This window comes from Citrobacter sp. KTE30, from assembly GCF_000398825.1.
GTDB lineage: Bacteria > Pseudomonadota > Gammaproteobacteria > Enterobacterales > Enterobacteriaceae > Citrobacter > Citrobacter freundii.
Genome location: NZ_KB976055.1, coordinates 3,792,673 through 4,023,358, shown reverse-complemented (window position 1 = coordinate 4,023,358; position 230,686 = coordinate 3,792,673). Strand labels below are relative to the sequence as shown.

At 52.4% G+C, this 230,686-nt stretch carries 217 protein-coding genes, 2 tRNA genes, 2 other RNA genes and 1 riboswitch (1 of these 222 cut by a window edge); of the genes, 107 read left to right on the top strand and 114 right to left on the bottom strand.

Annotated elements, in window-relative coordinates; genetic code table 11:
* Window positions 1–100: 100 nt before the first annotated feature.
* From garP to WC1_RS04175, 7 genes are all read left to right on the top strand, one after another.
* Window positions 101–1,435, top strand: coding sequence for a galactarate/glucarate/glycerate transporter GarP (gene garP / locus WC1_RS04150; RefSeq protein ID WP_003024898.1), 1,335 nt, complete (start codon window positions 101–103; stop codon window positions 1,433–1,435).
* A gap of 15 nt (window positions 1,436–1,450) precedes the next feature.
* The gene (garL, locus tag WC1_RS04155; RefSeq protein ID WP_003840018.1) at window positions 1,451–2,221 is read left to right on the top strand and encodes a 2-dehydro-3-deoxyglucarate aldolase; all 771 of its coding nucleotides are present in this window, start codon (window positions 1,451–1,453) and stop codon (window positions 2,219–2,221) included.
* 30 nt (window positions 2,222–2,251) lie between these two features.
* Complete coding sequence (gene garR / locus WC1_RS04160; protein WP_003840019.1) at window positions 2,252–3,142, top strand: 2-hydroxy-3-oxopropionate reductase; 891 nt, start codon at window positions 2,252–2,254, stop codon at window positions 3,140–3,142.
* 65 nt (window positions 3,143–3,207) lie between these two features.
* Window positions 3,208–4,353 carry a glycerate 2-kinase gene (gene garK / locus WC1_RS04165; protein WP_032948045.1) on the top strand — a complete coding sequence of 382 codons (1,146 nt, stop codon included), beginning with the start codon at window positions 3,208–3,210 and terminating at the stop codon, window positions 4,351–4,353.
* 32 nt (window positions 4,354–4,385) lie between these two features.
* An RNA gene (gene rnpB / locus WC1_RS24090) (RNase P RNA component class A) lies at window positions 4,386–4,762 on the top strand.
* Between the two features lie 223 nt (window positions 4,763–4,985).
* Window positions 4,986–6,446 (top strand): tyrosine-type recombinase/integrase, encoded by a 1,461-nt coding sequence (locus tag WC1_RS04170; RefSeq protein WP_016151035.1) that lies wholly within the window; start codon window positions 4,986–4,988, stop codon window positions 6,444–6,446.
* A 353-nt stretch (window positions 6,447–6,799) separates the two neighbouring features.
* Window positions 6,800–7,519: a YagK/YfjJ domain-containing protein gene (locus WC1_RS04175; RefSeq protein WP_048963232.1), complete on the top strand. Its 720-nt coding sequence runs from the start codon at window positions 6,800–6,802 to the stop codon at window positions 7,517–7,519.
* A gap of 314 nt (window positions 7,520–7,833) precedes the next feature.
* Here WC1_RS04175 and WC1_RS04180 read toward each other — a convergent pair whose 3' ends face one another.
* Window positions 7,834–8,412, bottom strand: coding sequence for a recombinase family protein (locus WC1_RS04180; protein WP_016151033.1), 579 nt, complete (start codon window positions 8,410–8,412; stop codon window positions 7,834–7,836).
* A gap of 441 nt (window positions 8,413–8,853) precedes the next feature.
* On the opposite strand from WC1_RS04180, the gene WC1_RS04185 reads away from it, so the two are divergent.
* Window positions 8,854–10,125 carry a flagellin FliC gene (locus tag WC1_RS04185; RefSeq protein ID WP_000079831.1) on the top strand — a complete coding sequence of 424 codons (1,272 nt, stop codon included), beginning with the start codon at window positions 8,854–8,856 and terminating at the stop codon, window positions 10,123–10,125.
* 69 nt (window positions 10,126–10,194) lie between these two features.
* Window positions 10,195–10,719 (top strand): phase 1 flagellin transcriptional repressor, encoded by a 525-nt coding sequence (locus WC1_RS04190; RefSeq protein ID WP_001447310.1) that lies wholly within the window; start codon window positions 10,195–10,197, stop codon window positions 10,717–10,719.
* Between the two features lie 166 nt (window positions 10,720–10,885).
* Here the strand turns inward: WC1_RS04190 and WC1_RS04195 are convergent, their stop codons facing one another.
* The 3 genes from WC1_RS04195 to WC1_RS04210 all read right to left on the bottom strand — a co-directional run bounded on the left by WC1_RS04195 (window position 10,886) and on the right by WC1_RS04210 (window position 12,913).
* Complete coding sequence (locus WC1_RS04195; protein ID WP_016151032.1) at window positions 10,886–11,239, bottom strand: hypothetical protein; 354 nt, start codon at window positions 11,237–11,239, stop codon at window positions 10,886–10,888.
* 26 nt (window positions 11,240–11,265) lie between these two features.
* Window positions 11,266–12,377 (bottom strand): IS3 family transposase gene (locus WC1_RS24550; RefSeq protein WP_085951609.1). Its coding sequence is split into 2 segments (ribosomal slippage): window positions 11,266–12,116 and window positions 12,116–12,377, totalling 1,113 coding nucleotides; the frame shifts between segments, so codons are not numbered across the junction.
* Window positions 12,378–12,667: 290 nt separating this feature from the next.
* Window positions 12,668–12,913 carry a hypothetical protein gene (locus WC1_RS04210; RefSeq protein ID WP_000717902.1) on the bottom strand — a complete coding sequence of 82 codons (246 nt, stop codon included), beginning with the start codon at window positions 12,911–12,913 and terminating at the stop codon, window positions 12,668–12,670.
* Window positions 12,914–13,102: 189 nt separating this feature from the next.
* Here WC1_RS04210 and WC1_RS25020 point away from each other — a divergent pair, with 189 nt between their 5' ends.
* From WC1_RS25020 to WC1_RS04255, 10 genes are all read left to right on the top strand, one after another.
* Entirely contained in the window at window positions 13,103–13,312 is a 210-nt protein-coding gene (locus WC1_RS25020; RefSeq protein ID WP_016151030.1) for a hypothetical protein, read from the top strand.
* A gap of 978 nt (window positions 13,313–14,290) precedes the next feature.
* The gene (gene tdcA / locus WC1_RS04215) at window positions 14,291–15,229 is read left to right on the top strand and encodes a transcriptional regulator TdcA (RefSeq protein WP_003024882.1); all 939 of its coding nucleotides are present in this window, start codon (window positions 14,291–14,293) and stop codon (window positions 15,227–15,229) included.
* Window positions 15,230–15,327: 98 nt separating this feature from the next.
* Window positions 15,328–16,317 carry a bifunctional threonine ammonia-lyase/L-serine ammonia-lyase TdcB gene (tdcB, locus tag WC1_RS04220; RefSeq protein ID WP_003024877.1) on the top strand — a complete coding sequence of 330 codons (990 nt, stop codon included), beginning with the start codon at window positions 15,328–15,330 and terminating at the stop codon, window positions 16,315–16,317.
* Between the two features lie 22 nt (window positions 16,318–16,339).
* Window positions 16,340–17,671 (top strand): threonine/serine transporter TdcC, encoded by a 1,332-nt coding sequence (tdcC, locus tag WC1_RS04225; protein ID WP_003024875.1) that lies wholly within the window; start codon window positions 16,340–16,342, stop codon window positions 17,669–17,671.
* A gap of 31 nt (window positions 17,672–17,702) precedes the next feature.
* Window positions 17,703–18,911, top strand: coding sequence for a propionate kinase (gene tdcD / locus WC1_RS04230; RefSeq protein WP_016151029.1), 1,209 nt, complete (start codon window positions 17,703–17,705; stop codon window positions 18,909–18,911).
* A 28-nt stretch (window positions 18,912–18,939) separates the two neighbouring features.
* Window positions 18,940–21,234, top strand: coding sequence for a formate C-acetyltransferase (pflB, locus tag WC1_RS04235; RefSeq protein WP_003024871.1), 2,295 nt, complete (start codon window positions 18,940–18,942; stop codon window positions 21,232–21,234).
* A gap of 13 nt (window positions 21,235–21,247) precedes the next feature.
* Entirely contained in the window at window positions 21,248–21,643 is a 396-nt protein-coding gene (locus WC1_RS04240) for an enamine/imine deaminase (RefSeq protein ID WP_003024870.1), read from the top strand.
* An 87-nt stretch (window positions 21,644–21,730) separates the two neighbouring features.
* Window positions 21,731–23,095: an L-serine ammonia-lyase gene (tdcG, locus tag WC1_RS04245; RefSeq protein WP_016151028.1), complete on the top strand. Its 1,365-nt coding sequence runs from the start codon at window positions 21,731–21,733 to the stop codon at window positions 23,093–23,095.
* 283 nt (window positions 23,096–23,378) lie between these two features.
* The gene (locus WC1_RS04250; RefSeq protein ID WP_016151027.1) at window positions 23,379–24,710 is read left to right on the top strand and encodes an SLC5/6 family protein; all 1,332 of its coding nucleotides are present in this window, start codon (window positions 23,379–23,381) and stop codon (window positions 24,708–24,710) included.
* A gap of 24 nt (window positions 24,711–24,734) precedes the next feature.
* On the top strand, window positions 24,735–26,045 hold the full coding sequence (locus tag WC1_RS04255; protein WP_016151026.1) for an L-cysteine desulfidase family protein: 1,311 nt from the start codon (window positions 24,735–24,737) through the stop codon (window positions 26,043–26,045).
* 54 nt (window positions 26,046–26,099) lie between these two features.
* Here the strand turns inward: WC1_RS04255 and WC1_RS24780 are convergent, their stop codons facing one another.
* Together WC1_RS24780 and WC1_RS04260 are read right to left on the bottom strand one after the other, a co-directional pair.
* The gene (locus WC1_RS24780) at window positions 26,100–26,249 is read right to left on the bottom strand and encodes a hypothetical protein (protein WP_003841507.1); all 150 of its coding nucleotides are present in this window, start codon (window positions 26,247–26,249) and stop codon (window positions 26,100–26,102) included.
* A gap of 26 nt (window positions 26,250–26,275) precedes the next feature.
* Window positions 26,276–26,977, bottom strand: coding sequence for a pirin family protein (locus tag WC1_RS04260; RefSeq protein WP_003024860.1), 702 nt, complete (start codon window positions 26,975–26,977; stop codon window positions 26,276–26,278).
* Between the two features lie 104 nt (window positions 26,978–27,081).
* On the opposite strand from WC1_RS04260, the gene yhaJ reads away from it, so the two are divergent.
* Window positions 27,082–27,978, top strand: coding sequence for a DNA-binding transcriptional regulator YhaJ (gene yhaJ, locus WC1_RS04265; protein ID WP_003024855.1), 897 nt, complete (start codon window positions 27,082–27,084; stop codon window positions 27,976–27,978).
* 109 nt (window positions 27,979–28,087) lie between these two features.
* Here yhaJ and WC1_RS04270 read toward each other — a convergent pair whose 3' ends face one another.
* The 11 genes from WC1_RS04270 to WC1_RS04320 form a co-directional block, all read right to left on the bottom strand.
* Window positions 28,088–28,453 carry a DUF805 domain-containing protein gene (locus WC1_RS04270; protein WP_016151025.1) on the bottom strand — a complete coding sequence of 122 codons (366 nt, stop codon included), beginning with the start codon at window positions 28,451–28,453 and terminating at the stop codon, window positions 28,088–28,090.
* Between the two features lie 864 nt (window positions 28,454–29,317).
* Window positions 29,318–30,304, bottom strand: coding sequence for a glutathione S-transferase family protein (locus WC1_RS04275; RefSeq protein WP_016151024.1), 987 nt, complete (start codon window positions 30,302–30,304; stop codon window positions 29,318–29,320).
* A 71-nt stretch (window positions 30,305–30,375) separates the two neighbouring features.
* Window positions 30,376–30,768: a DoxX family protein gene (locus WC1_RS04280; RefSeq protein ID WP_003024847.1), complete on the bottom strand. Its 393-nt coding sequence runs from the start codon at window positions 30,766–30,768 to the stop codon at window positions 30,376–30,378.
* Window positions 30,769–30,941: 173 nt separating this feature from the next.
* Window positions 30,942–31,241 (bottom strand): YqjK-like family protein, encoded by a 300-nt coding sequence (locus WC1_RS04285; protein WP_003024845.1) that lies wholly within the window; start codon window positions 31,239–31,241, stop codon window positions 30,942–30,944.
* On the bottom strand, window positions 31,241–31,636 hold the full coding sequence (locus WC1_RS04290; RefSeq protein WP_003024834.1) for a phage holin family protein: 396 nt from the start codon (window positions 31,634–31,636) through the stop codon (window positions 31,241–31,243). The genes WC1_RS04285 and WC1_RS04290 overlap by 1 nt, the downstream gene beginning before the upstream one ends.
* 2 nt (window positions 31,637–31,638) lie before the next feature.
* On the bottom strand, window positions 31,639–31,944 hold the full coding sequence (locus WC1_RS04295; RefSeq protein ID WP_003024832.1) for an ElaB/YgaM/YqjD family protein: 306 nt from the start codon (window positions 31,942–31,944) through the stop codon (window positions 31,639–31,641).
* A 33-nt stretch (window positions 31,945–31,977) separates the two neighbouring features.
* Window positions 31,978–32,346, bottom strand: coding sequence for a DUF1090 domain-containing protein (locus WC1_RS04300; RefSeq protein ID WP_003024825.1), 369 nt, complete (start codon window positions 32,344–32,346; stop codon window positions 31,978–31,980).
* Window positions 32,347–32,494: 148 nt separating this feature from the next.
* Window positions 32,495–32,863, bottom strand: a complete 369-nt coding sequence (gene mzrA, locus WC1_RS04305) for an EnvZ/OmpR regulon moderator MzrA (protein ID WP_162838710.1) — start codon at window positions 32,861–32,863, stop codon at window positions 32,495–32,497.
* An 18-nt stretch (window positions 32,864–32,881) separates the two neighbouring features.
* Window positions 32,882–33,544, bottom strand: a complete 663-nt coding sequence (yqjA, locus tag WC1_RS04310; RefSeq protein ID WP_003024820.1) for a DedA family general envelope maintenance protein YqjA — start codon at window positions 33,542–33,544, stop codon at window positions 32,882–32,884.
* A 348-nt stretch (window positions 33,545–33,892) separates the two neighbouring features.
* A complete protein-coding gene (exuR, locus tag WC1_RS04315; protein ID WP_003024817.1) occupies window positions 33,893–34,669 on the bottom strand; it encodes a transcriptional regulator ExuR in 777 nt (258 codons plus the stop codon).
* 134 nt (window positions 34,670–34,803) lie between these two features.
* Complete coding sequence (locus WC1_RS04320; RefSeq protein WP_016151023.1) at window positions 34,804–36,105, bottom strand: MFS transporter; 1,302 nt, start codon at window positions 36,103–36,105, stop codon at window positions 34,804–34,806.
* A 471-nt stretch (window positions 36,106–36,576) separates the two neighbouring features.
* On the opposite strand from WC1_RS04320, the gene uxaC reads away from it, so the two are divergent.
* The 3 genes from uxaC (at window position 36,577) to WC1_RS04335 (ending at window position 40,255) form a co-directional block, all read left to right on the top strand.
* Window positions 36,577–37,989, top strand: a complete 1,413-nt coding sequence (gene uxaC, locus WC1_RS04325) for a glucuronate isomerase (RefSeq protein WP_016151022.1) — start codon at window positions 36,577–36,579, stop codon at window positions 37,987–37,989.
* Window positions 37,990–38,004: 15 nt separating this feature from the next.
* A complete protein-coding gene (locus WC1_RS04330) occupies window positions 38,005–39,492 on the top strand; it encodes a UxaA family hydrolase (protein WP_003024809.1) in 1,488 nt (495 codons plus the stop codon).
* 208 nt (window positions 39,493–39,700) lie between these two features.
* On the top strand, window positions 39,701–40,255 hold the full coding sequence (locus WC1_RS04335; protein WP_016151021.1) for a YgjV family protein: 555 nt from the start codon (window positions 39,701–39,703) through the stop codon (window positions 40,253–40,255).
* Window positions 40,256–40,271: 16 nt separating this feature from the next.
* On the opposite strand, the gene sstT is transcribed toward WC1_RS04335, so the two are convergent.
* The 4 genes from sstT to WC1_RS04355 all read right to left on the bottom strand — a co-directional run bounded on the left by sstT (window position 40,272) and on the right by WC1_RS04355 (window position 44,571).
* A complete protein-coding gene (gene sstT, locus WC1_RS04340) occupies window positions 40,272–41,516 on the bottom strand; it encodes a serine/threonine transporter SstT (RefSeq protein ID WP_003841490.1) in 1,245 nt (414 codons plus the stop codon).
* Between the two features lie 243 nt (window positions 41,517–41,759).
* Complete coding sequence (locus tag WC1_RS04345; protein WP_003828551.1) at window positions 41,760–42,728, bottom strand: TerC family protein; 969 nt, start codon at window positions 42,726–42,728, stop codon at window positions 41,760–41,762.
* A 271-nt stretch (window positions 42,729–42,999) separates the two neighbouring features.
* Window positions 43,000–43,998 (bottom strand): Gfo/Idh/MocA family protein, encoded by a 999-nt coding sequence (locus WC1_RS04350; protein WP_003846207.1) that lies wholly within the window; start codon window positions 43,996–43,998, stop codon window positions 43,000–43,002.
* Window positions 43,999–44,070: 72 nt separating this feature from the next.
* On the bottom strand, window positions 44,071–44,571 hold the full coding sequence (locus WC1_RS04355) for a M48 metallopeptidase family protein (protein ID WP_003024792.1): 501 nt from the start codon (window positions 44,569–44,571) through the stop codon (window positions 44,071–44,073).
* A gap of 84 nt (window positions 44,572–44,655) precedes the next feature.
* Here WC1_RS04355 and rlmG point away from each other — a divergent pair, with 84 nt between their 5' ends.
* Complete coding sequence (gene rlmG, locus WC1_RS04360; RefSeq protein WP_003024789.1) at window positions 44,656–45,792, top strand: 23S rRNA (guanine(1835)-N(2))-methyltransferase RlmG; 1,137 nt, start codon at window positions 44,656–44,658, stop codon at window positions 45,790–45,792.
* Between the two features lie 128 nt (window positions 45,793–45,920).
* On the opposite strand, the gene WC1_RS04365 is transcribed toward rlmG, so the two are convergent.
* The 7 genes from WC1_RS04365 to ebgR form a co-directional block, all read right to left on the bottom strand.
* A complete protein-coding gene (locus WC1_RS04365; protein WP_016151020.1) occupies window positions 45,921–47,939 on the bottom strand; it encodes an oxidoreductase in 2,019 nt (672 codons plus the stop codon).
* Between the two features lie 228 nt (window positions 47,940–48,167).
* Window positions 48,168–50,519 carry an alpha-glucosidase gene (gene ygjK / locus WC1_RS04370; protein WP_016151019.1) on the bottom strand — a complete coding sequence of 784 codons (2,352 nt, stop codon included), beginning with the start codon at window positions 50,517–50,519 and terminating at the stop codon, window positions 48,168–48,170.
* A gap of 15 nt (window positions 50,520–50,534) precedes the next feature.
* Entirely contained in the window at window positions 50,535–51,596 is a 1,062-nt protein-coding gene (gene ygjJ / locus WC1_RS04375; protein ID WP_016151018.1) for a protein YgjJ, read from the bottom strand.
* Window positions 51,597–51,803: 207 nt separating this feature from the next.
* Complete coding sequence (locus tag WC1_RS04380) at window positions 51,804–53,237, bottom strand: amino acid permease (RefSeq protein WP_016151017.1); 1,434 nt, start codon at window positions 53,235–53,237, stop codon at window positions 51,804–51,806.
* 66 nt (window positions 53,238–53,303) lie between these two features.
* Entirely contained in the window at window positions 53,304–53,753 is a 450-nt protein-coding gene (locus tag WC1_RS04385) for a beta-galactosidase subunit beta (RefSeq protein WP_003024776.1), read from the bottom strand.
* Entirely contained in the window at window positions 53,750–56,842 is a 3,093-nt protein-coding gene (gene ebgA, locus WC1_RS04390) for a beta-galactosidase subunit alpha (protein WP_016151016.1), read from the bottom strand. Before ebgA ends, WC1_RS04385 begins: the two co-directional genes overlap by 4 nt.
* 207 nt (window positions 56,843–57,049) lie before the next feature.
* Complete coding sequence (gene ebgR, locus WC1_RS04395; protein ID WP_003024771.1) at window positions 57,050–58,033, bottom strand: transcriptional regulator EbgR; 984 nt, start codon at window positions 58,031–58,033, stop codon at window positions 57,050–57,052.
* A gap of 208 nt (window positions 58,034–58,241) precedes the next feature.
* Here ebgR and WC1_RS04400 point away from each other — a divergent pair, with 208 nt between their 5' ends.
* Window positions 58,242–58,574, top strand: coding sequence for a tRNA-binding protein (locus WC1_RS04400; protein WP_003024768.1), 333 nt, complete (start codon window positions 58,242–58,244; stop codon window positions 58,572–58,574).
* A 73-nt stretch (window positions 58,575–58,647) separates the two neighbouring features.
* Here the strand turns inward: WC1_RS04400 and ygjG are convergent, their stop codons facing one another.
* The gene (ygjG, locus tag WC1_RS04405; protein ID WP_168150126.1) at window positions 58,648–60,027 is read right to left on the bottom strand and encodes a putrescine aminotransferase; all 1,380 of its coding nucleotides are present in this window, start codon (window positions 60,025–60,027) and stop codon (window positions 58,648–58,650) included.
* 430 nt (window positions 60,028–60,457) lie between these two features.
* Between ygjG and WC1_RS04410 the strand changes: the two genes are divergently transcribed.
* Complete coding sequence (locus tag WC1_RS04410; RefSeq protein ID WP_003841468.1) at window positions 60,458–61,978, top strand: methyl-accepting chemotaxis protein; 1,521 nt, start codon at window positions 60,458–60,460, stop codon at window positions 61,976–61,978.
* Window positions 61,979–62,031: 53 nt separating this feature from the next.
* On the opposite strand, the gene WC1_RS04415 is transcribed toward WC1_RS04410, so the two are convergent.
* Window positions 62,032–62,709, bottom strand: a complete 678-nt coding sequence (locus WC1_RS04415) for a PadR family transcriptional regulator (protein WP_162138602.1) — start codon at window positions 62,707–62,709, stop codon at window positions 62,032–62,034.
* Between the two features lie 236 nt (window positions 62,710–62,945).
* Between WC1_RS04415 and WC1_RS04420 the strand changes: the two genes are divergently transcribed.
* Window positions 62,946–63,728, top strand: a complete 783-nt coding sequence (locus WC1_RS04420) for a siderophore-interacting protein (protein WP_016151014.1) — start codon at window positions 62,946–62,948, stop codon at window positions 63,726–63,728.
* On the opposite strand, the gene WC1_RS04425 is transcribed toward WC1_RS04420, so the two are convergent.
* The gene (locus WC1_RS04425; protein ID WP_016151013.1) at window positions 63,725–64,573 is read right to left on the bottom strand and encodes a helix-turn-helix transcriptional regulator; all 849 of its coding nucleotides are present in this window, start codon (window positions 64,571–64,573) and stop codon (window positions 63,725–63,727) included. The two genes, WC1_RS04420 and WC1_RS04425, sit on opposite strands and share 4 nt — an antisense overlap.
* A gap of 67 nt (window positions 64,574–64,640) precedes the next feature.
* On the opposite strand from WC1_RS04425, the gene cfa reads away from it, so the two are divergent.
* The gene (cfa, locus tag WC1_RS04430) at window positions 64,641–65,795 is read left to right on the top strand and encodes a cyclopropane fatty acyl phospholipid synthase (RefSeq protein ID WP_003846231.1); all 1,155 of its coding nucleotides are present in this window, start codon (window positions 64,641–64,643) and stop codon (window positions 65,793–65,795) included.
* An 89-nt stretch (window positions 65,796–65,884) separates the two neighbouring features.
* On the opposite strand, the gene WC1_RS04435 is transcribed toward cfa, so the two are convergent.
* The gene (locus WC1_RS04435; RefSeq protein ID WP_016151012.1) at window positions 65,885–67,543 is read right to left on the bottom strand and encodes a glycerone kinase; all 1,659 of its coding nucleotides are present in this window, start codon (window positions 67,541–67,543) and stop codon (window positions 65,885–65,887) included.
* A gap of 108 nt (window positions 67,544–67,651) precedes the next feature.
* Between WC1_RS04435 and WC1_RS25015 the strand changes: the two genes are divergently transcribed.
* The 3 genes from WC1_RS25015 to dhaR all read left to right on the top strand — a co-directional run bounded on the left by WC1_RS25015 (window position 67,652) and on the right by dhaR (window position 71,218).
* Window positions 67,652–68,074, top strand: coding sequence for a hypothetical protein (locus tag WC1_RS25015; protein ID WP_231385724.1), 423 nt, complete (start codon window positions 67,652–67,654; stop codon window positions 68,072–68,074).
* 29 nt (window positions 68,075–68,103) lie between these two features.
* On the top strand, window positions 68,104–69,201 hold the full coding sequence (locus WC1_RS04440) for a glycerol dehydrogenase (protein ID WP_003024745.1): 1,098 nt from the start codon (window positions 68,104–68,106) through the stop codon (window positions 69,199–69,201).
* Between the two features lie 91 nt (window positions 69,202–69,292).
* Complete coding sequence (gene dhaR, locus WC1_RS04445; RefSeq protein WP_003841455.1) at window positions 69,293–71,218, top strand: dihydroxyacetone kinase operon transcriptional regulator DhaR; 1,926 nt, start codon at window positions 69,293–69,295, stop codon at window positions 71,216–71,218.
* Here the strand turns inward: dhaR and WC1_RS04450 are convergent.
* The 4 genes from WC1_RS04450 to WC1_RS04465 are packed head-to-tail and all read right to left on the bottom strand — an operon-like array spanning window position 71,196 to window position 73,711.
* Window positions 71,196–71,726: a cob(I)yrinic acid a,c-diamide adenosyltransferase gene (locus WC1_RS04450; protein ID WP_016151011.1), complete on the bottom strand. Its 531-nt coding sequence runs from the start codon at window positions 71,724–71,726 to the stop codon at window positions 71,196–71,198. The two genes, dhaR and WC1_RS04450, sit on opposite strands and share 23 nt — an antisense overlap.
* Window positions 71,727–72,080: a glycerol dehydratase reactivase beta/small subunit family protein gene (locus WC1_RS04455; protein WP_016151010.1), complete on the bottom strand. Its 354-nt coding sequence runs from the start codon at window positions 72,078–72,080 to the stop codon at window positions 71,727–71,729. It abuts the gene before it with no gap.
* 16 nt (window positions 72,081–72,096) lie between these two features.
* Window positions 72,097–73,260: a 1,3-propanediol dehydrogenase gene (gene dhaT, locus WC1_RS04460; protein ID WP_003024734.1), complete on the bottom strand. Its 1,164-nt coding sequence runs from the start codon at window positions 73,258–73,260 to the stop codon at window positions 72,097–72,099.
* Between the two features lie 22 nt (window positions 73,261–73,282).
* Complete coding sequence (locus tag WC1_RS04465; protein WP_016151009.1) at window positions 73,283–73,711, bottom strand: GlcG/HbpS family heme-binding protein; 429 nt, start codon at window positions 73,709–73,711, stop codon at window positions 73,283–73,285.
* 392 nt (window positions 73,712–74,103) lie between these two features.
* On the opposite strand from WC1_RS04465, the gene WC1_RS04470 reads away from it, so the two are divergent.
* The 5 genes from WC1_RS04470 (at window position 74,104) to WC1_RS04490 (ending at window position 79,056) form a co-directional block, all read left to right on the top strand.
* Entirely contained in the window at window positions 74,104–75,771 is a 1,668-nt protein-coding gene (locus WC1_RS04470; RefSeq protein WP_016151008.1) for a propanediol/glycerol family dehydratase large subunit, read from the top strand.
* Window positions 75,772–75,782: 11 nt separating this feature from the next.
* Window positions 75,783–76,367 (top strand): propanediol/glycerol family dehydratase medium subunit, encoded by a 585-nt coding sequence (locus WC1_RS04475; RefSeq protein WP_003024724.1) that lies wholly within the window; start codon window positions 75,783–75,785, stop codon window positions 76,365–76,367.
* A gap of 2 nt (window positions 76,368–76,369) precedes the next feature.
* Window positions 76,370–76,798 (top strand): diol dehydratase small subunit, encoded by a 429-nt coding sequence (locus WC1_RS04480; protein WP_016151007.1) that lies wholly within the window; start codon window positions 76,370–76,372, stop codon window positions 76,796–76,798.
* A gap of 10 nt (window positions 76,799–76,808) precedes the next feature.
* Window positions 76,809–78,623, top strand: a complete 1,815-nt coding sequence (locus WC1_RS04485; RefSeq protein WP_016151006.1) for a diol dehydratase reactivase subunit alpha — start codon at window positions 76,809–76,811, stop codon at window positions 78,621–78,623.
* A 109-nt stretch (window positions 78,624–78,732) separates the two neighbouring features.
* Complete coding sequence (locus tag WC1_RS04490) at window positions 78,733–79,056, top strand: DUF1889 family protein (protein WP_001573898.1); 324 nt, start codon at window positions 78,733–78,735, stop codon at window positions 79,054–79,056.
* 220 nt (window positions 79,057–79,276) lie between these two features.
* On the opposite strand, the gene WC1_RS04495 is transcribed toward WC1_RS04490, so the two are convergent.
* Window positions 79,277–79,352: transfer RNA gene (locus tag WC1_RS04495), tRNA-Ile, on the bottom strand.
* Window positions 79,353–79,477: 125 nt separating this feature from the next.
* Here WC1_RS04495 and mug point away from each other — a divergent pair.
* Window positions 79,478–79,984: a G/U mismatch-specific DNA glycosylase gene (gene mug / locus WC1_RS04500; RefSeq protein WP_016151005.1), complete on the top strand. Its 507-nt coding sequence runs from the start codon at window positions 79,478–79,480 to the stop codon at window positions 79,982–79,984.
* Between the two features lie 30 nt (window positions 79,985–80,014).
* Here mug and WC1_RS04505 read toward each other — a convergent pair whose 3' ends face one another.
* From WC1_RS04505 to rpsU, 5 genes are all read right to left on the bottom strand, one after another.
* Window positions 80,015–82,012: a TonB-dependent receptor domain-containing protein gene (locus WC1_RS04505; RefSeq protein ID WP_016151004.1), complete on the bottom strand. Its 1,998-nt coding sequence runs from the start codon at window positions 82,010–82,012 to the stop codon at window positions 80,015–80,017.
* Between the two features lie 10 nt (window positions 82,013–82,022).
* Window positions 82,023–83,072, bottom strand: a complete 1,050-nt coding sequence (locus WC1_RS04510) for a 7-bladed beta-propeller protein YncE (protein ID WP_016151003.1) — start codon at window positions 83,070–83,072, stop codon at window positions 82,023–82,025.
* Between the two features lie 161 nt (window positions 83,073–83,233).
* Window positions 83,234–85,081 (bottom strand): RNA polymerase sigma factor RpoD, encoded by a 1,848-nt coding sequence (gene rpoD / locus WC1_RS04515; protein ID WP_003024699.1) that lies wholly within the window; start codon window positions 85,079–85,081, stop codon window positions 83,234–83,236.
* Window positions 85,082–85,324: 243 nt separating this feature from the next.
* On the bottom strand, window positions 85,325–87,070 hold the full coding sequence (gene dnaG, locus WC1_RS04520) for a DNA primase (RefSeq protein WP_003024697.1): 1,746 nt from the start codon (window positions 87,068–87,070) through the stop codon (window positions 85,325–85,327).
* Window positions 87,071–87,307: 237 nt separating this feature from the next.
* Window positions 87,308–87,523: a 30S ribosomal protein S21 gene (rpsU, locus tag WC1_RS04525; RefSeq protein ID WP_001144069.1), complete on the bottom strand. Its 216-nt coding sequence runs from the start codon at window positions 87,521–87,523 to the stop codon at window positions 87,308–87,310.
* A gap of 236 nt (window positions 87,524–87,759) precedes the next feature.
* On the opposite strand from rpsU, the gene tsaD reads away from it, so the two are divergent.
* A complete protein-coding gene (gene tsaD, locus WC1_RS04530; RefSeq protein WP_003024694.1) occupies window positions 87,760–88,773 on the top strand; it encodes a tRNA (adenosine(37)-N6)-threonylcarbamoyltransferase complex transferase subunit TsaD in 1,014 nt (337 codons plus the stop codon).
* A 37-nt stretch (window positions 88,774–88,810) separates the two neighbouring features.
* Here tsaD and ureG read toward each other — a convergent pair whose 3' ends face one another.
* The 10 genes from ureG to ttdA all read right to left on the bottom strand — a co-directional run bounded on the left by ureG (window position 88,811) and on the right by ttdA (window position 96,888).
* On the bottom strand, window positions 88,811–89,428 hold the full coding sequence (gene ureG, locus WC1_RS04535) for an urease accessory protein UreG (RefSeq protein ID WP_003024692.1): 618 nt from the start codon (window positions 89,426–89,428) through the stop codon (window positions 88,811–88,813).
* Window positions 89,429–89,437: 9 nt separating this feature from the next.
* Window positions 89,438–90,109, bottom strand: coding sequence for an urease accessory protein UreF (locus tag WC1_RS04540; protein ID WP_016151002.1), 672 nt, complete (start codon window positions 90,107–90,109; stop codon window positions 89,438–89,440).
* Complete coding sequence (ureE, locus tag WC1_RS04545; RefSeq protein ID WP_016151001.1) at window positions 90,109–90,567, bottom strand: urease accessory protein UreE; 459 nt, start codon at window positions 90,565–90,567, stop codon at window positions 90,109–90,111. The genes WC1_RS04540 and ureE overlap by 1 nt, the downstream gene beginning before the upstream one ends.
* Before the next feature lie 9 nt (window positions 90,568–90,576).
* A complete protein-coding gene (gene ureC / locus WC1_RS04550; protein WP_016151000.1) occupies window positions 90,577–92,280 on the bottom strand; it encodes an urease subunit alpha in 1,704 nt (567 codons plus the stop codon).
* A complete protein-coding gene (locus WC1_RS04555; RefSeq protein ID WP_016150999.1) occupies window positions 92,273–92,593 on the bottom strand; it encodes an urease subunit beta in 321 nt (106 codons plus the stop codon). The genes ureC and WC1_RS04555 overlap by 8 nt, the downstream gene beginning before the upstream one ends.
* Window positions 92,594–92,602: 9 nt before the next feature.
* Window positions 92,603–92,905: an urease subunit gamma gene (locus tag WC1_RS04560; RefSeq protein WP_003024678.1), complete on the bottom strand. Its 303-nt coding sequence runs from the start codon at window positions 92,903–92,905 to the stop codon at window positions 92,603–92,605.
* Between the two features lie 10 nt (window positions 92,906–92,915).
* A complete protein-coding gene (locus WC1_RS04565) occupies window positions 92,916–93,740 on the bottom strand; it encodes an urease accessory protein UreD (protein ID WP_196809700.1) in 825 nt (274 codons plus the stop codon).
* A 122-nt stretch (window positions 93,741–93,862) separates the two neighbouring features.
* A complete protein-coding gene (locus WC1_RS04570) occupies window positions 93,863–95,326 on the bottom strand; it encodes an anion permease (protein ID WP_016150997.1) in 1,464 nt (487 codons plus the stop codon).
* Window positions 95,327–95,377: 51 nt separating this feature from the next.
* Complete coding sequence (gene ttdB, locus WC1_RS04575; protein ID WP_016150996.1) at window positions 95,378–95,983, bottom strand: L(+)-tartrate dehydratase subunit beta; 606 nt, start codon at window positions 95,981–95,983, stop codon at window positions 95,378–95,380.
* Complete coding sequence (gene ttdA / locus WC1_RS04580) at window positions 95,980–96,888, bottom strand: L(+)-tartrate dehydratase subunit alpha (RefSeq protein WP_016150995.1); 909 nt, start codon at window positions 96,886–96,888, stop codon at window positions 95,980–95,982. The genes ttdB and ttdA overlap by 4 nt, the downstream gene beginning before the upstream one ends.
* Window positions 96,889–97,100: 212 nt before the next feature.
* Here ttdA and WC1_RS04585 point away from each other — a divergent pair, with 212 nt between their 5' ends.
* Complete coding sequence (locus WC1_RS04585) at window positions 97,101–98,042, top strand: L-tartrate utilization transcriptional activator TtdR (protein ID WP_016150994.1); 942 nt, start codon at window positions 97,101–97,103, stop codon at window positions 98,040–98,042.
* A 31-nt stretch (window positions 98,043–98,073) separates the two neighbouring features.
* Here the strand turns inward: WC1_RS04585 and plsY are convergent, their stop codons facing one another.
* Entirely contained in the window at window positions 98,074–98,691 is a 618-nt protein-coding gene (gene plsY / locus WC1_RS04590) for a glycerol-3-phosphate 1-O-acyltransferase PlsY (protein ID WP_003828443.1), read from the bottom strand.
* 106 nt (window positions 98,692–98,797) lie between these two features.
* Here plsY and folB point away from each other — a divergent pair, with 106 nt between their 5' ends.
* Entirely contained in the window at window positions 98,798–99,166 is a 369-nt protein-coding gene (gene folB / locus WC1_RS04595) for a bifunctional dihydroneopterin aldolase/7,8-dihydroneopterin epimerase (RefSeq protein WP_003838117.1), read from the top strand.
* Between the two features lie 86 nt (window positions 99,167–99,252).
* Window positions 99,253–100,071 (top strand): undecaprenyl-diphosphate phosphatase, encoded by an 819-nt coding sequence (gene bacA / locus WC1_RS04600; protein ID WP_003838118.1) that lies wholly within the window; start codon window positions 99,253–99,255, stop codon window positions 100,069–100,071.
* A 97-nt stretch (window positions 100,072–100,168) separates the two neighbouring features.
* Here bacA and WC1_RS04605 read toward each other — a convergent pair whose 3' ends face one another.
* Both WC1_RS04605 and WC1_RS04610 read right to left on the bottom strand, forming a co-directional pair.
* Window positions 100,169–101,410: a multifunctional CCA addition/repair protein gene (locus tag WC1_RS04605; RefSeq protein ID WP_016150993.1), complete on the bottom strand. Its 1,242-nt coding sequence runs from the start codon at window positions 101,408–101,410 to the stop codon at window positions 100,169–100,171.
* Between the two features lie 61 nt (window positions 101,411–101,471).
* The gene (locus tag WC1_RS04610) at window positions 101,472–102,092 is read right to left on the bottom strand and encodes a TIGR04211 family SH3 domain-containing protein (protein WP_003024650.1); all 621 of its coding nucleotides are present in this window, start codon (window positions 102,090–102,092) and stop codon (window positions 101,472–101,474) included.
* Between the two features lie 241 nt (window positions 102,093–102,333).
* Between WC1_RS04610 and WC1_RS04615 the strand changes: the two genes are divergently transcribed.
* The 3 genes from WC1_RS04615 (at window position 102,334) to hldE (ending at window position 108,094) form a co-directional block, all read left to right on the top strand.
* Entirely contained in the window at window positions 102,334–103,635 is a 1,302-nt protein-coding gene (locus tag WC1_RS04615; protein WP_016150992.1) for a CYTH domain-containing protein, read from the top strand.
* A gap of 125 nt (window positions 103,636–103,760) precedes the next feature.
* Window positions 103,761–106,601: a bifunctional [glutamate--ammonia ligase]-adenylyl-L-tyrosine phosphorylase/[glutamate--ammonia-ligase] adenylyltransferase gene (gene glnE / locus WC1_RS04620; RefSeq protein ID WP_016150991.1), complete on the top strand. Its 2,841-nt coding sequence runs from the start codon at window positions 103,761–103,763 to the stop codon at window positions 106,599–106,601.
* Window positions 106,602–106,660: 59 nt separating this feature from the next.
* A complete protein-coding gene (hldE, locus tag WC1_RS04625; RefSeq protein ID WP_003838125.1) occupies window positions 106,661–108,094 on the top strand; it encodes a bifunctional D-glycero-beta-D-manno-heptose-7-phosphate kinase/D-glycero-beta-D-manno-heptose 1-phosphate adenylyltransferase HldE in 1,434 nt (477 codons plus the stop codon).
* A 92-nt stretch (window positions 108,095–108,186) separates the two neighbouring features.
* Here hldE and WC1_RS04630 read toward each other — a convergent pair whose 3' ends face one another.
* Both WC1_RS04630 and WC1_RS04635 read right to left on the bottom strand, forming a co-directional pair.
* Window positions 108,187–109,854, bottom strand: a complete 1,668-nt coding sequence (locus WC1_RS04630) for a flotillin family protein (protein WP_003838127.1) — start codon at window positions 109,852–109,854, stop codon at window positions 108,187–108,189.
* A 23-nt stretch (window positions 109,855–109,877) separates the two neighbouring features.
* Window positions 109,878–110,507, bottom strand: coding sequence for an OB-fold-containig protein (locus WC1_RS04635; RefSeq protein WP_003024624.1), 630 nt, complete (start codon window positions 110,505–110,507; stop codon window positions 109,878–109,880).
* Window positions 110,508–110,767: 260 nt separating this feature from the next.
* Here WC1_RS04635 and glgS point away from each other — a divergent pair, with 260 nt between their 5' ends.
* Window positions 110,768–110,974, top strand: coding sequence for a cell surface composition regulator GlgS (gene glgS / locus WC1_RS04640; protein ID WP_019077704.1), 207 nt, complete (start codon window positions 110,768–110,770; stop codon window positions 110,972–110,974).
* A 32-nt stretch (window positions 110,975–111,006) separates the two neighbouring features.
* Here glgS and ubiK read toward each other — a convergent pair whose 3' ends face one another.
* Window positions 111,007–111,303 carry a ubiquinone biosynthesis accessory factor UbiK gene (gene ubiK, locus WC1_RS04645; protein WP_003024618.1) on the bottom strand — a complete coding sequence of 99 codons (297 nt, stop codon included), beginning with the start codon at window positions 111,301–111,303 and terminating at the stop codon, window positions 111,007–111,009.
* Window positions 111,304–111,435: 132 nt separating this feature from the next.
* Window positions 111,436–111,585, top strand: a riboswitch (FMN riboswitch).
* 106 nt (window positions 111,586–111,691) lie between these two features.
* On the opposite strand from ubiK, the gene ribB reads away from it, so the two are divergent.
* Window positions 111,692–112,345: a 3,4-dihydroxy-2-butanone-4-phosphate synthase gene (gene ribB, locus WC1_RS04650; protein ID WP_003838130.1), complete on the top strand. Its 654-nt coding sequence runs from the start codon at window positions 111,692–111,694 to the stop codon at window positions 112,343–112,345.
* 82 nt (window positions 112,346–112,427) lie between these two features.
* Here ribB and dsbI read toward each other — a convergent pair whose 3' ends face one another.
* The 4 genes from dsbI to zupT form a co-directional block, all read right to left on the bottom strand.
* Window positions 112,428–113,099, bottom strand: coding sequence for a protein-disulfide oxidoreductase DsbI (gene dsbI / locus WC1_RS04655; protein ID WP_003838131.1), 672 nt, complete (start codon window positions 113,097–113,099; stop codon window positions 112,428–112,430).
* Window positions 113,100–113,113: 14 nt separating this feature from the next.
* A complete protein-coding gene (locus WC1_RS04660; protein WP_003838133.1) occupies window positions 113,114–113,782 on the bottom strand; it encodes a thiol:disulfide interchange protein DsbA/DsbL in 669 nt (222 codons plus the stop codon).
* Between the two features lie 23 nt (window positions 113,783–113,805).
* Window positions 113,806–115,602: an aryl-sulfate sulfotransferase gene (locus WC1_RS04665; protein WP_016150990.1), complete on the bottom strand. Its 1,797-nt coding sequence runs from the start codon at window positions 115,600–115,602 to the stop codon at window positions 113,806–113,808.
* A 640-nt stretch (window positions 115,603–116,242) separates the two neighbouring features.
* Window positions 116,243–117,016: a zinc transporter ZupT gene (gene zupT, locus WC1_RS04670; protein WP_003024600.1), complete on the bottom strand. Its 774-nt coding sequence runs from the start codon at window positions 117,014–117,016 to the stop codon at window positions 116,243–116,245.
* 147 nt (window positions 117,017–117,163) lie between these two features.
* Here zupT and ygiD point away from each other — a divergent pair, with 147 nt between their 5' ends.
* Entirely contained in the window at window positions 117,164–117,952 is a 789-nt protein-coding gene (gene ygiD / locus WC1_RS04675) for a 4,5-DOPA-extradiol-dioxygenase (protein ID WP_003846311.1), read from the top strand.
* An 85-nt stretch (window positions 117,953–118,037) separates the two neighbouring features.
* On the opposite strand, the gene WC1_RS04680 is transcribed toward ygiD, so the two are convergent.
* The 3 genes from WC1_RS04680 to tolC form a co-directional block, all read right to left on the bottom strand.
* The gene (locus WC1_RS04680) at window positions 118,038–119,198 is read right to left on the bottom strand and encodes a glutathionylspermidine synthase family protein (RefSeq protein ID WP_016150989.1); all 1,161 of its coding nucleotides are present in this window, start codon (window positions 119,196–119,198) and stop codon (window positions 118,038–118,040) included.
* A gap of 5 nt (window positions 119,199–119,203) precedes the next feature.
* On the bottom strand, window positions 119,204–119,881 hold the full coding sequence (locus tag WC1_RS04685) for a DUF1190 family protein (RefSeq protein WP_003024591.1): 678 nt from the start codon (window positions 119,879–119,881) through the stop codon (window positions 119,204–119,206).
* Window positions 119,882–120,038: 157 nt separating this feature from the next.
* Complete coding sequence (gene tolC, locus WC1_RS04690) at window positions 120,039–121,517, bottom strand: outer membrane channel protein TolC (RefSeq protein WP_155849122.1); 1,479 nt, start codon at window positions 121,515–121,517, stop codon at window positions 120,039–120,041.
* Window positions 121,518–121,716: 199 nt separating this feature from the next.
* Between tolC and nudF the strand changes: the two genes are divergently transcribed.
* Genes nudF through parE form a run of 5 tightly spaced genes read left to right on the top strand, consistent with a single transcriptional unit; the run spans window position 121,717 to window position 126,122 of the window.
* Entirely contained in the window at window positions 121,717–122,349 is a 633-nt protein-coding gene (gene nudF, locus WC1_RS04695) for an ADP-ribose diphosphatase (RefSeq protein WP_003024585.1), read from the top strand.
* Window positions 122,346–122,768, top strand: a complete 423-nt coding sequence (locus tag WC1_RS04700) for a DUF1249 family protein (RefSeq protein WP_003024582.1) — start codon at window positions 122,346–122,348, stop codon at window positions 122,766–122,768. Before nudF ends, WC1_RS04700 begins: the two co-directional genes overlap by 4 nt.
* 24 nt (window positions 122,769–122,792) lie before the next feature.
* Entirely contained in the window at window positions 122,793–123,620 is an 828-nt protein-coding gene (gene cpdA, locus WC1_RS04705) for a 3',5'-cyclic-AMP phosphodiesterase (RefSeq protein WP_003838143.1), read from the top strand.
* Window positions 123,620–124,201, top strand: coding sequence for an esterase YqiA (yqiA, locus tag WC1_RS04710; RefSeq protein ID WP_003024575.1), 582 nt, complete (start codon window positions 123,620–123,622; stop codon window positions 124,199–124,201). The genes cpdA and yqiA overlap by 1 nt, the downstream gene beginning before the upstream one ends.
* Window positions 124,202–124,229: 28 nt before the next feature.
* Window positions 124,230–126,122 (top strand): DNA topoisomerase IV subunit B, encoded by a 1,893-nt coding sequence (gene parE, locus WC1_RS04715; RefSeq protein ID WP_003024571.1) that lies wholly within the window; start codon window positions 124,230–124,232, stop codon window positions 126,120–126,122.
* A 40-nt stretch (window positions 126,123–126,162) separates the two neighbouring features.
* On the opposite strand, the gene WC1_RS04720 is transcribed toward parE, so the two are convergent.
* Complete coding sequence (locus tag WC1_RS04720) at window positions 126,163–127,014, bottom strand: helix-turn-helix transcriptional regulator (protein WP_016150987.1); 852 nt, start codon at window positions 127,012–127,014, stop codon at window positions 126,163–126,165.
* A gap of 165 nt (window positions 127,015–127,179) precedes the next feature.
* Between WC1_RS04720 and WC1_RS04725 the strand changes: the two genes are divergently transcribed.
* The 3 genes from WC1_RS04725 to WC1_RS04735 are packed head-to-tail and all read left to right on the top strand — an operon-like array spanning window position 127,180 to window position 131,493.
* Window positions 127,180–129,000 (top strand): DUF2264 domain-containing protein, encoded by a 1,821-nt coding sequence (locus tag WC1_RS04725; protein WP_016150986.1) that lies wholly within the window; start codon window positions 127,180–127,182, stop codon window positions 128,998–129,000.
* A 10-nt stretch (window positions 129,001–129,010) separates the two neighbouring features.
* A complete protein-coding gene (locus WC1_RS04730) occupies window positions 129,011–130,279 on the top strand; it encodes an oligosaccharide MFS transporter (RefSeq protein WP_016150985.1) in 1,269 nt (422 codons plus the stop codon).
* Window positions 130,280–130,302: 23 nt separating this feature from the next.
* Entirely contained in the window at window positions 130,303–131,493 is a 1,191-nt protein-coding gene (locus WC1_RS04735) for a glycoside hydrolase family 88 protein (RefSeq protein ID WP_003846324.1), read from the top strand.
* 72 nt (window positions 131,494–131,565) lie between these two features.
* On the opposite strand, the gene WC1_RS04740 is transcribed toward WC1_RS04735, so the two are convergent.
* From WC1_RS04740 to qseB, 4 genes are all read right to left on the bottom strand, one after another.
* Complete coding sequence (locus WC1_RS04740; RefSeq protein WP_003024557.1) at window positions 131,566–131,880, bottom strand: putative quinol monooxygenase; 315 nt, start codon at window positions 131,878–131,880, stop codon at window positions 131,566–131,568.
* A 30-nt stretch (window positions 131,881–131,910) separates the two neighbouring features.
* The gene (locus WC1_RS04745) at window positions 131,911–132,492 is read right to left on the bottom strand and encodes an NAD(P)H-dependent oxidoreductase (protein WP_003838153.1); all 582 of its coding nucleotides are present in this window, start codon (window positions 132,490–132,492) and stop codon (window positions 131,911–131,913) included.
* A gap of 109 nt (window positions 132,493–132,601) precedes the next feature.
* The gene (gene qseC, locus WC1_RS04750; protein WP_016150984.1) at window positions 132,602–133,951 is read right to left on the bottom strand and encodes a quorum sensing histidine kinase QseC; all 1,350 of its coding nucleotides are present in this window, start codon (window positions 133,949–133,951) and stop codon (window positions 132,602–132,604) included.
* Window positions 133,948–134,607 carry a quorum sensing response regulator transcription factor QseB gene (gene qseB / locus WC1_RS04755; RefSeq protein WP_003024547.1) on the bottom strand — a complete coding sequence of 220 codons (660 nt, stop codon included), beginning with the start codon at window positions 134,605–134,607 and terminating at the stop codon, window positions 133,948–133,950. The genes qseC and qseB overlap by 4 nt, the downstream gene beginning before the upstream one ends.
* A gap of 150 nt (window positions 134,608–134,757) precedes the next feature.
* On the opposite strand from qseB, the gene WC1_RS04760 reads away from it, so the two are divergent.
* The 4 genes from WC1_RS04760 to ftsP all read left to right on the top strand — a co-directional run bounded on the left by WC1_RS04760 (window position 134,758) and on the right by ftsP (window position 139,950).
* The gene (locus WC1_RS04760) at window positions 134,758–135,156 is read left to right on the top strand and encodes a YgiW/YdeI family stress tolerance OB fold protein (protein WP_003024544.1); all 399 of its coding nucleotides are present in this window, start codon (window positions 134,758–134,760) and stop codon (window positions 135,154–135,156) included.
* 118 nt (window positions 135,157–135,274) lie between these two features.
* Window positions 135,275–137,533 carry a DNA topoisomerase IV subunit A gene (gene parC / locus WC1_RS04765; protein ID WP_003024543.1) on the top strand — a complete coding sequence of 753 codons (2,259 nt, stop codon included), beginning with the start codon at window positions 135,275–135,277 and terminating at the stop codon, window positions 137,531–137,533.
* 195 nt (window positions 137,534–137,728) lie between these two features.
* Complete coding sequence (gene plsC / locus WC1_RS04770; protein ID WP_003024540.1) at window positions 137,729–138,466, top strand: 1-acylglycerol-3-phosphate O-acyltransferase; 738 nt, start codon at window positions 137,729–137,731, stop codon at window positions 138,464–138,466.
* A gap of 71 nt (window positions 138,467–138,537) precedes the next feature.
* Window positions 138,538–139,950, top strand: coding sequence for a cell division protein FtsP (gene ftsP, locus WC1_RS04775; protein WP_003024538.1), 1,413 nt, complete (start codon window positions 138,538–138,540; stop codon window positions 139,948–139,950).
* A gap of 16 nt (window positions 139,951–139,966) precedes the next feature.
* Here the strand turns inward: ftsP and WC1_RS04780 are convergent, their stop codons facing one another.
* Window positions 139,967–141,442, bottom strand: coding sequence for a TrkH family potassium uptake protein (locus WC1_RS04780; RefSeq protein ID WP_016150983.1), 1,476 nt, complete (start codon window positions 141,440–141,442; stop codon window positions 139,967–139,969).
* 199 nt (window positions 141,443–141,641) lie between these two features.
* On the opposite strand from WC1_RS04780, the gene WC1_RS04785 reads away from it, so the two are divergent.
* Window positions 141,642–143,813: a YgiQ family radical SAM protein gene (locus WC1_RS04785; RefSeq protein ID WP_003024532.1), complete on the top strand. Its 2,172-nt coding sequence runs from the start codon at window positions 141,642–141,644 to the stop codon at window positions 143,811–143,813.
* A 103-nt stretch (window positions 143,814–143,916) separates the two neighbouring features.
* Here WC1_RS04785 and WC1_RS04790 read toward each other — a convergent pair whose 3' ends face one another.
* The 4 genes from WC1_RS04790 to yqhD all read right to left on the bottom strand — a co-directional run bounded on the left by WC1_RS04790 (window position 143,917) and on the right by yqhD (window position 148,155).
* A complete protein-coding gene (locus WC1_RS04790) occupies window positions 143,917–144,372 on the bottom strand; it encodes an HIT family protein (protein ID WP_003024529.1) in 456 nt (151 codons plus the stop codon).
* Window positions 144,373–144,415: 43 nt separating this feature from the next.
* A complete protein-coding gene (locus tag WC1_RS04795; RefSeq protein WP_016150982.1) occupies window positions 144,416–145,870 on the bottom strand; it encodes a DASS family sodium-coupled anion symporter in 1,455 nt (484 codons plus the stop codon).
* Between the two features lie 189 nt (window positions 145,871–146,059).
* On the bottom strand, window positions 146,060–146,887 hold the full coding sequence (gene dkgA, locus WC1_RS04800; RefSeq protein ID WP_003024520.1) for a 2,5-didehydrogluconate reductase DkgA: 828 nt from the start codon (window positions 146,885–146,887) through the stop codon (window positions 146,060–146,062).
* Window positions 146,888–146,991: 104 nt separating this feature from the next.
* Window positions 146,992–148,155 carry an alcohol dehydrogenase gene (yqhD, locus tag WC1_RS04805; RefSeq protein ID WP_003838168.1) on the bottom strand — a complete coding sequence of 388 codons (1,164 nt, stop codon included), beginning with the start codon at window positions 148,153–148,155 and terminating at the stop codon, window positions 146,992–146,994.
* 194 nt (window positions 148,156–148,349) lie between these two features.
* Between yqhD and WC1_RS04810 the strand changes: the two genes are divergently transcribed.
* Entirely contained in the window at window positions 148,350–149,249 is a 900-nt protein-coding gene (locus WC1_RS04810; RefSeq protein WP_003024513.1) for an AraC family transcriptional regulator, read from the top strand.
* Between the two features lie 73 nt (window positions 149,250–149,322).
* Here the strand turns inward: WC1_RS04810 and yghB are convergent, their stop codons facing one another.
* Together yghB and metC are read right to left on the bottom strand one after the other, a co-directional pair.
* Window positions 149,323–149,982 (bottom strand): DedA family general envelope maintenance protein YghB, encoded by a 660-nt coding sequence (yghB, locus tag WC1_RS04815; protein ID WP_003024510.1) that lies wholly within the window; start codon window positions 149,980–149,982, stop codon window positions 149,323–149,325.
* A gap of 131 nt (window positions 149,983–150,113) precedes the next feature.
* Window positions 150,114–151,301 (bottom strand): cystathionine beta-lyase, encoded by a 1,188-nt coding sequence (gene metC / locus WC1_RS04820; protein ID WP_016150981.1) that lies wholly within the window; start codon window positions 151,299–151,301, stop codon window positions 150,114–150,116.
* Between the two features lie 250 nt (window positions 151,302–151,551).
* Here metC and exbB point away from each other — a divergent pair, with 250 nt between their 5' ends.
* Entirely contained in the window at window positions 151,552–152,286 is a 735-nt protein-coding gene (gene exbB / locus WC1_RS04825; protein ID WP_003024507.1) for a tol-pal system-associated acyl-CoA thioesterase, read from the top strand.
* A gap of 6 nt (window positions 152,287–152,292) precedes the next feature.
* On the top strand, window positions 152,293–152,718 hold the full coding sequence (exbD, locus tag WC1_RS04830) for a TonB system transport protein ExbD (protein ID WP_003024505.1): 426 nt from the start codon (window positions 152,293–152,295) through the stop codon (window positions 152,716–152,718).
* A 77-nt stretch (window positions 152,719–152,795) separates the two neighbouring features.
* Here the strand turns inward: exbD and WC1_RS04835 are convergent, their stop codons facing one another.
* Both WC1_RS04835 and WC1_RS04840 read right to left on the bottom strand, forming a co-directional pair.
* Window positions 152,796–153,203, bottom strand: coding sequence for a hypothetical protein (locus WC1_RS04835; RefSeq protein WP_016150980.1), 408 nt, complete (start codon window positions 153,201–153,203; stop codon window positions 152,796–152,798).
* Window position 153,204: 1 nt separating this feature from the next.
* Window positions 153,205–153,609 (bottom strand): hypothetical protein, encoded by a 405-nt coding sequence (locus WC1_RS04840; RefSeq protein WP_003024501.1) that lies wholly within the window; start codon window positions 153,607–153,609, stop codon window positions 153,205–153,207.
* A gap of 104 nt (window positions 153,610–153,713) precedes the next feature.
* On the opposite strand from WC1_RS04840, the gene WC1_RS04845 reads away from it, so the two are divergent.
* Entirely contained in the window at window positions 153,714–154,217 is a 504-nt protein-coding gene (locus WC1_RS04845) for an ESA_00282 family adhesion-associated protein (RefSeq protein WP_003024499.1), read from the top strand.
* 70 nt (window positions 154,218–154,287) lie between these two features.
* On the opposite strand, the gene WC1_RS04850 is transcribed toward WC1_RS04845, so the two are convergent.
* A complete protein-coding gene (locus WC1_RS04850) occupies window positions 154,288–155,328 on the bottom strand; it encodes an aldo/keto reductase (protein WP_003024497.1) in 1,041 nt (346 codons plus the stop codon).
* 155 nt (window positions 155,329–155,483) lie between these two features.
* Between WC1_RS04850 and yghX the strand changes: the two genes are divergently transcribed.
* From yghX to hybG, 11 genes are all read left to right on the top strand, one after another.
* Entirely contained in the window at window positions 155,484–156,371 is an 888-nt protein-coding gene (yghX, locus tag WC1_RS04855; protein WP_016150979.1) for a YghX family hydrolase, read from the top strand.
* A 215-nt stretch (window positions 156,372–156,586) separates the two neighbouring features.
* The gene (locus WC1_RS04860; protein WP_016150978.1) at window positions 156,587–158,227 is read left to right on the top strand and encodes a methyl-accepting chemotaxis protein; all 1,641 of its coding nucleotides are present in this window, start codon (window positions 156,587–156,589) and stop codon (window positions 158,225–158,227) included.
* 84 nt (window positions 158,228–158,311) lie between these two features.
* Complete coding sequence (locus WC1_RS04865; protein ID WP_003838189.1) at window positions 158,312–158,599, top strand: DUF2623 family protein; 288 nt, start codon at window positions 158,312–158,314, stop codon at window positions 158,597–158,599.
* A gap of 188 nt (window positions 158,600–158,787) precedes the next feature.
* Window positions 158,788–159,906 (top strand): hydrogenase 2 small subunit, encoded by a 1,119-nt coding sequence (hybO, locus tag WC1_RS04870; protein WP_003024486.1) that lies wholly within the window; start codon window positions 158,788–158,790, stop codon window positions 159,904–159,906.
* Window positions 159,907–159,908: 2 nt separating this feature from the next.
* Window positions 159,909–160,895 (top strand): hydrogenase 2 operon protein HybA, encoded by a 987-nt coding sequence (gene hybA / locus WC1_RS04875; RefSeq protein ID WP_003828357.1) that lies wholly within the window; start codon window positions 159,909–159,911, stop codon window positions 160,893–160,895.
* Window positions 160,885–162,063, top strand: a complete 1,179-nt coding sequence (gene hybB / locus WC1_RS04880; protein ID WP_003024479.1) for a Ni/Fe-hydrogenase cytochrome b subunit — start codon at window positions 160,885–160,887, stop codon at window positions 162,061–162,063. The genes hybA and hybB overlap by 11 nt, the downstream gene beginning before the upstream one ends.
* Entirely contained in the window at window positions 162,060–163,763 is a 1,704-nt protein-coding gene (gene hybC / locus WC1_RS04885; RefSeq protein ID WP_003024476.1) for a hydrogenase 2 large subunit, read from the top strand. Before hybB ends, hybC begins: the two co-directional genes overlap by 4 nt.
* Window positions 163,763–164,257: a HyaD/HybD family hydrogenase maturation endopeptidase gene (locus tag WC1_RS04890; protein WP_016150977.1), complete on the top strand. Its 495-nt coding sequence runs from the start codon at window positions 163,763–163,765 to the stop codon at window positions 164,255–164,257. The genes hybC and WC1_RS04890 overlap by 1 nt, the downstream gene beginning before the upstream one ends.
* Window positions 164,250–164,738 carry a hydrogenase-2 assembly chaperone gene (gene hybE, locus WC1_RS04895; RefSeq protein ID WP_003024465.1) on the top strand — a complete coding sequence of 163 codons (489 nt, stop codon included), beginning with the start codon at window positions 164,250–164,252 and terminating at the stop codon, window positions 164,736–164,738. The genes WC1_RS04890 and hybE overlap by 8 nt, the downstream gene beginning before the upstream one ends.
* Window positions 164,731–165,072: a hydrogenase maturation nickel metallochaperone HypA gene (hypA, locus tag WC1_RS04900; protein WP_003024462.1), complete on the top strand. Its 342-nt coding sequence runs from the start codon at window positions 164,731–164,733 to the stop codon at window positions 165,070–165,072. The genes hybE and hypA overlap by 8 nt, the downstream gene beginning before the upstream one ends.
* 30 nt (window positions 165,073–165,102) lie before the next feature.
* Window positions 165,103–165,351 carry a hydrogenase maturation factor HybG gene (gene hybG / locus WC1_RS04905; RefSeq protein WP_003024459.1) on the top strand — a complete coding sequence of 83 codons (249 nt, stop codon included), beginning with the start codon at window positions 165,103–165,105 and terminating at the stop codon, window positions 165,349–165,351.
* Window positions 165,352–165,446: 95 nt separating this feature from the next.
* On the opposite strand, the gene yghU is transcribed toward hybG, so the two are convergent.
* The gene (gene yghU, locus WC1_RS04910) at window positions 165,447–166,313 is read right to left on the bottom strand and encodes a glutathione-dependent disulfide-bond oxidoreductase (RefSeq protein WP_016150976.1); all 867 of its coding nucleotides are present in this window, start codon (window positions 166,311–166,313) and stop codon (window positions 165,447–165,449) included.
* Between the two features lie 217 nt (window positions 166,314–166,530).
* On the opposite strand from yghU, the gene WC1_RS04915 reads away from it, so the two are divergent.
* Together WC1_RS04915 and gss are read left to right on the top strand one after the other, a co-directional pair.
* A complete protein-coding gene (locus WC1_RS04915) occupies window positions 166,531–168,819 on the top strand; it encodes an FdhF/YdeP family oxidoreductase (RefSeq protein ID WP_016150975.1) in 2,289 nt (762 codons plus the stop codon).
* 153 nt (window positions 168,820–168,972) lie between these two features.
* Window positions 168,973–170,832 carry a bifunctional glutathionylspermidine amidase/synthase gene (gene gss, locus WC1_RS04920; protein ID WP_016150974.1) on the top strand — a complete coding sequence of 620 codons (1,860 nt, stop codon included), beginning with the start codon at window positions 168,973–168,975 and terminating at the stop codon, window positions 170,830–170,832.
* Window positions 170,833–170,941: 109 nt separating this feature from the next.
* On the opposite strand, the gene WC1_RS04925 is transcribed toward gss, so the two are convergent.
* A tRNA-Phe gene (locus tag WC1_RS04925) sits at window positions 170,942–171,017 on the bottom strand.
* 105 nt (window positions 171,018–171,122) lie between these two features.
* Complete coding sequence (locus WC1_RS04930; protein WP_003838201.1) at window positions 171,123–171,830, bottom strand: DUF554 domain-containing protein; 708 nt, start codon at window positions 171,828–171,830, stop codon at window positions 171,123–171,125.
* Between the two features lie 468 nt (window positions 171,831–172,298).
* Between WC1_RS04930 and WC1_RS04935 the strand changes: the two genes are divergently transcribed.
* Window positions 172,299–174,434, top strand: a complete 2,136-nt coding sequence (locus WC1_RS04935) for an ornithine decarboxylase (protein ID WP_016150973.1) — start codon at window positions 172,299–172,301, stop codon at window positions 174,432–174,434.
* 52 nt (window positions 174,435–174,486) lie between these two features.
* Here WC1_RS04935 and WC1_RS04940 read toward each other — a convergent pair whose 3' ends face one another.
* The 4 genes from WC1_RS04940 to mutY form a co-directional block, all read right to left on the bottom strand.
* Window positions 174,487–175,743, bottom strand: a complete 1,257-nt coding sequence (locus WC1_RS04940; RefSeq protein ID WP_003027130.1) for a nucleoside permease — start codon at window positions 175,741–175,743, stop codon at window positions 174,487–174,489.
* A gap of 210 nt (window positions 175,744–175,953) precedes the next feature.
* Window positions 175,954–177,039: a membrane-bound lytic murein transglycosylase MltC gene (gene mltC, locus WC1_RS04945; RefSeq protein WP_008321260.1), complete on the bottom strand. Its 1,086-nt coding sequence runs from the start codon at window positions 177,037–177,039 to the stop codon at window positions 175,954–175,956.
* An 86-nt stretch (window positions 177,040–177,125) separates the two neighbouring features.
* Window positions 177,126–177,395 carry an oxidative damage protection protein gene (locus WC1_RS04950; protein ID WP_003027126.1) on the bottom strand — a complete coding sequence of 90 codons (270 nt, stop codon included), beginning with the start codon at window positions 177,393–177,395 and terminating at the stop codon, window positions 177,126–177,128.
* A gap of 27 nt (window positions 177,396–177,422) precedes the next feature.
* Window positions 177,423–178,475, bottom strand: coding sequence for an A/G-specific adenine glycosylase (gene mutY / locus WC1_RS04955; RefSeq protein WP_032948135.1), 1,053 nt, complete (start codon window positions 178,473–178,475; stop codon window positions 177,423–177,425).
* Between the two features lie 160 nt (window positions 178,476–178,635).
* On the opposite strand from mutY, the gene trmB reads away from it, so the two are divergent.
* The 4 genes from trmB (at window position 178,636) to ansB (ending at window position 181,685) form a co-directional block, all read left to right on the top strand.
* Window positions 178,636–179,355: a tRNA (guanosine(46)-N7)-methyltransferase TrmB gene (trmB, locus tag WC1_RS04960; RefSeq protein WP_003027117.1), complete on the top strand. Its 720-nt coding sequence runs from the start codon at window positions 178,636–178,638 to the stop codon at window positions 179,353–179,355.
* A complete protein-coding gene (locus WC1_RS04965; protein ID WP_003027115.1) occupies window positions 179,355–179,681 on the top strand; it encodes a YggL family protein in 327 nt (108 codons plus the stop codon). The genes trmB and WC1_RS04965 overlap by 1 nt, the downstream gene beginning before the upstream one ends.
* Window positions 179,682–179,730: 49 nt before the next feature.
* Window positions 179,731–180,450: a YggN family protein gene (locus tag WC1_RS04970; protein ID WP_003838208.1), complete on the top strand. Its 720-nt coding sequence runs from the start codon at window positions 179,731–179,733 to the stop codon at window positions 180,448–180,450.
* Window positions 180,451–180,638: 188 nt separating this feature from the next.
* Window positions 180,639–181,685: an L-asparaginase 2 gene (ansB, locus tag WC1_RS04975; RefSeq protein WP_003027108.1), complete on the top strand. Its 1,047-nt coding sequence runs from the start codon at window positions 180,639–180,641 to the stop codon at window positions 181,683–181,685.
* Between the two features lie 115 nt (window positions 181,686–181,800).
* Here the strand turns inward: ansB and hemW are convergent, their stop codons facing one another.
* The 5 genes from hemW to WC1_RS05000 are packed head-to-tail and all read right to left on the bottom strand — an operon-like array spanning window position 181,801 to window position 185,107.
* Window positions 181,801–182,937, bottom strand: coding sequence for a radical SAM family heme chaperone HemW (hemW, locus tag WC1_RS04980; protein ID WP_016150971.1), 1,137 nt, complete (start codon window positions 182,935–182,937; stop codon window positions 181,801–181,803).
* Entirely contained in the window at window positions 182,930–183,523 is a 594-nt protein-coding gene (locus WC1_RS04985) for an XTP/dITP diphosphatase (protein ID WP_003027104.1), read from the bottom strand. Before WC1_RS04985 ends, hemW begins: the two co-directional genes overlap by 8 nt.
* 7 nt (window positions 183,524–183,530) lie before the next feature.
* A complete protein-coding gene (gene yggU, locus WC1_RS04990; RefSeq protein WP_003027101.1) occupies window positions 183,531–183,821 on the bottom strand; it encodes a DUF167 family protein YggU in 291 nt (96 codons plus the stop codon).
* The gene (locus WC1_RS04995) at window positions 183,818–184,384 is read right to left on the bottom strand and encodes a YggT family protein (RefSeq protein WP_003027097.1); all 567 of its coding nucleotides are present in this window, start codon (window positions 184,382–184,384) and stop codon (window positions 183,818–183,820) included. Before WC1_RS04995 ends, yggU begins: the two co-directional genes overlap by 4 nt.
* Window positions 184,385–184,402: 18 nt before the next feature.
* Window positions 184,403–185,107: a YggS family pyridoxal phosphate-dependent enzyme gene (locus WC1_RS05000; RefSeq protein WP_003838215.1), complete on the bottom strand. Its 705-nt coding sequence runs from the start codon at window positions 185,105–185,107 to the stop codon at window positions 184,403–184,405.
* 17 nt (window positions 185,108–185,124) lie between these two features.
* Between WC1_RS05000 and WC1_RS05005 the strand changes: the two genes are divergently transcribed.
* Window positions 185,125–186,105 (top strand): type IV pilus twitching motility protein PilT, encoded by a 981-nt coding sequence (locus WC1_RS05005; protein ID WP_016150970.1) that lies wholly within the window; start codon window positions 185,125–185,127, stop codon window positions 186,103–186,105.
* On the opposite strand, the gene ruvX is transcribed toward WC1_RS05005, so the two are convergent.
* From ruvX to metK, 8 genes are all read right to left on the bottom strand, one after another.
* Entirely contained in the window at window positions 186,102–186,518 is a 417-nt protein-coding gene (ruvX, locus tag WC1_RS05010; RefSeq protein WP_003027087.1) for a Holliday junction resolvase RuvX, read from the bottom strand. The two genes, WC1_RS05005 and ruvX, sit on opposite strands and share 4 nt — an antisense overlap.
* Window positions 186,518–187,081 carry a YqgE/AlgH family protein gene (locus tag WC1_RS05015; RefSeq protein ID WP_003027086.1) on the bottom strand — a complete coding sequence of 188 codons (564 nt, stop codon included), beginning with the start codon at window positions 187,079–187,081 and terminating at the stop codon, window positions 186,518–186,520. The genes ruvX and WC1_RS05015 overlap by 1 nt, the downstream gene beginning before the upstream one ends.
* A 111-nt stretch (window positions 187,082–187,192) precedes the next feature.
* Window positions 187,193–188,140, bottom strand: coding sequence for a glutathione synthase (gene gshB / locus WC1_RS05020; RefSeq protein ID WP_003027083.1), 948 nt, complete (start codon window positions 188,138–188,140; stop codon window positions 187,193–187,195).
* Window positions 188,141–188,159: 19 nt separating this feature from the next.
* A complete protein-coding gene (gene rsmE, locus WC1_RS05025) occupies window positions 188,160–188,891 on the bottom strand; it encodes a 16S rRNA (uracil(1498)-N(3))-methyltransferase (protein WP_003027080.1) in 732 nt (243 codons plus the stop codon).
* Window positions 188,892–188,965: 74 nt separating this feature from the next.
* The gene (endA, locus tag WC1_RS05030; RefSeq protein ID WP_016150969.1) at window positions 188,966–189,673 is read right to left on the bottom strand and encodes a deoxyribonuclease I; all 708 of its coding nucleotides are present in this window, start codon (window positions 189,671–189,673) and stop codon (window positions 188,966–188,968) included.
* 94 nt (window positions 189,674–189,767) lie between these two features.
* A complete protein-coding gene (locus WC1_RS05035; protein WP_003846365.1) occupies window positions 189,768–190,265 on the bottom strand; it encodes a SprT family zinc-dependent metalloprotease in 498 nt (165 codons plus the stop codon).
* A gap of 77 nt (window positions 190,266–190,342) precedes the next feature.
* Complete coding sequence (gene galP, locus WC1_RS05040; protein ID WP_016150968.1) at window positions 190,343–191,737, bottom strand: galactose/proton symporter; 1,395 nt, start codon at window positions 191,735–191,737, stop codon at window positions 190,343–190,345.
* Between the two features lie 399 nt (window positions 191,738–192,136).
* Window positions 192,137–193,291 (bottom strand): methionine adenosyltransferase, encoded by a 1,155-nt coding sequence (gene metK / locus WC1_RS05045; RefSeq protein ID WP_003027071.1) that lies wholly within the window; start codon window positions 193,289–193,291, stop codon window positions 192,137–192,139.
* A 418-nt stretch (window positions 193,292–193,709) separates the two neighbouring features.
* Here metK and WC1_RS25085 point away from each other — a divergent pair, with 418 nt between their 5' ends.
* From WC1_RS25085 to speB, 4 genes are all read left to right on the top strand, one after another.
* Entirely contained in the window at window positions 193,710–193,847 is a 138-nt protein-coding gene (locus WC1_RS25085; RefSeq protein ID WP_269147429.1) for a hypothetical protein, read from the top strand.
* Window positions 193,848–193,938: 91 nt separating this feature from the next.
* Entirely contained in the window at window positions 193,939–194,070 is a 132-nt protein-coding gene (yqgB, locus tag WC1_RS24050) for an acid stress response protein YqgB (protein WP_003027062.1), read from the top strand.
* Window positions 194,071–194,078: 8 nt separating this feature from the next.
* Window positions 194,079–196,055, top strand: a complete 1,977-nt coding sequence (gene speA, locus WC1_RS05050; protein WP_003027059.1) for a biosynthetic arginine decarboxylase — start codon at window positions 194,079–194,081, stop codon at window positions 196,053–196,055.
* A 237-nt stretch (window positions 196,056–196,292) separates the two neighbouring features.
* Window positions 196,293–197,213: an agmatinase gene (speB, locus tag WC1_RS05055; RefSeq protein WP_016150967.1), complete on the top strand. Its 921-nt coding sequence runs from the start codon at window positions 196,293–196,295 to the stop codon at window positions 197,211–197,213.
* A gap of 196 nt (window positions 197,214–197,409) precedes the next feature.
* Here the strand turns inward: speB and WC1_RS05060 are convergent, their stop codons facing one another.
* Entirely contained in the window at window positions 197,410–198,168 is a 759-nt protein-coding gene (locus tag WC1_RS05060; protein WP_003027053.1) for a metalloprotease LoiP, read from the bottom strand.
* Between the two features lie 279 nt (window positions 198,169–198,447).
* On the opposite strand from WC1_RS05060, the gene tkt reads away from it, so the two are divergent.
* The 7 genes from tkt (at window position 198,448) to WC1_RS05095 (ending at window position 206,106) form a co-directional block, all read left to right on the top strand.
* On the top strand, window positions 198,448–200,439 hold the full coding sequence (gene tkt / locus WC1_RS05065) for a transketolase (RefSeq protein WP_003027049.1): 1,992 nt from the start codon (window positions 198,448–198,450) through the stop codon (window positions 200,437–200,439).
* Between the two features lie 314 nt (window positions 200,440–200,753).
* On the top strand, window positions 200,754–201,197 hold the full coding sequence (cmtB, locus tag WC1_RS05070) for a PTS mannitol transporter subunit IIA (protein ID WP_016150966.1): 444 nt from the start codon (window positions 200,754–200,756) through the stop codon (window positions 201,195–201,197).
* A 27-nt stretch (window positions 201,198–201,224) separates the two neighbouring features.
* A complete protein-coding gene (locus tag WC1_RS05075; protein WP_016150965.1) occupies window positions 201,225–202,604 on the top strand; it encodes a PTS mannitol transporter subunit IIBC in 1,380 nt (459 codons plus the stop codon).
* Window positions 202,605–202,628: 24 nt separating this feature from the next.
* Window positions 202,629–203,906, top strand: coding sequence for a zinc-binding dehydrogenase (locus tag WC1_RS05080; protein WP_016150964.1), 1,278 nt, complete (start codon window positions 202,629–202,631; stop codon window positions 203,904–203,906).
* Window positions 203,903–204,874, top strand: a complete 972-nt coding sequence (glpX, locus tag WC1_RS05085; RefSeq protein WP_016150963.1) for a class II fructose-bisphosphatase — start codon at window positions 203,903–203,905, stop codon at window positions 204,872–204,874. Before WC1_RS05080 ends, glpX begins: the two co-directional genes overlap by 4 nt.
* A gap of 15 nt (window positions 204,875–204,889) precedes the next feature.
* A complete protein-coding gene (locus tag WC1_RS05090; protein WP_016150962.1) occupies window positions 204,890–205,399 on the top strand; it encodes an MltR family transcriptional regulator in 510 nt (169 codons plus the stop codon).
* Window positions 205,396–206,106 (top strand): nucleoside/nucleotide kinase family protein, encoded by a 711-nt coding sequence (locus WC1_RS05095; RefSeq protein WP_016150961.1) that lies wholly within the window; start codon window positions 205,396–205,398, stop codon window positions 206,104–206,106. Before WC1_RS05090 ends, WC1_RS05095 begins: the two co-directional genes overlap by 4 nt.
* On the opposite strand, the gene WC1_RS05100 is transcribed toward WC1_RS05095, so the two are convergent.
* From WC1_RS05100 to WC1_RS05120, 5 genes are read right to left on the bottom strand one after another with little or no spacing between them, the layout of a single operon-like run.
* The gene (locus WC1_RS05100; protein WP_016150960.1) at window positions 206,063–206,746 is read right to left on the bottom strand and encodes an ABC transporter ATP-binding protein; all 684 of its coding nucleotides are present in this window, start codon (window positions 206,744–206,746) and stop codon (window positions 206,063–206,065) included. The two genes, WC1_RS05095 and WC1_RS05100, sit on opposite strands and share 44 nt — an antisense overlap.
* Window positions 206,740–207,417, bottom strand: coding sequence for an ABC transporter ATP-binding protein (locus tag WC1_RS05105; protein ID WP_003027044.1), 678 nt, complete (start codon window positions 207,415–207,417; stop codon window positions 206,740–206,742). Before WC1_RS05105 ends, WC1_RS05100 begins: the two co-directional genes overlap by 7 nt.
* Window positions 207,405–208,112 (bottom strand): energy-coupling factor transporter transmembrane component T, encoded by a 708-nt coding sequence (locus tag WC1_RS05110; RefSeq protein WP_016150959.1) that lies wholly within the window; start codon window positions 208,110–208,112, stop codon window positions 207,405–207,407. Before WC1_RS05110 ends, WC1_RS05105 begins: the two co-directional genes overlap by 13 nt.
* Window positions 208,113–208,691 carry an ECF transporter S component gene (locus WC1_RS05115; protein ID WP_003027040.1) on the bottom strand — a complete coding sequence of 193 codons (579 nt, stop codon included), beginning with the start codon at window positions 208,689–208,691 and terminating at the stop codon, window positions 208,113–208,115.
* A gap of 24 nt (window positions 208,692–208,715) precedes the next feature.
* Window positions 208,716–209,141: a PPC domain-containing DNA-binding protein gene (locus WC1_RS05120; protein WP_003027037.1), complete on the bottom strand. Its 426-nt coding sequence runs from the start codon at window positions 209,139–209,141 to the stop codon at window positions 208,716–208,718.
* A gap of 374 nt (window positions 209,142–209,515) precedes the next feature.
* On the opposite strand from WC1_RS05120, the gene epd reads away from it, so the two are divergent.
* From epd to WC1_RS05155, 7 genes are all read left to right on the top strand, one after another.
* A complete protein-coding gene (gene epd, locus WC1_RS05125; RefSeq protein WP_003027035.1) occupies window positions 209,516–210,544 on the top strand; it encodes an erythrose-4-phosphate dehydrogenase in 1,029 nt (342 codons plus the stop codon).
* 39 nt (window positions 210,545–210,583) lie between these two features.
* Window positions 210,584–211,747 carry a phosphoglycerate kinase gene (gene pgk, locus WC1_RS05130; RefSeq protein WP_003027032.1) on the top strand — a complete coding sequence of 388 codons (1,164 nt, stop codon included), beginning with the start codon at window positions 210,584–210,586 and terminating at the stop codon, window positions 211,745–211,747.
* An 88-nt stretch (window positions 211,748–211,835) separates the two neighbouring features.
* Entirely contained in the window at window positions 211,836–212,915 is a 1,080-nt protein-coding gene (gene fbaA, locus WC1_RS05135) for a class II fructose-bisphosphate aldolase (protein WP_003027029.1), read from the top strand.
* Window positions 212,916–213,106: 191 nt separating this feature from the next.
* Complete coding sequence (locus WC1_RS05140) at window positions 213,107–213,967, top strand: small-conductance mechanosensitive channel MscS (RefSeq protein WP_003027007.1); 861 nt, start codon at window positions 213,107–213,109, stop codon at window positions 213,965–213,967.
* 150 nt (window positions 213,968–214,117) lie between these two features.
* Window positions 214,118–214,753, top strand: a complete 636-nt coding sequence (gene argO, locus WC1_RS05145; protein ID WP_003027005.1) for an arginine exporter ArgO — start codon at window positions 214,118–214,120, stop codon at window positions 214,751–214,753.
* A 93-nt stretch (window positions 214,754–214,846) separates the two neighbouring features.
* The gene (locus tag WC1_RS05150; RefSeq protein ID WP_003027002.1) at window positions 214,847–215,593 is read left to right on the top strand and encodes an oxidative stress defense protein; all 747 of its coding nucleotides are present in this window, start codon (window positions 214,847–214,849) and stop codon (window positions 215,591–215,593) included.
* A 123-nt stretch (window positions 215,594–215,716) separates the two neighbouring features.
* Entirely contained in the window at window positions 215,717–216,613 is an 897-nt protein-coding gene (locus tag WC1_RS05155; RefSeq protein WP_003026999.1) for a LysR family transcriptional regulator SrsR, read from the top strand.
* Here WC1_RS05155 and WC1_RS05160 read toward each other — a convergent pair.
* From WC1_RS05160 to argP, 5 genes are all read right to left on the bottom strand, one after another.
* The gene (locus WC1_RS05160; protein WP_016150958.1) at window positions 216,610–218,076 is read right to left on the bottom strand and encodes an acetyl-CoA hydrolase/transferase family protein; all 1,467 of its coding nucleotides are present in this window, start codon (window positions 218,074–218,076) and stop codon (window positions 216,610–216,612) included. The genes WC1_RS05155 and WC1_RS05160 overlap by 4 nt on opposite strands.
* A gap of 24 nt (window positions 218,077–218,100) precedes the next feature.
* Window positions 218,101–218,886, bottom strand: coding sequence for a methylmalonyl-CoA decarboxylase (gene scpB, locus WC1_RS05165; RefSeq protein ID WP_003026994.1), 786 nt, complete (start codon window positions 218,884–218,886; stop codon window positions 218,101–218,103).
* 10 nt (window positions 218,887–218,896) lie between these two features.
* Window positions 218,897–219,892, bottom strand: a complete 996-nt coding sequence (gene meaB, locus WC1_RS05170; protein ID WP_016150957.1) for a methylmalonyl Co-A mutase-associated GTPase MeaB — start codon at window positions 219,890–219,892, stop codon at window positions 218,897–218,899.
* Window positions 219,885–222,029 carry a methylmalonyl-CoA mutase gene (scpA, locus tag WC1_RS05175; RefSeq protein WP_016150956.1) on the bottom strand — a complete coding sequence of 715 codons (2,145 nt, stop codon included), beginning with the start codon at window positions 222,027–222,029 and terminating at the stop codon, window positions 219,885–219,887. Before scpA ends, meaB begins: the two co-directional genes overlap by 8 nt.
* Window positions 222,030–222,261: 232 nt before the next feature.
* Entirely contained in the window at window positions 222,262–223,155 is an 894-nt protein-coding gene (gene argP / locus WC1_RS05180; RefSeq protein WP_003026988.1) for a DNA-binding transcriptional regulator ArgP, read from the bottom strand.
* A gap of 170 nt (window positions 223,156–223,325) precedes the next feature.
* Here argP and rpiA point away from each other — a divergent pair, with 170 nt between their 5' ends.
* Together rpiA and serA are read left to right on the top strand one after the other, a co-directional pair.
* A complete protein-coding gene (gene rpiA / locus WC1_RS05185; protein WP_003026986.1) occupies window positions 223,326–223,985 on the top strand; it encodes a ribose-5-phosphate isomerase RpiA in 660 nt (219 codons plus the stop codon).
* 271 nt (window positions 223,986–224,256) lie between these two features.
* Entirely contained in the window at window positions 224,257–225,489 is a 1,233-nt protein-coding gene (gene serA, locus WC1_RS05190) for a phosphoglycerate dehydrogenase (protein WP_003026984.1), read from the top strand.
* Between the two features lie 50 nt (window positions 225,490–225,539).
* Here serA and WC1_RS05195 read toward each other — a convergent pair whose 3' ends face one another.
* The 3 genes from WC1_RS05195 to zapA form a co-directional block, all read right to left on the bottom strand.
* Window positions 225,540–226,136 carry a 5-formyltetrahydrofolate cyclo-ligase gene (locus tag WC1_RS05195; protein ID WP_016150955.1) on the bottom strand — a complete coding sequence of 199 codons (597 nt, stop codon included), beginning with the start codon at window positions 226,134–226,136 and terminating at the stop codon, window positions 225,540–225,542.
* 19 nt (window positions 226,137–226,155) lie between these two features.
* A non-coding RNA gene (ssrS, locus tag WC1_RS24035) (6S RNA) lies at window positions 226,156–226,339 on the bottom strand.
* Window positions 226,340–226,380: 41 nt separating this feature from the next.
* Complete coding sequence (gene zapA / locus WC1_RS05200) at window positions 226,381–226,710, bottom strand: cell division protein ZapA (protein WP_003026980.1); 330 nt, start codon at window positions 226,708–226,710, stop codon at window positions 226,381–226,383.
* 167 nt (window positions 226,711–226,877) lie between these two features.
* Between zapA and WC1_RS05205 the strand changes: the two genes are divergently transcribed.
* The 4 genes from WC1_RS05205 to ubiI all read left to right on the top strand — a co-directional run.
* Window positions 226,878–227,456 carry a YecA/YgfB family protein gene (locus WC1_RS05205; RefSeq protein ID WP_003026978.1) on the top strand — a complete coding sequence of 193 codons (579 nt, stop codon included), beginning with the start codon at window positions 226,878–226,880 and terminating at the stop codon, window positions 227,454–227,456.
* A 24-nt stretch (window positions 227,457–227,480) separates the two neighbouring features.
* Window positions 227,481–228,806 carry a Xaa-Pro aminopeptidase gene (gene pepP / locus WC1_RS05210; RefSeq protein ID WP_016150954.1) on the top strand — a complete coding sequence of 442 codons (1,326 nt, stop codon included), beginning with the start codon at window positions 227,481–227,483 and terminating at the stop codon, window positions 228,804–228,806.
* On the top strand, window positions 228,803–229,981 hold the full coding sequence (gene ubiH, locus WC1_RS05215; protein WP_016150953.1) for a 2-octaprenyl-6-methoxyphenyl hydroxylase: 1,179 nt from the start codon (window positions 228,803–228,805) through the stop codon (window positions 229,979–229,981). Before pepP ends, ubiH begins: the two co-directional genes overlap by 4 nt.
* Window positions 229,982–230,120: 139 nt before the next feature.
* On the top strand, window positions 230,121–230,686 hold the 5' end (the start) of the coding sequence (gene ubiI / locus WC1_RS05220) for an FAD-dependent 2-octaprenylphenol hydroxylase (protein WP_016150952.1). Its footprint extends 637 nt past the window's final position; the window shows 566 of its 1,203 coding nt (coding positions 1–566); the start codon lies at window positions 230,121–230,123; the stop codon falls past the right edge of the window.

Below are 230,686 nucleotides of genomic sequence, written 5' to 3'. Positions count from 1 at the left end.
GCGTCTGATAAATTATTATACGTTTTTATTATCGGTAATTTATCACCAGGGATATCTGCCAAATAATAATAAAAACTTTTATGTACCCGAGGTAATTAGAATGATACTGGATACAGTTGTCGAGAAAAAGAAAGGTACGCACACCCGTTACTTAATATTGCTAATAATATTTATTGTTACCGCCGTTAACTATGCGGACCGTGCCACGCTATCTATTGCCGGCACGGAAGTGGCGAAAGAGTTGCAGCTCAGTGCCATCTCAATGGGTTACATTTTCTCCGCCTTCGGTTGGGCTTACCTGTTGATGCAAATCCCTGGCGGCTGGCTGCTGGATAAGTTCGGTTCGAAGAAAGTCTACACTTACAGTCTGTTCTTCTGGTCGCTGTTTACTTTTCTGCAGGGTTTTGTCGACATGTTCCCGCTGGCCTGGGCGGGTATTTCAATGTTCATCATGCGCTTTATGCTGGGCTTCTCGGAAGCGCCGTCCTTCCCGGCGAACGCCCGTATTGTGGCGGCCTGGTTCCCGACGAAAGAGCGCGGTACGGCATCTGCGATTTTTAACTCCGCACAATATTTCTCTCTGGCGCTGTTTTCGCCGCTGCTGGGCTGGCTGACCTTTGCCTGGGGCTGGGAGCACGTATTTACCGTGATGGGCGTTATCGGTTTTGTGCTCACCGGCCTGTGGGTAAAGTTTATTCATAACCCAACCGATCACCCGCGTATGTCGCAGGAAGAGCTGAAGTTTATCTCTGAAAACGGCGCGGTCGTGGATATGGACCATAAAAAGCCCGGCGATGTGAAATCAGGTGGTCCTAAACTGCATTATATCAAGCAGTTGCTGACAAACCGCATGATGCTTGGCGTGTTCTTCGGACAGTATTTTATCAACACTATCACCTGGTTTTTCCTTACCTGGTTCCCGATTTACCTGGTACAGGAAAAAGGCATGTCGATCCTGAAAGTCGGTCTGGTGGCGTCGATTCCTGCGCTGTGCGGATTTGCCGGTGGCGTGCTCGGCGGTGTGTTCTCTGATTATCTGATTAAACGTGGCTTCAGCATCACCCTGGCACGTAAGCTGCCGATTGTGCTCGGAATGTTGCTCGCGTCGACCATTATTCTGTGTAACTACACCGATAACACCACCCTGGTTGTCGCGCTGATGGCGCTGGCGTTCTTCGGCAAAGGCTTCGGCGCGCTGGGTTGGCCGGTGATTTCCGATACCGCGCCGAAAGAAATCGTTGGTCTGTGCGGTGGGGTATTTAACGTATTTGGCAACGTAGCCTCTATCGTCACCCCGCTGGTGATTGGTTATCTGGTGAGCGAGCTGCACTCATTTAATGCTGCGCTGATGTTTGTAGGGTGTTCGGCGCTGATGGCAATGGTTTGCTACCTGTTTATTGTCGGTGACATTAAACGTATGGAATTGCAGAAATAAACAAAGGTATAGGCGATGAATAACACGATTTTCCCGAATAAGTTTAAAGCGGCCCTCGCGGCGCAACAGATTCAGATTGGCTGCTGGTCTGCATTGGCCAGCCCAATCAGTACCGAAGTTTTAGGCCTGGCGGGTTTTGACTGGCTGGTACTGGACGGCGAACACGCGCCAAACGATATCTCGACGTTTATCCCGCAATTGATGGCGCTGAAAGGCAGCGCCAGCGCGCCGGTCGTACGCGTGCCGACCAACGAGCCGGTGATTATCAAGCGCCTGCTGGATATTGGGTTTTACAACTTCCTGATCCCGTTCGTTGAGACACAAGAAGAGGCGGTGAACGCCGTGGCGTCGACCCGCTATCCGCCGGAAGGTATTCGCGGCGTGTCCGTCTCCCATCGCGCCAATATGTTTGGCACCGTACCGGACTACTTTGCGCAATCGAATAAGAACATCACCATCATCGTGCAGATCGAAAGTCAGCAGGGCGTTGATAACGTTGACGCCATCGCGGCGACCGAAGGTGTAGACGGTGTCTTCGTCGGCCCAAGCGATCTGGCTGCGGCGCTAGGCCATCTCGGCAATGCGTCACATCCTGATGTGCAGAAAGCTATCCAGCACATTTTTGCCCGCGCGAAAGCACATGGCAAACCAAGCGGAATTCTGGCGCCGGTAGAGGCGGATGCGCGTCGTTATCTGGAATGGGGCGCGACCTTTGTTGCTGTTGGCAGCGACCTTGGCGTGTTCCGTTCAGCCACGCAGAAACTGGCTGATTCTTTTAAGAAATAACCACCATCGACAGTAGAGAGAGATAAAGACATGACAATGAAAGTTGGTTTTATTGGCCTCGGTATTATGGGTAAACCAATGAGTAAAAACCTCCTCAAGGCAGGTTACTCGTTGGTGGTTGCTGACCGTAACCCGGAATCCATTGCGGAAGTCATTGCCGCTGGTGCAGAAACCGCCGCCACGGCGAAAGATATTGCTGAGCAGTGCGACGTGATCATCACCATGCTGCCGAACTCGCCGCATGTTAAGGAAGTGGCGCTGGGTGAAGGCGGTATTATTGAAGGTGCGAAACCGGGCACAGTGCTTATCGACATGAGCTCCATTGCACCGTTGGCCAGCCGTGAAATTAGCGACGCGCTGAAAGCGAAAGGCGTGGATATGCTGGATGCGCCGGTCAGCGGCGGCGAGCCAAAAGCGATTGATGGTACGTTGTCGGTAATGGTCGGCGGCGATAAAGCGATTTTCGACAAGTATTACGATCTGCTGAAAGCGATGGCTGGCTCAGTGGTACATACCGGCGACATTGGCGCGGGTAACGTCACTAAGCTGGCGAACCAGGTGATTGTAGCGCTGAACATTGCGGCGATGTCTGAAGCGCTGACGCTGGCGACCAAGGCGGGTGTGAACCCGGATCTGGTGTATCAGGCGATCCGTGGCGGACTGGCCGGAAGCACCGTGCTGGACGCGAAAGCGCCGATGGTCATGGACCGCAACTTTAAGCCAGGTTTCCGTATTGACCTGCATATCAAAGATTTGGCGAATGCGCTGGACACTTCTCATGGGGTCGGCGCGCAGTTGCCGCTGACTGCTGCAGTCATGGAGATGATGCAGGCGCTTCGCGCAGATGGGCTGGGCACCGCCGATCACAGCGCGCTCGCATGCTACTACGAAAAACTGGCGAAAGTGGAAGTCACACGCTAACAAGAAGGGCGCGGATGTGCGCCCTGTATTTCTTGCCTTGCGCGGCACAGTCAGGCTACATAACTATGAAAATCGTAATTGCCCCAGACTCTTATAAAGAAAGTCTATCTGCCACTGAGGTCGCTCAGGCAATAGAAAAAGGATTTCGGGAAATATTTCCCGATGCGCAATATGTTTCAGTTCCGGTGGCCGACGGCGGCGAAGGAACGGTCGAAGCCATGATTGCCGCCACGCAAGGGAGTGAATATTCCGCGTGGGTAACGGGGCCGCTGGGCGAAAAAGTGAATGCCTGCTGGGGCATGTCCGGAGATGGTAAAACTGCGTTTATCGAAATGGCGGCAGCCAGTGGTCTGGCGTTAGTACCTCCTGATAAGCGTAACCCGTTAGTCACCACGACACGTGGTACCGGGGAATTGATTTTGCAGGCGCTGGATAGCGGGGCGCAGAGCATTATTATCGGCATTGGCGGTAGTGCAACCAACGACGGCGGCGCGGGTATGGTGCAGGCTCTGGGCGCGAAACTTTGCGACGCTAACGGGACAGAGATTGGCTACGGGGGCGGCAGTCTGATGAGCCTCAACAGCATCGACATTTCCGGTTTGGATCCGCGATTAAAAACCTGCTCCATTCGCGTGGCCTGCGATGTGACCAATCCGCTCACAGGTGATACTGGCGCTTCGCGCATCTTCGGCCCGCAGAAAGGGGCGACGGAAGAACGCATTCTCGAACTGGACCGAAATTTGTCTCACTACGCCGACATCATTAAAAAATCGCTGCGGGTAGACGTGAAGGATGTTCCCGGGGCGGGGGCTGCCGGTGGTATGGGCGCCGCGTTAATGGCATTTTTAGGCGCGGAGCTGCGCAGTGGGATAGAGATTGTGACTCAGGCCCTCAATCTGGAAGAGCATATTCACGACTGTACGCTGGTGGTGACCGGCGAAGGACGCATCGACAGCCAGAGTATTCACGGCAAAGTGCCGGTTGGCGTGGCGAATGTCGCGAAGAAATACCACAAACCGGTAATTGGTATTGGCGGCAGCCTGACGCGCGATGTGGAAGTGGTGCATCAATATGGTATCGATGCGGTGTTTAGCGTATTGACCAGCATCAGCACGCTGGAAGAGGCCTTCCGTGGGGCATTTGATAATATTTATCGCGCCTCAAGAAACATCGCCGCTACGTTGGCGATAGGAATGCGCAGTGCGGGGTGACATTACCCCGCAAACCCTCTATACTGCGCGCCGAAGCTGACCAGACAGTCGCCGCTTCGTCGTCGTCCTCTTCGGGGGAGACGGGCGGAGGGGAGGAAAGTCCGGGCTCCATAGGGCAGGGTGCCAGGTAACGCCTGGGGGGGAAACCCACGACCAGTGCAACAGAGAGCAAACCGCCGATGGCCCACGTAAGTGGGATCAGGTAAGGGTGAAAGGGTGCGGTAAGAGCGCACCGCGCGGCTGGTAACAGTCCGTGGCACGGTAAACTCCACCCGGAGCAAGGCCAAATAGGGGTTCACAAGGTACGGCCCGTACTGAACCCGGGTAGGCTGCTTGAGCCAGTGAGCGATTGCTGGCCTAGATGAATGACTGTCCACGACAGAACCCGGCTTATCGGTCAGCTTCAACTTCTTCTAAAACAATACGTTGGTGTGTCTCAGGCCTTAATAGGTAAAAATGTGACACAGACTGTGATACAAACGAGGCACACCAACGGCTGTTCCATCCCGAATATCCTGAAGCGTGGCAATCGCTACTGCCTTCATTTCAGACTACCTTTAGGTGGCTTCTTTCGTGTATCTTTAGGTTGCGATTCAGCCAGCAGAGCAAGGTTTATATCTTCCCGCCTCTCTATGTTCATTTCTCTTGTAAAATCGTCCAAGATGGAGCCAACCCAACTATTGGATATAGTGCAGAAAATGAAGAAATTAGAACAAAAAGACATTGATAACTATTTACTCAGCATTCAGGCTGCTTTTTATGCCGCAGTAAAAAAAATCCCCTCAAAAGTGCGTAGCACCTTGCGAGCGTCAGGTTCGTTGGTTGATGAAAAACGTAATGCGTCTGATTTCGGGCAACTGCTTGATTTTACCTTCAAACAAGACTCTGACCCATTGTCGATAGATTCAGTTATAGAAAAACTTAGTAGCCAATTTGATCTTACAGGAATGGAGGATGAGATCGATTATCTAGCTTCAGAATATGATCTCCTCTGGAGACACTACTGTGATGCGCATATAGCCTTTATAGATCAGCGAAATTCTGATTATCGGCAGATTGTTAACTCTATGCGTCCAGACAACGATTACACTCACACCGTAGCCGATAAATCTGAAGAACCATTGGCTTCTAAACTGACTTTATCTGAGGCATGGCAGGGATTTCTCAGCTTTAAATCTGATTGGGCACCGAAGATTAGGCAAGGCAATGAAAAATACTATGAAGTGATAGAAGCGGTTTTGGGGGCAGATACTCAAGTTACTGATATTACTCGACGTGATATCAAAAACCTGCTTGAGGTAGTTGAAGGTTTACCCCGTCAGAATAAGAAGCCTTATAACCGGATGACTATCCAGCAATGTTTGGACTTGGATGAAGTCCCAGAAGAAGATCTGGTTTCATCCAAAACAGTCAAAGATTATCTGAAGCTGTGTCAGGGGTTGTTTTCAACCTACCTGACTAAAGAAGAGGATATTCTTGAATCATCACCGACTCTTAACGTCACGTACCAAGCTAAAAGCCACAGCTATGGTTATTACACTCAAGCAGAAATGCGAAAATTGGTATGCCACTTCGCGACTTTGGATGGTTGGAATAAATGGGGTTTTTTGCTACTGGCGTATACTGGTGCTCGTCGTTCTGAAATCGCAAAACTGAAAGTTTCTGATGTGCGGTTGGACGAGGACAGTCAGAGACATTACATAATGATTGGGGATAGTAAAACTGAGGCAGGGATCCGGCAGGTTCCTATCGCAAAGCGTCTTCTTGACATGGGGTTCTTGCTGTATCTAGATGGCAAAAAGTCAGATGCTTACTTGTTTCCCGAGATTACTAATCGAAGTCAGGTAACCCGGTTGTTCCACGCGATACGCGAGCAATTGAATATTGATTATCTTGACGATTTTAAAAACAGGCGCATTGTTCACAGCTTACGCCACACTTTCGTAACTGAAATTCAGGCAAAACACACCCTCACACTAGTGCAGCAGACGATTGGTCACGAACATTCAAACCAAGGGCAAACCAAGGTTTACACGGGCAAGATGAAAGTTTCTGATTTACTTCCAGTTGTTGATAGTGTTGATTGGTTTTAGCAATGCCACTTATAATTCAATTTGTTAGGTGATTCGCCGCAAAGAATTTATCGATTGTGAAGCATTGAATCAGGTTGAAGCAAAAGCAGAAAGGTGCAGGAGCCAACCTGAAAAATACCGCATATTAAAATAATATTTGCACCGCCAAGAATTGTGCGTTATTGTTATATTGGGTTTTTATACGTCGTGTAAACTTTCTTCGAAAAATTTTATCCATTTTTTTTTGCCGTCAGGCTTTGCCTGATGGGGTTTGTGCTATCCGTAACCACTTCGTTTTACGGTGGTCAGATGGTAATAACTTATACGTGTGTGCGTGTACGCGGGGGGTTATATAAATAATTTATGGGGGTGTTGTGTCAGAAGAAGGAACTGCTCATTCAGTGCTCGCACATGCTACGCCTTACACAACTACTGTTCATAAACACGGGCGTTACAGGATCATCACAGGTGATGTTTTCATTCGTCATGGTTACTCCTACCCAATTAACGCCACCGACCAGTCTGGTGTTCGACTTGATATCCTTACCCCTATAGCAGAACAGCTTGATGCAATACTATCCATCTACAGCCGGATTTACTTCTCTCGCTTCGATTTACGCTTACCAGGGAACACCCCAATAGATACAGGCAACAGGTGGGTAAGTGATCTGTTTAAAAAACTACGTGAACGTCTGAAGTCTAAATTAAACAGACCTGAGGGATTGGCAGAACCGATCCTCAACTTTGCTTATGGCTGGGTACGGGAGAAAGAGAAAGCAAAACAGGTGCATTACCATTGCTGGATTGCCCTCCCGCATCGACAGGTCAAACGCCTTGGGACATCAACCAGTGGAATAGCCGGAAGTATTGTTGAAATCTGGATGGGTCTGACGGGCGGTAAAGCAACGCTGGTGGAGCTACCAAAAGCAACGAAAAGATATCCGAATCATTACGTTATCGAAAGAAATAAGCCGGAAACGCTAGAGGGTCCTTTTCTGTGGGTATCGTATCTGGCGAAAGAGCGTGGGAAGTATCAGACCGGAAATGGCGATCGGGTACACTCAACATCAAAACTGTGTGACAAGAATCAGTGAGTGTTAAATCCTTTATATAACGCTCTCTACGCAATTTAAATATGGAGGCAGTACCTTCGCATTACCCACACTACAAAAATCGCTCACGATAGCGCTCATTGCGTTTAACAATGCCTTCCCTCATGCACCACAGCTTAACTTTTAAATGTAGCACCCCATCACTATCTTTTCCAGGTAGATTTAAGCTGGTGTGCGGCTCCGCTGGATTTACTGTCGCCGGAATATTTCGAATTAATTGACCCGAAAATAGCCATAATTAAGCCTCACACGTTGTGTAGGGCAGCATCTGAATCTTAGTGAAGACAGGTTAAATCTTATGCCTCTTTGATGTTCCAGTTTCGTTTGATAGTCGGGAGGCTTAAATTCAGTTCTAACGCCGCTTTGGACTGACTCAGCCCCTTAGCTCTGGCTTCCTGTACACGCTGAAGGGTATTTGACGCAACCGGACGGCCTAACGTCTTCCCTTCCTTCCTGGCTCTTACTAAACCCTCTTTTGTGCGTTCAATGATGCGGGATTTTTCGAACTCTGCAAACGCAGAAAACATTTGCAGCATCAGTTTCCCTTCCGCGCTGGAAAGGTTACGCACAGGCAGATCCAGTGAAACAACATCAATCCCTTTATCCACCAGCATCGTAATGGTTTGCTGCACGTCGATGTTGTCCCTTCCCAGGCGGTCCAGTTTCAATACTACAAGCTGATCCCCAGCCTCCAGTTTATGAGTCACCATATCAGCAAAGCCTTTGCGCTGCATCGCCTGTACTCCCCCTGACACGGTTTCTGATATCACCCTGCTATCATTCACTGCATAGCCAGCCTGACGAATCGCCATAATCTGGTTTTCTGTTGACTGTTCGCTGGTGGACACACGGCAATATGCAAATGTACGGCTCATAATCGCTCCCCTGATTGGTATCAAAAACGGTATCATAATTAACTGATGGTATCATAATGTCAATATGCTAATTTAATGACACCAATTTAAGGTAGGGTTTACTGGTGTCATAAAACGTTCGATTGTTGATACTAACTAGGTTAATGCCATTGACCCGCATGATATTTGTAAAAGATCGAGAGTTATCTTCGGAAGCTTGTGGAACCTGCTTGACCGATCTGGCAATCGCTTAGCAATTTTTTGTGAGATAGCAAAAGAGAGCAAGACTTGATGAAAAAAGTCACATAATTGGTTATGTACTGTTAGCAGCCCTTAGTCTGCTAAAAACTAAATAAAAACAATAGATTGATGAAAATAAAAAAAAGATAAAGTTTAGGCCAAAGTGGTCGATAACTTGAATGACACAGGTAAGCCTGGCTTATACACCAAAAGGAAAATCTTATGGCACAAGTTATCAATACCAACAGCCTGTCGCTGTTGACTCAGAACAACCTGAACAAATCTCAGTCTTCCCTGAGCTCTGCTATCGAGCGTCTGTCCTCTGGTCTGCGCATCAACAGCGCTAAAGACGACGCAGCAGGTCAGGCGATTGCTAACCGCTTTACTTCGAACATCAAAGGTCTGACTCAGGCTTCTCGTAACGCCAATGACGGTATCTCCATCGCACAGACGACTGAAGGTGCACTGAACGAAATCAACAATAATCTGCAGCGTGTACGTGAACTGGCTGTTCAATCTCAGAATGGGACAAACTCTGATTCAGATGTTCAATCCATTCAAGAGGAAATTCAACAACGTTTAGCTGAAATTGACCGGGTTTCTGGTCAAACTCAATTTAACGGCGTTAAGGTATTAACATCAGACTCAAAACTTAGCATCCAAGTTGGCGCTAATGATGGAGAGAAGATTGATATCGATTTGAAGAAAATTGACACAGGTACTCTCGGCTTAGCAAACTTCTCTGTTGATTCAAAATTTGATTCAACAAGCACTAAAACCGTTGCTAATGGCGGTGATATCGTTCTGTCCTCTAAAACTATTAAAGCAGAAATCCAGATTGATAGTCATAGTGCTGATCCAAAAGCGGCAGACGGTTTGTATGCATTGAAGGATGGTACCGGATATGCAGTAAAAGATAAAGACGGTGCATATCACGCTGCTGTTAAAAATGCTGATGGTAAGGTCACTTGGGATTCAAGTGATACTTCTGTGACAGCAACTGATGTTGACCAAACCACAAAGGTTACAGAATTCAAGGAAGTAGATAAAAAGGTTGCAGCAAATACATCTGGACTTGCTGCTAACCAAACATTTAAATCTTACAAAAAAGATAATGGCGAACTTGGATATGTGGTTGAAAACGCTGATGGCACTTTTAACCGTGCTAACGTCGATTCAAAAACGGGTGTTGTTTCTGTAGGAACTAAAATTTCCACAAGCCCTGATGTTTTAGCAACTATCGATAATGCTTTGAAGATTGTTGACTCTCAACGTAGCTCTTTAGGTGCCATCCAGAACCGTTTCGATTCGGCCATCACTAACTTGGGTAACACAGTGAACAACCTGTCTTCTGCACGTAGCCGTATCGAAGACTCCGACTACGCGACCGAAGTGTCTAACATGTCTCGTGCACAGATCCTGCAACAAGCGGGTACTTCTGTTCTGGCACAAGCAAACCAGACGACCCAGAACGTACTGTCTCTTCTGCGTTAATATAGTTTATAGTGCTAAGCCCCGTGATTGCGGGGCTTTTTTATTTAATATGCATTAGGTACAACTGTTATGAATGATATCTCATATGGTCGAGAAGCGGAAAAATGGCCCCGTGAATATTCTATGCTTGCTCGAAGGATACAATTTCTACGATTCAATGATTATCCAGTGAAGCTGGTAAGTGGCAATGGACAATCAATAATTGGTTATATTTCAAAGTTTAACCAGAAAGAAAATATGATCTTGGCATCTGATGAAGCTAAGGGAAGCAATAGGATTGAGGTAAAACTTGAGTTTCTCGCATCACTCGAAGAATTACCGGTTGGCGAAAATTTAACCACAAGACTTATTGCTGCTGATGTTTTTAATGTTCAGCCATGTGATCCAACAAGGAAAGACTTTTTCTCTATCTGCAATAAGTGTTTCAAACAAGGGGTGGGTATAAAAGTACATATGCTAGATGGGCGCATTCTGATAGGGGAAACAACTGGTGTTAATGCTTGTCAAGTTGGAATGATTAGACCTAATGGCAACCATATGCAGATCATGTTTGACTGGGTTAGCAGAATAACCTCTTCAGATTACTCTGATTAAACTTTCATATTATCAGTTGGTTATCAGTGTTTTTAAAAGGATATTTGGTCAAGAGACTGAATAACTAATTCGAAAAATATGGATTCGTTTAGCTGATCTTGCACCTTGTTTTGTTTTCAACATGACGTTACGAAAGGAGGCCGCTAGATGCAGCCCCTGAGATGCGTCACCGGAAATCTTTCTTTGAAAATTTGTACGTTACATCGTCAGAGTCCGCGTGTAACTCTTTCACTGTGAGTTCGTCATCTCGAACCATAAACACCACATTAAATTCAACATTACCAGTGCCCCGCCAACGGTTAGAACTTTGACCTGATTCTTTCCAAATCACGTTGTCATCAGATAATTTACAGTCGAATGAAAAACGCTGGTTATCCGAAGGGCGGATGTATGAAACATTAAACACCCCAGCCGTTTTCGTTTTGGCTACTTGAGTTTTACCCACATTCTTACCAAACATACCTGCAATTGCTGCCCTACAGACTTGAGATTGAGTGAATGGTGTAGTTGATGCTGGCATAAGGTTCACCTGTAAATAGACCCGTTTTAGTTCCATGCATTTTTTGAGATCCCGGCCAAATGATTGTGTTGCCGATATTCCTCCGGCGTCATATTGTTCAGTGATTCATGAGGGCGTTCACAGTTATATTCTGACACCCATCTTTCCGTGATTTCCCGCACTTCATTCAGCGTTCTGAACAGATAAAAATCGAGTATTTCTGTACGGTATGTTCGGTTAAAGCGCTCAATAAAAGCGTTCTGCGTCGGCTTACCCGGCTGGATAAACTCCAGTTTTACTGCATGTTTCTCTGCCCATTCAGCCAGTGCCAGTGAGATAAATTCCGGACCGTTATCCATACGTAGCATGACCGGATAGCCGCGATTTGCCGCAATCCTGTCGAGTACACGGACCACGCGCAGAGCTGGCAGATTCAGATCGATTTCAATCGACAACGCCTCACGGTTAAAGTCATCAACGACATTGAACGTGCGAAAACGACGGCCACAGACCAGGGCATCATGCATAAAATCGACAGACCAGCTCTGGTTCAGTGCTTCCGGCGTGGCCAGTGGCGAAGGATTACGCACCGGCAACCGCTGTTTGCCCTTTCGGCGAAAATTCAGCTTCAGCAGACAATAAATACGATGGATCCTTTTGTGATTCCACGGGTGTCCCTGCCGCCGCAACACCTGGAAAAGTTTTGGAAAACCGTATCGTGGGTATCGCTCTGCCACTGCCTGTAACGCGACAATAACGGGTTCGTCACGCGTGGGATCCGGGCGGTAATGGTAAACCGTTCTGCTCAGGTTCAGACTCCGGCAGGCCTGACGGATACTGAGTCCGAATGTCGTTACCAGATGAGTGACCAGCTCACGCTTAAAGGCTGGTTTTAAAGCTTTTTTTCGATAACGTCTTTCAGCGCCCGGTTCTCAAGGCTCAGGTCGGCAAACATCTGTTTGAGACGTCGGTTCTCGTCCTCAAGATCTTTGATCTTTTTAATATCAGAAGCCTCCATGCCGCCGTATCTGGACTTCCAGTTGTAGTAGGTGGCTTCAGAAATACCGGCCTCCCGGCAGACATCTTTAACAGTTCGTCCGGTTTCAACCGACTTAATCACAGCGATAATCTGATGCTCAGTAAAACGGGCTTTACGCATAGCGATCTCCTTCATTGGCAGATTGATTATGCCGGATGATCTCTAAATGTGAATGGCACGATTATGCGGGCTACTTACAACATCATTCGAGTAATAGGAGTTCCCCGTATTCTCGCTACCTCCGCCACTACATCCTTTATAAATCGCGATCGCGATGATACCTAAAAAAATGAATCCTCTCACGGGAGACTGATATGGTTTTTTAACACCACATCCTGGACACACTTTCGCTTCTGAAGAAACCTTCTGACCACACTCTCTGCAAGACCTCATTGTCATGATACAAGTCCTTAATCATTAACTTCGACGGTATACCGCCCGCCTTTGTCCTTAATTACATACTGATAGACTTCATCGCAGAACACAGTGACTGAGCCACCAAAAGCCGCAGGGAAGACACCATTCACTTTGTCACATTGATAACCAGCATCACGAACAACAGCCTGACTTTCTGATTTCAGTTCAGGCGAGCCATCTTCCGCCAGTACACTATTGCATATACCAAGCCCCAGAAATATCGCAAAAATCTTCTTCAAAACAGTCTCCTTAGCTGGAAAGAGTTAGTACACCATGGGCAAATACATGGATACATGTTAATTACTTTAATCGATCGAAATTATAAAATCGATCGGTAAAATTGATCATCGTGGTTACTATAATCATCTGAACGAGAGAAGGCTACTAAGTAGCCATGATTGGTGAGCAACGGCATTGAGGGGTTAAAGATGAAAGGTACAGTATTGATATTATGCGGTTTGTTGTTACCGTTTAGCGCTAATGCGGGTCGAATAACGATGAGCAACCCGGAACAGTCAATTACGAAGAGTGGTCGCACTTTGTGCGTCTACTCCAATAGCATTTACACGTTTACCTACGTCACGAAATCGAAACATTGCCCGTACAGCAAAAGCTTCGACACGACTGATAGCGAGTAAATTTCAGGGCTATCGTTGTGATACAAAGTGGGATACAGTCTGTGATACAAGACAACGCAAACGCTACAGATGCCTGACGTATGGTTGATTTTTCCTGACTTATCGGTCAGCTTCACTCTTTATAAAACCCCGCTTTGATGGGTTTTTTGCTTTCTGGGCAGGTTGTTATGCCTGATGGCGCTGCGCTTATCAGGCCTACAGGTATGGCTGGAACGGGTTTTGTAGGCCGGATAAGGTGTTTACACCGCCATCCGGCAGACGTTATACCTGTCGCGTTACGCTTGGTTTAACACGACTCTGGCGTTTATTTTCTCTTCATCTACTCTTTATTTGACCTTTATTTATGCGCTGAACGTCTTTTATTTGAGGGAATGCGTTGTGGGGTATTTTCGTTTTTGTGATGGCTAGCACAAAACGCTGCGCGATACGTTTTTATCGAGAATAATCGAACGCAATCGATCGCCATCACAAAATTACGCGCTAATAAAGTGTACAAAATTAGTGTTAATGTGATGTTGCATATGATGATTATTTGTATTGTCTAGATTGAATTTTAATAAACGCAATGTTTCTTTACAAACAAATATGGCGAAAAAATGTGATGCATGGCGTTATTTAATCACCACAAACGGTGAAATATAATTATATTTGATAAATTACTCATTAAATTTAAGTGTCATTCTGCCCGATAATTGCGCTGTAATTGATTGAAATATAGCCTTTCCTGGTTTTTAGAAATAACAGATAAAATGGCGATGTTATAGCCATAAAAAATCGTTATCCCCCCATCTTTTTTTGATTAAAGTCAGGGTAAAGTGAGATATGTATTTCATATCTATATGATTTATAAGTGGTTTCATTTTTTATAATAGTCTTACAAAATGTAAGTCAAGGGGATTTGTGAGGGGTAGCACATATCCTTGTTTGCTTAATTTGGTACACTTCCTGCCGTCAACAAAGTAATTAACGCAGGTCGATATGAATACTATTACACTCCCTAAAACACAGCACTTAGTGGTCTTTCAGGAAGTCATTAGAAGCGGTTCTATCGGCTCAGCTGCAAAAGAATTAGGTTTAACTCAACCCGCTGTCAGTAAAATCATCAACGATGTTGAGGCTTATTTTGGTATTGAGTTAGTTGTGCGTAAAAATACTGGTGTGACATTGACTCAGGCAGGTCAGGTGATGCTCTCATGGTCTGAATCAATTACCCGTGAAATGAAAAACATGGTTGATGAGATGAACAGCATGACGAGCAATGCGGTCGTTGATGTGTCGTTTGGTTTTCCTTCACTGATTGCCTTCACCATCATGTCCGGCATGATTAAAAAATTCAAAGAGGTATTCCCGAAAGCACAGGTTTCTATGTATGAAGCTCAGCTCTCCTCGTTCTTACCGGCAATCCGTGACGGGCGTCTGGATTTTGCCATCGGTACGCTGAGCGATGAGATGAAACTGCACGATCTGCATGTGGAGCCGCTCTTTGAGTCAGACTTTATCCTGGTTGCCAGCAAGTCCCGAACATGCACCGGCATCACCTCGCTGAGCGCGTTGAAAAACGAACAGTGGGTGTTGCCACAAACGAATATGGGGTACTACAGCGAACTTCTTACCACGTTACAGAATAATGGCATCAGCAGTGAAAACATCGTTAATACTGACTCCGTCGTCACCATTTATAATCTTGTTCTCAATGCTGATTTCTTAACAGTAATTCCCTGCGATATGACCACACCGTTTGGCTCAAACCAGTTTATTACTATCCCGGTACAAGAAACTTTACCCGTCGCGCGTTATGCCGCCGTGTGGTCGAAAAATTATCGAATTAAAAAAGCAGCATCTATTTTGGTGGAATTAGCCAAAGAGTATTCATCATATAATTGTCGGAGACGAAGGCAATTAATTGAAATTGATTAAAGATTGAAATTGTTTTAACAAAAAATAAACGCCATCTGTCTATATCTGACAATGGTCACGGCTATCTATTTACTTTAATACCCTAGTAAGAGGTTCTAATGCATATTACATACGATCTCCCAGTTGCAATTGAAGATATCCTCGAAGCGAAAAAAAGACTGGCGGGGAAAATTTATAAAACGGGAATGCCTCGCTCTAACTATTTTAGTGAACGTTGCAAAGGGGAAATTTTCCTCAAGTTTGAAAACATGCAGCGTACCGGTTCATTTAAAATCCGTGGCGCTTTTAACAAGCTCAGTTCCTTAACAGAAGCCGAAAGAATGAAGGGCGTGGTGGCTTGCTCTGCAGGTAACCATGCGCAAGGGGTTTCTCTCTCCTGCGCTATGCTCGGTATCGACGGCAAAGTGGTGATGCCGAAAGGCGCACCGAAGTCTAAAGTAGCGGCAACCTGCGATTATTCCGCGGAAGTTGTGCTGCATGGCGACAACTTCAACGACACCATCGCTAAGGTTAGCGAGATTGTGGAAACGGAAGGCCGTATCTTTATTCCACCATATGATGACCCGAAAGTTATTGCTGGTCAGGGCACTATTGGTCTGGAAATTCTGGAAGATCTGTACGATGTCGATAACGTGATTGTGCCAATTGGCGGTGGTGGTCTGATTGCGGGTATTGCGGTGGCAATTAAATCTATTAACCCGACCATTAAAATTATTGGCGTGCAGTCTGAAAACGTTCACGGCATGGCGGCTTCTTTCCACGCTGGAGAAATAACCACGCACCGAACGACCGGCACCCTGGCAGATGGTTGTGACGTCTCTCGCCCGGGTACTTTAACGTATGAAATCGTTCGTGAGTTGGTGGATGACATTGTCCTGGTCAGCGAAGATGAAATTCGCAACAGCATGGTGGCATTAATTCAGCGAAATAAAGTTGTAACTGAAGGTGCCGGTGCGCTGGCATGCGCAGCATTATTAAGCGGGAAATTAGATAGCTATATCCAGAACAGAAAAACAGTCAGCATTATTTCTGGCGGTAATATCGACCTTTCTCGTGTATCTCAAATTACTGGTTTAGTTGACGCTTAATATACTTCGTTGAGGATAGGATATGAGTACTACTGATAGCATTGTATCCAGCCAGACAAAACAGTCGTCCTGGCGCAAATCGGACACCACCTGGACACTGGGTTTATTTGGTACAGCCATCGGCGCTGGGGTGCTGTTCTTCCCTATCCGCGCAGGTTTTGGCGGACTGATCCCCATTCTGATCATGCTGGTGTTAGCATACCCCATCGCGTTCTATTGCCACCGTGCGCTGGCACGCCTGTGTCTTTCCGGTTCTAATCCTTCCGGTAACATCACAGAAACGGTTGAAGAGCACTTTGGTAAAACGGGCGGCGTGGTTATCACGTTCCTCTACTTCTTTGCGATTTGTCCGCTGCTGTGGATTTATGGCGTCACCATTACCAACACCTTTATGACCTTCTGGGAAAACCAGCTGCAAATGCCAGCATTGAACCGTGGCTTTGTGGCGCTGTTCCTGTTGCTGCTGATGGCATTCGTCATCTGGTTTGGTAAAGATCTGATGGTTAAAGTGATGAGCTACCTGGTATGGCCGTTCATTGCCAGCCTGGTGCTTATCTCTCTGTCACTGATTCCTTACTGGAACTCAGCGGTTATCGATCAGGTTGATATCAGCAATATCGCTCTGACTGGCCATGACGGCATCCTGGTTACCGTATGGCTGGGTATTTCCATCATGGTGTTCTCTTTCAACTTTTCGCCAATCGTTTCTTCCTTCGTGGTCTCTAAACGCGAAGAGTATGAGAAAGATTTCGGTCGCGAATTTACCGAGCAGAAATGTTCTAAAATCATCTCCCGCGCCAGTATGCTGATGGTTGCGGTGGTAATGTTCTTCGCCTTTAGCTGCCTGTTCACGCTGTCTCCGGCAAACATGGCGGATGCGAAAGCGCAGAACATTCCAGTACTGTCTTATCTGGCGAACCACTTCGCTTCACTGTCCGGGACGAAGTCCACCTTCGCGACCGTTCTGGAATACGGTGCTTCTATTATCGCCCTGGTTGCTATCTTCAAATCGTTCTTCGGCCACTACCTGGGTACGCTGGAAGGTCTGAACGGTCTGGTGCTGAAGTTTGGTTACAAAGGCGATAAGACCAAAGTTTCCGCCGGCAAACTGAACACCATCAGCATGATCTTCATCATGGGCTCCACCTGGGTTGTGGCTTACGCCAACCCGAACATCCTGGACCTTATTGAAGCAATGGGCGCGCCGATTATTGCCTCTCTGCTCTGCCTGCTGCCGATGTATGCCATCCGTAAAGCGCCATCACTGGCGAAATACCGTGGCCGTCTGGATAACGTGTTTGTTACCGTGATTGGTCTGCTGACCATCCTGAACATTGTCTACAAACTGTTTTAATCCTTAAGCTCAGGATGAGCGGAGTAGTGAAATGAATGAGTTTCCGGTAGTACTGGTTATTAACTGTGGTTCGTCTTCCATTAAATTCTCAGTGCTGGATGCAGCTAACTGTGAAGTTTTAATGGCGGGAATCGCGGACGGTATTAACTCTGAAAATGCGTTCATAGCAATTAATGGAGGAGAGCCAGCTAAGCTGGCTCACCACAGCTACGAAGACGCATTGAAAGCAATTGCCGTTGAACTAGAGAAACGTAATTTAATGGACAGCGTGGCCTTAATTGGCCACCGCATTGCCCACGGCGGAAATATCTTTACCGAATCAGCAATTATTACTGACGAAGTTATCGATAATATCCGCCGGGTATCGCCGCTAGCACCGTTACATAATTATGCGAACCTGAGTGGGATCGAATCTGCTCAGCACCTTTTCCCTGGCCGGCAGCAGGTTGCGGTATTTGATACCAGCTTCCACCAGACGATGGCCCCTGAAGCCTATTTGTACGGTTTACCGTGGAAATATTTCGAAGAGTTGGGCGTTCGTCGTTACGGCTTCCATGGTACGTCGCATCGCTATGTTTCTCAGCAAGCGCATGACCTTCTCGACCTGCAGAGTGATAACTCGGGTCTGGTTGTGGCTCACCTGGGGAACGGCGCGTCAATCTGTGCGGTGCGTAACGGCCAGAGCGTTGATACCTCAATGGGCATGACGCCGCTGGAAGGGTTGATGATGGGGACACGCAGTGGCGACGTTGATTTCGGCGCGATGGCGTGGATTGCCAGCGAAACCAACCAGACGCTGAGTGACCTTGAGCGCGTAGTGAATAAAGAGTCCGGTTTACTGGGTATTTCCGGTTTGTCCTCTGACTTACGTACGTTAGAAAAAGCCTGGCACGAGGGACATGAGCGTGCGCAGCTGGCGATTAAAACGTTTGTGCATCGTATCGCGCGTCATATCGCCGGGCATGCCGCATCGTTGCATCGTCTTGATGGGATTATTTTCACTGGTGGAATAGGTGAGAACTCGGTATTAATTCGTCGTCTGGTTATTGAGCACCTTGCCGTTTTAGGCGTGAATATCGACAACGAAATGAATAGTCTGCCAAATTCCCATGGTGAAAGAATTATCTCAAATAAAGATGCTCGTGTTATTTGTGCGGTTATTCCCACAAATGAAGAGAAAATGATTGCACGTGATGCCATTGCATTAGGCAAAATTAATACCCCAGTAGCATTTGCATAATTAATTTTCAGCAGAGAGATTATTTTTCATGAAGGTAAATATCGATACCAGCGATATGCTGTATGCCGAAGCCTGGAATGGCTTTAAAGGTACGGACTGGAAAGAAGAAATTAATGTCCGTGATTTTATTCAGCACAACTATACGCCTTATGAAGGGGATGAATCTTTCCTCGCCGAAGCAACGCCTGCGACCACTGCATTGTGGGAAAAAGTTATGGCGGGCATCCGTATTGAAAACTCGACGCACGCGCCGGTTGATTTCGATACCAATATTGCTACCACGATAACCGCGCATGATGCGGGTTATATTGAACAAGAACTGGAAAAAATCGTTGGTCTGCAAACGGATAAGCCGCTCAAGCGCGCTCTGCATCCGTTTGGTGGCATCAACATGATCAAAAGCTCTTTTGATGCTTATGGTCGTGAGATGGATGCTGATTTTGAATACCAGTTTACTGAACTGCGTAAAACCCATAACCAGGGCGTATTCGACGCCTACTCTCCGGATATGCTGCGCTGCCGTAAATCCGGCGTGCTGACCGGTCTGCCGGACGGCTATGGCCGTGGCCGTATTATCGGTGACTATCGCCGCGTGGCGCTGTACGGTATCCGCTACCTGGTGCGCGAGCGTGAACTGCAGTTTGCCGATCTCCAGTCGAACCTGGAGTGGGGCCAGAATCTTGAAGCCACGATTCGCCTGCGTGAAGAGCTGTCTGAGCACCGTCGCGCTCTGCTGCAAATGCAGGAAATGGCGGCGAAGTATGGCTGCGATATCTCCCGCCCGGCACGTAATGCGCAGGAAGCGGTGCAGTGGGTGTACTTTGCTTACCTGGCTGCGGTGAAATCGCAGAACGGCGGCGCGATGTCGCTGGGCCGTACCGCATCGTTCCTCGACATCTACATTGAGCGCGATTTCAAAGCGGGGATTTTAAACGAGCAGCAGGCGCAGGAGCTGATCGACCACTTCATTATGAAGATCCGTATGGTGCGCTTCCTGCGTACGCCGGAATTCGACACCCTGTTCTCAGGCGACCCTATCTGGGCGACCGAAGTTATCGGTGGTATGGGGCTTGATGGCCGCACGCTGGTGACGAAGAACTCGTTCCGCTATCTGCATACGCTGCACACCATGGGCCCGGCACCAGAGCCGAACCTGACGGTGCTGTGGTCTGAACAGCTACCAATCGCCTTCAAAAAATACGCCGCCCAAGTGTCGATCATTACCTCGTCTTTACAGTACGAAAACGACGATTTGATGCGTGCCGACTTTGACAGCGATGACTATGCCATTGCCTGCTGCGTCAGCCCGATGGTTATCGGCAAACAAATGCAGTTCTTCGGGGCGCGTGCCAACCTCGCTAAAACGTTGCTGTACGCAATCAACGGCGGCGTGGATGAGAAGCTGAAAATCCAGGTCGGGCCGAAAACGGCACCGCTGATGGATGACGTGCTGGACTACGACACGGTGATGGAGAGCCTGGACCACTTTATGGACTGGCTGGCCGTGCAGTACATCAGCGCGCTGAACATCATCCACTACATGCACGACAAGTACAGCTACGAAGCATCGCTGATGGCGCTGCACGATCGTGATGTCTATCGCACGATGGCCTGTGGTATGGCGGGTCTGTCCGTGGCGGCGGATTCTCTGTCGGCTATCAAATACGCTCGTGTGAAACCGATTCGCGATGAAAACGGTCTGGCGATTGATTTTGAAATCGAAGGAGACTATCCGCAATACGGCAACAACGACGAGCGCGTAGACAGTATTGCCTGCGACCTGGTCGAACGCTTTATGAAGAAAATTAAAGTGTTGCCAACCTACCGTAACGCGGTGCCGACGCAGTCCATTCTGACCATCACCTCCAACGTGGTGTACGGACAGAAAACTGGTAACACGCCAGACGGACGTCGCGCAGGTACGCCGTTTGCGCCAGGGGCAAACCCGATGCACGGCCGCGATCGTAAAGGTGCGGTGGCGTCGTTAACCTCGGTCGCCAAACTGCCGTTCACCTATGCCAAAGACGGTATCTCGTACACCTTCTCCATTGTACCGGCAGCGCTGGGCAAAGAGGATGGAGTGCGTAAAACCAACCTGGTCGGTCTGCTGGACGGTTACTTCCACCATGAAGCGCATGTGGAAGGTGGTCAGCATCTGAACGTTAACGTTATGAACCGTGAAATGTTGATGGATGCCATTGAGCACCCGGAAAACTATCCGAACCTGACGATCCGCGTGTCTGGCTATGCGGTGCGCTTCAACGCGCTGACCCGCGAACAGCAGCAGGATGTTATTTCACGTACTTTCACCCAGGCGCTCTGACGCCGGAGGGACTATGAGAAAAGTTATTGCAACCGAATGTGCGCCAGGGGCTATCGGGCCTTACGTACAGGGTGTGGATCTGGGCAGCATGGTGTTGACGTCAGGTCAAATCCCGGTGTGTCCACAGACCGGTGAAGTGGCTGAAAACGTATCCGATCAGGCGCGTCAAAGCCTGGAAAACGTGAAAGCGATTGTCGAGTCTGCAGGTTTGAAAGTGAGCGATATCGTCAAGACCACCGTTTTCGTTTCCGACCTGAACGACTTCGCCACCATCAATCAGGTTTACCAGCAGTTCTTTGATGAGCATAAGGCAATCTACCCTACGCGCAGCTGCGTGCAGGTCGCCCGCTTACCAAAGGATGTGAAGCTGGAGATTGAAGCCATCGCCGTACGTGGCGACACGCTGTAATCCCTTGCGGGGCGATCTCAGGATCGCCCCGATCCTTAATGAGTGTGAAACCTGGTCTTCACTGAACGGCAATCCGAGGGTGTGGATATGATTAGCGCATTCGATATTTTTAAGATTGGCATTGGACCTTCCAGCTCCCATACCGTGGGGCCAATGAACGCTGGTAAAAGCTTTATCGATCTGTTGGTCAGCAGCGGGGAACTCCCCAAAGCTACGCATATTGTGGTCGATCTTTATGGATCGCTTTCCCTGACCGGAAAAGGTCATGCGACAGATGTCGCCATCATGATGGGACTGGCCGGTAACAGTCCACAAAATGTTAATATAGATTCTATCGCTGGTTTTACTCAGGAAGTGGCCCGTACCGGACGTTTACCGGTTGCAGAGGGCACGCATGTTGTCGATTTTTCCCCAGACGAAAATATTCTCTTTCATACCGAAACGCTGCCGCGCCATGAAAATGGCATGCGTATCACCGCGTGGAACGGCAGCGAGACGCTATTAAGCAAAACCTATTACTCCGTCGGCGGTGGTTTTATCGTTGAAGAGGAGCAATTTGGTCAGGCGCATGATGTTGAAGCACACGTACCCTACAATTTTCATTCCGCCAGCGAACTGCTGAAACTGTGCGAGCGCAACGGGCTGTCTGTTTCCGGCCTGATGATGCAAAACGAACTGGCGATGCGCAGCAAAGAAGAAATCGATGCTGGCTTTGCTGCCATTTGGGACGTTATGCACGCTGGAATTGAGCGCGGCATGAACACCGAAGGCGTTCTGCCGGGTCCACTGAACGTCCCGCGCCGCGCCGTGGCATTACGTCGGTTGCTGGTTTCCAGCGATAACCTGTCCAGCGACCCGATGAACGTTATCGACTGGATCAACATGTTTGCGCTGGCCGTGAGCGAAGAAAACGCCGCCGGATGCCGGGTTGTGACGGCACCGACCAACGGAGCATGTGGGATTATCCCTGCTGTCCTGGCCTATTACGACAAGTTCCGCCGCCCGGTGAATGCAAACTCCATTGCCCGCTACTTACTGGCCGCGGGGGCGATAGGCGCGCTGTATAAGATGAATGCCTCTATTTCTGGTGCCGAAGTGGGTTGCCAGGGGGAAATTGGCGTCGCCTGTTCAATGGCAGCAGCCGGGTTGACAGAGTTGCTTGGCGGTAGCCCGTCTCAGGTGTGTATTGCGGCGGAAATCGCCATGGAGCATAACCTGGGACTGACCTGCGATCCGGTCGCCGGACAAGTGCAAATACCATGTATTGAGCGCAATGCGATCAACGCGGTAAAAGCCGTCAACGCCGCGCGTATGGCGCTACGTCGAACATCTGAGCCACGCGTTTCGCTCGATAAAGTGATCGAGACCATGTATGAAACGGGCAAAGATATGAACGACAAATACCGTGAAACGTCACGTGGTGGTCTGGCTATCAAAGTGATTTGCACTTAACTAAATTTGTGTTTATTTCTCCTTTGGGCGCACCTGAGTGCGCCCTTTTTTTTGTTGTGATCCGCTTCAAAAAGAGAAATTAATCCCATTTTGTAAATATAAAATAGAAAAACTTTATTAAACATTATGAAATGAGTGGGTATTTATGTGAAGTTTTTCTCTGACCCTCGGCGTATGATTTCTCCATTCTAACGAACTCGCCTGCACGACTCGTACCGCGTATCGCATTGATGCGGAACGGAAAAATAATAAAACCTTACCCTACATTTTGAGCGAGATTTTTATGGAAACGGCAACGAATAACAGCGTAATACTCGACGCATCTGCTCCGGCGCGTCGGGCGGGGATGACCGAAAGTGAATGGCGTGAAGCCATTAAATTCGACAGCATGGACACCGGCTGGGTCATTATGAGTATCGGTATGGCGATTGGTGCGGGGATTGTTTTTCTTCCTGTCCAGGTCGGGTTAATGGGGCTGTGGGTGTTCTTGCTGTCCTCTATCATTGGCTACCCAGCCATGTATCTGTTCCAGCGTCTGTTTATCAATACGCTGGCTGAGTCCCCGGAATGTAAAGATTACCCAAGCGTGATCAGCGGTTACCTGGGTAAAAACTGGGGCATCCTGTTAGGTGCGTTGTACTTTGTGATGCTGGTAATCTGGATGTTCGTCTACTCCACCGCCATCACCAACGATAGCGCCTCTTACCTGCATACTTTTGGCGTTACTGAAGGTTTACTGTCCGACAGCCCGTTCTATGGCCTGGTGCTGATTTGCATCCTGGTGGCCATCTCGTCACGCGGGGAAAAACTGCTGTTTAAAATCTCCACCGGCATGGTGCTGACCAAACTGCTGGTAGTGGCAGCGCTTGGCGTATCGATGGTTGGGATGTGGCATTTGTATAACGTAGGTTTACTGCCGCCGATGGCGCTGCTGATCAAAAACGCGATCATAACGTTGCCATTTACGCTGACCTCAATTCTGTTTATTCAGACATTAAGCCCGATGGTTATCTCGTATCGTTCTCGCAACAAATCCATTGAAGTGGCGCGCCATAAAGCCCTGCGAGCGATGAATATCGCGTTCGGTATTCTGTTCGTGACCGTCTTTTTCTACGCCGTTTCCTTCACGTTGGCGATGGGCCATGACGAAGCGGTTAAAGCTTATGAGCAGAATATTTCCGCTCTGGCGATTGCCGCGCAGTTTATCAGCGGTGCGGGTGCTGGTTGGGTGAAAATCGTCAGCGTAGTTTTGAACATCTTTGCCGTTATGACCGCTTTCTTCGGCGTCTACTTAGGTTTCCGTGAAGCGACTCAGGGGATCGTAATGAACGTGCTGCGCCGCAAAATGCCAGCCGAGAAAATCAACGAAACCCTGGTTCAGCGCGGCATTATGATTTTTGCCATCCTGCTGGCCTGGAGTGCAATTGTGCTCAATGCGCCGGTACTGAGCTTCACCTCTATTTGTAGTCCTATCTTCGGCATGGTGGGTTGTCTGATCCCGGCCTGGCTGGTCTACAAAGTTCCTTCACTGCACAAATACAAAGGCGCTTCCCTGTATCTGATTATTATCACGGGCCTGCTGCTGTGCGTTTCTCCGTTCCTGGCATTTTCCTGAGTTATCTGAGCAAAGGTTGTTGTTATGTTTGAGACTACATTGAATCCATTATGGGATAGTTTTATCCGCGCGGTACAGGAAGAGGTTAAGCCTGCGCTGGGTTGTACGGAACCTATCTCTCTGGCGCTGGCGGCAGCGGTAGCATCCTCTGAGCTGGACGGCGCGGTTGAACGTATTGATGCGTGGGTCTCACCGAACCTGATGAAAAACGGCATGGGCGTTACCGTGCCGGGTACCGGAATGGTCGGGTTACCTGTCGCGGCGGCGCTGGGTGCGCTGGGGGGAAATGCCCGTGCCGGTTTAGAGGTACTGAAAGATGCGTCGCCCCAAGCGATCGCTGATGCGAAAGCGATGTTGTGCGCTGGCAAGGTCGCGGTGATGCTGCAGGAGCCTTGCGAGGATATCCTCTTTTCCCGCGCGAAGGTTTACAGCGCTGAAGGATGGGCGTGCGTGACGATTGTGGGCGGTCATACCAACATAGTCCACATCGAGACCAATAAGGGTGTAGTGTTCACCACAGAACAGAATGCTCAGGAAGAGGAGCTGGAGTCGCCGCTGGCGGTACTGTCTCACACCTCGCTGGAAGAGATTGTGGCGTTCGTGAACGCGGTACCGTTTGAGTCGATCCGCTTTATTCTTGATGCGGCAAAGCTGAACGGTGCGTTGTCTCAGGAAGGGCTGCGTGGTAACTGGGGCTTGCACATCGGAACCACACTTGAGAAGCAGTGCGCGCGTGGTCTGCTGGCGAACGATCTCTCCACCTCTATTCTGATCCGCACCAGTGCGGCATCGGATGCGCGAATGGGCGGGGCGACGCTGCCGGCCATGAGCAACTCCGGATCCGGCAATCAGGGGATTACCGCGACTGTTCCGGTCATGGTGGTGGCCGAGCACTTTGGCGCGGATGAGGAGAAACTGGCACGTGCGCTAATGTTGTCTCACCTGAGCGCTATCTACATCCATCATCAGCTTCCTCGTTTGTCTGCGCTGTGCGCAGCAACCACGGCGGCGATGGGCGCTGCAGCGGGGATGGCATGGATCGTGGATGGCCGCTACAACACCATCGCGATGGCGATCAGCAGCATGATTGGCGACGTGAGCGGAATGATTTGCGATGGCGCTTCAAACAGCTGCGCGATGAAAGTCTCAACCAGCGCATCTGCGGCGTGGAAAGCGGTACTGATGGCACTGGATGATACTGCCGTAACCGGAAACGAAGGGATTGTGGCGCATAACGTGGAACAATCTATCGCTAACCTGTGTGCGCTGGCGTGTCGTTCGATGCAGGAAACCGACAAGCAGATTATTGAGATCATGGCCAGTAAGGCGCATTAATCTTCAGGTCGGGTAAAGCGTTGCCGCCACCCGGCATAAGTCTAAGCCGCCTTTTCAGGCGGCTTCTTCGTCTTCCAGCCGTAGTTCGGCATCGGCCACAATCGCTTCCAGCTCTGTCAGCATTTCTTCATAGCCGAAGGCAACTGTTTCCTGTTTTTTCAGCTCAACCTGCGGCTGGCGTTTTTTTGATGATTTCTTGCTCAATAGTCGTACTCCATTGTTTTCCCTGACTATACGGGCAAATCTATCAGCAAAGCGCGCAGCGGGGTATCGGCGACTAACGTTATGTTAGTTTCGTCACGAATAAATGCCCCATCGCCACAGGTGAGCGCTTCTTTTTCGGCACCAGACGTCACCGCATGGAATCTGCCGTGAATCGACTGTAAATAAGCGCGTGGCCCATGTAACTGAAAACTCAGCGATTCACCTTGCTGCAGTTCAACGTGGTGCACCCATACCTGTTGGCGCAGATGCAGGCTGCCTTGTTCACCGTCCGGCGAGGCCAGCAGCTGATGCTTACCGGTACCCAGCGTGGCTTTCTGTACGCAGGCGTTTTCACGCTGCGGGCAGGCGTCCAGCCAGAGCTGCATCCGCGTTAACGGTTTGTCTTTGCTGATATTGTGTTCGCTATAGCTAATCCCGGGCTGTGTCGCGAGCAGTAAAACTTCGCCTGCTTTGGCCTTGATATGGTTGCCTTCGCTGTCTCGGTACTCTGCTTCCCCTTCAAGGATCAGATTGACGATATCCACCTTCGGATAGGTCCGCGGCTGGAAAGAGGCCCCCGGTGCCAGAACTTCCTGGTTCAGAACACGCAGCGAGGCATAACCCAGCAGTTTAGGATCAAAATAGTGTCCAAAGGAGAAGGTATAACGGGCCTGCAGCCAGCCGTAGTCTGCTTGCCCGCATTGTTTGGCTGTACGGGTAGTAATCATAGTTCTTGACCTCTCTTTACTTCCTTTTATGTTAAATGGCTAGACGCTGCATTGTTAGCCAGATATTCTGCCCGGTATGTTCAAATTTCCTGAATGAGAACGAGATGGCTAAAGAAAGGGCTTTAACGCTTGAGGCGTTACGCGTCATGGACGCAATAGACAGGCGCGGCAGCTTTGCCGCCGCCGCAGACGAACTGGGGCGCGTGCCTTCCGCACTTAGCTATACCATGCAGAAGCTGGAGGAAGAGCTGGACGTAGTGCTGTTTGACCGTTCAGGCCACCGCACAAAATTCACTAACGTCGGGCGTATGCTGCTGGAGCGTGGGCGCGTACTGCTGGAAGCTGCGGATAAACTGACTACCGATGCCGAAGCGCTGGCTCGCGGATGGGAAACGCATTTGACTATCGTTACCGAAGCACTGGTGCCAACGGCGGCGTTTTTCCCGCTGATCGACAGACTGGCCGGGAAGGCCAATACCCAGCTTTCCGTTATTACCGAAGTTCTGGCCGGGGCGTGGGAGCGTCTTGAGCAGGGGCGGGCGGATATCGTGATTGCGCCGGATATGCATTTTCGCTCATCTTCCGAAATCAACTCGCGCAAGCTGTACTCGCTGATGAACGTGTATGTGGCGGCTCCGGATCATCCGATTCATCAGGAGCCGGAACCGTTATCGGAAGTCACCCGCGTGAAATACCGTGGGATCGCTGTGGCGGATACCGCCCGTGAGCGTCCGGTACTCACGGTTCAATTGCTGGATAAACAGCCGCGTCTGACGGTGAGTACGATAGAAGATAAACGTCAGGCGCTGCTGGCCGGATTGGGCGTAGCGACAATGCCGTACCCGCTGGTGGAAGAGGATATTGCAGCTGGTCGACTGCGGGTCGTTAGTCCGGAATCGACAAGCGAGATAGATATTATTATGGCCTGGCGTCGTGACAGCATGGGCGAGGCGAAATCCTGGTGTCTGCGAGAAATTCCCAAGCTGTTTGCGGGTAAATAGCCTGACTGTTACGCCGGATGCGGTGCAATTGCACCTTATCCGGCCTACAGGACGGAGATATGTTGTAGGCCTGATAAGCTAACGCCTTCAGGCATCTATACGTACTACGTCAGGACAGCTGTTTGGGGTCAGCGCCGAAGCGATTGCTCCCCGGAGTGCCGTTTTGACAGTTGAAAATGATGATGACCAACCAGCCGACGATCGGGATCAATAGCACCAGCAGCCACCAGGCTGAACGGTCGGTGTCATGTAAACGCCGGAACTGTACCGCCCACCACGGGATAAAGACCAGAACCCCGTAAATCGTCGTTAATATGCCTTCTCCTCCGGCGCGCTCCCAGCCAAACATTCTGTCCAGAATGCCCAGCACGAACGTGAAGATGATGTTGACCAGCACAAACATCCAGTATTCTTTACGACGCGCGCGGCCACCAAAACCAAAGTAATTCTTTAATACGTTTAAATACCAATCCATTTTTGCCTCGTTCTGCGTTCAATTACTTGTTTTTAAAGCAATCAAATTAAGAATAGCTGCGAATGGAATGCTGGTAAATATTTGTGTTGTTAATTATTTGGCCTCCAAACGGGCAATGCCGATCAGTTAAGCATGTATGGTGAACATGTGATTCTTGCTCAGGGTTCCGTTCACCTCATGTGCGTTGCTTCTCTGATATCTTTATACCCGTGAACGGGCAAGGGAGGCTCACCGCCGCCTCCCTTGCAACCCAGGCTCCCGGCGGGAAAATCGTCGCTGCGCGATGTATTCGTCTTATTCCGTCTGCCTGTCGGGTCGGGGCCGAGCCTGCGTCCATGCAGGCCGTCCCCTCTGCCCGCATCCCTGCGGGCAGCCCCGGTCAGCCGTCAACGCCTCATCGATTTTCAGCCGGACCGGGGTCATCGCTGTAATGCTCTGACTTCCAGTTAAATCTGATTTGCTGTTCAGATATATTCAAAAAAAACGCAGATGGTCAGGTGTGGGCTGGTCCGGCTGAAAATTGCCGACGTGTTTCCGTAAGGCCGGGAGAACCCGCATGGATGCGGGTTCAGGGCGCGTTATACAGGGACGTTTCCTCGCGCCCGACCCGGTAGCCTGGAGGAATAAGCGGAGGGTATTGCATAGCAACAATTTTCCTGCTGGGAGCCGGGATTGTAAAGGGCGTGGCGGAGAACGCCCTTTACACGTTCACAGGAATCGGTGCTTCAGAGAAACGATGAACATGAGGTGAACGGAACCCTTTCCCTGAAATAGCATATTCATTACCTCCGCCAGCACATGTTGATGCCTTTCGAAACTGAGGCGTTAACTGAACAGCATTACCCAAACGGAGGCCAGTGTAAATCAGGCGAAACGCTCGTCACGCCCATGAGGTTCGCTGAGATCCTGCCACGGGCCGATTGAAATAATACCGGTCGGGTTGATTGTTTTGTGGCTACGGAAGTAGTGATGACGGATATGGTCAAAGTTGACGGTCTCCGCAATGCCCGGCATCTGGTAGATATCGCGCAGAAAACCGTACAGATTCAGGTAGTCACTGATGCGGTGTTTGTCGCACTTGAAGTGGGTGACATAAACCGGATCAAAGCGCACCAGCGTGGTCCACAGGCGAATATCGGCCTCAGTTAGCTGGTCACCGGTCAGGAAGCGATGCTGACCCAGGATCTGCTCCAGTCGTGCCAGAGATTGAAAGACTTTTTCCACGGCATCGTCGTAGGCTTCCTGGCTGGTGGCAAACCCCGCTTTATACACGCCGTTATTGACGTTGTCATAAATCCAGCCGTTCAGCTCGTCGATTTTGCTTTGTAGGGCAGATGGATAGTAATCCCCGGCTTTCGCACCCAGCGCATCAAACGCAGTGTTAAACATGCGGATGATTTCTGCTGATTCGTTACTGACAATGGTGTGATTCTTTTTGTCCCACAACACTGGAACGGTCACCCGACCGCTGTAGTGCGGATCGGCGTGTAAATAGAGCTGATAGAGAAATTCGTGCTGATACAGGGTATCGCCAGTGGCCGCCGGGAAGTTATCGTCAAAGGTCCAGCCGTTTTCCAGCATCAGTGGATGCACAACGGAAACGGAAATAAACGGTTCCAGCCCTTTAAGTTTACGCAAAATCAGTGTGCGATGCGCCCACGGACAGGCCAGAGAAACGTACAGATGATAACGGTCTTTTTCGGCAGCAAAGCCACCTTCACCGGTCTGGCCAGGCGTGCCATCTGCGGTGAGCCAGTTACGGAAAGCCGATGCAGAACGTTGAAATTTCCCACCGGTTGATTTGGTATCGTACCAGGTGTCATGCCAGACGCCGTCAATCAGTTGTCCCATTTTATCGTCTCCTCAGATAGCAAAAGCGAGGAGATATCTCCTCGCTTTTTGATGTGTTCAGTATAGTTTGCTTACCACTTTTTATTCAGTACGCGGTCAATACTGAATGCGCCCGGACCGGTGATAGCCAGCAGCAGGAAGCCGCCTGCGATGGTCAGGTTTTTCATAAACATCAGAGAGTTCACTCCTTCCGCAAAGTTACTGTGGAAGAGGAATGCCGTCAGCAGCGTGAAGCCTGCGGTGAACAGCGCGGTAGTACGGGTCAGGAAACCGAACAGAATTGCCAGACCGCCGCCAAACTCAAGCAGAATTACCAGCGGCAGCATAAATCCAGGGACGCCCATGGCTTCCATGTACTGTTGGGTACCTGCATATCCGGTGATTTTTCCCCAACCTGCGGTAATAAACAGGATTGGCATCAGAATGCGCGCTACCAGTACACCAACATCTTCTAATTTCTTCATCATACTCTCCAGGAAACCACTCAGGCGGCTTATTGTGTTTTTTTGTGCAACGACGCTGCTGAGCGCGTCGTTGCTGTCGATGAAGAGAATAATAAACGTGGCTAATGAGAATTGTTAGCAAGGAAAACTGTCAGTATTTTTCAAAAATTTTGAGGTTGGGGATAGGGAAGGGATTAGCCGCGCAGTTGCTGCTGTCTGATGGTCGATTTCACCAGACGCCAGATGCTCCAGACGCTAAAGCCGCGTTTGGCCCAGCGGACCAGCAGATTTGGGTTACGGATGGTGCGAACCGCCATAATACTGCTCCCGACTAACACCCAGCCGCGCAGGTTCAACAGCGTCTTCCAGCCACGATCGTAGACCTCGGTGGCTTCCAGCCAGTCGCGGCGAGTAGCAGACAGATCCAGCCGTTGCTGCTGGATCTGTCCAAGCAGTTGCGCCTTACGTTGTTGACGTTCGACTTTACTGCTCATTATGCGTCATCCTCCAGAGCCCGCCTGTCGTTCGCGAGTTCATTGCGCGTATGGCGTAGCAGCGTTGTTTTACGCGCTTTACGCAGCGTCCATATCCCGCCAATCAGCGCTAACAGCAACAGCACTACGGTGGTGGCAATCATGGCGTTCAGGCGGTATTGAGGGTCAATGGCCCAGATGATAAGTACCATCAGGCTCATCAGGCCAAACGCCGCGAACAGCATAGTCAGCCCAAGCATCAGCAGGATCTGGATGAGGTTGGCTTTTTCCTCTTCCAGCTCAACGACGGCCAGCCGCAGCCGCGTCTCTACGATCTCAACGAGAATCGTCAGGATCCGCTGTCCAATACCCAGTACGCCTTTGCCTGGACCTTGTGCGTGTTGAGAATCAGCCATTGTTAACGGCGCGACAGCAGTACACCAAGCACCACACCGACTGCAGCGCCAATGCCGACGCCTGTCCATGGGTTTTCGCGCACGTAGTTATCGGCTTTAGCCGCGGCCTCACGGGTCTGTTTGGCAATCACATCGCTGGTTTCACTCAGACGATGACGGCTCTCGCGCAGCGCATGTTCGGCTTTGCTGCGAATTTTACTCATCTCTTCCTTCGACTTATCGCCAGAAGAGCTAAGTACTTCTTCAAGCGTATCCGCAAGAGATTTCAGCTCAGCGCGCAGGTTTTCCGTAGCATTATCTTTCGACATAGTTTTCTCCAGTTGAGTGGCTAGTTACCGTACTTAGTAATCGCGGGTCTCGAGTTCTTTTAGCTCTTTCTGAGCTTCAGCAAGCTTGTGTTCGCGCTTTGCGACCTTATCCGCATCGCCTTTTTGCTTAGCTTCGGCTAAGTCACGTTGACGCTCGGCAATCTCATTTTTCTGCTCGGCGATTTTTTTCTGATGGTTGGCGCGCAGTTTGCTGTCAGTACAGTTTGCCCTGACTTCGCTCAGCGCTTTGTTCAGCCCATTGATGCGGCTCTGATTATTGTGTTTTTCGGCATAGCTAATCTCCCGCTGAATGTCTTGTTCTTTTTCCTGACAGAGGGTGTTGGCGTAGCTGCCGGCACTTAGAGCGAAAAGGCTAATTGCCAAAGCGATGCGGTATTTCATTCTTGAACCTTCCATTGTGATTCGACCTCGTCGTTTAGGGTCGATGCTCCAGAATAATAAAACGTTGGGTCATAAGCCCAGTTTATTAATCATAGGCGCTAAACGGTGAAATCACCAAAGTGAGTGATCTAATTCAGATTCCTGGAAATTAACCAAAGCGGTGTGGAGTATCACGTAAGCGGGATAACCACTGCACCGCCTGATTATCATCATCCTGCTGAGCAATAACGAAACCGTGCGGTAACGTTCGATCAAGTACGACCTTTGCGGCTGCGCTCTGCGCGCTGGAATCAAAGGTAATCAGCAGTGCGTCATTTTGCGGAGTGATGCTTTTAAAACGAATGCCGTTGGCATCCAGGTGATGCCAGATAGAGAAGCCATCAGGCATGCTGGCTCCCTGGTTTACGGCACGAATGGCAAGCGTTGATTCCTGCTGGCGAATGACAGACCAGGTCAGGAGCAACGCGCCAATGAACAACATAAAAGTGGTGGACCAGGCAAGTCGTCGGAGCGTTATGCATGATTTCAGCATAATTTACCCTCGGTTCCCGTATTTCTTCTTCCAAAGAACAACCAGTGAACCTGCCAGACCAAACACCAGTAACACCACAGGAAGCAGCATCAGACAAGACATCAGCTGATCTTCATACTTGAGAAACACCGGCGTTTTGCCCAGCAGATAACCAAGCGTTGTGAGAATCAAAACCCAAAGCAGTCCACTCATCCAGTTGAAGAACTGAAAGCGCGCATTGTTCAGGCCGGACAATCCTGCGATGGTCGGCAGTAATGTTCTGACAAACGCGATGAAGCGACCGACCAGCAGCGCAGACAAGCCATGCTTATGGAACAGATGATGCGCGCGCTGATGGTAATGCGCGGGCAGATGAGATAGCCAGTTTTGTACTGTGCGGGTATTCCCCAGCCATCGCCCCTGGATATAGCTAAGCCAGCAACCCAGGCTGGCTGCGGTAGTGAGCAGCAGTACCGTTTGCGGGAAACCCATCGCGCCTTTGGCGATAAGTACGCCGACCAGCACCAGTAGACTGTCGCCAGGTAAAAAGGCCGCTGGCAGCAGTCCGTTTTCCAGAAACAAAATGGTAAATAGTACGAAATAGAGCATGCCAATCATGGAAGGATTGGCCAGCGTTTCAAAATCCTGAGCCCATAAAGCATTCAGTAATTGAGTCAGTAGTTCCATTCAATATTCCTGGAGAATCGGTTGTCGTCATGCCGGTTTTCTGGAGTTTGTAACGCCGCAATTTTATTGGTGTTTTTTACATGGATCGCGGTCTGACACAAATTCACGGCCTGAACTATTCCCTGTAAAGTTGTGAAGTAAGCAAGCTCTCAAACACAAAAATTCAAATAGCATCTAATTGTAACAAAGGTCAACGTTGTCCGTTATAGAAATTACGGTTGTTGAACTGTGATTTTGCTTATCGCAATGGAGGGAGGCGAGAGGATTTACACAGGCTGACACTTTATACCTAATGCTTACCAAGCAGGAGAAACAGGCGCTTTGTCGCGCCTGCATCGAAAAGATTGCTTATTTAGCGCTGTTAACTGCCGTATCGAGATGAACGACCGGATTTTCTGCAAAAAGATAACGATCGGCGTTGAACTCAAAATCATCGCTGGTCTCGTTGAACAACATGATTTTGGTATTCTCCAGGTGTTGCCACATCGCCAGTTTTGCCGCGTTCGGATCTTTACGGATCAGCGCTTTGAGAATTTGATCATGGTCATCACACCAGTTATCGACGGTACGTGCGTCGATATGTTCGTGCAGTTTTTTCCAGTACGGGTTGTGGCTGCGCTGGGTCCACATTTTTTCCACAATGGCGGCCAGCGCTGAGTTCTGCGTGGCTAGCGCGACCTGAATATGAAACTGCAGATCCCATTCGGAATCGCGGAAGCATTTTTCATTCCGCGCATGCTCTTGAATGTCCATCAGTTTCATGATGTCTTGCTTGGTAACCTGCGTAGCAGCAAATTCAGCGATATTGCTTTCAATCAACTGACGAGCCTGAAGCAGCTCGAAAGGACCATAATTGGCGAATTCAAGCGATTCGTCGGTGGCCTGCTGGTGACGGGCCTGGTTCGAAATGACATGAATGCCAGAACCTTTGCGCACTTCTACATAGCCCTCAACTTCGAGCATGATAATCGCTTCACGAACCACGGTACGGCTGACATTTTTTTCATCGGCGATAAAGCGCTCAGCGGGGAGTTTTTCACCCACCAGATAGACGCCCTGCTCAATGCGTTCTTTCAGATCAGCGGCAAGTTGTTGGTACAAACGTCGTGGTTCAGTGATTTCCATATGCGCTCCAGGCATGATACGGCAGACTCTATTTGTTATACCACTTTTACGATTACGGCTCCACTCGCGACGTCAAAAAAGCCGCCAGATAACTGGCGGCTTAGCATGACAAAACCTTGTTAAATCTTGTCCGGTTAACTTTGCGCAGCGGGATCGCCAGTTTGCGACGTTGACTCTACCTCGCTGGCCGATTTGTTCTGCAATACTGTCCAGATGACTAACGCGCCGAGCAGGTCGAATACCGCCAGTACGGCAAACAGTGGGCTAAAGCCGATGGTGTCAGCCAACGCGCCGACGACCAGCGCAAACAGCGTACTTGCAAGCCAGGCGGACATACCGGTCAGACCGTTCGCCGTTGCCACTTCATTACGACCAAACACGTCAGAAGAGAGTGTGATCAGCGCACCGGACAGCGCCTGGTGAGCAAAGCCACCGACGCACAGCAGGGCGATAGCAATGTATGGGCTGGTGAACAGACCAATCATCCCTGGGCCAATCATCAGCAATGCACCCATGGTAACGACCATTTTACGTGAAACGATCAGGTTAACGCCGAACCAGCGCTGGAACAGCGGCGGTAAGTAACCCCCAACGATACAGCCCAGGTCAGCAAACAGCATCGGCATCCAGGCAAACATCGCAATTTCTTTCAGGTTAAAGCCGTAGACTTTAAACATGAACAGCGGGATCCAGGCGTTGAAGGTCCCCCATGCCGGTTCTGCCAGGAAACGCGGCAGCGCGATGCCCCAGAACTGGCGGTTACGCAGGATCTGACCGAGCGACATTTTTTTCGAGGTCGCGTTTTTATGCTGTGATTCCTGACCATTCAGAATGTAATCACGTTCTTCATCAGACAGTTTTTTCTGGTCGCGCGGGTGTTTGTAGAAAACAAGCCAGCACATCGCCCAGATGAAGCTCAGCGCACCGGAAATAATGAATGCCATCTGCCAGCTGTGCATGACGATGGCCCAGACCACCAGCGGTGGAGCAATCATCGCGCCGATAGAAGAGCCGACGTTAAAGTAACCTACGGCAATTGAACGCTCTTTTGCCGGGAACCATTCAGAACTGGCTTTCAGACCCGCAGGGATCATTGCGGCTTCAGCGGCACCTACCGCGCCACGCGCCAGCGCCAGTCCACCCCAACTGCCAGCCAGTGCGGTCGCGCCACAGAAGACGGCCCACAGAACGGCGAACATCGCATAACCCACTTTTGTGCCGAGCACATCGAGCACGTAGCCGGCAACGGGTTGCATTACGGTGTAAGCAGCAGAATACGCTGCGATGATATAGGAATACTGTTGAGTGGAGATGTGTAACTCTTCCATCAGAGTTGGCGCAGCTGCCGCCACAGTGTTACGTGTCAGGTAACCCAGCACGGTGCCAAGTGTCACCAGTGCAATCATATACCAACGTAACCCTTTAATTTTACGCATGTAAAACCTCATCGTTTTGTTATGTCCGCGAACGAGCGGTCATCTTCCAGTTCAGGGCGGAGGATGTTCTTTTACGAGGGGGGACCGAAAAAAAGCCGGTACTCCCCGAACTTTGCCATGTCAATAATTGTGCTAATTCGGTTTCCGTACCGGTCAATCCGATGGATATCCATCGGTAATTTGCATTCCGTCGGCTTATGTATCGCGACGGCCAAAAGATAACTTGTCATACAGCTTTAAAAGGTGAGTGCCATCACAAAAGTGTGAATCTTCGTGTGGTCATTATTTCGATTCAGCAAAGCCAGAACTGGCGCGGCTTGACGCGTGATTTACCTCTTTGAGAGTAATTTTTTTGTCACCATTTGTTGATCTAACTCACGAAAATATCTTCAGCGTATAGAAATTGGTGTGATAACTTTGTCAACATCAAAACATAAGCAATCTGACGCACTCGTTGAGAGGAAGACGATAATGACCCCGTTTATGACTGAAGATTTCCTGCTGGACACCGAATTTGCCCGCCGTCTGTACCATGATTACGCCAAAGACCAGCCGATCTTCGATTACCACTGCCATTTACCACCGCAACAAATCGCTGAAAACTATCGTTTTAATAACCTGTATGACATCTGGCTGAAGGGTGATCACTACAAATGGCGTGCGATGCGTACCAATGGCGTCGCTGAGCGCTTGTGTACCGGCGATGCGTCCGATCGCGAGAAGTTTGACGCATGGGCCTCCACGGTTCCGCACACCATCGGTAACCCGCTGTACCACTGGACCCACCTCGAATTACGTCGTCCGTTTGGTATTACAGGTAAGCTGCTGTCTCCGGCAACGGCTGACGAAATCTGGAACCAGTGCAACGAGCTGCTGGCGCAGGATAAATTCTCTGCGCGCGGAATCATGCAGCAGATGAATGTGAAAATGGTCGGCACTACCGATGATCCGATCGACTCTCTGGAGCACCATGCGGCCGTTGCTAAAGACGGAAGCTTTGATGTGAAAGTGCTGCCGAGCTGGCGTCCGGATAAAGCCTTTAACATTGAGCTGGCGACCTTTAATGACTACATGGCGAAGCTCGGTGAAGTGTCTGACACGGATATCCGCCGCTTCAGCGACCTGCAAGCTGCACTGACCAAACGTCTTGATCACTTCGCAGCTCACGGCTGTAAAGTCTCTGACCACGCGCTGGACGTGGTGCTGTTTGCCGAATCTAACGAATCTGAGCTGGATAGCATTCTGGCGCGTCGCCTGGCGGGTGAAACCCTGAGTGAACATGAAGTGGCGCAGTTCAAAACCGCCGTTCTGGTGTTCCTCGGCGCTGAATACGCCCGTCGCGAATGGGTACAGCAGTACCACATCGGCGCGCTGCGTAATAACAACCTGCGCCAGTTCAAACTGTTGGGCGCGGATGTCGGTTTCGACTCCATCAATGATCGTCCGATGGCCGAAGAACTGTCCAAACTGCTGAGCAAGCAGAATGAACAAAACCTGCTGCCGAAAACCATTCTGTACTGCCTGAACCCGCGCGATAACGAAGTGCTGGGCACTATGATCGGTAACTTCCAGGGCGAAGGTATGCCGGGCAAAATGCAGTTCGGTTCCGGCTGGTGGTTCAACGATCAGAAAGACGGGATGGAACGTCAGATGACCCAACTGGCACAGCTCGGCCTGCTGAGCCGTTTCGTCGGTATGCTGACCGATAGCCGTAGCTTCCTGTCTTACACTCGTCACGAATACTTCCGTCGCATTCTGTGCCAGATGATTGGCCGTTGGGTTGCCGCGGGCGAAGCACCGGCAGATATCCAGCTGCTGGGTGAAATGGTCAGAAATATTTGCTTCAACAATGCGCGCGATTATTTCGCCATTGAACTGAACTAAGGCCTGGGTGAAGGTATGCAATACATCAAGATCCATGCGCTGGATAACGTCGCGGTTGCGCTTGCTGATTTGGCTGAAGGAAACGAAGTCACCGTTGATGGGCAGGCGGTAATCCTGCGTCAGGCGGTCTCTCGTGGCCATAAATTCGCCTTATGCGATATTGCGAAAGGCGAAAACGTCATTAAATACGGTTTGCCAATTGGCCATACGCTGGTGGATGTTGCGGCGGGTGAGCATATTCATGCTCACAACACGCGTACCAATCTGAGCGACCTGGATACGTATCGCTACCAACCTGATTTTCAGGCGGAAGTTGCACAACCGGCGGATCGCGATGTGCAGATCTACCGTCGTGCCAACGGCGATGTTGGCGTGCGCAACGAACTGTGGATCCTACCAACGGTAGGCTGCGTTAACGCGATGGCACGCCAGATGCAGAACCGTTTTCTGAAAGAGACTAACGACGCCGAAGGAATCGACGGCGTGCATCTCTTCAGCCACACCTACGGCTGTTCACAGCTCGGCGACGACCACATTAATACCCGCACCATGCTGCAAAACATGGTGCGTCACCCGAATGCGGGTGCGGTGCTGGTGGTTGGTCTGGGCTGTGAAAACAATCAGGTGGATGCCTTCCGCGAAACCTTAGGCGAGTACGATCCTGATCGCGTTCACTTCATGGTCTGCCAACATCAGGAAGACGAAGTGGAAGCGGGGATTGAACATCTTCACCAGCTGTACAACGTGATGCGTAACGATAAGCGTGAACCGGGTAAGCTGGGCGAGCTGAAGTTTGGTCTGGAATGCGGCGGCTCTGACGGCCTCTCCGGTATTACCGCCAACCCGATGCTGGGCCGTTTCTCCGACTACGTGATTGCTAACGGCGGAACTACCGTGCTGACCGAAGTACCGGAAATGTTCGGCGCCGAGCAGCTGCTGATGGACCACTGCCGCGATGAAGAAACGTTCGGCAAGCTGGTCACCATGGTTAATGACTTCAAGCAGTACTTCATTGCCCACGACCAACCGATCTACGAGAACCCATCGCCGGGCAACAAAGCGGGCGGTATCACCACGCTGGAAGATAAATCGCTGGGCTGTACGCAAAAAGCAGGCTCCAGTCAGGTGGTGGACGTACTGCGCTACGGCGAACGCCTGAAGACGCATGGCCTGAACCTGCTGAGCGCACCGGGCAACGATGCCGTCGCCACCAGTGCCCTGGCGGGCGCGGGCTGTCATATGGTGCTGTTCAGTACAGGTCGCGGTACGCCGTACGGTGGTTTTGTACCGACGGTGAAAATTGCCACCAACAGCGAGCTGGCAGCGAAGAAAAAGCACTGGATCGATTTTGACGCTGGACAGTTGATCCACGGTAAAGCGATGCCTCAACTGCTGAGCGAGTTTGTCGATACGATCGTTGAGTTCGCCAACGGTAAGCAAACCTGCAACGAGCGCAACGATTTCCGGGAACTGGCTATCTTTAAAAGCGGCGTAACGTTGTAATTACCCTTCATCTTTTGCACCACAGCTGTGTTGGCTGCGTTCGCACATCCCCGGTCACTTACTCATGTAAGCTCTCGGGGATGTGCGAACTTGCCACCTTGCTGTAGCACAAAATCTTTTGGGTAAGTTTGTTTATGGTGGAATCTAAAAACGGCGTTTCATAATATGGAGCGCCGTTTGTTTTTGCATTACCTGACAAGGATCATTCATGACCGCGTATTGGCTGGCCCAGGGCGTAGGTGTCATCGCCTTTCTGATCGGCATTACCACCTTTTTCAATCGCGATGAGCGCCGCTTCCGGCTGCAACTTGCTGTCTATAGCGCCACCATTGGCGTGCATTTTTTTCTGATGGGCGCCTGGCCCGCGGGAATGAGCGCAGAACTAAACACCATCCGCACACTTGTCTCAATGCATACCCGCAAACTGTGGGTGATGGCCGTTTTTATTATCCTCACCCTGGTTCTCGGTCTGGCGAAATTACAGCATGCGATGGAGCTGTTACCGATAATTGGCACGCTGGCCAGCACCTGGGCGCTGTTTCGCTGCCAAGGGTTAACCGTGCGTTGCGTAATGTGGTGCGCAACCGCCTGTTGGGTTATCCATAATTTCTGGCTGGGATCGATTGGCGGGACGATGATCGAAGGGAGTTTTCTGGTGATGAATGGCCTGAACATTATTCGCTTCCGGCGGATGCAAAAACGCGGAATTGATCCGTTCAAAATTGAAAAAAGCGTACAAGAAAAGAGCCCCTCCGCCCAATGACGGAGGGGCGCAGGGATTAGCCGCGCAGAGCGTTATTTGCCAGACGCTCGTCTTCAGCCTGGCAGGCGGCCGCGGTAAACAAGACATCTGTAGAAGAGTTCAGCGCCGTTTCACAGGAATCCTGCAATACGCCGATGATAAAGCCGACGGCAACTACCTGCATGGCGATATCATTCGGGATACCGAACATATTACACGCCAGTGGGATCAGCAGCAGAGATCCACCCGCCACGCCAGATGCGCCACAGGCGCAAAGCGAAGCCACCACGCTCAGTAACAGCGCCGTCGGTAAATCGACCGGAATACCCAGCGTATTCACCGCCGCCAGCGTCAGCACGGTAATGGTGATCGCCGCACCCGCCATATTGATGGTGGCGCCCAGCGGGATAGATACCGAGTAGGTATCACGATCCAGATTCAGCTTCTCACATAGCGCCATATTCACCGGAATGTTGGCGGCGGAGCTGCGGGTAAAGAAAGCGTACACGCCGCTTTCGCGCAGACAGGCCAGCACCAGCGGATACGGGTTACGGCGAATTTTCCAGAAGACCAGCAGTGGGTTGACCACAAACGCCACCAGCAGCATACAGCCTACCAGTACGGTCAGCAGTTGGGCGTAGCCCCAAAGCGTTGCAAAACCGGTGGTTGCCAGCGTGGATGAGACCAGACCAAAGATACCGATTGGCGCGAAACGAATCACCAGCTTTACCATAAAGGTGACGGCGTTGGACATATCATTGACCAGATTTTTGGTCGTTTCATTACCGTGGCGCAGTGCAAAACCCAGACCGACGGCCCAGACCAGAATACCAATATAGTTAGCGTTAAGCAGGGCATCAACTGGGTTAGAAACCATGCTCATCAGCAGGCTACGCATTACTTCAACGATGCCGGACGGCGGCACGATATCGCCAGCGCTGCTGGAAAGGTGCAGTGTCGACGGGAAGGCGAAGCTGAAGACAACGGCGGCTAATGCCGCTGAAAATGTTCCGAGCAGGTAAAGGAACAGAATGGGGCGGATATTGGTTTTTTGCCCGTGTTGGTGGTTGGCGATAGAGGCCATGACCAGCATCAGAACCAGAATTGGCGCGACGGCTTTTAATGCGCCGACGAACAGCGTACCCAGTAAACCAACGGCTTCTGCCGCAGGTTTTGACACCAGTGCGAGTAAAATCCCCAGTACCAGGCCAATCAAAATTTGTTTAACCAGGCTCCCTTGCGCCAAACGCGAGAGTAGCCCCGATGAACGTTGCGTAGTCATGTCGTGATCCTTTCATTGTGTTGTTGCTCATCCATCGTGCGCTCTTACGACGCATCTTTCTGGATGTAACAAAGTGTTTGCGTGGTTGAGTATAAGGAAAGATAAAGCTTCGGGAAGAGAAATATCCTGGATTCCCCGCTGAGATCATATTTTATAACTTTGAATTAACATTGTTTTGACATGATAAACAAAAAGCCCGACGCACGCAGTGTGCTGCCGGGCTTTTCAGCTAGCAGATGAAACTTACTGTATTTGCTGCTTTTTATCGTGCTGGTGGTTGACCCATGCGTTAACAATCAGCGTCACAAACAGAATGCCAAATACCACGCCTAACGAGATAGCGATCGGGATATGGTAGAAATCGACGATCAGCATCTTAATACCGATAAACACCAGAATGACCGACAAGCCGTACTTCAGCATGGAGAAACGCTCTGCCACGCCCGCCAGCAGGAAGTACATCGCACGCAGCCCCAAAATAGCAAACAGGTTCGAGGTCAGCACGATGAACGGGTCGGTGGTAACGGCAAAAATAGCCGGAATACTGTCGACGGCGAAAATCACGTCGCTCAGCTCAACCAGAATCAACACCAGCATCAACGGCGTGACAAACAGCAGACCGTTTTTACGCACGAAGAATTTTTCATCTTCGATGGTATCGGTCATGCGTAAATGGCCGCGCAGCCAGCGTACTAACGGTCTGTCACCGATACCGGAGGCATCTTCTTTCGCCAGCGCCATCTTCACGCCGGTAAACAGTAAGAACGCGCCGAACACGTACAGCAGCCACTCAAACTGGGTGATAAGCCAGCTGCCGGCGAAGATCATGATCGTACGCAGAACAATTGCTCCCAGCACGCCATACACCAATACCCGGCGCTGCAACGCAGGCGGCACTGAGAAGTAGCTGAAGAGCATCAACCAGACAAAGACGTTATCTACTGCCAGCGATTTTTCGATCAGATAGCCGGTCAGGAACGCCAGTGCCTGTGGGTCGGCAACGGCGCGGCCCTGGGTTTCCGCCAGGTACCACCAGAAGGCGGCGTTAAACAGTAGCGACAGCGTTACCCAGACGATTGACCAGGCCGCAGCCTGTTTCATCGACATCGTATGTGCGCCACGACGACCCTGCAACAGCAGGTCGATGGCCAGCATAATTACCACTACGACAGCGAAGCCACCCCATAACAACGGTGTGCCGACAGTATTCATTGTATTTCCCCATGCATAAAAAAAACGGCCAACGCCGAATGACGTTAGCCGCTGCTTTTTATGCATAGACCTTGCCATTCGGCAAGGTCTCACTTACAACAACAAAGGAATACGATGGCGTATTCCTTTGTTATCGCCCGGTGACCGGATGTGGTTTTTCACACATCGTAATGACGATCAACCGACAACGAAGTTACTCCCCTTTGCGGGTTACAAAATATTACAGGCCATGCATTCAGTCAATGGCCTGCAACATTCCATTTACACACTTTTACGCAGTCAGCGAGGTTACCGTTTCGTCTGCCGGGAAAACCACGCCGGTCTGGCGGCGAATCTCCGTTTGCAGTTTAGCGGTGATACGGCTGACGGCCAGTGCCGGGTGATCCACTTCGCCGGATTCAACCAAATGGGCAAAAGCCTCTGCCTCATACAGCATAGTATTGATGTGTTGAGGCGTCGTCAGATCCTGCGTTTTTCCCCCGCGCGGAACAAAGCACACTTTTTGGCATTCGGAAATATGCTCGATGACCAGCGATCCCGACTCGCCCTGAATTTCACTGGCTAATACTGAATCGCTTACTTTTGAGTGCTGGAGCGTAACGCTGAAATCACCGTAATTCAGCACCACCACACCGTGAGCATCCACGCCGCTTTCCAGCAGGCTGGCGCTGGCCTGAACGCTCTGTGGTTCGCCCCATAGCGCAACCGCCGAGGCCAGGCAGTAAAAACCGATATCCATAATCGAGCCATTGGAGAACGCCGGATTAAACGTGTTCGGATTTTCACCATCCAGATAGCGCTGGTAACGCGAGGAGTACTGGCAGTAATTGATAAATGCTTTCCTGATTTTTCCAACTTTTGGGAGCGATTGCTGTAACAGCAGGAAGTTAGGCAGGCTGGCGGTTTTAAACGCTTCAAACAGCACGACCTGGTTTTCACGCGCGCAGGCGATAGCGGCTTCGGCTTGCGCCAGGTTGGAGGCCAGTGGCTTTTCGCAAATAACATGCTTTTTGTGCCGCAAAAACAGCTCGGTCTGCGGGAAGTGCAGGGAGTTTGGACTGGCGATGTAGACGGCGTCGATCGCCTCGCTTTGCGCCATCGCTTCCAGCGAAGTAAACAGATGCTCGACGGGGTAATCGTTGGCGAAGGTCTGTGCCTGCTCAAGGCTACGAGAATAGACTGCGGTTAACTTATACTTGCCGGTTTCATGGGCGGCATCGACAAACTGGCGGGTGATCCAGTTTGTGCCAATTACTGCGAAACGTATCATAAAGGCCTTCAGGCTGCGAAAAGGGATTCTTTCGTCAATTTAGCATGCCCTGAAGACAAAGCCAGTGCGCGACTACGCAGTTTGCTTTAACGATTGTTGCGTTAACCACAGGCGGGTATCGAACTCCAGTTGGTGATACTGAGGCTCCATATGACAGCACAGCTGGTAAAACGCTTTGTCGTGTTCTTTTTCTTTCAGATGCGCCAGTTCATGAACGACAATCATACGCAAAAAGGGTTCGGGGGCATTGCGAAAAACGGTCGCCACGCGGATCTCCGCTTTAGCTTTGAGCTTTCCGCCCTGCACGCGAGAAACGGCGGTATGCAGCCCCAAAGCATTCTTCAGAACGTGGATCTTGCTGTCATACATGACTTTATTCAGCGGCGGGGCGTTACGCAGAAACTGATTTTTCAGATCCTGAGTATATTGCCAGAGCGCTTTGTCGGTCGCGAAGTCATGCGTACCCGGATAGCGCTTCTCCAGCACTGCGCCCAGGCGTTGCTCAGCAATCAGCGTTCTCACCTGAGAAAGTAAATTCTCCGGATATCCTTGCAGATAGATCAACTGACTCATTAGTGCCCCATATAAAGTATAAAAAGTGTATACTCACGCACCCTTTTCAGGGATACGCCGAAATTTTACCATTCAGGAGGGCCGATGAGCCACATAGACAACGGTTTCCGTTCGCTGTCACTTAAACGTTTCCCGGAAACGGATGACGTTAACCCGCTGCTGGCGTGGGAAGCTGCAGATGAATATCTGCTGCAACAGCTGGACGATACCGAGATTAGCGGCCCGGTGCTGATCCTGAATGATACCTTCGGCGCGCTGGGCTGTGCGCTGGCGGAACATACGCCGTACAGCATTGGCGACTCCTATCTCAGCGAGCTTGCCACACGTGAGAACCTGCGTCACAACGATATTGCCGAGTCGAGCGTCAAGTTCCTCGACAGTACCGCTGACTATCCGCAGGCGCCGGGCGTGGTGCTGATTAAGCTGCCAAAAACCATGGCGCTGCTGGAGCAGCAACTGCGCGCCCTGCGTGAAGTGGTCACGCCGCAGACGCGTATCATCGCCGGTGCAAAAGCGCGTGATATCCACACCTCTACGCTGGAGCTGTTTGAGAAAGTGCTGGGACCAACCACCACCACGCTGGCATGGAAAAAGGCGCGCCTGATCAACGGTACCTTTACCAAACCGGCGCTGGCCGATACCGCCCAGACCCTGAGCTGGAAGCTGGAAGGCACCGACTGGACCATCCACAACCACGCCAATGTCTTCTCCCGTACCGGGCTGGACATCGGCGCACGTTTCTTTATGGAACATCTGCCGGAAAACCTGGAAGGCGAGATTGTCGATCTCGGCTGCGGTAACGGCGTGCTGGGCATGACGCTGCTGGCGAAGAACCCAGAAGCCAGCGTGGTGTTTGTTGATGAATCACCGATGGCGGTCGCTTCCAGCCGTCTGAACGTGGAAACCAACCTGCCGGACGCGCTGGATCGCAGCGAATTTATGATTAATAACGCGCTCTCCGGCGTAGAACCGTTCCGCTTCAACGCGGTGTTCTGCAACCCTCCGTTCCACCAGAAGCATGCGCTGACCGATAATATCGCCTGGGAGATGTTCCACCACGCCCGCCGCTGCCTGAAAATCAACGGTGAGCTGTACATTGTGGCTAACCGTCACCTCGACTACTTCCACAAGTTGAAGAAGATTTTCGGCAACTGCGTAACCATCGCCACCAATAATAAATTCGTGGTGCTAAAAGCGGTCAAAACCGGTCGCCGTCGTTAAGCCCTTGTGCCGGATAGCGGCTAACGCCTTATCCGGCCTACACGAGCTGCCTCGTAGGCCTGATAAGCGTAGCGCCATCAGGCAAAGATGTGCGCAGTTGTCTTATCCGACCTACGGGATACAACGTGTTAAATCTCCAGCGCTAAGCGGGTCCCCTGCGCAATAGCGCGTCGGGCATCCAGTTCCATCGCCACATCGCAGCCGCCGATCAGATGCACCGTTTTACCTGCCGCGTGCAGCGGATCGACCAGTTCACGGCGTGGCTCTTGTCCGGCGCAAATCACCACGTTATCCACGTTAAAGATCACCGGTTCGCCGTTCAACACGACGTGTAACCCATCATCATCAATCTTCTGGTAGCTGACTGCCGGGATCATTTTCACGCCGCGTGAGAGCAGGGTGGCGCGATGGATCCAGCCCGTCGTTTTACCTAAACCTTGCCCCGGTTTGCTGGCTTTGCGCTGCAACATCACTATCTGGCGCGGGCTGCGGGATAAGTGCGGACCTTCCGGGCGTAAGCCGCCAGGCTGTTGCAGGCTGGTGTCGATCCCCCATTCCACGCAGAACTCCGCAATGTTCTGGCTGGTGGCTTCACCGGGTTGACTCAGATACATGGCTGTATCGAAACCAATCCCGCCGCAGCCAACGATCGCTACGCGTTTGCCCACTGGCGTTTTATCGCGCAGAACGTCGAGATAGCTCAGCACTTTTGGATGTTCGATCCCCTCGATCGGCGGCATACGTGGCTCGATCCCGCTGGCAAGGATCACTTCGTCGAAAGTGTGCAGATCGTGTGCGCTGACAAAGTGATTCAGCTTCAGGGTCACGCCAGTCACGTCGATCATCCGGCGGTAGTAGCGCAGGGTTTCATAGAATTCTTCTTTGCCGGGGATCTGTTTGGCGATATTAAACTGCCCGCCAATCTCGCCATGTGCGTCAAACAGCGTGACGTGATGTCCGCGTGCGGCGGCATTAATGGCGAAGGCGAGGCCCGCAGGACCCGCACCGACAACCGCCAGATTCTTTGGCACAGCTGCCGCAACGATCGGCATTTTGGTTTCATGGCAGGCGCGCGGATTCACCAGGCAAGAGGTGACTTTGCCGACAAAGATCTGATCCAGACAGGCCTGGTTACAGCCGATACAGGTGTTGATCTCATCCGCTCGTCCGGTTTGCGCTTTTGACAGCAGTTCGGCATCGGCGAGGAACGGACGGGCCATCGACACCATATCGGCATCGCCACGGGCCAGAATGTCATCGGCGACCTGGGGATCGTTAATGCGGTTGGTGGTGACCAGTGGGATTGTCACATGCCCTTTCAGCTTACGCGTCACCCAACTAAACGCGCCGCGCGGTACCGGGGTAGCGATAGTGGGAATACGCGCCTCATGCCAGCCAATACCGGTGTTAATGATGGTGGCCCCGGCGGCTTCTATAGCCTGCGCCAGCTGGACGGTTTCGTCGAAGGTTCCGCCGTTTTCTACCAGATCGAGCATCGACAGGCGGAAGATAATTATAAAGTCATTACCGGCACGCTGACGTACCGCTCTCACCACCTCAACGGCAAAACGCATCCGGTTGGCATACTCACCGCCCCATTGGTCATCGCGCTGGTTGGTACGCAGAGTCAGGAATTCGTTGATGAGATACCCTTCCGACCCCATCACTTCTACGCCATCGTAGCCCGCTTCCCGCGCCAGTTGGGCGCAATGGGCAAAATCTTCAATCAACTGCAGCACTTCATCGTGCGTCAGCTCATGTGGCGTAAAGCGGTTAATAGGGGCCTGAATAGCAGATGGTGCCACCAGATGCGGCTGGTAGCTGTAACGCCCGGTGTGCAGGATTTGCAGGGCGATTTTACCGCCTTCGTCATGCACGGCATCGGTAATGACGCGATGGTGTGCAAGCTGGCTGCTGTCGTTGAGCATCGCGCCGCCTTCCATCCCCACGCCGGAAAGCGCAGGCGCAATGCCTCCGCTCACAATTAACGCTACGCCGTGACGAGCGCGCTCGGCGTAGAACGCGGCCAGCCGTTCTGCACCGTCGGGATACTCCTCCAGCCCGGTATGCATTGAACCCATCAGCACGCGGTTTTTAAGCGTGGTGAAGCCTAAATCGAGCGGGGCGAACAGCGACGGATAGCTCATAAAGGTGTCCAGTATGTAAAATTATTGTTATGTGGTCGGATGAGTTCTAATTTAGCCGTCGCCGCGTAAAAGGGAAAAGGGGAATGCCGTGATTGTGATGGGATTCAAAAAAGGAGTGGGGCCAGAGAATGAATTTGCCGGATATCGATGCAAGCACCTAATCCGGCCTGTGAAAATGTGTCTTTGTAGGCCGGATAAGCGAAGCGCCATCCGGCGGTATGTCACAGATTACTGTTTTTTAAGAAAATCGTTGTACAGCATATAGAGATGTGCCGCGCTCCAGGAGAAGTTCGGTGCGCCCTGTTGTGCGCCAGTCAACGGGTTATAGTTCTCCTGAATCGGACCGTCAGCGGTGAGGCCTTTGGCGTGGCTGAAGAAGGTATCCGCCAGTTTTAACGCTTCATCGCGATAGCCGTAACGCTCCATCCCTTTTAGTCCGAACCAGAACTGATCCACCCAGACGCGCCCGCGCCAGTAGATGTCCGCGCCGAAGGCGGGGTTGGTCAGCGCTGCAGTACCAAGTGGGACAAAGGTGTTGAACTCGTTGGGATCGAGCATCACCTTAACCACCGCATCCGCATGGGGCTGCGTTGCCGCCCCGTTAAACAGCGGCGACCAGCCTTCCGGCCCTTTGCCACGTTCGACGATTGGTTTACCCGCACAGCCGTTGGTCAACGGGGTATCTTCGATCCTCACGTCATAGAAGAATCGGGTGTCTGGGTCGAACATGCAGGTATTGATGTAATCCGCCAGTTTTTGCGCCAGCTGGCGGTAGCGCTGCGCTTCTTTGTGTTTACCGAGCAGGGTCGCCATCTCTGCCAGATAATGGTTGTCGCTGTACATATAGCTGGCCTGATCGACCGATTCCTGCAGCAGCGAGTAACCCAGCAACTTACCGTCGTTACTGCGGTTTTCGGCAAATTTGACCACCCAGTCGCTGCGTTTCCCACCGTTAGCGACGTATTTATCCAGTTGCTCTTTGTCGATAAAACCAAAGACTGCCGCATCGTCACGCCCGGATTCCCAGGAAGCAGCAACCTGTGCTGGGATCTCGAGGCTGTCATACTGGCCTTTACTGGTGATGTTGGCGTAGTTTTTCAGTCCAGAAAGGGTTTCTTCCTTGTCGCCATTTTTCACCGTAAACAGCATTTCACCGCTGTCGGTATTGTGGGCTTTATCGCGAGTCGCGCCGTATTCCGGTACGCCGTTGCCGTTATGATCGCGGTTTCGCAGCCACCAGTCGTGATATGCAACCAGCTTTGGATACATCTCTTCGAGCCAGGCCTTATTCTTGGTGACGTTGTAGACTTCCATCACCGACCAGGCCGCGAGGCTTGGCTTGGTGTTACGCTCGTTCCAGTTGCCGCCGTCGCCGCCGCGCTCGGGGCTAAGGTTCCAGGCAATCAGGTCGGGAATGAATCCGGCGTCCTGCGGGCGAACGGGATCGCCGGGTTTAATCTGCCATGAAAAGACGGCGCGAATGTTCTCTTTGGCGATCTCCGGGTTAAAGTGCGCCATGGCGAAGGCCTGCTTCCAGGTATCCCACGGCCAGGTCTGGTTGCCGGAGAACCAACGGCCGGTAACCGACGGCGTCACGGTATTGTGTTTTACCGCGCCACCCGGCGAGCGCCAGTTACCGTTCAGCGTTTCGATCGCCTTCACCGCCACTCGGGTTTGTTCTGGCGTGGCGTCCGGGTTGTTTAAGCCTTTCTTGAGATAGTCGTCCCAGCGCTGCTGCGAGGCGAGCATGTAAGAAGAAGGACGCGCCAGAATATCGCGGATCTGCGGCTGCTCTTTTGCCACATCTTCGGCGGTAAGCAGATGAGACCAGGTGGTGTAAATCGTCGTCGAACCGTTGATATGGGTCTTCCCCGTGAAGCGATGACCATTAACCGTGGTTTTCATGGCGACAGATTTATGCACCTGATACTCCGACTCGCCGGAGGTGAGCAGATCCCAGGTTGAACGCACCTTGCCGAAGGTGACTTTCAGGCCGTCGTGCGTGGCGGTGATTTTGCGCTGATAGCCAGGGAACTCGCCATCAATGGTTTTATCCGACAGGGCTTTTCCCTCTTTTGCCTCCAGTTTTTCCAGCAGTTCGCCGTCCCACACCAGATCCAGCGGCGAGTTGCTGGTGATTTTGGTTTCCAGCAGCGAAGTGCGCGGACTGGCGAAGCGTAGCGTCATCTCTACCTGTACATCTTTTGATGACAATTTCTGTACCAGCGCCCCGGGAATGCTGTAAGCCTCGAGGGCAAAATCGACCTTTTTACCGTGCTGATACACCGTCAGCCGGTCAAAATTATTGGCCATAAAGTTGATGTACTCTTCGGTCAGCAGTGCGACGCCAGGAAAGCCGCCCATTGTTGCGGGGCCATCTGGCAACAGATGCCCATGCCATGAGCCGAGGTCGAAAAAGGGATTAAAACGCTGGTGGTCGTCGTGATCGTAGTCATGCATGTAGTCCGGCGCACCGGTGCGATTAATGATGTTTTTGAAGTCATTAACGCTGGCGGCATGCGCAGAGACGTTCATCAGCAGGAAGCAGGCCAGCGGCGTAAGAAGAGGTTTGATATTCATGAGTTCCGGTCCTTGTTACCAATAGAAATATTGCATCAGGAAGATTTGGTCACTCGGGTCACCAGATGCATTCTGCATATAGAACCGGCTGTCGAAGGCGGTAGCGAAACGTCCGCCGCCGTATTCATACCAGATACCGAACTGCATAAAGGACGTGGTTTCTTCCTCGGCGCGATCTGGTCGGTGTTTGGCGTAGCTATATGCGGTGGAGAGGTAAACGCCTTTTAGCGCTTCATACATCGCGCTGACCATATAGCCGGTCTCGGTGCCGGATACATCCAGCCCGTCGGCGCGACCCGTGTGGTGCCACGCGCGGGCGGCGAAGTTGGGCGAGAGGATGCCGGTCAGGAACAGCTTTCCGGTACCGTCCGTTATCTCCAGACCGTTCATCCAGGTTACGCCTTCAGTCAGGTCGTACTGGATGTAACCGTTCATCATGGCCGGATAGGTATATTTATCGTCGTAGCGATCGTATTTACCAAAGTGCAACCAGGCTTTGCTTTCATCGTGATGTCCGGCGGGTGTAGCGGTCACGCTATAGCGCAAAGGGCCGGTCAGGTTTTGCACCTTAATGGCGGTCATGATGTCTCGGGTATTCGGAATAACGTAGCCCAGGTCTGGCGTGAAATCCCCCCACCATTGCAGGTCATCCAGCGAGGAGTCCTGGCGCAGGCTGAGCATCACCTCTGTTCCAGCATCGGTACGGTAACCACCGTAAAAGCGGTTGATCCCGCCTTCGAATCCGCCCCAGCTATGGTCAGGAACCCAGGCATTGCCTTGATGGTCGGCCTGCACGGTCCAGCCCTCGCCGTAGATCAGACCAAACCATGAACCGTGTTTTATCTCCAGGCCACCTTCAATGTAAGTACCGTCGCTGTATTTATGCTTATCTTTTCCTTCTAAATCCATATATCCACCCATGCCCAATTCGCCATAAAAACGAAAAGAGGGGGAGGTTATGGCAGGTGTTTTCGTATCGTCGTGTTCAGCAGGGCGAACTTCTTCTGCACCCAGAGAGGAGACGCAGAAAAAGGGCAGGGCAATAATTGCCCTGCAATAATGGCTAATGTTATTCATGCTTCGATCCTAAGCAAATAAAATATAATTTTTATTGTTATATACCCTTCATACTTCAAGCTGCATGTGCGTTAGCTACGTTCGTTCACCCCAGTCACATAGTTATCTATGCTCCTGGGAATTCACTCACTTGCCGCCTTCATGCAACTCGAATTATTTTGGTTATAGCCTTGGAGAATATTGTTTATTGTTATTATGTTTTGGTCATTAATTGATATCTGAAGCGGGAGCAGCCTCAATAGCTTTTTCTTCTTTGGTTAGCCCTTTGATGTATTTACTGTATTTCCACCAGGCAAAACCGAGGAAAATAACAATCCCACCGACGTTATAGAAAATAATGGTTATGATATTCCCGCCGGTCGGGAAGGTAGAGGCAATAAATCCGATGGTGAACAGGACGATCAGCATTGATACCACGATAATGCCGGTTTTTTGCGAACCCATACGGAAGTCGCGCGGTAAGTGGTCCAGTTTTGCGCGCAGATTCAGGTAGGCCAGCATAATAAACAGCGGCGGCAGCATCGATGCGGCGGCGGTCATGTTGATGATGGTGTTCATTAAGTCTTGCACGGTATTGGAACCGAGCGTTGGGATAATCATCAGCGGGATAACGATCAGAAACTGGATCCACGCTGCGCGGGCCGGTACGCCGTTTTCATTCAGTTCGACGGTTTTTTTACCGAAAATACCCGCCGGAATTTCAGAGAAGAAGATCTTCACCGGCGTTGCGGTCCACATCAACAGAGAGCCGAACATCGCGGTAAAGGAGACCAGGCCGACAAAGCGGTTAACGATCAGTTCCGGCAGACCAAAGTATGCCGCCAGACCGTGGAATACCTGCACCGATCCACCGGTAAACTTCAGCTCTTTGCTGCTGACGAAGACGTTGATCAGCACCGAGGAGATGGAATAAAGCACGCCGATAAAAATCCCGGCAATGATAATGACCTTCACGAACGATTTTGACCCGCCCTTGACGTCGTTGACATATACCGCCACGGACTCCGCGCCACCTGCCGCCATAAAGATCCAGGTGGTGATACCGAGGAATGCCCAGTTAAAATTCGGGATCATTGCATCAACGGTGATGGGGTCAGCAGGCTGTACGCCGCCCACCAATGCAGTACCAGCCAGTAAAATGTAGGACAGCGTCAGCAGCAGCATTAACGTGGAGGTGACGGAGGTAATCGGCCCCAGCATTTTTGCGCCGTTGGTCGAAACCCAGGTCGAGAAGGCAAACAGCACCATACTTAACACGGTTGTGGCAAAGGGCGTCAGAATGTATTCGTAGCCTAAAAATGCGTACGAGGCATAGGCGATAACGCGCGGGAGTAACGAGGTAAAAAAGAACAGGTTAACGAACCAGTAGGTGTAGGCGGTAATAAAGGCCCAGCGCCCGCCCAGAGAGCTTTTCACCCATGCGTAGACACCGGCTTCGGAGTTTTTATTCAGCGAAACAAATTCGGCGATGATTAAGCAGAATGGAATAAAGTAGAAAATTGTCGCGAGGAAAAACATCGGTGCGGATGCCAGACCAAGCTCAATATTATTGTTGATAACGTTATTAAAACTATAAACCGCGGCAAAGGTGAGTGAAAGTAAGCCGAACTTGCCGATGGTATTACGTTTGGTATCAGACATAGCACATCTCCGATTCCTGATTATTATAGGGTACTGGCGGCGCAACGTCGGCGCCGCCTGTGTTTTTTATTTATTATGAAAATAACCATCTTCGATGGTGACTTTGAGTACGACTTTCTTCACTACGCTATTACAGATAAAACGATAGGCTTCATGGTTGTCACAAATAACCATTTGTCCTTCGTGCACTTCTACGGTTTTTCCGCAGCCTTTCAAATATTCGCGGTCGGTTTCATCGCGATAATATTCAACCACCTGGAGATCCTCTTTGGCGGCATACTCTATTTTTTGCTGTCCTTGCAGGTAGTAATGGATCTCAAAATAACGACGATGACCGGTAAACAGCGCATCGGTTGCAGAGTCTGTCTCTACGCGGTAGCTCAGAGAATCACCGATAGAGTGAGCGACGCCTGGCTGAATATTGTCAATATTTTCAATGGCCTCGACGCAGCGTTGCCATTTCCGACCCGAAGCATAGCGTTGCTGGAACTGCTCTAAGTTGTCGATGATCCTCATTTTGTATTCTCGCTGTGCATATTCGTGGAAAAGAACCCGGTGCCAAAGGCACGGTTGGCGGTGGTTTGAGCGCCAGACTCACTGCCGGAAACCGGCAACAACGTGAAGCCGTAGCTGAATGACGTAAACCAGACGCGCCAGGAATCAAGTACTTCGCTTCCCCACGAGTTAGAACCTAAGCCCAGTAGCTGATGGTCCAGATTGAGAGTGATGTCATCGCTGTGCTGCAGCTCATTACAGTGCTGTGCGGCAAAGATATTTTCTGGCGTATAGCGCCAGGCGCTCAGGTTGACAGGGCGCTGCGGAATCACTAGCAAACCGTTACCGTGACGATTGGTTAGCGTTGCCCAACGCACGTCCTGACGATTGCCGTTGTTTTGCGGGAACGGATAATTCTCGAACATCTCATCCACGCTGCTGCGCCAAATGTCGATGATGTTGGCCTGCTGACTATCGGCATAGTTTTCACCAGGACCACGTCCGTACCAGGCCACCTGTCCCAAATCACCGCTGATGCCCATCGTGAAGCCGATACACGGAATAATGTCCCGGTACTCGCCGTAAGGCTGGCCGGAAAGCTCCACATTCAACTGACCGTCTGCGGCAATCCGCCAGCGATAGGTGCAGCGCATACCGAAATCAAATACCGGCGGGGCGATAATCGTTTGGCTGGTGATGAGCAGCGCATCTTCGGTTTGCTCAAAGGTAAAGTCGCGCAGATGCTCCTGCATTATCTGTATATGATTTGGCTGCCAGAGGCCTTCGAACTCTTGCTTGTGGTTATCTATGGTTGGTTTGAAGAAATTAATCTTCGGCTCGCGGGTAATCAGCTCTTCACCATTGACGTTCCAGCTAATGGGTTTACCGGTCAGCTTTGAGAACGTCAGATGGAAGTTATAACCGCGAACGGTGCAGCTCTGGCGGTTCTCTTCCAGCGTCAAAGGGGTGGCGTTTTGCAGACTGAACGGTACGGCAGTCACCGTTCTGGCCTTCAGCGGGAACTGATAAGTCGCGATGTGATGCCCGGCTTCGCTGTATAACGTGCGGGAATCTTTCGTCACGGTGACGTTGAGGAACGTCTCGCGCGCATCCAGCTCCGGCAACGTGCATTGCAGCAGCGTATCGCTGTTGGGAGGAACGTCGCGCAGTTTTATCTGCTGAGCAGAGAGCGTATCTCCTTCGGCGCGAACCTCAATATGCAAGGTGTAGTCGTCAAGCGTGGTAAACCACAGTTTGTTTTCTACCCGCAGCTCGCCGCGAGCCAGATCCTGCGCGCGCACTTTCACTGGTGCAATTACCTGCTTGTACTCTTGCAGACCCGGGCCTGGGGTTTGATCGGAATAAATCAGGCCATCAAGGCAGAAGTTGTAGTTGTTCGGGTAGTCGCCGTAGTCACCGCCATAGTTGTACCAGACGTTACCGTCTTCATCTTTGGCCTGAATCCCGTGATCGCACCACTCCCAGACATAGTGTCCCTGAATGCAATCATGCTGATAGAAGACGTTCTGATATTCCGTTAGCCCGCCGGGGCCGTTGCCCATTGCGTGAGCATATTCGCAGATGATGCGCGGTTTAGGATGTGGGTATTCACCAAACTCATTCATCAACGGTACGCGGGTGTACATGGTGGAAATGATATCCACCACTTCGGCGTCACGATCTTCTTCGTAGTGGATCAGACGCGTGTCATCCAGCGCTTTTGCCGCGTGGTACATGGCGCGAATATTACAGCCGTAGCCGGATTCATTGCCGAGCGACCAGATGACGATCGACGGGTGGTTTTTCTGCGCGTGGACGTGGCGTACGATGCGCTCAACGTAGACATTTTCCCACAGCGGATCGTCGGTGATCCGGCTGATATCGCCGATATTAGCGAAGCCGTGAGATTCAACGTCGGTTTCGGCCATGACGAACAAACCGTAGATATCGCACAATTCATAGAAACGTGGATCGTTCGGGTAATGGGCGGTGCGTACGGAGTTGATGTTGTGCTGCTTCATTAACAGCAGATCTTTTTCCACGCGATCCATACCGACCGCGCGACCCTTGAGATGATCGTTATCATGACGGTTGACGCCATGCAGCATGACATAGCGGTTATTGATGTAAAACAGACCGTTGCGAACGTTGATATCGCGGAATCCGACGCGCTGCGGCACAACCTCAAGGATGTTGCCGCTGGCATCTCTCAGGGTCATTACCAGATGATAGAGATACGGCGATTCCGCCGACCACTGCTGTGGTGCGCTGACCTTGAAATTGAACGCGGTGCGGGTGAGTTTATCCACCGTCAGAGCGTTAATCACACCGCTATGCAGCGTCTGCTCACCGTCAAACAAAGTGTATTCGAGCGATGCCATCGTTGGTGTGGAGGCGATGTTTTCCAGCACGATGTCGCAGGAGAGGGTGGCATCGCGATAGTCATCATCGAAATCGGTACGAACGGTAAAATCCTGGATATGAGTCGCCTGTTTGCCGACCAGATAGACGTCGCGGAAAATTCCCGCCGACCACCACATATCCTGGTCTTCAACGTAGGTGGAATCAGCCCATTGCATGACGCGAACGCACAGCAGGTTGTCACCTGTTTTCACCACCGCGCTGATATCAAACTCGGCCGTCAGGCGACTGCCTTTGCTGAAGCCAACGTACTGACCATTCACGTAAACTTCGAAGTAGGTTTCTACGCCATCAAATTTAATCAGCGTCTGTTTACCCTGCCAGCCTTCGCTGAGAGAGAAAATACGCTGGTAGGCTCCGGTGGGGTTATTGGTCGGTACGTAGGGGACATCAATCGGGAAAGGAAAACCTTCGTCGGTATACTGCAGCTTGCCGTGCCCTTCCATCTGCCACATACCGGGTACGGTGATGTTGCCCCAGTCGCTCATAAACTGCGACGTAAAGGCTTCCGGCACCTGCAGCGGATGCTCAAAGAACTGGAAATTCCACTGACCGCTCAGCAACTGAAAGAGGCTGCTGGTTTCGCGGGCAAACGAGCGAGCCTGCACAACGGAGTCGTAAGAGAAAAAATATGCGCGTGGCGCCAGTCGATTTTCGTGGGTGAGCTGAATGTTTTCCCAGCGATTCATAAGGCCTCCCGGTGGAGAAAAATCGGAACCATTCATTTTAATGGTGAGTAAGTGTAATTGATGGTGATTTTAGTAAAAGTTTTACTAAAATATAGCGAGTGAGGTGATTTACTTTAACTGGATCACGAAAATAATTCGGGCGCAGAAAAAAATGCATGACAATGCGCGCCCGGCTTCAGCAGAAACCGGACGGATTAACGGGGGATTTTAGCGGGTGGTGCCGCGCAGTTTCAGCTTGCTGGGAACAAAAACCAGCAGGGGAAGTGCACGTCCGTCGCGGGCTTTCTCAAACAGCAGGTTGACGCCCTGACTGCCCATCATTTCTGAATGGATGCGTACGGTGGAAAGCGGAGGAAAGGTGAAGCGCGCCGTCGGGATATCATTAACGCTAATCAGCGAAATATCCTGCGGAATGTTCAGTCCACGCTCGTGAATGGCGCGCAGAACGCCAATAGCAATCGAGTCAGAAGCCACAAACAGGGCGCTGGGATAGTCGGCTTTCGCCAGCATTTTTTTGGCCAGTTCATAGCCTGATGAACTGGAGAAGCCGCCGCGATAAATATCCTGTTCTGAAACGACCTGTTGCAGGCGACCGTATTCGACAAACGCGGCTTCGCGGATATCAGCCTTGCCAGGCTGATCTTCGCCGCCGATGAAGCCAATGCGGGTCACGCCCTGGGCGATGAAGTAGTCGATGCTCTCTTTACTGATGCGGGCCAGATCGATATCGACAGCGTCATATTCACTGCCGGGTTCATGAAAATCGATAAAGCAGATGTTGTCGGTAAGCGCTGTTGCCGCCTCGCGCAGCGCAGGAGAAGGCTTGCCGACAATAAGAATGCCGGTAATGTTTTTGCTCTCCGGCAACCCACTGTGCTCATAGCAGTTGGTCAGTTCAATCCCCAGCTTCTCGCACTGGGTTTCAATCCCATGGCGGATCGCGAGATAGTAAGGATCGTTGATTTCCAAATCCTGCTGATAGCTGTAGAGCGCCAGAATATGCTGGGGGCCGAGTGCGCTGGTCTGGTTCTTACGGGCGCTGCTGGTTTTGTACTCCAGCTTTTCCGCGATCTCCAGAATGCGATGCTTGGTCTCTTCTTTTACATTCAGCGTGGGGTCATCGTTTAAAACCCGGGACACTGTCGCCAGGGACACGCCAGCTTCGATTGCGATGTCTTTAAGTGTTGCCATGTTTGCCTTTTCCCTGAGTTACCTGCGCATTGTAAATGAAGTGCTTATCTATTCATCTGTTTTCAGTAAAAAAAGCACGTTTAATTGACATGCTCGGGGTAAAACTGGGCTTGCAGAGTGTGATGGGTACGTCATTTTCCTGCTTTTGAGAACAATGCCCAGAAAATAATTTGCTAGTATTTAGTAAAATTTTACCAAGGAGAAAACAATGGATACTGTCGCATTTGCTGATTTTGCCCGCATGGAAATACGTGTTGGAAAAATCGCACAGGTTAAGCGCCATGACAATGCCGATAAGCTGTATATCGTACAGGTTGATGTGGGAGAGCGTACGCTGCAAACAGTGACCAGCCTGGTGCCTTATTACAGCGAAGAGGAGCTGATGGGGAAAACGGTGGTGGTGCTGTGTAATCTGCAAAAGGCCAAAATGCGCGGTGAAACATCAGAGTGTATGCTGCTGTGCGCTGAGACGGACGATGGCAGCGAAAGCGTGCTGTTAACGCCAGAACGGGTGATGCCTGCAGGCGTGCGGATTGTTTAAATTGTGCTGATGCCGGATGGCGGCTACGCCTTATCCGGCCTACGTTTGCTCACGCAGGCCGGACAGACATCTGTTACATCTGCTCCACGCTCACCCGTAATGCTGCCAGGGCTTTGCGTGTTGATCGCAACACCAGATCGCATTGCTCGATCGTTAACGTTAGCGGCGGTTCGATGCGGATCGTCTTGGCATTGTTCAGCGTCCCAGCGACCAGCACCCGCTGGCGGAACATCTCACTGGCAAAGTTATAGCCGATTTCATTATCGACAAACTCAATCGCCATCAGCATGCCTTTGCCGCGTACATCATGTACCAGGTCCGGGTATTCCCGCGCAAGCTGACGGAAACCATCCAGCAACATATCGCCTTTCTGCTCCGCCTGAGCCGGTAAATTTTGCTCCAGCAGGACGTTAATGGTGGCCAGCGCAGCCGCACAAGCGAGCGGGTTGCCGCCAAACGTGGTGGTATGCAGGAAAGGATTGTCGAACAGGACGGAGAACACCTCTTCGGTGGCAATGGTTGCGCCAATGGGCATCACGCCGCCGCCTAACGCTTTGGCAAGACACATAATGTCGGGCTGCACATTTTCGTGCTCACAGGCGAACATCTTGCCGGTACGCCCCATCCCGGTCTGCACTTCGTCAAGGATCATCAGTGCGCCGAACTCATCGCAAAGTTTACGAACAGCGGTTAAATAGCCTTGTGGCGGCAGGATCACCCCCCCTTCACCCTGGATGGGTTCGAGGATCACGGCTGCGACATCGTCACCGGTCTTTTTACACTCGCTGAGCATGGTGCGCATCGCGTTAACATCGCCAAACGGCACATGACGGAAGCCCGGCAGCAGCGGCATAAAGGGTTTGCGGAAGGTAGATTTAGCCGTGGCGGACAGCGCGCCCAGTGATTTACCGTGGAATGCGCCGCTGGTGGCAATAAACGTAAATTTACCGCGCGGTGATTGATACGCTTTCGCCAGCTTCAGAGCGGCTTCAACCGACTCGGTCCCGCTGTTACAGAAGAAACTGTATTTCAGTTTACCGGGCGCCAGTGCGGCGAGAGTTTTTGCCAGCATGGCCCGCAGAGGGTCAAGTAACTCCTGGCTGTGCAGAGGTTGTTTCGCGAGTTGATTCTGTACGGCGGAAACCACGACTGGATTACGGTGCCCCACGTTGAAAATTCCAAAACCACCCAGGCAATCGACGAACTCCTGCCCCTGGGTGTCGACAAGCGTATTCAGGCTTCCCGCTTGCCACTCTACGGCTCCGTAATCCCCGCCTGCAGTTACAGATTTTCGATACTCTAAGAACCCCGGATTGACATGCTCCTTGAAGTACTCAATCACCTCTCGGTTTAACGATTTCATTTCCTCATGATCAAGCGTGCGCTTTTCGATGAGATTCAGTGCGTGTGCGCTGCAGGCCAGGGCCGATGCGCTGGAAGGTAACCTGTTCAAAATATGCTCCCGGAGCTCGCGTATCACATGATACTGATTTAAGTATTGCAGGGATTGCGCCATTCCGGCGCGCTTAGCAAAAATCGGGATAAACACCAGGAAACATCTTATTTACGCAACATTTAATGCCATTATTTAACATTTGCTGGCATTTTGCCCAAGTCAGGAGCCTGAAAACAGATCGAATAAACGCAAATTTGCTCTAAAAATGGGCAATATTTGCACTGTGACAGTGCGCTGGTAGAAGTGATATTGAATAGTTACTGGATGAAAGTATTTTAAATCAATGGATTAGAATGCGTACAGTTTTTGAGGTTTAATCGCAAATTGCGATCTAAATCAAATTTAACAACTAAAGATAAAAAAATTATCGCCGAAATAACATAAGCCGAAAGAGTTAACAACCAGATAACCTGCACAGGACGCAATCATGTCTTCTCATCCCTACGTTAGTCAGCAAAATACACCGCTGGATGATGATATCACCCTCATGTCGACCACCGATTTGCAAAGCTATATCACCCATGCGAACGACACCTTCGTTCAGGTCAGCGGCTATCAACTGAATGAGTTGCTCGAAAAGCCGCACAATCTGGTTCGTCATCCGGACATGCCAAAAGCGGCGTTTGCGGATATGTGGTACACCCTGAAGCAGGGCGAGCCATGGAGCGGGATTGTGAAAAACCGGCGTAAGAATGGCGATCACTACTGGGTGAGGGCCAATGCGGTGCCGATGGTGCGGGAAGGACGCGTGACCGGGTATATGTCGATTCGTACCCGGGCAACTGACGAGGAAATTGCAGCGGTAGAGCCTTTATATAAAGCGCTGAACGAAGGACGTTGCAACCGGCGTATCCATAAGGGGTTGGTGGTACGCAAAGGCTGGCTGGGTAAACTGCCGGCGATGCCGATTCGCTGGCGGGTACGCAGCGTGATGGCATTCATGTTTGTCCTGCTAGCGGTCGCATTGCAGCAAATGGGGGCCGAATGGCCGTTACTGTTGATGAGTGCATTGGTGATGCTTTTAGGAACGGCTATTTTCGAATGGCAGATTGTGCGTCCTATTGAGAATGTCACCCGTCAGGCGCTGAAAGTGGCGACCGGTGAGCGGAACAGCGTGTCGCATCTTAACCGCAGCGATGAACTGGGACTGATGCTGCGAGCAGTGGGCCAACTGGGATTAATGTGTCGCTGGCTTATTCATGACGTCTCCAGCCAGGTGAGTTGTGTGCGCAGCGACAGCGAAACGCTGGCAAAAGGTAGCGATGATTTAAATAAGCATACGCAGCAGACCGTTGAGAACGTGCAGGAAACGGTGACCACCATGAATCAGATGGCGGCATCGGTAAAACAAAACTCAGAGACAGCCGCGGCGGCTGATAAGCTCTCTATTGCCGCCAGCAGCGCGGCAACGCACGGCGGTGAGGCGATGGATACCGTCATCAAAACCATGGACGATATCGCCAACAGCACCCAGCGGATCGGCACCATTACCACGCTGATTAACGATATTGCCTTCCAGACCAACATTCTGGCTTTGAACGCCGCTGTTGAAGCCGCGCGGGCGGGCGAGCAGGGGAAAGGGTTCGCCGTGGTGGCGGGAGAAGTGCGTCATCTTGCCAGCCGCAGCGCCAGTGCTGCCAATGATATCCGTAAGCTGATTGATGCCAGCGCCGACAAAGTGCAGTCCGGATCCGACCAGGTTCACGCCGCAGGACGCACGATGGACGATATTGTGGCGCAGGTGCAAAACGTCACTCAGCTGATCGCCCAAATCAGCCACTCAACGCTGGAACAGTCAGATGGTCTTTCCAGCCTGACCCGCGCGGTGAATGAGCTGAGCAACATTACGCAGAAAAACGCCGAACTGGTTGAGGAGAGTGCGCAGATTTCCGCAATGGTGAAACATCGCGCGGGTCGTCTGGAAGATGCGGTCACGGTGCTGCATTAATACTAATAATACAGGCGGAACGTCGGGCAAACGGGTTCCGCCTGCTGTGCAGATTAATCCAGCTGAGTAATATCCAGCGCAGCGCGATCGATAATACCGATGATTTTTTTGATCTGCGCATCGCTGGTATCACCATGATTAACGCGTAGATCCAACACGGCTTTGAAGTTTTCCAGCGCGCGTTTCATCTGTGGATTTTTGCGTAATTCAAAACCCACGCAGCGGGCTTTGATCCGTTCGTGGATATGTTCCAGATGCTCACGGTTTTCATCCAGCCATTGCTGGCCCTGAGTCGTGATCGCAATCTGTTTACGCCCACCTTCCTCGTCGCTGACGGTGATCAGTGCCTGATCCTGCAAGAAATCCAGCGTCGGATAGATAACGCCCGGGCTCGGGGTATAGTTACCCTGAGTCAGGGTTTCAATCGCTTTTATCAGCTCATAGCCGTGGCTGGCGTCGCGGGTCAAGATATCCAGAATGACCAGGCGTAATTCTCCGTGACCGAAGAAGCGTTGGCGACGACCACCGCCGCCGCGACCGTGGCGGTGCCCGCAGCCGTGCTCGTGGTGGTGATCTTTGTTACAGCCTTCATGGCGATGTTCTTCACCTTTGCAGCAGCCTGCATGGTGCTCGTTGTGGCGGCCTTCGTGGTGATGTCCTTCACCCTTGCAGCAGCCTTCGTGTTGGTGCTCTGTATTTTTGCAGCAACCTTCATGATGGTTTTGCATCATCGTCTCCTGATGTAGTTTAGATATATCTAATTTATATCTAAAGATTGTCATTTTGCAAGTCTACAAATTAGATGTTGTTTAAAGCCATGATTATCTAGTGTTTTTATTGGTTTTTGATAGCTGTTTAATCAGACGGTAACTATATCAAAAAAGTCCTTGCAATCTTCTTGATTAGCAATCATTATCATTTAAAAATGAATTTAGATATATCTTATTATTTTCACGAAGGCGAAAACATGACAAAAAACACCTCACGCTACCCGCAGCGCGTTCGCAATGAACTGCGTTTTCGGGAACTTACCGTCCTGCGCGTAGAGCGTATTAGCGCGGGCTTTCAGCGCATTGTACTGGGCGGTGACGCTCTGGACGGTTTTAGCTCACACGGCTTTGACGACCATACCAAGGTCTTTTTCCCTGAACCGGGCAGCCACTTTGTGCCGCCTGTCGTCACCGATGAAGGCATTGTCTGGGCTGACGGTGTGCGTCCGCTTTCCCGTGACTACACGCCGTTGTATGACGAAGCGCGCCATGAGCTGGCGCTGGATTTCTATATTCATGATGGCGGCGTGGCGAGTACATGGGCGATGAATGCCCGCGAGGGCGACAAGCTGACAATCGGCGGGCCGCGCGGTTCTTTGGTGGTGCCAGAGGATTATGCGTATCAGGTTTATGTGTGCGATGAGTCGGGAATGCCCGCGCTACGCCGACGCCTGGAGTCGCTCAGCCGTTTAGCGGTACGTCCAAACGTCACGGCGCTGGTCAGCGTGCAGGATGCGGCGTACCAGGATTATCTTGCCCATCTCGACGGGTTTACTATTGAGTGGTTTATCGGCCATGACGCGCAGGCGGTGAATGAACGCTTATCGCGACTAACCGTGCCCGCAGATGATTATTACGTCTGGATCACTGGCGAAGGCAAGGTGGTAAAAAACCTAAGTGCTCGCTTTGAAACCGAGGCGTTTGACCCTCAACGGGTGCGTGCGGCAGCCTACTGGCATCAGCGTAAAGCGGCAGATTAATAATTAGATGGCGGAACGCCAAACGCCTGGCGGAAGGCATAGCTAAATGCCGCGGTGCTTGAATATCCTACGTCGAGCGCCACGGCGGTCACGCTTTTATTTTTTTTCAGCATTAATACGGATTCCAGAATACGCATTTTTTGCTTCCAGATGCTGAAAGGCAATCCGGTTTCTTTTTTGAAATGGCGCGAAAAGGTACGGGCAGACATACCCAGATGATGCGCCCAGTATTCAACTGAATGCTCCAGGGCGGGGGATTCTTGTATGGTTCGGCATACTTTGGTTAATTCGCGATCCTGCGGCCAGGGTAATACAAAGGCGACTTCCGGGAGTTGCAGAATAATATCGACCAGTACGCTAACCAGTTTGCCCTCTTTTGACTGGCTATCATAATGACCTGAAATTGAATTCGTGGCGTAATGAATAAACTCTCTGGCGAAATCACTGATAGCCACAACTTTGCATTCATTGATGCTCTCTTCAAGAAAGCCCGGTTTAATATCCAGATTTTCTAAATACACATCATCCAATGCCCAAACAGCATGCTCAGTATTATTTGGGATCCAGATGCCATAATGCGCCGGGATTATCCAGCACTTACCGGCAACATCAATGCGCATGCTGCCTTTGCGGGCGAAATGAAATTGCATAAAAGAGTGTGAATGCTGCGGTACATGGTGGTTGGCTTCCAGGACATAAGAGCGAAAGAATACGTCCTGCGGCAGTTCGGTCATGGAGTTATCCGGGAAGGAGTTCCACTGTTTTTGCGCCAGAGTTTCCATAAATGAATCGTCAATACTCCCGATGATGTGTCCGCTGCTCGATAGATCTTGTCCGCGGATCATAATACATACACTCTTTTTTCCATAATAATCTTGCGTAATAATTTTTAGCCCACTTTTGGTAAATACCATGAACTCGCTTTGTTCAGATGCTGTCATCGTCAATGAAACAAATGATAACTGGACCCGAATGGGAAAAGAGCTGCTTTCACAAGCGGATATCAGAATTAATGGCTCACGCGCCTGGGACATTCAACTTCATCATACCGGTTTCTTTAAACGAGTATTGCAGCAAGGCTCATTAGGGCTTGGCGAAAGCTATATGGAAGGCTGGTGGGACTGCGAACGGCTCGATATTCTGTTCTGCAAAATCCTGAAAGCAAAACTCGACCAGCAGATGCCAGGCAATCTGAAAGATATTTTACGCATTGCCAGCGCGCGCCTGTTTAATTTGCAGTCACGTAGCCGTGCATGGATCGTCGGTAAAGAGCATTATGATATTGGTAACGATCTCTTTGCGCTGATGCTTGATCCGCATATGCAATATTCCTGCGGTTACTGGAAAGATGCAACCACATTAAACGATGCGCAAAATGCCAAATTAAAAATGATCTGCGAGAAGCTGCAGCTTAAACCGGGTATGCGTTTACTCGATATCGGTTGTGGCTGGGGCGGGCTGGCGGAATATGCGGCGCGTCATTATGGCGTGGCAGTAGAAGGCGTTACCATTTCCAAAGAGCAGCAGAAAATGGCGCAGCAGCGCTGTGAAGGGTTGGACGTTAACATTCTGCTGCAGGATTATCGCGATCTTAATAAACACTACGATCGCATTGTCTCCGTGGGGATGTTTGAACATGTCGGGCCGAAAAACTACGACACCTATTTCAGTATCGCCGACCGTTGTTTAAAACCAGACGGACTGTTCCTGCTGCATACCATTGGTAGCAATAAAAAAGGGATGAGCGTCGATCCGTGGATCAATAAATACATTTTCCCAAATGGCTGCTTACCGGCGATTTCCCATATTGCCGAGGCCAGCGAATCACGGTTTGTGATGGAAGACTGGCATAACTTCGGCAGCGATTACGATAAAACGCTGATGGCCTGGCATGAGCGCTTTAATCAGGCATGGCCGGAGCTGTCATCACGTTATTCCGCCACCTTCAGAAGAATGTTTAATTACTATTTATGCGCGTGCGCAGGGGCTTTCCGCGCCAGAGATATTGAGCTTTGGCAGGTGCTGTTTAGCCGCGGCGTAGAGGGCGGGATCCGCGTTTATCGTTAACGTCCGCCGGATGTCGGCGTTGCCTTATCCGGCCTACAAAGCTTTGCACTCGTAGGCCTGATAAGCGCAGCGCATCAGGCACTTATGGCTTATCCTAACTCACTCTCTGCCAGCGCTTTAAACACCATCGCTACGGCGTGCGCGCCGGGGTCCATATTTCCGAGCAGGCTTTCGCTGCTGAGATACGATGCGCGACCGGCATTGGCTTTGCTCGACAAACAGGTTCGTTCGGCTCCCGCTTGCGCGGCGTCGAATGCGGCCTGCAGATTTTGCGGCTGCGTGAGCAGCGAAGCCAGGGCCGGTTGCAGCGCATCAATCATGGTGCGATCGCCTTCATCTGCGCCGCCGTAGAACTTCATCTGCGCCAGTCCCGTATTCAGGGATTCGGCAACGCTAGCTCCCTGTTCCAGTTTCTGCCCCGCAGCGGTAAAGAAAATAGACATCAGCACACCGCTGGAACCACCCATCACTACGGTCAGACGTTCGCCAATCAGCGCGAACAGCGTGGCAAGGTTATCCAGCGGCAACTGCTGGCGATGCAACAGACTGGCAATTTCACGCGCGCCAGCGGCAAAGGTCGAACCGGTATCGCCATCGCCGACTTTGGCGTCCAGCGCATTAAGATGAGTCTCCAGATCGGAAAGGGTTGTGGTGACAAGTTCCACAATCCCGGCCACCATGGCGTTCGCTGAAGGCTGGAATTCCACGCGTGCGCTACGCTGTGATGACGGTACACAACTGATTTCACGCGGCGGGACCGGCGTCGGCCAGTTGCTGGTTTCCACCTCGGTGAGTAACGCTTTTTCGATGCTCTCTTCGAGCACGATAGCAGTTAGTGAAAAGCCTTTCATATCCAGCGCGGTGACCAGTGAGGCCGGGCCAATCAGCCAGTCGATACGTGGGTGCAGCGGGCTGCTGGCCAGTTCGCGGGTAATGATGGCCATTTCGGCAACGGAAACGCCGCCAAGATTGTTAATCATCACCGCCAGACAGCCGGTTTCAGGCAGGGCTGCCATCAGTTTATCCACCATCAGGTTCACCACCTGCGCACTGTTCTGGGTGTCGATAACCGATGCGCCTGGTTCGCCGTGAATGCCCATGCCCAGTTCCGCGTGGCCCGGATGATGACGCGGGGCGGCGTCGGCTTCTTGCGGCAGATGACAGCTGGAAAGCGCAACGCCCAGGCTGAAGGTGTTATTGGCCGCGTACTGCGCTTCACGCAGGACGGTGGCGAGGTTGTAGCCGCGTTCGGCAAAATAGCCTGCGATTTTATGCACCAGGATGGTTCCCGCAATGCCGCGTGGGTGTTTGTTATCAGGCAGGGAGATGTCGTCGCCAACAATCAGCATTTCAACGTTGTAACCAAGGCGACGGGCTTTCTCGGCGGCGAGACCGAAATTAAGACGGTCACCGGTGTAATTTTTCACGATCAATAAACAGCCCGCCTCACCGGTCACCGCCTGAATGGCGGTCAGCACCGCATCCACGCTCGGGGAGGCGAAAACGTCGCCGCAAACCGCAGCGGTTAGCATACCTTTACCGATAAACCCAACGTGCGCGGGTTCGTGCCCTGAACCACCGCCGGAAATTACCGCCACGTTATTTTTGTTGAGGTCACGACGGACCACGATGCGAATGGCCGGATCGCTTTCCAGACGCGCCAGGTTATTCCACGGGCTGGCGATAATCGTACCGTCGATGACGTCGCTCACGAGATGGGTGCGTTGATTAAAAAAGAATTGAGACATAACGGCTCCTTGAGGTTGAGTGTAAGACAAACCCCCGGAAGCATGGTCATGGTACGGAGGCGATAGAGAGATTCTGGCGAAGTCAGCGCGGAAAAAAACAACGTTAAAATGAGTTTCATTACGGAACGTTGTCATTGTTTTTTGTTCCATAATGAAACTGAAAAGAACGAGGAACGATCACAATGCGAGCTCGCTCGACTTTTTTCTCTCGCGATGAATGCAGCTGATACGGCACTGTCGGCTTTTTTTGCCGGTTTTTTGGCAAGTGAGTGGGTAAAAAAGAAAGTGAGATTCGTCTGTGCCGGAGATTTGGTGGCAAATGAGCGGATCGGGATCGCAAACCTTATCATTTTTGTGGATAAGCGTTCCAATATGGAACGTACTCCGTTTTTATCTGTTTCATATCAGAACAAAAAGACGAAAGATTTTTTTGTGCACGCCTCGCCATACAGTTATTGCATCGCTCCGGTACCTCCCGTTTTCGCCGTCTGCATCAGGCCAAACAGGTTAACGCCAGGGCTCACCATGTAAAAACATGTACTTATTTGAGGATGAAAGGAATGCTAAAAGTTATTCAATCTCCAGCCAAATATCTCCAGGGTCCTGACGCTTCCACCTTGTTTGGTCAATACGCTAAAAATCTGGCGGACAGCTTTTTTGTGATTGCGGATGACTTCGTGATGAAGCTGGCGGGAGAGAAAGTACTCAACGGCCTGCACAGCCACGACATTAGCTGCCATGCGGAACGCTTTAACGGTGAATGTAGCCATGTTGAAATTAATCGACTGATTGCCATTCTGAAACAGCACGGTTGTCGCGGCGTGGTTGGGATTGGCGGCGGGAAAACGCTGGATACCGCCAAAGCGATTGGTTACTACCAGAAGCTGCCGGTGGTGGTGATCCCGACTATCGCGTCTACCGATGCGCCAACCAGCGCGCTGTCCGTTATCTATACCGAAGCCGGTGAGTTTGAAGAGTATCTGATCTACCCGAAAAACCCGGATATGGTGGTGATGGACACTGCGATCATTGCCAAAGCGCCGGTACGTCTGCTGGTGGCCGGGATGGGCGATGCGCTCTCGACCTGGTTTGAAGCGAAAGCCTGTTATGACGCCAGAGCGACCAGCATGGCGGGCGGACAGTCCACCGTGGCGGCGCTGAGCCTGGCGCGCTTGTGCTATGATACCCTGCTGGCGGAAGGCGAGAAGGCACGCTTTGCTGCGCAGGCTGGCGTGGTGACCGATGCGCTGGAGCGTATTGTCGAAGCTAACACTTACCTCAGCGGCATCGGCTTTGAAAGCAGCGGTCTTGCAGGGGCGCATGCGATCCACAACGGCTTTACGATTCTGGAAGAGTGCCACCATTTGTACCACGGTGAAAAAGTCGCCTTTGGTACGCTGGCGCAACTGGTGCTGCAAAACAGCCCGATGGAAGAGATCGAAACCGTGCTGAATTTCTGTCAGAAAGTAGGCCTGCCGGTAACGTTAGCGGAAATGGGCGTGAAAGAAGACGTTGACGGCAAGATCATGGCCGTGGCGAAAGCGACCTGCGCAGAAGGTGAAACCATCCACAATATGCCGTTCCCGGTAACGCCTGAAAGCGTACATGCCGCTATCTTGACGGCAGATCTGCTGGGACAGCAGTGGTTGGCGCGTTAATCAGTCGTCGGTAGGTTGTTATCCGGCATCTTCTCCCCCTCTGACAGTTTCTGCCGGAGGGGTTGTCTATGGTTAAACAGCGGAAAGGGATATGACGGCGCACACGCATAGCATCGGGAAGGAAGTCTCTTCAGTCATTGCCCAGTCATGGCATCGTTGCAGCAAGTTTATGCAGCGGGAAACCTGGCAGGCGCCGCATCAGGCGCAGGGACTGACCTTTGAGTCGATTTGTCGTCGCAAGACGGCGTTGCTGACGATTGCTCAGGCTGCGCTGGAAGATGCCTGGGAGTTTATGGACGGCCGCCCGTGCGCGCTGCTGATTCTGGATGAATCAGCCTGTATTCTCAGCCGTTGCGGCGATCCGCAGACGGTAGAACAGCTGGCGGAGCTTGGGTTTCGTGACGGCAGCTACTGTGCGGAAAGCATCATTGGCAGTTGTGCCCTGTCGCTGGCGACGATGCCGGGTCAGCCGACAAAAACCTCTGGCGATCAGCATTTTAAACAGGCGCTACATCCGTGGTCGTTCTGCTCGACGCCGGTCTTCGATAACCATGGTCGACTGTTCGGCTCCATTTCGCTGTGTTGTCTGGTGGAGCATGAGTGCGTTTCTGATTTATCCCTGACGCTGGCGATTGCCAGAGAAGTCGGCAACTCTTTGCTGACCGACAGCCTGCTGGCTGAATCCAACCGCCATCTGAACCAGATGTACGGGCTGCTGGAGAGTATGGATGATGGTGTGATGGCCTGGAACGAACAGGGCGTATTGCAGTTCCTCAATGCACGAGCGGCGCTGCTTTTGCATCTCGATGCGCAGGCCAGTCAGGGGAAAAACATTCACGATCTGCTTAATCTCCCCATGCTGCTGCGCCGGGCGATCAAACATGCCCGCGGTCTGAATCACGTCGAAGTTACCTTTGAAAGCCAGCATCAGTTTGTTGATGCCGTCATTACCCTGAAGCCGATTGTTGAGGAGCAGGGCAACAGCTTTATTCTGCTACTGCATCCGGTGGAACAAATGCGCCAGCTGATGACCAGCCAGCTCGGCAAGGTGAGCCACACCTTTGAGCAGATGTCGACTGACGATCCGGAAACCCGCCGCTTGATCCATTTTGGACGCCAGGCAGCGAGGGGGAGTTTCCCGATCCTGCTGTGCGGGGAAGAGGGTGTTGGTAAAGAGCTGCTGAGTCAGGCCATCCACAATGAAAGCGAGCGCGCCAGCGGGCCGTATATCGCCGTGAACTGTCAGCTGTATGCCAACAGCGTACTGGGGCAGGATTTTATGGGCAGTGCGCCCACCGACGATGAAAATGGCCGGTTGAGCCGTCTTGAACTGGCGAACGGCGGCACGCTGTTTCTGGAAAAAATTGAATATCTGGCGCCGGAGCTGCAATCCGCGCTGTTACAGGTGATCAAGCAGGGGGTATTAACCCGCCTGGATGCCCGTCGGCTGATTCCGGTGGATGTCAAAGTGATCGCCACCACCACGGTTGATCTCGCCAATCTGGTGGAGCAAAACCGCTTTAGCCGTCAGCTGTATTATGCGCTGCATTCTTTTGAGATAGTGATCCCACCGCTGCGGGCGCGGCGCAGTAGTATTCCCTCGCTGATTTTTACGCGGCTGAATAGCCTGAAAAAACGCTTTTCATACAGTTTGAAGATCGACGACGACGCGCTGGCGCAACTGGTGGCTTATTCGTGGCCGGGCAATGACTTTGAGCTGAACAGCATTATCGAAAACATCGCCATCAGCAGTGATAACGGCCATATTCGGCTGAGCAATCTACCGGATTATTTGTTTGCCGAACGTCCGGGTCTGGAGACGGCGTCTTCACTGCTGCCTGCTAGTCTGACGTTTACCGCTATTGAAAAAGAGGCGATTATCCATGCTGCCCGCGTCACCAGCGGGCGCGTGCAGGAGATGTCGCAACTGTTGAATATCGGTCGCACTACCTTGTGGCGCAAGATGAAGCAGTACGACATTGATGCCAGCCAGTTTAAGCGCAAGCATCTGGACTAGTTTCTTCAATTCTCGCCATCGAGAACAGCGCGTCTGACAGTCGGTTGATATAACGCCTGGGTTCATCGCGTAACGTTAGCGATCTGCTCATCGCGATGAGGACCCGCTCCAGTCGGCGCGTCAGGGTTCGCGCAACGTGTAGCTGTGCCGATGCGAGATTTTTCCCCGGAATAACAAACTCTTTGAGCGGGCCGCTTTGCGCCATATTACGGTCAATAAGCTGCTCCAGCGCCTGAGTATCCTCTTCACCAATACGCTGTTGTAAGCGAGCGAGTCCTTTCTCATCGCTGGCGAGTTCCGCACCCAGAACAAACAGCATTTTCTGTATGGCGTGCAGATCCTGGCGTAGCCCGGCATGACGCGTGCTGGCATAGCAGACGCCAAGTTGGGAAATCAGTTCATCCACCGTGCCATAGGCCTCAACGCGGATGTCGTCTTTGTCGATACGGCTGCCGCCAAACAGTGCGGTCGTGCCTTTATCGCCGGTTCGGGTGTAGATGCGGTACATTTATTTTATCTCGCTGAAGGGAAGCACTTTGACCAGTTGACCAGCATTAGCACCGAGGACGCGGAGCCGGGCTGCACCGGCGTGGATATGACCACGGATCAGCGCCTGATCCTCGGGCAACTGGGCGTGGGTTAAAGCAATATCACCCGTGGCGTTAAGACCCAGACCGACACGTAGCGTTGAGCTTTTGGCCGCAAGTTTGCTCAATGCCAGTGCGCAGTCATGCTCGTTGCAACAGATTGCCCGACAAGGGACGCCTTGCTCTTCCAGTCCCCAGCACAGCTCATCAAGCACGCGAGTATCCTGCCAGCGCGAGTGATAAAACAGATGTACGCCCGGTGATGAAAGTGACATTGCGCCCCCTGTACTATCAGAATGCCTGACGGAAGATCTCGGCAATTTCTTTCTCGTTCCCTTTGCGCGGGTTAGAGAAGGCGTTGCCGTCCTTCAGCGCCATTTCCGCCATGTACGGGAAATCGGCTTCTTTGACACCCAGATCGCGCAGATGCTGCGGAATGCCGATGTCAGCAGAGAGACGAGCAATGGCGTGAATGGCCAGTTCTGCGGCATCCATGGTGGAAAGTCCGTCAGTGTTTTCTCCCATAAACTCTGCAATGTCGGCAAATTTTTCCGGGTTAGCGATCAGGTTATAGCGCGCCACGTGCGGCAGCAGTACGGCATTCGCCACGCCGTGCGGCATGTCGTACAGACCGCCAAGTTGATGCGCCATCGCGTGAACGTAGCCGAGGTTGGCGTTGTTGAAAGCCATACCTGCCAGCAGGGAGGCGTAGGCCATATTCTCGCGAGCTTTCAGGTTGCTGCCCAGCGCTACGGCCTGACGCAAGTTGCGTGCGATCAGGCGAATAGCCTGAATAGCGGCAGCGTCGGTGACCGGGTTGGCATCTTTGGAAATATAGGCTTCTACGGCGTGGGTCAGGGCGTCCATACCCGTCGCGGCGGTCAGCGGGGCGGGTTTGCCAAGCATCAGCAGCGGATCGTTAATGGAGACCGACGGCAGGTTACGCCAACTGACAATCACAAACTTCACTTTGGTCTTGGTATTGGTCAGCACGCAGTGGCGGGTGACTTCGCTGGCGGTACCGGCAGTGGTATTCACCGCAACGATCGGCGGCAGCGGGTTGGTCAGGGTTTCAATCCCGGCATAGCTGTAGAGATCGCCTTCGTGAGTTGCTGCGATACCGATGCCTTTACCGCAGTCATGCGGGCTACCGCCACCGACGGTAACGATGATATCGCAATGCTCTTTGCGAAAGACTTCCAGACCGTCACGCACGTTGGTGTCTTTGGGGTTAGGTTCAACGCCATCAAAAACCACCACGTCAATGCCCGCTTCACGTAAATGGGCGAGGGTTTTATCTACCGCGCCGTCTTTAATGGCCCGCAGACCTTTATCAGTAACCAGCAGCGCTTTTTTACCGCCTAACAGTTTGCAGCGTTCGCCGACAACGGAAATAGCATTGGGGCCAAAAAAGTTCACATTTGGCACCAGGTAATCAAACATACGATAGCTCATAATATACCTTCTTAGATTTAAATTATAATTCAGAGAAACAATTCAGTGCGGTTTCTGCTAATAATCTGTCTTGTTCAACGGTGCCGCCACTAACGCCAACGGCACCAATTAATTTACCGTTTAATATGACAGGTAAACCGCCGCCGAAAATAACAATGCGCTGTTGGTTGGTAAGCTGCAAACCATATAGCGAAGCACCAGGTTGTACCGCGTCGGTAATTTCATGGGTACCCTGGCGCAGACAGCAGGCGGTATACGCTTTATTAAGAGAGATATCACAGCTGGTGACAAACGCATCGTCCATGCGTTGCATTAGCAGCGTATTCCCACCGCGATCCACCACGGAAAAGACCACCGGAATGCTTATCTCAAGCGCTTTAGCCTCAACGGCCTGCGCCATTTTTTTTGCAGCCGCCAGCGTAATGGTGGCAATTTGTTGGCTCTTATTCACAGTCTCTCCTGAAAATGTTGTAGGGCTGAGGTCACGAAACATATCGCGCAACAGCTATTTTTATCATTGGCTTTACCTTATTTTCTCGCCGCACGTTATTAAGTCAATAGGGCGAAAATTTCAAAGATATTAAATTCACCTTCCCGGTTTTGCGTTTATTGATAATGATCATTTAACCTCGTCACAATTCACGATGGATATTCCTGAATTGCGTTTCAATATGAAACGATGCGTTTTTATTAGGTGCCAAATTGGAACGAAATTAATTTTATTTTTTTATTGTTCTGCTCATTTAGAGTTCGACCATTGCTGATGAAAGGCGAATGCCGGGTGTTGTGTCCCCGGCAATGCGGCCCGGCGTCCCTATTTTTTATCTTTTGAGTCAATAAATCATGAGAAGATCAAAACGATTCGAAGTACTTGCGAAGCGGCCTGTAAATCAGGATGGGCTGATTGGCGAATGGCCTGAAGAGGGGCTGATCGCCATGGAAAGCCCCTACGATCCAGCGTCGTCGGTGAAGGTGGAAAATGGTCGTATTGTTGAGCTGGACGGTAAGAGCCGCGCCGAGTTCGACATGATCGACCGTTTCATTGCCGACTACGCCATTAACGTGGCTGAGGCCGAGCACGCCATGCAGCTCGACGCGCTGGAGATCGCCAGAATGCTGGTGGATATCCACGTCAGTCGCGAAGAGATCATTGCCATTACCACCGCTATTACCCCGGCGAAAGCGGTGGAGGTGATGGCACAAATGAACGTGGTAGAGATGATGATGGCGCTGCAAAAAATGCGCGCCCGACGCACCCCCTCTAACCAGTGCCACGTTACCAACCTGAAAGATAATCCGGTGCAGATTGCCGCCGATGCAGCTGAAGCGGGGATCCGTGGCTTTTCCGAGCAGGAAACGACGGTTGGCATCGCCCGCTACGCGCCGTTTAACGCCCTGGCGCTGCTGGTGGGTTCCCAGTGCGGTCGTCCTGGTGTGCTGACGCAATGTTCTGTTGAAGAGGCCACGGAGCTGGAGCTGGGCATGCGTGGGCTAACCAGTTATGCCGAAACGGTGTCGGTGTATGGTACAGAATCGGTGTTTACCGACGGTGATGACACGCCGTGGTCCAAAGCGTTTCTCGCCTCGGCTTATGCATCGCGTGGCCTGAAGATGCGCTACACCTCCGGCACTGGCTCGGAAGCGCTGATGGGCTATTCCGAAAGTAAATCGATGCTATATCTGGAGTCGCGCTGCATTTTTATCACTAAAGGCGCGGGCGTACAGGGGCTGCAAAACGGTGCGGTCAGCTGCATCGGCATGACCGGCGCTGTGCCTTCGGGGATCCGCGCGGTGCTGGCGGAAAACCTGATTGCCTCAATGCTCGACCTTGAAGTGGCCTCCGCCAATGACCAGACCTTTTCTCATTCCGATATTCGCCGTACTGCCCGCACCCTGATGCAGATGCTGCCGGGTACCGATTTTATTTTCTCTGGTTACAGCGCGGTACCCAACTACGACAACATGTTTGCCGGGTCGAACTTCGACGCTGAAGACTTCGATGATTACAACATCCTGCAACGCGATCTGATGGTTGACGGCGGTCTGCGTCCGGTGACTGAAGAAGAAACTATCGCTATACGCAATAAGGCTGCACGCGCCATTCAGGCGGTGTTCCGCGAACTGAGCTTGCCGCTGATTAGCGATGAAGAAGTGGAAGCCGCTACTTATGCTCATGGCAGCAAAGATATGCCTGCGCGCAATGTAGTGGAGGATCTGGCGGCCGTGGAAGAGATGATGAAGCGCAATATCACCGGGCTGGATATCGTCGGCGCGTTGAGTTGCAGCGGTTTTGAAGATATCGCCAGCAATATCCTCAATATGCTGAGACAGCGTGTTACTGGTGATTACCTGCAAACGTCAGCCATTCTGGATCGCCAGTTCGACGTCGTCAGCGCCGTCAACGACATCAATGATTATCAGGGACCTGGTACCGGCTATCGCATCAGTGCCGAACGCTGGGCGGAAATTAAAAATATTGCGGGCGTGGTTCAGCCCAGCTCGATCGAATAAGGCGGAACACTGTGGAATGCACAACTGAACGTAAGCCGGTTTTCACCTTACAGGTGAGCGAAGGCGAGGCGGCTAACGCGGATGAACGCGTGGATGAAGTGGTGATTGGCGTCGGCCCGGCCTTTGGCAAGCACCAGCATAAAACCCTAATTGATATGCCGCACAACGCGATTCTGAAAGAGCTGGTGGCAGGGATTGAAGAAGAGGGATTGCATGCGCGGGTAGTGAGGATCCTGCGCACCTCGGATGTTTCTTTTATGGCATGGGATGCGGCAAACCTCAGCGGCTCAGGCATCGGGATTGGCATCCAGTCGAAAGGAACCACGGTGATTCATCAGCGCGATCTGCTGCCGTTAAGCAACCTCGAGCTGTTCTCTCAGGCTCCGCTGCTGACGCTGGAAACCTATCGTCAGATTGGTAAAAACGCCGCGCGATATGCACGCAAAGAGTCGCCTTCGCCGGTGCCAGTGGTCAATGACCAGATGGTGCGCCCTAAATTTATGGCTAAGGCCGCGCTGTTTCATATCAAAGAAACCAAACACGTGGTGCAGGATGCTGCGCCTGTCACGTTGCACATTGCACTGGTAAGGGAATGACCATGAACGACAACATCATGACTGCGCAGGATTACCCATTAGCGACCCGCTGCCCGGAGAAAATCCAGACGCCTACCGGCAAGCCGCTAACCGACATTACTCTTGAGAATGTGCTGGCGGGCCGCGTAGGACCGCAGGATGTGCGTATTTCTCAGCAAACGCTGGAGTACCAGGCGCAGATTGCCGAGCAGATGCAGCGTCATGCCGTGGCGCGCAATTTTCGTCGTGCGGCTGAGCTGATTGCGATTCCGGATGCCCGCATTCTGGAGGTCTACAACGCGCTGCGGCCGTTTCGTTCTTCGTTCGCCGAGTTGCAGGCCATTGCCGATGAACTGGAACACACATGGCATGCCACGGTGAACGCCGGGTTTGTCCGCGAATCGGCAGAGGTATACCAGCAGAGAAATAAGCTGCGTAAAGGCAGCCAGTGACGGAGGCAGCATGCCGTTAATTGCAGGGATCGATATCGGCAACGCCACCACCGAAGTGGCGTTGGCGCAGGATGGCCGGTTTATCGGCAGCGGGATTGTCGCCACGACCGGTATGAAAGGCACGCGGGATAATATCGCCGGGGTAGTCGCGTCCCTGCAGCAGGCGCTGAATAACACGCCGTGGTCGCTGCAGGACGTAGCAAAAATTTGCATCAACGAGGCCGCACCGGTGATTGGCGATGTGGCGATGGAAACCATCACTGAAACCATCATTACCGAATCGACGATGATTGGTCATAACCCGCAAGCGCCCGGTGGCGTTGGCGTGGGTATGGGAACCACCATCGCCGTGGAGAAGTTGGCGGCGTTGAGCGAGGATCGATTTGCCCAGGGCTGGATCCCGTTGGTAGGTGAGGAGATGGATTTCCTTGAGGCGGTTTGGTTTATCAATGAAGCGCTGGATCGCGGCGTCAATGTGGTGGCGGCCATCCTGAAAAAAGATGATGGGGTGCTGGTGAATAATCGCCTGCGTCGGCCAATGCCGGTGGTTGATGAAGTCACCCTGCTGGAGAAGGTGCCGGAAGGTGTGCTGGCGGCGGTGGAAGTGGCGGCCCCGGGACAGGTGGTACGGGTGCTGTCGAACCCTTACGGCATTGCGACCTTCTTTGCCCTGACGCCCGAGGAAACGCAGACTATCGTCCCCATCGCCAGAGCGCTGATTGGCAACCGTTCCGCCGTGGTACTGAAAACCCCGCAGGGCGATGTGCAATCAAGAGTGATCCCGGCGGGTAAGATCTTTATCCGTGGTGAAAAGCGTGGCGGTGAAGCCGACGTAGCGCAAGGCGCGCAGGCCATTATGCAGGCGATGAGCGCCTGCGCGCCCGTGCGCGATATTGCTGGGGAAGCTGGTACGCACGCAGGCGGCATGCTGGAGCGGGTGCGAAAGGTGATGGCCTCGCTGACCGGTCATGACATGAACACGGTGCATATTCAGGATCTGTTGGCGGTCGATACATTTATTCCGCGTAAGGTGCAGGGCGGCATCGCCGGAGAGTGTTCAATGGAGAACGCCGTGGGCATTGCGGCGATGGTGAAAGCCGATCGCTTACAGATGCAGGCCATCGCCAGTGAGCTGAGCGCTCGGTTAAACACTCTGGTTGAGGTTGGTGGCGTGGAGGCCAACATGGCTGTAGCGGGTGCGTTAACAACGCCTGGATGCGCTGCGCCGCTGGCAATCCTCGATTTAGGCGCAGGATCTACCGATGCAGCCGTCATCAATAGCGATGGCGTAGTGAAAGCGGTACATCTGGCCGGGGCGGGGAATATGGTCAGCCTGTTGATTCAAACAGAGCTGGGCTTAAGCGATGCATTTCTGGCGGAGGAAATTAAAAAATACCCGCTGGCAAAAGTAGAGAGCCTGTTCAGCATTCGCCATGAGAACGGCGCGGTAGAGTTTTTCCGCGAACCGCTCAGCCCGGCGGTGTTTGCCAAAGTTGTGTATTTGAAAGAGGGCGAGCTGATCCCGGTAGATAACCAGACCTCGCTGGAAAAAATACGTCTGGTGCGCCGACAGGCCAAAGAGAAGGTTTTTGTGACCAACTGCCTGCGCGCGTTACGCCTGGTGTCACCCGGTGGATCTATTCGCGATATGACTTTTGTGGTGCTGGTAGGCGGTTCTTCGCTGGATTTCGAAATCCCGCAGATGATCACCGATGCGCTGGCGCATTACGGCGTTGTCGCCGGGCAGGGCAATATTCGAGGTACCGAAGGGCCGCGTAATGCGGTGGCAACCGGACTGGTTTTAGCCGGAGATGCAAAAAAATAGCGCAGAAAACAGCCGCGCAAGCGTTTAGCTGCGGGGTAAGTCAAATAAAGGCGATGTTCTCTTTGATATCCCGACGGAGTTGGGTACATAGTATAAATGTGTCTCTCACGTGGTTAATTTTAAGGATAAGAGCATGCCAACAGCAATTGAGAAAGCATTGGATTTTATTGGTGGTATGAACACTTCGGCGTCAGTACCCCATTCAATGGATGAAAGCACCGCTAAGGGAATCTTAAAGTATTTGCATGACTTAGGTGTGCCAGCGAGTCCGGAAGTTGTGATGGCACGGGGTGAGCAGGAGGGATGGAATCCCGAGTTCACGAAAAAAGTGGCCGGATGGGCAGAAAAAGTTGCCTCCGGTAACCGCATCCTTATCAAGAACCCAGAGTATTTTTCAACCTATATGCAGGAGCAGCTCAAAGAGCTAGTGTGAGCTGACTATCGAATCAAACTCTAACGGACGTTTCCATCTCGGGATGGCGGCGTCCAAATGGAATGCCAGCGATATGGGCTGGCGTATCGCGTGATATATCCTTATTCCCACGCCATCCCCCGCTACGCATTCAGAGCCATCCAATTATTGGCTTTGCCAACAATTGCATATATTTCCAATAACAAAAAGGACCTGCGATTTCTCGCAAGTCCTTGAAATTTGGTGGCCCCTGCTGGACTTGAACCAGCGACCAAGCGATTATGAGTCGCCTGCTCTAACCACTGAGCTAAGGGGCCGTGGCGGTGGATTATAAAGTAACTCCGCGTTGCAATCCAGACATAAGCGTACGGATGCTGTTTTTATAAACAATGTATTTTCAGTCCGTTATACTTGTTCCTCTGATGTATTGTTCGGAGTAATTATGGTTAAGGACATACTGGCACCGGGGCTGCGGGTGGTATTTTGCGGCATCAATCCGGGGTTATCTTCTGCAGGTACAGGATTTCCCTTTGCGCATCCCGCGAATCGCTTCTGGAAAGTCATTCATCAGGCGGGATTTACCGATCGCCAGCTTAAGCCCGAAGAGGCACAACAGCTGCTGGACTTCCGCTGCGGCGTGACTAAGTTTGTCGACAGACCAACGGTACAAGCCAATGAAGTCAAGCTCCTGGAGATGCGCAACGGCGGTCGTCTGCTCATTGAGAAAATAGAAGAGTATCAGCCAGCCGCGCTCGCTATCCTCGGGAAGCAGGCATTTGAGCAGGGGCTTAGCCAGCGTGGGGCGCAGTGGGGAAAACAGACGCTGACCATTGGCGCGACGCAAATATGGGTATTGCCGAATCCCAGCGGGTTAAGCCGGATCACGCTGGATAAACTGGTAGAGGCGTATCGGGAAGTGAATGTGGCGTTGAAGGCGCGCGGCCTGTAACTGCCGGAGCCTTAGGCTCCGGCGTCACTGTCAGAACTCGAAGCGTGCGCCCATGTTGTAGCGGCGTCCTTCCAGGATGGAAGACTGGTTATAGGACGTTTTGTAGATTGGGTTCACGTCGAACAGGTTATAAACCCCCGCCATCAATGTGATGCTCTTGTTGAGATGGTAGCGTGCCCCTAAATCGACCAGCGCATAGGCGTCGGTTGACGTTGATTTGCCGATGTCAGGCGTATTGCTGCGCCAGCTGGCTTTGCTCCACAGTTCAAGATCGTTAAGTGCATTCCATGTCAGAGACAGGTTGGCCATGCTCGTCGGGAACTCGTTCAGTGCCTCTCCCTTGTACTGACCACTCTTTTGCTCGCTGTGGGTATAGGTGTAGTTCGCGTTCGCTTTCAGCGCGGTAGTGACCTGCCAGTCGCCGTTCAGCTCCAGGCCATAGATTTCCGCGTCGCTGACGTTGAAATACTGCGAGACTTCTTCCGCTTCATACCCGTTGTAAATGCACTTCTGCGTGGCCGTTGCGGTACAGATGGTGTAGTCGCTGATCTTGTCCTTGAATTTGGTGAAGAACACGGTTGCATCCAGTGCCAGTGTGTCCTGTTGCCAGTAGACGCCCAGCTCGGTGTTGACGCTCTGCTCAGGTTTCAGGTCATCGTTACCGATCCCAATGAAGGAATACGGATACGAACCGTAGACGCTGGTGAAACCTTCATTGTTCTCACGCAGGTCCGGTTTTTTATAGCCCGCCGATACGCCGCCCTTCAGCGCCCAGTTTTCGTCAATCGTCCAGTTACCGTAGAGTTTTGGCGTGACGTGGTAGCCAAAGTAGCTGTCGTGATCGAGACGCGCCGAGGTGGTGAGGGTGAAGTCCGGAACCATCATCCAGGCATCTTCCGCGAAGATGGCCCAGCCGTCACGGGTGATCTTGCTGACTGGCGTTATGCCCGGCACTTCTTTGTTTTCGATGCCGAAAGTGTCGTCCAGCTCATTACGGGTGAAGTTGATCCCCAGCGTCAACTTGTGGTCGCCCAGCGTAAAGGTGTTCGCGCTGTTGGCTTCATAGTTTTTCTGCTTAATGAACTGCGAACTCATGCCCGGCACACGATACTCGGTTTTAGCGTTTTCGTAGCTGATGAAGTTCTTCACTTCCAGCAGATCGTCGCCGTACCAGGCATGCTGCGCAAGTGAAGCGGCATCGCGGTCAAAGTCCCATTGCCAGGCTTTATCATTGTGTGATTTTACCTGATGCCCTTTGACGACGTTCAAATCCCACAGTTGGGTATCGGTCGGCGACATGTTGATGGTGGCATCCAAATTGCCAGCCTGGTGCTTCACAAAGCGCTCATCGGAGATGCTGTCGTCATCACGGCGATCAAGATAATCCGCCGCTACGCTCACCCCGAGCTTGCTGGGGATAATTGGCCCCATCAGGAAGACATTAGTCTGGTTGGTGTTACCGTACTCGCTCTTCTCTTGCAGGAAGTAGTTATCTTCCAGCACACCTGTCCATTTATCGAGGTTGTAGCCTTTTTTGGTGATGACGTTGACCACGCCGCCGATGGAGTCAGAGCCATACAGTGAGGACATCGGCCCGCGAATCACCTCTATTCGCTCGATAGCAGCAAGCGGCGGTAAAAAGGCAGCCTCTGTCCCGATATGGTGTCCGTAAGGACGCGATTCGCGGGTGCCTTGTTTGATGCCGTTGACCATGTAGGAGGTATAGGTCGAGTCCATTCCGCGCATCTGCACATCGCCTGTGGCAAGGCTACCGTTGCCATTACCCACCAATACGCCGGGCATCTCGCGAAGGGCTTCGGTGACGTTCTGGTTAGAGCGGGTGTTCAGTTCTTTCTCGCCGACGACGGAGATGGTCGCCGGTGCCTCACGGCGTTCCTGTGCGAAACCGGTGGCGGTGACCACCAGTTGATCTTCATTATCTGGTGTGGTTTCTTCGGCGAAAACGGTCGCCGGGAAGCTGGCAAGGGCGAGCGAAATCGCCAGCGCGGTACGAGTCTGGTTAATCACAACGCATTCCTCAGAACTGGGTTAAATCGAGCTTGAGTACATAGTCAGCCTTGTTGGCTTTTTCATCCTGCTTCACGCTAACGAAGAGCGTTTTGCTGTCAGGAGAAAGCACCATGCTGTTTGGCATTGCTGCCGTTTTGATGGTGTGCTTCAGGCTGTAAGTGTTGGCATCGATAACGCTAATCTGACGGGCATTGCGATGGGTAACATACACTTCGTTGCGGACAGGGTTATAGACCGCAGCGATAGAGTTTGGCGTGGGAACGCGGTGAACAATTTTACCGCTGTCCAGTTGGACTACCAGCACGTCGGCGGTGTTGGTATCGGCGATAAATCCGATGCCTTTGGCCGTGTTCAACGCGATGTTCAGGAAGTAATGCTTCGGCTCGGAGGGGTCAACCTTCACACGCGACAGAACCTGCGACGTTTTGCCATCCAGGGTAACCAGTTCGCCTTTGCCAGTGACGGCGTAAACTTTATCGCCAGCTTCATCAACGGCGAAACCGACCGGATCCATCCCTTTGAGGGCGTGTAATAGTTTCTGGTTATGCGTGTCGACAACCCACAGCACACCTTTATTTTCACTGCCAATACCGGAGACATACAGACGGTGGTGCTTCTTGTCGAGCACCACTTCACGAACGTGGGCTTTATTTTCTTCGTCTGCAAGCTGAAGCATTTTCACTTCTTTATGGGTGCGGGTATCCAGCAGGGTCAGTGAGCCATCCAGCGCATTACCTAGCCAGAGAATGTGGTTAGGTTCATCCAGTGAGACCGCAAAAGGACGGCGTTCGGTGGCGATCCGCTCATCGACTTTTAATGATTCAGTTGAAAACAGGAACACTTCACCGGCGGTTTTATCTTTGTCGAAAGAGGGGGCAGAGGCTGCATAGATAGCCTGTTGTCCGGCGTCATAAGCCAGTTCGTAAACGCCATGACCAAGCGTCTGAGAGGCGAACTGATCCTCAGTAAAGTCTTTTGCCAGGGCTGAACCGGTATAAAGTGCCAGTGAAATCGCAAGCGCGCAGAGGGACTGATTTTTTAATGTTTTTAAATTCATGTCATTTTTCTTTACAGTTGTTTACGAAAAGAAAATGATAATGAAAATAAATATCATTTACAATTGCATGTATAGGCAATGCCCCCTACCAATTTTTGTACACTGCGGAAAATCCCAAAAAAAAAAGCTCCCCGGAGGGAGCTTCTTAATAACAGAAACGATTAATCGTCAAGGAAGCTACGCAGTACTTCAGAGCGGCTCGGGTGGCGCAGTTTACGCAGCGCTTTCGCTTCGATCTGACGGATACGTTCGCGGGTAACGTCGAACTGTTTACCGACTTCTTCCAGCGTGTGGTCGGTGTTCATATCGATACCGAAACGCATACGCAGAACTTTCGCTTCACGGGCGGTCAGGCCAGCCAGAACGTCGTGCGTTGCGGCACGCAGGCTCTCGGTGGTCGCAGAGTCCAGCGGCAACTCGAGGGTGGTATCCTCGATGAAATCACCCAGATGCGAATCTTCATCGTCGCCGATCGGCGTTTCCATGGAGATAGGCTCTTTAGCGATCTTCAGCACTTTACGGATCTTGTCTTCCGGCATCAGCATGCGTTCAGCCAGTTCTTCCGGCGTTGGCTCGCGGCCCATCTCTTGCAGCATCTGACGGGAGATACGGTTGAGCTTGTTAATGGTCTCAATCATATGTACCGGGATACGGATGGTACGCGCCTGATCCGCGATCGAACGGGTGATCGCCTGACGGATCCACCAGGTTGCATAGGTGGAGAACTTGTAACCACGACGGTATTCAAACTTATCAACCGCTTTCATCAGACCGATGTTACCTTCCTGAATCAGATCCAGGAACTGCAGGCCACGGTTGGTGTATTTTTTAGCGATAGAGATAACCAGACGTAAGTTCGCTTCAACCATCTCTTTTTTCGCACGGCGGGCTTTCGCTTCACCGATGGACATGCGACGGTTGATATCTTTAACCTGCTCGATGGTCAGGCCGGTTTCTTCTTCAATCTGCTGCAGTTTCTGCAGGCCGCGGTGAACGTCATCTGCCACATCGTGCAGTTTTTCAGACCACGGTTTGTTCATCGCGATTGCCGCGTTGAACCAGGTTTCGCTGGTTTCGTTGCCAGTGAACAGGGTGATGAAGTTTTTCTTCGGCATTTTGCACTGCTCAACGCAGAGCTTCATGATCAGACGTTCCTGAGTACGCACGCGGTCCATCATGACGCGCATGCTGTTTACCAGGTAGTCGAACTGCTTCGGCACCAGGCGGAACTGTTTGAACACTTCGGACAGCTTCTGAATTTCTTCCTGCGCGGCAGCATGGCTGCGGCCTTTCGCTTTGATGGTGTCGCGAGTGATTTCGTACTGAGTACGCAGTTCACCGAATTTTTCACGCGCTAACTCAGGGTCGATGCTGTTGTCGTCATCGCTGCTGTCGTCGTCGCCATCTTCTTCATCTTCGTCTTCATCGTCATCCATCTCTTCCTGAGAGAGTTCAGAACCGACGTGGGTCGCCGTGGGCGCCATGTCTTCTTCCGCGTTTGGATCGACAAAGCCAGTGATCAGATCGGAAAGACGTGCTTCTTCAGCTTCTACGCGATCGTACTGCTCAAGCAGGTAGGTGATAGCTTCCGGGTATTCGGCAACGGAGCATTGAACCTGGTTAATCCCGTCTTCGATGCGTTTAGCGATGTCGATTTCGCCTTCGCGGGTTAACAGTTCAACGGTACCCATTTCACGCATGTACATGCGGACCGGGTCAGTTGTACGACCGATTTCGGACTCAACGCTGGACAGAACCTGGGCAGCCGCTTCTTCCGCGTCTTCATCGGTGCTGTTGGAGGTTTCAGCAAGCAGCAGATCATCGGCATCAGGTGCTTCTTCCATCACCTGAATACCCATGTCATTGATCATTTGGATGATGTCTTCGATTTGATCTGAATCGACGATATCTTCCGGCAGATGGTCATTGACCTCGGCATAGGTCAGATAGCCTTGCTCCTTACCACGTTGGACAAGAAGCTTCAGCTGTGACTGCGGGTTTTGCTCCATAAGACGGTATCCACACTTAATTCGTTTGATTGGTGTTGGGCGGTAAAACCGCCAACGGCAAAACGAGGGCATACTTATATTTTGCCGCTGCCTCTCCGTGCGGCTGTCGGGGGCTTCCCGATCGATATTCGGCAGTTAAGCCGTTAAATATTTCATCTTTCACGTTGTCTCTGCGTTAGCTGCGTTCGTTTACTTGCTGCCTTGATACAACGCGAATGATTTTGTCTTTGTTTTGTCTTTCTCTTATTTCTTGGCCAGTTCCTGGTTCAGCGTCCAGAGTTCCCGGCGTTCTTCGCTGCTTAAACCGTGTGTGCGCTCACGAGCTATCAACTCTTCCTGGCGCAGTTCAAGCATCGAATCAAACATATGGTTGAGTGAGTCGGTGAAGGTTTTTTCTGCGATATCTTTATCTGCTATATCGTCCCACATCGACAGTTTTTCAAGGGTCGCAGCATCATTTGTGCCACGATAGTGTTCTAAAAGTTGCCCGGTGGTCAGACCTGGCTGAGCCAGACAAGTGTTGACCAGTTCTCTGAATAAGCCAAGTCCAGGCAGCTTATTGCTATCCAGTGCGCCTAACGGTGGAACCAGCGGGGCGAGCTCCGGGTTCTGCACCAGCAACCCTATAAGTATACGCATGGTCGTACGTTTTAGCTGTGGAACAGGGCGGGAAGCCCCATTTTCTGCCAGTTTTGGCATTAAACGTTCAAGCTGGCTGTCATCCAGAATGCCGAGCTTGTTTCCCAACTCCTGTCGCAGGTAAATGCGCAACGTTTCGCCTGGTACTTGAGTAATCAGCGGTAATGCCAGCGTGCTGAGCTGTGCGCGTCCGTCTGGGGTACTCAAATCCACCTGCGGCAACAGGCTGTTAAATAAAAACGCAGAGAGCGGCAGCGCCTGCTCCATCCGCGCTTCAAAGGCCTCTTTCCCTTCTTTGCGCACTAGCGTATCGGGATCTTCGCCGTCAGGTAAAAACATAAAGCGTAGCTGGCGTCCGTCTGTCATATAGGGCAGTGCGGTTTCCAGCGCGCGCCATGCTGCGTCGCGTCCGGCACGGTCGCCGTCGTAACAGCAAATTACGTTGTTCGTCGCGCGGAACAACAGTTGGATGTGATCGGCGGTGGTCGACGTCCCAAGGGATGCCACGGCGTAGTTAATGCCGTATTGCGCCAGCGCCACCACATCCATATAGCCTTCTACCACTAACAGGCGCTGTGGATCGGCGTTATCCTGCTGGGCTTCATAAAGACCATACAGCTGGCGACCTTTATGGAAAATATCGGTTTCCGGGGAGTTCAGATACTTCGGCAGGGCATCGCCCAGCACGCGTCCACCAAAACCAATGACCCGACCACGTTTGTCGCGGATGGGGAACATCACCCGTTCGCGGAAGCGATCGTAACTGCGTCCCTGATCGTTGGTGACCAACATCCCCGCATCAACCAGCGATTTGCGATTTTCAGCATTGCCGCCAAACCGTTTCAGGACGTTGTCCCAGCCGGGGGGCGCAAAACCAATAGCAAAACGGGTGATAACGTCGCTACTTAATCCTCGCTTTTCCAGGTACTGGCGCGCAGGGGTAGCGGCGGGTTGCATCAAAGACTGTTGATAAAAAGTGTTCAGGCCATCCATCAATTGATAAAGGCTTTGCCGTTGATGGCGCTCTATCTGACTGGGGCCACTGCCTGCTTCATAGGGCACTTCAAGGTTGTGCATTGCGGCCAGTTCTTCGACGGTTTCCACAAACTCGAGCTTGTCGTAGTTCATGAGAAAGTCGACGGCGTTGCCATGCGCGCCACACCCAAAGCAGTGATAAAACTGTTTTTCACCGTTTACGGTGAAAGAGGGGGTTTTTTCGTTATGGAACGGACAGCACGCGTGATAATTTTTGCCCTGCTTTTTCAGCTTTACCCGCGCGTCGATGAGATCGACGATGTCGGTTCTTGCCAGCAGGTCATTGATAAAAACGCGAGGAATTCGTCCAGCCATAAGCCCCTGTTTTTTGATGACTCATATACACAAAATCATTCAGGATGCATCAAGGCGGCAAGGAAGCGAATCCTCAGGAGCGTACAGCAGTACGTGTCTGGGGTGAGCGACTGCAGCCAACACTGAGGCAGCTTGAATGATGACGTGTATAAACGAAAATAAGCCGCGCATTCCTTCCGGAAGCACGGCCTTACAACTACAACTCAGTCTGAATTGAGAGCTTTGGCTCTCAATGGATTAGTACAGACGAGTACGGCGTGCGTTTTCGCGAGCCAGTTTCTTCGCGTGACGTTTCACAGCAGAAGCTTTAGCGCGCTTACGTTCGGTAGTCGGTTTTTCATAGAACTCACGACGACGAACTTCCGCCAGAACACCTGCTTTTTCGCATGAACGCTTGAAGCGACGCAGTGCTACGTCGAACGGCTCGTTTTCACGTACTTTAATTACCGGCATGTAACTCTCACCTTTAATAAATTCGGTTTGCCGCTGGCATCAACGCCAGCTTATTTCAAAATGGTGCGGAATTTTACTGCAATTGCTGCTGCTTTGTAAAGCACCGACGCGATTTTGAAAGGGACTTTTATAAGGACAAGGAGTATACACGAGCGGAACTCCTGGGGCGAACAAAGTTTTACATCAACCCGCATTGGTCCTACACTGCGCGGTAATAGAGCGAGGTAAAACAAGTCATGCGTGTACTGGGTATTGAAACATCCTGCGATGAAACCGGCATCGCCATTTACGACGATGAAAAAGGTCTTTTAGCCAACCAATTGTATAGTCAGGTGAAATTACACGCTGACTACGGCGGCGTAGTGCCAGAACTGGCCTCGCGCGATCACGTACGTAAAACCGTACCGCTGATCCAGGCCGCGCTGAAAGAGGCGGGACTGACGGCAAAAGAGATCGATGCGGTGGCGTATACCGCAGGTCCTGGTCTGGTTGGCGCGCTGCTGGTTGGCGCAACCGTAGGACGTTCGCTGGCGTTCGCCTGGGGCGTACCGGCAATTCCTGTACACCACATGGAAGGGCATCTGCTGGCGCCAATGCTGGAAGATAATCCGCCTGCTTTTCCGTTCGTCGCGCTGCTGGTTTCTGGCGGTCACACGCAGCTGATTAGCGTCACCGGTATCGGTCAGTATGAATTACTCGGCGAATCGATTGATGATGCTGCTGGCGAAGCGTTCGACAAAACCGCCAAGCTGCTGGGACTGGATTATCCTGGCGGTCCAATGCTGTCAAAGCTGGCCTCGCAAGGCGTTGAAAAACGCTTTGTCTTCCCGCGCCCGATGACCGATCGTCCGGGGCTGGATTTCAGCTTCTCCGGGCTGAAAACCTTTGCCGCGAATACCATTCGTAATAACGAAAATGACGATCAGACGCGCGCAGATATCGCCCGTGCCTTTGAAGATGCGGTAGTTGATACGCTGATGATCAAGTGCAAACGCGCGCTGGATCAAACCGGTTTTAAACGTCTGGTGATGGCGGGGGGCGTGAGCGCTAACCGTACGCTACGCGCAAAACTGGCCGAGATGATGCAAAAACGTCGTGGCGAAGTATTTTACGCGCGTCCGGAATTTTGTACCGACAACGGGGCGATGATCGCCTACGCGGGCATGGTGCGTTTTAAAGCGGGCGCAACGGCGGATCTTGGCGTAACCGTGCGCCCACGCTGGCCGCTGGCGGAATTACCGGCGGCGTGATTTTTTGCCCGGTGGCGCAATGTTACCGGGCAAGACGCTACATCCGCAGCATTCCTTTCTCTTCCAGAAACGCGATAATTTTTTCCAGACCCTCTCCGGATTTTAAATTGCTGAACGTCCATGGACGCTCCCCGCGCATACGCAGGGTATCGCGTTCCATCACCTCCAGCGAGGCGCCGACGTAAGGGGCCAGATCGGTTTTATTGATAACCAGAAAATCGGATTTAGTGATCCCCGGACCGCCTTTACGCGGGATCTTCTCGCCTTCGGCAACGTCGATCACATAGATCGTCAGATCCGCTAATTCCGGACTGAAGGTGGCGCTCAGGTTATCGCCACCGCTTTCCACAAAAATCAGATCCAGATTGCCGAATTTCTCGCTCAGCGCCTCTACGGCAGCCAGATTCATCGACGCATCTTCGCGGATGGCGGTATGCGGGCAGCCGCCGGTTTCCACACCGACGATCCGGTCTGGCTCCAGTGCGCCCGCCTCGGTGAGAATGCGCTGATCTTCTTTGGTGTAGATATCGTTGGTCACCACCGCCAGTTGATAGCTGCTGCGCATGGATTTGCATAACGCTTCCAGCAGCGCCGTTTTGCCGGAGCCGACCGGGCCGCCAACGCCCACACGCAGGGGATGCTTGTAGTTACTCATTTTTTCTCCTCAGGAGCGGAATAATCGGGAATATTGGGTTTCATGCCGGGCAGACGCGATAGCGGCCAACGGCGTTGCGGAGCCGAGACTGGCGTCAGGCGTCGCCAGCGCCTGTGCCAGACCCTGCGCATAGCGATCGCAGAGCGCAATAATCAAACGCTGGGCCGCCTGTTGTCCAAAAGGAACCAGCTTGACGCCAGCCATCACAGCGCTCTCAATCCAGCTGTAGCCGAGGCTTAACGCCAGTTCGGTCAGGGGAATTCTCCAGCGCACGGCCAGCCAGGCCATGCCGCAGAATTGGCTGTCGGTGAAGAGAGTGCGCCACTCTCGCGAGCAATCCGCCTCCCAGTCGGTGACCAGCCGCGTAAACGCCGCGCCCCGACTGCGTTCTTCATCCCGCAGTTCGCGAGTTTCCCGGCAGGCCAACAGGTAAGCGCTCCAGCGGCGCGCGGCGTCGAGATCGTCCTGCTCGCAGGCGCGATACAGTCTCGCCAGCAGCGGTAGGTCGACGGTAAAAAAGTTCTGCTCCATCTGCTGAATTTGCCAGTCAGAGAAGTCATCGACGCTTTTCACCCAGCCAATCTCCACCGCCCATTCCAGACCCTGGGACCAGGTAAACGACCCCACCGGGAGTGCGCTGCTGGCGAGCTGCATCAGACGCAACTGTTGGGTGTTATGCATCAGTGCGCATGGCCGTGATGATGCCCGTGTGATTCACTGGCATAAGCGCCTGCTTCCGGTTCAAACGGTAGTTGAGCGAACGTCACCTCGAGGTTGAACTGGCGCAGCATGGCGTCCAGCACATGATCGTGGTGGTAGCGCAGCTCATCCGGCAGGATTTGCAGCGGAACGTGGCGATTGCCGAGGTGATAACAGGCTTTGGCGAGTAGGAAAGGATCGGCGCAGCGCACCACGGAAACCGACTCCGGCGCGGCGATCACTTCGATCACCTCGCTGCCATCGTCGGTGGTCAGCAGGTCGCCACCGCGTAACAGCAAACCGCGCGGTAGCATCAGCCCGGCTTCGCGACCGTCGTTCAGCGCCACTCTGGCACGACTTTTTACCCGCATATCAATGGGTAGCGTGACGCTTGCGGTGACGCAGTGAGCGTGGTCAAGGCGTTGGGTCAGGTAGATCATCGTCACTCCTCAAAACAGAAAATAGCGTTGTGCCATCGGCAAAACGTTTGCCGGTTCGCTGGTAATCAGTTCGCCATCAATACGCACCTCGTAGGTCTGAGCATCGACGGTGATATTGGGTTGCAGGTCGTTGTGGATCATGTTGGCCTTTTTCACTGTTCTGCAGCCTTTAACGACGGCGATGGCGCTTTGCAGGTTGAGCTGCTGCGCGATGTTTTGCGCATCAGCGGCCTGCGAAATAAAGGTCAGCCGGGTGTGATGCCGCGCTGCGCCAAGTGCGCCGAACATCATGCGGTAATGCACCGGCTGTGGGGTGGGAATCGAGGCATTGATGTCGCCCATCGGCGCACAGACGATCATCCCGCCTTTAACGATCGTCGCCGGTTTTACGCCAAAGAATGCCGGTGACCACAGCACCAGATCGGCCAGTTTGCCAGGTTCAACGGAGCCGACTTCATGGGCGATACCGTGGGTTAGCGCCGGATTGATGGTGTATTTGGCGACGTAGCGTTTAACGCGCAGGTTGTCGTTGTCGCCGGTTTCTTCTGCCAAAGGTCCACGCTGCGCCTTCATACGGTGTGCCACCTGCCAGGTGCGCAGGATCACTTCGCCCACGCGCCCCATTGCCTGTGAATCGGACGAGGTCAGGGAAAAGGCGCCAATGTCATGCAGCACATCTTCGGCAGCGATCGTTTCCCGGCGAATGCGTGATTCGGCAAAGGCTACGTCTTCGGCGATATCTGGATCGAGATGGTGGCAAACCATCAGCATGTCGAGATGCTCGTCGATGGTGTTGATGGTATAGGGCAGCGTCGGGTTCGTAGAGGAGGGCAGGATATTCGGATGCGCGCAGGCGGTGATGATATCCGGCGCATGACCGCCGCCCGCGCCTTCGGTGTGAAAAGTATGAATGGTGCGATCGCCAATCGCCGCCAGCGTATCTTCCACGAAACCGGACTCATTGAGCGTGTCGCTGTGCAGCGCTACCTGGATGTCCATTTCGTCGGCCACGGTCAGCGCGCAGTCGATAGCGGCGGGTGTGGCGCCCCAGTCTTCATGGATTTTCAGGCCAATTGCGCCTGCAGTGATTTGCTCGCGCAAGGCGTCAGGATTTGAGCCGTTACCTTTGCCCAGTAAACCGATGTTAACCGGTAACGTGTCCGCTGCCTGCAGCATGCGTGCGATGTACCACGGACCCGGCGTACAGGTGGTGGCGTGAGTGCCCGCGGCCGGACCGGTGCCGCCGCCGATCATCGTCGTCACGCCGGAAACCAGCGCCTCTTGCGCCTGCTGTGGGCAGATCCAGTGAATATGCGTATCCACGCCGCCTGCGGTGACGATCTTGCCTTCCCCGGCGATGACTTCAGTTCCCACGCCTATCGGGATCGTAACGTTGGGCTGAATATCGGGATTACCTGCCTTTCCGATGGCGAAGATCCTGCCGGCTTTGATACCAATATCCGCTTTCACGATCCCCCAGTGATCGACGATCAGCGCGTTGGTTATCACCAGATCCACACATGCATCGGCGCGCATTTGCCCCTGGCCCATGCCGTCGCGGATCACTTTTCCGCCGCCGAATTTGACCTCTTCACCGTAGGTGGTGAAGTCTTTTTCCACTTCGATCCACAGGTCGGTATCCGCCAGGCGCACTTTATCGCCAGTGGTTGGGCCAAACATGTCGGCGTACGCCTGCCGGGAAATGTCACTCATTATCTGCCTCCAGCGCGCCCATCACTTCGCTGCGAAAACCCACGATCCTTTGTGCGCCAGCAACGCGCACCAGTTCGACTTCGCGTTTTTGTCCTGGCTCAAAACGCACCGCTGTGCCCGCAGCAATGTTCAGACGAAAGCCGCGTGCGGCCAGCCTGTCAAAGCGCAGCGCCGGGTTCACTTCGAAAAAGTGATAGTGCGATCCCACCTGGATGGGCCTGTCGCCATGATTTTCCACCACGATCGTGCAGATCTCTCGCCCCTGATTAAGTGCGATACTGCCTTTTACGATCTGATATTCACCTGGGATCATTGTCGCTCCTTAGACGATCGGATTGTGGACCGTGACCAGCTTCGATCCGTCCGGAAACGTGGCTTCAACCTGAATATCCGGGATCATTTCCGGTACGCCTTCCATCACCTGATCGCGGCGCAGGACGTGACGCCCGTCCTCCATCAGCGCGGCTACAGTTTGCCCGTCGCGCGCCCCTTCCATGATGAAAGCGCTAATCAGCGCCACCGATTCCGGGTAGTTCAGCTTCAGCCCGCGGGCCAGGCGACGTTCCGCCACCAGCGCGGCGGTAAACAGCAACAACTTATCTTTTTCTCTGGGGGTCAGTTCCATAAGGGTTCTCTTAGGTGTGCCAGATTCTCGGTAGTACAGGCGTTTTATGTGTCAGCAGCGGGCGCAAAAATTGCCAGATGTCACGCATAACGCGCTGAACAACCAGGTTGTCGTTAGCAAGAAAACGGATTGTCAGCAGCGAGTCGTTAAGCGTTGCCCCGGCGTAATCGCCAAGCGCCATAAGCCGCTCCCGCGAGCCCTCCAGCATGTGTTCGTTGGCCGGATAACACAGCAACGTGCCGACCCAGGGATGATGCGCGACGCCGCTCAGATTCCCCTCCTGCAATATCAAGCGTTCTATCAGCAGCGGCAGCCCATCTCGCCACACTTCCAGGCGATTTTGCAGCAGGCCGTGGCTGAAAGTTTCCTGCATAACCGGTCGGCCAAGACACAGCAGATCCCAGGCCAGCAGGCGACTTGCGGATGTCAGATGAAAGACGGTCTGAATAGCGGCGTTGGCGCCGGGAAAGAGGATCGTATCCTGCGGCAGCCACTCCAGCGTGGCGTGCGAGGCGAGGGTAAAATGCTGGCGCAGCAAAGCTTGTGGCCCTCGACTGCGATAAAACTTGCCCGCGCCGGGCTGGGTGATTAACGCATGGCTGTTTTCGTCGAGTGTGACGGCAATATGAAGCTCATCCCCGCCAACGATCCCCGCAGGTGGATGCAGCAAATAGAGGTGGCAGACGTCCTCTTCCGGGTAAAACGGGCGCTGAACTGTCAATGGACCATGATGACGCGCCGAGGCGAGCACCGTTTTGTGCCCGGTGCAGGAAAAATGCAGTTCCAGTTCGGCCTGCCAGCCTCGTGTGAGTGTCTCGTGCGCAACCGTGTCCAGAGCGTTTCCCCTATCAGCATGAGGGTGTTTGCATACAAAAAAGTATGCCTCAGCGCAACGGGAAATCGATCATATGAGAAGCTTATGGATTAAGGGGCGACAATATGCCGCCCAATGGGAGATTACAGTAAAACGAGGGGCATCCAGATCAGACCGGTGATCACCAGCAGCACGAGGAAAATCAGGCCAAAAATAGCGCCGAGCCGCCAGTAATCCACCGTCGGCAAATAGCCGCTGCCGTAGTAGATAGGGCTAGGACCGGTGGCGTACGGGGTCAGAATGCTGCCCAGACCAATAGCGGCGCCGACCATCAGGCAGAAGACCGGTAATGGGATTTCCGGCATTGCCAGCGCGGCGGCAATCATCATCGGTGCGAGGGCAGAGGTATACGCCGTGGCGCTGGCGAAGAAGTAGCGCAGCAGATAGAACACCACGATCAGCGCCACCATCACCATTACCGGCGAATAGCCACTCAGCCCGTTTGCCAGCAGCTTGCCGAACCAGGTGATAAAGCCGGTGTTATTGAGCCCGGTGGCGAGCGTTATCAGCGAGGCCAGCCAGAAAAAGACGTTCCATGCGGCTTTATTACTGACGATGTCATCCCAGTTGATGATGCGCAAAACCAGCATCAACGCCACTACGCTGTATCCGACCATCGCAGCGTCAATAAAATCGCCGCCAAAAATCCACAGCACCAGTGCGCCGACCATCAGTACCAGCATCTTTTTCTCGCGAGCGCAGAGCTGTCCCATCGCTTTTAGCTCTGTATCCGCCCAAAGTGGAACCTGATCGCCGGATTTCAGTACCGGTGGATACAGCACGTACGCCAGCCACGGCACGATCAGCACCAGTAAAATGCTCAGCGGTAGCATGCCTAAGAACCAGTCGCCCCAGCTCAGCGCCGTGTGGGACGCGCCTTTCATCAGGCCGATCAACAGCAGATTCGGTGCCATCGCCGTTAAGAAAATAGCGCTGGTAACGCAGTCAGCGACAATGCCCATCCACATGATGTACGAGCCAATGGAGCGTGAACTGGCGCTATTGGGCTGCGAGTTATACAGCGGCGGCAGGTTGCGGATAATCGGGTAGATTATTCCGGCTCCGCGCGCGGAGTTGGAAGGCGTGACGGGAGCGAGGATAAGTTCGGAGAACATCACCGCATAGCCGAGAAATAACGTCCGGTGCCCCATCTTTTTCACCAGCATCAGCGCGATTCGCCGACCAAGGCCGGTTTTCTCATAGCCAGTACCAAACATAAAGGCCGCGAAGATCAGCCAGATGACCGAGTTTGAGAATCCAGATACCGCCCACGACAGCGATTTGGCGGTAAATTTAAAACCGTCCTGCGCGAGTTGCTCCGGACTGAACAGCAGCCACGGTGAAAGGACAGCGATGATCGAAATGCCAATCATCGCCACCACCGCGCCCGGTACAGGTTCCAGAATAAGCCCGATAATCACACCGGTAAAGACGGCAAAATAGAGCCAGGTGTGACTCTCAAGACCGGTGGGGACGGGCAGAACAGCAATAATGGCGATAACCACCAGCGGAGCCAGGTATCGCCACCAACCAGCTAAAGGTGCCATTGTTGTATCCCTGCGAAGAGGGAGAGGCGTTACGCCCCTCCGGGAGGGTTATTATTTGATGTAGTGCACGTGCTCGCAGATTTCTTCGACGATAGGATCGCGACGTTCAGCGAACAGCTTTTTGTTTTCGGCAATCAGGTTATTACCGTGAGTATCGATGGAAACGATCAGCGGGCCGAACTCTTTTACCCTGCATACCCACAGAGATTCCGGCATGCCGAGTTCGGTCCAGTGTACCTCTTCAATTTCTTCAACCTGAGTAGCCGCCACGACCGCACAGCCAGCCGGGAAGATGACGTGCAGCGCTTTGAACTGTTTGCAGCCTTCTTCCGTCAGCGGCCCCATGCCGCCTTTGCCGACCACCAGCTTGACGCCCGTCTGCTCGATAAAGTCTTTCTCAAACGCTTCCATACGCATGCTGGTAGTTGGGCCGACGGAGACCATCTCCCATTTTTCACCGTTTTTACGGACGATCGGGCCCGCATGGAAAATGGCTTTGCCGTTCAGGTCATAAGGAATCGGGCGCTTCAGTTCGATCAGGCGACGGTGGCAAACGTCACGGCAGGTCACCAGCGTGCCGGTCAGGTAAATGACATCGCCAACGCGAATGTCTGCCAGATCTTCGGTTTTGATCGGGGTTGTGAGGATCTTTTTCATAACGCGCTCCGGGTGTGAGACAGGTTTTCGAAGGAGAGGTCGGCATGAACCAACAGCGTGCCGCGACGATGCGCCCAGCAGCCGGTAGAGACGGCAACGCCGATAGTCGACGGGTGGCGCGCGGCGGATTCGATATGTACGCCCATCACTGAGCTATTCCCGGTCAACCCTTGCGGCCCAATGCCCAGACGGTTAAGTCCTTCTTCCAGGCGCAGTTCCAGTTCTGCCGCTTTTGGGTTTGGATGGCGTGATCCGATTGGGCGCAGCACCGCTTTACGAGAAAGCACGGCAGCGGTTTCTACAGAGGTGGCAATACCCACGCCCACCAGCACCGGAGGACAGGCGTTAACTGCCAGCGTGGAGATATTTTCGAAGACAAATTTCACCACGCCTTCGTAGCCTTCAGAAGGCATTAACACTTTCGAGCGCCCCGGCAGCGTACAGCCGCCGCCTGCCATGTAGACTTCGATTTCCGCGTCATCGTTATCAGGGATGATGTCCCATGTGACCCACGGCACACCGGTACCGGTATTTTTTCCGGTATTCACTTCGTCAAAAATCTCAACCGCGTTATGGCGCAGCGGCGCTTTTACCGTGGCATCTTCAACAGCCTGTTTCAGAATGCTTTGCAGTTCGCCAAGTAGCGGAAAACGGGAACCGACCTTCACGAAGAACATAATCTCCCCGGTGTCCTGACAGGCTGGGCGGTTCAGGTCGATAGCTTTCTGCATGTTGTCAAACATGGTGTGGTAGATGATTTTACCCATCGGCGAGGTTTCGCCTTCACGCAGCTGTTTTAATTTATCCACAACATCGTCAGGCATGCGGGTAGAAATCATGGCGGTAAAGTCGGCGACAATGTTCGTCAGCGTAGTTATCGCATGTTGGTTATTTTGATTGCTCATCTTATTAACTCCAGTTCTTTTATTTGTCTGGAAATAAATTCTCCGCCACAAACTACCACTAAAAATGTGGTTTTATATTATTTGGCACTGTGAATATCTAATTAACAGTTCGTGAATGATGTCCAGATAAGGCAATAAAAATTGCGCCAGGGCAGGGTTTAATACGTATGGGAGAATTACACTGCGGTTAATCACATTACGGATTACCGATCATGCTGAATACGTATCCCCTGGCGAAAGACCTACAGGTGCTGGTTGAAATTGTTCATAGCGGCAGCTTTAGCGCCGCCGCTGCGACGCTGGGCCAGACGCCAGCGTTTGTGACGAAGCGCATTCAGATCCTCGAGTCCACGCTAGGGGCTACGTTGCTAAGCCGCTCGGCGCGCGGCGTGGCGCTAACGGAGAGTGGTCAACGTTGCTATGAACATGCGCAGGCGATCCTCGCAGGTTATCAACATCTGGTCGATGACGTTACGCAACTCAAAACGCGTCCGGCAGGGATGATTCGTATCGGCTGTAGCTTTGGTTTTGGGCGCAGTTATATTGCACCGGCAATTACAGAATTGATGCACAGCTATCCTGAATTACAGGTACATTTTGAACTTTACGATCGGCAAATTGATTTGGCGCAGGATAATATCGATTTGGATATTCGTATCAATGATGAAATTCCTGATTATTATATTGCTCATTTGTTAACGAAAAATAAAAGGATATTATGCGCAGCACCGACGTATTTACAAAAATACGGTGAGCCGACGACGTTACAGGAATTAATTCGGCATGATTGTCTGGTCACCAAAGAACGGGATATGACTCACGGAGTGTGGGAACTGGATAACGGTCAGGAGAAAAAGTCGGTTAAGGTGGCGGGACATCTTTCTTCTAACAGCGGTGAGATTGTGCTGCAGTGGGCGCTACAGGGAAAAGGGATCATGCTGCGTTCTGAATGGGACGTACAACCGTTTCTGGCCAGCGGTGAACTGGAGCGGGTGCTGCCGGACTATGCGCAGAGCGCTAATATCTGGGCGGTTTATCAGGAGCCGCTGTATCGCAGCGTGAAGCTTCGCGTGTGCGTGGAGTTTCTGGCGACGTGGTGTCAGAACCGATTAGGCAAACCGGTGGAGGGGTATCACATCCCCGAGGCCGGATAAGACGCCGACGCGTCGCTATCCGACAATAAAATCACTCAGGGTCTCTTTCGCGTTTTTTCTTTAGCTTGGTCCAGATCTTCGGCTCCTGACGACGCCACAGACGCTGAATGTTGTCATGGTGACGAAGCAGAATTAAGCACGACAACATGGACACCGGGAAAGTGAACTGGGGATTGAACCACCAGACGTAAAAAGGGGCGATCAGCGCACTGACGATAGCGCCTAACGACGAGTAGCCGCTTAACAGGACGGTTAGTAGCCAGGTTCCGGCCATCACGCCGGTTAAGTCCCAGCCAATCGGCGCAATTGCGCCAAAGGCGGTGGCAACGCCTTTTCCACCTTTAAAGCCGAAAAATACCGGCCAAATGTGTCCCAGACAGGCGGCGATTGCGATCAATCCCAGCCAGAAGGGGCTGACGCCTAGCGCATAGGCACCCCAGACGGGTAACATACCTTTCAGGACGTCGAAAATCAGTACCGCGACGGCGGCTCCCTTGCCACCGATGCGCAGCACGTTTGTCGCGCCTGGATTCCCAGAGCCGCTGTCGCGCGGGTCCGGCAATCCAGCAAGGCGGCATACCAGAATAGCACTGGAAATTGAGCCACAGAGATACGCGAAGATAATCATTCCAGGCGCGATTGCACTCATAAGCTGTTCCGTTTTGAAAATGTCGTGTAAAACGCTACTTCTGTGGATAATACGCATATTTCGCCGGAAGTGGTATCCGGGTTAGCCAAAAAGCAGGCAGGTCGTGATGGATATTGTATTTATAGAGCAACTTTCTGTAATCACCACTATTGGTGTTTACGACTGGGAACAAACGATCGAACAACGGTTGGTGTTCGATATCGAAATGGCATGGGATAACCGCAAATCAGCTAAAAGCGATGATGTGGCTGATTGCCTGAGCTATGCTGATATTGCTCAAACGGTTGTTAATCATGTGGAAGGTGGGCGTTTTGCGCTGGTAGAACGTGTGGCGGAAGAGGTGGCGGATTTGCTACTTAACCGCTTTAATTCACCGTGGGTGCGGATCAAACTCAGCAAACCTGGCGCGGTAGCCCGTGCGGCAAACGTCGGGGTCGTCATTGAGCGTGGCAATAATCTGAAAGAAAATAATTAATTTAATAATTTCTAAATCAAACGGGTATAAAAGAGTCCTTTCGTCGGCTCTTTTTTGCCGTGTTTTCTCTATCTAGGGGTTTATTAATGAGTGATATGCACTCGCTGCTGGTGGCGGCAATTTTGGGTGTGGTCGAAGGATTGACGGAATTTTTACCCGTTTCCAGCACCGGCCATATGATTATTGTTGGCCACCTGTTGGGTTTTGAGGGTGATACCGCAAAAACATTCGAGGTGGTGATCCAGTTGGGATCTATTCTGGCAGTGGTGGTGATGTTCTGGCGACGTTTGTTTGGCCTGATCGGCATTCACTTCGGCAAGGCCCCGCATGAAGGTACTGGCAAAGGTCGGCTGACGCTGGGGCATATCCTGTTGGGGATGATTCCGGCGGTTGTACTGGGACTGGTGTTCCACGACACTATCAAGTCGCTGTTTAACCCGATCAATGTGATGTATGCGCTGGTGGTGGGGGGGGTACTGCTGATTGCCGCAGAATGCCTGAAGCCGAAAGAGCCGCGCGCGCCGGGTCTGGATGATATGACCTATCGCCAGGCGTTTATGATTGGCTGTTTTCAGTGTCTGGCGCTGTGGCCGGGTTTTTCTCGCTCAGGGGCGACGATTTCTGGCGGCATGCTGATGGGCGTGAGCCGTTATGCGGCTTCTGAGTTTTCATTCCTGCTGGCGGTGCCGATGATGATGGGAGCGACGGCGCTGGATCTCTACAAGAGCTGGTCGTTCCTTAGCGCATCAGATTTACCGATGTTTGCAGTCGGTTTTGTGACGGCGTTTATCGTGGCGCTGGTCGCGATCAAAACCTTCCTGCAGCTGATTAAGCGTATCTCGTTCATTCCGTTTGCGATTTACCGCTTTGTTGTGGCGGCTGCCGTCTATGTGGTTTTTTTCTGATCGCCACTAAATGCCGGATGGCGCTGCGCTTATCCGGCCTACGGGCGTAATATGTAGGCCGGATAAGGCATTTATGCCGCCATCCGGCAACGTCAGTTTAATGGGCAGGTTTAGGACACCGCTTCTCCTTCCAGTTGGCCACCGCCGCAATGCGACGCCGGGTCAGTTCTTCACGAATTGCCTGACCTTTGAATCCCGCTTCCACGACATCTTTCGTGGGAACCGCCTGTGCAACCAGCCAGGCTTCACGCAACAGCCTGCCTTGCGGGTAATCCGCCGCTTCAAAACCGGTTCGCCCACGCACGTCGGCCTCGCTGGTGAGGGCGATTTGCTCCACGCGCTGCGGTTTGCGCCATGCATCGATGGAATCAAACAGCTTAACGATGGTTTTCGGTTGCAGGATCGGGAAGGTATGAATGAGGTCGTGGAACTCGGCCACCAGTTTGGCTAAATCACGGATGTCATTCGGCACGCGCAGGCGCTGACACAGTTGCTCGACCAGCTTAACGCCCGCCGGACCGTGGCCATGATGGCGCGGCCATAGCGCTTTAGGCGTTAATGCTTTGCCAAGATCGTGGCACAGCGTGGCGAAACGCACGTCGACCTCCGGGCTTAACATGGCTGCCATCGACAGCGTCATCAGCGTGTGAATACCGGTATCAATTTCCGGGTGCCACTGCGCGGGCGCGGGAACGCCGAACAGAGCATCCACTTCAGGAAACAGAACGTGCAGTGCGCCGCAGTCGCGCAGGACCTGAAAAAATACCTGTGGGTTGCGGGTGGTTAAGGCGCTTTCCGTTTCTTTCCACACGCGCTCTGGCGTCAAGTGTTCCAGCTCGCCAGCGGCGTTCATATCGCGCATCAGCGTCATGGTTTCGTCGGCAATACGAAAGCCAAGGTGCGCATAGCGGGCAGCAAAGCGCGCTACGCGCAGCACGCGCAGTGGATCTTCGCTAAAAGCCGGGGAAACATGACGCAGCAGGCGGTTTTCCAGATCGTCGCGTCCGTTATACGGGTCGATAATCTCCCCGTTGTCATCGCGGGCCATTGCGTTGATGGTCAGGTCGCGCCGCTGAAGATCGGCCTCCAGCGTCACATCTGGCGCGGCGTAGCAGGTGAATCCGGTATATCCCGAACCTGATTTACGTTCAGTACGCGCCAACGCATACTCTTCCCGGGTTTGCGGATGCAGAAACACGGGAAAATCGCGGCCTACCTGTTGGTAACCCGCGTCGAGCATTCCTTGCGGCGTGGCGCCGACAACGACCCAATCTTTATCTTTAATCGGTAGCCCTAATAACGCATCCCGAACAGCACCACCGACCAGATAAATCTTCACGCCACTTTCCTTTTGAAAAAAATATCCCTTAATCATATGTCAGTGTGGCGGAGAAGGCGATTCAGTTCATCCAGCGATCTTTGCGTTTACGGCTTGGGATCATGTGTGGTAGAACCAGACCGAGCAGCAGACCAAGACCCAGCACGCCGCCTCCATACATAAACCATTGCATGATGATAGTACGCTGCTTGTCATCAAGCTGAAGGTTGGCTGCGCTCACCTTCTTTTGCGCCACGATAAGTTCGTTCTTCAGCTTCTGGTTTTCTTGTTTCAGCCCGTCAATAACGCTGTCGCTCTGCGCTACCTTTTGCTGCATGTCGGCGGTACGCTGATTCCATGTGGTATCGATATTATTGAGCTTATCGGTCAAGATCTTAACCTGGTTTTCCAGGTCGGGAACGCGGGTACGCAGGCTCGGCGTACTGTTCAGCTCTTTCAGTGGGATCCAGGCGGTACGTCCGGTGCTGTCTTTCACCTGGGCGTAATTAGTATTGGCATCGGTCTGTAATAGCGTGACTTCCTCGCCGGCGTTAACCGTACCCACGAGGCGATAATTATCTCCCGGACCGCTGCGGACCCAGGTGTTCAGTTCGTCAGAGACATAGCGCTTTTCTTCGGCATGAGAGACTGCAGTGGCGCTAAGTGCGAGTAAAGTTAATCCAATCAGGCGTAATTTTGGCATCAGGCTGTCGTTATTGTCATAGAAAGTGGAACGATAGTAGTGGCATCAGTGTCTCTACGCAAAGCATTCGACATCAATCGGAATCATCTGTGTCCTTTTTGCCACCACTCGAAACTTTTACGCCCGTCAAATTGCTCGTTGCATGGCAATTTGGCGCAAAATACTATCTACTGACCATAAAGAACGAACTTAGTTCGCAGTCAGTTTTCTCAACTGTGACATAACCCATAAGTACAAGACCATGGCCCAGGAAATCGAATTAAAATTTATCGTTAATAGTGACGCTGTCGATGCGCTACGTGAACGTCTGAATACGCTGGGGGGAGAGCATCATGCACCCAGCCAGTTACTAAATATTTACTACGAAACGCCGGATGCGTGGTTGCGTGGTCACGATATGGGGCTGCGTATTCGCGGTGAAAACGGTCATTACGAAATGACCATGAAAATTGCCGGACGCGTGACGGGCGGTCTGCATCAACGACCGGAATTTAACGTTGCGCTGGACGCGCCTGAGCTGGATCTCGCCTTGTTCCCAACGGAAGTCTGGCCTGATGGCAAACTGCCCGCTGAACTTGCTTCTCAAGTGCAGCCGTTGTTCAGCACCGATTTTTTCCGTGAGAAATGGTTGGTTGATGTTGATGGCAGCCGGATTGAAATGGCCCTCGATGTGGGGGAAGTGAAAGCGGGCGAGTTTGCAGAACCTATCTGTGAGCTTGAACTTGAACTGCTAAGCGGCGATACCCGTGCGGTACTGAAGCTGGCAAACCAGCTGGTTTCGCAAACCGGTTTACGCCAGGGCAGTTTGAGCAAAGCAGCGCGCGGTTATCATTTGGCCCAGGGGAATGCGCTGCGCGAACTCAAACCGACGCGGATTTTGAAGGTTCCGGCGAAGGCGAGCATTGAGCAGGGGCTGGAAGCGGCGCTGGAGCTGGCATTATCACAGTGGCAGTACCACGAAGAGCTGTGGGTACGCGGCGTGAAAGGGGCGAAAGCCGAGGTGCTGGCGGCAATGGGTCTGGTGCGTCACATTCTGATGTTGTTTGGCGGTAATGTGCCACGAAAAGCGAGCGCTCACTTACGTGATTTGCTGACCCAATCGGAAGCGATCATTGCGTCGGACGTTTCTGCTATTTCGGCGGTTTACAGTACGCAAACGGCAATGGCCAAGCTGGCGCTGACCGAATGGCTGGTGACCAAAGGATGGCAGCCGTTCCTGGATGCGAAGGCGCAGGGCAAAATTGCCGACTCCTTTAAGCGCTTCTCTGATACCCATCTTTCACGCCATGCCGCTGAGCTGAAAACCGCTTTTGCGCAGCCGTTGGGCGATCAGTACGCCGATCAGCTTCCACGTTTGACGCGCAACATTGATAGCATGCTGATGCTGGCGGGATACTACGACGAAAATGTCGCATCGGAATGGATCGCTACTTGGCAGGGCTTACGTCGCGCCATTGCGGCCAACCAATATATTGAAATTGAACACTTCCGTAACGAGGCGATTGCACTGGAACCGTTCTGGCTGCACAGCGGAAAACGATAATCAGGGCCGAGGCCGGGATGCCTGATGGCGCTGCGCTTATCAGGCCTACGCGATGTGTGTAACTGTCATGTAGGTCGGATAAAGCGAAAAGACGCATCCGGCACCATTCAAAGGATAACCCGTAAATGAAGCAGCTCTCTTCACCGTTACAGCAGTACTGGCCGACCGTTGTTGAGCGGCTGCCAGCAGCAATATCTGAGTCCTCACTTAGCGTTCAGGCGAAGTCAGTACTTACATTCAGTGATTTTGTCCGTGACAGCATTATTGCCCATCCCGAATGGCTGGCTGAGCTGGAAAGCGCTCCACCCCTGGCGGATGAATGGCAACACTATGCCAACTGGTTACAGCAAGCATTGGCTGATGTTAGTGACGAAAACACACTGATGCGTGAGTTACGCCTGTTTCGCCGTCGCATTATGGTGCGTATCGCCTGGGCACAGACGCTGTCGCTGGTGACGGAAGAGAGTATTTTGCAGCAGTTAAGCCATCTGGCTGAAACGCTGATTATTGCCGCTCGAGACTGGTTGTATGACGCCTGCTGTCGTGAGTGGGGAACGCCGTGTAATCCTGAAGGTGTTGCGCAGCCGCTGCTGATTTTAGGCATGGGGAAACTGGGCGGTGGCGAGCTGAATTTTTCCTCCGATATCGACCTGATTTTTGCCTGGCCGGAACACGGCAGCACACAGGGTGGGCGCCGCGAGCTGGATAACGCCCAGTTCTTTACCCGTATGGGCCAGCGGCTTATCAAAGTGCTGGATCAGCCCACAATGGATGGGTTTGTCTATCGGGTGGATATGCGTTTACGCCCGTTTGGCGACAGCGGCCCGCTGGTGCTGAGCTTCTCCGCGCTGGAGGATTATTACCAGGAACAAGGGCGCGACTGGGAACGCTATGCGATGGTTAAAGCCCGCATTATGGGCGATGCCGACGGCACATACGTCAGCGAGCTTCGTGCCATGCTGCGGCCTTTTGTCTTCCGTCGCTATATTGATTTCAGCGTGATCCAGTCGCTGCGTAACATGAAAGGGATGATTGCGCGTGAAGTACGCCGTCGTGGCCTGAAAGACAACATCAAGCTGGGGGCGGGCGGCATTCGTGAAATCGAATTTATCGTGCAGGTATTCCAGCTGATTCGCGGTGGGCGCGAGCCATCGCTGCAATTCCGCTCGCTGTTACCGACGCTTAGCGCCATCAATGCGCTGCACTTGCTTTCTGATACCGACGCGGAACAACTGCGCGCAGCCTATCTCTATTTACGCCGCCTGGAAAACCTGCTGCAAAGTATCAATGATGAGCAGACCCAGACGCTGCCGGGTGATGAACTGAATCGCGCGCGGCTGGCGTGGGGGATGAACGTTGATGACTGGCAGCAGTTAACCGATGTGCTGACCAATCATATGGACAATGTGCGCCGGGTCTTCAACGAGCTGATTGGCGATGACGAAGCTGAAACCCAGGAAGAGTCGCTCTCTGAACAGTGGCGCGAATTGTGGCAGGACGCCTTACAGGAAGATGACACCACGCCAGTGCTGACGCATCTGGCGGATGACGATCGGCGGCGCGTGCTGTCTCTGATTGCTGATTTCCGCAAAGAGCTGGATAAACGCACTATTGGCCCACGCGGACGACAGGTGCTGGATCATTTAATGCCGCATCTGCTGAGCGATGTCTGTACGCGTGACGACGCCTCAGTCCCGCTGTCACGCATTACACCGCTGCTGGTGGGTATTGTGACTCGCACGACCTATCTGGAACTGCTGAGCGAATTCCCCGGGGCGCTGAAGCATTTGATTTCGCTCTGTGCGGCCTCGCCGATGGTCGCCAGCCAGCTGGCGCGGTATCCGTTGTTGCTCGATGAACTGTTGGATCCGAATACCCTGTATCAACCTACCGCGACGGACGCCTACCGTGATGAGCTGCGCCAGTATTTGCTGCGTGTGCCGGAAGATGACGAAGAGCAGCAACTGGAGGCACTGCGCCAGTTTAAGCAAACGCAGCTACTGCGTATTGCCGCGGCTGATATCGCCGGTACGCTGCCGGTGATGAAGGTGAGCGACCATTTAACCTGGCTGGCGGAAGCGATTATTGATGCGGTAGTCCAGCAGGCGTGGACGCAGATGGTTGCTCGCTACGGCCAACCTACCCATCTTGGCGAACGTGAGGGGCGCGGTTTTGCCGTCGTCGGCTATGGCAAACTGGGCGGCTGGGAACTGGGTTACAGTTCGGATCTTGATTTGATCTTCCTGCATGATTGCCCGATGGATGTGATGACGGACGGTGAGCGTGAGATTGACGGGCGACAGTTCTATCTGCGTCTGTCGCAGCGCATTATGCACCTTTTCAGCACCCGCACCTCGTCCGGTATTTTGTACGAAGTGGATGCGCGGCTGCGTCCATCCGGCGCGGCGGGAATGCTGGTGACATCAACCGACGCTTTCGACGATTACCAGCGCAACGAAGCCTGGACATGGGAGCATCAGGCGCTGGTGCGTGCTCGTGTGGTATATGGCGACCCGCAGTTGACCTCTCAGTTTGATGCGATTCGTCGCGATATCATGACCCTCGTCCGTGATGGAAAAACCTTGCAGACCGACGTGCGTGAAATGCGTGAGAAAATGCGCGCCCATTTGGGCAATAAGCATCGGGATCGTTTTGATATTAAAGCGGATGAAGGTGGCATCACAGACATTGAGTTTATTACGCAGTATCTGGTGTTGCGCTATGCGCATGAAAAACCGAAGCTGACGCGCTGGTCAGATAATGTGCGCATTCTGGAATTACTGGCGCAAAACGACATTATGGACGAGCAGGAAGCGCTGGCGCTTACCCGTGCTTATACGACGTTGCGTGATGAACTTCACCATCTTGCGTTGCAGGAACTTCCGGGCCATGTGGCGCTGGAGCACTTTGACGCTGAACGTACGCTGGTGCGTGACAGCTGGCAGAAGTGGCTGGTTGCCGAGTGAAGTGTGCTATTATCGCGCGCAAATTTTAAGACCCTCAGAGAATCTCTCAGGAGACAGGAATGAAAGTAACGCTGCCAGAGTTTGAACGTGCAGGAGTCATGGTTGTCGGTGATGTGATGCTGGATCGCTACTGGTACGGCCCTACCAGCCGTATTTCACCTGAAGCGCCGGTTCCGGTGGTGAAGGTCGATACCATCGAAGAACGTCCCGGTGGCGCAGCAAACGTGGCGATGAACATTGCCTCTCTGGGCGCAAATTCCCGTCTGGTGGGTTTGACCGGTATCGACGACGCGGCGCGTGCGCTGAGCAAAACGTTGGCGGATGTGAACGTAAAATGCGACTTCGTTTCCGTGCCGACGCATCCGACAATCACCAAACTGCGCGTGCTTTCCCGCAACCAGCAGTTGATTCGTCTGGATTTTGAAGAAGGTTTTGAAGGCGTGGATCCGCAGCCGCTGCACGAGCGTATTAATCAGGCGCTGGGTTCTATTGGCGCTCTGGTGCTTTCCGACTACGCCAAAGGCGCGCTGGCAAGCGTGCAGCAGATGATTGCGTTGGCGCGTAAGGCTGGCGTGCCGGTACTTATCGATCCGAAAGGGACCGATTTTGAACGTTACCGCGGCGCAACGCTGCTAACGCCGAACTTGTCTGAGTTTGAAGCGGTAGTGGGTAAATGCAAAAGCGAAGATGAACTGGTTGAGCGCGGCATGAAATTGATTGCTGATTTCGACCTTTCCGCACTGCTGATTACCCGTTCAGAACAGGGGATGACGTTGCTGCAACCGGGCAAATCGCCACTGCATATGCCGACGCAGGCGCAGGAAGTGTATGACGTGACCGGTGCGGGCGATACGGTAATCGGCGTGCTGGCGGCGACGCTGGCGGCGGGTAACACACTGGAAGAGGCGTGCTATTTTGCCAACGCTGCAGCCGGTGTTGTGGTTGGTAAACTGGGAACCTCCACCGTTTCTCCGATTGAACTGGAAAACGCGGTGCGTGGTCGGGCTGATACTGGTTTTGGCGTGATGAGCGAATCTGAGCTGAAACAGGCCGTTGCCAGCGCCCGCAAGCGCGGTGAGAAAGTGGTGATGACTAACGGCGTGTTTGACATCCTGCATGCGGGCCACGTTTCCTATCTGGCAAATGCGCGCAAGCTGGGCGATCGCCTGATCGTGGCGGTAAACAGCGATGCGTCGACCAAACGTCTGAAAGGCGAAACGCGTCCGGTCAACCCGCTGGAACAGCGCATGATCGTGCTGGGCGCGCTGGAATCCGTCGACTGGGTGGTCTCTTTTGAAGAAGATACACCGCAGCGTCTGATCGCCGGCATCCTGCCGGATCTGCTGGTCAAAGGCGGTGACTATAAGCCAGAAGATATTGCTGGTAGCAAAGAGGTATGGGCGAACGGCGGTGAAGTGCTGGTGCTGAACTTCGAAGATGGCTGCTCAACGACCAATATCATCAAGAAGATCCAGAAAGACAGCGATAAATAACAATTGGAATGTTTGTCGGATGGCGGTGCCCGGCCTACGAGGTTGTAGGCCGGATAAAACGCGTAAGCGTTGCCATCCGGCATTTCTGTTTCTTATTCTTCAGTCGTTTTCTCAACAGGCTGTGGACTGTTTTTCAGCGGATCGGCCAGTGCCGACAGCGAACCGCCGGACAAACCAATTTCATTTAACAGCGAGTCAATCAGCGGCGCTTGTGTACGATAGGCAAGGGCGGCGGATAATGCCTGCTCAGCCAGATTCCCTCCGGTTACGTTACCTGCGGTCACTTCACCGACGGCGCCGCCACGATTCAGACCATCAACCTGGATAATCTTGATCCCATCGATAGACTTCATTGGCTCAACGGATTTCTCAATGACTGCTGGCAGGGACTGCAGCAGGGCCAGCTTAAATTTCAGACTGGTCTGTTCGTCGGAAAGCACGTTGATGGCATCGTTCAGCGCACGCTGGGCTTCGGCTTCCGCCAGACCTTTTTTCCGCGTGGCTTCGGCCAGTTCAACAATTGCTGCCGCCTGCAATTCTGCAGCTTCTTTTTCCGCTTTTGCCCGGACGGTCAGTTCAACCGCCTGGGTTTCTGCATCCTGTGCAGCGGCAATCAACGCCACCTGTTTGGCACGATCCGCTTCTGCGGTCTGGCGGGTGGTTTCTACGTTCTGCTGGGCGCGAACCGCTTCGGCTAGCGCATCGTTAGCGCGTGCTTCAGCCTGAGACTGCTGTTCAGACTTGGCGGCAATAGCGATGGACTTGGTCTGGTTGGCGATCTCCGTTACCTGCTGTTGTTCGATTTCTTTAATGCGAACTTCACGCTCGGCCTCGACTTTTCTGGAACGCACCGCCTGTTCACGCTCGATTTCTGTTTCCTGAATCTGGCGTTCAGCAAGAATGCGCGTCTGCTCAGCTTCACGATGACGTTCGGCTTCGAAGGCGGCAATTTTGGCGTTTTGCTCGGCCGTGCGGGTCTTCACCTGCTGCTCCTGCTCGAGAGTCATGAAGGCTTCCTGCTGTTCGATTTCCAGCTTGCGTGCCAGCGCATCACGGTTTTTCTCACGAACGGCAACTTCTACGTCCTGCTCGACTTCGTTACGTTCGCGACGACGGCGTTCTGTTTCCTGGGTCAGCTTGGTCAGACCCTCGGCATCAAAGGCGTTATTCGGGTTGAAATGGACTTTTTCGGTCTGGTTAAAGTTGGTGAGTGAAACGCTCTCCAGTTCCAGGCCGTTTTTGGACAGGTCTTCCGCGACGGTATTTTGTACGCCCTGAACGAAGTTTTCACGCGTATCCTGCAGTTCATGCATGGTCATCTGCGACGCAGTGGCACGTAGGGCATCAACAAACTTATCTTCTATTAGCACACGTAAATCCTCTGGTGACAGCGTCCGCTGTCCCAGCGTCTGTGCGGCGGTAGCAATCCCTTCAACAGACGGTTTTACACGCACGAAAAAGGCGACGACGACATCCACGCGCATACGGTCTTTGGTGATGAGACTGTCGACAGTTGAACGGCTCACCTCAAGTTTGAGGGTGTTCATGTTGATAGGAATAATTTCGTGGAAGATAGGCATGACAATTGCGCCGCCGCTCATCACCACTTTTTGTCCACCAAGGCCGGTACGCACAAACGCCTGTTCAGCAGATGCGCGGCGATACAGGCGGGCAAAAATAATCCCGATAATTACTAAGACGACCACCGCCACAATGGCGGTAAACATCCATGAAGGTAACATGCCAAAAACATCATCCATCTATAAGATCCCTCTGTATAAAATTATAAAACAGTCGGCCAGGGGTTTAGCTCGGCCAGGTAACGCGTTGCGGAGAGTCGGCAGATAATCAGCACCTTGTCTCCTTTTTTGAATTCTTTGCCCGCTTCAGGCTCCAGCAGCACATAGTGAGTCTGCCCGAACTTATCGGTAAATTTGCCTTCGCAGGGGGTTCCGGCACTTGCGGAATGTCCGGTAATAATCGCCATGCTGCCGATAAATTCATCTTCAGCGAGGGCGGTGGTTTCATCCCGCGGCAGCCAGGGAGCAATGATTTTTCCGCTGTAATGCACGGCGAAGACGGCAAGAATAAAACTCACCGGAGCAAGCAGCAGGTTGCTGAGCGGTGCTTGCCACAGCGTGACCCAGCCATGCTGAAGGAGGATACCGAAGAGTCCAAAGAAGCCAGCGAGTAAACACAGCACGATCAGTGCCGGGATCCGCCCGATATTGAGATAGTGAAGCGCCTGGCCGATATTGCCGGAAGTCAGGGCATCGTAATGTTCGAGGTGAGCATCAAGCGCACCTGAAAGAAAATGGCCAAAAATAAGAGAGATGATTTCCAGTAGGCCAATCAACAGTACAAATGAAATAGCAAACAGGTAGGGGCTGTTGTAATCCGTGAATAATACCAAGTTGTTTCCTCCTGTTACTGCGTTCCCTGTCCGTGTCAAAAGTAATGGTTTTACCTCTTACTTTTACATGACGTTACAATAACATGCGTTACCCTGGTCTTTAATCCGAAAAGGGGCTCATCCCCCTCTTAGATTTCGTAGGAAACTGTGAAGCAGGCGTTTTTTTTGCGCACAATATGTACAGAATAACTTCGTATCCAGGGAAATACTGAAATTAGAAAAAGCATATGGCCTTAGCAGATATTCAATAACTGGAGGGTATGCTCATGAACAGCAACATGTATTCAATGAACAATTTCGATTTCCTGGCCCGTAGTTTTGCCAGAATGCAGGCTGAGGGCCATCCCGTTGATATCCAGGCGATAACCGGGAACATGGATGAAGAACATCGTAGCTGGTTTTGCAAACGCTATGCGCTGTACTGCCAGCAGGCGACGGAAGCCAGGAAGCTAGAACTGGAACACTAACAGAAAAACGGGCCTTGCGGCCCGTTGTCCTTTTACTCTTGCGGATCGACTGACGGGATCGCGGGGGCAGGTTTAACTTCTGCCGTTTTTTCACGCGATTCCAGCTCAGTCAGACGTTGCTCAAGCAGCGCCAGCTTTTCACGTGTGCGCAATAAAACCTGAGTCTGTACATCGAATTCTTCACGGCTTACCAGATCCAGACGGGTCAGCTGTGACTGCAGCGTTTGACGAATTTTCTTCTCGACGTCTTCGCCAAACTCGCGGATCCCTTTCGGCATCGACTCGTGAACCTGACGAGCAATCTGCTCAATTTTTTTCGGGTCAATCATTGTGGTTTCCCTGAACTGGTACGTGTTGCTGCCTATTGTAGTGCGAACTGGCACAGGCATAAACCAGAATTGTGTGAAGCTAAGACGAGTAAAGGCGTTGATGAAGGTAATCAATAGCGTTATAGTTAACCCGCTTATTCTCAGGGCGGGGCGAAATTCCCCACCGGCGGTAAATCAACTGATGTTGAAAGCCCGCGAGCGCTTTTTGTTACGGCAAAAAGGTCAGCAGATCCGGTGTAATTCCGGGGCCGACGGTTAGAGTCCGGATGGGAGAGAGTAACGATCCAGTCGGGCATGGACCCGCTCACGTTATTTTTTTGCCGCTTAGACGGTACTCCTAAGACTGCCCTGATTCTGGTAACCATAATTTTAGTGAGGTTTTTTTACCATGAATCAGACGCTACTTTCCTCTTTTGGTACGGCTTTCGAACGTGTTGAACATGCGCTGTCTGCGCTGCGTGAAGGACGCGGTGTGATGGTGCTTGACGATGAAGATCGCGAAAACGAAGGCGATATGATTTTCCCGGCAGAGACCATGACCGTAGAACAGATGGCGCTGACCATCCGTCACGGTAGCGGTATTGTATGCCTGTGCATCACTGAAGACCGACGCAAACAGCTCGATCTGCCAATGATGGTGGAAAATAATACCAGCGCTTACGGCACCGGTTTTACCGTGACCATTGAAGCAGCAGAGGGCGTGACCACCGGTGTTTCCGCTGCGGACCGTGTGACTACGGTGCGTGCGGCAATTAAGGATGGCGCCAAACCTTCCGATCTTAACCGTCCGGGGCACGTTTTCCCGCTGCGTGCTCAGGCTGGCGGCGTGTTGACCCGCGGTGGTCATACTGAAGCGACCATCGACCTGATGACGCTGGCAGGGTTTAAACCGGCAGGCGTGCTGTGCGAACTGACCAACGACGATGGCACCATGGCGCGAGCGCCAGAGTGCATCGAATTTGCCGGCAAGCATAATATGGCGGTGGTGACTATCGAAGACCTGGTGGCTTACCGTCAGGCGCACGAGCGCAAAGCCAGCTAATAGACTATTACCACGTTAGTTGTGGTAAGCATAAAAAACCGAAGCCATCTTCCAGGCTTCGGTTTTTTTATTTTTGCTCAAATTATTTGGCCCTGGCCAGTTTCAATGCCCATGCGCCGCTCATTATCACCAACAGCAATAAACATAAGCCAAAGGCTAGCAGGCATGCCTGCGCCATGTTCATAAATTGCCACGGTGGAAGCAGATACCAGCCTTCAGACTGTTGGTATAGATCGATAAACCACTTTTGCGTACTGCTGAGTGCCACGCCATCAGGCACTATGGGGGCATCATAGCCGCAATCTCCAGTGGGTTTAAACCACTCCGGAGCCCAGTTTGCCAGCGGCAAATTGAAAGGGAATGTCGGATCGGTGGAACACCCCTGGACGCCAAACAGCGAATCCGGGCTATGTACCGCATGATGAATATCATTGAGTTTGAGCGAAAACTTAATGCCCATGATGCTGCCGTAAAATGCCGCAATGCAGCCAATAAGCTTCAGAACAACATTTTTAGGGTTTATTGCCGCGATCAATCCACCGAAAACCATCACAAACATGGCAAAGCGAATGTAGACACACTGCTCGCAGGGGGCCATATAGAGATAGATTTGGAAAAACGAGTGGGCCAATATTATTAACCCGCCCATCGCGCAGGCCATCAGTAGCCACAGAAAGCGCCGTTCCTGCCATCTCACCAGCGTATCAACCGGCGTGGTACGTAAGTCCCGCCACAATCCTTTTATGAAAACCATAGCCTCGTCCCTGTTTATTTTGTTGCCAGCTCTCTGACAAGCTCAGCCATTGAGTCAATGGATTTGATACTCTTGGTGTAGATCAGGTATTTACCGTTAACGACGTAAGCCGGAACCCCCTGAATTTTGGCGACGTCGTATGCCGCTTTCCATTTCTCCAGCGTTTGCTGAACGGTGGGATCTTGCAGCGCGGCGTCAAAATCTGCCTGGCTCATGCCTGCAGCATCCAGGCCTGTTTTAATGAATGCGGCCGGATCTTTACCATCTGACCAGCGCTCTTTCTTGTCGTGGTAAGCAGCGTAATAAGCGAATTTCGCTTTTTTGAACTGTGATTTGGCATCAAATAATGAAATCCCTGCTGCCTGATCTTTAGCAATCATTACTGCAAAAACTTCACTGGCCTGTTTACCATATTCCCCTTTGGTTTCCAGATGAAATGGTGTGAAGGTGACGAGATCGGCAACTTTTTCAGAAACCGGGCCAGTCACGGCTTTATCATATTTGTAACAGAACGGACAGGCGTAGCTGAATACTTTTATTAACGTCTTATCAGCATTAGGAATCGGTTTCTCTAAAACCATATAATCAGTGCCTTCTGTAAAAGCGGAGGCGGCAAACGACGAAGCAAGTGCGGCGGTTAATATCACGCTTTTAAATAATGAAGTAATCCATTTAGATGACATAATTAATCCTTAATCTAACGCGATTATTTAAACATGTGTTGTGGGCGGACCAGTAATGCACGGTAGTGAGTTTGGTTCGGCTTATCTGAAAGAACATCAATCTCAACTTTGACTTCTTTGGTCTTATAATCAATTTCGTTGATCTTGCCGATGGTTGGTTGTCCAACGTCAAATAAATTAATTGAGCCACCAAAGCCAAACATGGTGTCACGGTCTTTCTGATATTCGATAACCGAGGTGATGGGACTATAGAAATCGTAACCGCGTTCTTTGCCGTATTCCCAAATTTGCTGAACGGTTCCTTTTTTCTCGTCAACTTTATATTCGACGAAACGGGAATATTTCATCGTCGGCAATGCCGGTTGTTCGAGCCCACGACCATCGCCGTTGTCAAAGATGGTTAATGTCCCTTTGCTCGAGAGCCATGCGGTGTGTTGGGTGTAGGTAAAATCGAAATCAGTATTCTCGCACTTACCGTTTTCGTCACATTTTAGCGCGTTGCCCTTATCATCAACCGGTTTTAACAGCTTGCTTGCCAGCGCTTTATTCCAGCCTTTCGACGGTGCCAGAATCCACTTCACCTGTTTATCGCGACCGATTTTGACAACACCCTGATGGCGGGAAGAGATAATAATGGAGTCATCTTTGGCATCATAGGCAATGGAGTTAACGTGCGCCCAGTTACGACCTGCACCCACTCCGAGGGCGTCACCGTAAGGAGTATCTGGCTCCAGTTTCGCCTGTTGACCGGCATGAGCGAGGTCAACGTTGACGCATACCGCGCCTGCGTCCAGTGCACCCAGAAGCGCATCACGCATCGGATCGAGTATCTTTGTCAGATCCCACACATCAACCACACGACCGGACTTGTCTACTTCAATTATCTGATCGCGGATGGTTTGCACATGGATGCCATCTTCTTTGCGATAATCGCGTTTGCCCACGCGAAGCAACACGGTGTCGTTGATTGTTTCGATCGATTCATGCGACGCGTCGAGGAAGCCGCGCGGTAGCTTATGATCGGCCAGAATCTGCCCCATCATATCGAATTCGTACCAATGCTGACCCTGAACGGCTGTGAAGGTGCCGCGCGGCGTTTCCCGGATACCCATCAAGTAACCGCGCTTATTGATATCCATGTCATGGCCATCGTAAAAGGCATCTTGATCCAGCCACCAACGATATTCACCTTCCGTATCGACGACAAAGGTAAAGGGTGCGATATCAAAAGGTAATGCGCCACCGGCTGGACCTGCATCCAGGATGCCGGCATTTTTGTCTTTTTCACCATGCCAGTGGAATTCTGCCCCCTGTGGGGTGAAAGTATGGGTATTCACCAGATAGAGACGGTCTTCAAAGCCAGGCGCTACCTTAATAACTTTCGTTTGCTGTAAATCGGAAATAGAACGGTTATCCATGTAGTGATTAACGATGGCGGACGTTTGCACCACATAATCATCCTTCATGGCTTTGCCATTTTCTTTATATTCAACGGTGACCTTATTGGCAAACTTTTGATAAAGGCCAAAAATAGGTATGCCATCGTAGGTAGCGAGTGACTCTTTGCCCACGGCATATGTCACAGGAATCCCTTTTTCACCTTTACCATGAACGGTGACTTTGACATCTGAAATAACGTGACTATCTAATTCAACCAGTGCGGTAAGCGGGGTGTTTCCGTATGGGTCAACCACTATTGCCCCCAGTTTTCCCGCAGGTTGAGCGGGTTGAAAACCTGCGGCAAACGAATTTCCAGCGGTTAATCCAAACGTCAGTGCGAGTGTGCCAGCGAGAAGTGTTTTTCGGTATTGTCTAAACATGGATATATCTCCTTATATTAACTTTAAATATAATTTCACTGAATATATTATGTTTTTACGATATGGCTAAAAATGAAAATGGTACTACTGATGTCACTTTTATTGTGGGTATATAAATATTGATGAAGTGTATTATTCTACAAAATCTAATTTTTATTGTTTTCTGGATAGTATGAGTGAGGTATTTTAAGGACAATGTTTATTATTGCTTAGTGTGATCTCGTCGACAGAGTTTTATTTTTTTATAACTGTTTTAGCTATTGGCATAGCTGCTGGTTTATATGATCGAAATCATATATTTGTTTCTGAAATATGCCACTATAGGGGTATGTCAGAATAAGTTTATGTAAAATTTTAACGTTAAATGTTTAATGATGTTAAATGTTAAGGGTAAAAGAATGTTTATTGCCTGGTATTGGATCGTATTAATTGCACTCGTTGCATTGGGTTATTATTGCCATATGAAGCGTTATTGTCGGGCATTCCGACAAGACAGAGACGCATTGCTTGAGGCGCGAAACAAACTCTTCCGACGTTCTGGTGAAGATAACAGCGTGATTAAGGAACAGGAATAGTCCTTCACGTTCTGCTATGGATGAGCGGATGCTGTAAAATAGCAGGGTGGCATCCGCCCTCTGGATTATCCGATTCCCATGGACTGGAGGATGACGAGACTTAACCCCATCACCGACATTCCGCACAGGACCCCATAGCTGGGATTATTATTTGGGTCGATCTCTTTTGCCAGTGGCATCAATTCATCGACTGACAGCGCCACCATAATACCCGCGACTGCCGCCATTATTGCCGCCATCACCACAGGCGAGATGAGACTCCCCAGAATTAACCACGCCAGTACGCCGCCCAGTATTTCTGCCATGCCCGAGATCCCGGCCCAGAATATCGCCGTACGTTTGGAGCCCGTTGCTGCATAGACCGGACCTGCAACGGCTAATCCTTCAGGAATATTGTGTAATGCGACGGCAAGCGCAATACCAAAGCCCAGCTCGAGGTTGCTGCTGGCGGTAACAAACGTCGCAATCCCTTCCGGAAAATTGTGCAGGCTGATGCCGAGCGTTAATAAAATCGCGGTGCGTTTAATGGATCCGGGTAGAGGCTGCGTTGTTTTTTGTACCAGATCCTGAGGGTGCGCGTGCGGCAATAGACGGTCCAGGCCAAAGTAGCCCAGCAAGCCGACGATAAACATTCCGTAGCCTAGCACTGGCGACATGCCTTCAGCGGCCAGCGCAGCAGGTAGCATTTCCATTAGAGAGATCAGTAGCATAATCCCGGCAGCGAAGCCTAAAGAAAAGGCGAGAACGCGGTTGGAAGGCTTTTGCCCTAACACGCCGAGAAATGCGCCGATAAACGTGGCGGCACCTGCCAGTAAAGTCAGAAGTAAAGGTACTGACATCGACAAATAAAACTCCTTATCAATCTGCTTTCCGGACTGGATCGTCAAAATAACTGATGATCTTCATCATGGTTATCTGAGTTCTTCATCAACCGAATAAGCGTATTGTAATGGTATCAAAATGACTCCCTCAGTAAGGATATCATCATGTCTTCAACTCGTATGCCAGCATTGTTTTTGGGCCACGGTAGCCCGATGAATGTTCTGGAAGATAACGTTTATACCCGTGCCTGGCAGCAACTGGGGGAAACGTTGCCGCGTCCGAAAGCCATTGTGGTGGTCTCGGCGCACTGGTTCACCCGTGGAACGGGTGTGACGGCGATGGAAGCGCCTAAAACGATCCACGATTTCGGCGGTTTTCCGCAAGCGCTGTATGACACCCATTACCCAGCTCCGGGCTCGCCAGAACTGGCGCAGCACCTGGTTGATTTACTTGCTCCTGTACCCGTCGCGTTAGACAAAGAGGCGTGGGGTTTTGACCACGGTTCATGGGGCGTACTGATCAAGATGTACCCGAATGCCGACATCCCGATGGTGCAGTTAAGCATCGATAGTACAAAACCGGCGGCCTGGCATTTTGAGATGGGCCGCAAGCTGGCGGCACTGCGTGATGAGGGTATTATGCTGGTGGCCAGTGGTAACGTGGTGCATAACCTGCGTACTGCGCGTTGGCACGGTGAGAACACGCCATATCCGTGGGCAACCTCATTCAATGATTATGTTAAGGCTAACCTGACCTGGCAGGGACCGGTTGAGCAGCACCCGCTGGTGAACTATCTCGATCATGAAGGTGGATCGTTGTCGAACCCGACGCCAGATCACTATCTGCCGCTGCTGTATGTTCTCGGGGCATGGGATGGTAAAGAGTCTGTTACGATCCCTGTAGATGGTATCGAGATGGGAAGTTTAAGTATGTTGTCGGTGCAGGTTGGGTGATGAACGCCCGATGGCGCTACGCTTATCGGGCATTAAGTTCGTGCCGTAGGCCGGGTAAGGCGGAGCCGCCACCCGGCACTCTCAATCATTCGACAAAAATATGCGGATAGAAACGTGACAGATCCTGCGTGATCAACGCGCGGTCTTCACGAATGCCGATCCCTGCGGGTTGATCGTTGATCAGCCAACTGCCAATCAGCATATAGCTGTCGCCAAACTTCGGTAGCTGATGGAACTGCTGCACGATCATGCCTTCTTCACCGTACGGTCCTTCCACCGCTTCGATCGTTTTACCGTTCTCAACGATCGACACGTTAGCGCCTTCACGCGAGAAGATCGGTTTGACAACGAATTTATCCATCTGTGGGTAGTCGTCTTCGGCGAAATACGCTGGCAGCAGGTTCGGATGATTCGGGAACATTTCCCATAACAGCGGTAACAGTGCTTTGTTGGAAATAATGCTCTTCCAGGCGGGTTCCAGCCAGCGAACGCCAGCGTCTTCCAGCTTGGTGGAGAACATTTCACGCAGCATGAATTCCCACGGATAGAGCTTGAACAGGTTAGCGATCACCTGATCCTGCATATCGGTGAATTGGCCTTTTTCACCAAGACCAATATCTTCTACATAGAGGAATTCTGTAGCGATCTCAGCTTCGGCCGCGCAATCCTGCAGATACTGGATCGTACCGCGATCTTCCACCGTATCACGACAGCAGGTCAGATGTAGCAGTTGAAAACCATACTGTTCACGCAGCTCGGTGAAACGCTCGATAAGCTTTTCCTGCAGACTGTTGAACTGATCGCTGCCTTCCGGCAGGTTGCCCGCATTGAGCTGATCTTCCAGCCAGATCCACTGGAAAAACGCGGCTTCGTACAGCGAGGTTGGCGTATCAGCGTTGTTTTCCAGCAGTTTGGGTTCACCGGTTCCATCCCACGCCAGATCGAGACGTGAATAGAGCGACGGTTGCTGTGTCAGCCAGGACTGGCGGACAAAACCCCAGGTATGCTTCGGAATGCGAAACTTGGTCATCAGCTCATCGCTGGCAATGACCTTTTCCACCACTTTGAGGCACATTTGATGCAGCTCTGCGGTGACCTCTTCCAGCTTTTCAACCTGAGCAAGGGTGAGTTTGTAGTACGCGTCTTCACACCAGTACGGCTCGCCGTACATAGTGTGAAAATTAAAACCGTATTCGGTGGCTTTATCGCGCCAGTCCGGGCGCTCAACAATACTGACTCTTTCCATGACGATCAGCCACCCATTGAACGTGTGGTGGTGCCGCTTGCGCTACGCTGCATGGTGCTCTGTTTGGCCACAGACTCACCAAATCCGCCGCGGGTTACGGTAGAGGTGGTGGCTGGTTTCGGTGCCATAGCGGTTTTCGGTACGGTCATGGTGCGACCCGGCGTTGCTGCGCCGTAGTTTTTACCGCTGGCATCTGTGTATTTGCCGTAAGCCGGGCTGGCTGGGTTTTTCGAGCTAAACAGCGGTTGCTGAGCGCCCATTCCGCCACCCATCAGTCGGCCCATCATGTAGCCTGCCATCAGTGGCATCCAGAAGCTGCCGCTGCTTTGATTCTGCGCCTGAGCCTGACCTTCACCGGTCGGCGCCATACCTGCTTGCGCAGGAGCCTGCTGGCACTGGCCTTCGCCGAATTCAGCGATACAGTCTTCACGAGTGGCGTATTTTGGCGCGGTACGTTCAGCTTCTTTCAGCGCATTGTTAAACGCGGTAGTACATTCGGCGCTTTTACCTGGATTCGCTGCAGAGCAGTCGTCAGCGTTCTGATAAAGCGAAACCGTTTCGTCACTCTTTTCACAGCCCGCGAGCATAAACACTGCGGTAACTGCCAGGGCGACAGGAGTCAGATGGCGCGCGCTCCAGCTTTTGCGGAACGAGGCGTGATGTATAGATTTTGTCCGTTTCATTTTTGTCTTCCAGGACCCAGTGGTAAACACAGTAAATAATGCTCAGGATAGAGGATGACTGGTCGAAATTGAAGCGGGAAGAGGCGAGAATGCGCAGGAAGGGGCGGATCTTTACGTTGTCTTACGTTCAGACGGGGCCGAAGCCCCGTCATCAGCATCAGTTACGGAACGGGTTGTTGCCGTTGCTGTTGGTTGAACGTGCTGCTGTCGGCTGAGCCGCAGGCAAATTGCCAGTGCCGTTAAAGTCATTCACGGCGGCATCTTGTTGTGGATTTTGCGGTGCCACGGTATCCGGCGTTGTGGATACCGGTTTACCCAGCGTATTGTTCAGTGCCACCAAATCCTGCTCGTTCAGCGTACCGAGCGCAGATTTGACGTTTAACTGATTGATAAGATAGGTATAACGCGCATTTGCCAGTTGCTGCTTGGCGTTGTACAGCGTGGTGGTGGCATCCAACACATCCACAATGGTACGTGTACCTACGGAATAACCGGCTTCCATCGCATCCAATGAGCTTTGAGCAGAGACAACCGCTTGTTTGTACGCGTTAATGCTACTAATAGAAGCATTAATGTTGTTGAATGAAGAACGAACGGTCTGCACCACGCTGCGGTGTGCGCTTTCCAGTTGTTCACTCGCGCCAACAAAGTTGTACTGCGCTTGTTTCACCTGCGAGTTAACCATCCCGCCCTGGTACAGCGGCAGCGAGAAGCTCAGACCGATTTTGTTCTGGCCCATGTTGCTGTCGTCATACTGGGAGCTGTTGGTTTTAGATCCGCTGTACGAGGTGTCAGATACCCCGGTAGAGGCGGTTAAATCCAGCGTTGGTAAGTGACCATCTTGTGCCTGACGAATCTGCTCACGCGCCAGATCCTGGCTTAAACGCGCCTGCAATAAAGTCAGGTTGCGGTTTTCCGCTTCTTTCAGTAGCGCATTCACCGCCTGCGGTTTGTTGGTTTTGAAACCATCAACGTTCAGCGAAGCCAGTTCCGGGTAATAGTTACCGGTCACCTGACGCAACTGTTCTACCGCGTTATCCAGATTGTTACGCGCGGTCACTTCGTTCGCCAGCACGGTGTCGTATTGTGAACGGGCGTTCTGCACGTCAGTGATGGCGACCAGACCAACGTTAAAACGCTGAGTGGTCTGATCTAACTGACGATAAACCGCATCTTTCTGTGCCTGGGTGTAAGACAGCACATCAATCGCGTTCAGTACGTTAAAATAGGCCGTAGCGGTATTCAGGATCAGCGTTTGCTGATCGGTCTGATACGTTACGTCCTGGATGCCCGCTGATTTTTCTTGCAGCGTCAGGGCACGCCATTTAGACATGTCGAACAGCGTCTGAGTCAATTGTAATGACGCGCTGGTGGCGTTGGAGTTGACGCCGTTTGCATCACGGTAGCCATTGCTGTAGGTGTAATCGGCACCTAAACCCAGTTGCGGCAGTAATGGACTACGCGCTTCGTTAATTTTTTCGAATGCAGCATCGCGATCGGCGGCGGATTTACGCAATTCCGGGTTGCTCAGGCGTGCTTGCTGATAAACCTGCATCAGGTTTTCTGCCTGGCTCAAAGTACTGAACCCCGACAGGCTCAGGCCGATAAGGATGGGGAGCAATTTCTTCATTTGCATTCCTTGTTGTGAAGCAGTATTTAGCGCTGATCAAATTGTAAAAATATTTGCTGATTCTAGCAGAATCCGCCACTGCAAAAAGTTGGCGTTACGTGCCATACGGCGTTAATTTGCATCAATTTAACACAAGGGCGTTCAAACATCAGTCAAACGACCTTGAAATTCACATTTTAATCACTATTGGTTTCAGGACAGCACAATGCGTAAACCAGACAACTTACCAATGACTTTCACTAAAAATGATGTAGAAATTATTGCACGAGAAACGCTATACCGCGGTTTTTTTTCACTGGATCTTTATCGGTTCCGCCATCGCCTGTTTAACGGTGGAATGAGCGGTGAGGTAAAGCGCGAAATTTTTGAGCGCGGACACGCGGCAGTCTTGCTACCCTTTGACCCTGAGCGGGACGAAGTTGTACTGGTCGAGCAGATACGTATCGCGGCGTTTGATACCAGCGAAAGCCCGTGGCTACTGGAAATGGTAGCCGGAATGATCGAAGAGGGCGAAACCGTTGAAGATGTGGCCCGTCGTGAAGCGATGGAAGAAGCCGGACTGGACGTTAAACGTACGAAACCCGTTCTGAGCTATCTGGCAAGCCCTGGCGGCACCAGTGAGCGCCTGTCTATTTTAGTTGGCGAAGTGGACGCTACGACCGCGAGCGGAATTCATGGTCTGGCTGATGAAAACGAAGATATTCGTGTTCATGTGGTGAGCCGGGAGCAGGCTTATCAATGGGTAGAAGAGGGGAAAATCGACAACGCGGCTTCTGTCATCGCCTTGCAATGGTTACAGCTGCACTATCAAGAGTTAAAAACTGAGTGGAAAAAATGAAGCGTTACACACCTGACTTCCCTGAAATGATGCGCCTGTGCGAAACCAACTATTCGCAATTGCGCCGCCTGCTGCCACGTAATGATGCAGCCGGTGAAACAGTGAGCTATCAGGTAGCAAACGCACAATATCGGTTAACGATCGTTGAATCGACCCGATACACTACGCTTGTCGCGATCGAACAAACGGCGCCGGCCGTCACATACTGGAGCCTGCCGTCATTGACCGTGCGCCTGTATCATGACGCGAGGGTGGCTGAAGTGTGTTCAAGTCAGCAGATCTTTCGCTTCAAAGCGCGGTATGATTATCCAAATAAAAAGTTGCATCAACGCGACGAAAAGCATCAAATTAATCAGTTTCTGGCCGACTGGCTACGGTACTGTTTAGCACATGGAGCGATGGCGATTCCGGTTTATTAGCGTCGTGAAACCTAAGGACACCATTTGGAAAGCCTGTTAACCCTTCCTTTGGCTGGTGAGGCCAGAGTCAGGATCTTACAAATTACAGACACTCACCTGTTTGCCGAAAAGCATGAAACGCTGCTGGGTGTGAATACCTGGGACAGTTATCAATCCGTACTGGATGCCATACATGCAGAGTCGCCTGAGTACGATCTGATCGTCGCGACGGGTGATTTGGCGCAGGATCAATCCGCTGCGGCCTATCAGCATTTTGCTGAGGGCATCGCAAGCTTTCGTGCGCCCTGCGTTTGGCTACCGGGCAATCACGATTTTCAGCCGGCAATGTACAGCGCGCTGCAGGACGCGGGAATTTCCCCTGCCAAGCGTGTTTTCATCGGTGAACAGTGGCAAATATTGTTGCTCGACAGCCAGGTGTTCGGCGTTCCCCACGGTGAATTAAGTGAATTCCAGCTCGAATGGCTGGAGCGTAAACTTGCTGATGCACCAGAGCGTAATACCTTGCTGCTTCTGCATCATCATCCTCTGCCTGCGGGCTGTAGCTGGCTCGATCAGCATAGCCTGCGCAATGCCGCTGAGCTGGATAACGTGCTGGTGAACTACCCGCGCGTGAAGTATCTGCTGTGCGGGCATATTCATCAGGAACTGGATCTGGACTGGAACGGACGCCGCCTGCTGGCGACGCCGTCGACCTGCGTGCAGTTTAAGCCGCACTGTTCCAACTTCACATTGGATACCATCAGCCCCGGCTGGCGGACGCTGGAGCTTTTTGCTGACGGGACGTTGCAGACTCAGGTACGTCGTCTGCAGGGTAATCGGTTCCACCCTGATACCGCTTCAGAAGGCTACTGATGTCTACGCTTCTCTATCTTCACGGATTTAATAGCTCTCCTCGTTCGGCGAAGGCGTGTTTGCTGAAAAACTGGTTGGCGGAGCACCATCCGCACGTTGAGATGATCGTACCGCAGCTGCCGCCGTATCCGGCCCAGGCCGCAGAGATGCTGGAATCGATCATTCTTGAACATGGCGGAGAGTCGCTGGGGATTGTCGGCTCCTCATTAGGTGGTTATTACGCCACCTGGCTGTCGCAATGTTTTATGCTGCCGGCAGTGGTGGTGAACCCTGCTGTACGGCCTTATGAACTGCTGGTCGACTATCTCGGTCAAAACGAGAACCCCTACACGGGGCAGCAATATGTGCTAGAGTCACGCCATATTTACGATCTTAAAGTCATGCAGATTGACCCGCTGGAAGCGCCGGATTTGATCTGGCTGCTCCAACAAACGGGCGATGAAGTGTTGGACTACCGCCAGGCGGTGGCGTATTACGCCTCCTGCCGTCAGACAGTTATTGAGGGCGGAAACCACGCATTCACGGGCTTCGAAGATTATTTCAACCCGATTGTCGATTTCCTTGGACTGCACAGTTTCTGACGATCAATTCGAATTGCTTATTTAAACCATGACGCAAACTTATAACGCTGATGCCATTGAGGTACTCACTGGGCTTGAGCCGGTACGCCGTCGCCCTGGGATGTACACCGATACGACCCGTCCGAACCATCTTGGACAGGAAGTGATTGATAACAGTGTGGATGAAGCACTGGCGGGCCACGCGAAACGCGTGGACGTGATCTTACATGCCGACCAGTCTCTGGAAGTCATTGATGACGGACGCGGCATGCCAGTAGACATTCACCCTGAAGAGGGCGTTCCGGCGGTTGAGCTGATCCTCTGTCGTCTGCACGCGGGCGGCAAGTTCTCCAACAAGAACTACCAGTTCTCCGGTGGTCTGCACGGTGTGGGGATCTCCGTTGTTAACGCCCTGTCCAAACGTGTGGAAGTGAACGTACGCCGCGATGGGCAGGTATACAACATCGCGTTTGAGAATGGCGATAAAGTGCAGGATTTACAGGTTGTCGGTACCTGCGGCAAACGCAATACCGGGACCAGCGTGCACTTCTGGCCGGATGAAAGCTTCTTTGACAGCCCGCGTTTTTCTGTTTCGCGCTTAACGCACGTACTGAAAGCCAAAGCGGTACTGTGCCCGGGCGTTGAAATCACCTTCAAGGATGAGGTCAACAACAGCGAACAGCGCTGGTGCTACCAGGATGGTCTGAATGACTATCTGAGCGAAGCGGTGAATGGCCTACCGACGCTGCCGGAAAAACCGTTTATCGGTAATTTCAGCGGTGAGACGGAGACGGTGGACTGGGCGCTGCTCTGGCTGCCGGAAGGCGGTGAGCTGCTGACCGAAAGCTATGTGAACCTGATCCCAACTATGCAGGGCGGGACGCACGTCAACGGTCTGCGTCAGGGTCTGCTGGATGCGATGCGCGAGTTCTGCGAATACCGCAATATTTTGCCGCGCGGCGTGAAGCTGTCGGCGGAAGATATCTGGGATCGCTGTGCTTACGTGCTGTCGGTAAAAATGCAGGATCCGCAGTTTGCCGGACAAACCAAAGAACGCCTCTCTTCGCGTCAGTGTGCGGCGTTTGTTTCTGGCGTGGTGAAAGATGCCTTCAGCCTGTGGCTGAACCAGAACGTACAGTCAGCTGAACTGCTGGCTGAGATGGCGATTTCCAGCGCCCAGCGTCGTCTGCGTGCGGCGAAAAAAGTGGTGCGTAAAAAGCTGACCAGCGGTCCGGCGCTGCCGGGTAAACTGGCGGACTGTACTGCACAGGATCTTAACCGCACCGAACTGTTTCTCGTCGAAGGTGACTCCGCAGGCGGTTCCGCCAAACAGGCGCGCGATCGTGAATATCAGGCGATCATGCCGCTCAAAGGTAAGATCCTCAATACCTGGGAAGTCTCTTCTGATGAAGTTCTGGCGTCTCAGGAAGTGCACGATATTTCGGTAGCGATCGGTATCGATCCGGACAGCGACGATCTGAGTCAGTTGCGTTACGGTAAGATCTGTATCCTGGCGGATGCGGACTCCGATGGTCTGCACATCGCCACGCTGCTGTGCGCACTGTTTGTGAAACACTTCCGCACGCTGGTGAAACACGGTCACGTGTACGTGGCGCTGCCGCCGTTATACCGTATCGACCTCGGTAAAGAGGTGTATTACGCGCTGACGGAAGAAGAGAAAGCGGGCGTACTGGAGCAGTTAAAGCGCAAGAAAGGTAAGCCGAACGTGCAGCGCTTTAAAGGACTGGGTGAAATGAACCCGATGCAGCTTCGTGAAACCACGCTGGATCCGAACACCCGTCGCCTGGTGCAGCTCATTATCGATGATGAAGACGATCAGCGCACCAACGCAATGATGGATATGCTGCTGGCCAAGAAGCGTTCTGAAGACCGTCGTAACTGGTTGCAAGAGAAAGGCGACCTGGCGGATCTCGAAGGCTAATTGATCGTTGAATGCCGGAAAAGCAACGTGCTTTCCGGCGTTATTGTTTATGCCGCTTGCGATACTGCAACGGCGTCTCGCCAATGCCTTTACCGAAGGCGCTGATGAAGTATGTTACCTCTGAAAATCCCACCTTTTGAGCAATCTCCCGCACGCTGATTTCACTGTGTAACAGCGCTTCACAGGCTTTGCGTAACCGCAGCGTATTGAGATAGTCGAGAATGCTCTCGCCCGTTTCCATCTGGAAGCGGCGGGATACATAGCTTTTTGATTTATTCAGCTCCTGCGCCAGCGCTGCCAGACTAAATTTGTGAGTGTAATGTTCATCCAGCCAGAACATCACCTGACTGGCAATTCCGCTGCTAATTTCCGGCATATTGCCATTATCGTCGGGTAACAGGCTGAATAAATTGACTAACAGACAGGCAACCTGCTCAGTGCTCAGCGGTTTTTGAGCGGCCATTTTTTCATAACGGCTGAAGAGAAAATCAACATGTGGATGAACATTCGCCGCGTCGACGACCCATGCTTCACTGCCGCGAATGCTCAGATTTTGCAGATGCTGTTGAGTATGAGGCAAGTCGCGCAGCACCTTCAGTACCGCATGTTGATCGAGATGAATAATGGTACGTCGATAACCATCCCGCGCCTGCTCATCGACCCAGATCTTGTGTAGGGTAAACGGCGGGAAAAAGAACATTCGTCCCGGTCGCATGGTGTATTGCTTATGGTCAACCGTAACCACGCCAAAGCCTTCTTCCACATACAGCACTTCCAGACACTGATGCCAGTGGTGATAACGCACCGTATTGGCGAATAAACGGCTGAACGATGCAACCGCATCATTGAGGGCGATCAGCTCCAGACGTTCTTGCGGTGAGGATAAAGTCATAGTGCAATAAATTTAAATTTTTGCCGCCGAATGGTAATTTATAAACCCTATTTTTAAATTTTCTCAATCACTGTTTTACTTTAATTCTGGTGCTGTGATTGACGTAACATTTCTGCTGCTCTGCGATTCACTATTCTTTAGCCACTTAATTCAGAGGGGCAGATTATGTGGTCAGCAACTGAAGAAAAATCAAATCCATTGTCATCACGCGAAGACGTAACGTGTGCGGTTAACGCCATTTTACGTGCGCTGGATCGGCAGTTTCCGGCGGGACAGGCTCAGTTTTCTCTTGGCAATACCTGTGCTCACTACAGCGCGGATATTGCCTGTATGGAAGGGCTTTCCCGGGCGTTGTGGGGGCTATTTCCTCTGATGGCAGGCGGGGCTAAAGTGCCGTTTGCCGAAAAGTACATTCAGGCGATAAAACTCGGTACTGACCCACAAAGCCCACATTACTGGGGAGACACCGGTCCTTACGATCAGCGTCTGGTTGAGATGGCTGCTTATGGCCTGGGTCTGGCATTGTTACAGACGCAATTAACGCAGCATTTCTCCCTGAGCGAACGCGAGAATCTGCACCGCTGGCTGAATCAGATAACCGACTCGCAAATGCCGGACAGCAACTGGAACTACTTTGCGATTATCGTTCAGCTTGGTTTCAAGCGTGCGGGTCTGCCTTACGATCAGGCAGCTATCGATCGCCGCTTTGAGCTGATGGAAGCCTACTATCTTGGTGACGGTTGGTATTCCGATGGTCCCGGTCGACCGAAAGATTACTACATCTCAATGGCTTTTCACTTCTACGGCCTGTTGTATGCCACCCTCAGCCCGGATGACACCGAACGCGCTGTCGTTCTGCGTGAACGTTCGCGCTTGTTTGCCGAAGATTTTATTTACCTGTCCGCCGCTGACGGCGCATCGGTGCCGTTTGGCCGCAGCCTGACCTACCGCTTTGCCATGGTTGCCTTCTGGAGCGCGGTGGCGTTTGCCGAACTGGATGTTCTTTCGCCAGGCATAATCAAAGGGGTGATCCTGCGTCATTTGCGCTGGTGGCAGAAGCAGCCGATTTTCGATCGTGATGGCATTCTAACGCTGGGGTTTGCCTACCCGAATCTGGCGATGTGTGAAGACTACAACTCGCCGGGATCGCCTTATTGGGCATTGAAGGTTTTTTTGATTCTTGCACTGCCGGAGGATCATCCATTCTGGCAGGCTGAAGAGCTGGCGCTACCGCAACTGGTTGAAAAACGTGTTATCCCCCATGCTGCGCAGATCCTGCAGCATAGTGAGCATTCTGAGCATGTCATGATGTTGACCTCAGGCCAGCTTGAACTGAACAACTACGTTAATACCGAAGCCAAATACACCAAATTTGCCTACTCCAGCCGCTTTGGTTTCACCATTGAGCGCGGCCGTTACGGCATCAAACATGCAGCCTGTGACTCTATGCTGCTGTTGGCGGACGGCGATGGCTACTATCGTGGCCGTCGTCAGTGCGACGAGGTTCGGGTCGATGAGAATTTTATCTGGTCCCGCTGGTCTCCCTGGCATGACGTAATGATTGAGACCTGGCTTGTCCCGTTTGGCGAATGGCATCTTCGCCTGCACCGTATTAACAGTGCGCACACGCTGCAAACGGTGGAAGGGGGATTTGCGGTGATGAAAGCCGAGCCTCGGTTATGTGAGCGTGGATGCCTCCTTGCGGCATGCAACGGAACCAGCGTTATCGTTGATCTGTCGCCGTCCATAGTTCGCCAGCCAGACAGCGTGGTCACGCCGCCGAACAGTAGCATCATGTTCCCTGAATGTGCGTCGATTCCTGTGTTGACCAGCGAAATCCCGCAGGGCGAAAGCTGGCTTTGCTGCGCCGTGAGTGCCAGCGGGCAGCAAAGACAGTACTCAGCCGTTCCGCAGCTATCCATCAACAATAACCAGGTTGTTATTCAGCAACCTGAAAATGCACGCCAGTTGTCGTTCTTTTTATAGCGAGGGTGGTATGAAAAATAATTCAACGGGAAATCGGACTGAATATTATAAAATAAGCAGTTTTATATTCCTTTATTTCTTTACCTGGTCCGCAAGTATTGGTTTGTTGGCTATCTGGTTGGGGCAAAAAGCGCAGTTGAGCGGTACGGTGATCGGCACCGTATTTGCTGTGAACGGTATTTTCTCGGTTATTCTGAAGCCTATTTATGGCTATATCCTCGATAAAATAGGTATGAGCAAATATCTGCTCTATTTCGTCGTAGTGATGTCAGCGTTAATGGCACCGTTTTTTATTTATATCTATCAGCCATTATTACTCTCCAATACCATGCTGGGTATTATAGTTGGCGCGATTTACTTGAGCTTTGCGTGGTATGCCGGGGTGGCGGCCTGTGAATCTTATTCTGACCGCTACAGCCGTCTGAACGGCATGGAGTTTGGGCAGATCCGTATGTGGGGGTCGCTTGGCTGGGCGGTGGCGTCATCGTTCTCTGGCCTGCTGTTTAACCTCTCACCGGCCTATAACTTTATGCTCGGCAGCCTGACGTCAGTGGTGATGCTGGTTGTTCTGGTGAGTCTGAAAGTCAATGTCAATGCGGCCAACGCCTCGGAGGTGATAACTAAAGAGAAAATCTCCCCGACGGATGTTTACGCCCTGCTGCGTAATCGCAAATTTTGGGCATTCTGCCTGTACGTTGCGGGCGTGGCGTGGATGATGTTTATCGCGGAGCAGCAGTTCTCCCGCTACTTCGTCACTTTCTTTGCCGATGTACATGAAGGGAACGCCGTCTTTGGTTATCTGGGCACCGTGCAGTCGGGAATGGAATTTGTCATGTACATGGTCATTCCGCTATTCGTCAATTATATTGGCGCGAAGCGTGGTCTGCTGATTATTGGGGCGCTGGTGGGCGCGCGATTGGTGATATCTGGGCTATGTGACTCTCATTTATTAATTTCTGTGCTGAAGCCGCTATACGGCCTGGAGATCTGTTTATTACTGGTTTCCGTCTTCAAATATATTGCCGAGCATTTTGATAAACGTGTCAATGCGACCATGTATTTACTGGGTTATCAGGCGATGCTGTATGTCGGTAACGTGGTGGTTTCCTCTCCTGCCGGATTAATGTACGACCGGATAGGCTTTGAGAAGACATATATCATTATGGGCATTGTGGCGCTGACCTTTACATTGATATCGGCATTTACTTTATCTGCCTGTCAGAGCAAACGTGGCAAAAATATCGCTCTCGATATTGCTGAAAATACCCCTGCAAAATAATTTACGTCATAAGGAACCGAAATATGTTAAATCATATCGTTGAGGAATCGTTGCGCGTATTTCCTGGCAGTCCGGTTAATCCCGGCAGTTTTCAGGATCAAATAAGTTGCGCCCGAGAAGATGTCCTCGAATTGATTAGCCGTCATTTAACGGAATTCGGTGAACAATTTCCTGCCGAAACCTGTGTGCAAGGTTATTACCCACTGACAGAGAATGTGGAATGGACGACCAGCTTCTGGACCGGGCAGTTATGGCTGGCGTGGGAAATGAGTGGTGAGAGCAAATTTCGTGAGATGGCGGAGAAGCATGTGCGTTCGTTTGGTCTGCGTATTGCCGGACGCCACGATACCAACACCCACGACCTGGGATTCCTCTACACGCTTTCCTGTGTGGCGGCCTGGCGATTGACCGGCAATCGCGATGCTCGAGGTTTTTCCCTGATGGCGGCAGAAGCGCTGTTGGAGCGTTTTCATGAAAAGGCGCAGATCATCCAGGCGTGGGGCGATCTTCGCGATCCCGATCAGGCAGGACGGATGATCATTGACTGCAATATGAATCTGCCGCTGCTGTACTGGGCTAGCGAGCAAACGGGCGATCCGCGTTTTGCGAATGCGGCGAAGGCCCACGTTGCGCAGGCAGCCAAATATCTGATCCGCCAGGATGCGTCGACCTTCCACACCTACTATATGGACGTGCAAACCGGCGCACCGCGTTACGGTAATACGCAGCAGGGCTATGCTGATGATTCTTGCTGGTCGCGTGGGCAGGCATGGGGGATTTATGGTTTTCTGCTGAGCTATATTTACACTGGCGATACACAAATGGTGCAGCTGTCGAAAAAGCTGGCCAACTACTTTCTTAATCGCCTGCCGGAAGATGCCGTTTGCCACTGGGATCTGGCATTAGTCGGAACCGATGCGCTGCGCGATTCATCTTCGGCGGCGATTGCCGTCTGTGGTCTGCTGGAGCTGATTAAACATCTGCCGGTGACCGATCCGGATCGCGAGTGCTACCAGCAGTGGGCGATGGGGATCATGTCTTCGCTGACCAGGCATTATCTGATGGGTAAAGATGAACAGGGGAACGGGCTACTGAAACACTCGGTGTATCACCTGTCGAGCAACAAAGGGGTCGATGAGTGTGCAAGTTGGGGGGATTATTTCTACGTTGAAGCGTTAATGCGCTTCACTCAGAGCTGGAAGCTCTACTGGTAAGGAGTGCCCGGTGGCGCTGCGGTTGAATGCCGGATGGTGGCCTAAAATGCCTCATCCGGCAAATCGACAACCTTAAATACCCGACTCCAGAATTCGAATATTCATGTCCAGCACGTCACCTTTCACGGCTTCGCTGTAGGCTTTCATATGCGGGGTCTGCAAATGCGCTTCAAGATGCGCGATGCTTTCCCACTGCTCAACCATCACGATTGAATCTGGCGCTGTGGTCTGAAAACTCACACCTGCGGCATGATCCACCATCGGCGCATAGCCGTGGCAGCCTTCTTCTTTCAGTACGGTCGGAACGATTTTAGCAAACTGATCCAGTACCGCCTGGCGGTGATGTTGACCTGGACGTGTACGGATTTCTGCAATAACGGTAAGCATGGTTAACTCCTTCTAATTCCAGGTTACCAGTTAACCAAAAATTTCGGTCAGATGCTTGCGATATTCTGCGATATAACGCGGGACGTCCGGCATTTTAATCACGTCATTGGTGATAAAGGTCGGCAGCGCTTCCATTCCCAGGAACTGGTTTGCTTTATGGAACGGGAGATAGACGCCATCAACACCAACGCCATGGAAGAACTGGTCTTTTTCAGTGAAGGCTTCCATCGGTGCGTTCCAGGTCAGGGACAGCATGTATTTTTTGCCCTGAATCAGCCCGCCGGAGCCATATTTTTTAGAGGCATCTGAACGTGTGCGGCCATCGCTGGCGTACAGCGTGCCGTGACCTTCGGTAAACACGTCATCGATGTATTTTTTCACGGTCCACGGTGCGCCCATCCACCAGCCTGGCATCTGCCAGATAACCGCATCGGCCCAGACGAAATTCTGCACTTCTGTTTTTACGTCATAATCGCTGTCCGCGCGTACGACTTTAACATCATGCCCGAGGTCGCGCAGGATACCGTCCGCGACCTCGGTCAGGGTGTCATTCAGTTGGCCATTAGAATGGCCGAATTTTTTCGCCCCGTTGATAATCAGAATGTTGCTCATTTTGTGTCCTCAAGGAAATACGTTTGAGGACGATTTTACCCCCACCAGCGGTGCGGTGAAATTAGCAAAATGTGCAAAGTCTTTTGCTATTTGAGCAATAATAATGCAGTTACCAACTGACCTTAGCTTCAAACCCGCCTTCCGAAGCGTTGCCAAACGAGGCTGACATTCCATGCAGTGTTGCGATACGGCGGACAATTGACAGGCCGAGACCGCTGCCGGTCACGCTTTGTCCCGGTGGACGATAAAAACGTTCACCGATGTGTGTAAGTACCTCCGGCGCAACGCCAGGACCATTATCTTTGACGCTGAAATTGCGGGCGTTGAGCGTCACTTCCACAATGCTCCCCTGCGGACTGTAGCGAATGGCATTATCCAGCAGATTTCGTACCATCAGGCTCAGCAACAGCGGCTGTCCTGTGCGCATAATATTGTGTGCGTTAATCTGCAAACGTACGTCAATGTGCGCCTGCTGGGCCGGGTGGTAGATATCCATCACCGCGGATTGCAGTAGCTCCTCCAATGAAATTTCCGCCACATCCTGAAGATTATCGAGGGAGTCGAGGCGCGAAAGCGTCAGGAGCTGATCGACCAGTCGGGTGGCGCGTTCAATTCCCGCATGTAGCTGCGCCAGCGCTTTTTCCCGCGTTTGCGGGTCGTCGTCTGACAGTTGCACCACTTCGGTTTGCACCTTCAGCGCGGTCAACGGACTGCGCAGCTCATGGGCGGCATCAGAAGTGAAGCGGCGTTCACGCACCATCATTGAGTGGATGCGGGTAAACAGCTGATTTAGCGATTCAACCAGCGGGCGCACTTCGCTTGGCACACCTTTCGAGTCGAGCGGCTCTTCTGATTCCGGGGCGCGCCAGCGCAGAGCTTGCGCCAGTTTTTTTAGCGGCCTGAGTTCGCGACTCAGCATGACCACCAGGATCAGCAACATCAGCGGCAGCGCAACCAGCCATGGGGTTAATTGTGCAGTAAGGATCGACAGCGCCATATCCTCCCGATATTCCCACTCCTGGCCCACCACAATGCGATATTTCCCATCAGCGGAATTCAGCCACAGGAAGCGCCAGGAATCGTTGTCGCCCCTGAGTTGGCCGTCGCTAAACCCTTCCCGGCTGTAGGTGTAGGGAATATCCTGGCCATTATCGCCATCGTGTAGCACCATTTTGCCGTCGGTGGAGTAGATGGCAAACGCCAGTGCGTCGTCATCAATATGGCCATGCTTCAGTTTCTTTGGCGTGCGGGCCATATTGCTTGAGGTGGTGACATCGCTGATATCCAGCGTGCTAAGCCGCTTGGCGAACAGCATCAGTTGGGTATCAAACAGCTCATCGACATTATCGGTAGTCTGCCTCCAGGCCACAAAACTGGATACGGCCCAGGTGGCTGATGCCAGAATCAGAAAAATAAGCGTTAGCCTGACGCGCAGGCTGAGGCGTTGTGTGAGTTTCATGCGTCACCCAGGGTGTAGCCAATGCCATGCACGGTACGGATAAAGTCGCTGCCGAGCTTACGGCGTAAGTGATGAACGTGGACCTCAACCGCATTGCTGGAGACATTTTCGTCCCAGGTATACAGTTTTTCTTCAATCAGTTTGCGGGGCAGGACGCGACCTTTGTTGCGCATCAGCAGTTCCAGCAGTGCGAACTCTTTAGGTTTGAGTGACAAAGGTTCACCCGCCGCCGTGGCGACCAATGCGCCAGGATCGAGCGTTACCTGGCCATGGCGCAATGTGTTGCTGGCCTGGCCGCTGGCACGACGCACCAGCGCCTCCAGTCTGGCAGCAACTTCGATCAGCGCAAAGGGTTTACACAGATAGTCATCTGCGCCCAGGCGCAGGCCTTCAACGCGTTCCGCCAGCGCGTCGCGAGCGGTCAGAATCAGTACCGGCTCCTGCTTCCCGTTAGCTCGCCATTCTCGCAAAATGTCCCGTCCGTCTATGCCTGGCAGTGTCAGGTCGAGGATTACCGCATCATAAGGTGCGCTGTAGAGTGCTTCTTTCCCCTGGCGGCCTTCGGTAAACCAGTCAATGCTGAAACCCATTTTACTCAGTCCTGTTTTCAGGCCATCGCCAATCAACGTGTCATCTTCGATCAGTAAAATACGCATATGTTCTTCCCTGCGATAACTCATTTGCAGTCAGTAAACCTGTGGCTACAGTCTCTGTACAGTAAAAAAAGTATCTTTTTTTGCCTTAAGAACTTGTTAAGGATTAACTTATTTAATAGTCGTAAACCAACATGAAAGGGAGACATGACGATGAAAAAATTAGCTGCAATGGTTGCCGTAATGGCACTGTGTTCCGCACCTGTTCTGGCAGCTCAGCAGGGCGGCTTCTCTGGGCCAACGACAACCACTACGCAGAGCCAAAACGGCGGATTTGTCGGCCCTAACGGTAGCAGCACGACAGTAGAAAGCGCCAAATCACTGCGTGATGACACCTGGGTTACCCTGCGCGGGAACATCGTTGAGCGTATTTCCGACGACCTGTATGTGTTTAAAGATGCGACCGGCACAGTGAATGTGGATATCGACCACAAGCGCTGGAACGGCGTAACCGTCACACCGCAGGATGTGGTTGAAATCCAGGGTGAAGTGGATAAAGACTGGAACTCCGTTGAAATCGACGTGAAACAGATTACCAAAGTTGCTAAGTAATCCCCATCAGGGCCGCATTCGCGGCCCTTTTCTTTGTGACTCAACACGCCAGATAGGGTAGTATCTGCGGCAATATTGCCCTTCAATAGAGGGGTACAAAGTTGAGGAACCACGATTAATGAGCGATATGGCAGAGCGCCTGGCGCTGCATGAATTCACGGAAAACGCCTATCTGAACTATTCCATGTACGTCATCATGGACAGGGCGTTGCCGTTTATTGGCGATGGTTTGAAACCCGTTCAGCGTCGCATCGTGTACGCGATGTCCGAACTGGGGCTGAATGCCAGCGCCAAATTTAAAAAATCCGCCCGTACCGTCGGTGACGTGCTGGGTAAATACCATCCGCACGGCGACAGCGCCTGCTATGAAGCGATGGTGCTGATGGCGCAGCCGTTCTCTTACCGTTATCCGCTGGTTGACGGGCAGGGGAACTGGGGGGCGCCGGACGATCCGAAATCCTTCGCGGCGATGCGTTATACCGAATCCCGCCTGTCTAAATATGCGGAAGTCCTGCTGGGTGAACTCGGTCAGGGCACGTCGGACTGGGTGCCGAACTTCGATGGCACCATGCAGGAGCCGAAGATGCTGCCTGCGCGTCTGCCAAATATTCTGCTCAACGGTACGACCGGTATTGCCGTTGGTATGGCAACGGACATTCCGCCGCACAACCTGCGTGAAGTGGCAAAAGCAGCGATTACTCTGATTGAGCAGCCGAAAACGACGCTGGATCAGTTGCTGGATATCGTGCAGGGGCCGGATTACCCGACCGAAGCGGAGATCATTACCTCGCGCGCGGAGATTCGTAAGATTTACGAAAACGGACGCGGCTCCGTACGTATGCGTGCGGTATGGACGAAAGAAGACGGCGCGGTGGTGATTTCCGCGCTGCCGCATCAGGTTTCTGGGGCAAAAGTGCTTGAGCAGATCGCTGCTCAAATGCGCAATAAAAAGCTGCCGATGGTAGACGACCTGCGCGACGAATCGGATCACGAAAACCCGACTCGTCTGGTGATTGTCCCGCGCTCCAATCGCGTGGATATGGAGCAGGTGATGAACCACCTGTTTGCCACCACCGATCTGGAAAAAAGTTACCGCATCAACCTGAATATGATCGGTCTTGATGGTCGTCCGGCGGTGAAAAACCTGCTGGAGATCCTCACCGAATGGCTGGCGTTCCGCCGCGATACCGTGCGCCGCCGCCTGAATTATCGTCTGGAAAAAGTGCTCAAGCGCCTGCACATCCTTGAAGGCTTACTGGTGGCGTTCCTCAATATTGACGAAGTAATCGAAATTATTCGTCATGAAGATGAACCTAAGCCAGAGCTGATGTCGCGGTTTGGTATTTCTGAAACCCAGGCTGAAGCCATCCTTGAGCTGAAATTACGCCATCTTGCCAAACTCGAAGAGATGAAAATCCGCGGCGAGCAGGATGAACTGGCGAAAGAGCGCGATCAGTTGCAGGCCATTCTGGCTTCTGAACGTAAAATGAATAACCTGCTGAAGAAAGAGCTGCAGGCTGACGCTGAGGCTTATGGCGACGATCGTCGTTCTCCGTTGCAGGAGCGCGAAGAAGCGAAGGCGATGAGCGAGCACGACATGCTGCCGTCTGAGCCGGTGACTATTGTGTTGTCCCAGAGTGGCTGGGTGCGTAGCGCGAAAGGCCACGACATCGATGCGCCGGGATTAAGCTATAAAGCGGGCGACAGCTTTAAGTCGGCAGTGAAGGGTAAGAGCAATCAGCCGGTGGTGTTCGTGGACTCGACCGGCCGCAGCTATGCCATCGATCCGATTACGCTGCCGTCGGCGCGCGGTCAGGGTGAACCGCTGACCGGGAAGCTCACTCTGCCGCCGGGCGCGACGGTTGAGCACATGCTGATGGAAGGCGATGATCAGAAACTGCTGATGGCATCGGATGCGGGCTATGGTTTTGTCTGCACCTTCAATGACCTGGTAGCACGTAACCGTGCAGGTAAGGCATTGATTACGCTGCCAGAGAATGCGCGTGTCATGCAGCCGGTGGTGATTGAAGATGAAACCGATATGCTGCTGGCGATTACTCAGGCTGGTCGCATGTTGATGTTCCCGGTGAGCGATTTACCGCAGTTGTCGAAAGGCAAAGGGAACAAGATCATTAATATCCCTTCAGCGGAAGCGGCGAAAGGCGAGGATGGTCTGGCGCAACTTTACGTGCTGCCGCCGCAGAGCACGCTGACTATCCACGTCGGTAAGCGCAAAATCAAACTGCGTCCCGAAGAGTTGCAGAAAGTGACCGGCGAGCGTGGCCGTCGCGGCACGCTAATGCGTGGTCTGCAGCGTATCGACAGCATTGAGATTGACTCGCCTCGACGCGCCAGTCACGGCGACAGCGAAGAATAACGCTACCGTCCGGCTCTCCCTGTTAAAGCCCAGGGAGAGCCAACGTTAAAAATTCCCGTGAAACCGTTGTTTATTCGTGCGTTGCGATTAACAATACGCTTTTCCAGAGAGCCGCCCTTAACAAAGCCCTAACCTGATACCGCGTGATGAATCAGGTGACGTAAAATGCCAGGCTCTTAGGCCTTAGAGGTTGTTATGCTATATATTTTTCGTTTAATTATTACTGTTATTTACTGCGTTCTGGTCTGTATTTTCGGTTGCATATACTGTCTGTTCAGCCCGCGAAATCCAAAACACGTTGCAACGTTCGGTCATATGTTTGGCCGCCTGGCTCCCCTTTATGGTCTGAAGGTCGAGTGCCGCATGCCGGCAGACGCGCAGAACTATGGTAATGCTATCTATATTTGTAACCATCAGAACAACTATGACATGGTTACTGCTGCGAATATCGTTCAACCGCCGACGGTGACGGTAGGTAAAAAAAGCCTGCTGTGGATCCCTTTCTTCGGGCAGCTGTACTGGTTAACCGGTAACCTGCTGATTGACAGAAATAACCGCGCAAAAGCACACAGCACCATTGCTGCCGTGGTTAATCATTTCAAAAAACGCCGCATTTCTATCTGGATGTTCCCGGAAGGAACGCGTAGCCGCGGTCGCGGTCTGCTTCCGTTTAAAACCGGCGCGTTCCATGCAGCGATTGCTGCTGGTGTCCCGGTCATTCCGGTATGCGTTTCCACAACCTCGAACAAGATAAAATTAAACAGACTCAATAATGGTCTGGCGATTGTCGAGATGTTGCCGCCGGTGGATATTAGCCACTTTGGCAAAGATCAGGTTCGTGAACTGGCAGCACATTGCCGCACGTTGATGGAACAAAAAATCGCAGAGCTCGATAAAGAAGTTGCTGAGCGGGAAGCCGCCGGTAAGGTTTAATCCGCGCAATTCGGGTTTTTTACAGGAAATGACTTCCTGCGTGTTAATAGCCAGTTTTTTATGGAGTTTATATGTCATTCAGTCGGCGTCAGTTCATTCAGGCATCGGGGATCGCACTGTGTGCAGGTGCTGTTCCGCTGAAGGCTAATGCTGCCGGTCAGCAACAACCGTTACCTGTGCCTCCGCTGCTGGAATCCCGCCGGGGGCAGCCGCTATTTATGACGCTGCAACGTGCGCACTGGTCCTTTACACAAGGCACGCGCGCACCTGTCTGGGGAATTAACGGCCGCTACCTGGGACCGACAATTCGCGTCTGGAAAGGGGATGACGTCAAGCTTATCTACAGCAACCGTCTGACTGAGAATGTCTCGATGACCGTCGCCGGGTTACAGGTACCAGGCCCGCTGATGGGCGGCCCGGCGCGCATGATGTCCCCGAATGCTGACTGGGCGCCGGTGCTACCGATTCGCCAGAATGCCGCCACGTTGTGGTATCACGCCAATACGCCAAATCGTACTGCTCAGCAGGTCTATAACGGCCTTGCCGGGATGTGGCTGGTTGAAGATGAAGTGAGTAAATCACTGTCTATTCCCAACCACTATGGCGTGGATGATTTTCCGGTCATTATCCAGGACAAGCGGTTGGACAACTTTGGCACGCCGGAATACAGCGAGCCCGGCAGCGGTGGCTTTGTCGGTGATACGCTGCTTGTCAATGGGGCGCAAAGCCCGTATGTCGAAGTCTCCCGCGGCTGGGTGCGCTTGCGTTTACTGAACGCTTCAAACTCGCGTCGTTACCAGTTGCAAATGAGCGATGGCCGTGCGCTGCATGTGATTTCCAGCGATCAGGGCTTTTTACCTGCGCCCGTTTCGGTGAAACAGCTCTCGCTGGCGCCTGGCGAGCGTCGTGAGATCCTGGTGGATATGACGAACGGTAATGAGGTCTCTATCACCTGTGGCGAGGCAGCCAGTATTGTCGACAGGATCCGCGGGTTCTTTGAGCCTTCCAGTATTCTCATCTCCACGCTGGTGCTGACTCTGCGTCCAACGGGGCTTCTGCCGCTGGTGACTGACAGCCTGCCAATGCGCCTGCTGCCAACGGAAATCCTCAGCGGTTCGCCGATTCGCAGCCGTGATATCAGCCTGGACGATGACCCTGGCATCAACGGTCAGCTGTGGGACGTCAATCGTATGGATATTACCGCTCAGCAGGGCTCCTGGGAGCGCTGGACGGTGCGGGCGGATATGCCCCAGTCCTTCCATATTGAAGGCGTCTCGTTCCTGATCCGTAATGTGAATGGCGCGATGCCGTTCCCGGAAGACAGAGGCTGGAAAGATACCGTCTGGGTTGACGGCCAGGTTGAATTACTGGTTTATTACGGACAGCCTTCCTGGGCCCATTTCCCGTTCTACTTTAATAGCCAGACGCTGGAAATGGCAGATCGTGGCTCAATCGGACAGATGTTGGTGAACCCGGCGCCGTAATGCGCCGGGATTTCCGTTATGCCCGCCAGAACATGCGCGAGAACAGGATCAGAATGGGGTAAATCTCCAGACGCCCCATGATCATAGCCGCGCACATCAGTAGCTTTGCTTCCTCATTTAAGGTGCCAAATGTTGTGGCGGTGACGCCAAATCCTAGCCCCATATTGTTGATGCAGGCGGCGACGGTGGCAAAAGAGGAGAAGAGATCGTAGCCCATCAGATTGAGCGCCCAGATAAAAAAGCTGGTGAACAAAACGTAGAGAAAGAAAAAGCTCCATACCGAACGCACCACCCGGTCGCTTACCACGCTATTGCCCACTTTAATGTTCAGCAGGGCACGGGGATGCGCGAGCTGGTGTAACTCCTGACGGCACTGCTTGAACATAATCAAAAAACGCAGCACCTTAATCCCCCCGCAGGTCGATCCCACACAACCGCCGAAGAAACTGGCGCTGAGCAGCATGAAGATCGTGTGCGAAGGCCACTGCGCATAATCCGCCGTCGACAGGCCATTATCTGTCAGCATCGAACTTGCCAGAAAAAAAGCATGCACCAGGCTGTCCGTTAATCCGTACATGCCTGCCCGCCAAACTTGCCAGGTGGCGATCAGAGTGACAACCAACGCAATAAGCAAAAAGAAACGCAGTTCGGCATTACGACGAAAGGGTTTGAAGGTACGTTTCACGATAGCCACGTACCAGAGGGTGAAGTTAAACGCAGACAACAGGGAAAACACCCCAGCGACCAGCTCGATCGCATGGCTGTTATAGAAGCCGATGCTTTCACTGCGAGTGGAAAATCCGCCGAGAGAAACCGTCGACAGCCCGTGGCATAAGGCATCGAAGAACGACATCCCGGCAGCCCAGTAGGCCAGAGTACAGATTAGACCCAGAATGACATAGGTCAGCCACAGCGTACGTGCAGTATCAGCAAGTCTTGGCGTGAGTCGTTCTTCTTTGAAGGGACCCGGCATTTCAGACTGATACAGCTTCATGCCGCCGATACCCAAAAGCGGTAATACCGCCACGGCGAGGACAATAACACCCAGGCCACCAATAAAATTAAGCTGGGCCCGATAGTAGAGATACGACTTCGGCATCGCGCTGACGTCGCCAATTACCGTTGCGCCCGTGGTGGTAATCCCGGAAACCCCTTCAAACAGGGCATCCGCAAAGGAGAGGTTTAAGCCATCGTCCATCCACATCGGCATCGCGCTGATAAACGAAAACAACAGCCAGAACAGGACGATAATAACGAAACCATCTCGTGTTCGCAGTTGAATACCCGCATGTTTGGTTGCCAGCCACGCCCCGCCGCCGAGGGTGAAGAAAGTCATAAATGTGCTGAAAAAAGCGAACAAGCTCCGCTCTTTGTTTAACAAAGCGATGGTCATCGGTGGCAGCATAGAAAAGCTGTAGAGAAGAACCAGAAACCCACACAGGTGAACAACAACCCGTAGCTGGGAAATATGCAGTGAATCGTTGAGTCGCAATGAAAAATCCCCCGCCGAAAAAGAGTTATCTCAGCTGGCCGGCATGGTGTTAATTATGATTGATAAAAATGAGCGTCGTAAAATTTAACAATTTATATAACTTTCTACTGCCCTGGTTCAGACTCCACTTCATTTCTTGTCGACATACAGCGTATAATCCCCGGCCTTTGATTATTTTTTTACCATTTTTGGAAGCATTATGAGCGCAATATCCCTGATCCAGCCGGACAGAGACCTTTTCTCCTGGCCGCAGTACTGGGCTGCCTGTTTTGGCCCGGCACCGTTTTTGCCGATGTCACGCGACGAAATGGACCAACTAGGCTGGGATAGCTGCGACATCATTCTGGTTACCGGCGATGCATACGTCGATCATCCGAGCTTTGGCATGGCAATATGCGGTCGTATGCTGGAAGCGCAGGGCTTTCGTGTAGGGATTATCGCCCAGCCGGAGTGGAACAACAAAGACGATTTTATGCGTTTGGGTAAACCGAACCTGTTCTTTGGTGTGACCGCAGGCAACATGGACTCGATGATCAACCGTTACACCGCCGATCGCCGACTGCGCCATGACGATGCCTACACACCAGACAACGTAGCAGGTAAACGCCCGGACCGCGCCACGCTGGTCTATACCCAGCGTTGTAAAGAAGCATGGAAAGATGTGCCGGTTATTCTCGGCGGCATTGAGGCCAGCCTGCGCCGTACCGCGCACTATGACTACTGGTCTGATACCGTTCGTCGCTCTGTTCTGGTGGATTCCAAAGCCGACATGCTGATGTTCGGCAACGGCGAACGTCCGCTGGTAGAAGTGGCGCATCGTCTGGCGATGGGCGAAACCATCGATCAGATCCGCGACGTGCGTAACACCGCTATTATGGTTAAAGAAGCGCTGCCGGGCTGGAGTGGGGTGGATTCCACGCGTCTCGACACGCCGGGCAAGATTGATCCGATCCCGCATCCGTACGGCGAAGATCTGCCGTGTGCTGACAACAAACCGGTCGCACCGAAAAAGCAGGAAGCGAAAGCGGTAACCGTACAGCCGCCGCGTCCGAAACCGTGGGAAAAAACCTACGTGCTGCTGCCGTCCTTTGAAAAAGTGAAGGGCGATAAAGTGCTGTATGCGCATGCGTCGCGTATCCTGCACCACGAAACCAACCCTGGCTGCGCGCGTGCGCTGATGCAAAAGCACGGCGATCGCTACATCTGGATCAACCCGCCAGCTATTCCGCTGTCTACCGAAGAGATGGATAGCGTCTTTGCGCTGCCGTACAAGCGCGTGCCGCACCCGGCGTATGGCGACAGCCGCATTCCGGCCTATGAGATGATCCGTTTCTCGATCAACATTATGCGTGGCTGCTTTGGCGGCTGTTCGTTCTGTTCGATCACCGAGCACGAAGGCCGCATCATCCAGAGCCGCTCTGAAGATTCGATCATCAATGAAATCGAAGCCATTCGCGACACCGTTCCAGGTTTTACCGGCGTGATTTCCGACCTCGGCGGCCCAACGGCGAACATGTATATGCTGCGCTGTAAGTCACCGCGTGCGGAGCAGACCTGCCGTCGTCTGTCATGCGTCTATCCGGATATCTGTCCGCATATGGACACCAATCACGAACCGACGATTAACCTTTATCGCCGGGCGCGTGATTTGAAAGGCATTAAAAAGATCCTCATAGCTTCCGGTGTGCGCTATGACATCGCGGTTGAAGATCCGCGCTATATCAAAGAGCTGGCGACCCACCACGTTGGCGGCTATCTGAAGATTGCGCCAGAGCATACTGAAGAAGGCCCGCTGTCGAAGATGATGAAGCCGGGGATGGGCAGCTACGATCGCTTTAAGGAGTTGTTCGATACCTACTCTAAACAGGCGGGTAAAGAGCAGTACCTGATCCCGTACTTCATCTCCGCGCACCCGGGTACGCGTGACGAGGATATGGTGAATCTGGCGCTGTGGCTGAAACAACGTCGTTTCCGTCTGGATCAGGTGCAGAACTTTTATCCATCGCCGCTGGCGAACTCCACAACCATGTATTACACCGGGAAAAACCCGCTGGGTAAAATTGGTTATAAGAGTGAAGACGTGGTGGTGCCGAAAGGTGATAAGCAGCGCCGTTTGCATAAAGCCCTGTTGCGTTACCACGATCCAGCTAACTGGCCGTTAATCCGCCAGGCGCTGGAAGACATGGGTAAAAAGCATCTGATCGGCGGTCGTCGTGAATGTCTGGTTCCGGCGCCTACGCTGGAAGAGATGCGCGAAGCACGTCGCCAGAACCGTCATACCCGCCCGGCGTTGACCAAGCACACCCCGGTGGCGCACCAGCGCCAGACCCCTGCCGCAAACAAAAAACGCGGGAAAGTAGCGGGACGTTAATTTACTTTGCCCGGTGGTGAAATGCTTATCAGGCCTACGAGCAGCACAGTTTTGTAGGCCGGATAAGGTGCTTGCACCGCCATCCGGCAGAAGTGCTCAGTATTTATGCCTCACGAATTCTGGCCGCTAATGCGGCCAGTTTTGCATCATCCGCCCGTTCATGATCGTGTGATGACAGATACCCTTCATATTGCTCGAAAAATTTGGTCTGCCGCGACTCAATCGGTTTCCAGTGAGTTAGATCGCCAGTGCCGTGCATGGGGCTTAATTTGCTGTGCACATGGTCTACGCCGAAACCTTCGAAGAACATCCCCGTACGACTGACATCCGGGAAAGCCTTATCCAGTTTCTTAGCCACTTTTTGGGTTGCCATCATCAGGTCAGCCAACGCCTGCGGCGGCATATCGAAGGCATAGCTGGGGTAATGCTTTTTCGGGATCACCACGGTAAAACCGTCGGTGTTCGGGAAAATCGACAGAAAAGCCAGATGGTGCTCGTCTTCCCAGACCTTATGGCAGGGTGCTTTACCTTCAACAATTTGACAGAAAATACAGGTCATTCCTTTTCTCCGTAGGTAAGGTATTCGTCAGGACGCAGTCAGTTTAGTACAGACCCAACACCTTCCACCACATCAGACCTACGGTGATAAACACCGCCTGGTTAAACAGGCTGATGATAAATCCTGTGCGCCACCAGACGCCCGTTGGAACGTACCCGGCGCCAAACAGAATTGGACCGCGAGCGTGGGTGTACTGGGTGAGCGAGCAGTACAAACTGCTGGTGAAGGCCAGCATTAACGCCGTGGGGGCTGCGGGGATATTCAGATGCAGTCCGACGCCGAGGAAAACGGCGTACAGCGCGGCAATCTGTGCATTACCGCTGGCAAAAAAGTAGTGGGTATAGAAGTAGGCGGCATTCAGCAGCAACAGGACGATCACCCAACTGGTACCGTGCATAGTACTGCTCAGGCTATCGCCGATCAGATTGCCAAACCAGGTAGTGAAACCTAGTTTTTTCAGCTGGTTCGCCATCATCAGCAGTGCGGCAAACCAAATCAGCGTGTCCCATGCGCCTTTCTCGCTTTTCACATCTTCCCAGCTCAGAACGCCGCTTAGCAATAAAATGGACAGTCCCACGAACGAGGCTGTAGTGGCGTCGACGCCTAACGTATCGCCAAAAATCCACAGCACCAGCAGTACGCCGACGGTAACCAGCATCAGCCATTCGCCGCGAGACATGCTGCCCATTTCAGCCAGCTCTTTGCGCGCCAGGTTCGGGGCATCCGGCGTGTGCTTTATTTCCGGGCGCACGATCCAGTAGACCAGCAGTGGAACCAGCAGTAAGGACACAAGGCATGGCAGCAGCGCCGCCATAAACCAGCTGCCCCAGGTCAGCGTGACGCCCGCATTGGCCGCCAACTTCACCGCCAACAGGTTGCCGGTATAACCGGTCATAAAGAGCGCGGCGGTGACGTCGTTGACGTTGCCAATGCAGGTGATAAGAAAGGTACCGATTTTACTGCGGGACTCATCTTCCGGGTTCGAATGGAAACTGCGTGCCAGAGAGTCGGCAATCGGATAGATGACGCCGCCGCAGCGTGCTGTATTACTCGGCATTGCCGGGGAGAGGATCAGATCGGCAAAAGCCAGACCATAGGCGAGTCCCAGCGTGCGCTTGCCGAGCAGACGGATCATCTGCAGCGCAATGCGTCGTCCGAGGCCAGTTTTGATAAAACCGCGGGCAATCATAAAAGCCACGACGATAAGCCAGATAAGTGAACTGTTCAGTTCGCTTAGCGCTGTGGTGATAGCGCCGCTGGCGGTTTTATCCCCGGCCGCATAGGCGAGTGCAAAAACCGTAATCCCAATAATGCCAACCGCGCCGATGGGTAAAACTTTTGCCACGATAGAAGCAATCGTCGCAACGAAGATAATTGCCGAATGCCAGGCTGGCGCACTTAACCCGGATGGAGGGGTAAGTTGCCACAGCCCGGCAGAAATGAATGTTATAAGAATTAATGGGAGCCATTTGACTCCGCTACCTTTTTTCTCAGTCACGGTTACGCACCTATGGATATGGTGAATGTATTTATCAAATAAATATATTTATTTGATAATTAACAGGTTATGTTGCAGCAATGCTGCTCCAGTGACTGCAAGAAATACAACAATATATGTGCGTGAATTGTTTCCTGATATTTCAAATCAGTAAAGGCCCGACGAGAGTGTCGGGCTGGAGGGAAGGGGTTAACCGCCGAACTGGTCCGGGTCTGGCCCCAGACGCTTGCCCTGATCGAGTTTCGCGATTTCGCCTAATTCATCTTTATCCAGGCGGAAGTCCCAGACGTTAAAGTTTTCTGCGATACGCGCAGGGGTGACCGATTTCGGAATCACCACCAGGCCGCTATCCAGATGCCAGCGGATGACAATCTGCGCCGGTGATTTGCCATATTTCTCTGCGAGGTCACGGATTATCTTTTGATCGAAGACGTCTTTGCCGCCCTGCGCCAGCGGGCTCCAGGATTCGGTCTGGATTTTATGTGTGGCGTTCCAGGCGTGCAGTTGGCGCTGCTGCATGAGCGGGTGAAGTTCTATCTGATTAATCACCGGAGGTACGCCGGTTTCATCCATCAGCCGCTGGAGATGGTTGATCTGAAAGTTGCACACGCCGATGCTCTTAATCAGCCCTTCTTTTTGCAGGTCGATCATGTTTTCCCACGCTTCAACGTAGTGGTCGATCGCCGGAACTGGCCAGTGCATCAGGTACAGATCGAGGTAATCAAGCTGGAGTTTCTCCATGCTTTCGAGCAAGGCTTCCCGGGGGCGTTTCTGGTCATCATTCCACAGCTTGGTGGTAATGAATAACTCTTCCCGTGGCACGCCTGCGTCACGTATTGCTTTGCCGACACCTTCTTCATTTTTGTACGCTGCCGCGGTATCAATTGAGCGATACCCCACTTCCAGCGCTTTATGAATGGCAGTGATGACTTCTTCGTTGCTTGCCTTCCAGACCCCCAGGCCCAGTTGCGGCATGACGTTACCATCCTGTAGTTTGATAATGGTTGGAGTGGTCATAATTCCTCCCCTTAATGACTGTCACCGGAACATACTCCGGTGACATAGGTGTGACTTAAGTCTGGTATAAATACCCAAAAACGAAAGGCGGAGGTTAAAAAACCTTAGCGGGCAGCTTCGTAAATCCGACGGCTGACCTCAAGCGTAATGTCCTGATGTTCGCCCAGTTTCGTACCGCCATGCGCTTGCAGTTTTTCCAGCAGCGCCGGGATGGAGCTACCGTCCAGACCGTAGTCAGACAGGCGAGTCGGTACGCCCATTTGTTCGAAGAAAGCGCGGGTTGCGGCAATGGCGGCGTCGATGCGCTGGTCATCGCTTCCTTCGGTGATATTCCAGATACGCTCTGCGTATTGCAGCAGTTTGGCACGCTTGGTATCACGTTTTTCATTCCACAGCGCAGGCAGAACGATGGCCAGTGTTTGAGCATGATCCAGACCGTGCATTGCAGTCAGCTCATGGCCCAGCATATGCGTTGCCCAGTCCTGCGGTACCCCTGCGCCAATCAGACCGTTCAGCGCCTGGGTTGCCGCCCACATGACGTTCGCACGCACGTTGTAGTTTTCCGGTTCCTGCAAGGCTTTCGGACCTTCTTCTACCAGTGTGAGCAGAATGCCTTCGGCAAAGCGATCCTGAATTTTCCCGTCGACCGGATAAGTCACATACTGCTCAACGGTATGAACGAACGCATCCACGACGCCGTTTGCAACCTGACGTGGCGGCAGGGTGTAGGTGTAAACCGGATCCAGTACGGCAAATACTGGCTGCACAAATGGGGTCATAAAGGCCAGTTTATCGCCGGTGGTTTTACGCGAAATTACCGCGCCGGAGTTAGATTCAGAGCCGGTTGCAGGCAGGGTTAATACGGAGCCCATCGGGATGGCACTTGTTACGTCGTTGCCGTGGGTTTCCAGAATGCGCCATGGATCGATGCCGTCAGCGTACTGTGCAGCAGCCGCGATGAATTTGGTGCCGTCCAGCACGGAACCGCCGCCTACTGCCAGCAGAAACGTCACTTTCTCATCACGCACGATTTTTACCGCGTTCATCAGCGTTTCATAAGACGGGTTTGGCTCGATACCGCCAAACTCCAGCACGTCCAGGCCTTTCAGCGCGTCCTGAACCTGTGCCAGGACACCTGTTTTTTTCACGCTGCCGCCACCGTAAGTAACCAGCACGCGAGCGTCCTGAGGAATTTGATCGCGCAGCTCAGCAATCGCGCCTTTACCAAACAAAATACGTGTTGGGGTATGGAGATTAAAGTTGTTCATTGCTCGTTCCCTTTGGTGGGTAATAAAAGAGGGCAGGAGAGTGTCTGCCGGATGATGAACATTGTGGTCGCCCGCCGCGCTGCTCTCAATGCTCATTTCTGCCGATGTCTTGCCCATTTCTACAGACTGCTGGAGAAAACGGATAAATCTGCGCATTATGTCAGGGTCGAAAAACGATAATGAAATGGTGCCCCATGAACCGTGATGAGATCTGCCTTCTGCTGACAGATAAAATTAAGCATCTGAAAAACAATGAAAATAAACTTAACGAACTGCTGCCAGATGTCCGCCTGCTACACGGTACGGAGCCGGCGGCGCGTACACCAGTCATGTATCAGCCAGGCATCATATTTCTCTTTTCGGGACATAAAATTGGTTACATTAATGAGCGCGTATTTCGCTATGACGCCAACGAATACCTGCTGCTAACCGTACCTTTACCCTTCGAATGTGAAACGTATGCGACGCCGGAGGTTCCTCTGGCCGGTATTTACCTGAATGTCGATATCCTGCAATTGCAGGAGCTGTTGATGGACATTGGGGAAGACGAGCTGTTCCAGCCCGCTATGGCTGCCAGTGGGATTAACTCTGCGACGCTCTCAGACGAAATTCTCTGTGCTGCTGAGCGCCTGCTGGATGTGATGGAGCGACCGCTGGATGCGCGTATTCTGGGGAAACAGATCATTCGCGAAATCCTCTACCATGTGCTGACCGGGCCGCGTGGTGGCGCGTTACTTGCGCTGGTAAGTCGCCAGACGCATTTCAGTTTGATAAGCCGGGTACTCAAGCGGATTGAAACCAAATACACCGAAAACCTCAATGTAGAACAGCTGGCGGCAGAGGCGAACATGAGCGTATCGGCGTTTCATCATAATTTTAAAGCGGTGACCAGTACCTCGCCGCTGCAATATCTGAAGAGCTATCGCCTGCATAAAGCACGGATGATGATGATCCACGATGGAATGAAGGCCAGTGCGGCTGCAATGCGCGTCGGCTATGAGAGCGCATCGCAATTCAGTCGGGAGTTCAAACGTTTCTTTGGCGTAACGCCGGGGGAAGATGCGGCAAGAATTCGTATGATGCAGGGGAGTTGATTTGTTGTCGGCTTTAAAGCTAGCTGTGCGCCATCAATGAAATGCCGGAGTGACTCCGGCATACGGCTAATACTCAGGCGCTACAGTATTTTTTTTTAATCACCACGAACAGCGTTCCCAACAGACCTGCGGTTAACAGAGCAATCGGCAGGATCATTAAAAAGGTCATCACCTGATCTTCATGACGTTTGACGAACGGGATCATACTCAGCGCATAGCCGAAACTGGTAACGACGGTGACCCACAGCAGTCCGCTCAGCCAGTTAAAAAACTGGAACCGACGGTTAGGAAGCCCTGAAATGCCCGCCATCGTTGGCAGCAAGGTACGGACGAACGCCAGGAAACGCCCGGCAAGCAGCGCCATCAACCCGTGTTGGTCAAACATGCAGGTAGCGCGTTGATGGTATTTTTCAGGTAATTGCGCCAGCCAGCCTTTCACCGTGCGCGTGTTGCCCAGCCAGCGTCCCTGAATGTAGCTCAGCCAGCAGCCCAGACTGGCTGCGGCAGTCAGAATAGCTATGGTAGGTAAAAAACTCATCACGTCCTGAGCGATCAGCGCTCCTGCCAGTAATAACAGGCTGTCTCCGGGTAAAAAGGAGGCGGGCAGCAGGCCATTTTCTAAAAACAGTGTGGCGAACATGACGAAGTACACCACGCTCACAACGTGCGGATCCGCCAGTGCGGCAAAATCGTGTTGCCAGAGCGCGGAGACAATATCTTGAATGACTACCATGGACTTTCCTGTGGAACAGCGTTTATATGTGGATTGTACTCCTGAATTGCCCGGGATGCCTTGATCCCGGACGCAACAATTGCAGACTTTTCCACCAGAAGTGTCTGCATATATGTCCATCTGTGGCAATTTTACTCGATTCGGGCAAATCCTGCGGCCAAATCGGCAATCAGATCGTCAACATTCTCTAAACCAATATGCAAACGGATGAGCGTTCCGCTGAAGTCCACCTCGCCTTGCGGACGGATTGCCGCAATGTGTTCCGGCTGGTTGGCGAGAATCAGCGACTCAAAACCGCCCCAGGAGTAGGCCATGCTGAACAGGCTGAAGTGATCCAGATACGCGGCCAGCTCCTCATTATTGAGTTTCTTATTCAATACAAAGGAGAACAGGCCGCTGCTGCCGGTGAAATCACGTTTCCAGAATTCATGCCCTTTACTGCCGGGCAGTGCCGGGTGGTTCACACGGGCGACCTGCGGATGGCTGGCCAGCCACTCGGCGACCTTTAAGCTGCTTTCATGGTGCTGACGCAGGCGTACACTCAGCGTACGCAGCCCACGGCTGGTCATATAGGCGGTATCGGCGTCCAGCATTTGCCCCATCAGATACGCATTTTCGCGAAGTTGATCCCAGCAGCGGGCATTAGATACCGCCGTTCCGACCATGCCGTCGGAATGGCCAATCAGATATTTGGTGCCTGCCTGAATAGAAATATCGATGCCAAAATCCAGCGCTTTGAACAGCACCCCGGCAGCCCAGGTGTTATCAATCATGATGATTGCGTCAGGTGCTACGCTTCTGACGGCGGCAACAATTGCCGGAACATCATGCACTTCCATGGTGACAGAGCCGGGCGACTCCAGAAATACGACTTTGGTGTTCGGCTGAATGTGCTTCACAATATTGGCGCCAACCAGCGGATCGAACCAGCCGGTGGACACGCCAAGTTTGCCGAGAATTTTGGTGCAGAAGTCCTGACTGGGTTCATAGGCGGTATTGGTCATCAACACATGATCGCCTTGTTCAACAAAGGCAAGGATGGTGTTGGCGACCGCCGCCGCGCCGCAAGGGAACAACGCGCAGCCCGCGCCGCCTTCCAGTTCGCACATCGCTTCCTGCAGCGAAAAATGCGTCAGGGTTCCGCGACGTCCGTAGAAAAGCGCGCCGTTTGCACGGTTGCGCGTGGCCTGCTTTTTGGCCTCCACGGTGTCAAACACCAGCGAAGAAGCGCGCTGGATCACGCTATTTACCGAGCCCTGCGTGTATTTTTTACTGCGTCCTGCGTGAACGAGCTTGGTTTCAAGTTGCTTATCTGCCATGGTGTATTACCTGTTTTTATACGTCTGGATGTCTAAACTACCATGAATCAAAGATGACGCATCCTGCAGAACGGTCATACAGTAGAAAATAATCTCAAAATGCTTCTGGTGACTTTTTTACTGCGTAAGCGCAAGGAAAAGAAACCAAAGGTGCGGCAATATGTAAATAGTAATGAGAACGACTATCAATTCGACGTCTTTTTGATATCATTACGCTCAGATTTTGTGATTTGCGTCCTGGAGATACAGAGTGGGTAATAATTTGATGCAGACGGATCTTTCCGTCTGGGGTATGTATCAGCACGCCGATATCGTGGTTAAGTGCGTGATGATTGGGCTGATTTTGGCGTCAGTGGTCACCTGGGCTATCTTCTTTAGTAAGAGCCTTGAGTTCTTTACTCAGAAACGCCGCCTTAAGCGTGAACAGCAACTGCTGGCGGAAGCCCGCTCTTTAGATCAGGCAAGTGAGATTGCCGCAGGATTCGATGGCAAAAGCCTGGGCGCACAGTTGATTAACGAAGCGCAAAACGAGCTGGAACTGTCAGAAGGCAGTGACGATAACGAAGGCATTAAAGAGCGTACCGGCTTCCGTCTGGAGCGTCGTGTGGCGGCGGTAGGTCGTCATATGGGACGTGGTAACGGATACCTGGCCACCATCGGGGCTATCTCTCCATTCGTCGGTCTGTTCGGTACCGTATGGGGCATCATGAATAGCTTCATCGGGATTGCACAAACTCAAACGACCAACCTGGCCGTTGTTGCGCCGGGTATCGCAGAAGCGCTGTTAGCGACCGCAATTGGTCTGGTCGCAGCAATTCCAGCGGTTGTTATCTACAACATTTTCGCACGTCAGATTGGCAGCTATAAAGCGATGCTGGGTGACGTCGCGGCACAGGTGCTGTTACTCCAAAGTCGCGATCTGGACCTGAACGCAAGCGCATCCGCGCATCCGGTACGTGCAGCGCAGAAATTACGTGTAGGATAATGTTCCATGGCAATGAGCTTTAATGAAAACCTGGACGATAACGGTGAAATGCATGAAATCAACGTGACGCCGTTTATCGACGTTATGTTGGTTTTATTGATCATTTTTATGGTGGCCGCACCGTTGGCAACGGTGGATGTGAAAGTGAATCTTCCTGCCTCCACCAGCACGCCGCAGCCGCGTCCGGAAAAACCGGTTTACCTGTCTGTTAAAGCCGATAAAAGTATGTTTATTGGCAACAATCAGGTGACGGATGACACCATGATTAGCGAGTTAAATGCACTGACAGATGGGAAGAAAGACACCACCATTTTCTTCCGGGCAGATAAAACCGTTGATTATGAGACCATGATGAAGGTTATGGATACGCTGCATCAGGCGGGCTTCCTGAAGATTGGTCTGGTTGGCGAAGAGACTGTGAAAGCGAAGTAATCCTCCTCATTGCCGGGTAATGGTTGCCGCCTTACCCGGCGTGCATCTCCTGATTCAACTCTCTCGCATACCTGTTCTTATCTGTTCTCGTCTAACGCGACCGTGGTTATCCTGGTGGGTTCGTAGTTCCCTTCAGACAGCTTTCGTGTCAGGCGTAAGGTGGCTGTTTCCCGCGCGAGTATATGCTGGTAGGTGCTTTCCAGTCGGGCCATGATTTTGTCCCGCAGTTCTGGTTGCTGCTCCATAATGGCTTCGATCGCGGCACCGTAGATCTCTTCTTTAGCCTGTAGCGTGTAAATTTCACGCCGATTTTGCCATTTCATCTGTACCAGTGCAGCGGGAATAGAGACTATCTCCTGAGCAACGCTTTCCAGCGTCGCGTTTTTATTGGCAATCAACACGGCTAAATTTTGCTTTAAGACAAACTCATCGCTTTTATGGTTATCTAAAGCCAAATAAACATTGTTATCCTCAACATCTTTCATTCTATTTCTCTTCCAAAGAATAAAAAATAGGGTCGCTGGTTTCACGCGTAATTAAATTAAGCCAAATTTTGTTGCCCTGTTCATTTATGATGGCTGTTTTTTGAGTCAAAATTTTACTTAATTCTTGTGCGTTAATATCGCCTTCTGCTTGTAGTGAATTGAGAAGGCGAGAGAATGACTCAATTTTTGCTGCACGAAACAGACGCTCTTTTAAATGACGGTCGCACTCTTCAAATAGCATATTTCGTGACTGACCGGTAGCCGTTGAGCTAATCAAAATATCGGATTCGTAATCGCTTAATGTTCTCTTTCCCTGAGTCAAATTTTCACTATTATCTACGGGATTGGTATTGGTAGCGGGGCTGGATAAGTGAAAGTGCGAGGGAACAAGATGCTCGGGAAGCATGTTGAAATATCCTTTGATGCCAATGATATGTTGTTTTAAATAAACCAGGCCACGTTGACAATAGCATGGCGTAATTTTAAAATCAAAAAAAATGGAGCCAGTATATGAACAGTATATTTTATTCTGTTATTACCCTGCTATTGCTGACCTGCGGGGTACTTTTGTTAATGCGCAGTGCAAATAAAAACCGACATGCCGAAAATGGGCACTCTGAAAACCAGCCGGAAATGCTGAGTAAAGAAGAAGGCGAGGACCATTTCTCGGTATTGATGAATTCGATTACGCCGGTCTGGTATTGGCGCGTTAATCACGAATATATCGATTTTATCCACTCCACGATCAAGCGGATGACAATGGTGGAGTTGAATGAGACACCTGGATTATTTGATGCGCAGCGGCGTTGTAGCGATCTCAACTCTGCGGTGTATAAATATTACGACAATATTAAAAAGCGCTGTTTGAGCGGTGAGAAGGTCCCGCATGCCGACCTGGACGTGCTCAACCTGCGTCAGTGTTTCAGGGAGTTCAGTCTGGAGGCTTATCCCGCGCTTGTCGCGCTGGTGTGGCCGGAGTATCAACGCCCGGAGATCAAAGCGGAAGAGGTGTGAAGGGGACTGTTTGGCCCGTATTACGTGCCGGGGAGGCTAACGCTGCCACCCGGCACGATGTTACATACGGCTATTTGTCAGATGAGGCCTGCCACAGGTTCAGCTTACCGTCCGCGACGTGCTTATCGATCTGCGCCAGCTCTTCGGTGCTGAACGTCAGGTTCGCCAACGCCTGAACGTTTTCCTCCAGTTGCTCCGGTCGACTGGCGCCAATTAATACCGAAGTCACCCGGTTGTCTTTTAGCAGCCAGCTTAAGGCCATTTGTGCCATCGACTGTCCACGCTGTTGCGCCATCTCATTGAGCAACCGCAGGCTGTTAAGATTTTCTTCCGTCAGCATATTTTCCGTCAGCCCACGAACTTTTTTCCCTTCACGCTGCATGCGTGAACCTTCCGGAATGCCGTTGAGGTATTTCCCCGTCAGCAGTCCCTGAGCCAGTGGCGTAAAGGCGATGCAGCCCATGCCATTGGATTCCAGCGTATCCAGCAGGCCGCTGCTGTCTACCCAGCGGTTAAGCAGGTTGTAAGACGGTTGGTGGATCAGCAGGGGAATTTTCCATTCCCGCATCAGCTCGGCCATTTTCTGCGTACGCTCTGGCGAATAGGATGAGATGCCGACATACAGCGCTTTGCCGCTCTGTACGGCGTGGGCCAGGGCTGAGGCGGTCTCTTCCATTGGCGTATTTTCGTCGACGCGGTGCGAGTAGAAGATATCGACATAGTCGAGGCCCATGCGTTTCAGGCTCTGATCGAGGCTGGCGAGCAGGTATTTGCGCGAACCGCCAGAACCGTATGGCCCTGGCCACATGTCATAGCCTGCCTTGGTGGAGATAATCAGTTCATCGCGATAGTGTGCAAAATCCTCGCGCAGTAATCGGCCAAAATTCTCTTCTGCGCTGCCTGGTGGCGGCCCATAGTTATTGGCTAAATCAAAATGCGTGATGCCTAAATCAAATGCTTTACGCAACAGGGCTCGCTGTGAATCCAGCGCCTGAACGTGCCCAAAACTGTGCCATAAACCCAGCGATAGAGCGGGTAAGCGCAAACCGCTGCGCCCACAGTAGCGATAGAGCATCTGTTCGTAACGTTCAGGATTGGCAAACCAGGCCATGAGATCTCCTTAGTGCAGGTGAATTTCGAAACAACGTTTCTATTCTAGCGGGTTCACGGTGAATATCCCGTTCACCAGGTCACACTGAGATGAAAAACTGGGCAAAAACAGGTCACTGTGCTTTGCTTAAAAAAACATCAATCAGGAGTGCGACGATGCTGCGTTTGACTGCCAAAGATTTTCCGCAAGAACTGCTCGACTACTATGACTATTACGCTCATGGCAAAATAACGAAACGCGAGTTTCTCAATATGGCAGCGAAATATGCAGTGGGTGGCATGACGGCATTGGCCTTATTCAATTTATTGAAACCCAACTACGCTCTCGCAATGCAGGTAGAATTTACCGATCCCGATATTCTGGCGGAATATATTACCTATCCCTCGCCTGAAGGTCATGGTGATGTGCGGGGGTATTTGGTTAAACCAACGAAGGTGACGCGGAAAGTTCCGGCGGTGGTGGTAGTGCATGAGAATCGTGGGCTGAATCCGTATATTGAAGATGTGGCGCGACGGGTGGCGAAGGCGGGCTTTATGGCACTCGCGCCTGATGGGTTAAGTTCGGTAGGGGGATACCCAGGCAATGATGATAAAGGTCGGGAATTGCAGCAGCAGGTTGACCCCGCAAAGTTAATGAACGACTTTTTTGCCGCCATTGAATTTATGCAGCATTATTCAGGGACGACGGGAAAGGTAGGTATCACCGGATTTTGCTATGGTGGTGGTGTGTCGAATGCCGCAGCTGTGGCTTTCCCTGAACTGGCCTGCGCGGTGCCTTTTTATGGGCGTCAGGTTCCTGCATCAGATGTCCCTAAAATAAGCGCGCCTTTATTACTGCACTATGCGCAATTAGATACCCGAATTAATGAGGGATGGCCTGCATATGAAGCGGCGCTAAAGGCGAATAAGAAAGTCTATGAAGCATATATCTACCCCGGTGTTAATCATGGCTTTCACAATGATTCTACCCCTCGTTATGATAAAGCTACCGCTGAATTAGCCTGGGAACGTACCCTTGCGTGGTTTGATAAATATTTGCGATAGAAAACAATAGATTATTTAATGCTTTTAATTAATTACCTGAATAATAATGCTACCTAATTTCATTAGCATTCATAGTGATATAGGGTGGAGAGATAGTGGATGTACTTAAGAAAGTAAAAAAATAAAGAACGCATTATATCTTCTCTACTGCCTGCCGATAACAAGGATAAGTATCGCCTGATGGCGAATTCCTCATCAACGGCAAGGAAATTATTATGCGTTTGCTGAAAAACTTCACTATTCGTATTGTCATGTTGGCAATACTGGGACTTTTCTGCCTGCTCTGGTCGGGCGTGGGTTTATTCAGTCTTCATTCGTTATCAAAAATATCTGAAGGCAATGATATTGACCGCCATCTTGTCCATCAGATGACGGTTCTCAGTCAGGGTAACGATCAGTACTTTCGCTTCGTAACGCGCTTAAGTCGCGCCATGGATGTCAAAATGAGCGGCGGAACGCCTGATTTTGCGCCGGCGCAGCAGTCCCTGGAGAATATGAGTAAAAAACTCCAGGAGATGAAAACATTGTCTCCAGGCCCCATGGATCCGGAAGTTGCCGCGGCGGTACTGACGAAGTGGCAGGCGCTGCTGGACAATGGCGTGATCCCGCAAATGCAGTTGGCAAAGCAGGGCACGCTCACGGCCTTTGCGGAACATGCCAGTACCGTTACGCCAGCGTTGAGCCGTGAATTTGGCGCCAGTGCCGAGCGTTTTAACGCCACGGCAGGAGAGCGGCTTGATACCACCCGCGTGATGGTCGATGGCAAAACGTCTATCATCCGAACTTTAATTATTACTGCTGTTATCCTCGGTATTGCCCTACTGTTCTTTACCGACCGTTACCTCGTCGCCATGATGGTGAAACCTCTGGGACGCATCCGTCAGCAGTTCCAGCAGATTGCGCAGGGCGATCTCAGCCATCCCATTGAAGATTTTGGTCGTAACTGTGTGGGTCAACTGGTGCCGTTACTGTGCGCGATGCAGGACAGCCTGCGCGAAGCCGTCAGTACCATCCGTTCAGGTAGTGACAACATCTGGCGAGGGGCGACGGAAATTTCCACCGGTAATAACGATCTCTCCTCACGTACTGAAGAGCAGGCCGCGGCGCTGGAAGAGACCGCTGCCAGCATGGAGCAACTGACCGCAACGGTAAAACTGAACGCTGAAAATGCGCGTGAAGCCAGCCAGCTTGCCGATACGGCCACAGAAACGGCAGGTAAAGGGAGCACGCTGGTTTCAGAAGTGGTTGAGACGATGGATGGTATTGCCGCCAGCTCTAAACAGATCGCGGAAATCACGTCAGTTATTAATAGTATTGCTTTCCAGACCAATATTCTGGCGCTGAACGCCGCAGTTGAAGCTGCCAGGGCAGGCGAGCAGGGGCGCGGTTTTGCCGTCGTTGCCGGTGAAGTACGCAACCTTGCCAGTCGCAGCGCCGGAGCGGCGAAAGAGATTGAGACGCTAATTGGCGAGTCATCGCGTCGTGTCGACCAGGGGGCTCGTCTGGTTAAAGAAACGGGATTAACCATGGAGGCAATTCTGCGCGGTGCCACCGAAGTGACGGTCATCATGAAGCAAATTGCCTCAGCCTCGGAAGAACAGAATAAGGGCATCTCGCAGGTGAGCGTGGCGATCACGCAGATGGACAGCGTAACGCAACAGAACGCTGCATTGGTAGAGCAAGTCTCCGCCGCTGCCGTGGCGTTGGAAAGACAAACAGAGGAACTGCAACGCTCGGTGCAACAGTTCCGCCTCTCAGCGAATGATGTGCAATACACCGCTGCTAATACTGCTTCCCCTTCAGCAGACAGCAAAACGTCTGCGGCAGCTAAAACGGATGAATGGGTGTCCTTTTAAGCTGGCATAAAAAGTTCGTGATACCTCTGGTCTTTGCTCAAAAAATCGCTATATAATTTATTATATAGCGATTGGAGGTTATGCATGGACAACCATTTTGGAAAAGGCCTGATGGCCGGATTAAACGCCTCAAGTGCGGACAGCGCACGCTCAGTGGCGAATTTTTGTGCGGATTATAAGCGTGGTTTTGTGTTGGGATTTTCACATCGCATGTTTGAAAAAACGGGCGATCGACAGCTTAGCGCGTGGGAAGCGGGCATCCTCACGCGTCGCTATGGACTGGATAAAGAGATGGTTATGGATTTCTTTAGAGAGAATCAATCCAGTACAACAATTCGTTTTTTCATGGCTGGCTATCGACTCGAAGCTTGATCCGAAAGGGGTATTATCTTGCTTTAATTAATTACACTATTGACCTACGCCTTCGTTTTGTTGCTCCGTCGAAGTATTATAATGCACATAACCATATAAAAAGTGTGGTAATGGCGCGCCGATCGCAATATGCAACATGCGAATGGTGCAAAATAAAAGCCAGGTCTTCGCAACGGAATAACTATAAAATGACTGGAGATAACTCTCTCATCAATTCGAGCGGCATTAATCGCCGTGATTTCATGAAGCTTTGTGCAGCACTGGCCGCTACCATGGGGCTCAGTAGCAAAGCCGCCGCAGAAATGGCCGAATCAGTTTCTCGTCCTCAGCGCCCACCGGTTATCTGGATTGGTGCCCAGGAGTGTACGGGTTGTACTGAATCGCTGCTTCGCGCGACACACCCTACAGTGGAAAACCTCGTTCTGGAGACAATCTCTCTGGAATACCATGAGGTGCTCTCTGCCGCCTTCGGCCATCAGGTTGAAGAGAACAAACATAACGCTCTGGAGAAGTACAAAGGGCAATATGTTCTGGTAGTAGATGGTTCTATCCCACTGAAAGATAATGGTATTTACTGCATGGTTGCCGGTGAGCCGATCGTGGATCACATCCGCCGGGCCGCAGAGGGCGCAGCCGCTATCATTGCCATCGGCTCTTGCGCCGCGTGGGGTGGTGTTGCTGCCGCTGGCGTTAACCCAACGGGTGCCGTCGGCCTGCAAGAAGTTCTGCCAGGCAAAACCATCATCAACATCCCCGGCTGTCCGCCGAACCCGCATAACTTCCTCGCAACGGTCGCCCATATCATCACTTACGGTAAGCCGCCGAAGCTGGATACCAAAAACCGTCCGACATTCGCCTATGGCCGTTTGATTCACGAGCACTGCGAACGTCGCCCGCACTTCGATGCTGGTCGTTTTGCGAAAGAGTTTGGCGATGAAGGCCACCGTGAAGGTTGGTGCCTCTACCATCTGGGCTGTAAAGGGCCAGAAACCTACGGCAACTGTTCAACGCTGCAATTCTGCGACGTTGGCGGCGTGTGGCCGGTGGCTATTGGTCACCCTTGCTACGGCTGCAACGAAGAAGGCGTCGGTTTCCATAAAGGTATTCACCAGCTTGCTCATGTGGAAAACCAAACGCCGCGTTCCGAGAAGCCTGACGTCAATATGAAAGAAGGCGGTAATGTATCTGCCGGAGCGATTGGACTGCTGGGTGGCGTAGTAGGACTGGTTGCCGGCGTCAGCGTGATGGCGGTACGTGAACTGGGGCGTCAGCAAAAGAAAGATAACGCTGACTCACGGGGAGAATAACCGTGAACAGACGTAACTTTATTAAAGCAGCCTCCAGCGGGGCATTGCTGTTGGGCGCAGCGCCGTCCATCAGTCATGCGGCTGCAGAAAACCGTCCGCCGATCCCGGGTTCTCTTGGGATGCTCTATGACTCGACGCTGTGCGTAGGCTGCCAGGCCTGTGTCACCAAGTGTCAGGATATCAACTTCCCGGCCCGTAACCCGGAAGGCGAGCAAACTTGGTCGAACAACGACAAACTGTCTCCGTATACCAATAACATCATCCAGGTGTGGCGTAGCGGAACAGGCGTGAACAAAGACCAGGAAGAAAATGGCTACGCATACATCAAGAAACAGTGCATGCACTGTGTTGATCCGAACTGCGTTTCCGTTTGCCCGGTCTCCGCGCTGAAGAAAGATCCGAAAACCGGCATCGTCCATTATGACAAAGACGTCTGCACGGGCTGTCGTTACTGCATGGTCGCCTGCCCGTACAACGTGCCTAAGTACGACTACAACAACCCGTTTGGTGCGCTTCACAAATGTGAACTGTGTAACCAGAAAGGCGTTGAGCGTCTGGACAAAGGCGGTTTGCCGGGTTGTGTTGAAGTGTGCCCAGCCGGTGCGGTGATTTTTGGTACCCGTGAAGAGCTGATGGCTGAGGCGAAAAAACGTCTCGCGCTGAAGCCTGGCAGCGAATACCACTATCCGCGTCAAACGGTGAAAGCAGGCGATACCTATCTGCATACGGTACCGAAGTACTACCCACACCTGTACGGTGAGAAAGAAGGTGGTGGTACGCAGGTTATGGTGCTGACGGGTGTTCCTTACGAGGATTTGGATCTGCCGAAGCTGGATGATCTTTCAACTGGTGCGCGTTCCGAACATGTTCAACATTCCCTGTACAAGGGCATGATATTACCCCTGGCTGCGCTGGCGGGCTTAACCGTGCTGGTTCGTCGTAACACGAAAAACGACCATCACGATGGAGGAGACGATCATGAGTCATGATCCTAAACCGCTGGGCGGAAAAATAATCAGCAAACCGGTCATTATTTTTGGGCCGCTTATCGTCCTGTGTATGCTCCTGATCGTGAAACGTCTGGTCTTCGGATTGGGCTCAGTCTCCGATCTGAACGGCGGTTTCCCATGGGGTGTATGGATCGCGTTTGACCTGTTGATTGGTACTGGCTTTGCGTGCGGCGGTTGGGCGCTGGCGTGGGCGGTGTATGTTTTCAACAGAGGACAATACCATCCGCTGGTACGTCCGGCGCTGTTGGCGAGCCTGTTTGGCTACTCGCTGGGTGGTCTGTCAATCACCATCGACGTCGGTCGTTACTGGAACCTGCCGTATTTCTACATTCCGGGTCACTTCAACGTGAATTCGGTACTGTTCGAAACGGCGGTCTGTATGACCATCTATATCGGCATCATGGCGCTGGAATTTGCTCCGGCTCTGTTTGAACGTCTGGGGTGGAAAGTTTCTCTCAAGCGTTTGAATAAAGTGATGTTCTTTGTTATTGCCCTCGGCGCGCTGCTGCCAACCATGCACCAGTCTTCAATGGGTTCATTGATGATTTCTGCGGGTTATAAGGTGCATCCGCTTTGGCAAGCTTATGAAATGTTGCCGCTTTTCTCGGTATTAACCGCCTTTATTATGGGCTTCTCGATCGTCATCTTTGAAGGCTCACTGGTACAAGCGGGTCTGAAAGGTAACGGTCCGGACGAGAAAAGTTTGTTCATCAAGCTGACGAACACCATCAGCGTGCTGCTGGCGATTTTCGTGGTTCTGCGCTTTGGCGAACTGATCTATCGCGACAAGCTGTCGTATGCGTTTGCAGGCGATTTCTACTCAGCCATGTTCTGGCTTGAGGTCGTGCTGATGGTCTTCCCGCTGGTGGTGCTGCGCGTCACTAAGCTGCGTAATGACTCGCGCATGCTGTATCTGTCTGCGCTGAGCGCATTGCTGGGTTGTGCAACATGGCGTCTGTCCTATTCGCTGGTGGCGTTCAATCCTGGTGGTGGCTACCACTACTTCCCGACCTGGGAAGAACTGTTGATTTCTATTGGTTTTGTGGCTATTGAGATTTGTGCATACATCGTACTCATTCGTCTACTGCCGATACTTCCTCCTTTAAAACAAAACGATCAAAATCGTCATGAGGCGAGCAAAGCATGAGCCAGAGAATTACTATTGATCCGGTAACCCGTATTGAGGGTCATTTACGCATCGACTGCGAAATCGAAAATGGCGTGGTATCTAAAGCATGGGCTTCCGGCACCATGTGGCGCGGCATGGAAGAGATCGTGAAAAACCGCGATCCGCGCGATGCCTGGATGATTGTGCAGCGTATCTGTGGCGTTTGTACGACCACTCACGCTATCTCTTCCGTTCGTGCAGCAGAAAGTGCGCTGAATATTGATGTTCCGGTGAACGCACAGTATATCCGTAACATCATTCTGGCCGCGCACACCACGCATGACCACATTGTTCACTTCTATCAGCTGTCTGCGCTGGACTGGGTGGATATCACCTCTGCCCTGAAAGCTGACCCAGCGAAAGCATCTGCCATGCTGAACGGCGTGTCCTCCTGGCACCTGAACAGCGCAGAAGAGTTCACCAAGGTTCAGAACAAGATCAAAGATCTTGTTGCCAGCGGTCAGTTAGGCATTTTTGCTAACGGTTGCTGGGGTCACCCGGCAATGCAACTGCCGCCGGAAGTGAACCTGATTGCGGTCGCTCACTATCTGCAGGCGCTGGAATGCCAGCGTGATGCCAACCGCGTTGTGGCGCTGTTGGGCGGTAAAACGCCGCACATCCAGAACCTGGCGGTAGGTGGGGTTGCTAACCCGATTAACCTCGACGGTCTTGGCGTGCTGAACCTTGAGCGTCTGATGTACATCAAGTCTTTCATTGATAAGCTGAGCGACTTCGTTGAGCAGGTTTACAAGGTTGATACTGCGGTCATTGCTGCGTTCTACCCTGAATGGCTGGAACGTGGTCAGGGCGCGGTTAACTACCTGAGCGCGCCGGAATTCCCGACTGACGGTAAAAACGGCAGCTTCCTGTTCCCGGGTGGTTACATTACTAATGAAGATCTGTCGACCTATCGTCCGATTACCTCTCACTCCGATGAGTACCTGATCAAAGGGATTCAGGAGAGTGCGAAACACGCGTGGTACAAAGACGAAGCGCCGCAGGCTCCGTGGGAAGGTACAACGGTTCCTGATTACACCGGTTGGTCAGATGACGGCAAGTACTCCTGGGTTAAAGCACCGACCTTCTACGGTAAAACGGTTGAAGTGGGTCCGCTGGCCAACATGCTGTGTAAACTGGCGGCCAAACGTGAGTCTACTCATGCCAAGCTGAATGAAATCATCGCGATTTACACCAAGCTGACCGGTAAAACTATCGAAGTGTCTCAGCTGCACTCTACGCTGGGTCGTATTATTGGCCGTACCGTTCACTGCTGTGAACTGCAGAACGTTCTGCAGGATCAGTACAACGCGCTGATCGTGAACATCGGTAAAGGCGACCACACCACCTTCGTGAAACCGGATATTCCGGCAACGGGCGAATTCAAAGGTGTTGGTTTCCTCGAAGCGCCACGCGGTATGCTGTCTCACTGGATGGTGATTAAAGATGGCATTATCAGCAACTACCAGGCGGTTGTACCGTCAACCTGGAACTCTGGCCCACGTAACTTTAATGATGAAGTGGGACCGTATGAGCGCTCGCTGGTAGGTACGCCGATTGCCGATCCAAACAAACCGCTGGAAGTGGTTCGTACCATTCACTCCTTCGATCCTTGTATGTCATGTGCGGTGCATGTGGTGGACGTTGACGGGAACGAAGTGGTCTCAGTTAAGGTTCTGTAATGCGGATATTAGTCTTAGGGGTCGGCAATATTTTGCTGACCGACGAAGCCATCGGAGTACGTATCGTTGAGGCATTAGAGCAACGGTACATCCTGCCAGACTTTGTTGATGTTCTGGACGGTGGTACGGCTGGGATGGAGCTTCTCGGCGATATGGCGAACAGAGATCATCTGATCATTGCTGACGCCATTGTGTCGAAGAAAAACACGCCAGGAACGATGATGGTCCTGCGGGATGAAGAGATCCCGGCGCTGTTTACCAACAAAATCTCTCCGCACCAGCTTGGCCTGGCCGACGTTTTGTCGGCCCTGCGTTTCACCGGAGAGTTTCCGAAAAAGCTGACGTTAGTCGGCATTATTCCGGAATCACTGGAGCCGCATATCGGGCTAACGCCAACGGTCGAAGCGATGATTGAACCTGCGCTTGAGCAGGTTCTTGCTGCGCTTAGCGAATCAGGTGTTGAAGCGATCCCTCGGGAGGCGGCTCATGTCTGAGGAGTTTGTCGGTTTTCAGACGGCCCCGAAGATGCAGATTCAGGCAGCGTTTGAAGAGGTTGCCCGGCGTTCGATGCACGATCTCTCTTTCTTGCACCCGAATATGCCGGTATATGTCTCTGATTTTACGCTGTTTGAAGGGCAGTGGACGGGGTGTGTTATCACACCCTGGATGCTCAGCGCACTGATTTTCCCTGGACCAGACCAGGTCTGGCCGGTACGTAAAGTCAGCGAAAAAATCGGGCTGCGTCTGCCGTATGGCGAGATGACCTTTACCGTTGGTGAACTGGAGGGCGTATCACAATACCTTTCCTGTTCACTGATGTCGCCGCTTTCGCACAGCATGTCTGCGCAAGAAGGTGTGCGCCTGACTGACGATTGTGCGCGAATGCTGTTATCGCTGCCGGTGAGCGATCCAAATGCGCCGCAGCTCAATCGCCGCGCGCTGCTGCTGGGTCGTCGGAACTGCGAAAATGCATGAGCTGTCCCTTTGTCAGAGCGCGGTTGAGATTGTTCAACAGCAGGCAGAGCAGCACGGTGTCAAACGTGTAACCGGCGTTTGGCTGGAAATCGGGGCGCTCTCCTGCGTTGAAGAGAGCGCCGTGCGTTTCAGTTTCGACATCGTCTGTCAGGGGACGCTGGCGCAAGGGTGTGAGCTGCATATTGATTACAAGCCAGCCCAGGCATGGTGCTGGGATTGCAGTCAGGTTGTGGAAATCACCCAGCATGATGCGCAGTGTCCACATTGTCAGGGGGATCGTCTGCGAGTTGATGCGGGCGATTCACTGAAAGTGAAAAGTATTGAAGTCGAATAACCCATAGGTTGCTATGGGGCGGAGTCAGATATGTGTATTGGAGTCCCTGGTCAGGTTCTGGCCGTTGGTGAAGATATTCACCAGCTTGCGCAGGTTGAAGTGTGCGGCATCAAACGTGATGTCAATATTGCCCTGATTTGTGAAGGTGATACGGCTGAGCTGGTCGGGCAGTGGGTGCTGGTGCACGTAGGGTTCGCCATGAGCATCATTGATGAAGATGAAGCTAAAGCCACGTTAGACGCACTTCGCCGTATGGAGTACGACGTCACCAGCGCGTGATTTTGTGCCGGATGGCGGCGCAAACGCCTTATCCGACCTACGGCATGACATCTTTGTAGGCCTGATAAGACGCCCCGGCGTCGCCATCAGGCATTTTAAGCCTGGCGCTTATCTTCGGTATTGGTATCGAAGTCGCTGGCTTCATGGCGTTCATGAAGCTGCTCGTTCAGAGGTCCGTTGGTGCGGTTCACAATACGACCACGCTTAACCGCCGGACGCGCCGCAATCTCTTTTGCCCAGCGCTGCACGTGCTTGTAGCTTCCTGCATCAAGGAACTCTGCCGCGTCGTACACGTTACCCAGAACCACATTGCCAAACCACGGCCAGACTGCCATATCGGCAATGGTGTATTCATCTCCGGCGACAAACTGATGCTGCGCTAACTGTTTATCCAACACGTCAAGTAAGCGCTTGGCTTCCATGGTGAAGCGATTAATCGCGTATTCAATTTTAACCGGCGCATAATTATAGAAGTGACCAAAGCCACCGCCAAGGAACGGAGCAGCACCCTGTAACCAGAACAACCAGTTTAGCGTTTCAGTACGTTTTGCCAAATCCTGCGGCAAGAAATAACCATATTTTTCCGCCAGATAGAGTAGGATTGCGCCAGATTCAAATACGCGAACCGGTGGGTTTTGCGAGTGGTCACGCAGTGCCGGGATCTTCGAGTTCGGATTCACCTCAACAAAGCCGCTGGAAAACTGATCTCCATCGCCGATGCGGATAATCCAGGCATCGTATTCCGCGCCCTTCACGCCCTGCGCCAGCAACTCCTCCAGCATAATCGTCACTTTCTGCCCGTTTGGCGTACCCAGCGAATAGAGCTGCAGGGGATGCTTGCCAACCGGCAGCGTTTTCTCGTGTGTAGCGCCGGAAACAGGGCGGTTGATATTGGCGAATGCGCCGCCGTTCGATTTTTCCCACGTCCAGACTTTCGCGGGCTGATAGGTATTGTCTGACATAGTGACCTGCCTTCTGAGTGGTTGTTTGATGCAGTGTAGCAGCCAGGTAGAACTGAATTTAACAGATTGGGACTTTATGCCGTTTTGTGCTGAAAGGGGAAGATAAATCTAACCCGTTCATTGTACCTGGCCCGTACTCCATGAAGAGGAAATCATTGTTGCACGGAAATTGCTACCGTATTCACCATCAAAAATTGGCGGTGAATAAGCAGTAATAATGAAAAAGGGTGTTCCAGGAGTAAGCGGTTATCAGGGCCCGGCGGGTGGGTGGGGCGCGGTAAAAGCCGTCACTGCTTCGCTGTTTTCGCAAAAGGCTGTCGCCCGCGACATTATCGCGATGTTTAAAATGAACCAGGTGAAAGGGTTCGACTGTCCGGGCTGTGCATGGCCGGACCCTGGCCATCGGGCACCGATGGAGCTGTGCGAAAATGGCGTTAAGGCGGTTTCCTGGGAGACAACCAACAAGAAAGCGTCACCGGAATTTTTCAGCCGTCATCCGGTTTCTACACTCTGGCATTACAGCGATTATGAGCTGGAAAACATCGGTCGTTTGACGCATCCAATGAAATACGATGCCGCATCAGATACCTGGCAGGCGGTGGATTGGGATATCGCCTTCCAGGAAATCGGGGAGCGTCTGCGCAGTTATGATTCAGCCCAGCAGGTTGAGTTTTACACCTCCGGCAGAACGTCAAATGAGGCAGCGTTCCTGTATCAGCTGTTTGCCCGCGAATATGGCAGCAGCAACTTCCCTGATTGCTCAAACATGTGCCACGGACCGACCAGCGCAGGGCTAACGCCGGCCATTGGCCTTGGAAAAGGAACCGTTGAACTTGAGGACTTTGACCACTGCGATCTGGTGATTTGTATCGGGCATAACCCTGGCACTAACCATCCGCGCATGCTGACCACCTTACGCGACGTTGCCAAACGCGGGGCTAAAATTATCTCCATTAATCCGCTGAACGAAAGGGGGCTTGAGCGCTTTAGCTTCCCGCAAAGCGCGAAAGAGATGTTCACCGGTCAGGCGACGGCGCTGAGCAACGACTACTACCAGGTAAAAATGGGCGGTGACGCTTCGCTGCTCAAAGGCATCATGAAAGCGCTAATCGAAATGGACGAAGCGCGGATCTTATTGGATCAGCAGCCGACGCTCGATCATGCGTTTATCGAAGAGCATACCGCTGGATATGCTGCGTTGTATGATGACTTACGCCAGCGTAGCTGGGCGGAGCTGGAACAGGACTCGGGTCTGACGCGCAGTCAGATGGAAGATCTGGCGCACAGCTACAGTAAATCCCGCGCCACGATTGTTTGTTACGGCCTGGGCATCACCCAGCATAAAAACGGCACTGAGAACGTCCAGCAACTGGTAAACCTGCTGCTGCTGAAAGGCAATATAGGTAAGCCTGGGGCGGGGATCTGCCCGTTGCGCGGTCATTCTAATGTGCAGGGCGATCGTTCTGTGGGGATCAACGAAGCGGCGTCCGAAGATTTCCTGCAACGCCTTGAGACGTATTTTTCTATCCGTGTTCCGCGCAAACATGGTCGTTCCAGCGTGGAGAGTATTCGGGCCATCGAGCGGGGCGATGCAAAAGCACTCATCTGCATGGGTGGCAATCTGGCGGTGGCGATGCCCCAGCCGCAGCGTACCTTTGCGGCGATGAAAAATCTGGATCTGCAGGTCCATGTGGCGACCAAACTGAACAGATCGCACCTGCTGCTGGCAAAACACAACTATTTGCTCCCCGCGTTGGGTAGAACCGAGCGCGATCTGCAAGCTACGGGCATTCAGTCTGTGACCGTCGAAGACTCGATGTCGATGGTCCACGCGTCCTGTGGCGCGCTGAAGCCGGCTTCCCGCTGGCTAAAATCCGAGCCTGCGATTGTGGCGGGCATGGCGCGCGCAACGCTGCCGCTTTCGCCGATCAACTGGGAAGCGTTAACCGGGGACTACGGGTTGATCCGTGACGCCATTGAAGCCGTGATCCCGGCGTTCCACGACTACAACGCCCGTATTGCTGAACCGGGCGGGTTTCGTATGGATACGCCTGCTTCGCGCCGTGAATGGCGAACGGAGAATGGCAAAGCCAACTTTATCGTCAGCCATCAGCGGGCGGTAGAGCGGGAGAACCAGCCTGCTGCTGCGCTTGTGCTGGCGACGCTACGCAGCCACGATCAGTACAACACCACGATTTATGGTATGAACGATCGCTATCGTGGCATTACCGGCCGTCGGGATGTGGTGTTTTTAAGCGCTGAAGAAGCGATGAGCCGCGGTCTGAGCCAAGGTGATGTGGTCAACGTTCAGGCGCTGGACGACAACGGTCAGCCCTGCGCGGATCGCATCATGTACGGTTTAACGGTGGTGATTTACAACATGGCGGCGGGCTCAATTGGCGCGTATCTACCTGAAGCGAATGTCCTGCTCTCGTTGGACGCGGTGGATACACAAAGTTTGACTCCGGCCTATAAAAGCGTACCGGTAATCCTTACTCAGGTGTAGTTCCTGTTGTGAATTTTTCGCCTCTGAGCGCCAGCCGCTGCGTTGAGGTGTATGATGATGTCGACCTCTGTCCGGTTAGTGTCGCAGAGCAGGCAATCAGAGCGAAAAATTCACGCCAACCTGCTCAGGCTGTATTGTTTTGAGGTAAGGTGCATGAGCAAAGGAACGACCAGTCAGGATGCCCCATTCGGGACATTATTGGGCTACGCCCCAGGTGGCGTAGCAATCTACTCTTCAGATTACAGCTCCCTCGACCCGCGGGACTACGACGATGATGCGGCATTTCGCAGCTATATCGACGACGAATACATGGGCCACAAATGGCAGTGCGTAGAGTTCGCACGCCGCTTTCTGTTCCTTAACTATGGCGTGGTCTTCACCGATGTAGGCATGGCCTGGGAGATCTTCTCCTTACGCTTCCTACGTGAAGTGGTGAATGACAATATCCTGCCGTTACAGGCATTTCCCAATGGTTCACCCCGCGCACCGGTAGCAGGCGCGTTGCTTATCTGGCAAAAAGGCGGCGAATTTAAAGATACCGGGCATGTGGCGGTCGTTACCCAGTTGCTGGAAAACAAAATCCGTATTGCCGAACAGAACGTGCTCCATACGCCGCTGCCTCCCGGACAGCAGTGGACCCGCGAGCTGGAGATGGTGGTTGAAAACGGTTGCTACACCCTGCGGGATACCTTTGACGACACCACCATCCTTGGATGGATGATCCAGACCGAGGATACTCGTTACAGCCTGCCGCAGCCGGAGATCGCCAGTGACTCGCTGAAAATTGGCGGCGCGCGACTGGAAGATAACGGGCAGTTTGACGGTAAATGGCTGGATGAACAGGATCCGCTGCAAAAAGCCTACGTGCTGGCGAATGGGCATGTGATTAATCAGGATCCGCATCAGTACTTCACCATTACCGAAAGTGCCGAACAGGAGCTGATCAAAGCCACTAACGAGCTGCACCTGATGTACTTGCACGCGACCGACAAGGTGCTGAAAGACGATAACTTGCTGGCGCTTTTCGATATTCCGAAAATCCTCTGGCCGCGCCTGCGCCTTTCCTGGCAGCGTCGCCGGCATCATATGATCACGGGTCGTATGGATTTCTGTATGGATGAACGCGGACTGAAGGTGTATGAGTACAACGCCGATTCCGCCTCGTGCCATACCGAAGCTGGCTTGATTCTCGAAAGATGGGCTGAGCGGGGCTACACAGGGCAGGGACACAACCCGGCTGAAGGGTTGATCAACGAACTGGCGGGTGCCTGGAAGCACAGCCGCGCACGTCCGTTTGTCCACATCATGCAGGATAAGGATATCGAAGAAAACTATCACGCGCAGTTTATGCAGCAGGCGCTGCGTCAGGCTGGGTTTGACAGCAAAATTCTGCGTGGCCTCGATGAGCTATGTTGGGATGATGCCGGTCAACTGATTGACGGTGACGGCCGCCTGGTGAACTGTGTCTGGAAAACCTGGGCGTGGGAAACCGCGATTGAGCAGGTGCGAGAGGTCAGCGAAACGGAGTACGCCGCGGTACCAATTCGTACCGGGCATACGAATCAGGAAGTGCGTTTAATCGACGTGTTGCTGCGCCCGGAAGTGCTGGTCTTCGAACCTCTGTGGACGGTGATCCCAGGCAACAAAGCGATATTGCCAATCCTCTGGCAGCTTTTCCCGCACCACCGCTATCTGCTTGATACCGATTTCACTGTTAATGAAGAGCTGGCACAAACCGGTTATGCGGTGAAACCCATTGCAGGACGTTGTGGCAGCAACATCGATCTGGTGAGCCATCAGGAAGAGCTACTGGATAAAACCAGCGGTAAGTTTGCCGAGCAGAAGAACATTTATCAGCAGCTTTGGTGTCTGCCAAACATTGCCGGTAAATATATTCAGGTTTGTACCTTCACCGTAGGCGGTAACTACGGCGGTACCTGCCTGCGCGGCGATGAATCACTGGTGATTAAAAAAGAGAGCGATATCGAACCGCTGATTGTGGTGAAGGAATAATCGCAACCCCCTGTGGTGGTGATGTTACTACCACGGGGTTATTTGATGGGAATAATTTTAGAAATACTCCAAAGCAAAAACCCGCCTTTTGGGCGGGTTCTTTGAATAGTGGTGCCCGGACTCGGAATCGAACCAAGGACACGGGGATTTTCAATCCCCTGCTCTACCGACTGAGCTATCCGGGCAACGAGGCGCATTAAACCCGATTCACTTCGTTTCGTCAACGAAATTTCTTCAAATCAATGCAGACTGCACAATCTATCACCACATTGTTGCTATTGCACGCATTCTCAGGCAAAAAAAGCCGTCCACGCTGCGGAAAGCGGCATTGCCAGTAGAAGGGCAGGAAGCATATTCACCACCGCAAACATTTTAATGCCACAAATCCGCAAACCGGTTGCAAGTAGCAACAGTCCGCCTACAGCGCTGAAATCGGCCATCATGGCTGGGGTTGTCAGCGGTAAAATCAGAGCCGCACAGGTGGCAAGCGTCAACTGAATTGCCAGCATCGGTATGAAAATGGCAGACACGGCGATCCCTAGCGAGCAGGCGAAGATAATAGCGGTGAAGAAATCGAGAAATGACTTGGCGATTAAAATATTAGGATCGCCGGTCATCCCTTCATGGATCGCCCCGAATATCCCGGTCCCGCTGGCGCAAAACAACACGATGATCGCCACATAGCTTTGGATAAAGGATTCGTGTGTTGCATTGGCATCCGATTTGGTGAAAAGCTGTTGCGCTTTGGCAACCGCGGCATTGATTCCTTTTTCCAGATGGCAGAATTCGCCAATTAATGCACCGATCAGTGTCGCCAGAACCATCACCGGCAAGTTAACGCATTTGATAACCAACAAGATACCAATTCCCAACGAGCACAACCCGAATATTGAGGTCATTGAGATCCGAATACGTTCGGGTAAGTGCTGACTGAGCAGCGCGCCGAGAACACCGCCTAATAAAATGGCGCTGGCATTAATAAAGGGTCCGATTACCACGTTTGCTCCTGCATACCCATTATCGTCTTGATGTTAAAGGCAACTGTTTGGGTGAAATTATGTTTCAGATTGCATTATTATGCCGCTATTGTCAGACGAAATGCTTGTTTATCTGTGAGGTTTAAGCACAGGATTTTATCTTGCGCCAGTAGGTGAAAGGTGCCATGATTGCGCGAATTTTCTCCTGTCTGAATGGGGCTGCCTGGGATGACATTACTCCCCCTACATCGCCTTCAACATCGCCTTTTTGCGCGACGTTCGCCCCTTCCTGCGACTTATCTTCACGCTCTCACCATGCGGTGAGGGCAGCGTACGCTCACTGCAGGATAACAGTAAGATCAGAGGCTATCTGCTTTTACTGATGTCTGGCGGTCGGGGCTGGTAACCAGTTTGACCCGTCATTTCGTGGGCAAAGCAATGCGGCTTTGCCCGGGACTTTTGATTTTCCCGAAACGGGTTATTGCGCTTATGAAATCAATGAAAATTGCCGCCAGTGGTGAACTGGCTTCTCGTCTTTCCAGCCATCGCCAGGTGGTTGCGCTGGACAGCACCGATTTTACTGACGTCGCGGCAGTCGTCATTACCGTTGCGGACAGCCGCAGTGGGATCCTGGCTTTGCTGAAACGCACTGGTTTTCATATACCGGTGTTTTTGTTCGCAGAGTCTGATGTCGATGTACCTGCGGGCGTTAACGCGGTGATTTGCGGTCAGGCTCAGGACTGGCTGGAGCTGGAGTCTGCTGCCTGTCAGTATGAGGAAGAGTTGCTGCCGCCGTTCTATGACACCCTTACCCAGTATGTCGAAATGGGGAACAGCACGTTTGCCTGCCCGGGGCACCAGCACGGTGAGTTTTTTAAGAAGCATCCGGCGGGCAGACATTTCTATGAGTTCTTTGGCGAGAACCTGTTCCGCGCGGATATGTGCAACGCTGACGTTAAGCTGGGCGATCTGCTGATTCATGAGGGATCAGCGAAACATGCGCAGAAATTTGCCGCGAAAGTTTTTCACGCGGATAAAACCTACTTTGTGCTGAACGGAACCTCTGCGGCGAATAAAGTGGTCACCAACGCGCTGCTGACGCGCGGCGATCTGGTGCTGTTTGACCGCAACAACCATAAGTCCAACCACCACGGTGCGCTGATCCAGGCAGGCGCGACGCCGGTTTATCTGGAAGCGGCGCGTAATCCGTTTGGCTTTATTGGCGGTATTGACGAGCACTGCTTTGATGAGGCGTATCTGCGCCAGCAACTGCGTGACGTTGCGCCGCACAAGGCTGACCAGCCGCGCCCGTTCCGTCTGGCAATCATTCAGCTTGGTACCTATGACGGTACGATCTACAACGCCCGGCAGGTGATCGACAAGATCGGTAGCCTGTGCGATTACATCCTGTTTGATTCTGCCTGGGTTGGCTACGAGCAATTTATTCCGATGATGGCCGATGGGTCACCGCTGCTACTGGAGCTCAATGCTGACGATCCGGGGATCTTTGTCACCCAGTCGGTACACAAACAGCAGGCCGGATTCTCGCAAACCTCGCAGATCCACAAAAAGGATAACCATATTCGTGGTCAGGCGCGATTCTGCCCGCATAAGCGTCTGAACAATGCGTTTATGCTGCATGCTTCCACCAGCCCGTTTTACCCGCTGTTTGCGGCGCTGGACGTGAACGCCAAAATACATGAAGGCGAGAGCGGTCGTCGGCTATGGGCGGAGTGTGTGGCGCTGGGGATCGAGGCTCGTAAAGCGATTATTGCCCGCTGTAAGATGATTCAGCCGTTTATTCCTCCGGTAGTTGATGGTAAGCCGTGGGAAAGCTATCCGACGCAGGTGATTGCCAGTGAGCGCCGCTTCTTTAGCTTTGAACCGGGTGCTAAATGGCATGGTTTTTCCGGCTACGCGCGCGACCAGTACTTCGTTGATCCCTGCAAGCTGTTGTTAACTACTCCGGGCATTGATGCGCAAACCGGGCAATATACTGAGTTTGGTATTCCGGCGACGATTCTGGCGCATTACCTGCGTGAAAACGGCATTGTTCCGGAGAAATGCGACCTTAACTCGATTCTGTTCCTGCTGACCCCGGCAGAAAGCACCGAGAAACTGGCGCAACTAGTGGCGATGCTGGCGCAGTTTGAGCAGCATATTGAGGACGATACGCCGCTGGCAGATGTGCTGCCCACCATCTTCAACAAGTATCCGGTACGCTATCGGGATTACACGCTGCGTGAACTGTGTCAGGAGATGCACGATTTATACGTCAGCTTTGATGTGAAGGATCTGCAAAAAGCGATGTTCCGACAGGAGAGTTTGCCTGCCGTGGCGATGAACCCGCAGGATGCCAACAGCGCCTTTATCCGTGGTGATGTCGAACTGGTGCGTATTTGTGATGCCGCAGGTCGCGTTGCGGCAGAAGGTGCGCTGCCTTATCCTCCAGGTGTTCTGTGCGTGGTACCGGGCGAAATCTGGGGCGGGGCGGTGCAACGTTATTTCCTGGCGCTGGAAGAGGGTGTTAACCTGCTGCCGGGCTTCTCGCCGGAGCTGCAAGGTGTTTACAGTGAAACGGATGCAGACGGTATTAAGCGTCTGTATGGATATGTTGTGAAGTAAGCGCAAAAAAAACGGGTTACCTTTTGGCAACCCGCTTTTCTCTGCGTAAACGTTAGTGCGCGATAGTTTGGGTGCCTGCCGGAACGCGTACGTGTTTATATTTAAACAGCGCCACGAAGGCAAAAGCCAGAACCAGCGAGTAACCTGCGAAGATCAGCCACACGGTCTGCCAGTCGGTAATACCGTTCAGCGTATAGTGTTCAACTACTTTACCGCTCACCAGTCCGCCCAGAATACAACCGAAGCCGTTGGTCATCATCAGGAACATACCCTGTGCGCTAGCGCGGATTTCAGGACGAACTTCTTTCTCCACGAATACCGAGCCAGAGATGTTGAAGAAGTCGAAGGCGCAGCCGTAAACAATCATCGACAGAACCAGCAGCACGGTACCGAACGGTGTCGGATCGCCGTAGGCAAACAGGCCGAAACGCAGCATCCACGCCACAATACTGATAAGCATTACATTCTTAATACCGTAACGGCTCAAGAAGAACGGGATGGTCAGGATAAACAGCGTCTCGGAAATCTGCGAGATCGACATCATCACCGAGGCGTGTTCAACGATGAAGCTACCGGAGAACAGTGGGTTGTTATCGAAGCTGTGCAGGAAGGTATTACCGAACATATTGGTAATCTGTAGTTCCGCGCCCAGCATCATTGAGAAGATGAAGAAAATCGCCATGCGCTTGTTTTTAAACAGCGCGAAAGCATCCAGGCCCAGCATGGACGACCAGCTCTGGTTTTTCTGCTGGTTAGCCACCGGAATATGCGGCAGCGTCAGCGTGAACAGCGCCAAAACAACGGACAGCGTTGCACCGATATACAGCTGCATATGACTCAGCTCGAAGCCGGAGAAGCTCACGCCCCACATCGCCATGATAAAGCCGATAGTGCCCCAGATACGGATTGGCGGGAAGTCCGTTACGATATCCATCCCGGCTGACTGCAGGCGATAGTAAGAAATGGTGTTGATTAACCCCAGCGTTGGCATATAGGCCAAAGAGTTAAGCAAGATCACAAAGAACATCGCGCCTGGGGTGGTGACTTCGGCTGCGGCGAACAGCGTTGCTGCACCGACCAGGTGACAAATGGCGTACACCCATTTCGCACTGATCCATTTGTCGGCCACGATCCCTAACAGCGTAGGCATAAACACGGCGGCGATCCCCAGCGAGCTATACACTGCGCCAATGGATGCACCATCGAATTTTAGGGTGACAAACATATAGGAGCCGAGGGTAGTGAGCCAACTACCCCATAAGCAGAACTGCAGAAACGAGAGCACTTTCAGCTGCAGCTTAAGATTCATGTTAATTTCCTCACACCGTAATGCGGATGAATGTTTTAAAAGGCACATTTGCCGGGGCTTGATGATGTGATTCTATCAACGAGGGACACTCTTTTTTTGTTACCTGTGACAAATATTTGCAAACAATTTCTGATTGCAAAGCAAAAGAGTGATGGAGTTAACACTTTACCCTCTTCCGGGCCCCGTTTACGGGGCAGAAGAGGGGATATATTAGCGGCGTCGATATGATTTTTGTGCGGAATTGACCTTGTAAAGGTATCGGCGTGATTCAGCCGACGGATGTCGGGTAGTCAGCGTTTGATAAACGTCCCCCGGGGTCATGCTGTTGATAATATTCGCTGCCTGGATTTTATCGTTCGAGAAAACACGCAGCACGCTGCCCGCACCGCCGTTATATGCCGTGATCACCGCGTAGCGACGGGACGTTGGATTATCAATGCCGCCTAAATAGACATTGTTGAGCATAGCCAGATAGGCGGTACCGGTATCAATGTTGCTGGCCGGGTCAAACAGGAAGCTACGGCTCGGTGTGCCGGAGCGCCCTTGCGAGCGAAACACATCTTTCCCGGCGCTGTGCTGTACCACCTGCATCAGTCCCAGCGCATCGGCATGGCTGACCGCATATGGGTTAAATGAGGATTCGGTTTGCATGATGGCCAGAATCAGCGACTCATCGACGCCATACTTACGCGAAGCCTGACGCACCATGCCGACGTATTTATGCGCGCGCTTATCAAGGTGGTTCGGTACCAGGTTGATCGTCACGCTATAGATGATGCGAATACCATTGCTGCGGCTTTTCAGGCGTGTTTTCAGCAGATAGTCAGCGAAATTGGTGGCACGTCCCTCCCAACGAATGGGCTTGCCGGTATTATCGACCACCTGCCCGTACAGGAACGGCTCTTTGGAAATCTTAATGTCGTCGACATCGGAATAGAGGTCGATAGAACCTGGATCATCCCCCATCAGCAATGTCTTGATAATCGCCCGACGCAGGTGTCCGGCGGGATCTGTCCCGGCAATGGTCTCGACGGTTATCGTACCGTCATCAAAGTTGATATGGCTGCGGGTTTGATACTGATCGGTATACTTTACGTAGTCCTTTGGACCCGCAATCAGCACTTCCTTAAATCCCCACAAATTCTCAATGTTATGGGCAAATTGCCCCATCAGAATATCAAAACCGTTGGTATCCTTGACCCAGGCTTCGTTATAGGAATCGCCTTTTTTGGTCGAACTGGAACAGGAGATGAGCAACGGCGCAATAACGGCAAGCGCGAGAAATTTTTTCATCATTCCGGGAGTGCGTGTTGTGTTTGTTATTTGCAAGGACCAGAGTAAATCGTAGGCCGGATAAGCGCAGCGCCATCCGGCAACGGTTCTTAAGACTCTGGTGTATAGCCTTCAATATGGACGTCTTTGCCTTCAAACAGGAAGTTGATCATCTCCTGCTCAAGCAGTTTACGATGCTCAACGTTCATCATATTGAGCTTCTTCTCGTTAATCAGCATGGTTTGCTTATGCTGCCATTGCGCCCATGCTTCTTTAGAAATCTCGTTGTAGATGCGTTTCCCCAGATCGCCCGGGTACAGCTGAAAATCCTGGCCTTCTGCTTCGCGTTGCAGGAAAGTGCAAAAAATCGTTCTGCTCATAAAAAATCCTCTCTATCGACCGGTACGTTAAACGTGTGTACCGGCACGTAATTGCTGTAACAAACGCTCCACGGGAGCCGCCAGTCCGACCGACGGCGGTTGCGCTAAGTTATACCAGAGCGCGTTGACTTCATCCATGCATGAGCCGAATGAAGACACAGGAAGCCACATAGGCACAATGTCTAAGTGGAAATGGCTAAAGGTATGGCGAAACGCATTAAGTTGGGTCAGATTATCTGCGTTAATTTGCCGTTGCGCCAGCCAGTTGCGCAGTCCATCTTCGTCGTCAAACTGTGGAAAACAGTATAAACCACCCCATAAGCCGCTGGGCGGTCGCTGTGCGAGCAGCACTTCGTCATCATGCTGCATCAGTAAAAAATAGCCCGTTCGTTCCGGCAGCGTTTGCTTGGGTTTTTTACCCGGGTACAACGCCCAGCTTGCATTGGCGCTGGCCACACAGCCATTTTCCAACGGACACAGCGAACATTTAGGTTTTGAGCGCGTACAGACCATGGCGCCTAAATCCATCATCGCCTGATTAAAACGTTCAACGCCATGGGCGGGCGTCACCTGCTCGCTCAACTCCCACAGCTTCTTTTCGACCTCTTTTTTACCCGGCCAGCCGTTTACAGCATAACAGCGAGCCAGCACGCGTTTGACGTTACCGTCGAGAATCGGAAAATGCTGACCCAGAGAGAGGGAAAGGATCGCGCCTGCGGTTGAGCGACCGACGCCAGGTAGGGCGGCCACCTCATCAAAAGTTTGCGGAAATATACCACTATGTAGCGTGACAACCTGCTGCGCGGCTTTATGCAGATTACGCGCTCGGGCGTAATAACCCAGCCCGGTCCACAAATGCAGAACCTCATCCAGCGGCGCATGGGCTAAATCCGTTACCGTTGGGAAGCGCGCCATAAAGCGCTCAAAATAAGGGATAACGGTCGCAACCTGAGTTTGTTGCAGCATTACCTCAGAGAGCCATACTTTGTAAGGCGTCTTATCAATTTGCCAGGGCAGCGTTTTCCGCCCGTATTTGTCGTACCAGCTCAATACCTGAGCCGAGAATTGAGACGCTTGCATGATTACCGTTTCATTATTGCCGGGGGCAAGATTGCAGCACAGCGGCAACAGGGTGTAAACCGGAACTTTCCGCTGCTCACTTTCTTCCTTTACTTGCATCCGGCAACTAACTTTGGATAATGCCCGTTTTCAGAACTCAAACACAGCAGACTAAACTTTTATGAAGAACGACGTCATTTCACCGGAATTTGATGAAAACGGCCGCCCTCTGCGCCGGATTCGTAGTTTTGTTCGTCGCCAGGGGCGACTGACCAAAGGGCAGGAACACGCGCTGGAAAACTACTGGCCGGTGATGGGCGTTGAGTTCAGCGAAGAGCCTGTAAATTTCGCAGAACTGTTTGGCCGTGATGCGCCAGTCACGCTGGAAATCGGTTTTGGTATGGGAGCGTCGCTGGTCGCAATGGCGAAAGCGCGTCCGGAACAGAATTTCCTTGGCATTGAGGTTCACTCGCCGGGCGTTGGTGCGTGTCTGGCTTCAGCCCATGAAGAGGGTGTCGAGAACCTGCGCGTCATGTGCCATGATGCCGTTGAAGTCCTGCATAAAATGATTCCTGACAATTCTTTATCTATGGTTCAGCTGTTTTTCCCTGACCCGTGGCATAAAGCACGTCATAATAAACGCCGTATCGTTCAGGTACCGTTTGCTGAGCATATCTTAAGTAAGCTGAAGCTGGGCGGCGTATTCCACATGGCAACCGACTGGGAAGCTTATGCGGAACATATGCTGGAAGTGATGTCCTCCATTGACGGGTATAAAAACCAGTCCGAGAGTAACGATTATGTACCGCGCCCACAATCGCGCCCGGTAACCAAATTTGAACAACGTGGTCATCGTCTTGGCCACGGCGTATGGGACTTAATGTTCGAGAGGGTGAAATAATGGCAAAGAACCGTAGCCGTCGTCTGCGTAAAAAGATGCACATCGAAGAATTCCAGGAAGTAGGATTTTCGGTTGCATGGCGTTTCCCGGAAGGTACATCTGGAGAGCAGGTCGATCAAATCGTTGATGACTTTATCAATGAAGTTATCGAACCGAACAAGCTGGCTTTTGACGGCAGCGGCTATCTGGCCTGGGAAGGTCTGATCTGTCTGCAGGAAATCGGCAAATGCACCGAAGAACACCAGGCAATCGTGCGTAAGTGGCTGGAAGAGCACAAACTAGAAGAAGTGCGTACCAGCGAACTTTTCGATATTTGGTGGGACTAAGTAGCACAGGGTCGGCAAATGCCGGCCCGATTTGTCTTGAGGGAAAGATATGATGCGCAAAACGCTGCTGGCGGCAGTCCTAACGTTCACGGCGATGGCCGCACATGCAGATTACCAGTGCAGCGTCACCCCGCGTGACGATGTGATTTTGAGCCCACAAACGGTGCAAGTGAAGGGTGAGAACGGCGACCTGATTATTACCCAGGCCGGCGATGTCACCTTCAACGGTAAACAGTACAGCCTGAACGCCGCACAGCGTGAGCAGGCCAAAGATTATCAGGCGGCGTTGCGTAGCAGCCTGCCGTGGATTGACGAAGGTGCCAGAGCGCGCGTAGAGAAAGGTCGCGTGGCGCTGGATAAAATCATCGCCAAAGAGGTCGGTGAAAGTAGCAACATGCGTGGCCGCTTAACCAAGCTGGATGCGCAATTGAAAGAGCAGATGAACCGTATCATCGAGCATCGAACTGATGGCCTGACCTTCCATTATAAGGCGATTGATCAAGTCCGCGCGGACGGACAACAGCTGGTTAATCAGGCGATGGGCGGTATTTTGCAGGACAGCATCAACGAAATGGGTGCCAAAGCCGTACTCAAAGGCGGTGGTAATCCGTTGCAGGGTGTGCTCGGTAGCCTTGGTGGCTTGCAAACCTCAATTCAAAACGAATGGAAGAATCAGGAACAAGACTTCCAACAGTTTGGCAAAGATGTTTGTGCCCGCGTCGTGACGCTGGAAAACGATCGTAAAACGCTGGTTAGCACTCTGAAATAATCTTCACCTCTTTTTAACGGCGCAGAAACATTCTGCGCCGTTTTATTTTGTATATTTCTGTTTTTTTGATATCCATCTCTAAGAATGGCAATTTGGTGGAGATATAAATCTGGTTAATTGGAACTCGTCACATTATTCATCTGTAGGATAGACATAATGCTGCAAATTCAAGTAACTGGAGAAATAACATGGAGTTTTTCAAGAAAACGGCACTTGCCGCACTGGTTATGGGTTTCAGCGGCGCGGCGCTTGCACTGCCAAACATCACCATTTTAGCGACCGGTGGGACGATTGCCGGCGGTGGTGATTCCGCGACAAAATCTAACTACACGGCAGGCAAGGTTGGCGTAGAAAATCTGGTTGAGGCCGTACCTCAGTTGAAAGATATCGCTGTCGTTAAAGGCGAGCAGGTGGTGAACATCGGCTCCCAGGATATGAATGACGAAGTCTGGTTAACGCTGGCCAAAAAGATTAATACCGAGTGTGATAAAACCGACGGCTTCGTGGTGACACATGGTACGGATACCATGGAAGAAACCGCCTATTTCCTCGACCTGACCGTCAAGTGCAACAAGCCGGTCGTGCTGGTCGGCGCCATGCGTCCATCTACGGGTATGAGCGCTGATGGCCCGTTCAACCTGTATAACGCAGTGGTAACTGCCGCAGACAAAGCCTCTGCCAACCGCGGAGTGCTGGTGGTGATGAACGACACCGTTATGGATGGTCGCGACGTGACTAAAACTAACACTACCGACGTTGCTACCTTCAAATCCGTTAACTACGGCCCGTTGGGTTACATTCATAACGGTAAAATCGACTACCAGCGTACGCCTGCGCGTAAGCACACCACGTCTACTCCGTTCGATGTTTCTAAGCTGACCGAGCTGCCGAAAGTTGGGATTGTTTACAACTATGCTAACGCCTCCGATCTGCCGGCAAAAGCACTGGTAGATGCGGGTTACGCAGGGATCGTTAGTGCAGGTGTAGGTAACGGTAACTTGTATAAAACCATTTTCGATACGCTGGCAACCGCCGCGCATAAAGGTACCGTTGTGGTGCGTTCATCTCGTGTACCAACGGGTGCCACCACGCAGGATGCAGAAGTTGATGATGCAAAATACGGATTTGTGGCTTCAGGTTCCCTGAACCCGCAAAAAGCACGTGTTCTGCTGCAGCTTGCGCTGACTCAAACCAAGGATCCTAAACAGATCCAGGAAATGTTTAATCAGTATTAATGACTGAAGGTGGCTGCGCTCATCGACCTAACCCTGTAGGCCTGATAAGCGCAGCGCCATCAGGCAATTTGCCGGATGCGGCTCAAGGCCTTATCCGGCCTACATCGTTACCGTATTACTCCGCCAGAAACAGCTCCAACAGAGAGTTCAAAAACAGCTTACCGTGTTGAGTAATCTGCCAGTATTCATCGCATTCACTCAGGTAGCCCTGGGAAATAGCCTCATCGATCTGTCGACGAATAACGTCCTCGGTAAGCCCGGTATATTGTCTGAACTCCGCGCGAGGCGCGGCCTCAAGCAACCGGAAACGGTTCATAAAGAACTCGAACGGCTTATCGGCTTCGGCGACATCACGCTGGCTTTCGAGATAACGCCCTTGCATGTAGCCACGCGGATGCCGCGTTTTGGTGGTACGCAGAATGCGCCCGTCCGGGAACGTAATTTTGCCATGCGCGCCGCAGCCAATACCGAGATAGTCGCCAAAACGCCAGTAATTAAGGTTGTGCTGACACTGATAGCCCGGCTTTGCATAGGCTGAGGTTTCGTACTGTTGATACCCGGCGGCGGTCAGCAACTGGTGGCCTTGCTCAAAAATATCCCACAGCGCATCATCGTCTGGTAAAACAGGCGGTCGGGAACCGAACAGCGTGTTGGGTTCGATGGTCAACTGATACCAGGAAAGATGCGGTGGATTGAGCGCGATGGCCTGCTGTAAATCGCCCAGCGCCTCTTCCAGCGTCTGATCTGGCAAACCATGCATCAGGTCGAGGTTAAAGCTGCGTAGCCCCAGACCGCTCGCCAGGTGTGCTGCTCGTTTGGCTTCTTCCGGCCCGTGAATACGTCCCAGACGCTCGAGTTTGGCGGAGCTAAAGCTCTGTACGCCAATTGAGATACGGTTTACGCCAGCGCGTTGATAATCAACAAAGCGATCGGCTTCCACCGTCCCGGGATTCGCCTCCATGGTGATTTCTGCATCTGCGGCCAGATTCAGCCGTGCGCGCACGCCGTCGAGCAACGCTTGCATTGCCGGGCCAGAAAGCAGGCTCGGCGTACCGCCACCGATAAAAATCGTCTTTACTTCGCGCCCCTGGGCGTGGGCCACCTCAGTATCCAGATCGCTCAGCAGGTGCTGAACATAGTCGTCATGAGGAACCTCGCCCTTAAGCGCATGCGAGTTAAAGTCGCAGTACGGGCATTTCTGCACGCACCAGGGGATGTGAATATAAAGACTTAGCGGCGGAAGGTTAACCATTACGCAGGGCATCCAGCAGCAGCTTCAGTGCCTGTCCGCGGTGAGAAATCGCACTTTTTTCTTCGCGGGTCAGCTCAGCAGCTGTTTTTCCTTCGGACGGCACAAAAAAGATTGGGTCGTAACCAAAACCACCGTTTCCGGCCGGTTCACGGGTAATCACGCCCGGCCAGCTTCCGTGGCACACTAAAGGCGTGGGATCGTCCGCATGGCGCATATACACCAGCACGCAGTGGAATTGCGCCTGACGCTGGTCATCCGGGACATCCCGCAGGGTGTGCAGCAGTTTTTCCAGGTTCTGCTGATCGGTCGCATCTTCGCCGGAATAGCGGGCTGAATAGATACCCGGCGCGCCGCCAAGGGCATTTACTGCCAGGCCGGAGTCATCAGCAATGGCTGGCAAACCCGTAATTTGCGCGGCATGACGCGCCTTCAGAATGGCGTTCTCAATAAACGTCAGCCCGGTCTCTTCTGCAGAATCAACACCCAGATCCGTTTGGGCAACAACATCAAGACCGAAATCACTCAGAAGAGAGGCGAGTTCACGCACTTTACCGGCATTGCCGGTCGCGAGGACAACTTTTTGCATGGGATACCTAATCAGTTAGCGCCGCAATTTCGGGCGGGATCTGTTGCGGATGAATAATTTTAACCTGTTTGTGACGACCAAGCTCGCCCTTCTCAATAACGACCTGGCTTTTCGCTACGCGGAACTGTTTGCCGAGAAACTTCACCAGATGGCTGTTGGCTTGTCCATCGACCGGCGGGGCGGTAATGGCGACTTTAACTTCGTCGCCATGTAAACCCACAATACTGTCACGGCTGGCTTTCGGCTGAATATAGAGCCGTAAAACCAGACCGTCGTCGCAGGGTGTAACGGCACTCATAGCGCCATCCACAGCCCCGGCAGCAGTATGTTGCCTGTCGCCTGTAACACTTCTGCGATACCCATGTTAATGACATAGAGCAGCAGAACCAGAATCATTGGGGAGAAATCGATCCCGCCCATGCCTGGAAGTATGCGACGGATAGGACGCAACAGCGGATCCGCCAGTTGAATCAGCACGTACTCCACCGGGCTGCGGCCCTGGCTGACCCAGCTCATAATCGCCATTACCAGCAGCACCCAGAAAATCAGCAGCCCAATGGTCTTCAGGACAATCAGCACGGCGGCGATCCAGATGATCGGCTGGAACGTGACCACCTTAAATAGCACGATGGCTTTGATAAAGCTGAGAACGAGCGCGACTAATGCTGATGCGCTGTCAATGGGCCCCATTGGCGGAATAATACGGCGTAACGGCCCAATAATGGGCTGAGTGATTTTCACAATAAACTGCGAGAACGGGTTGTAGAAATCGCAGCGAGACCATTGCATCCACACGCGCAGCAGCAGCGCCATGGTATACAGCTCAATTACCGTTGAGAGCAGGAAGGTCAACGTATTCATGGTGTTCCTTAATTTTCCTTATTTTTTAGTGTAATCACGAGCACCAAAAATGGCAGTGCCGATGCGCACCATCGTGCTACCCGCCGCGATAGCGGCATCCATATCATCAGACATCCCCAGCGAGAGCGTATCGATATTTGGATAGCGTGTTTTCAACCCGGCAAATGCTACAGCCATTTGCTGTGCAACTTCAAACTGCCTTACATAATCTGACTCAGGAGCGGGAATAGCCATCAAACCACGCAGGGTAATGCGCGGCAGCGCAGCGACTTCAGCGGCCAGGGCATCAAGCTCTGCCAGCGGAATCCCTGACTTACTGTTCTCATCGCTGATATTAATCTGGATCAGCACATTCAGCGGCGGCAAGTCTGCCGGGCGCTGTTCGCTCAGACGGGCAGCGATACGTAGACGGTCGATCGTATGGCACCAGTCAAAGTGCTCGGCGACCAGACGACTTTTGTTGGACTGCAGCGGGCCGATAAAGTGCCACTGCAGATCGTTGACGCCTTTTTCCTGAAAGTAGCGGATTTTATCCACCCCTTCCTGGACATAGTTTTCACCGAAGGCACGCTGCCCTGCGGTAATGGCTTCTTCGATGGCGCTCGCAGGTTTGGTTTTGCTGACTGCAAGCAACATAACTTCTTCTGAAGACCGCCCGCAACGCGTCGCGGCGGCTGAGATTTTGTCCCGGACATGTGCCAGGTTATGCGCGATATCGTTCATTTTCCGAGGATGTTCATATGAATATGGAAGAAATAGTGGCCCTTAGTGTAAAGCATAACGTGTCGGATCTACACCTGTGCAATGCATGGCCCGCGCGTTGGCGCAGGCGTGGAAAAGTCGAAAGCGCACCGTTTACCACGCCTGACGTAGAGAATCTGCTGATGTGCTGGCTCAGTGAGCAACAACAGGTACAGTTGCAGGAGCAAGGGCAGATTGATTTTGCCGTTACCCTGACGGACTCCCGGCGGCTGCGCGCCAGCGCATTTGTCCATCAGCAGGGAACCTCGCTGGCGCTAAGACTGCTACCGCTGGATTGTCCTCATTTAGACGATCTTCAGCCTCCCGCGGTCATACCTGAACTGCTTCACAGTGAAAATGGGTTGATTCTGGTGACAGGCGCTACCGGCAGCGGTAAATCTACGACCCTGGCGGCGATGGTGGAGTATCTTAATCAGCATATTGAGGGGCACATTCTGACGCTGGAAGATCCTATTGAATATCGCTACACCAGCCGACGTTGTCTGATTCAACAGCGGGAGGTGGGCGCACACTGCGCCTCTTTCGCCGCCGGTTTGCGCGGTGCGCTACGCGAAGATCCCGACGTTATTTTGCTGGGCGAGCTGCGCGACGTGGAAACCATTCGGCTGGCATTAACGGCGGCGGAAACCGGACATCTGGTGCTGGCAACGTTACATACGCGAGGTGCGGCGCAGGCCATCGCGCGGCTGGTGGATTCCTTTGCAGCAACAGAGAAAGATCCTGTGCGTAACCAACTGGCAGACAGCCTGCGGGCGGTTCTTTCGCAAAAACTGGAGGAGGATAAGCAGGGGGGACGCGTGGCGCTATTCGAACTACTCGTCAACACGCCCGCCGTGGGCAATTTGATCCGCGAAGGGAAAACGCATCAGCTACCCGGCGTGATTCAAACCGGGCAGCAGACAGGTATGCAGACATTTGCACAAAGTTTGCAGCAGCGACAGGCGCAGGGGCGGCTTTAATAGCCCTGCTCGAAATAGCTTTCCAGGATAATAACGGCAGAAGCGGAGTCCACTTTGCCTTTATTCAACGCCCGGTAACCGCCTTGCTCAAACAGGCCTGAGCGGGCTTCGACGGTGCTCAAACGTTCATCGTGCAGCGTTACGGTTACGCCAAAGCGACCATGAATGCGATTAGCGAATTTACGTGCGCGTGCGGTAAGGGGCTGCTCGGTGCCATCCATGTTGAGCGGCAGGCCGACAATGATTTCATCCGGTTGCCACTCTTTCAGCAGGCGTTCAATCAAATTCCAGTCTGGCGTACCGTCCTGTGCTTTGATGGCGGGCAATGGCCTGGCCGTACCGGTAATGCGCTGACCCACGGCGACGCCGATACTTTTCGTACCAAAATCAAAAGAGAGTAATGTTCCGTTCATCATGCGTGTCCCGCCACGCCGGGCATGGTCTGAATATCTATCCCGATAAGCTTCGCCGCATCGCGCCAGCGGTCGGCAATCGGCGTTTTGAATAAGATGTTGAGATCGGCAGGGGCCGTAAGCCAGGCGTTATCCAGTAACTCTTGTTCCAGTTGGCCCTTTTCCCATGATGAATAGCCTAATGCCACCAGCACCTCGGATGGTTGCTCCTGCGTGCCCAGAGTTTCTAATACATCGCGGGAGGTTGTGATGATGGTGTTATCAGAAATGCGAATACTGGATGCAAAGCGCGACGGTGGGGTATGAAGTATAAATCCACGGTCTTCTGCCAACGGGCCGCCGAGCATCACGGGCTTATCCAGACGAATGGCCGGATCGCGTTCTTCTGGAGTAATCTTCAGCTTTTCCAGAATCCCTTCAATTTGTAAGTTTTCCAGAGGCTTATTGACGATAATCCCCATTGCTCCGTTCTCATTGTGTTCGCAGATATACACCACGGAACGGCGGAAAATTGGATCCTGGAGAGCAGGCATGGCAATTAGAAAGTGATGCTGTAAATTCATTGTCAGAGGTTCTGTTTCCTGGTTCAAAAAAGCAACAGCGCCCAGTATGTGGGCAAACAGGAGCGCTGTCACTATTAGTATTGGTAGGGTCCCTTCTACCGGCGAGTTCTTTTATTTTTGCAGGCGCGCCTCAATGGCATCCATCAGCATACCGGTAATCGAAACCGGGAACTCCGCTTCAATTTCACGAATACAGGTTGGGCTGGTGACGTTAATTTCCGTCAGACGATCGCCAATGATATCCAGACCGACAAAAATCAAACCTTTCGCTTTCAGCGTTGGCCCAATGCGACGGGCAATTTCCCAGTCACTGTCGGTTAATGGACGCGGCTCGCCACGACCACCTGCGGCCAGGTTGCCACGGGTTTCGCCGCCCTGCGGAATACGCGCCAGGCAGTAAGGAACGGGTTCGCCATCGACCACCAGCACGCGTTTATCGCCGTCTTTAATGGCTGGCAGATAGTTCTGCGCCATGCAGTAGCGGGTACCGTGCTCGGTCAGCGTTTCCGCAATAACGCCAAGGTTCGGATCGCCTTCCTTCACGCGGAAAATAGAGGCCCCGCCCATGCCGTCCAGCGGTTTGAGAATGATGTCGCTGTGTTTTTGCCAGAAGGCTTTCAGCTGCGCTTTATTACGCGTGACCAGCGTTTCCGGCGTCAGATCGGCAAACCATGCGGTGAACAACTTTTCGTTGCAGTCGCGCAGGCTCTGCGGTTTGTTGACGATCAGCGTTCCTTTCTCTTCTGCACGTTCCAGAATATAGGTCGCGTAGATGAACTCGGTATCAAACGGCGGATCCTTACGCATCAGAATAACGTCCAGGTCTGCCAGCGGGAGATCCTGCTCGCTCTTGAACTCATACCATTTGTCGTAGTTCTGCTCTACGCTCAGGGTACGCGTATGGGCGCGGGCTTCGCCGTTGATCAGATAAAGATCGGCCATCTCCATATAATGAATTTCGTAACCGCGGCGTTGCGCTTCCAGCAGCATTGCGAAGCTGGAATCTTTCTTGATGTTGATGCTTGCGATGGGATCCATCACGATGCCGAGCTTGATCATGTTCTTCTCCGTTTATGCCTTAGCCCAGATCGCCAAAACGCACCTGAAGCGCGGTAATGGCGGTGAGCGCAGTTGTCTCAGTACGCAGAACGCGAGGTCCTAACAGAATATCAGTAAACTGATACCGTGCGGTCATGGCAATTTCATCTGCCGACAACCCACCTTCCGGGCCAATCAGCAAGCGGATACGCTCCACCGGGAGCGGCAGCGTGTTAATGCTGGCGCTGGCGCGAGGATGCAGATTGAGCTTCAGTCCTTCGTCCTGTTCTGCGCACCATGCTTCCAGATCCATTGCCGGGCGAATTTCAGGCACCCGATTACGACCGCACTGTTCGCAGGCGGCAATAGCGATTTTCTGCCACTGCTGGAGCTTCTTGTTCAGGCGTTCATTGTCCAGTTTAACGCCGCAACGCTCAGAAAAAAGTGGCGTAATGAGGCTTACACCCAGTTCAATCGATTTCTGGATAGTAAATTCCATTTTTTCACCGCGCGACATTACCTGGCCCAGGTGGATATGCAACGGTGATTCCCGATCGTCGAGTTCAGCGTTAAGCACCTTCACTTCCACACTTTTCTTACTGGCGTGGGTAATTTCGGCGTCGAATACCTGATTGCTGCCATCAAACAGCTGTAGCGGCTGGCCTGGCCCCATACGTAGTACGCGGCCGATATGGTTGGCAGCATCTTCACACAGTGAAATTTGGCTACCGGAAGCGAGTGGCTCTGGGTGATAAATGCGAGGAATGCGCATAGTTAAACATCCGCGTCATGGCCCTGGGCTGCAACAGGCCAGGGCATGGTTAAAAATATTGCCGCTAGTGTAGGTTAGCTCTTTTGCGCCTGGCAAGCGCGTTGCACATAGGGGTTATGATTCCCCTGTACCTTCGCGATGCGTTCGTCGCGCTCACACTCCCAGTCGGTGACCGGATACTGCTTATTCCAGGCATTAAAAAGCTGGGTTTGCTGGCGAGAGAGCGTCAGGTTGTATTGGTCGCGCATATAAAAATAGGTACGCGCGATGGCGCCACGGGCGCGGGCAGGCGGCTCGGCAACTTTCTCTTTGAAATCAACCTTCATCGCGCACTGTCCATACTGGCCTTCGCCACCGTTCCACTGGCTGTACATGAAGTTAGCGCGATCGCCATTCACTTCACCTACCGCAGGCTGCAGGTTATGCATATCGCTTTCCATTTTGCGATAGACCGGATCTTTAGCGCAGTTTTTACGCCCTCCGTCCTGCCAGCACTGGCGCTGATGACCAAACTGCCAGGCGGGGACAACGTGCTCCCATTCAATTCGACTGGCGCGGTTTTCGTTTTTTCGCACTTTATAGCCGCAGGATTCGAGGTCCACGACCCCTTTTTTGCCTTGCCAGTTAATTTTACAACCGCAGTAGAAATCGCCTGGCGCATCGGCGTTAACTTTGACGCCCGCCGCTTTTGCCTGAGAAAAACTGTTGATGCCTTCGGCTAAAGCCGGGCCTGAAAATGCTGCGGCTAACAGGGCTGCAGCAAAAGAAAAATTACGGTACATCACGAACTCCGTGTCAAAACGAGCCCGCAACGTAGCGAAAGTCATTCCTGTATGCAATCAGTTAGATCAGAAAAGTTCCTGATAATTCTGAAGATTATTCTGCAATCAGTGGTTCGCCGCAGTGAACGCAGCGGTAGGTGGCTTCGCCGCGTATCACGCGGTTATGGCGGCGTACGGTCAGTTGGTGTTCCTGACACTTGCAGCGGTAAGTAAAGGTCTTACGCTGCACGGATTGCAGTTCGAACTGATGCGTGCGTCGGGCTGGCACGCCCAGCACGCTTTCCATCATCCATTTCCACTCTTTGCCGTGCGGCGGCACGCGGCCAAAGTATTTCCACACCAGTAAATGCGCCAGTTCATGGGGCACCACTTCGTTAACGAACGCGTCAACGTTCTCAATCAGCAGGACGGGATTAAGGCGAATTTCATAGGTTTGTAGCCACGCGGTACCCGCGGCGGTTCCGCGCTGTTGGTAAACCAGCTTTGGCTCCGGGTAATTGCGTTCGAGCTTGAGGTTGGCCTGAGCGAGCTTTTCCCGCAGGCTGCGCATAACGGCTTGCTGGATGGCGATAGGGAGACGGGAGGTTTTCATAGCGCCAGAGGATAGTGCGACAGGGAAGGGACTGCAAGAGGAAGGCTTCCTCCCGCGGGGGAGGAAGCTTTTCGTGATTAGTCGTGTGCGCCAATTTCGCGCAGTTTACGACCTTTCATCAGGTTACGTTCAATGTGTTCCAGAGAGACATTTTTAGTTTCAGGTATCAGCCACAGGGTCAGGAAGATGAACAGGACGTTCAGACCACCGTAGACCCAGAAAGTATTGGCGCTGCCCAGCGAGTTCAGCATCGTCAGGAAGGTTGCACCGACGATCATATTGGCAATCCAGTTGGTTGCGGTAGAGCAGGTGATACCGAAATCGCGGCCTTTCAGCGGTTGGATTTCAGAGCACAGAACCCAAATCAGCGGACCGGCGCTCATGGCAAAGCCAACGATAAACATCAGCAGCATCAGTACAGCGAAGTATTGCGCGGCCGCCGAGTGAATACCCACGTGCATCATCGTACCCAGCACGCCCATACCGACGGCCATGACGATAAAGCCGAGGATCAGCGTAGGCTTGCGGCCCCAACGGTCAACCAGGCCAATGGCGATAAAGGTTGCCAGCACGTTGGTCAGACCGACGATAACAGTCCCCCACATCTGCTCGGTGGTGTTGGTGTAGCCCGCCAGCTCAAAGATTTTCGGTGCGTAATACATAATGACGTTCATCCCGGTGAACTGCTGCATCACCTGTAACAGGACGCCAAGGAATACCGCGCGGCGGAAGTTGCTGTTTTCTTTAAACAGCGCCCAGCCGCTCTGCTTCACCTGCAGACTTTCACGAATTTCATCCAGCTCGCGTTTGGCTTCTGCGCTGGTATCACGCAAACGCAACAGAACACGTTCAGCATCGACGAAACGACGTTTAGCAGCAAACCAGCGTGGGCTGTCCGGCAGGAAAATAACGCCAACCAGCAGTAGCAGGGCAGGGATGATGATCACGCCCAGCATCCAGCGCCATGCGCCGCTGTAGCTAAACGCCGTATCGGAAAGATACGCACCCAAAATACCGATGGTGATCATCAACTGATACATAGAGATCATGCTGCCACGAATTTTTTCCGGGGCAATTTCAGACAGGTAAAGCGGCGCGGTATAAGACGCAACGCCTACCGCAAGGCCGAGCAGCACGCGGGAAACTAACAGCACTTCAACGTTTGGTGCCGCGGCGGAGAAAAGTGAACCGGCAACAAACAGGATTGCGCCGATCATCAAACTCTTTTTACGCCCCAGTTTGAAGGAGAGCCAACCGCTGCCGACGGCACCCACGGCAGCACCAAACATCATCGAACTCACTACCCATTCCTGAGTGTGGGGGGTAATTTGGAACTCATCGGTGATGAAGGGTAAAGCACCGGCAATAACACCGATATCCAGGCCAAAAAGTAATCCAGCCAGGGCTGCAAGAAAGCAGACAAAAAATGTCATGGCTTTGTTGGAATGCCCCGTTTTTTTATTGTCAGGCATGATGCCCTCCGGTTGGGTAGCTAGTTTTGTTGATGTTAAGGGTAGGTGAGTACGGGGTAAAAAAATGAGAATCACATCACATTAGTGTAATCGGTTACACTGGCATTCACGTGGATTATCAATTATTTCATTGAAAAATAACGCTATTCATTTAGCGTGAATAAAGTTAATTGTCTGAATTTAAGACAATGCCGAAATATAATGTAACACTGATGCAATCATAGGGGCGAAGAGAAGTTAATTCAGTTTGGGTTGAGGTGCTGTGGTATGTAATCGCTTTCATTTGTTGTTTACAACAAGGGAGGTTAGCGTAGCTTTGGCTATGGGGTATGGAAGAGAAAAGGACATAAAAAAGACCAGCGCGAGGCTGGTCTTCATAAGCGTTGAACCGTGAGGGAATTACTTCAGACCGGCAGCTTCACGCAGCAGAGCGGCTTTGTCGGTTTTTTCCCATGGGAAATGTTCGCGCCCAAAGTGACCGTAAGCAGCGGTTTCTTTGTAAATCGGGTGCAGCAGATCCAGCATCTGAATCAGGCCATACGGGCGCAGGTCGAAGAACTCGCGCACCAGCAGGGTCAGTTGCTCAGAAGGCACTTTTTCAGTACCAAACGTTTCCACCATGATAGAGGTCGGTTCAGCCACGCCGATTGCATAGGAAACCTGAATCTCACAACGGTCAGCCAGACCAGCGGCAACAATGTTTTTCGCGACGTAACGGGCTGCATAGGCTGCGGAACGGTCAACTTTAGACGGATCCTTACCAGAGAATGCACCGCCGCCGTGACGCGCCATGCCGCCGTAGGTATCAACGATGATTTTACGACCTGTCAGTCCACAGTCGCCCATTGGACCGCCGATTACGAAACGACCGGTTGGGTTGATGAAGAACTTGGTCGAAGCAGTCAGCCATTCAGTCGGCAGTACCGGCTTGATGATCTCTTCCATAACGGCTTCTTGCAGCGATTTCTGATCGATGTCTTCAGAGTGCTGAGTCGACAGAACAACCGCATCAATACCGACGATTTTGCCGTCGTCATACTGGAAGGTAACCTGGCTTTTTGCATCCGGACGCAGCCAGGATAAAGTGCCGTTTTTACGCACTTCAGCCTGACGCTGCACCAGACGGTGAGCATAGGTAATTGGAGCTGGCATCAGCACGTCGGTTTCGTTGGTTGCATAACCAAACATCAGACCCTGGTCGCCTGCGCCCTGTTCCAGCGGATCGGCGCGGTCAACACCCTGGTTGATGTCCGGAGACTGTTTACCAATCGCGCTCAGTACCGCACAAGAGTTGGCGTCAAAGCCCATGTCGGAATGCACATAGCCAATTTCGCGAACCGTATTACGGGTGATCTCTTCGATATCAACCCATGCGCTGGTGGTGATCTCACCGCCAACTAAAACCATACCGGTTTTGACGTAGGTTTCGCAGGCAACGCGTGCTTTCGGATCCTGCTCGAGGATTGCGTCCAGTACGGCGTCAGAGATTTGGTCAGCGATTTTGTCAGGATGCCCTTCTGATACGGACTCGGACGTAAAAAGGTGTTTTGCCATATTTAATTTCACCTAAGGAGAATTTGGTTAGCTCAAACTGTCGAGTGGAATAGCCATGTGTAGAAGATTCTACCATGAGTCTGCAGATGACGGACACTGGCAGTCTGAGTGTTAATCGGTATAGATGGATTAACATCTGGACGGCTATTTTAGGACAGTTCTTCGCCTGATTTCCAGCTTTTTTTGATTGAGGTCGCATTGTACTGAAAATGTAACTGGAAATTTTTCCTGACGGTGCTGGCAATGCGCGCATTTATCTTTTGCTTTTTGACTTCCTTATGGGTATAAAACGCGGCGCGCGGCTCATACAAAAGCACACGACGTTTTCATCGTGTTGCCACTTCCAGCCGGGTTAAGACTTTAGCTTTGGCTTGTGGGTTCGTTCCGTAAGGAGCAACCGTGGAGGTGATACGAGATAATGAACCGTTGTATTCTGCTGAATCTGTCGCACCGTTCTGGTGTACATATGTTCCCCGCAATCTGCATCTTGCATACCTGCCGATGTTATACCCATCTCGGCGCTTCTCAGGACTCCAGGGCCGGTAACGGTCACTAAGAACTGAACAAGGGCGCTCTTGGTAAACAAGAGTTTTCTCGTGGTTTCGCCGAACCGTCAGCATTAAGTTCGGTTACGTGTTTACATTGATATGAAAAAGAAACCGGTCGCACAGTCGGAGCGTCAGCACTATCTGCTGCAAATTCTGCCTGTATTTGGGTTGTTATCGCGTCTTCGGATTGCGATAGTAGTCAACTGTTTTACACTTGTTAATAAAATTTGAGGTTCGCTATGTCTGACGACATTTCTTTGGGTTCGCCTTCGTCAGCAGGCGAACACGGTGTACTACGCTCCATGCAGGAGGTTGCAATGAGTTCCCAGGAAGCCAGCAAGATGCTGCGTACTTACAATATTGCCTGGTGGGGTAATAACTACTACGACGTCAATGAACTGGGCCACATCAGCGTGTGCCCGGATCCGGACGTACCCGAAGCGCGCGTTGACCTTGCTGAGTTGGTGAAAGCCCGTGAAGCGCAGGGCCAGCGTCTGCCTGCATTGTTCTGCTTCCCGCAGATCCTGCAACATCGTTTGCGTTCGATTAACGCCGCGTTTAAACGCGCCCGTGAATCCTACGGCTACAACGGTGACTATTTCCTCGTTTACCCGATCAAGGTCAACCAGCATCGTCGCGTGATTGAATCGCTGATCCACTCCGGCGAACCGCTGGGGCTGGAAGCTGGTTCCAAAGCTGAATTGATGGCCGTTCTGGCCCATGCCGGAATGACCCGTAGCGTGATCGTGTGTAACGGTTATAAAGACCGCGAATATATCCGTCTGGCGCTGATTGGCGAGAAGATGGGCCATAAGGTCTATCTGGTCATCGAGAAGATGTCTGAAATCGCTATCGTGCTGGATGAAGCTGAACGCCTGAATGTCGTTCCGCGTCTGGGCGTGCGTGCGCGTCTGGCGTCGCAGGGCTCTGGCAAGTGGCAGTCCTCCGGCGGTGAAAAATCAAAATTCGGCCTGGCGGCAAACCAGGTGCTGCAACTGGTAGAAATTCTGCGCGAGCGTGGTCGTCTGGACAGCATCCAGTTGCTGCACTTCCATCTCGGCTCCCAAATGGCGAACATTCGTGATATCGCCACCGGCGTACGTGAATCGGCGCGTTTCTACGTTGAGCTGCACAAGCTTGGCGTCAATATCCAGTGCTTCGACGTGGGCGGTGGTCTGGGCGTAGATTACGAAGGTACCCGTTCGCAGTCTGACTGTTCCGTAAACTACGGTTTGAACGAATACGCCAACAACATCATCTGGGCTATTGGCGACGCCTGTGAAGAACACGGTCTGCCGCATCCGACGGTAATCACCGAGTCTGGCCGCGCGGTAACCGCGCACCATACCGTGCTGGTATCTAACATTATCGGCGTTGAGCGTAGTGAACACACCGAAGCTACACCTCCGGCTGACGATGCGCCACGTGCCCTGCAAAGCATGTGGGAAACCTGGCAAGAGATGCATGAACCGGGAACCCGTCGTTCGCTGCGTGAATGGCTGCACGACAGCCAGATGGATCTGCACGATATTCACGTTGGGTACTCTTCAGGCACCTTTAGCCTGCAGGAGCGTGCGTGGGCAGAGCAGCTGTATCTGAACATGTGCCATGAAGTGCAGAAACAACTCGACCCGAGCAACCGTGCGCACCGTCCGATTATCGACGAGCTGCAGGAGCGTATGGCGGATAAGATTTACGTCAACTTCTCGCTGTTCCAGTCGATGCCGGATGCGTGGGGGATCGATCAGCTGTTCCCGGTAATGCCGCTGGAAGGGTTGAATCAGGTGCCTGAACGCCGTGCGGTGCTGTTGGATATCACCTGTGACTCTGATGGCGCTATCGACCACTACGTTGACGGTGATGGCATTGCGACCACCATGCCGATGCCGGAATACGACCCTGAGAACCCGCCGATGCTGGGCTTCTTTATGGTGGGTGCGTACCAGGAGATCCTCGGCAACATGCACAACTTGTTTGGTGATACCGAAGCGGTTGACGTGTTCGTCTTCCCTGACGGCAGCGTAGAAGTTGAGCTGTCCGACGAAGGGGATACCGTGGCGGATATGCTGCAATACGTGCAGCTGGATCCGAACACCCTGCTGACGCAGTTCCGTGACCAGGTGAAAAACACCGATCTGGACGCTGAGCTGCAACAGCAGTTCCTCGAAGAGTTTGAAGCCGGTCTGTACGGTTATACTTATCTGGAAGATGAGTAACGATAAATGCCAGGTGGTGCTGCGCTTACCGTTCCTACGAAAGTAGGCCGGATAAGGCGAAGCCGCCATCCGGCAGTCGGAATCCGCGGGGGCAGCATTTGTGGCACTCACTTGAATCCGTACAAAATAACGGCGATAATTTGCCGTAAATATGCAGTTACCAAATCAATCCCTTCCTCGTCGGGCTTAACGACGCGGAGGGGATTTTTTTTCATCGATTTTTAAAGAGGTCAGTACATGAGCACCTTAGGTCATCAATACGACAACTCCCTGGTTTCTAACGCCTTTGGTTTTTTACGTCTGCCGATGAACTTCATGCCGTACGATAGCGACGCCGACTGGGTGATCACCGGTGTACCGTTTGATATGGCAACGTCTGGTCGTGCGGGCGGGCGTCATGGTCCGGCGGCAATCCGTCAGGTGTCCACCAACCTGGCCTGGGAGCACAACCGCTTCCCGTGGAACTTCGATATGCGCGAGCGCCTGAACGTGGTGGACTGCGGCGATCTGGTTTATGCGTTCGGGGATGCGCGTGAAATGAGTGAAAAACTGCAGACGCATGCTGAGAAGCTGCTGTCTGCCGGTAAGCGCATGCTCTCCTTTGGCGGCGACCACTTCGTCACGCTGCCGCTGCTGCGCGCGCATGCCAAGCACTTTGGTAAAATGGCGCTGGTGCACTTTGATGCCCACACCGACACCTACGCTAACGGCTGCGAATTCGACCACGGCACCATGTTCTACACTGCGCCGAACGAAGGTCTGATCGATCCGAATCACTCTGTGCAGATCGGTATTCGTACCGAGTTCGACAAAGACAACGGCTTTACCGTGCTGGATGCGTGCCAGGTTAACGACCGCAGCGTTGATGACATTATCGCTCAGGTTAAGCAGATTGTCGGTGATATGCCGGTATACCTGACTTTTGATATCGACTGTCTGGACCCGGCGTTTGCACCAGGAACCGGTACGCCAGTGATCGGCGGTCTGACTTCCGATCGTGCTATTAAACTGGTACGTGGTCTGAAAGATCTGAACATCGTCGGGATGGATGTTGTTGAAGTGGCTCCGGCCTACGATCAGTCAGAGATCACCGCACTGGCGGCGGCAACGTTAGCATTAGAAATGCTCTATATCCAGGCGGCTAAGAAAGGCGAGTAACGGTTTCGGGCTATTTTACTCGCCATTTTGAACCCGGGCAGTGCTCGCCATCCTCACGTACTACGTGTACGCTCCGGTGGCTGCGCGCTGTCCGGTCCCAAACTGGCTTCGCCAATAACGCCCGATCATTGGACTAAATTTGTAATTCTGTAGGCCGGATAAGGCGTTCACGCCGCCATCCGGCACTGTTCGAAGATTATTTGATCCCGTCTGCGCTCATGCGATCGCGAATATGTTGCGCACGTTCTGCGGATGCCGGATGATCGTCAAACATTGAGCTTTGACGTCCTGCTTCCAGTTTTGCCAGTTTCTCAAAACTGGTGGCTAAGCCAGCCGGGTTGATCCCACGTTTGCGCAACAGATCATACGAGTAATCATCCGCCTCGGATTCCTGACGCTGGGAGAACTGCGAGTTCACCAGTTTCTCGCCAAGATCGCCCAATTGCGATTGCGACAGGCTGCCGACAATACCGCCAGCGGAAGCCGCAGCTGCGCGCACGGCGTTCGTACCCAGCGCAACCTGCATCCCTTTTTTCACGTGACCCAGCGCAACGTGACCCATTTCGTGGCCGATCACCGCTTCGACTTCGTTGTCGGTCATCATATCCATCAGGCCGCTGTATACGCGGATACAGCCGTTCGCCATGGCAAAGGCATTTACATCTTTCGCCATATAGACTTTGTAGTTCACCGGCTGGCCGTTAATGTTATCGCCAAGCGCGGCGGCGATTTTGCCAAGACGCGTTGCATACTCGCTGCCAGCCGGGGCGATGGTAGCTTTGCTGTCCATATCCTTACAGGCCTGATCGCTCAGCGCTTTTACCTGCGCATCGCTCAGACTGTAGGCCTGAAAAGCCTCTGCGCCTGAGGAAAGCAGTCCGTTTGAGTCCATGTTCTGGCAGCCGGTCAATGCCGCCGCCATGCTCGTAGCAAGCAGTAAAGCGCGAATTTTCATTTTTTCTCTTCCGCACAAAGTCAGGATTATTCTAAAAAATGCGTCGTTTGCAGGTGAACCGACGCTCGGCATAAGTATAAAGAAAAGAACAATAAGCGGGCGAGAAGATTGCGCAACTTGCGCGCATGATCCAGAGATTTCTGAAGCGGTAAAAGGATGCTCCATGTACATGACACGCGGCTTGGGTTACATTGTTGGCACTTTTTTCCGGCGTAGCCCAAAACGCGCTGTCGTCAAGTCGTTTAGGGCGTGGCCTTCATTATCCGATCTGGAGTCAAAATGTCCTCACGTAAAGAGCTTGCCAATGCTATTCGTGCGCTGAGCATGGACGCAGTACAGAAAGCCAAATCCGGTCACCCGGGTGCCCCGATGGGTATGGCTGACATTGCCGAAGTCCTGTGGCGTGATTTCCTGAACCACAACCCGACTAACCCGTCCTGGGCTGACCGTGACCGCTTCGTGCTGTCTAACGGCCACGGTTCAATGCTGATTTACAGCCTGCTGCACCTCACCGGCTATGATCTGCCGATGTCCGAGCTGCAGAACTTCCGTCAGCTGCACTCCAAAACGCCGGGTCACCCGGAAGTGGGTTACACCGCGGGTGTTGAAACCACGACCGGTCCTTTGGGTCAGGGCATTGCGAATGCAGTGGGTATGGCTATCGCTGAAAAAACGCTGGCGGCGCAGTTTAACCGTCCTGGTCACGACATCGTTGACCACTTCACCTATGCTTTCATGGGCGACGGCTGCATGATGGAAGGTATCTCTCACGAGGTATGTTCCCTGGCTGGTACGCTGAAACTGGGTAAACTGGTTGCGTTCTACGATGACAACGGCATCTCTATCGATGGCCACGTTGAAGGCTGGTTCACCGATGACACCGCGAAGCGTTTCGAAGCTTACGGCTGGCACGTGATTCGTGGTGTAGATGGTCACGATGCTGACGCGATTAAACGCGCTGTTGAAGAAGCACGCGCAGTGACCGACAAACCGTCCCTGCTGATGTGCAAAACCATCATCGGTTTCGGTTCTCCGAACAAAGCCGGTACCCACGACTCTCACGGTGCACCGCTGGGCGATGCAGAAATCGCACTGACCCGCGAACAGCTGGGCTGGAAATACGCGCCGTTCGAAATCCCGTCTGAAATCTACGCGCAGTGGGATGCGAAAGAAGCCGGCCAGGCAAAAGAAGCCGCATGGAACGAGAAGTTCGCTGCTTATGCCAAAGCTTTCCCGCAGGAAGCTGCTGAATTCACCCGTCGTATGAAAGGTGAAATGCCGTCTGACTTCGACGCGAAAGCCAACGAGTTCATTGCTAAGCTGCAGGCTAATCCGGCGAAAATCGCCAGCCGTAAAGCTTCTCAGAACGCGATTGAAGCCTTCGGTCCTCTGCTGCCTGAATTCCTCGGCGGCTCTGCTGACCTGGCACCGTCTAACCTGACTCTGTGGTCTGGTTCTAAGGCCATCAACGAAGATACTGCCGGTAACTACATCCATTACGGTGTACGTGAATTCGGTATGACCGCTATCGCAAACGGTATTTCCCTGCATGGTGGTTTCCTGCCGTACACCTCCACCTTCCTGATGTTCGTGGAATATGCCCGTAACGCGGTGCGTATGGCTGCGCTGATGAAACAGCGTCAGGTGATGGTCTATACTCACGACTCCATCGGTCTGGGTGAAGATGGCCCGACTCACCAGCCGGTAGAGCAGGTTGCTTCTCTGCGTGTGACCCCGAACATGAGCACATGGCGTCCGTGTGACCAGGTTGAATCCGCAGTAGCATGGAAATACGGTGTTGAGCGTCAGGACGGCCCGACCGCACTGATCCTCTCCCGTCAGAACCTGGCACAGCAGGAACGTACCGCAGAGCAACTGGCGAACATCGCTCGCGGTGGCTACGTGCTGAAAGATTGCGCGGGTCAGCCGGAGTTGATCTTCATCGCCACCGGTTCTGAAGTTGAACTTGCCGTGGCTGCCTGGGACAAACTGACCGCTGAAGGCGTGAAAGCGCGCGTGGTTTCCATGCCGTCTACCGATGCATTCGACAAGCAGGATGCGGCTTACCGTGAATCCGTACTGCCGAAAGCCGTCTCTGCTCGCGTCGCTATCGAAGCTGGCATTGCTGACTACTGGTTCAAATACGTTGGCCTGAACGGCGCTATTGTCGGTATGACTACCTTTGGTGAGTCTGCACCGGCGGAACTGCTGTTTGAAGAATTCGGCTTCACCGTAGACAACGTGGTCGCGAAAGCAAAAGAACTGCTGTAATTTCGATTACAGGTGAAAACGGGTCGCTCAGGCGGCCCGTTTTTAATTTAGCTGAATTTAATTCACATTGCGCAATCAGTAAATTTAGATCTGAATCACAAATATGATATTTAGTGTTATTTGGTATTTGCAATGCATATCACACAATTAGTGTTGCTTTTTATTTTTAATGACTCAATTCATTGTTTTTAAAGACTTCACAAAAAGACATTCCGCGCCATACGTATTTTCCCCCTTGATTGATTTCATTTTGCCGCACGCGTATTTTATTTTTAACGCTAACTCGTACCCTAAAAATAAAATAAGGAAAATGTATGCGGCTGATTGATTACTTTCCCGAATCATCTATCTCAATAAAAGATTCAGCAAAGAACTGGCAGGAAGCAATTGACTTTTCTATGTCATCCTTACTCGCCAATCATTATGTCAATTCAGATTATATTCAGGCGATCAAAGACTCAACGATTAACAATGGCCCTTATTATATTTTAGCGCCTGGTGTCGCCATGCCACACGCTCGTCCGGAATGTGGCGCGTTAAAAACCGGAATGTCATTAACGCTTCTTAAACGGGAAGTGAAATTTGCCGATGATGATGAAGGTATCAGATTATTAATCGGGTTGTCGGCGGCAAATGCTGACTCTCACATTGGCGCTATTCAGGCTTTAAGCGAATTATTATGTGAAGAGGAAGCGCTAAGCGCTTTGTTAGCGGCTAAATCAGAAAAACAGCTGGCGGATATTATCGCCTTTGCATAATTCATCGTTTCCTTTTAGGATAATATTATGGAAAACAAGTCTGCTCGTGCCAAAGTCCAGGCTTTTGGTGGTTTTTTGACTGCAATGGTCATTCCCAATATCGGTGCCTTTATTGCCTGGGGTTTTATAACCGCATTGTTTATTCCTACCGGTTGGATGCCGAATGAGCATTTCGCCAAAATTGTCGGTCCGATGATTACCTATTTACTGCCTGTCATGATTGGCTCCACAGGGGGACATCTGGTTGGTGGGAAACGTGGCGCGGTAATGGGAGGCATTGGTTCTATTGGCGTTATTGTGGGCGCGGATATCCCGATGTTCCTTGGCGCGATGGTGATGGGACCACTTGGCGGCTGGGTGATTAAGCATATCGACCGCCTGCTGGAAAAACGCATCCCTGCTGGTTTCGAGATGGTTATCAATAACTTCTCCCTGGGTATCGCGGGAATGCTCTTATGTTTGCTGGGATTTGAAGTCATTGGCCCGGCGGTTCTCATTGCCAATAACTTTGTGAAGGAGTGTATTGAAGCGTTGGTTCATGCGGGTTATCTGCCGTTGCTATCCGTAATCAATGAACCCGCGAAAATCCTCTTTCTGAATAATGCTATCGATCAGGGCGTCTATTATCCGCTGGGAATGCAACAAGCTTCTGAAACGGGAAAATCGATTTTCTTCATGGTGGCATCTAACCCAGGGCCGGGGTTAGGCCTGTTACTCGGCTTTGCCATTTTCGGTAAAGGGATGAGTAAAAAATCCGCGCCAGGTGCCATGATTATCCACTTCCTCGGTGGTATTCATGAGCTGTATTTCCCGTATGTGCTGATGAAGCCTTTAACCCTGATTGCGATGATTGCCGGGGGAATGACCGGAACGTGGGTATTCCACCTGCTGGACGGTGGGTTGGTTGCAGGACCGAGCCCAGGATCAATATTCGCCTATCTGGCATTAACGCCAAAAGGATCTTTCCTCGCGACCATCGCAGGCGTTACAGCGGGAACAATTGTTACTTTTGTGATTACATCTGTAATCCTGAAAATGGAAAAGAGCGTAGAAACAGAAAGTGAGGATGACTTTGCTGAATCAGCCAGAACCGTCAAAGCGATGAAGCAGGAAGGTAAATTCTCTTATAAAAATATTAAACGCGTCGCTTTTGTCTGTGATGCGGGAATGGGTTCCAGTGCGATGGGGGCAACCACGTTTCGTAAGCGTCTGGAGAAAGCGGGATTAAATATTAACGTCACGCACTATGCTATCGAAAACGTTCCACAAGATGCCGATATTATTGTCACCCATGCCAGTCTTGAAGGTCGTGTTAAACGAGTGAGTGAAAAGCCATTAGTACTTATTAAGAACTATATTGGTGATCCACTGTTGGATGATTTATTTAAACGCATTACTGCGAACTAACCTTCTTCTATTTTGGGAGTAAGTATGAAAACGAAAGTGGCTGCCATATATGGCAAGCAGGATATTCGTATCCGCGAATTTGATCTGCCTGAAATTACAGATAACGAATTGTTAGTAAGCGTAATATCCGATAGCGTTTGTTTGTCCACCTGGAAAGCGGCGGCATTAGGGAGCGATCATAAACGCGTGCCGGACGATTTGGAAAATCATCCGGTCATTACCGGACATGAATGTGCAGGTATCATTGTTGAGGTGGGAAAAAACCTTACGGATAAATATAAGAAAGGTCAGCGTTTTGTGTTGCAACCCGCGATGGGATTGCCAAGTGGATATTCCGCGGGATACAGCTACGAATATTTTGGCGGTAATGCGACATATATGATTATCCCGGAAGTGGCGATTAATCTGGGATGCGTTCTACCTTACCACGGCTCTTATTTTGCCGCCGCCTCATTGGCAGAACCGATGTGCTGCATTATTGGCGCGTATAACGCGAATTTTCACACCACGCCTTACGTCTATGAGCATCGCATGGGGATTAAGCCGGGGGGAAGCATTGCGCTTCTGGCCTGCGCCGGGCCGATGGGTATCGGAGCAATAGATTATGCCATTAACGGCAGTATTCAGCCGTCACGCGTGGTGGTGGTCGACATTGACGAAGCACGACTGGCGCAGGCTAAAAAATTGTTGCCGGTTGAGCTGGCGGCAGAAAAAGGGATTGAGCTTATCTATGTGAATACCTTCGGTATGGACTCCCCGACCGCGATGCTGCGCGCCCTTACTAATGACGCAGGTTTTGATGATGTCTTTGTGTATGCGGCAGTGCCAGCCGTCATTGAAATGGCTGACGATTTACTCGCGGAAGATGGTTGCCTGAATTTCTTTGCCGGTCCGACGGACAGCAACTTTAAAGTGCCGTTTAATTTTTATAACGTGCACTACAACAGCACTCACGTGGTCGGGACCTCCGGTGGATCAACGGATGATATGAAAGAGGCTATTGCACTCAGTGCAACCGGACAGCTACAGCCGTCGTTTATGGTGACGCACATTGGCGGCCTTGATGCGGTTCCGGAAACCGTATTGAATTTACCGGCAATTCCTGGCGGTAAGAAGCTGATTTATAACGGCGTTACCATGCCGCTAACCGCCATTGCTGATTTTGCCGAGAAAGGGAAAACTGACCCATTATTCAAAGAGTTGGCGCTGCTGGTGGAGGAAACGCACGGCATCTGGAACGAAAAGGCAGAAAAATACCTGCTGGCACACTTCGGCGTTGATATCGGGGAGGCGGCGATATGATGTCGCTGGCATGGCCGTTATTTCGTATCACGGAGCAGGCTGCGTTGGCAGCCTGGCCGCAAACCGGGTGCGGCGATAAAAACAAGATTGATGGTCTGGCCGTGACGGCAATGCGCGAAGCATTGAACAGTATTGCCATCCGCGGACGAATCGTCATTGGCGAAGGGGAGATTGATCAAGCCCCGATGTTGTGGATTGGTGAGGAAGTGGGAACCGGCGCCGGACCAGAGGTCGATATCGCTGTCGATCCTATTGAAGGTACGCGAATGGTGGCGATGGGGCAATGCAATGCGCTGGCCGTCATGGCGTTTGCCCCTCGCGGCAGTTTGTTACACGCCCCTGATATGTACATGAAAAAACTGGTTGTTAATCGGTATGCAAAAGGGGCGATTAATCTGGCGCTGCCGTTGGCAGACAATCTGCGCAATGTGGCTGAGGCACTGGGCAAACCGCTGGAGCGACTGCGGATGGTGACGCTGGATAAACCGCGTCTTCAACCGGCGATTGCCGAAGCGACACGGCTTGGGGTCAAAGTCTTTGCGCTGCCCGATGGTGATGTGGCCGCCAGCGTGCTGGCCTGTATGCAGGAAAATCCCTATGACCTGATGTACACCATTGGCGGGGCACCTGAAGGGGTTATTTCAGCTTGCGCAGTTAAAGCGCTGGGGGGCGACATGCAGGCTGAACTGATTGATTTTTGCGCGGCGAAAGGTGATAGCGCAGATAATCGTCTGATTGCGGCACAGGAACGTCAGCGCTGCAGGGAAATGGGCGTTGAGATCAACCGTATCTATGCGCTAGACGAACTGGTAGGGGGAAATAAGATCCTCTTCAGCGCGACGGGGGTTACGGGCGGCGATCTTGTGAAAGGGATCCAACAGGTTGCGAATGGTGTGCGCACGCAAACTTTACTGATCGGCGGCGCGGATCGAACGTGTAATATAATAGACTCTCTGCATTCATGGTGATTTATCGGATAACTAATGACGACGCTGACAGAAGACGATGTGCTTGAGCAACTGGATGCTCAAAATAATTTACTTTCGTTTATGACGACGGCACATAACATTTTGCTCCAGGGCATTAAGCGCTTTCTGCCGTCGCTGTTCGTTAATAACGATGAAGAGATCGTGGAATATGCAGTGAAGCCGTTGCTCGCCCAGAGTGGACCGCTTGACGATATCGACGTTGCGCTACGTCTGATTTATGCGCTGGGAAAAATGGATAAATGGCTTTACGCCGATATCACCCATTTTTCCCAGTTTTATCAGTACCTGAACGAGCAGGATACTATCCCCGATTTTGCCGATGACATCACCTGGGATTTTATCAGCAACGTGAACAGTATTACCCACAACGCAACGCTCTACGGCGCACTGGAGTCAATGAAATTTGCCGACTTTGCTGCGTGGTCTGAGGTGCGCTTTAGTGCAATGGTCAAGACGGCAATGACGCTGGCAGTGACGGCGATTTTAAAGGAATTAACGCCGTGAAAATCAAACTAACGGTGAATGGGCTACAGGTTGAAGCACATTACCATGATGATGAGATAGAGAACGTCCACAAACCGTTATTACAGCAACTGGCAAAAATACACGCTGCTAATCCGCAGCGACGTACGATAGTTTTTCTCTGCGCGCCACCGGGTACGGGTAAATCGACGCTGACCACCTTCTGGGAATATCTCTGCGCTCAGGATCCTTGTCTGCCGGAGATTCAGACACTGCCGATGGATGGCTTCCATCACTACAACAGCTGGCTGGATGCCCATAATCTGAGGGCATACAAAGGTGCGCCGGAAACCTTTGATGTGGATAAGCTTGCGCAGAATCTACGCCAGATAAGGGAAGGAGAAGGATTCTGGCCGCAATATGATCGGCAAAAGCACGATCCGGTCGAAGAGGCCATACGGGTGACTGCGCCGATGGTGATTGTGGAGGGAAACTGGCTATTGCGCGATGATGAAAGATGGCGAGCGTTAGCTGAGTTTTGTGATTACTCGTTGTTTATTCGCGCTCCAGCCAATGCGCTGCGTACGCGACTGGTAGGCCGTAAACTGGCTGGCGGACTCTCACAAGCTGACGCTGAGGCATTTTATGAGCGTACCGACGGACCGAATGTTCGTCGGGTGCTGGAAGATAGCCTGTCAGCAGACCTTATGCTGGAGATGACGCTTGAGGGGGCATATCGGACGGCATGAGATTTTTGTTGTGTAGCCGTACTATGCGCGAAAAATGGCGCTGCGTAAATGCAGCGTCATGACTGATCGCTACAACGCTGGCGCCACGTGTACGACACACTGCCAGCCAGTTTTCGAAGACGCCAAGCCAGTGTGCATCAAAGTCCCGGCTGGGCTCATCCAGCAGTAGAATAGCGGGTTTGAGGGCTTCCAGACTGGCGACGGCAACCATACGTCGTTGTGCAGTATGTAGATCGAGCGGGTGCGATTCGGCGACATCCTCTAACTGACATAATTGCAGCGCCGCCGTCGTGCGTTGCGCAATTTCAGTCGCCGGAAGCTTCTGTAGCCGTAATCCGAAGGCCACTTCCTCTGCAACCTTGCTGTGAAAGATTTGATTCTCCGCTTCCTGAAACAGTACGCCGAGCACCCTGGCGCGCTCCCGGTTTTTCAGTTGCGCAATCGCACGATTTTGAACGGTTATTGTGCCGGATGAGGGCGTCAGTAGCCCGGCCATGATGCGCAAAAGTGTGGATTTTCCTGCGCCATTATCGCCCGTTAGCGCCAGCCATTCCCCCTCCTGGAGTTCCAGCGAAATATTGCGTAAACAGTCATCGGCGGCGTTCGGCCAGCGATAGCTGACCTGGTTTAGCGTTAGCATAGTGATGACAATGCTCCGTCGCGCAGCTGCCATGCCTGCTGGCAGTAGCTGAGAAAAGGTGAAGGGTTGCGTTCGAAAAATATCACCAAAGCATGCTGTTCCTGTGCCCACTGTTGCAGTCGCGCCAGCAGCATTGCCGTGGCTTGCGCCGTCAGGCGACTGAACGCTTCATCCAGAATCAATATTTTCGGCTGCATGGCGAGTGCGCTGGCAATGACTACCCGCTGGGTTTCCCCACCGGAAAGGGTGCCGGGATGACGATGGCGCAGAGGCTGACATTCTGTCAGCGTAAGGGCGGCATCTATGCGCTGCATAATTTCAGTCTCGGTAAGGCAGAGATTTTCCGGGCCAAACGCCACTTCTTCCTCCACGCTGAAAGTACAACCTGAAAGCTGCAGGTAAGGTGACTGCTGCACAAGCTGGATGGTACTCGACTGCTCGACCAGCGATAGTTGCCCGATGGGATTACCCAGTAGCGTGCCTGTGCCCTCAATTTCTCCCGGAAGGAAGTCGGGGTACCAGCCAGCCATCAGCTGTGCCAGCGTACTTTTCCCGCTGCCGTTCTCACCAAAAATAGCCACCATACCAGGCCTGGCGTAATGGAAATCGTAACAGGCGGATGGCCGCATAGCGTGCGTCGGAATATAGCGAAACTGCTCTAACGTAACCATATCCAGATTCCTGTCTCAACTGCCATCAGAACCACCATACCGTAGCGGGCCAGACGTTGTAAGGTGCTGTCTGGTGGCGCCCACAGCGTGGTGCGAGTGCGATGCAGGCGAAATCCCCGCATATCGAGCGCTGCACCGCGAACGGCCAAGTCATTGAGCGCGTTATGGGTGAGCGGCACAATTAATGCCGGCATAGCGCGTAAACGTTGGTACCAGGACTCATCCAGCGGTACGCCGCGTGCGCGCTGAGCCTCGTGAATAATCGCCAATTGGTGTTTGAGCTGTTCAACCACCAGCAGCGGGCCTGCAAACAGATAGGCAACGCCTGGCGGCAGGCGAGAAGCAAACAGGGCGCGCATAAAGCGCGCAACCGGCACGTACTGCATCCACATCTGCGATGTCGACACAATGGCGAGGATCCGCAGCCAGAGCGTAACGGCATCGACCCAGCGTTCTGGTGTGCGCGGCTGCCCGCTAATCCACTCGGTAAGCCATCCGCCGTGTACCAGCCATAGCCCCAGTCCTAAGGGGATCATCAGCCAGAGTACGTATTTCGCCCGCGACCGCGTAGCCTTCATACATAGCAAACCGACAAACGTCGCGGCGCTGTACAAGCTGAGCGGCACTCCGGCTGGCAGCAGGAGCGTGGAGCAGGCGGCAAGCGCCCACAGAGTTAACGACGTAAACGGATGCATTTAGCGCACGGCAGACATCGTAGGGAAATGGCGCGTGGTACGCAGCGGAAGTTGTCGCAGCAGCACCCAGACGATGATTGCCGTGAGGATTTTATCGACCAGATTCGCTCCGATGACGGTGATGGCGACGGACTCCACCAGGTTCTGACCGACCGAGTGCATCCAGGCGACAAAAAGATCCGCGCCGCTGCCAGTGACACCGCCGAACAGAGTCGTGCGAATCGGCACGGCAACGAGGGTCACGGCAAGCGTGATAATTACGCCGCTAACCACGACTTTGGGTAAGGTGCGAAACCATCCCGCCCGTGCCAGCCAACCGGCGACCAGTCCAATAACCATGGCAACGGGCGCAAAGGCGGCGGCGATCGGATCGGTCAGCAACCCCCACAACAGGTTAGTGAGTAATCCGGTTAGCATCCCCACAACCGGACCTAACAGCACCGCGCTGATCAACGTGCCAATCGAGTCGAGAAAAATAGGTAATTTCAACATGCTGATAAGCTGCCCACCGACCATGTTGATGGCGATAGCAATGACAATAAGAACCAGAGACTGGCTGGAAAATTGGCGACGCGCCATAAAAGACCTCGTATAAGTGAATCGTTAGCGGGATGAAATAACCAGTTCGTCATAACCGGAAACGGCGCAGGGCTGACGGCTGAATGCCAGAGACGTCAACTCGCCAATCACCAGTTCCAGCGTGGTTCGCACGGTACAGCCCGGCATCATGTGTCCGCCCAGCATCGCGCCGTGTGGGTCAGCAACCGCCAGATGAAGATGCTCGCCGGTAAGTTCCAGCGTGCCGTTCAGAGAGATAATTTCCCACGTACCCGTAAGTAATGTGGTTTCTTCACGTCCGGCGAAGCGCAGAGCAATGTTGGTCAAACTGCCGGTGCAACCCGCTATCCAGGCTGCCTGTAGTTGATGCTGCTGGATAAAAGCGTGTAGCGCTGAAAAGACTTCCTGGCCCGGTAATAAACGCAGCGCATGAAAGCGAGCTTCAGATGGTTGGGGATAGAATGTTGCCATAGTTGAGGGACTCCGAGACTCGGACGTTGCGCTGATAATATAGACACGGGTTAGGGAGCTTTCTGATATAAATCAGGATTTGTGACATGGCAACGAAATAATCTTGCTACGGTTATTCGTAATTCTGGAATATGGAATAAAAGTCGCGTTGAAGGACGTTAAAATGTGACGTAAGTCAGATAACTGTGTTCTGTTGCTGGACAATCATTCCTTTTATTCCGCGTTTCGCTTATTCTAGCTGAAGCGTTTCAGTCGATTAAATGTTCGACAATTAACCAATTAGTCGCAGTTTGCGACAGGTAAGGTTTCCCTGAGCGATTTGCTGCATTACTCTGTCTGCCACATCGTTTCTGAGAAATCCTTGCAGGGGACCTATGACCGTACGCGTAGCGATTAATGGTTTCGGTCGCATCGGACGCAACGTGGTTCGTGCTTTGTATGAATCCGGGCGTCGGGCGGAAATCACCGTGGTGGCAATCAACGAACTGGCGGATGCTGCAGGCATGGCGCATTTGTTGAAATATGACACCAGCCATGGGCGTTTTGCCTGGGATGTTCGTCAGGAACGAGACCAGCTCATCGTTGGCGATGACGCGATCCGCATTCTGCATGAGCGAACGCTCGATGCGCTTCCGTGGCGCGAACTGGGTGTCGACGTTGTGCTGGATTGTACGGGGGTCTTCGGCAGCCGCGAACACGGCGAGGCGCATATTGCCGCCGGCGCAAAGAAAGTGCTCTTTTCACATCCTGGTAGTCACGACATCGACGCAACCGTTGTGTTTGGCGTTAATCAGGATCAGCTGCGCGCTGAGCACCGGATCGTTTCCAATGCCTCCTGCACCACGAATTGCATAATACCCGTCATCAAATTGCTGGATGATGCTTACGGCATTGAGTCTGGTACCGTCACCACGATCCACTCCGCGATGCACGATCAGCAGGTTATTGATGCTTATCATCCTGACCTGCGTCGCACGCGAGCGGCCAGCCAGTCGATCATTCCGGTTGATACCAAACTGGCGGCGGGCATCACGCGAATTTTCCCGCAGTTTAACGATCGTTTTGAAGCGATAGCGGTGCGTGTACCGACCATAAATGTGACGGCGATCGACTTAAGCGTGACGGTGAAAAAACCAGTAAAAGCTAGTGAAGTCAACCAGTTGCTGCAAAAAGCAGCACAAGGTGCATTTCATGGTATAGTTGACTATACGGAATTACCGTTGGTCTCAGTAGATTTTAACCACGACCCGCACAGCGCCATCGTTGATGGTACACAAACGCGCGTGAGTGGCGCTCACCTGATCAAAACGCTGGTCTGGTGTGATAATGAATGGGGCTTTGCTAACCGTATGCTCGATACGACGTTAGCGATGGCTGCTATTGGTTTCAGGCTCGACGCTTGAGCGTCGACAAAACTTTATGAATCAACGAGAGGATTCACCATGTCTGTAATTAAGATGACCGATCTGGATCTGGCTGGTAAACGCGTTTTTATCCGTGCGGACCTGAACGTACCAGTTAAAGAAGGGAAAGTAACCAGCGATGCGCGTATCCGTGCTTCCCTGCCAACCATCGAACTGGCCCTGAAACAGGGTGCTAAAGTGATGGTAACTTCCCACCTGGGTCGTCCTACCGAAGGCGAGTACAACGAAGAATTCTCTCTGCTGCCGGTTGTTAACTACCTGAAAGACAAACTGTCTGCTCCGGTTCGCCTGGTAAAAGATTACCTGGACGGCGTTGAAGTCGCTGCCGGTGAACTGGTTGTTCTGGAAAACGTTCGCTTCAACAAAGGCGAGAAGAAAGACGACGAAGCGCTGTCCAAAAAATATGCTGCTCTGTGCGACGTATTCGTTATGGACGCTTTCGGTACTGCTCACCGTGCGCAGGCGTCTACTCACGGTATCGGTAAATTCGCCGATGTCGCTTGTGCAGGTCCGCTGCTCGCTGCCGAGCTGGATGCACTGGGTAAAGCACTGAAAGAACCTGCTCGTCCGATGGTTGCTATCGTTGGTGGTTCTAAAGTTTCTACCAAACTGACCGTTCTTGATTCTCTGTCAAAAATCGCTGACCAGCTGATTGTTGGCGGTGGTATCGCGAACACCTTCGTTGCTGCTCAAGGTCACAATGTGGGTAAATCCCTGTACGAAGCTGACCTGGTTGACGAAGCTAAGCGTCTGCTGACCACTTGCGACATCCCGGTCCCAACCGATGTTCGCGTTGCGACTGAATTCTCTGAAACCGCACCGGCTACCCTGAAATCCGTTAGCGATGTAAAAGAAGACGAGCAGATCCTGGATATCGGCGACGCTTCTGCACAGCAGCTGGCTGACATTCTGAAGAATGCGAAAACCATTCTGTGGAACGGCCCGGTTGGCGTGTTCGAATTCCCGAACTTCCGCAAAGGTACTGAAATCGTTGCTAATGCCATCGCAGACAGCGAAGCATTCTCTATCGCAGGCGGCGGTGACACCCTGGCAGCAATCGACCTGTTCGGCATTGCTGACAAAATCTCCTACATCTCTACTGGCGGCGGCGCGTTCCTCGAATTCGTGGAAGGCAAAGTACTGCCAGCAGTAGCCATGCTCGAAGAGCGTGCTAAAAAGTAAGAATTTAATGGGCAGGGAAACCTGCCCTTATTTTAGCGCGCTTTAGGGCGCGCGCCCTTTCCAAGGCCGAAGATACAGGACTCGTAAAATGTCTAAAATTTTTGATTTCGTAAAACCAGGCGTAATCACTGGTGATGACGTACAGAAAGTTTTCCAGGTAGCTAAAGAAAACAACTTTGCTCTGCCAGCTGTTAACTGCGTGGGTACCGACTCCATCAACGCCGTTTTGGAAACTGCTGCAAAAGTTAAAGCGCCGGTAATCGTACAATTCTCCAACGGTGGTGCTTCTTTCATCGCGGGTAAAGGCGTGAAGTCCGACGTTCCTCAGGGCGCTGCAATCCTGGGTGCTATCTCTGGCGCGCATCACGTTCACCAGATGGCTGAACACTACGGTGTTCCGGTTATCCTGCACACTGACCACTGCGCGAAGAAACTGCTGCCGTGGATCGACGGTCTGCTGGACGCGGGTGAAAAACACTTCGCAGCAACCGGCAAACCGCTGTTCTCTTCTCACATGATCGACCTGTCTGAAGAGTCTCTGGAAGAGAACATCGAAATCTGCTCCAAATACCTGGCGCGCATGTCCAAAATGGGCATGACTCTGGAAATCGAACTGGGTTGCACCGGTGGCGAAGAAGACGGTGTGGACAACAGCCACATGGACGCTTCTGCACTGTACACCCAGCCGGAAGACGTTGATTACGCATATACCGAGCTGAGCAAAATCAGCCCGCGTTTCACCATCGCAGCTTCCTTCGGTAACGTACACGGCGTTTACAAGCCGGGTAACGTCGTTCTGACCCCGACCATCCTGCGCGACTCTCAGGACTATGTTTCTAAGAAACATAACCTGCCGCACAACAGCCTGAACTTCGTCTTCCACGGCGGTTCCGGTTCTACTGCTCAGGAAATCAAAGACTCCGTAAGCTACGGCGTAGTGAAAATGAACATCGACACCGATACCCAATGGGCTACCTGGGAAGGCGTTCTGAACTACTACAAAGCAAACGAAGCTTACCTGCAGGGCCAGTTGGGTAACCCGAAAGGCGAAGATCAGCCGAACAAGAAATACTACGATCCGCGCGTATGGCTGCGTGCTGGTCAGGCAACCATGATCACCCGTCTGGAACAGGCTTTCAAAGAACTGAACGCGGTTGACGTTCTGTAATTTACGCAGTTCCACGTGACATGAGGCCCGCAAATGCGGGCCTTTTTTATTGCTATGTCAACGTTCTGCTGGCAGAGAATTCTGTGATCTGTTTGGCAAAATCCAGGTTTATTGTTTACCCTTGTCAGGTTGCCAGTCCCGTTAGGGCGGCTTTATTTCTCCCGTTTGGGTAAGCAAAAAAGGAATATTGAATGGAAGATTTGAATGTTGTCGACAGCATAAACGGTGCGGGCACCTGGCTGGTGCGCAACCAGGAACTGCTGTTGAGCTATGCCGTCAACATCGTTGCGGCCATCGCGATTGTCATTATCGGTATGATCGTGGCGCGCATTGTATCAAATACCGTTAACCGCCTGATGCTGGCGCGTAAAATTGATGCCACTGTTGCCGACTTCCTCTCTGCACTGGTGCGTTACGGTATTATCGCTTTCACGCTGATTGCCGCTCTGGGCCGCGTTGGGGTGCAAACAGCCTCCGTGATCGCCGTTCTCGGTGCCGCAGGTTTAGCCGTCGGTCTGGCGTTGCAAGGTTCGCTGTCCAACCTCGCCGCAGGTGTCCTGCTGGTAATGTTCCGTCCGTTCCGTGCGGGTGAGTATGTCGATCTCGGCGGCGTGGCTGGAACCGTGCTCAACGTGCAGATTTTCTCCACCACCATGCGTACCGTTGACGGTAAGATTGTAGTGATCCCGAACGGTAAAATTATTGCCGGGAACATCATTAACTTCTCTCGTGAGCCGGTTCGTCGTAACGAATTTATTATCGGCGTGGCTTACGACTCCGATATCGATCAGGTGAAAAAAATCCTCACTGATATCATTCAGTCGGAAGATCGCATTCTTAAAGACCGTGAAATGACGGTGCGCCTGAATGAGCTGGGGGCTTCCTCAATTAATTTTGTGGTACGCGTCTGGAGCAACAGCAGCGACCTGCAAAGCGTCTACTGGGACGTACTGGAGCGTATTAAGCGCGAGTTCGATGCCAACGGCATCAGCTTCCCTTATCCGCAGATGGATGTGAACTTCAAGCGTGTGAAAGAGCGCGCGGCAGAGTAATTACGCGCCCGGAGGCGCTTTTGCTTTCCGGGCCGATAAAAACTTTCTTTCCATTAATTTCCCTAATCTGCGATTAAAATTATCCATTTCCGCTAATGTTTTCCCCGCGCTATAGTCTGCTCCTAAGAGAAACAGTTCGGGATGATTAACGTGTTATCGTATTACTTTCAAGGGCTTGCACTTGGTGCGGCCATGATTCTTCCGCTTGGTCCGCAAAACGCCTTCGTGATGAACCAGGGCATTCGCCGCCAGTATCACATCATGATTGCTTTACTCTGTGCTATCAGCGATTTAGTGCTGATTTGTGCGGGGATCTTTGGCGGTAGCGCCTTGCTGATGCAGTCACCATGGCTAATGGCGCTGGTCACCTGGGGTGGGGTGGCTTTTTTACTCTGGTACGGTTTCGGGGCGTTAAAAACGGCGATGAGCAGTAATCTGGAACTGGCCAGTGCCGAGGTGATGAAGCAGGGGCGCTGGAAAATCATCGCCACCATGCTGGCGGTGACATGGCTCAATCCCCATGTTTACCTGGATACCTTTGTGGTGCTGGGGAGTCTGGGGGGGCAACTGGACGTTGAGCCGAAGCGCTGGTTTGCGCTGGGAACCGTCAGCGCTTCGTTCCTGTGGTTTTTCGGTCTGGCATTGCTGGCGGCCTGGCTGGCTCCGCGTCTGCGCACTGCTAAAGCGCAGCGCATCATCAATACGTTGGTAGGATTAGTGATGTGGTTTATTGCTTTTCAACTGGCAAAAGAAGGTGTTGCGCACGTTCATGCGTTGTTCAACTAAGTGTTGTCTGATGGACAACGCAGCGAGATCGTCTAAGCTTGCCTGCATGTGCCCTGAGTTTCGGGGTAATTATTGAAACATGGAGGAACGACCGTGAAGTTCAAAATAATGGCCCTGGCGGCATTAGTCGGATTCAGCGCACTATCGGTACAGGCAAATGAGTTGCCAAATGGACCGCACATCGTGACTTCCGGAACAGCAAGCGTGGATGCGACACCAGACATAGCTACGCTGGCAATTGAAGTGAACGTTGCTGCCAAGGATGCGGCTTCAGCGAAGAAGCAGGCCGATGAGCGCGTGGCGCAATATCTGTCCTTCCTTGAACAGAACCAGATAGCGAAGAAAGACATTAGCGCTGCAAACCTGCGTACCCAGCCGGATTACGACTACCAGAACGGTAAAAGTATCCTCAAAGGGTATCGTGCGGTGCGCACCGTTGAAGTCACGCTGCGCCAGCTGGACAAACTTAACGCTCTGCTCGATGGCGCGCTGAAGGCTGGTCTGAATGAGATCCGTTCGGTATCGCTTGGTGTTGCCCAACCGGATGCTTACAAAGATAAAGCGCGTAAAGCGGCAATTGATGATGCTATTCATCAGGCAGAGCAACTGGCTGCGGGCTTCAATAGCAAACTTGGCCCGGTGTACAGCGTGCGCTACCACGTTTCCAATTATCAGCCGAGCCCGATGGTACGGATGATGAAAGCAGATGCCGCACCTGCTGCTTCTGCTCAGGAAACCTACGAACAGCCGGTTATTCAGTTTGACGATCAGGTTGATGTCGTCTTCCAGATTGAGCCGACGGCGGGGCAACCAGCCGCAACGCCAGCCAAAACTCAGTAATTGTTGCAGACCCGGCTTTCCAGCCGGGTTTTTTCTGTGAGCAACTGTAAAAATGAGACTTCACATCCGGTCTTTTTTTTCGCCGTAATGAGGATAGGCCATAGCGATTTTTAAGGGGACGCTATGGATATTTTTATCTCGAAAAAGATGCGTAATTTCATTCTGCTGGCGCAAACCAATAACATCGCCAGAGCGGCAGAAAAAATACATATGACCGCATCGCCCTTCGGTAAAAGCATTGCTGCACTGGAAGATCAAATCGGTTATACGCTGTTTACCCGCAAAGATAACAACATCAGCCTGAATAAAGCAGGACAAGAGCTGTATCAGAAGCTATTTCCCGTTTATCAGCGTCTCTCTGCCATTGATAACGAAATCCATAACGCCTCTCGCCGCTCGCGGGAAATCGTTATCGGCATCGACAATACCTACCCGACGATTATTTTTGACCAGTTGATTAGCCTTGGTGACAAGTATGACGGTGTGACGGCTCAGGCCGTTGAATTCAGTGAGAATGGGGTGATTGATAACCTGTTCGATCGCAAACTGGATTTTATTATCTCGCCGCAGCACGTTTCCCCCCGCGTGCAGGAGCTGGAAAATCTGGCGATCAGCGAACTGCCTCCGCTGCGTCTGGGGTTTCTCGTTTCCCGGCGCTATGAAGAAAAACAGCCGCAGGATCTGCTGCGCGAGCTGCCCTGGCTGCAAATGCGCTTCCAGAATCGCGCCAACTTTGAGGCGATGCTGGATGCATACATGCGACCCTGCGGGATCAACCCGACGATTATCTATCGTCCGTACAGCTTTATGGCGAAGATTAGCGCGGTGGAGCGCGGGCAGTTTTTGACGGTGATCCCTCACTTCGCCTGGCGGCTGGTGAACCCGTCGACACTGAAATATTTCGACGCGCCCGGCAGCCCCATGTATATGCAGGAGTTTCTCTATTCGCTGAAAAATCATCGCTATACCGCCACCATGCTCCAGCATATTGCTGAAGATCGTGACGGTAGTGCAAGTTAACCTAGCATCGAGCCTGTTTCGAGAAGGTTGCGATGCAGATCGAACGCATGGCTGAGATCGTGATGGATATGCCCGCCGGGCGCTTTTTCCAGATAGCGGTGCAAGTAATCTCTGTAAAGCGGATGCGCACAGTTATTGATAATCGTGTGCGCCCGCTGCATCGGAGATAACCCACGCAGATCGGCAATCCCTTGTTCGGTCACGATCACTTTAACGCTATGTTCGCTGTGGTCGACATGGCTGCACATCGGTACGATGGTTGAGATTTTCCCGCCTTTGGCAATCGACGGCGCCATAAAGATAGACAGGTAGGCGTTGCGCTCGAAGTCCCCGCTGCCGCCGATGCCATTCATCAGGTTCACCCCCGCAACGTGCGTGGAATTGGCATGACCGTAGATATCAAACTCCAGACCGACGTTGAGCGCAATAACCCCCAGCCGACGAATGATTTCCGGGTTATTGGAGATCTCTTGCGGGCGCAACACAATCCGGCTGGCGAAGAAGTCCATGTTGTCGTAAATCTTCTGTAGCGACGGGGCTGAAATGGTCAGGCTGGAGGCGCTGGCACCGGTTATCTTGCCCGTTTCCAGCAGATGCACCACCGACTCCTGCAACACCTCCGAATACATCATAAAGGGCGGGATATCCGGGTTCTCGCCCAGTCGAGCCATTACCGCGTTGTTGATATTGCCCACCCCGCTTTGTAAGGGCAGAAACTCAGCTGGAATGCGTTTGTGCGCCATTTCTGCCAGCAGAAAAGAGACTACGTTATCGGCAATTTGTTGGCTGACCGGATTGGTTTTATCCGATGCATTTCCTGCATCGGGCAGTTCGGTATCCACCACCGCAACCACCTTTTTGGGGTCTATCTGAACGCACTGACTGCCTACGCGATCCATGGTATGAAAAATGGGTACGCTGTTACGCCGCGGCGGCGCACCGGGTATCACGATGTCGGCAAACTCCGCCACACGCGGATTATGGTAATGATTCAATTCAATGATCACTTTTTTCGCCCGCAGCAGCCAGGTGGGGGCATTACCGATACCGCTGGACAGCCAAATCCGGCCATCCGGCGCGATGGCTGAGGCTTCAATGACGGCAACATCGATCTCGCCAAAAAAGCCGTAATTAACCATTTGCGCCACTTCGCTCAAATGGAGATCGACAAACCTCACCTGGCCCTGATTAATTTTGTCGCGCAGGCCCGATGACGTTTGATAAGGCGCACGCCAGGAAACGGCATCCGCCGCGGATAGTACGTCATCAGCGGCGGCGCCAATTGATGCTCCGGTCAGCAGGCGGATCTGAAAAGGCTGTCCGTTCTGATGCTGTTCGCAGGCACGTTGGGCAATTGCGGTGGGTAACGCTTTTGGCGAACCCGCGGGGGTAAAGCCGCTAAACGCCACCATATCATCGTGCTGGATAATTTCTGCCGCCTGTTCGGCGCTCATCCGTTTCATGGCCGTCTCCTTCCTCAGACGTGATTAATGGCCGACAAAATTAGGTTTACGTTTTTCCATAAACGCGTTCATCCCTTCCTGATAATCCTCGCTGTCGTACACCGCGCGGCGCATGCCCTGAATGCGCTCGAACTCATCGGAATTCATGGTGTGCGCTTCACCCAGCACGCGCAGCTCTTCTTTAATGACGGCGATCGCCAGCGGCGCTTTCTCCGAGATGTGGTGCGCCATTTGCAGAGTGAAATCCTCCAGTTCGTCTACAGGAACCACATGGTTGAGGATCCCGACGGCCATCGCACGCTGAGCGGTAATCGGTGAGGCGGTAAAGATCAGCTCTTTCACGATGTGAAAACCGGCGTCGCGAGTCAGGTTGTGGATGCCGACCAGGTTATACGGCACGCCGAGGTTGACCGGGGTCATCGAGAAGGTGGATGTTTCAGCGGCGATGATCAGATCGGAACTCATGATCATCTCAAATGCGCCGCCCCAGACGCTGCCTTCAACCATAGAGATCACCGGTTTTGGATATTTTTGGATCATGCGGGTTATCTGACGCAGCGGATCGTCATAGGAGAGCGGATCGCGACGTCCGGTCGGGAGTTCATGAATATCATGCCCGGCGGAGAAAACTTTGGCTCCACTCGGAGCGCGCAGAATGATGCAGCGAATGTCCGCACGATTGAGATCGCTCAGCGCCTGCATCAGATCGTCAATAAACACTTTACTCAGGGCATTGAGCTTGCGGGCGTAATTGAACTCAATAACCGCGACTTTCTGGATGATGACCACGTTGACGTATTGATAAGACATAATGTTCTCTTTATTGAAAGTAATGATGCTGGATAAATTCGCTGATGTGCCGCAGACCGGTGCGCGGCGACAGATCGTTATTTTTGACAGCCTGCAGCGTCTGCTGGAAATAGCGGTCGAAATCAGTCCGCGCAAACAGCAGATGTAGGGCTTCTTCTTCAGCCTGCTGGTGTAACCAGTCCACCGCCTGCTGCTGGCGGACTTTTTCCAGTCGACCGCTGGCAGTAAGGCACGTTTTAAAGTCGGTTATCGCCTGCCAGACCTCCTCAATACCGCGTTTTTCCAGGGCGCTACAGGTCAGAACCAGCGGCTGCCACTCGTCATATTTACGGCGCAGAATATGCAGGGCGGATTCGTACATATGACGGGCGATGGCCACGCTGGCATGGTTCTCGCCGTCGTCCTTATTGATGACGACCAGATCCGCCATTTCCATCAGACCTTTTTTGATGCCTTGCAAATCGTCGCCACCGCCGGCGATTTGCAGGGAGATAAAGCAATCCACCATGCCTGCGACTTCGGTTTCTGACTGCCCAACGCCGACGGTTTCTACAATCACCACGTCAAAGCCAGCCGCTTCGCACAACAGCATTAATTCGCGGGCGCGCTGGCTGGCTCCGCCTAAATGACCGCTGGAAGGGACCGGGCGAATAAACGCAGATTCGGCGCGAGACAGCTCCGTCATGCGGGTTTTATCGCCAAGAATGCTGCCGCCGCTGACCGGGCTGCTGGGATCGACGGCGATCACCGCCACCCGTAATCCGTGACGGATTAACAGCATGCCGAATGCTTCCAGAAAGGTGCTTTTGCCCGCGCCCGGCGTACCGGTTATCCCCAAACGCAGGGCGTTACCGGTGAACGGCATAATTGCGTCCAGCAACTGCGTACTCAGCGGCTGGTGGCGCGGGTGGCTGCTTTCGACCAGCGTCATCGCCTGGGCGAGCGTAGCCCGTTCGCCAATTCGCAAGCGGCGGACGGTATCCTCAAGCGTGGCGGCGTTAATCATGATGCTGACTGATACGGGTTAACACATCGCGGACGCTGTCGAGCATTGGCGTGCCGGGGCCATAAATGGCAGCCACACCATGCTCGTGCAGGAAGGCGTAATCCTGTGGCGGAATAACGCCTCCTGCTACCACGCAGATATCTTCACGCCCCCATTTTTTGAGCGCGGTAACCAGTTCCGGGATCAGCGTTTTATGACCTGCCGCCAGTGACGATGCGCCTATTACATGCACATCGTTTTCTACTGCCAGACGGGCGATCTCTTCTGGTGTGGAGAACATCGGACTGAGATCGACATCGAAGCCGAGATCGGAGTAGGCGCTGGCGATCACTTTCGCGCCGCGATCGTGACCATCCTGGCCCATCTTGGCGATCAGGATCCTCGGTCGGCGACCATTTTCCGCGAGGAACTGTTCGGTTTGCGCAACGATGGCGTCGAACTCATCGGCGTATTTGTCGGACTGGTGATAGCTTTGCGCAATCACGCCGGTGACGCACTGGCTGGGAACCAGATAGCGGTCAAAAGCGGTTTCCAGCGCGTCGGAGATCTCACCGAGCGTGGCGCGAACGCGGGCGGCGTTAACGGCGGCGGCCAGCAGATTTTCATTATGCTGCGCGGCGTGGGTCAGCGCCGCGAGCGCGGCATTGACGGCATCTGTGTCACGAGTTGCACGGATATGCTGCAACGAGGCAATTTGCTCGTTGCGCACCTTCACGTTGTCGATCTCCAGTACCGACGTTTCGTCTTCTTTATCCAGCTTGTATTTGTTCACGCCGACGATAACGCGTTTACCCTGGTCGATCAGCGACTGCTCGCGCGCGGAAGCTTCTTCGATCATCCGTTTAGGGAGCCCGGCTTCGATCGCTTTCGCCATGCCGCCTGCCTCATCAATTTGTTTGATGATCGTGCGCGCCTGCTTCACGATTTGATCGGTGAGCGACTCGACGTAATACGATCCGGCCAGCGGATCGACGGTGCGGCAGATCTCTGACTCTTCCTGAATGATGATCTGTGTATTACGTGCGATGCGGGCGGAGAAATCGGTGGGTAGCCCGAGCGCCTCATCAAAGGCGTTGGTATGCAGAGACTGGGTGCCGCCAAGCGTAGCGCCGAGCGCTTCAATGGTTGTTCGGATCACGTTGTTGTAAGGATCCTGCTCGGTCAGACTCCAGCCGGAGGTCTGGCAGTGGGTACGCAGAGCGAGAGATTTCGGGTTGTTTGCGCCAAAACCGCTGACTGCTTCGCTCCACAAATAGCGAGCCGCGCGCAGCATGGCGACGTTCATAAACAGATCCATGCCGATGCCGAAGAAGAATGACAGGCGCGGCGCGAAGTCATCAATTTTCGGCCCGGCAGACAGCGCGGCTTTGATGTACTCAATGCCGTCAGCCAGCGTAAACGCCACCTGCTGGATGCAGTTCGCCCCGGCTTCCCCCATGTGATAACCGCTTATACTGATGGTGTTATAGCGCGGCATATTGGCGGAACACCAGGCGATGATGTCGGCGATGATGCGCATTGAAGGTTTTGGCGGGTAAATGTAGGTGTTGCGGCACAGGTACTCTTTCAGAATATCGTTCTGAATGGTCCCGGTGAGTTGCTCCGGCTTTACGCCTTGTTCTTCTGCAGCGACGATATAAAACGCCAGTACCGGCAGCACCGCGCCGTTCATGGTCATTGATACCGACATCTTATCCAGCGGAATCTGGTCGAACAGTACCTTCATATCTTCGACAGTATCGATCGCCACGCCCGCTTTGCCGACGTCGCCTGCCACGCGCGGGTTGTCAGAGTCATAGCCGCGATGGGTGGCAAGGTCAAAGGCGACGGAAAGTCCTTTTTGCCCGGCGGCGAGGTTGCGGCGGTAAAAGGCGTTGGACTCTTTGGCGGTAGAGAAACCAGCGTACTGGCGAATGGTCCACGGTTGCGCGGTATACATGGTGGCGCGTGGGCCACGCACGTAAGGCGGTAGGCCGGGAAGAGTGCCCGTGACTTCCAGATTATCGAGGTCCGCTTCAGTGTACAGCGGCTTGATGGCAATTCCTTCCGCCGTCTGTCTTTCCAGCGATTCGACGGTTTTTTCCCGTCGACTGAGTTCTTTATTAGCGAGTGTTTGCCACTCCTGCACATTTGCCATTTTTTGCTCCGTATTACGCAATAAGTTGAATCTTTGCGGATACGGTGAGCTTTTTCATTTGGCTTGTCGCCAGCAAAAAATAGCCAACAGGGCGTCGTTTTTTGCCGCATGGCGTGTTTGATTTTGTGATTTATTTCAAAGACGTGGCGGGAATAGCATGAATAGAGGGTAAAGGCTTGTCGGCCGGATAAGGCGTTACGCCGCCATCCGGCACTCTGGAGCAATAAACGGTTTAATCCTGGCGCAACACCTTGTGCCCGTATTCCAGCAGCGCATCGGTAACGTTGCGCATCATGCGGCTTTCCGGTGCAAAACGGTGCCAGTACAGCATCCGACGCTGGAACAGACCTGGCGTTAAGTCGATCAGCTCGCCGCTTTCCAGCTCTTTCTCAATCTGTAAGTGCGGGATCATGCAGCAGGTGGTGCCCTGACGCGCCAACTGGACGAAGGCTTCAGACGAGTTAACGATGTGGCACGGCACGCTGCCCGGCGGCAGGTCGAAGTTTTGTTGCAGGAACGCCTGATGCATATCATCAAGATGGTCAAACGCTACCGCCGGGGCTTTCAGCAGGGCGGAGCGGGTGACGCCGTTAGGGAAATAACGCTCGGCGAAAGGTTTGGAGCCAACAAACAGGTAGTCCAGCGCGCCAAGTTTATCCACCAGACAGCTTGGCAGCGCCTGATGTTGGATACTCACCGCACCGACCACTTCACCACGACGCAGACGTTCCTGGGTGCGCGTTTCATCCTCAACCTGCAGGTTCAGCCGAATCGGTGAATTGGCCAGTACCGGGGCTAACGCCGGAAGCAACCAGGTCGCCAGACTGTCGGCGTTCACTGCCAGTGAGAGCAGCAGCGGCGTCGATCCGGTTTGTTCATCACCCAGCCACTCGTCTTCCAGCAGTTCAACCTGACGCAAAAGTGCCAGTAGTTTCTGCCCCTGTTCGGTTGGGCGTGGTGGTACGGTACGCACCAGCAGCGGTTGTCCGAACATATTCTCAAGCTGTTTTATGCGCTGTGAAACCGCGGATTGCGTGATGCACAGCTTTTGCGCCGCGCGCTCAAATCCTCGTTCACGAATAACCGCATCCAGTGCTTGTAGTGTTCTGTAGTCCGGACGTTTCATTGCTTTGACGCACTCCTGAAAATTTTGCTTGTTCTGCACTATGACACAAATTTAGGTTGGGTAAAGACGAAATCCGCCGCTTGCGAGCGGGTGTGGGGACATTTTTCTGCACAATGTTCTATAATGCGCGTGAATTTTCCCACCATATTCACACCACAGGCGAAACGATCATGACGCAGGATGAACTGAAAAAAGCAGTAGGATGGGCGGCACTTCAGTATGTACAGCCCGGTACCATTGTGGGCGTAGGTACAGGTTCAACAGCCGCACACTTTATTGATGCGCTGGGCACAATGAAAGGTCAGATTGAAGGTGCGGTATCCAGTTCGGACGCTTCAACCGAAAAACTCAAAAGCCTTGGCATCCACGTGTTCGATCTTAACGAAGTTGATAGTCTCGGCGTATACGTTGATGGCGCGGATGAAATCAATGGCCATATGCAGATGATCAAGGGCGGCGGTGCAGCGTTGACCCGTGAAAAAATCATTGCTTCCGTGGCGAAGAAATTTATCTGCATCGCGGATGCGTCCAAAGAAGTCGACATTCTCGGCAACTTCCCGCTGCCGGTTGAAGTGATCCCAATGGCGCGCAGCGCTGTGGCTCGCCAGTTGGTGAAGCTGGGCGGTCGTCCTGAATACCGTCAGGGCGTAGTGACGGACAACGGCAACGTGATCCTTGATGTACACGGTCTGGAGATCCTTGACGCCGTGGCCATGGAAAACGCCATCAATGCGATTCCGGGCGTGGTAACCGTCGGTCTGTTTGCCAACCGTGGTGCGGATGTCGCGCTGATCGGTACCCCAGACGGCGTGAAAACTATCGTAAAATGATCTGATGGGAGTGTCTTCTCCCGTTAAAAAAATTTTGGCAGGGCAAATTTGGTGACTTGTGTCACGTTTATAATATTGTCCTGCCGATCTCTCCAAAGAAAAAGTTATCGCCAGTATTTTCCTCTGACATTTCTCTCTGAATGACATTTCTTCAGCACGGCGACGCAAACGTTCATATTGCCGCAATATTATTTTTTGATATGTTGAAGAGGCGGATGAAAATCCCACACACAACACATCAGTTTGAACAAAAAAAGACAGGGTCGGGGAAATGGCAAAGGTATCACTGGAGAAAGATAAGATTAAATTTCTGCTGGTAGAAGGCGTGCATCAAAAAGCACTCGAAAGCCTTCGTGCAGCAGGTTATACCAACATCGAGTTTCACAAAGGCGCTCTGGACACTGAACAACTGAAAGAGTCCATCCGTGATGCCCACTTCATTGGCCTGCGATCCCGTACCCATCTGACTGAAGATGTGATTGACGCCGCAGAGAAACTGGTCGCGATTGGCTGCTTCTGTATCGGCACCAACCAGGTTGATCTGACCGCTGCGGCAAAGCGCGGGATCCCCGTGTTTAACGCGCCATTCTCTAACACGCGTTCCGTTGCGGAACTGGTGATTGGCGAACTGCTTCTCCTGCTACGCGGTGTACCCGAAGCGAACGCCAAAGCACACCGCGGCGTGTGGAACAAACTGGCTACCGGCTCCTTTGAAGCGCGTGGCAAAAAACTGGGGATCATCGGCTACGGCCACATTGGTACTCAGCTAGGCATTCTGGCGGAATCGCTGGGGATGCATGTCTATTTCTATGATATAGAAAATAAACTCCCACTTGGCAACGCCACGCAGGTGCAGCATCTTTCCGACCTGCTCAATATGAGCGACGTGGTCAGTTTGCACGTACCGGAAAATGCCTCCACCAAAAATCTAATGGGCGCGCGTGAGATTGCGTTGATGAAACCAGGCGCGCTGCTGATTAACGCCGCACGTGGTACGGTTGTTGATATTCCTGCGCTGTGCGACGCGTTAGCGACCAAGCACCTGGCAGGGGCGGCAATCGACGTATTCCCAACCGAGCCGGCAACCAACAGCGATCCTTTCACTTCGCCACTGTGTGATTTCGACAACGTGATCCTGACGCCGCACATTGGTGGTTCAACACTGGAAGCGCAGGAAAACATCGGTCTGGAAGTGGCTGGGAAACTGACCAAGTATTCCGATAACGGCTCTACGCTGTCTGCAGTTAACTTCCCGGAAGTTTCGCTGCCGCTACACGGCGGTCGTCGTCTGATGCACATTCACGAAAACCGTCCGGGCGTACTGACCGCGCTGAACCAGATTTTTGCCGAGCAGGGCGTCAACATTGCCGCACAGTATCTGCAGACTTCCGCACAGGTAGGTTACGTGGTTATTGATATTGAAGCGGATGAAGATGTGGCGGAGAAAGCGTTGCTGGCGATGAAAGCTCTTCCGGGTACTATTCGTGCTCGTCTGCTGTACTGATTTCCTTTTAACGGGCAGGCTGCTGGCCTGCCCGCATGTTCCATGTTTTCCTACCACGCCCAAATTTTGGACGGCGTCACCACCGCAGGCAGCGGGATATCCCATTCTTCGACAGGCAGCTTTTCCACTCGCTGACAATCGTGCGCGTAGCCTACGGGCTGGATCTTATGCTGCTGCCAGTTTTGTAACGTGCGGTCATAAAATCCGCCGCCCATGCCCAGGCGTTGCCCATATTCATCAAACGCCACTAGCGGCGTAATCAGTACATCCAGCTGTGACAGCGGTAATACGTCACGTACATCAAGTCGTGGTTCCTGGATCTTTAAGCGATTGGTTACCAGGTCGCTATGCGGATGATAGTGCAGGAACAGCAAATTACCGGTGCTGAAGGGATGAAGAACCGGAAGATAAACGCGCTTGCCCGCTCGCCACAGCTGATCTATTAGCGGCTGGGTATCGAGTTCGCCATCGAACGAGAGGAATACTGCCACCGTATGAGCGAGTACAACAGGGGGAAAGCTGAGCATTCGGGTCGCGGCTTGCTGACCGTATTGTCGTTGCTGTTCGGAGGTAAGCGCACGACGACGCTGCCGAATCAGTTGACGAATTTCTTGCCGGGATAAAGAGAGTTCAGAAAGTAATGTCATGGCTGTTGCCAGGTAGAAGGGAATCTCCGAGATGCCGCCGCAGGCTGTAACCCTTGAACCCTTGGTTCAAGGTGAATGTGTCGTCACAGTTTTAAGGCTTCTCGGACGGGCCGAGCATGCTCACCAACCGTGGAGCGCCACATTCTTGTGGTATGAAATATCGGCTCAGGGGACTGGCCCGCTTGCAAACATCTCAGAGAAATTTTGTCTTCACGGTCACTCTACCACAGTAAACCGAAAAGTGTTATTCAAAGTTTTGGCCCGTTTTTTCGGTTATGCGACCCTGATCAAGCAACGCCTGTTCGATGGTCTGTTGTAGCATCCGAATACGTTGTTCCATGCTCGCCGCGTACTCACGCGTCTTCGCTTTTTCCTGAGTTAATTCATAGCTGATGTTCAACGCGGCGATGAAAACCAACTGCTCAGTATTTGTGACTCTAGTGCGAACTTTCAGATCTTGCAATCGCTGATTGAGATCGTCAGCAGCCTGATTCAACGCATCCCTTTGTTCAGGCGGGCAATTCACTCGCAGTGAACGGCCAAATATTTGGATATCGACGGGTTGTGCAGACATGCCACCTTCCTGCTGATTGACTGCGCTGCCTTCGTCTCCAGACCGTGGGTCCGCGAAGGGGCGACACTATAGCTACCCTGGTATCAAGATACAAGCCCTTTTCTGGTCCACCAGGGTCCAAAGTGGTAGCATACCATGAATATTCCTCCCTTTGATGACGAATGCTTATGTCTATACAGAACGAAATGCCTGGTTACAACGAAGTTAGCCAGTTTTTGAACCAACAAGGGGCTGGATTAACCCCGGCCGAAATGCACGGCTTGATAAGCGGAATGATTTGTGGTGGAAACAACGACAGCTCATGGCAGCCGCTGTTGCACGACCTGACGAACGAAGGCCTGGCCTTTGGTCACGAGCTGGCTCAGGCGCTGCTGAAAATGCACTCTGCCACCAGCGATGCCCTCGAAGACGACGGCTTCCTTTTTCAGCTTTATCTGCCTGAAGGGGATGACGTCAGCGTGTTCGATCGCGCCGATGCGCTGGCGGGATGGGTAAACCACTTTTTGCTGGGTCTTGGCGTCACGCAGCCGAAGCTCGACAAAGTAACCGGCGAAACCGGGGAAGCGATTGACGACCTGCGCAATATCGCGCAGTTAGGGTATGACGAAGACGAAGATCAGGAAGAGCTGGAAATGTCGCTCGAAGAGATCATCGAATACGTGCGCGTAGCCGCTTTGCTGTGTCATGACACGTTTACGCGTCAGCAGCCGACTGCGCCGGAAGTCCGTAAACCGACTCTGCACTAAGAACGAAACGCAAAGGAGAGTGTGATGAGCGAGATATCTCAGCAAGAATTCCAGCGTCGTCGCCAGGCTTTACTGGCACAAATGCAGCCCGGCAGCGCCGCGCTGATTTTTGCCGCGCCTGAAGCGACGCGCAGCGCGGACAGTGAATATCCGTACCGCCAAAGCAGTGATTTCTGGTACTTCACCGGTTTTAACGAACCTGAAGCCGTGCTGGTGTTGATTAAAAGCGATGACACTCATAACCATAGCGTTTTGTTCAATCGGGTTCGCGATCTGACGGCGGAGATCTGGTTTGGTCGCCGTCTGGGCCAGGATGCTGCCCCGGCAAAACTTGGCGTTGACAGGGCGCTGGCCTTCAGTGAAATCAACCAACAGCTGCACCTGTTGCTCAATGGCCTGGACGCGGTGTACCACGCGCAGGGCGAATATGCCTGGGCCGACGAGATTGTGCACACGGCGCTGGATAAACTGCGTAAAGGCTCCAGACAAAATCTGCACGCACCTGCCGCGATTATCGACTGGCGTCCAATGGTGCATGAGATGCGCCTGTTCAAATCACCGGAAGAGATTGCGGTCATGCGTCGTGCCGGAGAAATCACCGCGCTGGCGCATACCCGTGCGATGGAAAAATGCCGTCCGGGAATGTTTGAATACCAGTTAGAAGGGGAGATTCACCACGAATTTACCCGCCATGGTGCGCGTTATCCGTCCTATAACACGATTGTCGGCAGCGGTGAAAACGGCTGTATCCTGCATTACACCGAAAATGAAAGTGAAATGCGCGATGGCGATTTGGTGCTGATCGACGCTGGCTGTGAATACAAAGGCTATGCGGGCGACATTACGCGTACCTTTCCGGTAAATGGTAAATTTACCCCAGCACAGCGTGAAATCTACGATATCGTGCTGGAATCCTTAGAGACCAGCCTGCGTCTGTATCGTCCCGGAACGTCCATTCAGAAAGTCACTGGCGAAGTGGTGCGCATCATGATTACGGGTCTGGTGAAACTCGGTATTTTGCACGGTGATGTCGATCAGTTGATTACCGAAAATGCACATCGCCCATTCTTTATGCATGGTCTAAGCCACTGGCTTGGGCTGGATGTGCACGACGTCGGCGTTTATGGTCAGGACCGCTCACGTATTCTTGAGCCGGGAATGGTGCTCACCGTCGAGCCGGGACTGTATATCGCGCCGGACGCCGATGTACCGCCGGCTTATCGTGGTATCGGCATTCGTATTGAGGATGACATCCTCATCACCGAGGACGGCAATGAAAACCTGACCGCCAGCGTAGTGAAGAAAGCGGATGACATTGAAGCATTAATGGCTGCGGCGCGACTGCAATGAGCGTGATTATCGTTGGTGGTGGTATGGTTGGCGCGACGCTGGCGTTGGCTATTTCTCAGCTCAGCCATGGGACTCTGCCGGTTCATCTGATAGAAGCGAGCGAACCTGAAACTGACCGCCATCCCGGGTTTGATGCCAGGGCGATCGCTCTGGCGGCAGGAACCTGCCAACAACTGGCGCGAATTGGCGTATGGCAGGCGATTGCCGATTGCGCAACGGCAATTAAAACGGTTCACGTCAGCGATCGCGGTCATGCCGGATTTGTGACGCTGGATGCGCAGGAATACCGTATTCCGGCTCTGGGCCAGGTGGTAGAACTGCACGAGGTCGGGCTGCGTCTGTTTGCGCTGCTGCGCAAAGCACCGGGCGTCACATTGCACTGCCCCGATCGCGTAGCCAGCGTGTCGCGCACGCAGGAGCGCGTAGAAGTTACGCTGGAAAATGGCGAAATGATTGATGGTCGCCTGCTGGTGGCCGCCGACGGTACGCGCTCCGCACTGGCTACCGCCTGCGGTGTTGACTGGCTGCAACAGCCTTATGAGCAACTGGCGGTAATTGCCAACGTTACGACCTCTGTACCGCACGACGGGCGAGCGTTTGAACGCTTCACGCAATATGGTCCGCTGGCAATGCTTCCGATGTCTGACGGTCGCTGCTCGTTGGTGTGGTGCCATCCGCTGGAGCAGCGTGATGAGATTATGGCTTGGTCTGACGAACAGTTTTGCCGTGAACTACAAACCGCTTTTGGCTGGCGACTGGGACGTATTACCCAGGCCGGTAAACGCAGCGCCTATCCGCTTTCGTTAACTACAGCGCTGAAGGCGATTACCCATCGTACCGTGCTGGTAGGGAACGCCGCCCAGACGCTGCATCCCATTGCCGGGCAAGGTTTCAACCTGGGCCTGCGTGACGTAATGAGCCTGGCTGAGACGTTGACGCAGGCGGAAAACGGCGCGGAAGATGTGGGTGATTATGCGGTGCTGGCTCGCTATCAGCAGCGCCGCGAGAGCGATCGTGATACGACGATTGGTGTGACCAATAATTTAGTGTATTTGTTTGCCAATCACTGGGCCCCGCTGGTTGTTGGGCGTAATGCCGGGCTGATGGCGATGGAATTATTCACCCCTGCGCGCGATGCGCTGGCGGAGCGGACCCTGGGCTGGGTTGCGCGCTAAATATAACCTGTAGGCCGAATTAAAGAAGTAGGCCTGATAAGCGCAGCGCCATCAGGCAATGTCGCGGAATTGATGCCGGATGGCGGCTTTGCCTTATCCGGCCTACGGTTTTTGATTGTCCTATTTTCAGGAGCAAACAGTGCAAAGTGTTGATGTAGCAATTGTTGGTGGCGGCATGGTAGGACTGGCGGTTGCCTGCGGCTTACAGGGCAGCGGGTTGCGCGTTGCTGTATTAGAACAACATGTTCCGCAGCCGTTGGCGGCGGATGCACCTCCTCAGCTTCGTGTTTCGGCCATTAATGCCGCCAGCGAAAAACTGCTTACCCGTCTTGGTGTCTGGTCCGACATTGTTGCCCGTCGCGCTTGCTGCTACCACGGTATGGAAGTCTGGGACAAAGACAGCTTTGGACGTATTGCGTTTGATGACCAGAGCATGGGCTACAGCCATTTGGGGCACATTGTCGAAAACTCAGAGATTCATTATGCGCTGTGGCAAAAGGCGCAGCGTTCAGCGGATATTACGCTGATGGCACCCGCTGAATTACAGCAGGTGGCCTGGGGTGAGAACGAAGCATTTCTGACCCTGAAAGATGGCGCAATGCTGACGGCCCGCCTGGTCGTCGGTGCTGATGGTGCTAACTCCTGGCTGCGCAACAAAGCGGATATTCCGCTCACCTTCTGGGATTATCGTCATCATGCGCTGGT

Excerpts from the sequence above, each read along its gene's own strand:
- WC1_RS04170 (WP_016151035.1), top strand. The coding sequence starts at position 4,986 with ATGTTCATTTCTCTTGTAAAATCGTCCAAGATGGAGCCAACCCAACTA.
- WC1_RS04985 (WP_003027104.1), bottom strand. The coding sequence starts at position 183,523 with ATGCAAAAAGTTGTCCTCGCGACCGGCAATGCCGGTAAAGTGCGTGAA.
- tdcG (WP_016151028.1), top strand. The coding sequence starts at position 21,731 with ATGATTAGCGCATTCGATATTTTTAAGATTGGCATTGGACCTTCCAGC.
- WC1_RS25015 (WP_231385724.1), top strand. The coding sequence starts at position 67,652 with ATGAGTTTCATTACGGAACGTTGTCATTGTTTTTTGTTCCATAATGAA.
- zupT (WP_003024600.1), bottom strand. The coding sequence starts at position 117,016 with ATGTCAGTACCTTTACTTCTGACTTTACTGGCAGGTGCCGCCACGTTT.
- WC1_RS04255 (WP_016151026.1), top strand. The coding sequence starts at position 24,735 with ATGTTTGAGACTACATTGAATCCATTATGGGATAGTTTTATCCGCGCG.
- WC1_RS05140 (WP_003027007.1), top strand. The coding sequence starts at position 213,107 with ATGGAAGATTTGAATGTTGTCGACAGCATAAACGGTGCGGGCACCTGG.
- tdcC (WP_003024875.1), top strand. The coding sequence starts at position 16,340 with ATGAGTACTACTGATAGCATTGTATCCAGCCAGACAAAACAGTCGTCC.
- ebgR (WP_003024771.1), bottom strand. The coding sequence starts at position 58,033 with ATGGCAACACTTAAAGACATCGCAATCGAAGCTGGCGTGTCCCTGGCG.
- rpsU (WP_001144069.1), bottom strand. The coding sequence starts at position 87,523 with ATGCCGGTAATTAAAGTACGTGAAAACGAGCCGTTCGACGTAGCACTG.
- WC1_RS04345 (WP_003828551.1), bottom strand. The coding sequence starts at position 42,728 with ATGAATACTGTCGGCACACCGTTGTTATGGGGTGGCTTCGCTGTCGTA.
- WC1_RS05120 (WP_003027037.1), bottom strand. The coding sequence starts at position 209,141 with ATGGCAACATTCTATCCCCAACCATCTGAAGCTCGCTTTCATGCGCTG.
- tolC (WP_155849122.1), bottom strand. The coding sequence starts at position 121,517 with ATGCAAATGAAGAAATTGCTCCCCATCCTTATCGGCCTGAGCCTGTCG.
- WC1_RS04915 (WP_016150975.1), top strand. The coding sequence starts at position 166,531 with ATGAAAAAGGGTGTTCCAGGAGTAAGCGGTTATCAGGGCCCGGCGGGT.
- ureE (WP_016151001.1), bottom strand. The coding sequence starts at position 90,567 with ATGATCTACCTGACCCAACGCCTTGACCACGCTCACTGCGTCACCGCA.
- folB (WP_003838117.1), top strand. The coding sequence starts at position 98,798 with ATGGATATTGTATTTATAGAGCAACTTTCTGTAATCACCACTATTGGT.
- hemW (WP_016150971.1), bottom strand. The coding sequence starts at position 182,937 with ATGGTTAACCTTCCGCCGCTAAGTCTTTATATTCACATCCCCTGGTGC.
- WC1_RS05110 (WP_016150959.1), bottom strand. The coding sequence starts at position 208,112 with ATGCATCCGTTTACGTCGTTAACTCTGTGGGCGCTTGCCGCCTGCTCC.
- WC1_RS04470 (WP_016151008.1), top strand. The coding sequence starts at position 74,104 with ATGAGAAGATCAAAACGATTCGAAGTACTTGCGAAGCGGCCTGTAAAT.
- endA (WP_016150969.1), bottom strand. The coding sequence starts at position 189,673 with ATGTACCGTAATTTTTCTTTTGCTGCAGCCCTGTTAGCCGCAGCATTT.
- WC1_RS04965 (WP_003027115.1), top strand. The coding sequence starts at position 179,355 with ATGGCAAAGAACCGTAGCCGTCGTCTGCGTAAAAAGATGCACATCGAA.
- yhaJ (WP_003024855.1), top strand. The coding sequence starts at position 27,082 with ATGGCTAAAGAAAGGGCTTTAACGCTTGAGGCGTTACGCGTCATGGAC.
- WC1_RS04450 (WP_016151011.1), bottom strand. The coding sequence starts at position 71,726 with ATGTACCGCATCTACACCCGAACCGGCGATAAAGGCACGACCGCACTG.
- WC1_RS04435 (WP_016151012.1), bottom strand. The coding sequence starts at position 67,543 with ATGTCTCAATTCTTTTTTAATCAACGCACCCATCTCGTGAGCGACGTC.
- WC1_RS04720 (WP_016150987.1), bottom strand. The coding sequence starts at position 127,014 with ATGACTTTATCCTCACCGCAAGAACGTCTGGAGCTGATCGCCCTCAAT.
- WC1_RS04665 (WP_016150990.1), bottom strand. The coding sequence starts at position 115,602 with ATGTTTAGACAATACCGAAAAACACTTCTCGCTGGCACACTCGCACTG.
- yqjA (WP_003024820.1), bottom strand. The coding sequence starts at position 33,544 with ATGGAACTACTGACTCAATTACTGAATGCTTTATGGGCTCAGGATTTT.
- WC1_RS04290 (WP_003024834.1), bottom strand. The coding sequence starts at position 31,636 with ATGGCTGATTCTCAACACGCACAAGGTCCAGGCAAAGGCGTACTGGGT.
- hybC (WP_003024476.1), top strand. The coding sequence starts at position 162,060 with ATGAGCCAGAGAATTACTATTGATCCGGTAACCCGTATTGAGGGTCAT.
- qseB (WP_003024547.1), bottom strand. The coding sequence starts at position 134,607 with ATGCGTATTTTACTGATCGAAGATGACACGTTGATTGGCGATGGCCTG.
- rpoD (WP_003024699.1), bottom strand. The coding sequence starts at position 85,081 with ATGGAGCAAAACCCGCAGTCACAGCTGAAGCTTCTTGTCCAACGTGGT.
- WC1_RS04790 (WP_003024529.1), bottom strand. The coding sequence starts at position 144,372 with ATGACCTGTATTTTCTGTCAAATTGTTGAAGGTAAAGCACCCTGCCAT.
- WC1_RS04335 (WP_016151021.1), top strand. The coding sequence starts at position 39,701 with ATGACCGCGTATTGGCTGGCCCAGGGCGTAGGTGTCATCGCCTTTCTG.
- tsaD (WP_003024694.1), top strand. The coding sequence starts at position 87,760 with ATGCGTGTACTGGGTATTGAAACATCCTGCGATGAAACCGGCATCGCC.
- WC1_RS04740 (WP_003024557.1), bottom strand. The coding sequence starts at position 131,880 with ATGCTTACCGTTATTGCAGAAATCCGTACACGTCCAGGTCAACATCAC.
- garK (WP_032948045.1), top strand. The coding sequence starts at position 3,208 with ATGAAAATCGTAATTGCCCCAGACTCTTATAAAGAAAGTCTATCTGCC.
- WC1_RS04570 (WP_016150997.1), bottom strand. The coding sequence starts at position 95,326 with ATGGCACCTTTAGCTGGTTGGTGGCGATACCTGGCTCCGCTGGTGGTT.
- cmtB (WP_016150966.1), top strand. The coding sequence starts at position 200,754 with ATGCGGCTGATTGATTACTTTCCCGAATCATCTATCTCAATAAAAGAT.
- WC1_RS04275 (WP_016151024.1), bottom strand. The coding sequence starts at position 30,304 with ATGGGACAACTGATTGACGGCGTCTGGCATGACACCTGGTACGATACC.
- hybB (WP_003024479.1), top strand. The coding sequence starts at position 160,885 with ATGAGTCATGATCCTAAACCGCTGGGCGGAAAAATAATCAGCAAACCG.
- dhaR (WP_003841455.1), top strand. The coding sequence starts at position 69,293 with ATGACGGCGCACACGCATAGCATCGGGAAGGAAGTCTCTTCAGTCATT.
- WC1_RS04890 (WP_016150977.1), top strand. The coding sequence starts at position 163,763 with ATGCGGATATTAGTCTTAGGGGTCGGCAATATTTTGCTGACCGACGAA.
- tdcA (WP_003024882.1), top strand. The coding sequence starts at position 14,291 with ATGAATACTATTACACTCCCTAAAACACAGCACTTAGTGGTCTTTCAG.
- WC1_RS04180 (WP_016151033.1), bottom strand. The coding sequence starts at position 8,412 with ATGAGCCGTACATTTGCATATTGCCGTGTGTCCACCAGCGAACAGTCA.
- WC1_RS04240 (WP_003024870.1), top strand. The coding sequence starts at position 21,248 with ATGAGAAAAGTTATTGCAACCGAATGTGCGCCAGGGGCTATCGGGCCT.
- WC1_RS04630 (WP_003838127.1), bottom strand. The coding sequence starts at position 109,854 with ATGGATGATGTTTTTGGCATGTTACCTTCATGGATGTTTACCGCCATT.
- WC1_RS04420 (WP_016151014.1), top strand. The coding sequence starts at position 62,946 with ATGACAAAAAACACCTCACGCTACCCGCAGCGCGTTCGCAATGAACTG.
- hldE (WP_003838125.1), top strand. The coding sequence starts at position 106,661 with ATGAAAGTAACGCTGCCAGAGTTTGAACGTGCAGGAGTCATGGTTGTC.
- metK (WP_003027071.1), bottom strand. The coding sequence starts at position 193,291 with ATGGCAAAACACCTTTTTACGTCCGAGTCCGTATCAGAAGGGCATCCT.
- argP (WP_003026988.1), bottom strand. The coding sequence starts at position 223,155 with ATGAAACGTCCGGACTACAGAACACTACAAGCACTGGATGCGGTTATT.
- WC1_RS05195 (WP_016150955.1), bottom strand. The coding sequence starts at position 226,136 with ATGACATTACTTTCTGAACTCTCTTTATCCCGGCAAGAAATTCGTCAA.
- hybO (WP_003024486.1), top strand. The coding sequence starts at position 158,788 with ATGACTGGAGATAACTCTCTCATCAATTCGAGCGGCATTAATCGCCGT.
- WC1_RS04280 (WP_003024847.1), bottom strand. The coding sequence starts at position 30,768 with ATGAAGAAATTAGAAGATGTTGGTGTACTGGTAGCGCGCATTCTGATG.
- WC1_RS25020 (WP_016151030.1), top strand. The coding sequence starts at position 13,103 with ATGAAAGGTACAGTATTGATATTATGCGGTTTGTTGTTACCGTTTAGC.
- garR (WP_003840019.1), top strand. The coding sequence starts at position 2,252 with ATGACAATGAAAGTTGGTTTTATTGGCCTCGGTATTATGGGTAAACCA.
- WC1_RS04355 (WP_003024792.1), bottom strand. The coding sequence starts at position 44,571 with ATGAGTCAGTTGATCTATCTGCAAGGATATCCGGAGAATTTACTTTCT.
- garL (WP_003840018.1), top strand. The coding sequence starts at position 1,451 with ATGAATAACACGATTTTCCCGAATAAGTTTAAAGCGGCCCTCGCGGCG.
- exbD (WP_003024505.1), top strand. The coding sequence starts at position 152,293 with ATGGCAATGAGCTTTAATGAAAACCTGGACGATAACGGTGAAATGCAT.
- WC1_RS04845 (WP_003024499.1), top strand. The coding sequence starts at position 153,714 with ATGAACAGTATATTTTATTCTGTTATTACCCTGCTATTGCTGACCTGC.
- zapA (WP_003026980.1), bottom strand. The coding sequence starts at position 226,710 with ATGTCTGCACAACCCGTCGATATCCAAATATTTGGCCGTTCACTGCGA.
- WC1_RS04850 (WP_003024497.1), bottom strand. The coding sequence starts at position 155,328 with ATGGCCTGGTTTGCCAATCCTGAACGTTACGAACAGATGCTCTATCGC.
- WC1_RS04660 (WP_003838133.1), bottom strand. The coding sequence starts at position 113,782 with ATGTCATCTAAATGGATTACTTCATTATTTAAAAGCGTGATATTAACC.
- scpA (WP_016150956.1), bottom strand. The coding sequence starts at position 222,029 with ATGGCAAATGTGCAGGAGTGGCAAACACTCGCTAATAAAGAACTCAGT.
- glgS (WP_019077704.1), top strand. The coding sequence starts at position 110,768 with ATGCTCATGAACAGCAACATGTATTCAATGAACAATTTCGATTTCCTG.
- qseC (WP_016150984.1), bottom strand. The coding sequence starts at position 133,951 with ATGAAACTCACACAACGCCTCAGCCTGCGCGTCAGGCTAACGCTTATT.
- pflB (WP_003024871.1), top strand. The coding sequence starts at position 18,940 with ATGAAGGTAAATATCGATACCAGCGATATGCTGTATGCCGAAGCCTGG.
- WC1_RS04260 (WP_003024860.1), bottom strand. The coding sequence starts at position 26,977 with ATGATTACTACCCGTACAGCCAAACAATGCGGGCAAGCAGACTACGGC.
- WC1_RS05075 (WP_016150965.1), top strand. The coding sequence starts at position 201,225 with ATGGAAAACAAGTCTGCTCGTGCCAAAGTCCAGGCTTTTGGTGGTTTT.
- nudF (WP_003024585.1), top strand. The coding sequence starts at position 121,717 with ATGCGTAAACCAGACAACTTACCAATGACTTTCACTAAAAATGATGTA.
- WC1_RS04950 (WP_003027126.1), bottom strand. The coding sequence starts at position 177,395 with ATGAGCAGAACGATTTTTTGCACTTTCCTGCAACGCGAAGCAGAAGGC.
- WC1_RS04835 (WP_016150980.1), bottom strand. The coding sequence starts at position 153,203 with ATGAAAGATGTTGAGGATAACAATGTTTATTTGGCTTTAGATAACCAT.
- WC1_RS04400 (WP_003024768.1), top strand. The coding sequence starts at position 58,242 with ATGGATACTGTCGCATTTGCTGATTTTGCCCGCATGGAAATACGTGTT.
- WC1_RS05160 (WP_016150958.1), bottom strand. The coding sequence starts at position 218,076 with ATGAAACGGATGAGCGCCGAACAGGCGGCAGAAATTATCCAGCACGAT.
- WC1_RS04745 (WP_003838153.1), bottom strand. The coding sequence starts at position 132,492 with ATGAGCAACATTCTGATTATCAACGGGGCGAAAAAATTCGGCCATTCT.
- rsmE (WP_003027080.1), bottom strand. The coding sequence starts at position 188,891 with ATGCGCATTCCTCGCATTTATCACCCAGAGCCACTCGCTTCCGGTAGC.
- meaB (WP_016150957.1), bottom strand. The coding sequence starts at position 219,892 with ATGATTAACGCCGCCACGCTTGAGGATACCGTCCGCCGCTTGCGAATT.
- WC1_RS05005 (WP_016150970.1), top strand. The coding sequence starts at position 185,125 with ATGAATATGGAAGAAATAGTGGCCCTTAGTGTAAAGCATAACGTGTCG.
- yghU (WP_016150976.1), bottom strand. The coding sequence starts at position 166,313 with ATGTCAGACAATACCTATCAGCCCGCGAAAGTCTGGACGTGGGAAAAA.
- tdcD (WP_016151029.1), top strand. The coding sequence starts at position 17,703 with ATGAATGAGTTTCCGGTAGTACTGGTTATTAACTGTGGTTCGTCTTCC.
- WC1_RS04350 (WP_003846207.1), bottom strand. The coding sequence starts at position 43,998 with ATGATACGTTTCGCAGTAATTGGCACAAACTGGATCACCCGCCAGTTT.
- dhaT (WP_003024734.1), bottom strand. The coding sequence starts at position 73,260 with ATGAGCTATCGTATGTTTGATTACCTGGTGCCAAATGTGAACTTTTTT.
- yqgB (WP_003027062.1), top strand. The coding sequence starts at position 193,939 with ATGAAAAAGAAACCGGTCGCACAGTCGGAGCGTCAGCACTATCTGCTG.
- epd (WP_003027035.1), top strand. The coding sequence starts at position 209,516 with ATGACCGTACGCGTAGCGATTAATGGTTTCGGTCGCATCGGACGCAAC.
- WC1_RS04410 (WP_003841468.1), top strand. The coding sequence starts at position 60,458 with ATGTCTTCTCATCCCTACGTTAGTCAGCAAAATACACCGCTGGATGAT.
- ftsP (WP_003024538.1), top strand. The coding sequence starts at position 138,538 with ATGTCATTCAGTCGGCGTCAGTTCATTCAGGCATCGGGGATCGCACTG.
- scpB (WP_003026994.1), bottom strand. The coding sequence starts at position 218,886 with ATGTCTTATCAATACGTCAACGTGGTCATCATCCAGAAAGTCGCGGTT.
- WC1_RS04865 (WP_003838189.1), top strand. The coding sequence starts at position 158,312 with ATGGACAACCATTTTGGAAAAGGCCTGATGGCCGGATTAAACGCCTCA.
- pgk (WP_003027032.1), top strand. The coding sequence starts at position 210,584 with ATGTCTGTAATTAAGATGACCGATCTGGATCTGGCTGGTAAACGCGTT.
- ansB (WP_003027108.1), top strand. The coding sequence starts at position 180,639 with ATGGAGTTTTTCAAGAAAACGGCACTTGCCGCACTGGTTATGGGTTTC.
- WC1_RS04995 (WP_003027097.1), bottom strand. The coding sequence starts at position 184,384 with ATGAATACGTTGACCTTCCTGCTCTCAACGGTAATTGAGCTGTATACC.
- exuR (WP_003024817.1), bottom strand. The coding sequence starts at position 34,669 with ATGGAAATCACTGAACCACGACGTTTGTACCAACAACTTGCCGCTGAT.
- WC1_RS04480 (WP_016151007.1), top strand. The coding sequence starts at position 76,370 with ATGAACGACAACATCATGACTGCGCAGGATTACCCATTAGCGACCCGC.
- WC1_RS04760 (WP_003024544.1), top strand. The coding sequence starts at position 134,758 with ATGAAAAAATTAGCTGCAATGGTTGCCGTAATGGCACTGTGTTCCGCA.
- serA (WP_003026984.1), top strand. The coding sequence starts at position 224,257 with ATGGCAAAGGTATCACTGGAGAAAGATAAGATTAAATTTCTGCTGGTA.
- WC1_RS05205 (WP_003026978.1), top strand. The coding sequence starts at position 226,878 with ATGTCTATACAGAACGAAATGCCTGGTTACAACGAAGTTAGCCAGTTT.
- dsbI (WP_003838131.1), bottom strand. The coding sequence starts at position 113,099 with ATGGTTTTCATAAAAGGATTGTGGCGGGACTTACGTACCACGCCGGTT.
- ygjK (WP_016151019.1), bottom strand. The coding sequence starts at position 50,519 with ATGAATATCAAACCTCTTCTTACGCCGCTGGCCTGCTTCCTGCTGATG.
- WC1_RS04840 (WP_003024501.1), bottom strand. The coding sequence starts at position 153,609 with ATGCTTCCCGAGCATCTTGTTCCCTCGCACTTTCACTTATCCAGCCCC.
- galP (WP_016150968.1), bottom strand. The coding sequence starts at position 191,737 with ATGCCTGACAATAAAAAAACGGGGCATTCCAACAAAGCCATGACATTT.
- tkt (WP_003027049.1), top strand. The coding sequence starts at position 198,448 with ATGTCCTCACGTAAAGAGCTTGCCAATGCTATTCGTGCGCTGAGCATG.
- WC1_RS04300 (WP_003024825.1), bottom strand. The coding sequence starts at position 32,346 with ATGAAATACCGCATCGCTTTGGCAATTAGCCTTTTCGCTCTAAGTGCC.
- plsY (WP_003828443.1), bottom strand. The coding sequence starts at position 98,691 with ATGAGTGCAATCGCGCCTGGAATGATTATCTTCGCGTATCTCTGTGGC.
- ubiH (WP_016150953.1), top strand. The coding sequence starts at position 228,803 with ATGAGCGTGATTATCGTTGGTGGTGGTATGGTTGGCGCGACGCTGGCG.
- rlmG (WP_003024789.1), top strand. The coding sequence starts at position 44,656 with ATGAGCCACATAGACAACGGTTTCCGTTCGCTGTCACTTAAACGTTTC.
- rpiA (WP_003026986.1), top strand. The coding sequence starts at position 223,326 with ATGACGCAGGATGAACTGAAAAAAGCAGTAGGATGGGCGGCACTTCAG.
- WC1_RS04380 (WP_016151017.1), bottom strand. The coding sequence starts at position 53,237 with ATGTCTGATACCAAACGTAATACCATCGGCAAGTTCGGCTTACTTTCA.
- ttdB (WP_016150996.1), bottom strand. The coding sequence starts at position 95,983 with ATGAAAAAGATCCTCACAACCCCGATCAAAACCGAAGATCTGGCAGAC.
- ebgA (WP_016151016.1), bottom strand. The coding sequence starts at position 56,842 with ATGAATCGCTGGGAAAACATTCAGCTCACCCACGAAAATCGACTGGCG.
- WC1_RS05100 (WP_016150960.1), bottom strand. The coding sequence starts at position 206,746 with ATGCTAACGCTAAACCAGGTCAGCTATCGCTGGCCGAACGCCGCCGAT.
- WC1_RS04485 (WP_016151006.1), top strand. The coding sequence starts at position 76,809 with ATGCCGTTAATTGCAGGGATCGATATCGGCAACGCCACCACCGAAGTG.
- plsC (WP_003024540.1), top strand. The coding sequence starts at position 137,729 with ATGCTATATATTTTTCGTTTAATTATTACTGTTATTTACTGCGTTCTG.
- garP (WP_003024898.1), top strand. The coding sequence starts at position 101 with ATGATACTGGATACAGTTGTCGAGAAAAAGAAAGGTACGCACACCCGT.
- WC1_RS04295 (WP_003024832.1), bottom strand. The coding sequence starts at position 31,944 with ATGTCGAAAGATAATGCTACGGAAAACCTGCGCGCTGAGCTGAAATCT.
- WC1_RS04250 (WP_016151027.1), top strand. The coding sequence starts at position 23,379 with ATGGAAACGGCAACGAATAACAGCGTAATACTCGACGCATCTGCTCCG.
- WC1_RS25085 (WP_269147429.1), top strand. The coding sequence starts at position 193,710 with ATGAACCGTTGTATTCTGCTGAATCTGTCGCACCGTTCTGGTGTACAT.
- yghX (WP_016150979.1), top strand. The coding sequence starts at position 155,484 with ATGCTGCGTTTGACTGCCAAAGATTTTCCGCAAGAACTGCTCGACTAC.
- parC (WP_003024543.1), top strand. The coding sequence starts at position 135,275 with ATGAGCGATATGGCAGAGCGCCTGGCGCTGCATGAATTCACGGAAAAC.
- WC1_RS04185 (WP_000079831.1), top strand. The coding sequence starts at position 8,854 with ATGGCACAAGTTATCAATACCAACAGCCTGTCGCTGTTGACTCAGAAC.
- gshB (WP_003027083.1), bottom strand. The coding sequence starts at position 188,140 with ATGATCAAGCTCGGCATCGTGATGGATCCCATCGCAAGCATCAACATC.
- fbaA (WP_003027029.1), top strand. The coding sequence starts at position 211,836 with ATGTCTAAAATTTTTGATTTCGTAAAACCAGGCGTAATCACTGGTGAT.
- WC1_RS04700 (WP_003024582.1), top strand. The coding sequence starts at position 122,346 with ATGAAGCGTTACACACCTGACTTCCCTGAAATGATGCGCCTGTGCGAA.
- glpX (WP_016150963.1), top strand. The coding sequence starts at position 203,903 with ATGATGTCGCTGGCATGGCCGTTATTTCGTATCACGGAGCAGGCTGCG.
- WC1_RS04610 (WP_003024650.1), bottom strand. The coding sequence starts at position 102,092 with ATGCCAAAATTACGCCTGATTGGATTAACTTTACTCGCACTTAGCGCC.
- ubiK (WP_003024618.1), bottom strand. The coding sequence starts at position 111,303 with ATGATTGACCCGAAAAAAATTGAGCAGATTGCTCGTCAGGTTCACGAG.
- bacA (WP_003838118.1), top strand. The coding sequence starts at position 99,253 with ATGAGTGATATGCACTCGCTGCTGGTGGCGGCAATTTTGGGTGTGGTC.
- WC1_RS04730 (WP_016150985.1), top strand. The coding sequence starts at position 129,011 with ATGAAAAATAATTCAACGGGAAATCGGACTGAATATTATAAAATAAGC.
- gss (WP_016150974.1), top strand. The coding sequence starts at position 168,973 with ATGAGCAAAGGAACGACCAGTCAGGATGCCCCATTCGGGACATTATTG.
- WC1_RS04685 (WP_003024591.1), bottom strand. The coding sequence starts at position 119,881 with ATGAAACGGACAAAATCTATACATCACGCCTCGTTCCGCAAAAGCTGG.
- WC1_RS04330 (WP_003024809.1), top strand. The coding sequence starts at position 38,005 with ATGCAATACATCAAGATCCATGCGCTGGATAACGTCGCGGTTGCGCTT.
- metC (WP_016150981.1), bottom strand. The coding sequence starts at position 151,301 with ATGGCAGATAAGCAACTTGAAACCAAGCTCGTTCACGCAGGACGCAGT.
- WC1_RS04440 (WP_003024745.1), top strand. The coding sequence starts at position 68,104 with ATGCTAAAAGTTATTCAATCTCCAGCCAAATATCTCCAGGGTCCTGAC.
- hybG (WP_003024459.1), top strand. The coding sequence starts at position 165,103 with ATGTGTATTGGAGTCCCTGGTCAGGTTCTGGCCGTTGGTGAAGATATT.
- WC1_RS04935 (WP_016150973.1), top strand. The coding sequence starts at position 172,299 with ATGAAATCAATGAAAATTGCCGCCAGTGGTGAACTGGCTTCTCGTCTT.
- WC1_RS04555 (WP_016150999.1), bottom strand. The coding sequence starts at position 92,593 with ATGATCCCAGGTGAATATCAGATCGTAAAAGGCAGTATCGCACTTAAT.
- WC1_RS04970 (WP_003838208.1), top strand. The coding sequence starts at position 179,731 with ATGATGCGCAAAACGCTGCTGGCGGCAGTCCTAACGTTCACGGCGATG.
- WC1_RS04455 (WP_016151010.1), bottom strand. The coding sequence starts at position 72,080 with ATGTCACTTTCATCACCGGGCGTACATCTGTTTTATCACTCGCGCTGG.
- WC1_RS04510 (WP_016151003.1), bottom strand. The coding sequence starts at position 83,072 with ATGAATTTAAAAACATTAAAAAATCAGTCCCTCTGCGCGCTTGCGATT.
- WC1_RS05115 (WP_003027040.1), bottom strand. The coding sequence starts at position 208,691 with ATGGCGCGTCGCCAATTTTCCAGCCAGTCTCTGGTTCTTATTGTCATT.
- WC1_RS04195 (WP_016151032.1), bottom strand. The coding sequence starts at position 11,239 with ATGCCAGCATCAACTACACCATTCACTCAATCTCAAGTCTGTAGGGCA.
- WC1_RS04365 (WP_016151020.1), bottom strand. The coding sequence starts at position 47,939 with ATGAGCTATCCGTCGCTGTTCGCCCCGCTCGATTTAGGCTTCACCACG.
- WC1_RS04270 (WP_016151025.1), bottom strand. The coding sequence starts at position 28,453 with ATGGATTGGTATTTAAACGTATTAAAGAATTACTTTGGTTTTGGTGGC.
- WC1_RS04540 (WP_016151002.1), bottom strand. The coding sequence starts at position 90,109 with ATGCATAACACCCAACAGTTGCGTCTGATGCAGCTCGCCAGCAGCGCA.
- hybE (WP_003024465.1), top strand. The coding sequence starts at position 164,250 with ATGTCTGAGGAGTTTGTCGGTTTTCAGACGGCCCCGAAGATGCAGATT.
- cfa (WP_003846231.1), top strand. The coding sequence starts at position 64,641 with ATGAACTCGCTTTGTTCAGATGCTGTCATCGTCAATGAAACAAATGAT.
- WC1_RS05000 (WP_003838215.1), bottom strand. The coding sequence starts at position 185,107 with ATGAACGATATCGCGCATAACCTGGCACATGTCCGGGACAAAATCTCA.
- tdcB (WP_003024877.1), top strand. The coding sequence starts at position 15,328 with ATGCATATTACATACGATCTCCCAGTTGCAATTGAAGATATCCTCGAA.
- dkgA (WP_003024520.1), bottom strand. The coding sequence starts at position 146,887 with ATGACCACTCCAACCATTATCAAACTACAGGATGGTAACGTCATGCCG.
- uxaC (WP_016151022.1), top strand. The coding sequence starts at position 36,577 with ATGACCCCGTTTATGACTGAAGATTTCCTGCTGGACACCGAATTTGCC.
- ureC (WP_016151000.1), bottom strand. The coding sequence starts at position 92,280 with ATGAGTGACATTTCCCGGCAGGCGTACGCCGACATGTTTGGCCCAACC.
- WC1_RS04385 (WP_003024776.1), bottom strand. The coding sequence starts at position 53,753 with ATGAGGATCATCGACAACTTAGAGCAGTTCCAGCAACGCTATGCTTCG.
- glnE (WP_016150991.1), top strand. The coding sequence starts at position 103,761 with ATGAAGCAGCTCTCTTCACCGTTACAGCAGTACTGGCCGACCGTTGTT.
- WC1_RS05105 (WP_003027044.1), bottom strand. The coding sequence starts at position 207,417 with ATGGTTACGTTAGAGCAGTTTCGCTATATTCCGACGCACGCTATGCGG.
- sstT (WP_003841490.1), bottom strand. The coding sequence starts at position 41,516 with ATGACTACGCAACGTTCATCGGGGCTACTCTCGCGTTTGGCGCAAGGG.
- WC1_RS04860 (WP_016150978.1), top strand. The coding sequence starts at position 156,587 with ATGCGTTTGCTGAAAAACTTCACTATTCGTATTGTCATGTTGGCAATA.
- ruvX (WP_003027087.1), bottom strand. The coding sequence starts at position 186,518 with ATGAACGGAACATTACTCTCTTTTGATTTTGGTACGAAAAGTATCGGC.
- yghB (WP_003024510.1), bottom strand. The coding sequence starts at position 149,982 with ATGGTAGTCATTCAAGATATTGTCTCCGCGCTCTGGCAACACGATTTT.
- trmB (WP_003027117.1), top strand. The coding sequence starts at position 178,636 with ATGAAGAACGACGTCATTTCACCGGAATTTGATGAAAACGGCCGCCCT.
- ygiD (WP_003846311.1), top strand. The coding sequence starts at position 117,164 with ATGTCTTCAACTCGTATGCCAGCATTGTTTTTGGGCCACGGTAGCCCG.
- WC1_RS04425 (WP_016151013.1), bottom strand. The coding sequence starts at position 64,573 with ATGATCCGCGGACAAGATCTATCGAGCAGCGGACACATCATCGGGAGT.
- WC1_RS05035 (WP_003846365.1), bottom strand. The coding sequence starts at position 190,265 with ATGAAAACCTCCCGTCTCCCTATCGCCATCCAGCAAGCCGTTATGCGC.
- pepP (WP_016150954.1), top strand. The coding sequence starts at position 227,481 with ATGAGCGAGATATCTCAGCAAGAATTCCAGCGTCGTCGCCAGGCTTTA.
- WC1_RS04190 (WP_001447310.1), top strand. The coding sequence starts at position 10,195 with ATGAATGATATCTCATATGGTCGAGAAGCGGAAAAATGGCCCCGTGAA.
- hypA (WP_003024462.1), top strand. The coding sequence starts at position 164,731 with ATGCATGAGCTGTCCCTTTGTCAGAGCGCGGTTGAGATTGTTCAACAG.
- yqiA (WP_003024575.1), top strand. The coding sequence starts at position 123,620 with ATGTCTACGCTTCTCTATCTTCACGGATTTAATAGCTCTCCTCGTTCG.
- yqhD (WP_003838168.1), bottom strand. The coding sequence starts at position 148,155 with ATGAACAACTTTAATCTCCATACCCCAACACGTATTTTGTTTGGTAAA.
- WC1_RS04680 (WP_016150989.1), bottom strand. The coding sequence starts at position 119,198 with ATGGAAAGAGTCAGTATTGTTGAGCGCCCGGACTGGCGCGATAAAGCC.
- WC1_RS05060 (WP_003027053.1), bottom strand. The coding sequence starts at position 198,168 with ATGAAAATTCGCGCTTTACTGCTTGCTACGAGCATGGCGGCGGCATTG.
- parE (WP_003024571.1), top strand. The coding sequence starts at position 124,230 with ATGACGCAAACTTATAACGCTGATGCCATTGAGGTACTCACTGGGCTT.
- WC1_RS04285 (WP_003024845.1), bottom strand. The coding sequence starts at position 31,241 with ATGAGCAGTAAAGTCGAACGTCAACAACGTAAGGCGCAACTGCTTGGA.
- mug (WP_016151005.1), top strand. The coding sequence starts at position 79,478 with ATGGTTAAGGACATACTGGCACCGGGGCTGCGGGTGGTATTTTGCGGC.
- WC1_RS04725 (WP_016150986.1), top strand. The coding sequence starts at position 127,180 with ATGTGGTCAGCAACTGAAGAAAAATCAAATCCATTGTCATCACGCGAA.
- mutY (WP_032948135.1), bottom strand. The coding sequence starts at position 178,475 with ATGCAAGCGTCTCAATTCTCGGCTCAGGTATTGAGCTGGTACGACAAA.
- ygjJ (WP_016151018.1), bottom strand. The coding sequence starts at position 51,596 with ATGAATAACATTAGCCATTATTGCAGGGCAATTATTGCCCTGCCCTTT.
- WC1_RS04615 (WP_016150992.1), top strand. The coding sequence starts at position 102,334 with ATGGCCCAGGAAATCGAATTAAAATTTATCGTTAATAGTGACGCTGTC.
- WC1_RS05155 (WP_003026999.1), top strand. The coding sequence starts at position 215,717 with ATGGATATTTTTATCTCGAAAAAGATGCGTAATTTCATTCTGCTGGCG.
- yggU (WP_003027101.1), bottom strand. The coding sequence starts at position 183,821 with ATGAGTGCCGTTACACCCTGCGACGACGGTCTGGTTTTACGGCTCTAT.
- WC1_RS04320 (WP_016151023.1), bottom strand. The coding sequence starts at position 36,105 with ATGCGTAAAATTAAAGGGTTACGTTGGTATATGATTGCACTGGTGACA.
- ttdA (WP_016150995.1), bottom strand. The coding sequence starts at position 96,888 with ATGAGCAATCAAAATAACCAACATGCGATAACTACGCTGACGAACATT.
- speA (WP_003027059.1), top strand. The coding sequence starts at position 194,079 with ATGTCTGACGACATTTCTTTGGGTTCGCCTTCGTCAGCAGGCGAACAC.
- WC1_RS04415 (WP_162138602.1), bottom strand. The coding sequence starts at position 62,709 with ATGATGCAAAACCATCATGAAGGTTGCTGCAAAAATACAGAGCACCAA.
- WC1_RS05090 (WP_016150962.1), top strand. The coding sequence starts at position 204,890 with ATGACGACGCTGACAGAAGACGATGTGCTTGAGCAACTGGATGCTCAA.
- ribB (WP_003838130.1), top strand. The coding sequence starts at position 111,692 with ATGAATCAGACGCTACTTTCCTCTTTTGGTACGGCTTTCGAACGTGTT.
- dnaG (WP_003024697.1), bottom strand. The coding sequence starts at position 87,070 with ATGGCTGGACGAATTCCTCGCGTTTTTATCAATGACCTGCTGGCAAGA.
- mltC (WP_008321260.1), bottom strand. The coding sequence starts at position 177,039 with ATGATGAAAAAATTTCTCGCGCTTGCCGTTATTGCGCCGTTGCTCATC.
- WC1_RS04785 (WP_003024532.1), top strand. The coding sequence starts at position 141,642 with ATGAGCGCAATATCCCTGATCCAGCCGGACAGAGACCTTTTCTCCTGG.
- WC1_RS05080 (WP_016150964.1), top strand. The coding sequence starts at position 202,629 with ATGAAAACGAAAGTGGCTGCCATATATGGCAAGCAGGATATTCGTATC.
- speB (WP_016150967.1), top strand. The coding sequence starts at position 196,293 with ATGAGCACCTTAGGTCATCAATACGACAACTCCCTGGTTTCTAACGCC.
- ureG (WP_003024692.1), bottom strand. The coding sequence starts at position 89,428 with ATGAGTAACTACAAGCATCCCCTGCGTGTGGGCGTTGGCGGCCCGGTC.
- WC1_RS05015 (WP_003027086.1), bottom strand. The coding sequence starts at position 187,081 with ATGAATTTACAGCATCACTTTCTAATTGCCATGCCTGCTCTCCAGGAT.
- WC1_RS04735 (WP_003846324.1), top strand. The coding sequence starts at position 130,303 with ATGTTAAATCATATCGTTGAGGAATCGTTGCGCGTATTTCCTGGCAGT.
- WC1_RS04560 (WP_003024678.1), bottom strand. The coding sequence starts at position 92,905 with ATGGAACTGACCCCCAGAGAAAAAGATAAGTTGTTGCTGTTTACCGCC.
- WC1_RS04940 (WP_003027130.1), bottom strand. The coding sequence starts at position 175,743 with ATGAATCTTAAGCTGCAGCTGAAAGTGCTCTCGTTTCTGCAGTTCTGC.
- WC1_RS04810 (WP_003024513.1), top strand. The coding sequence starts at position 148,350 with ATGAACCGTGATGAGATCTGCCTTCTGCTGACAGATAAAATTAAGCAT.
- WC1_RS04585 (WP_016150994.1), top strand. The coding sequence starts at position 97,101 with ATGCTGAATACGTATCCCCTGGCGAAAGACCTACAGGTGCTGGTTGAA.